213 protein-coding genes, 2 tRNA genes, 1 pseudogene and 1 riboswitch (2 of these 217 running past the window's edge) are annotated in these 224639 nt (G+C 68.4%); of the genes and pseudogenes, 88 read left to right on the top strand and 128 right to left on the bottom strand.

What is annotated here, in order from left to right; all coding sequences use genetic code 11:
- The 3 genes from gabT to AC5RVD_RS00295 form a co-directional block, all read right to left on the bottom strand.
- A protein-coding gene (gabT, locus tag AC5RVD_RS00285) for a 4-aminobutyrate--2-oxoglutarate transaminase (RefSeq protein WP_494125591.1) crosses the window boundary here: on the bottom strand, positions 1-930 show its 5' portion. 453 nt of this gene lie to the left of the window's left edge; only the first 930 of its 1383 coding nucleotides appear in the window; it begins with the start codon at positions 928-930; its stop codon lies beyond the left edge, outside the window.
- A 303-nt stretch (positions 931-1233) separates the two neighbouring features.
- The gene (locus AC5RVD_RS00290; protein ID WP_494112454.1) at positions 1234-1371 is read right to left on the bottom strand and encodes a methionine/alanine import family NSS transporter small subunit; all 138 of its coding nucleotides are present in this window, start codon (positions 1369-1371) and stop codon (positions 1234-1236) included.
- Complete coding sequence (locus AC5RVD_RS00295; RefSeq protein WP_494125592.1) at positions 1368-2939, bottom strand: sodium-dependent transporter; 1572 nt, start codon at positions 2937-2939, stop codon at positions 1368-1370. The genes AC5RVD_RS00290 and AC5RVD_RS00295 overlap by 4 nt, the downstream gene beginning before the upstream one ends.
- A 219-nt stretch (positions 2940-3158) precedes the next feature.
- Between AC5RVD_RS00295 and AC5RVD_RS00300 the strand changes: the two genes are divergently transcribed.
- From AC5RVD_RS00300 to AC5RVD_RS00310, 3 genes are all read left to right on the top strand, one after another.
- The gene (locus tag AC5RVD_RS00300) at positions 3159-4595 is read left to right on the top strand and encodes a PucR family transcriptional regulator (RefSeq protein ID WP_494125593.1); all 1437 of its coding nucleotides are present in this window, start codon (positions 3159-3161) and stop codon (positions 4593-4595) included.
- Positions 4596-4644: 49 nt separating this feature from the next.
- Entirely contained in the window at positions 4645-5268 is a 624-nt protein-coding gene (locus AC5RVD_RS00305; protein ID WP_494125594.1) for a putative glycolipid-binding domain-containing protein, read from the top strand.
- A gap of 134 nt (positions 5269-5402) precedes the next feature.
- A complete protein-coding gene (locus AC5RVD_RS00310) occupies positions 5403-5831 on the top strand; it encodes a hypothetical protein (protein WP_494112450.1) in 429 nt (142 codons plus the stop codon).
- An 11-nt stretch (positions 5832-5842) separates the two neighbouring features.
- Here the strand turns inward: AC5RVD_RS00310 and AC5RVD_RS00315 are convergent, their stop codons facing one another.
- The 4 genes from AC5RVD_RS00315 to AC5RVD_RS00330 are packed head-to-tail and all read right to left on the bottom strand — an operon-like array spanning position 5843 to position 9748.
- On the bottom strand, positions 5843-6481 hold the full coding sequence (locus AC5RVD_RS00315) for a LysE family translocator (RefSeq protein WP_494125595.1): 639 nt from the start codon (positions 6479-6481) through the stop codon (positions 5843-5845).
- Between the two features lie 55 nt (positions 6482-6536).
- Positions 6537-7637, bottom strand: coding sequence for a polyprenyl synthetase family protein (locus tag AC5RVD_RS00320; RefSeq protein WP_494112448.1), 1101 nt, complete (start codon positions 7635-7637; stop codon positions 6537-6539).
- Between the two features lie 9 nt (positions 7638-7646).
- Positions 7647-8984, bottom strand: coding sequence for a geranylgeranyl reductase family protein (locus AC5RVD_RS00325; protein ID WP_494125596.1), 1338 nt, complete (start codon positions 8982-8984; stop codon positions 7647-7649).
- 2 nt (positions 8985-8986) lie between these two features.
- Positions 8987-9748 carry a demethylmenaquinone methyltransferase gene (locus AC5RVD_RS00330; RefSeq protein ID WP_494123139.1) on the bottom strand — a complete coding sequence of 254 codons (762 nt, stop codon included), beginning with the start codon at positions 9746-9748 and terminating at the stop codon, positions 8987-8989.
- A gap of 90 nt (positions 9749-9838) precedes the next feature.
- Between AC5RVD_RS00330 and AC5RVD_RS00335 the strand changes: the two genes are divergently transcribed.
- The 4 genes from AC5RVD_RS00335 to AC5RVD_RS00350 all read left to right on the top strand — a co-directional run bounded on the left by AC5RVD_RS00335 (position 9839) and on the right by AC5RVD_RS00350 (position 13841).
- A complete protein-coding gene (locus tag AC5RVD_RS00335) occupies positions 9839-11242 on the top strand; it encodes an isochorismate synthase (protein ID WP_494125597.1) in 1404 nt (467 codons plus the stop codon).
- 158 nt (positions 11243-11400) lie between these two features.
- Positions 11401-12219 (top strand): basic amino acid ABC transporter substrate-binding protein, encoded by an 819-nt coding sequence (locus AC5RVD_RS00340; protein ID WP_494125598.1) that lies wholly within the window; start codon positions 11401-11403, stop codon positions 12217-12219.
- A 77-nt stretch (positions 12220-12296) separates the two neighbouring features.
- A complete protein-coding gene (locus AC5RVD_RS00345) occupies positions 12297-13082 on the top strand; it encodes an amino acid ABC transporter permease (RefSeq protein ID WP_494112443.1) in 786 nt (261 codons plus the stop codon).
- 3 nt (positions 13083-13085) lie between these two features.
- Positions 13086-13841 carry an amino acid ABC transporter ATP-binding protein gene (locus tag AC5RVD_RS00350; protein ID WP_494125599.1) on the top strand — a complete coding sequence of 252 codons (756 nt, stop codon included), beginning with the start codon at positions 13086-13088 and terminating at the stop codon, positions 13839-13841.
- 6 nt (positions 13842-13847) lie between these two features.
- On the opposite strand, the gene menD is transcribed toward AC5RVD_RS00350, so the two are convergent.
- The 5 genes from menD to AC5RVD_RS00375 form a co-directional block, all read right to left on the bottom strand.
- On the bottom strand, positions 13848-15641 hold the full coding sequence (gene menD / locus AC5RVD_RS00355) for a 2-succinyl-5-enolpyruvyl-6-hydroxy-3-cyclohexene-1-carboxylate synthase (RefSeq protein ID WP_494126040.1): 1794 nt from the start codon (positions 15639-15641) through the stop codon (positions 13848-13850).
- A gap of 122 nt (positions 15642-15763) precedes the next feature.
- Entirely contained in the window at positions 15764-17836 is a 2073-nt protein-coding gene (locus tag AC5RVD_RS00360) for a PhoX family protein (RefSeq protein ID WP_494125600.1), read from the bottom strand.
- Positions 17833-18132, bottom strand: a complete 300-nt coding sequence (locus tag AC5RVD_RS00365) for a hypothetical protein (RefSeq protein WP_494112439.1) — start codon at positions 18130-18132, stop codon at positions 17833-17835. The genes AC5RVD_RS00360 and AC5RVD_RS00365 overlap by 4 nt, the downstream gene beginning before the upstream one ends.
- Positions 18133-18166: 34 nt before the next feature.
- A complete protein-coding gene (locus AC5RVD_RS00370; protein WP_494125601.1) occupies positions 18167-20146 on the bottom strand; it encodes an HNH endonuclease signature motif containing protein in 1980 nt (659 codons plus the stop codon).
- A gap of 185 nt (positions 20147-20331) precedes the next feature.
- A complete protein-coding gene (locus tag AC5RVD_RS00375; RefSeq protein WP_494125602.1) occupies positions 20332-21366 on the bottom strand; it encodes an o-succinylbenzoate synthase in 1035 nt (344 codons plus the stop codon).
- A 67-nt stretch (positions 21367-21433) separates the two neighbouring features.
- Between AC5RVD_RS00375 and AC5RVD_RS00380 the strand changes: the two genes are divergently transcribed.
- Together AC5RVD_RS00380 and AC5RVD_RS00385 are read left to right on the top strand one after the other, a co-directional pair.
- The gene (locus AC5RVD_RS00380) at positions 21434-22345 is read left to right on the top strand and encodes a phosphatase PAP2 family protein (protein ID WP_494112436.1); all 912 of its coding nucleotides are present in this window, start codon (positions 21434-21436) and stop codon (positions 22343-22345) included.
- Positions 22346-22420: 75 nt separating this feature from the next.
- Positions 22421-22993 carry a GNAT family N-acetyltransferase gene (locus AC5RVD_RS00385; protein ID WP_494125603.1) on the top strand — a complete coding sequence of 191 codons (573 nt, stop codon included), beginning with the start codon at positions 22421-22423 and terminating at the stop codon, positions 22991-22993.
- Positions 22994-23020: 27 nt separating this feature from the next.
- Here AC5RVD_RS00385 and AC5RVD_RS00390 read toward each other — a convergent pair whose 3' ends face one another.
- From AC5RVD_RS00390 to pdhA, 5 genes are all read right to left on the bottom strand, one after another.
- On the bottom strand, positions 23021-23863 hold the full coding sequence (locus tag AC5RVD_RS00390) for an MBL fold metallo-hydrolase (RefSeq protein ID WP_494125604.1): 843 nt from the start codon (positions 23861-23863) through the stop codon (positions 23021-23023).
- Between the two features lie 143 nt (positions 23864-24006).
- Positions 24007-24222 carry a hypothetical protein gene (locus tag AC5RVD_RS00395; protein ID WP_494112433.1) on the bottom strand — a complete coding sequence of 72 codons (216 nt, stop codon included), beginning with the start codon at positions 24220-24222 and terminating at the stop codon, positions 24007-24009.
- A 188-nt stretch (positions 24223-24410) separates the two neighbouring features.
- Positions 24411-25979, bottom strand: a complete 1569-nt coding sequence (locus tag AC5RVD_RS00400) for a dihydrolipoamide acetyltransferase family protein (protein WP_494125605.1) — start codon at positions 25977-25979, stop codon at positions 24411-24413.
- A 2-nt stretch (positions 25980-25981) separates the two neighbouring features.
- Complete coding sequence (locus AC5RVD_RS00405; protein ID WP_494112431.1) at positions 25982-27028, bottom strand: alpha-ketoacid dehydrogenase subunit beta; 1047 nt, start codon at positions 27026-27028, stop codon at positions 25982-25984.
- A gap of 29 nt (positions 27029-27057) precedes the next feature.
- Complete coding sequence (pdhA, locus tag AC5RVD_RS00410) at positions 27058-28218, bottom strand: pyruvate dehydrogenase (acetyl-transferring) E1 component subunit alpha (RefSeq protein ID WP_494112430.1); 1161 nt, start codon at positions 28216-28218, stop codon at positions 27058-27060.
- A gap of 241 nt (positions 28219-28459) precedes the next feature.
- Here pdhA and AC5RVD_RS00415 point away from each other — a divergent pair, with 241 nt between their 5' ends.
- Complete coding sequence (locus AC5RVD_RS00415; protein WP_493989481.1) at positions 28460-28921, top strand: Lrp/AsnC family transcriptional regulator; 462 nt, start codon at positions 28460-28462, stop codon at positions 28919-28921.
- A gap of 54 nt (positions 28922-28975) precedes the next feature.
- On the opposite strand, the gene AC5RVD_RS00420 is transcribed toward AC5RVD_RS00415, so the two are convergent.
- The 8 genes from AC5RVD_RS00420 to paaA form a co-directional block, all read right to left on the bottom strand.
- Complete coding sequence (locus AC5RVD_RS00420) at positions 28976-29611, bottom strand: dihydrofolate reductase family protein (protein WP_494112429.1); 636 nt, start codon at positions 29609-29611, stop codon at positions 28976-28978.
- A 92-nt stretch (positions 29612-29703) separates the two neighbouring features.
- The gene (locus tag AC5RVD_RS00425) at positions 29704-30660 is read right to left on the bottom strand and encodes a 2-hydroxyacid dehydrogenase (RefSeq protein ID WP_494125606.1); all 957 of its coding nucleotides are present in this window, start codon (positions 30658-30660) and stop codon (positions 29704-29706) included.
- Between the two features lie 97 nt (positions 30661-30757).
- Positions 30758-31525: an enoyl-CoA hydratase/isomerase family protein gene (locus AC5RVD_RS00430; protein ID WP_494112502.1), complete on the bottom strand. Its 768-nt coding sequence runs from the start codon at positions 31523-31525 to the stop codon at positions 30758-30760.
- Between the two features lie 41 nt (positions 31526-31566).
- Positions 31567-32721 carry a 1,2-phenylacetyl-CoA epoxidase subunit PaaE gene (gene paaE, locus AC5RVD_RS00435; RefSeq protein ID WP_494125607.1) on the bottom strand — a complete coding sequence of 385 codons (1155 nt, stop codon included), beginning with the start codon at positions 32719-32721 and terminating at the stop codon, positions 31567-31569.
- Positions 32722-33258 carry a 1,2-phenylacetyl-CoA epoxidase subunit PaaD gene (paaD, locus tag AC5RVD_RS00440; protein WP_494112426.1) on the bottom strand — a complete coding sequence of 179 codons (537 nt, stop codon included), beginning with the start codon at positions 33256-33258 and terminating at the stop codon, positions 32722-32724.
- 33 nt (positions 33259-33291) lie between these two features.
- Positions 33292-34119 (bottom strand): 1,2-phenylacetyl-CoA epoxidase subunit PaaC, encoded by an 828-nt coding sequence (gene paaC / locus AC5RVD_RS00445; RefSeq protein WP_494125608.1) that lies wholly within the window; start codon positions 34117-34119, stop codon positions 33292-33294.
- Positions 34116-34445 (bottom strand): 1,2-phenylacetyl-CoA epoxidase subunit PaaB, encoded by a 330-nt coding sequence (gene paaB, locus AC5RVD_RS00450; protein WP_494112501.1) that lies wholly within the window; start codon positions 34443-34445, stop codon positions 34116-34118. Before paaB ends, paaC begins: the two co-directional genes overlap by 4 nt.
- Positions 34446-34469: 24 nt before the next feature.
- A complete protein-coding gene (gene paaA, locus AC5RVD_RS00455) occupies positions 34470-35462 on the bottom strand; it encodes a 1,2-phenylacetyl-CoA epoxidase subunit PaaA (RefSeq protein ID WP_494125609.1) in 993 nt (330 codons plus the stop codon).
- Positions 35463-35712: 250 nt separating this feature from the next.
- Here paaA and AC5RVD_RS00460 point away from each other — a divergent pair, with 250 nt between their 5' ends.
- From AC5RVD_RS00460 to AC5RVD_RS00485, 6 genes are all read left to right on the top strand, one after another.
- The gene (locus tag AC5RVD_RS00460; RefSeq protein ID WP_494125610.1) at positions 35713-37905 is read left to right on the top strand and encodes a S9 family peptidase; all 2193 of its coding nucleotides are present in this window, start codon (positions 35713-35715) and stop codon (positions 37903-37905) included.
- A gap of 90 nt (positions 37906-37995) precedes the next feature.
- Positions 37996-38499 carry a hotdog fold thioesterase gene (locus AC5RVD_RS00465; protein WP_494125611.1) on the top strand — a complete coding sequence of 168 codons (504 nt, stop codon included), beginning with the start codon at positions 37996-37998 and terminating at the stop codon, positions 38497-38499.
- Between the two features lie 78 nt (positions 38500-38577).
- Entirely contained in the window at positions 38578-39915 is a 1338-nt protein-coding gene (gene paaK, locus AC5RVD_RS00470; protein ID WP_494121043.1) for a phenylacetate--CoA ligase PaaK, read from the top strand.
- A gap of 76 nt (positions 39916-39991) precedes the next feature.
- Entirely contained in the window at positions 39992-40621 is a 630-nt protein-coding gene (locus AC5RVD_RS00475) for a TetR/AcrR family transcriptional regulator (RefSeq protein ID WP_494112421.1), read from the top strand.
- 125 nt (positions 40622-40746) lie between these two features.
- Positions 40747-41412 carry a hypothetical protein gene (locus AC5RVD_RS00480; RefSeq protein ID WP_494112420.1) on the top strand — a complete coding sequence of 222 codons (666 nt, stop codon included), beginning with the start codon at positions 40747-40749 and terminating at the stop codon, positions 41410-41412.
- A 23-nt stretch (positions 41413-41435) separates the two neighbouring features.
- Positions 41436-42158, top strand: a complete 723-nt coding sequence (locus AC5RVD_RS00485) for a nicotinamide mononucleotide transporter (RefSeq protein ID WP_494112419.1) — start codon at positions 41436-41438, stop codon at positions 42156-42158.
- Here AC5RVD_RS00485 and paaZ read toward each other — a convergent pair.
- The 6 genes from paaZ to AC5RVD_RS00515 all read right to left on the bottom strand — a co-directional run bounded on the left by paaZ (position 42139) and on the right by AC5RVD_RS00515 (position 48927).
- The gene (gene paaZ / locus AC5RVD_RS00490) at positions 42139-44208 is read right to left on the bottom strand and encodes a phenylacetic acid degradation bifunctional protein PaaZ (RefSeq protein ID WP_494112418.1); all 2070 of its coding nucleotides are present in this window, start codon (positions 44206-44208) and stop codon (positions 42139-42141) included. The genes AC5RVD_RS00485 and paaZ overlap by 20 nt on opposite strands.
- Before the next feature lie 136 nt (positions 44209-44344).
- Positions 44345-45178, bottom strand: a complete 834-nt coding sequence (locus AC5RVD_RS00495) for a tyrosine-protein phosphatase (protein WP_494125612.1) — start codon at positions 45176-45178, stop codon at positions 44345-44347.
- A 142-nt stretch (positions 45179-45320) separates the two neighbouring features.
- Entirely contained in the window at positions 45321-46184 is an 864-nt protein-coding gene (locus AC5RVD_RS00500; protein ID WP_494112500.1) for a 3-hydroxyacyl-CoA dehydrogenase family protein, read from the bottom strand.
- A 5-nt stretch (positions 46185-46189) separates the two neighbouring features.
- Positions 46190-47053: an enoyl-CoA hydratase/isomerase family protein gene (locus AC5RVD_RS00505; protein ID WP_494112416.1), complete on the bottom strand. Its 864-nt coding sequence runs from the start codon at positions 47051-47053 to the stop codon at positions 46190-46192.
- Complete coding sequence (locus tag AC5RVD_RS00510) at positions 47053-48264, bottom strand: thiolase family protein (RefSeq protein WP_493989497.1); 1212 nt, start codon at positions 48262-48264, stop codon at positions 47053-47055. The genes AC5RVD_RS00505 and AC5RVD_RS00510 overlap by 1 nt, the downstream gene beginning before the upstream one ends.
- A gap of 177 nt (positions 48265-48441) precedes the next feature.
- Entirely contained in the window at positions 48442-48927 is a 486-nt protein-coding gene (locus tag AC5RVD_RS00515; RefSeq protein ID WP_494112414.1) for an SRPBCC family protein, read from the bottom strand.
- 173 nt (positions 48928-49100) lie between these two features.
- Here AC5RVD_RS00515 and AC5RVD_RS00520 point away from each other — a divergent pair, with 173 nt between their 5' ends.
- The 3 genes from AC5RVD_RS00520 to AC5RVD_RS00530 all read left to right on the top strand — a co-directional run bounded on the left by AC5RVD_RS00520 (position 49101) and on the right by AC5RVD_RS00530 (position 52224).
- A complete protein-coding gene (locus tag AC5RVD_RS00520; RefSeq protein WP_494112499.1) occupies positions 49101-50051 on the top strand; it encodes a 1,4-dihydroxy-2-naphthoyl-CoA synthase in 951 nt (316 codons plus the stop codon).
- 10 nt (positions 50052-50061) lie between these two features.
- Entirely contained in the window at positions 50062-51219 is a 1158-nt protein-coding gene (locus AC5RVD_RS00525) for an AMP-binding protein (protein ID WP_494125613.1), read from the top strand.
- A 123-nt stretch (positions 51220-51342) separates the two neighbouring features.
- Complete coding sequence (locus AC5RVD_RS00530; protein WP_494107553.1) at positions 51343-52224, top strand: 1,4-dihydroxy-2-naphthoate polyprenyltransferase; 882 nt, start codon at positions 51343-51345, stop codon at positions 52222-52224.
- A 45-nt stretch (positions 52225-52269) separates the two neighbouring features.
- Here the strand turns inward: AC5RVD_RS00530 and AC5RVD_RS00535 are convergent, their stop codons facing one another.
- Positions 52270-52617 (bottom strand): DUF4229 domain-containing protein, encoded by a 348-nt coding sequence (locus AC5RVD_RS00535; RefSeq protein WP_494121052.1) that lies wholly within the window; start codon positions 52615-52617, stop codon positions 52270-52272.
- A gap of 86 nt (positions 52618-52703) precedes the next feature.
- Here AC5RVD_RS00535 and AC5RVD_RS00540 point away from each other — a divergent pair, with 86 nt between their 5' ends.
- Positions 52704-53114 carry a PLD nuclease N-terminal domain-containing protein gene (locus tag AC5RVD_RS00540; RefSeq protein WP_494125614.1) on the top strand — a complete coding sequence of 137 codons (411 nt, stop codon included), beginning with the start codon at positions 52704-52706 and terminating at the stop codon, positions 53112-53114.
- Between the two features lie 128 nt (positions 53115-53242).
- Here AC5RVD_RS00540 and ccsB read toward each other — a convergent pair whose 3' ends face one another.
- The 5 genes from ccsB to AC5RVD_RS00565 form a co-directional block, all read right to left on the bottom strand.
- Positions 53243-54292 (bottom strand): c-type cytochrome biogenesis protein CcsB, encoded by a 1050-nt coding sequence (gene ccsB / locus AC5RVD_RS00545; RefSeq protein WP_494121058.1) that lies wholly within the window; start codon positions 54290-54292, stop codon positions 53243-53245.
- Between the two features lie 14 nt (positions 54293-54306).
- Positions 54307-55890, bottom strand: a complete 1584-nt coding sequence (gene resB / locus AC5RVD_RS00550; protein ID WP_494126041.1) for a cytochrome c biogenesis protein ResB — start codon at positions 55888-55890, stop codon at positions 54307-54309.
- Positions 55891-56063: 173 nt separating this feature from the next.
- Positions 56064-56852 (bottom strand): cytochrome c biogenesis CcdA family protein, encoded by a 789-nt coding sequence (locus AC5RVD_RS00555; RefSeq protein WP_494112408.1) that lies wholly within the window; start codon positions 56850-56852, stop codon positions 56064-56066.
- A gap of 2 nt (positions 56853-56854) precedes the next feature.
- Entirely contained in the window at positions 56855-57469 is a 615-nt protein-coding gene (locus tag AC5RVD_RS00560) for a TlpA family protein disulfide reductase (protein ID WP_494125615.1), read from the bottom strand.
- Between the two features lie 54 nt (positions 57470-57523).
- A complete protein-coding gene (locus AC5RVD_RS00565; protein WP_494125616.1) occupies positions 57524-58186 on the bottom strand; it encodes a histidine phosphatase family protein in 663 nt (220 codons plus the stop codon).
- A 250-nt stretch (positions 58187-58436) separates the two neighbouring features.
- Between AC5RVD_RS00565 and AC5RVD_RS00570 the strand changes: the two genes are divergently transcribed.
- Positions 58437-59258 (top strand): hypothetical protein, encoded by an 822-nt coding sequence (locus AC5RVD_RS00570; RefSeq protein ID WP_494125617.1) that lies wholly within the window; start codon positions 58437-58439, stop codon positions 59256-59258.
- 94 nt (positions 59259-59352) lie between these two features.
- On the opposite strand, the gene AC5RVD_RS00575 is transcribed toward AC5RVD_RS00570, so the two are convergent.
- A complete protein-coding gene (locus tag AC5RVD_RS00575; RefSeq protein ID WP_494125618.1) occupies positions 59353-60030 on the bottom strand; it encodes a redox-sensing transcriptional repressor Rex in 678 nt (225 codons plus the stop codon).
- 166 nt (positions 60031-60196) lie between these two features.
- Positions 60197-60457 (bottom strand): glutaredoxin family protein, encoded by a 261-nt coding sequence (locus tag AC5RVD_RS00580; RefSeq protein ID WP_494125619.1) that lies wholly within the window; start codon positions 60455-60457, stop codon positions 60197-60199.
- Positions 60458-60522: 65 nt separating this feature from the next.
- Here AC5RVD_RS00580 and AC5RVD_RS00585 point away from each other — a divergent pair, with 65 nt between their 5' ends.
- Entirely contained in the window at positions 60523-61341 is an 819-nt protein-coding gene (locus AC5RVD_RS00585) for an HAD family hydrolase (protein ID WP_494112403.1), read from the top strand.
- A gap of 169 nt (positions 61342-61510) precedes the next feature.
- On the opposite strand, the gene AC5RVD_RS00590 is transcribed toward AC5RVD_RS00585, so the two are convergent.
- From AC5RVD_RS00590 to AC5RVD_RS00620, 7 genes are all read right to left on the bottom strand, one after another.
- On the bottom strand, positions 61511-61609 hold the full coding sequence (locus AC5RVD_RS00590) for a 30S ribosomal protein bS22 (protein WP_003792170.1): 99 nt from the start codon (positions 61607-61609) through the stop codon (positions 61511-61513).
- Between the two features lie 159 nt (positions 61610-61768).
- Positions 61769-61981 (bottom strand): helix-turn-helix domain-containing protein, encoded by a 213-nt coding sequence (locus tag AC5RVD_RS00595; RefSeq protein ID WP_493978048.1) that lies wholly within the window; start codon positions 61979-61981, stop codon positions 61769-61771.
- Between the two features lie 153 nt (positions 61982-62134).
- A complete protein-coding gene (locus AC5RVD_RS00600) occupies positions 62135-63274 on the bottom strand; it encodes a 3-deoxy-7-phosphoheptulonate synthase (protein ID WP_494126042.1) in 1140 nt (379 codons plus the stop codon).
- A gap of 426 nt (positions 63275-63700) precedes the next feature.
- Positions 63701-64582 carry an N-acetylglucosamine kinase gene (locus tag AC5RVD_RS00605; protein WP_494125620.1) on the bottom strand — a complete coding sequence of 294 codons (882 nt, stop codon included), beginning with the start codon at positions 64580-64582 and terminating at the stop codon, positions 63701-63703.
- A gap of 161 nt (positions 64583-64743) precedes the next feature.
- Entirely contained in the window at positions 64744-66084 is a 1341-nt protein-coding gene (gene gdhA, locus AC5RVD_RS00610) for an NADP-specific glutamate dehydrogenase (protein WP_494113587.1), read from the bottom strand.
- A gap of 362 nt (positions 66085-66446) precedes the next feature.
- A complete protein-coding gene (locus AC5RVD_RS00615; protein ID WP_494125621.1) occupies positions 66447-66926 on the bottom strand; it encodes an ArsR/SmtB family transcription factor in 480 nt (159 codons plus the stop codon).
- A 152-nt stretch (positions 66927-67078) separates the two neighbouring features.
- Positions 67079-68281, bottom strand: a complete 1203-nt coding sequence (locus AC5RVD_RS00620) for an acetoin utilization protein AcuC (protein WP_494125622.1) — start codon at positions 68279-68281, stop codon at positions 67079-67081.
- A 122-nt stretch (positions 68282-68403) separates the two neighbouring features.
- Here AC5RVD_RS00620 and AC5RVD_RS00625 point away from each other — a divergent pair, with 122 nt between their 5' ends.
- The gene (locus AC5RVD_RS00625) at positions 68404-69816 is read left to right on the top strand and encodes a TrkH family potassium uptake protein (protein ID WP_494125623.1); all 1413 of its coding nucleotides are present in this window, start codon (positions 68404-68406) and stop codon (positions 69814-69816) included.
- Between the two features lie 40 nt (positions 69817-69856).
- Positions 69857-70495 carry a potassium channel family protein gene (locus AC5RVD_RS00630; protein ID WP_494113609.1) on the top strand — a complete coding sequence of 213 codons (639 nt, stop codon included), beginning with the start codon at positions 69857-69859 and terminating at the stop codon, positions 70493-70495.
- Between the two features lie 42 nt (positions 70496-70537).
- Here the strand turns inward: AC5RVD_RS00630 and proC are convergent, their stop codons facing one another.
- The 5 genes from proC to AC5RVD_RS00655 form a co-directional block, all read right to left on the bottom strand.
- Positions 70538-71398 carry a pyrroline-5-carboxylate reductase gene (proC, locus tag AC5RVD_RS00635; RefSeq protein ID WP_494125624.1) on the bottom strand — a complete coding sequence of 287 codons (861 nt, stop codon included), beginning with the start codon at positions 71396-71398 and terminating at the stop codon, positions 70538-70540.
- Positions 71399-71725: 327 nt separating this feature from the next.
- Positions 71726-72742 (bottom strand): Ppx/GppA phosphatase family protein, encoded by a 1017-nt coding sequence (locus tag AC5RVD_RS00640; RefSeq protein WP_494125625.1) that lies wholly within the window; start codon positions 72740-72742, stop codon positions 71726-71728.
- A gap of 90 nt (positions 72743-72832) precedes the next feature.
- A complete protein-coding gene (gene topA, locus AC5RVD_RS00645; protein ID WP_494113593.1) occupies positions 72833-75553 on the bottom strand; it encodes a type I DNA topoisomerase in 2721 nt (906 codons plus the stop codon).
- Between the two features lie 179 nt (positions 75554-75732).
- On the bottom strand, positions 75733-76386 hold the full coding sequence (locus AC5RVD_RS00650) for an ArsR/SmtB family transcription factor (protein ID WP_494113594.1): 654 nt from the start codon (positions 76384-76386) through the stop codon (positions 75733-75735).
- A gap of 79 nt (positions 76387-76465) precedes the next feature.
- The gene (locus tag AC5RVD_RS00655) at positions 76466-77995 is read right to left on the bottom strand and encodes a DUF7059 domain-containing protein (protein WP_494126043.1); all 1530 of its coding nucleotides are present in this window, start codon (positions 77993-77995) and stop codon (positions 76466-76468) included.
- Positions 77996-78215: 220 nt separating this feature from the next.
- Between AC5RVD_RS00655 and AC5RVD_RS00660 the strand changes: the two genes are divergently transcribed.
- Positions 78216-78794: a GNAT family N-acetyltransferase gene (locus AC5RVD_RS00660; RefSeq protein ID WP_494125626.1), complete on the top strand. Its 579-nt coding sequence runs from the start codon at positions 78216-78218 to the stop codon at positions 78792-78794.
- A gap of 147 nt (positions 78795-78941) precedes the next feature.
- Here the strand turns inward: AC5RVD_RS00660 and trhO are convergent, their stop codons facing one another.
- The gene (gene trhO, locus AC5RVD_RS00665; RefSeq protein WP_494125627.1) at positions 78942-79844 is read right to left on the bottom strand and encodes an oxygen-dependent tRNA uridine(34) hydroxylase TrhO; all 903 of its coding nucleotides are present in this window, start codon (positions 79842-79844) and stop codon (positions 78942-78944) included.
- A 97-nt stretch (positions 79845-79941) separates the two neighbouring features.
- On the opposite strand from trhO, the gene AC5RVD_RS00670 reads away from it, so the two are divergent.
- Both AC5RVD_RS00670 and AC5RVD_RS00675 read left to right on the top strand, forming a co-directional pair.
- The gene (locus tag AC5RVD_RS00670) at positions 79942-80616 is read left to right on the top strand and encodes a GNAT family N-acetyltransferase (protein ID WP_494121075.1); all 675 of its coding nucleotides are present in this window, start codon (positions 79942-79944) and stop codon (positions 80614-80616) included.
- A 151-nt stretch (positions 80617-80767) separates the two neighbouring features.
- The gene (locus AC5RVD_RS00675) at positions 80768-83122 is read left to right on the top strand and encodes a DEAD/DEAH box helicase (RefSeq protein WP_494125628.1); all 2355 of its coding nucleotides are present in this window, start codon (positions 80768-80770) and stop codon (positions 83120-83122) included.
- Between the two features lie 29 nt (positions 83123-83151).
- Here AC5RVD_RS00675 and AC5RVD_RS00680 read toward each other — a convergent pair whose 3' ends face one another.
- The 7 genes from AC5RVD_RS00680 to ssd all read right to left on the bottom strand — a co-directional run bounded on the left by AC5RVD_RS00680 (position 83152) and on the right by ssd (position 88256).
- On the bottom strand, positions 83152-83622 hold the full coding sequence (locus tag AC5RVD_RS00680) for an Rv3654c family TadE-like protein (protein WP_494125629.1): 471 nt from the start codon (positions 83620-83622) through the stop codon (positions 83152-83154).
- Positions 83612-84055, bottom strand: a complete 444-nt coding sequence (locus tag AC5RVD_RS00685; protein WP_494125630.1) for a TadE family type IV pilus minor pilin — start codon at positions 84053-84055, stop codon at positions 83612-83614. Before AC5RVD_RS00685 ends, AC5RVD_RS00680 begins: the two co-directional genes overlap by 11 nt.
- Before the next feature lie 3 nt (positions 84056-84058).
- Positions 84059-84490 (bottom strand): DUF4244 domain-containing protein, encoded by a 432-nt coding sequence (locus tag AC5RVD_RS00690; RefSeq protein WP_494125631.1) that lies wholly within the window; start codon positions 84488-84490, stop codon positions 84059-84061.
- A gap of 127 nt (positions 84491-84617) precedes the next feature.
- A complete protein-coding gene (locus tag AC5RVD_RS00695; RefSeq protein WP_494125632.1) occupies positions 84618-85181 on the bottom strand; it encodes a type II secretion system F family protein in 564 nt (187 codons plus the stop codon).
- Positions 85178-85528, bottom strand: coding sequence for a hypothetical protein (locus AC5RVD_RS00700; RefSeq protein ID WP_494125633.1), 351 nt, complete (start codon positions 85526-85528; stop codon positions 85178-85180). The genes AC5RVD_RS00695 and AC5RVD_RS00700 overlap by 4 nt, the downstream gene beginning before the upstream one ends.
- Positions 85529-85977: 449 nt before the next feature.
- Positions 85978-87144 carry a TadA family conjugal transfer-associated ATPase gene (locus AC5RVD_RS00705; protein WP_494125634.1) on the bottom strand — a complete coding sequence of 389 codons (1167 nt, stop codon included), beginning with the start codon at positions 87142-87144 and terminating at the stop codon, positions 85978-85980.
- Complete coding sequence (gene ssd / locus AC5RVD_RS00710) at positions 87141-88256, bottom strand: septum site-determining protein Ssd (RefSeq protein ID WP_494125635.1); 1116 nt, start codon at positions 88254-88256, stop codon at positions 87141-87143. Before ssd ends, AC5RVD_RS00705 begins: the two co-directional genes overlap by 4 nt.
- A gap of 115 nt (positions 88257-88371) precedes the next feature.
- On the opposite strand from ssd, the gene AC5RVD_RS00715 reads away from it, so the two are divergent.
- On the top strand, positions 88372-90072 hold the full coding sequence (locus tag AC5RVD_RS00715) for a bifunctional 3'-5' exonuclease/DNA polymerase (protein WP_494126044.1): 1701 nt from the start codon (positions 88372-88374) through the stop codon (positions 90070-90072).
- Between the two features lie 59 nt (positions 90073-90131).
- Here the strand turns inward: AC5RVD_RS00715 and AC5RVD_RS00720 are convergent, their stop codons facing one another.
- Genes AC5RVD_RS00720 through AC5RVD_RS00730 form a run of 3 tightly spaced genes read right to left on the bottom strand, consistent with a single transcriptional unit; the run spans position 90132 to position 93224 of the window.
- On the bottom strand, positions 90132-90836 hold the full coding sequence (locus tag AC5RVD_RS00720; protein WP_494125636.1) for an NUDIX hydrolase: 705 nt from the start codon (positions 90834-90836) through the stop codon (positions 90132-90134).
- Positions 90837-90838: 2 nt separating this feature from the next.
- Positions 90839-91654, bottom strand: a complete 816-nt coding sequence (gene nth, locus AC5RVD_RS00725; protein ID WP_494113608.1) for an endonuclease III — start codon at positions 91652-91654, stop codon at positions 90839-90841.
- Complete coding sequence (locus AC5RVD_RS00730) at positions 91647-93224, bottom strand: hypothetical protein (protein ID WP_494125637.1); 1578 nt, start codon at positions 93222-93224, stop codon at positions 91647-91649. Before AC5RVD_RS00730 ends, nth begins: the two co-directional genes overlap by 8 nt.
- A 324-nt stretch (positions 93225-93548) precedes the next feature.
- On the opposite strand from AC5RVD_RS00730, the gene acs reads away from it, so the two are divergent.
- From acs to AC5RVD_RS00745, 3 genes are all read left to right on the top strand, one after another.
- Positions 93549-95540, top strand: a complete 1992-nt coding sequence (gene acs / locus AC5RVD_RS00735) for an acetate--CoA ligase (protein ID WP_494125638.1) — start codon at positions 93549-93551, stop codon at positions 95538-95540.
- 141 nt (positions 95541-95681) lie between these two features.
- On the top strand, positions 95682-96134 hold the full coding sequence (gene aroQ / locus AC5RVD_RS00740) for a type II 3-dehydroquinate dehydratase (RefSeq protein WP_493989536.1): 453 nt from the start codon (positions 95682-95684) through the stop codon (positions 96132-96134).
- A gap of 17 nt (positions 96135-96151) precedes the next feature.
- The gene (locus AC5RVD_RS00745; protein ID WP_494125639.1) at positions 96152-97249 is read left to right on the top strand and encodes a DUF2332 domain-containing protein; all 1098 of its coding nucleotides are present in this window, start codon (positions 96152-96154) and stop codon (positions 97247-97249) included.
- Here the strand turns inward: AC5RVD_RS00745 and AC5RVD_RS00750 are convergent.
- Positions 97246-98430: a MarP family serine protease gene (locus AC5RVD_RS00750; protein WP_494113808.1), complete on the bottom strand. Its 1185-nt coding sequence runs from the start codon at positions 98428-98430 to the stop codon at positions 97246-97248. The two genes, AC5RVD_RS00745 and AC5RVD_RS00750, sit on opposite strands and share 4 nt — an antisense overlap.
- Positions 98431-98679: 249 nt before the next feature.
- On the opposite strand from AC5RVD_RS00750, the gene AC5RVD_RS00755 reads away from it, so the two are divergent.
- On the top strand, positions 98680-99357 hold the full coding sequence (locus tag AC5RVD_RS00755) for a Crp/Fnr family transcriptional regulator (protein ID WP_493966729.1): 678 nt from the start codon (positions 98680-98682) through the stop codon (positions 99355-99357).
- 114 nt (positions 99358-99471) lie between these two features.
- On the opposite strand, the gene AC5RVD_RS00760 is transcribed toward AC5RVD_RS00755, so the two are convergent.
- From AC5RVD_RS00760 to sp36, 3 genes are read right to left on the bottom strand one after another with little or no spacing between them, the layout of a single operon-like run.
- On the bottom strand, positions 99472-100404 hold the full coding sequence (locus AC5RVD_RS00760) for an NUDIX hydrolase (RefSeq protein ID WP_494125640.1): 933 nt from the start codon (positions 100402-100404) through the stop codon (positions 99472-99474).
- Positions 100388-100882 (bottom strand): RidA family protein, encoded by a 495-nt coding sequence (locus AC5RVD_RS00765; RefSeq protein WP_494113804.1) that lies wholly within the window; start codon positions 100880-100882, stop codon positions 100388-100390. Before AC5RVD_RS00765 ends, AC5RVD_RS00760 begins: the two co-directional genes overlap by 17 nt.
- A gap of 2 nt (positions 100883-100884) precedes the next feature.
- The gene (gene sp36, locus AC5RVD_RS00770) at positions 100885-101040 is read right to left on the bottom strand and encodes a Sp36 family protein (protein WP_493978079.1); all 156 of its coding nucleotides are present in this window, start codon (positions 101038-101040) and stop codon (positions 100885-100887) included.
- A 37-nt stretch (positions 101041-101077) separates the two neighbouring features.
- Here sp36 and AC5RVD_RS00775 point away from each other — a divergent pair, with 37 nt between their 5' ends.
- Both AC5RVD_RS00775 and AC5RVD_RS00780 read left to right on the top strand, forming a co-directional pair.
- Complete coding sequence (locus AC5RVD_RS00775) at positions 101078-103384, top strand: transglycosylase domain-containing protein (protein ID WP_494125641.1); 2307 nt, start codon at positions 101078-101080, stop codon at positions 103382-103384.
- Between the two features lie 2 nt (positions 103385-103386).
- Positions 103387-104367, top strand: coding sequence for a metallophosphoesterase (locus AC5RVD_RS00780; protein ID WP_494113802.1), 981 nt, complete (start codon positions 103387-103389; stop codon positions 104365-104367).
- Between the two features lie 224 nt (positions 104368-104591).
- Here the strand turns inward: AC5RVD_RS00780 and AC5RVD_RS00785 are convergent, their stop codons facing one another.
- On the bottom strand, positions 104592-106376 hold the full coding sequence (locus AC5RVD_RS00785; protein ID WP_494125642.1) for an HNH endonuclease signature motif containing protein: 1785 nt from the start codon (positions 106374-106376) through the stop codon (positions 104592-104594).
- Positions 106377-106615: 239 nt separating this feature from the next.
- Complete coding sequence (locus AC5RVD_RS00790; protein ID WP_494125643.1) at positions 106616-107248, bottom strand: nicotinamide mononucleotide transporter; 633 nt, start codon at positions 107246-107248, stop codon at positions 106616-106618.
- 162 nt (positions 107249-107410) lie between these two features.
- On the opposite strand from AC5RVD_RS00790, the gene AC5RVD_RS00795 reads away from it, so the two are divergent.
- From AC5RVD_RS00795 to AC5RVD_RS00820, 6 genes are all read left to right on the top strand, one after another.
- Positions 107411-109207 carry an ABC transporter ATP-binding protein gene (locus AC5RVD_RS00795; protein ID WP_494125644.1) on the top strand — a complete coding sequence of 599 codons (1797 nt, stop codon included), beginning with the start codon at positions 107411-107413 and terminating at the stop codon, positions 109205-109207.
- Positions 109204-111012: an ABC transporter ATP-binding protein gene (locus tag AC5RVD_RS00800; protein ID WP_494125645.1), complete on the top strand. Its 1809-nt coding sequence runs from the start codon at positions 109204-109206 to the stop codon at positions 111010-111012. Before AC5RVD_RS00795 ends, AC5RVD_RS00800 begins: the two co-directional genes overlap by 4 nt.
- 99 nt (positions 111013-111111) lie before the next feature.
- A tRNA-Pro gene (locus AC5RVD_RS00805) sits at positions 111112-111188 on the top strand.
- Between the two features lie 119 nt (positions 111189-111307).
- On the top strand, positions 111308-112465 hold the full coding sequence (locus AC5RVD_RS00810; protein ID WP_494121097.1) for an FAD-dependent monooxygenase: 1158 nt from the start codon (positions 111308-111310) through the stop codon (positions 112463-112465).
- Between the two features lie 83 nt (positions 112466-112548).
- Positions 112549-113112: a hypothetical protein gene (locus AC5RVD_RS00815; protein WP_494125646.1), complete on the top strand. Its 564-nt coding sequence runs from the start codon at positions 112549-112551 to the stop codon at positions 113110-113112.
- 102 nt (positions 113113-113214) lie between these two features.
- The gene (locus tag AC5RVD_RS00820) at positions 113215-114348 is read left to right on the top strand and encodes an AI-2E family transporter (protein ID WP_494125647.1); all 1134 of its coding nucleotides are present in this window, start codon (positions 113215-113217) and stop codon (positions 114346-114348) included.
- Positions 114349-114364: 16 nt separating this feature from the next.
- Here the strand turns inward: AC5RVD_RS00820 and AC5RVD_RS00825 are convergent, their stop codons facing one another.
- Together AC5RVD_RS00825 and purD are read right to left on the bottom strand one after the other, a co-directional pair.
- Positions 114365-115321: a phosphoribosylaminoimidazolesuccinocarboxamide synthase gene (locus tag AC5RVD_RS00825; RefSeq protein WP_494125648.1), complete on the bottom strand. Its 957-nt coding sequence runs from the start codon at positions 115319-115321 to the stop codon at positions 114365-114367.
- A gap of 12 nt (positions 115322-115333) precedes the next feature.
- Positions 115334-116647, bottom strand: a complete 1314-nt coding sequence (gene purD, locus AC5RVD_RS00830; RefSeq protein ID WP_494113682.1) for a phosphoribosylamine--glycine ligase — start codon at positions 116645-116647, stop codon at positions 115334-115336.
- Positions 116648-116714: 67 nt separating this feature from the next.
- Between purD and AC5RVD_RS00835 the strand changes: the two genes are divergently transcribed.
- The 6 genes from AC5RVD_RS00835 (at position 116715) to AC5RVD_RS00860 (ending at position 121913) form a co-directional block, all read left to right on the top strand.
- The gene (locus tag AC5RVD_RS00835; protein ID WP_494113681.1) at positions 116715-117719 is read left to right on the top strand and encodes an asparaginase; all 1005 of its coding nucleotides are present in this window, start codon (positions 116715-116717) and stop codon (positions 117717-117719) included.
- A 19-nt stretch (positions 117720-117738) separates the two neighbouring features.
- Complete coding sequence (locus AC5RVD_RS00840) at positions 117739-118101, top strand: sterol carrier family protein (RefSeq protein ID WP_494113680.1); 363 nt, start codon at positions 117739-117741, stop codon at positions 118099-118101.
- 10 nt (positions 118102-118111) lie between these two features.
- The gene (locus tag AC5RVD_RS00845; RefSeq protein ID WP_494113679.1) at positions 118112-118570 is read left to right on the top strand and encodes a hypothetical protein; all 459 of its coding nucleotides are present in this window, start codon (positions 118112-118114) and stop codon (positions 118568-118570) included.
- A 72-nt stretch (positions 118571-118642) separates the two neighbouring features.
- On the top strand, positions 118643-120196 hold the full coding sequence (gene purF / locus AC5RVD_RS00850) for an amidophosphoribosyltransferase (RefSeq protein WP_494113678.1): 1554 nt from the start codon (positions 118643-118645) through the stop codon (positions 120194-120196).
- Complete coding sequence (gene purM / locus AC5RVD_RS00855; protein WP_494125649.1) at positions 120193-121308, top strand: phosphoribosylformylglycinamidine cyclo-ligase; 1116 nt, start codon at positions 120193-120195, stop codon at positions 121306-121308. Before purF ends, purM begins: the two co-directional genes overlap by 4 nt.
- A gap of 104 nt (positions 121309-121412) precedes the next feature.
- On the top strand, positions 121413-121913 hold the full coding sequence (locus AC5RVD_RS00860) for a 2'-5' RNA ligase family protein (protein WP_494125650.1): 501 nt from the start codon (positions 121413-121415) through the stop codon (positions 121911-121913).
- Positions 121914-122032: 119 nt separating this feature from the next.
- Here the strand turns inward: AC5RVD_RS00860 and AC5RVD_RS00865 are convergent, their stop codons facing one another.
- Positions 122033-122263 carry a DUF3073 domain-containing protein gene (locus AC5RVD_RS00865; protein ID WP_493978099.1) on the bottom strand — a complete coding sequence of 77 codons (231 nt, stop codon included), beginning with the start codon at positions 122261-122263 and terminating at the stop codon, positions 122033-122035.
- 264 nt (positions 122264-122527) lie between these two features.
- Here AC5RVD_RS00865 and AC5RVD_RS00870 point away from each other — a divergent pair, with 264 nt between their 5' ends.
- Positions 122528-123730, top strand: coding sequence for a septum formation family protein (locus tag AC5RVD_RS00870; protein ID WP_494125651.1), 1203 nt, complete (start codon positions 122528-122530; stop codon positions 123728-123730).
- Positions 123731-123808: 78 nt separating this feature from the next.
- Here the strand turns inward: AC5RVD_RS00870 and clpB are convergent, their stop codons facing one another.
- Positions 123809-126433, bottom strand: a complete 2625-nt coding sequence (gene clpB / locus AC5RVD_RS00875; RefSeq protein ID WP_494125652.1) for an ATP-dependent chaperone ClpB — start codon at positions 126431-126433, stop codon at positions 123809-123811.
- Between the two features lie 214 nt (positions 126434-126647).
- Here clpB and AC5RVD_RS00880 point away from each other — a divergent pair, with 214 nt between their 5' ends.
- Together AC5RVD_RS00880 and AC5RVD_RS00885 are read left to right on the top strand one after the other, a co-directional pair.
- Positions 126648-127184, top strand: coding sequence for a GNAT family N-acetyltransferase (locus AC5RVD_RS00880; protein ID WP_494125653.1), 537 nt, complete (start codon positions 126648-126650; stop codon positions 127182-127184).
- A 20-nt stretch (positions 127185-127204) separates the two neighbouring features.
- The gene (locus tag AC5RVD_RS00885) at positions 127205-127762 is read left to right on the top strand and encodes a HutD/Ves family protein (protein ID WP_494125654.1); all 558 of its coding nucleotides are present in this window, start codon (positions 127205-127207) and stop codon (positions 127760-127762) included.
- 31 nt (positions 127763-127793) lie between these two features.
- Here the strand turns inward: AC5RVD_RS00885 and AC5RVD_RS00890 are convergent, their stop codons facing one another.
- Positions 127794-128360 carry a YceI family protein gene (locus AC5RVD_RS00890; RefSeq protein WP_494125655.1) on the bottom strand — a complete coding sequence of 189 codons (567 nt, stop codon included), beginning with the start codon at positions 128358-128360 and terminating at the stop codon, positions 127794-127796.
- Positions 128361-128590: 230 nt separating this feature from the next.
- Here AC5RVD_RS00890 and AC5RVD_RS00895 point away from each other — a divergent pair, with 230 nt between their 5' ends.
- Complete coding sequence (locus AC5RVD_RS00895; RefSeq protein WP_494121114.1) at positions 128591-129061, top strand: pyridoxamine 5'-phosphate oxidase family protein; 471 nt, start codon at positions 128591-128593, stop codon at positions 129059-129061.
- 52 nt (positions 129062-129113) lie between these two features.
- Here AC5RVD_RS00895 and AC5RVD_RS00900 read toward each other — a convergent pair whose 3' ends face one another.
- Entirely contained in the window at positions 129114-129545 is a 432-nt protein-coding gene (locus tag AC5RVD_RS00900; protein WP_494113670.1) for a YccF domain-containing protein, read from the bottom strand.
- 222 nt (positions 129546-129767) lie between these two features.
- Positions 129768-131477 carry a DEAD/DEAH box helicase gene (locus AC5RVD_RS00905; RefSeq protein ID WP_494125656.1) on the bottom strand — a complete coding sequence of 570 codons (1710 nt, stop codon included), beginning with the start codon at positions 131475-131477 and terminating at the stop codon, positions 129768-129770.
- 237 nt (positions 131478-131714) lie between these two features.
- Between AC5RVD_RS00905 and trmB the strand changes: the two genes are divergently transcribed.
- Positions 131715-132626: a tRNA (guanosine(46)-N7)-methyltransferase TrmB gene (trmB, locus tag AC5RVD_RS00910; RefSeq protein ID WP_494121116.1), complete on the top strand. Its 912-nt coding sequence runs from the start codon at positions 131715-131717 to the stop codon at positions 132624-132626.
- 33 nt (positions 132627-132659) lie between these two features.
- On the opposite strand, the gene AC5RVD_RS00915 is transcribed toward trmB, so the two are convergent.
- Complete coding sequence (locus tag AC5RVD_RS00915; protein WP_494125657.1) at positions 132660-133319, bottom strand: zf-HC2 domain-containing protein; 660 nt, start codon at positions 133317-133319, stop codon at positions 132660-132662.
- Complete coding sequence (locus AC5RVD_RS00920) at positions 133316-133813, bottom strand: sigma-70 family RNA polymerase sigma factor (protein WP_494121118.1); 498 nt, start codon at positions 133811-133813, stop codon at positions 133316-133318. Before AC5RVD_RS00920 ends, AC5RVD_RS00915 begins: the two co-directional genes overlap by 4 nt.
- A 233-nt stretch (positions 133814-134046) precedes the next feature.
- On the opposite strand from AC5RVD_RS00920, the gene AC5RVD_RS00925 reads away from it, so the two are divergent.
- Positions 134047-134607 carry a COG4315 family predicted lipoprotein gene (locus AC5RVD_RS00925; RefSeq protein WP_494113834.1) on the top strand — a complete coding sequence of 187 codons (561 nt, stop codon included), beginning with the start codon at positions 134047-134049 and terminating at the stop codon, positions 134605-134607.
- A gap of 105 nt (positions 134608-134712) precedes the next feature.
- Here AC5RVD_RS00925 and AC5RVD_RS00930 read toward each other — a convergent pair whose 3' ends face one another.
- The 4 genes from AC5RVD_RS00930 to dnaK form a co-directional block, all read right to left on the bottom strand.
- Entirely contained in the window at positions 134713-135135 is a 423-nt protein-coding gene (locus tag AC5RVD_RS00930; RefSeq protein ID WP_493978112.1) for a heat shock protein transcriptional repressor HspR, read from the bottom strand.
- Between the two features lie 69 nt (positions 135136-135204).
- A complete protein-coding gene (locus AC5RVD_RS00935) occupies positions 135205-136176 on the bottom strand; it encodes a DnaJ C-terminal domain-containing protein (RefSeq protein WP_494113833.1) in 972 nt (323 codons plus the stop codon).
- Between the two features lie 130 nt (positions 136177-136306).
- Positions 136307-136972 (bottom strand): nucleotide exchange factor GrpE, encoded by a 666-nt coding sequence (locus tag AC5RVD_RS00940; RefSeq protein ID WP_494125658.1) that lies wholly within the window; start codon positions 136970-136972, stop codon positions 136307-136309.
- 2 nt (positions 136973-136974) lie between these two features.
- Positions 136975-138849, bottom strand: a complete 1875-nt coding sequence (gene dnaK / locus AC5RVD_RS00945; RefSeq protein ID WP_494113831.1) for a molecular chaperone DnaK — start codon at positions 138847-138849, stop codon at positions 136975-136977.
- 356 nt (positions 138850-139205) lie between these two features.
- On the opposite strand from dnaK, the gene AC5RVD_RS00950 reads away from it, so the two are divergent.
- From AC5RVD_RS00950 to AC5RVD_RS00975, 6 genes are all read left to right on the top strand, one after another.
- Positions 139206-140012 (top strand): class I SAM-dependent methyltransferase, encoded by an 807-nt coding sequence (locus AC5RVD_RS00950; RefSeq protein ID WP_494113830.1) that lies wholly within the window; start codon positions 139206-139208, stop codon positions 140010-140012.
- Between the two features lie 28 nt (positions 140013-140040).
- A complete protein-coding gene (locus tag AC5RVD_RS00955) occupies positions 140041-141618 on the top strand; it encodes a phytoene desaturase family protein (protein WP_494125659.1) in 1578 nt (525 codons plus the stop codon).
- A 35-nt stretch (positions 141619-141653) separates the two neighbouring features.
- On the top strand, positions 141654-142274 hold the full coding sequence (locus AC5RVD_RS00960; RefSeq protein ID WP_494112858.1) for a LysE family transporter: 621 nt from the start codon (positions 141654-141656) through the stop codon (positions 142272-142274).
- A gap of 130 nt (positions 142275-142404) precedes the next feature.
- Positions 142405-144435 carry an aminodeoxychorismate synthase component I gene (pabB, locus tag AC5RVD_RS00965; RefSeq protein WP_494125660.1) on the top strand — a complete coding sequence of 677 codons (2031 nt, stop codon included), beginning with the start codon at positions 142405-142407 and terminating at the stop codon, positions 144433-144435.
- Positions 144436-144496: 61 nt separating this feature from the next.
- Positions 144497-145477, top strand: coding sequence for a GlxA family transcriptional regulator (locus tag AC5RVD_RS00970; protein ID WP_494125661.1), 981 nt, complete (start codon positions 144497-144499; stop codon positions 145475-145477).
- A gap of 122 nt (positions 145478-145599) precedes the next feature.
- Positions 145600-146238 (top strand): HD domain-containing protein, encoded by a 639-nt coding sequence (locus tag AC5RVD_RS00975; protein WP_494125662.1) that lies wholly within the window; start codon positions 145600-145602, stop codon positions 146236-146238.
- A gap of 35 nt (positions 146239-146273) precedes the next feature.
- On the opposite strand, the gene cls is transcribed toward AC5RVD_RS00975, so the two are convergent.
- Positions 146274-147752 (bottom strand): cardiolipin synthase, encoded by a 1479-nt coding sequence (cls, locus tag AC5RVD_RS00980; protein ID WP_494112854.1) that lies wholly within the window; start codon positions 147750-147752, stop codon positions 146274-146276.
- Positions 147753-147838: 86 nt separating this feature from the next.
- Here cls and AC5RVD_RS00985 point away from each other — a divergent pair, with 86 nt between their 5' ends.
- The 3 genes from AC5RVD_RS00985 to AC5RVD_RS00995 all read left to right on the top strand — a co-directional run bounded on the left by AC5RVD_RS00985 (position 147839) and on the right by AC5RVD_RS00995 (position 150451).
- Positions 147839-148711, top strand: coding sequence for an aminodeoxychorismate lyase (locus AC5RVD_RS00985; RefSeq protein ID WP_494112853.1), 873 nt, complete (start codon positions 147839-147841; stop codon positions 148709-148711).
- A 59-nt stretch (positions 148712-148770) separates the two neighbouring features.
- Positions 148771-149136 carry a VOC family protein gene (locus AC5RVD_RS00990; protein ID WP_494112852.1) on the top strand — a complete coding sequence of 122 codons (366 nt, stop codon included), beginning with the start codon at positions 148771-148773 and terminating at the stop codon, positions 149134-149136.
- 139 nt (positions 149137-149275) lie between these two features.
- Complete coding sequence (locus AC5RVD_RS00995) at positions 149276-150451, top strand: zinc-dependent alcohol dehydrogenase (RefSeq protein ID WP_494112851.1); 1176 nt, start codon at positions 149276-149278, stop codon at positions 150449-150451.
- A 61-nt stretch (positions 150452-150512) separates the two neighbouring features.
- On the opposite strand, the gene AC5RVD_RS01000 is transcribed toward AC5RVD_RS00995, so the two are convergent.
- From AC5RVD_RS01000 to AC5RVD_RS01010, 3 genes are read right to left on the bottom strand one after another with little or no spacing between them, the layout of a single operon-like run.
- Positions 150513-151310: an energy-coupling factor transporter transmembrane component T family protein gene (locus AC5RVD_RS01000; RefSeq protein WP_494125663.1), complete on the bottom strand. Its 798-nt coding sequence runs from the start codon at positions 151308-151310 to the stop codon at positions 150513-150515.
- Positions 151307-152824, bottom strand: a complete 1518-nt coding sequence (locus AC5RVD_RS01005; protein ID WP_494112849.1) for an ABC transporter ATP-binding protein — start codon at positions 152822-152824, stop codon at positions 151307-151309. Before AC5RVD_RS01005 ends, AC5RVD_RS01000 begins: the two co-directional genes overlap by 4 nt.
- Positions 152825-152832: 8 nt before the next feature.
- Entirely contained in the window at positions 152833-153453 is a 621-nt protein-coding gene (locus AC5RVD_RS01010; RefSeq protein WP_494112848.1) for an ECF transporter S component, read from the bottom strand.
- A 43-nt stretch (positions 153454-153496) separates the two neighbouring features.
- A riboswitch (TPP riboswitch) is annotated at positions 153497-153630 on the bottom strand.
- Between the two features lie 169 nt (positions 153631-153799).
- On the opposite strand from AC5RVD_RS01010, the gene AC5RVD_RS01015 reads away from it, so the two are divergent.
- The gene (locus AC5RVD_RS01015; protein ID WP_494112847.1) at positions 153800-154060 is read left to right on the top strand and encodes a DUF4235 domain-containing protein; all 261 of its coding nucleotides are present in this window, start codon (positions 153800-153802) and stop codon (positions 154058-154060) included.
- Positions 154061-154317: 257 nt separating this feature from the next.
- Here AC5RVD_RS01015 and mnhG read toward each other — a convergent pair.
- From mnhG to AC5RVD_RS01045, 6 genes and pseudogenes are all read right to left on the bottom strand, one after another.
- Positions 154318-154683 (bottom strand): annotated as a pseudogene (gene mnhG, locus AC5RVD_RS01020) (monovalent cation/H(+) antiporter subunit G); the annotation flags it as partial.
- On the bottom strand, positions 154673-154957 hold the full coding sequence (locus AC5RVD_RS01025) for an MrpF/PhaF family protein (protein ID WP_494125664.1): 285 nt from the start codon (positions 154955-154957) through the stop codon (positions 154673-154675). The gene AC5RVD_RS01025 and the pseudogene mnhG, both read right to left, overlap by 11 nt.
- The gene (locus AC5RVD_RS01030) at positions 154954-155514 is read right to left on the bottom strand and encodes a Na+/H+ antiporter subunit E (RefSeq protein ID WP_494125665.1); all 561 of its coding nucleotides are present in this window, start codon (positions 155512-155514) and stop codon (positions 154954-154956) included. The genes AC5RVD_RS01025 and AC5RVD_RS01030 overlap by 4 nt, the downstream gene beginning before the upstream one ends.
- Positions 155511-157133: a Na+/H+ antiporter subunit D gene (locus AC5RVD_RS01035; RefSeq protein WP_494125666.1), complete on the bottom strand. Its 1623-nt coding sequence runs from the start codon at positions 157131-157133 to the stop codon at positions 155511-155513. The genes AC5RVD_RS01030 and AC5RVD_RS01035 overlap by 4 nt, the downstream gene beginning before the upstream one ends.
- Positions 157130-157603 carry a Na(+)/H(+) antiporter subunit C gene (locus AC5RVD_RS01040; RefSeq protein WP_494112843.1) on the bottom strand — a complete coding sequence of 158 codons (474 nt, stop codon included), beginning with the start codon at positions 157601-157603 and terminating at the stop codon, positions 157130-157132. The genes AC5RVD_RS01035 and AC5RVD_RS01040 overlap by 4 nt, the downstream gene beginning before the upstream one ends.
- The gene (locus AC5RVD_RS01045) at positions 157600-160602 is read right to left on the bottom strand and encodes a Na+/H+ antiporter subunit A (RefSeq protein ID WP_494112842.1); all 3003 of its coding nucleotides are present in this window, start codon (positions 160600-160602) and stop codon (positions 157600-157602) included. The genes AC5RVD_RS01040 and AC5RVD_RS01045 overlap by 4 nt, the downstream gene beginning before the upstream one ends.
- Positions 160603-160818: 216 nt before the next feature.
- Here AC5RVD_RS01045 and AC5RVD_RS01050 point away from each other — a divergent pair, with 216 nt between their 5' ends.
- On the top strand, positions 160819-162207 hold the full coding sequence (locus AC5RVD_RS01050) for an MFS transporter (RefSeq protein WP_494125667.1): 1389 nt from the start codon (positions 160819-160821) through the stop codon (positions 162205-162207).
- Positions 162208-162217: 10 nt separating this feature from the next.
- On the opposite strand, the gene dcd is transcribed toward AC5RVD_RS01050, so the two are convergent.
- The 4 genes from dcd to AC5RVD_RS01070 all read right to left on the bottom strand — a co-directional run bounded on the left by dcd (position 162218) and on the right by AC5RVD_RS01070 (position 165436).
- Positions 162218-162799, bottom strand: a complete 582-nt coding sequence (gene dcd / locus AC5RVD_RS01055) for a dCTP deaminase (RefSeq protein ID WP_494112840.1) — start codon at positions 162797-162799, stop codon at positions 162218-162220.
- 200 nt (positions 162800-162999) lie between these two features.
- On the bottom strand, positions 163000-163857 hold the full coding sequence (locus AC5RVD_RS01060) for a tryptophan 2,3-dioxygenase (RefSeq protein WP_494125668.1): 858 nt from the start codon (positions 163855-163857) through the stop codon (positions 163000-163002).
- 94 nt (positions 163858-163951) lie between these two features.
- Positions 163952-164569: a DinB family protein gene (locus AC5RVD_RS01065; protein WP_494125669.1), complete on the bottom strand. Its 618-nt coding sequence runs from the start codon at positions 164567-164569 to the stop codon at positions 163952-163954.
- A gap of 51 nt (positions 164570-164620) precedes the next feature.
- A complete protein-coding gene (locus AC5RVD_RS01070) occupies positions 164621-165436 on the bottom strand; it encodes a DUF1684 domain-containing protein (RefSeq protein ID WP_494112837.1) in 816 nt (271 codons plus the stop codon).
- Between the two features lie 219 nt (positions 165437-165655).
- Between AC5RVD_RS01070 and AC5RVD_RS01075 the strand changes: the two genes are divergently transcribed.
- From AC5RVD_RS01075 to AC5RVD_RS01095, 5 genes are all read left to right on the top strand, one after another.
- Positions 165656-166975, top strand: a complete 1320-nt coding sequence (locus AC5RVD_RS01075) for an extracellular solute-binding protein (RefSeq protein ID WP_494125670.1) — start codon at positions 165656-165658, stop codon at positions 166973-166975.
- 23 nt (positions 166976-166998) lie between these two features.
- Positions 166999-167949, top strand: coding sequence for a carbohydrate ABC transporter permease (locus AC5RVD_RS01080; RefSeq protein ID WP_494112862.1), 951 nt, complete (start codon positions 166999-167001; stop codon positions 167947-167949).
- Positions 167949-168791, top strand: coding sequence for a carbohydrate ABC transporter permease (locus AC5RVD_RS01085; protein ID WP_494112835.1), 843 nt, complete (start codon positions 167949-167951; stop codon positions 168789-168791). Before AC5RVD_RS01080 ends, AC5RVD_RS01085 begins: the two co-directional genes overlap by 1 nt.
- A gap of 24 nt (positions 168792-168815) precedes the next feature.
- On the top strand, positions 168816-170084 hold the full coding sequence (locus tag AC5RVD_RS01090; RefSeq protein ID WP_494112834.1) for an ABC transporter ATP-binding protein: 1269 nt from the start codon (positions 168816-168818) through the stop codon (positions 170082-170084).
- Positions 170085-170158: 74 nt separating this feature from the next.
- Positions 170159-170232 (top strand) — tRNA-Gly (locus AC5RVD_RS01095).
- A gap of 73 nt (positions 170233-170305) precedes the next feature.
- On the opposite strand, the gene AC5RVD_RS01100 is transcribed toward AC5RVD_RS01095, so the two are convergent.
- A complete protein-coding gene (locus AC5RVD_RS01100) occupies positions 170306-171184 on the bottom strand; it encodes a hypothetical protein (protein ID WP_494125671.1) in 879 nt (292 codons plus the stop codon).
- Between the two features lie 138 nt (positions 171185-171322).
- Between AC5RVD_RS01100 and panD the strand changes: the two genes are divergently transcribed.
- A complete protein-coding gene (panD, locus tag AC5RVD_RS01105; RefSeq protein WP_494107479.1) occupies positions 171323-171739 on the top strand; it encodes an aspartate 1-decarboxylase in 417 nt (138 codons plus the stop codon).
- A 9-nt stretch (positions 171740-171748) separates the two neighbouring features.
- On the opposite strand, the gene AC5RVD_RS01110 is transcribed toward panD, so the two are convergent.
- A complete protein-coding gene (locus tag AC5RVD_RS01110; RefSeq protein WP_494112832.1) occupies positions 171749-172228 on the bottom strand; it encodes a nucleoside deaminase in 480 nt (159 codons plus the stop codon).
- Positions 172229-172341: 113 nt separating this feature from the next.
- Here AC5RVD_RS01110 and AC5RVD_RS01115 point away from each other — a divergent pair, with 113 nt between their 5' ends.
- Positions 172342-173328, top strand: a complete 987-nt coding sequence (locus AC5RVD_RS01115; RefSeq protein WP_494125672.1) for a hypothetical protein — start codon at positions 172342-172344, stop codon at positions 173326-173328.
- A gap of 81 nt (positions 173329-173409) precedes the next feature.
- On the opposite strand, the gene AC5RVD_RS01120 is transcribed toward AC5RVD_RS01115, so the two are convergent.
- The 16 genes from AC5RVD_RS01120 to AC5RVD_RS01195 form a co-directional block, all read right to left on the bottom strand.
- Complete coding sequence (locus AC5RVD_RS01120; RefSeq protein WP_494125673.1) at positions 173410-175449, bottom strand: NHL domain-containing thioredoxin family protein; 2040 nt, start codon at positions 175447-175449, stop codon at positions 173410-173412.
- Positions 175446-177647, bottom strand: coding sequence for a bifunctional copper resistance protein CopD/cytochrome c oxidase assembly protein (locus tag AC5RVD_RS01125; protein ID WP_494125674.1), 2202 nt, complete (start codon positions 177645-177647; stop codon positions 175446-175448). Before AC5RVD_RS01125 ends, AC5RVD_RS01120 begins: the two co-directional genes overlap by 4 nt.
- On the bottom strand, positions 177640-178317 hold the full coding sequence (locus AC5RVD_RS01130; protein ID WP_494112828.1) for a copper resistance CopC family protein: 678 nt from the start codon (positions 178315-178317) through the stop codon (positions 177640-177642). The genes AC5RVD_RS01125 and AC5RVD_RS01130 overlap by 8 nt, the downstream gene beginning before the upstream one ends.
- 36 nt (positions 178318-178353) lie before the next feature.
- Positions 178354-178965 (bottom strand): hypothetical protein, encoded by a 612-nt coding sequence (locus tag AC5RVD_RS01135; RefSeq protein ID WP_494112827.1) that lies wholly within the window; start codon positions 178963-178965, stop codon positions 178354-178356.
- Between the two features lie 147 nt (positions 178966-179112).
- Positions 179113-179397, bottom strand: coding sequence for an HU family DNA-binding protein (locus AC5RVD_RS01140; RefSeq protein ID WP_494112826.1), 285 nt, complete (start codon positions 179395-179397; stop codon positions 179113-179115).
- Between the two features lie 353 nt (positions 179398-179750).
- Positions 179751-180056 carry a 30S ribosomal protein S14 gene (rpsN, locus tag AC5RVD_RS01145; protein WP_493939214.1) on the bottom strand — a complete coding sequence of 102 codons (306 nt, stop codon included), beginning with the start codon at positions 180054-180056 and terminating at the stop codon, positions 179751-179753.
- Positions 180057-180058: 2 nt separating this feature from the next.
- Entirely contained in the window at positions 180059-180226 is a 168-nt protein-coding gene (gene rpmG / locus AC5RVD_RS01150) for a 50S ribosomal protein L33 (protein ID WP_127512989.1), read from the bottom strand.
- The gene (gene rpmB, locus AC5RVD_RS01155; protein WP_136785732.1) at positions 180226-180462 is read right to left on the bottom strand and encodes a 50S ribosomal protein L28; all 237 of its coding nucleotides are present in this window, start codon (positions 180460-180462) and stop codon (positions 180226-180228) included. The genes rpmG and rpmB overlap by 1 nt, the downstream gene beginning before the upstream one ends.
- A 413-nt stretch (positions 180463-180875) precedes the next feature.
- Positions 180876-181367, bottom strand: coding sequence for a MarR family winged helix-turn-helix transcriptional regulator (locus AC5RVD_RS01160; protein ID WP_494112825.1), 492 nt, complete (start codon positions 181365-181367; stop codon positions 180876-180878).
- Between the two features lie 119 nt (positions 181368-181486).
- A complete protein-coding gene (locus AC5RVD_RS01165) occupies positions 181487-182269 on the bottom strand; it encodes an SGNH/GDSL hydrolase family protein (RefSeq protein ID WP_494112824.1) in 783 nt (260 codons plus the stop codon).
- A gap of 116 nt (positions 182270-182385) precedes the next feature.
- Positions 182386-182724, bottom strand: coding sequence for a YnfA family protein (locus tag AC5RVD_RS01170; protein WP_494125675.1), 339 nt, complete (start codon positions 182722-182724; stop codon positions 182386-182388).
- A gap of 39 nt (positions 182725-182763) precedes the next feature.
- A complete protein-coding gene (locus AC5RVD_RS01175) occupies positions 182764-184119 on the bottom strand; it encodes a transaminase (RefSeq protein WP_494125676.1) in 1356 nt (451 codons plus the stop codon).
- A 31-nt stretch (positions 184120-184150) separates the two neighbouring features.
- The gene (locus tag AC5RVD_RS01180) at positions 184151-184948 is read right to left on the bottom strand and encodes an ABC transporter permease (protein ID WP_494112821.1); all 798 of its coding nucleotides are present in this window, start codon (positions 184946-184948) and stop codon (positions 184151-184153) included.
- An 11-nt stretch (positions 184949-184959) separates the two neighbouring features.
- Positions 184960-185895: an ABC transporter permease gene (locus AC5RVD_RS01185; protein WP_494112820.1), complete on the bottom strand. Its 936-nt coding sequence runs from the start codon at positions 185893-185895 to the stop codon at positions 184960-184962.
- On the bottom strand, positions 185895-187058 hold the full coding sequence (locus AC5RVD_RS01190; protein WP_494112819.1) for an ABC transporter ATP-binding protein: 1164 nt from the start codon (positions 187056-187058) through the stop codon (positions 185895-185897). The genes AC5RVD_RS01185 and AC5RVD_RS01190 overlap by 1 nt, the downstream gene beginning before the upstream one ends.
- On the bottom strand, positions 187058-188281 hold the full coding sequence (locus AC5RVD_RS01195) for an ABC transporter substrate-binding protein (RefSeq protein ID WP_494121155.1): 1224 nt from the start codon (positions 188279-188281) through the stop codon (positions 187058-187060). The genes AC5RVD_RS01190 and AC5RVD_RS01195 overlap by 1 nt, the downstream gene beginning before the upstream one ends.
- Positions 188282-188649: 368 nt before the next feature.
- Here AC5RVD_RS01195 and AC5RVD_RS01200 point away from each other — a divergent pair, with 368 nt between their 5' ends.
- On the top strand, positions 188650-189144 hold the full coding sequence (locus AC5RVD_RS01200; RefSeq protein WP_494112817.1) for an Lrp/AsnC family transcriptional regulator: 495 nt from the start codon (positions 188650-188652) through the stop codon (positions 189142-189144).
- 74 nt (positions 189145-189218) lie between these two features.
- Entirely contained in the window at positions 189219-190607 is a 1389-nt protein-coding gene (locus AC5RVD_RS01205) for an aspartate aminotransferase family protein (protein ID WP_494112861.1), read from the top strand.
- Between the two features lie 81 nt (positions 190608-190688).
- On the opposite strand, the gene AC5RVD_RS01210 is transcribed toward AC5RVD_RS01205, so the two are convergent.
- The 5 genes from AC5RVD_RS01210 to AC5RVD_RS01230 form a co-directional block, all read right to left on the bottom strand.
- Positions 190689-191240 carry a hypothetical protein gene (locus AC5RVD_RS01210; protein WP_494125677.1) on the bottom strand — a complete coding sequence of 184 codons (552 nt, stop codon included), beginning with the start codon at positions 191238-191240 and terminating at the stop codon, positions 190689-190691.
- A 141-nt stretch (positions 191241-191381) separates the two neighbouring features.
- On the bottom strand, positions 191382-192398 hold the full coding sequence (locus AC5RVD_RS01215) for a siderophore-interacting protein (RefSeq protein WP_494125678.1): 1017 nt from the start codon (positions 192396-192398) through the stop codon (positions 191382-191384).
- A 103-nt stretch (positions 192399-192501) separates the two neighbouring features.
- Complete coding sequence (locus AC5RVD_RS01220; RefSeq protein ID WP_494125679.1) at positions 192502-193365, bottom strand: ABC transporter ATP-binding protein; 864 nt, start codon at positions 193363-193365, stop codon at positions 192502-192504.
- Positions 193366-194352 carry a FecCD family ABC transporter permease gene (locus AC5RVD_RS01225; protein ID WP_494126045.1) on the bottom strand — a complete coding sequence of 329 codons (987 nt, stop codon included), beginning with the start codon at positions 194350-194352 and terminating at the stop codon, positions 193366-193368.
- A gap of 227 nt (positions 194353-194579) precedes the next feature.
- Positions 194580-195695 carry a FecCD family ABC transporter permease gene (locus AC5RVD_RS01230; protein ID WP_494125680.1) on the bottom strand — a complete coding sequence of 372 codons (1116 nt, stop codon included), beginning with the start codon at positions 195693-195695 and terminating at the stop codon, positions 194580-194582.
- 185 nt (positions 195696-195880) lie between these two features.
- Between AC5RVD_RS01230 and AC5RVD_RS01235 the strand changes: the two genes are divergently transcribed.
- Positions 195881-196624 (top strand): alpha/beta fold hydrolase, encoded by a 744-nt coding sequence (locus AC5RVD_RS01235; RefSeq protein WP_494125681.1) that lies wholly within the window; start codon positions 195881-195883, stop codon positions 196622-196624.
- A gap of 42 nt (positions 196625-196666) precedes the next feature.
- Here the strand turns inward: AC5RVD_RS01235 and AC5RVD_RS01240 are convergent, their stop codons facing one another.
- The gene (locus tag AC5RVD_RS01240) at positions 196667-197704 is read right to left on the bottom strand and encodes an LLM class flavin-dependent oxidoreductase (protein ID WP_494112811.1); all 1038 of its coding nucleotides are present in this window, start codon (positions 197702-197704) and stop codon (positions 196667-196669) included.
- A gap of 166 nt (positions 197705-197870) precedes the next feature.
- Between AC5RVD_RS01240 and AC5RVD_RS01245 the strand changes: the two genes are divergently transcribed.
- Positions 197871-199904, top strand: a complete 2034-nt coding sequence (locus AC5RVD_RS01245; protein WP_494125682.1) for an acyl-CoA dehydrogenase family protein — start codon at positions 197871-197873, stop codon at positions 199902-199904.
- A 13-nt stretch (positions 199905-199917) separates the two neighbouring features.
- On the opposite strand, the gene AC5RVD_RS01250 is transcribed toward AC5RVD_RS01245, so the two are convergent.
- On the bottom strand, positions 199918-200862 hold the full coding sequence (locus AC5RVD_RS01250; RefSeq protein WP_494125683.1) for a thiamine pyrophosphate-dependent enzyme: 945 nt from the start codon (positions 200860-200862) through the stop codon (positions 199918-199920).
- A gap of 44 nt (positions 200863-200906) precedes the next feature.
- Positions 200907-201968: a DMT family transporter gene (locus tag AC5RVD_RS01255; protein WP_494125684.1), complete on the bottom strand. Its 1062-nt coding sequence runs from the start codon at positions 201966-201968 to the stop codon at positions 200907-200909.
- An 84-nt stretch (positions 201969-202052) separates the two neighbouring features.
- Here AC5RVD_RS01255 and AC5RVD_RS01260 point away from each other — a divergent pair, with 84 nt between their 5' ends.
- Positions 202053-202826: a MerR family transcriptional regulator gene (locus AC5RVD_RS01260; protein ID WP_494125685.1), complete on the top strand. Its 774-nt coding sequence runs from the start codon at positions 202053-202055 to the stop codon at positions 202824-202826.
- 123 nt (positions 202827-202949) lie between these two features.
- Here the strand turns inward: AC5RVD_RS01260 and AC5RVD_RS01265 are convergent, their stop codons facing one another.
- The 3 genes from AC5RVD_RS01265 to AC5RVD_RS01275 all read right to left on the bottom strand — a co-directional run bounded on the left by AC5RVD_RS01265 (position 202950) and on the right by AC5RVD_RS01275 (position 206705).
- Entirely contained in the window at positions 202950-203762 is an 813-nt protein-coding gene (locus tag AC5RVD_RS01265) for a gamma-glutamyl-gamma-aminobutyrate hydrolase family protein (protein WP_494125686.1), read from the bottom strand.
- Positions 203763-203767: 5 nt separating this feature from the next.
- Positions 203768-204892, bottom strand: a complete 1125-nt coding sequence (locus AC5RVD_RS01270) for a glutathione S-transferase family protein (protein ID WP_494125687.1) — start codon at positions 204890-204892, stop codon at positions 203768-203770.
- Between the two features lie 136 nt (positions 204893-205028).
- Positions 205029-206705: a PucR family transcriptional regulator gene (locus tag AC5RVD_RS01275; RefSeq protein ID WP_494125688.1), complete on the bottom strand. Its 1677-nt coding sequence runs from the start codon at positions 206703-206705 to the stop codon at positions 205029-205031.
- 155 nt (positions 206706-206860) lie between these two features.
- Between AC5RVD_RS01275 and AC5RVD_RS01280 the strand changes: the two genes are divergently transcribed.
- From AC5RVD_RS01280 to AC5RVD_RS01290, 3 genes are all read left to right on the top strand, one after another.
- Entirely contained in the window at positions 206861-208354 is a 1494-nt protein-coding gene (locus tag AC5RVD_RS01280; RefSeq protein WP_494125689.1) for a CoA-acylating methylmalonate-semialdehyde dehydrogenase, read from the top strand.
- Between the two features lie 12 nt (positions 208355-208366).
- Positions 208367-209740, top strand: coding sequence for an aspartate aminotransferase family protein (locus AC5RVD_RS01285; protein WP_494121170.1), 1374 nt, complete (start codon positions 208367-208369; stop codon positions 209738-209740).
- Between the two features lie 73 nt (positions 209741-209813).
- Positions 209814-210905: a GTP pyrophosphokinase gene (locus AC5RVD_RS01290; RefSeq protein ID WP_494125690.1), complete on the top strand. Its 1092-nt coding sequence runs from the start codon at positions 209814-209816 to the stop codon at positions 210903-210905.
- Positions 210906-210930: 25 nt separating this feature from the next.
- Here the strand turns inward: AC5RVD_RS01290 and AC5RVD_RS01295 are convergent, their stop codons facing one another.
- Both AC5RVD_RS01295 and AC5RVD_RS01300 read right to left on the bottom strand, forming a co-directional pair.
- On the bottom strand, positions 210931-212199 hold the full coding sequence (locus AC5RVD_RS01295) for an MFS transporter (RefSeq protein WP_494125691.1): 1269 nt from the start codon (positions 212197-212199) through the stop codon (positions 210931-210933).
- Positions 212200-212311: 112 nt separating this feature from the next.
- A complete protein-coding gene (locus AC5RVD_RS01300) occupies positions 212312-213355 on the bottom strand; it encodes an iron-siderophore ABC transporter substrate-binding protein (RefSeq protein ID WP_494126046.1) in 1044 nt (347 codons plus the stop codon).
- A gap of 252 nt (positions 213356-213607) precedes the next feature.
- Here AC5RVD_RS01300 and AC5RVD_RS01305 point away from each other — a divergent pair, with 252 nt between their 5' ends.
- The 10 genes from AC5RVD_RS01305 to AC5RVD_RS01350 all read left to right on the top strand — a co-directional run bounded on the left by AC5RVD_RS01305 (position 213608) and on the right by AC5RVD_RS01350 (position 222828).
- Positions 213608-215320 (top strand): amidohydrolase, encoded by a 1713-nt coding sequence (locus AC5RVD_RS01305; RefSeq protein WP_494125692.1) that lies wholly within the window; start codon positions 213608-213610, stop codon positions 215318-215320.
- Positions 215317-216753 (top strand): NAD(P)/FAD-dependent oxidoreductase, encoded by a 1437-nt coding sequence (locus tag AC5RVD_RS01310; RefSeq protein ID WP_494125693.1) that lies wholly within the window; start codon positions 215317-215319, stop codon positions 216751-216753. Before AC5RVD_RS01305 ends, AC5RVD_RS01310 begins: the two co-directional genes overlap by 4 nt.
- Positions 216754-216764: 11 nt before the next feature.
- Positions 216765-218243: a gamma-aminobutyraldehyde dehydrogenase gene (locus AC5RVD_RS01315; RefSeq protein WP_494125694.1), complete on the top strand. Its 1479-nt coding sequence runs from the start codon at positions 216765-216767 to the stop codon at positions 218241-218243.
- A gap of 137 nt (positions 218244-218380) precedes the next feature.
- Positions 218381-218893: a methylated-DNA--[protein]-cysteine S-methyltransferase gene (locus tag AC5RVD_RS01320; RefSeq protein WP_494125695.1), complete on the top strand. Its 513-nt coding sequence runs from the start codon at positions 218381-218383 to the stop codon at positions 218891-218893.
- Positions 218894-218942: 49 nt separating this feature from the next.
- Positions 218943-219467 carry an RNA polymerase sigma factor gene (locus tag AC5RVD_RS01325; protein WP_494125696.1) on the top strand — a complete coding sequence of 175 codons (525 nt, stop codon included), beginning with the start codon at positions 218943-218945 and terminating at the stop codon, positions 219465-219467.
- Complete coding sequence (locus AC5RVD_RS01330; RefSeq protein ID WP_494121178.1) at positions 219464-220096, top strand: methylated-DNA--[protein]-cysteine S-methyltransferase; 633 nt, start codon at positions 219464-219466, stop codon at positions 220094-220096. The genes AC5RVD_RS01325 and AC5RVD_RS01330 overlap by 4 nt, the downstream gene beginning before the upstream one ends.
- The gene (locus AC5RVD_RS01335) at positions 220093-220758 is read left to right on the top strand and encodes an alpha-ketoglutarate-dependent dioxygenase AlkB family protein (protein ID WP_494125697.1); all 666 of its coding nucleotides are present in this window, start codon (positions 220093-220095) and stop codon (positions 220756-220758) included. Before AC5RVD_RS01330 ends, AC5RVD_RS01335 begins: the two co-directional genes overlap by 4 nt.
- Positions 220759-220827: 69 nt before the next feature.
- On the top strand, positions 220828-221430 hold the full coding sequence (locus tag AC5RVD_RS01340; RefSeq protein ID WP_494125698.1) for a DNA-3-methyladenine glycosylase I: 603 nt from the start codon (positions 220828-220830) through the stop codon (positions 221428-221430).
- Between the two features lie 147 nt (positions 221431-221577).
- Complete coding sequence (locus tag AC5RVD_RS01345) at positions 221578-221970, top strand: universal stress protein (protein WP_494112791.1); 393 nt, start codon at positions 221578-221580, stop codon at positions 221968-221970.
- Between the two features lie 3 nt (positions 221971-221973).
- Positions 221974-222828, top strand: coding sequence for a DNA-3-methyladenine glycosylase family protein (locus tag AC5RVD_RS01350; RefSeq protein WP_494125699.1), 855 nt, complete (start codon positions 221974-221976; stop codon positions 222826-222828).
- A gap of 79 nt (positions 222829-222907) precedes the next feature.
- On the opposite strand, the gene AC5RVD_RS01355 is transcribed toward AC5RVD_RS01350, so the two are convergent.
- Together AC5RVD_RS01355 and AC5RVD_RS01360 are read right to left on the bottom strand one after the other, a co-directional pair.
- Entirely contained in the window at positions 222908-223816 is a 909-nt protein-coding gene (locus AC5RVD_RS01355; protein WP_494125700.1) for an aldo/keto reductase, read from the bottom strand.
- Between the two features lie 110 nt (positions 223817-223926).
- Positions 223927-224639, bottom strand: the 3' portion of a protein-coding gene (locus AC5RVD_RS01360) for an MFS transporter (protein WP_494125701.1). 592 nt of this gene lie beyond the right edge of the window; 713 of the gene's 1305 nt are visible here — the last part of the coding sequence; its start codon lies off the right edge, out of view; its stop codon occupies positions 223927-223929.

The raw sequence follows: 224639 nt of genomic DNA on the forward strand, positions 1-224639 counted from the left end.
GGTGATTGCGGAGAGCGGCATGCCGCCGGCAATGCCCTTGGCCATCGTGATGATGTCGGGCACCACACCGTCGTGCTCCGAGGCAAACCAGGCACCGGTGCGCGCGAACCCGGACTGGACTTCGTCGGCGATGAAGACAACGCCCTTGTCCTTGGCCCATTCGGCCAGTGCGGGCAGGAAGCCCTCTGCCGGGACAATGAAGCCGCCCTCGCCCTGGATCGGCTCGATCAGGATGGCGGCCACGTTCTCGGCGCCGATCTGCTTCTCGATCATGGTGATGGCGCGGCGTGCCGCGTCCTCGCCCTTGATGTCGGCTTCCTCGCGGTACGGGTAGCTCATCGGCACCCGGTAGATCTCCGGCGCGAAGGGACCGAAGCTGCCGGCCGGGCTGGACTTGTACGGGGTTGCCTTGGCGGTCAGACCCATCGTCAGGTTGGTGCGGCCGTGGTAGGCGTGGTCAAAAGCGACGACGGCGGTGCGACCGGTGGCGATGCGGGCCACCTTCACGGCGTTCTCCACGGCTTCCGCCCCCGAGTTGAACAGCACCGAACGCTTCTCGTGGTCGCCCGGGGTCAGCTCGGCCAGCTTCTCGGCGACGGCGATGTAGCCCTCGTAGGGGCTGACCATGAAGCAGGTGTGGGTGAACTTGGCGACCTGCTCCTGCACGGCGGCGACGACGGCGGGGTCGGAGGCGCCGACGCTGGTCACGGCGATGCCGGATCCCAGGTCGATGAACGAGTTGCCGTCCACGTCGGTGATGATGCCGCCGTCGGCGTCGGCCACGTAGACCGGAACGCTGGAGGCGACGCCGCCGGCAACCACGGCGCTGCGGCGTGCGGCCAGTTCGGCGGACTTCGGGCCGGGGAAGCCTGCGGAAACATCCCGCTTCTGCTCCAGCCGGAACTGGGGCTGGGTCGTCTGAGTGGTCATGATGTGCCTTTCACGTTGAGGTGGGAATGCCGCGGACAGCCCGAAGGACCCGCACACTCGCATCGCAGCCGCGGCTTCGAAGGAGCCGGCGGGCAGGCCGGACCACGGGGAAGCCGCGCTCTACAGCGAGATTACGGTTCCCGGCCCGAAGCTGCCTATGGCGGCCCGCACATAAACGGCGCCACCTTGCCGTGCAATTGGCCAGAAGCGGGAGCCGGCAACCCGGCGGTGTGCCGAGGCCCCGAGGGGCCGCCCCGCCCGCCGTTTCGCGCCCCGCGGCGCCGCCCGGCGGGCGGAGCAAGGTCAGAGCTCGGGTGCGTGGTCGGTCGGCAGTGCGCCCTCGTCTTCCGGGTGGCGGCTGAGGTTGACCAGGGCCAAAGCCAGGCCTCCCCAGACCGTCAGGATGGCAATGATCAGCATGACAATCGCGGCGGTACTCATCGCAGGGTCTCCTTCAGGGTATGGGCATCCAGCTCCGGGTCATTGGCCGCCGAGTTCTTGCTCCAGGGAATCAGCGACAGGATGAAGCCGACCACGATCAGAGAGACCGCCATGCCCCAGCCGAAGACGTTCACGAACCAGTCGGGCATGGGCGGGTCGCCGTAGCCTTCCTGGATCCTCTTGATCAGTTCGCTGATCAGGATGTAGCCCAGCACGATCGGCGAGATGATGCCCACCATGATGCGCCACCACAGGCCCAGCTTGATGGAGGAGACCTCGCTGACGTGGGCGCCCAGCAGCGGCAGCTTGCGGAATCCGTAGGTTACCAGCAGCACGGTCGCCAGGGCGCACGCCATGATGCCGAAGCTGTTGACGAACGCGTCGGTGACGTCCAGCAGGTTCAGGCCGGTGGTGGTCGGGAACAGCAGGATGGAAATCAACGCCAGCGGGATGCCGACCCACCAGGTGGTCTTGACGCGGCTCATGCCGAGCTTGTCTTGGACCGCGGAGATGATGACTTCAATGATGCTGATCAGCGAGGTGAACCCGGCGAACACCAGCGAGCCGAAGAAGAGCACCCCGAGAAGTCCGCCCAGCGGGGCCTCGGAAATGATCGTGGGGAACGCGATGAACGCCAGCCCGATCCCGCCGGCGGCAACATCGCCGACCTCGGCACCGGCGCTGAAGGCCATGAAGCCGACAGCCGCGAAGACGCCGATGCCGGCCAGGATCTCGAAACCGGAGTTCGCGAAGCCCACCACGAACCCGGATCCGGTCAAGTCCGTCCGGTGCTTGAGGTAGGACGCGTAGGTGACCATGATGCCGAAGGCTACGGACAGCGAGAAGAATATCTGGCCATAGGCCGCGGCCCACACCGTCGTGTTGGTGAGCGCGCCCCAGTCGGGGGTGAACAGGGCGTTCAGCCCGTCGGCGGCGCCGGGCAGGAACAGCGACTGGACCACCAGGAGCAGGAACATGACCAGCAGCAGCGGCAGGAACACGATGTTCGCCCGCCCGATGCCCTTTTGCACGCCGGCCGCCAGCACCAGGAGCACCACTGCCCAGACAACCACCAGCGGGATGAGGACCGTCGGCACGAAGTCGAAGCCGATGTTCACATCCTCGCTCACCTGGAGGAACGTTCCCGTGAAGAATCCGGCGGGGTCGTCGCCCCACTCCTCGGTGACGGAGTAGATCATGTACATGGCCGCCCACGCGATGATGACGGCGTAGTAGACGCAGATGACGAAGCAGATGGCCACCTGCCACCACCCCAGCCCTTCAGCGCCGCGCGCCAGCCGGCGGTAGGCCAGCGGGGCGGACCCGCGATGGCGGTGCCCGACGGCGTAGTCCAGGAACAGCAGCGGGATGCCGGCCGTCAGCAGGGCCACCAGGTAAGGAATGATGAAGGCGCCGCCGCCGTTTTCGTAGGCAACATAGGGGAAGCGCCAGATGTTGCCCAGGCCGACGGCGGAGCCGATCGCAGCGAGGATGAACACCTTGCGGGTGGACCACATCTCGCGTTTGGGCTTGGCGCCCGAGGCTGCCTGCGGTGAAGGGGTACTCATGAAGAAACCTCACGGTGTAGGGCTGGCAGGGGTGTGACGCATGTGACGCCGCGGACCATCCTAGCGCCGTGGCAGCTGCCCCGAAAACCGTGACCGGCGCCCGGCGCCGCGCAAAAGCACGAAGGTCTGGGTGCCCGGCCCGTCCGCCTCCGTGAGCCTCACCCCGGACGCGTGTCACCCATAGTGCAGCTGCACAACAGCTGGCCGTATAGTGAAGGCATGGCTGTCACTCTTGCCAAACTACTGGCCTCCCCCGCGCTGCACCTGAAGCTCGTCGGCACCGCGCAGGGCGACCCTGATGCGCCCATTACCTGGGTGGCTTCGACGGAACTCGAGGACCCGTTGCCCTTCCTGACCGGCGGAGAAGTGGTGCTGACCACCGGCCTGCGACAGAAGACCGTGGCCGCGCAGCGCAGATTCGTGGAGCGGGTGCACGAAGCCGGTGCGGTCGGCATGGGCTTCGCACTCGGGCTCACGCACCGCCGGGTCCCGCCGGGCGTGCTCGCGGCCGCCAACGAGCTTGAGCTTCCGGTCTTTGAAGTTCCCTACGAGACCCCGTTCGTGGCGATCAGCAAGATGGTCGCCGACGCCATTTCCGCCGACCACTACAACCGCCTGGAGCACCTGCTCAAGGACCACCAGGCGCTGGCCGCCTCGCTGTTGGGCGGCGGCGGCCTCCCCGCGCTCCTGCGCACCCTGGCGGCGATGGTGGGCACCGACGTCGTGCTCTCCCAATACGGCACCCGGCTGTACGGGACCGGCGGCGGCGAGGGAACGAGCTGGCACGAGGTTCCCATCGCCACCGGCCTGAAGGACCGCTGCACGCTGGCCCTGGGCAAGCCGTACGAGCGCAACGCCATCGTGGACTACGCGCAGAGCCTTATCAGCCTGGAGCTGAGCAACCAGGCGCACCGCCGCGCGGCCGACCGCAGCTCGGTGGGCCAGGTGCTGCTGGATGTGGTGCGCGGCGTGCTGCAGGGCGGCGACGCCTCCCTGCGGCTGAGCAACGTGGGGATCGACGCCGGACGCCGGCAGCTGGTGGTCATGGTGCAGGTGGCCGCCGCCCAACGCCGCGCGCTGCCCACGTTGCCGCTGCCGGCCGCGTTCGACGGCGTGGTCACCGCCCTGGTCGACGAGCGGCTGGTGCTGGTGGTGCAGGGCACCGACTCGGGTGACGCGGTGGGCCGGGAGCTGAGTGCGTACCTGCAGAACGCCGGCCTCTCCGCGACGGTCGGGGTTGGCGGCAGCTATGCGCAGGCGAACGGGCTGCGCTGGAGCTACTTCGAGGCCAAGGAGGCCGTGGGCCGGGGCGAGCGGCTGAACGTGCCGCAGCGGCTGTCCCTGACCTCCTTGCTGCTGGCATCGGAAGACGTGCCGCTGGCCGATCTTGCGGCCGAGGCGCTCGACCCGCTGGCCGAGTTCGACGCGGCCCACGATGCAGCGTTGCTGCCCACGCTGCAGACCTACTTGGAGTTGAACGGCTCGGTGGCGGCCGTGGCCGAGGAACTGGGCCTGCACCGGAACTCCGTGCGCTACCGGCTGTCCCAGATCGTGGAGCTGACCGGCTACGATCCCGCCCTCACCGCGGACCGCGTGCACCTGTGGCTGGCACTGACGGTGCGGCGGCTGGGTTCGGACTCCCGGACGAAGGGCTAGGCGGCTGCCATCCCTTGCCAAGGCAGCGCACAGACACAAGGCTGGGGGCATGGGACACGAGACGCACGAAAGCCGGACGGTCACCTGGGTGGGAAGCGACGATCCGCAGCGCGCCGACACGGCGACCCTGAATCTGGAACCGGAACGTCTTAGCGCACACGGCGCCTCCCGCACCGCCGACTACGCCGCCAGCTGGTCCCTCACGACCACCGGCAACTGGTTCACCGAAAACCTTACGGTTTCCGTCCACGGACGGGGCTGGAGCCGGCACCTGGTGCTGGACCGCGCGCCCGACGGCACATGGAGCGCCGCGACCAGAGTGTCCGGCGACAGCAACCTGCCGGAGCCGGGCATCGCCAATCCGGAATCCCTGGTCGGGGCGGTGGACTGCGACCTGGGCTTGTGCCCTGCTACCAACACCATGCCGATCCTGCGGCTGGGCCTGGTCCACGACGCCGAAGCCGCCGCGGAACTGACGGTCGCGTGGGTGGAGATGCCGAGCCTGCGCGTGCTCGGCCAGCAGCAGATTTACAGCGGCTCCCGCGCCTACGATGACGGCACCGGAACCGCCACGGTCACCTACACCTCCGGGGACTTCAGCGCCGAGATCGTGGTGGATTCGGACGGCATCGTGATCGACTACCCGGGCCTGGCCACCCGCCGCCGGGACTGAGGGCAGGCGCGTCGGAAGGCACCCGCCATCGGGCGCCGCCGCCGGGCGCCGCCGTCGGGGTGCGTTCAGCACAGTCGGTGCCGCCGCATAGGATGGAACCCAAGCCCTCCAATCAACCGTTCCAGGGAGAAACCATGCCCGAAATGTTCGTGGACAAATTCCGTGACCTCGTGCCCAAATACCTGGACCGGAAGTGGACCGAGGACGACGGCATCTCCTACGACGAACTCGAGGGACTGCTGGGCGGTCACAAGTTCCAGGTCCCGCAGGCGTTGGTGGAGTTCTACCACGCGCTCGGCGGCTGCGAAGACCTGATGGAGGCGCACGACTTCTTCTTCGACCCGGACGAGCTGGAGATCGAAGACGGCTACCTGCTGTTCCTGGACGAGATGGACGAAGAAGCGAACTGGGGCTTCAGGACGGAACATCTGGATGTACCGGACCCCATCGTCTGGATCCGTACGAACGGCCCCAAGCCGCAGTGGCAGAGCGAGGAAGCGACCTTCAGCGAGTTCGTCTTCGACATGTTCGAGTGGGTCTTCGGCGACGACGAGGAAGACTAAGAAAGTCCGGCTCAGCGGCCTTCGAGTGCCAGCCCGACGCCGAAACCGACCAGCACGGTGCCCGTGATCCGGTCGATGGAGCGCGTCACGGCCGGGGTGCGCAGCCACTTCCGGGCCAGATGCGTGCCCCAGATGATGGCCGAAAAGAACACCAGCCCCTCCAGATTGTGCACCAGGGCCAGCGAGGTGCCCATCAACGCCGGGGAGACGCCCGGCGGGATGAACTGCGGGATCATCGCCACATAGAAGACGCCGACCTTCGGGTTCAACAGGTTCGTCCCGACGCCGGTGAGCCACGCCCTGACGTACGACGACGCAGCGGCCGGCGCACCGGCGTCCGGAAGGTACGCTGCCGGTTTCCGGAACGACCTGAACAGCATCCGGGCGCCCAGCCAGACCATGTAAGCGGCGCCGGCCAACTTCAGCACCGTAAACGCTGTCTCGGAGGCAGCCAACAGCGCCGACGCCCCGACTGCGGCCGCGATGCCCCAGACCAGGGCTCCGGTGTTGATGCCCAACGCCGTAGCGTACGCCTTGCCCCGACCTTCGCTGACGGCTGAGCGCAACACCAACGCGGTATCCATCCCGGGAACCAGGGTCAGCAGGCCAGCCACCAGGGCGAAGGACAAGAGTGCTTGTTCAACGGTCACTCGTTATTCCTTGCAGGACGGCGCAGGCACGGCATGTCAGACCTCGCACGGCATGTCAGACCTCGCGGTCCACCACGGCCTCGGCGAAGGCTGTCAGCGCGGCCTTGACCGTGCTCTCGGGCAGCGGGGCCAGCGACACCTTGGCGGCTTCGGCCCATTCACCCGCAATGGCCCAGGCCTTGGCGGTGACCGGGTGCCCGCGCAGCGCGGAGACCGCGTCGGCCAGTGCCTCGTCGGACGTCAGGTCGGCGTCCACCAGTTCCAGCACGGCGGCTGCCGACGCATCGCCGTCGGCCGCGGCCTGGCGCAGCAACAGGACCGGCAGGGTGGGGACGCCCTCACGCAGGTCGGTGCCGGGGGTCTTGCCGGACTTGGCCTTGAGGCCGGTCACGTCGATCACGTCGTCGGCCAGCTGGAAGGCCACGCCCACCTTCTCGCCGTATTCCAGCATCACGTTCACGGCCTGCTCGCCGGCGCCGGAGAACATGGCGCCGAGCTGGCCGGAGGTGGCGATCAACGAGGCGGTCTTGTCCGCAATCACGGAGAGGTAATGCTCCACCGGGTCCTCGTCCTCGCGCGGGCCGACGGTTTCATGGAGCTGGCCCAGGCAGAGCCGCTCGAAGGTGCGCGCCTGGATGCCCACTGCTTCGGGCCCCAGCTGGGACACCAGCAGCGAAGCGCGGGCAAAGATCAGGTCGCCGGCCAGGATGGCCACCTGGTTGCCCCACACCTCGTGTGCGGTCGGGGCGCCCCGGCGGTACGGCGCCGAATCCATCACGTCGTCGTGATAGAGCGTGGCCAGGTGCGTCAGTTCGACGACGACGGCGGCCTGCACCACGTCGGGAACCGAACCGTTCCCCAGCTGCGCGGCCAGGATGGTCAGCAGCGGACGGATCCGCTTCCCGCCGGCTTCCACGAGGTGGCGGCTGGTGGCATCGGCGAACGGATCGGAATGTGCAATGGCAGCACGCAGCTGCTTCTCCACCCTCGCCAAGGCGGTGGAAACCGCGGGACCGAGCACGGCGTCCTGGGCCACCGGGGCGAATCCATCCGGGAGGTTCAAGCTGGTGGCAAGGGCGGCAGTCGCGGTATCCAGCTCCGGCGACTCCGGCGGGTTCTGGCCGGCGGGAGTCCAGCTCGGTTTGGCGTCAGTCACTGTTCAACACTAACTAATCGTGGGGGCGGTATGGCCGGCAGGCTTGTGGCTGCCGGCCTGGTTGGATGCCGGCGGCGTCAGTTGCTCCAGCAGATGAATAACTCTATCCTCAAATCCCTTGCCGCCCGAGTCGGTCAGATTGGCCAGCATCCGCACCACGAAGCGCATCAACGGCGGAACCGGCATTCCGGTCCGCAGGGCCAGTTTCATGATGGCCGGTTTGCCGATCAGCTGGGCAAAAATCCGGCCCAGGGTGAAGTGGCTGCCCCAGTGCCCGCGGATGATTCCCGGGTACCGGGCCATCGCGGCGTCGAAGCCGGCCATGCTGAGCAGCTGCCCGCCGGTCCCGGACAAACGGCCATGCGCGTCGGCGATCAGCTCCGCCGCGTAGCGGGCTGACTCCATGGCGTAGGAGATGCCCTCTCCGTTAAACGGGCTGACCATCCCGCCGGCGTCGCCGAGCAGCAGCAGCCCGGGGCTGTAGTGCGGCGTGCGGTTGAACCCCATCGGCAGGGCCGCCCCGCGGATCTGCCCCACCTGGTTTTCCTCGGTGAAGCCCCAGTCCGCCGGCATGCCGGCGGTCCACTCGCGGAGCACCTGCCGGTAGTCCAGCTTGCCGAAGGACTTGGACGAGTTCAGGATGCCCAGGCCCACGTTGGATGTGCCGTCGCCAACACCAAAGACCCAGCCGTAGCCGGGCAGAGGGTTGCCGGCCGCATCCGGAAGCTCCAGCCAGCCTTCCATCCAGTCGTCGTCGTGGCGGGGTGAGTTGAAGTAGGTGCGCACTGCCACGCCCAGCGGCCGGTCGTCGCGCTTCTCGATGCCCAGGCTCAGGGCCGTGCGGGTGGAGTTGCCGTCGGCGGCCAGCACCACGTCGGCGAAGAAGTCCTTGGTCTCGCCGGTCTTGCGCCCGCGCCCGTCCAGCAGGTTGGCGCGCACCCCGGTGACCCGTCCGGCCTCGTCCCGGAGGGCGGTGGAGACGGAGTGGCTCTCCAGCACGACGGCGCCGGCGGCCGCCGCGTGGAGGGCCAATTCCTCGTCAAAGCCGAGCCGGGTGCGGATCAGCCCGTAGTCCGGAAAGTCGCTGAGTTCCGGCCAGGGCAGCTCGAGCTGCCGGCCGCCGGCAATCAGCCGCAGCCCCCGGTTTCGGCGCCAGCCGGCGGATTCCTCGTGCGGCAGTCCCAGCAGTTGAACTTCGCGCACGGCGCGCGGCGTCAGGCCGTCGCCGCAGACCTTTTCGCGCGGGAACGCCGTCTTTTCCAGCACCGTCACGTCCACGCCGGCGCGGGCGAGGTAGTACGCGGCCGTGGATCCGGCCGGCCCTGCCCCAACAATGAGAACTGACATGGCTACAGGGTGTGCCTGCTGCTCTGGCGCCGCAGCGCGGCCTGCGCGTCGGCGTTGGCCGCATCGTCCCGGCCCGGTTTGATGGCGCGGTGGACGGCGACGATGCCGCCGGACAGGTTGCGGTACGCCACGTCCTGCCAGCCTTCGCCGGTGATCCACTCGGCCAACTGGTCCTGGTTGGGCCAGGCGCGGATGGACTCGGCCAGGTAGACGTAGGAGTCGGGGTTGGAGGAAATCTTTGACGCGATCGCGGGCAGCGCGCGCATCAGGTACTCGGTGTAGACGGTGCGCCAGACCGGGAGGGTCGGGTGCGAGAACTCGGCGATCACGAGCCGGCCACCGGGCTTGGCTACGCGCAGCATTTCGCGCAGCGCCAGTTTCGGATCGCTGACGTTGCGCAGGCCGAAGGAGATGGTGACCGCGTCGAAGGAGTTGTCCGCGAAGGGCAAATTGGTCGCGTCTCCGGCCACGAAATCGATGTCCGGGCGGCGGCGCTTGCCCACGCGCAGCATGCCCAAGGAGAAATCGCACGCCACCACATGGATGCCGGCATCGGCATACGGTTCGCTGGAGGTACCCGTTCCGGCGGCCAGGTCCAGGACCTTCTGGCCACGATTGGCGCCCACCGCGTCCACCACGATCCGGCGCCACCGGCGGGTCTGGCCCATCGACAGCACATCGTTGACCAGGTCGTACTTCGGCGCCACGTCGTCGAACATGGCGGCTACTTCATCCGGGCGCTTCTCCAGCGATGCACGATTCACTGGCCCATTGTCTCAAAGACCGGCGCCCGCCCGCGAACCCGGGCGATCGGGGGCGGTGGCCTTTGCCCGGGCAGAGTAGGCTTAATGACCATGACCTCCCCCCTGTCCCCCTCGTCCGGCCTGCCCGAAACCGGGCCGGCCGCACCGGCCGGCCGCGCGGTACCGGAGGCTGCGGACCACGTGCCCGGCGGTACGCTGCGCGGCATCACGGTCGAATGGCCCGCGGTGCCCGACACCCAAGGGCTGCTGGAGTATCTGGTGCGCGATGACGTGCTCTGCTGGGTGCGGCGCGAGGGCGGGCTCGCCGGTTTCGGCGAGATTGCGCGGTTCACGGCCACAGGACCTGACCGCTTCCAACAGGCAGCCGCGTGGTGGCGCGGAATCCAGGCCACCGCCGACATCGACAACCGGGTGGGCGGCCCCGGCACCGGGCCGGTCGCCTTCGGTTCCTTCGCGTTCTCCTTCACGTCGACCCATAGCTCCCGCCTGGTGGTGCCGGAGGTGCTGGTGGGCCTGGACGGCGACCGCGCGTGGCTCACCTATCTGACGTACGACGGCGATGCCCACCTCAGCGCCGAAACAGCCGAGGCTGTGCTCGCGGGCTGGCTGGAAGAGATCTCGGTAGAGCGCAGCCCCGATCCGGCGGACTCCCTCGTTCCGGGACAGGTTTCGGAGCAGGCGTACATGGATGCCGTCGCGGCCGGGGTTAAGCGCATCCAGGCCGGGAACCTGAGCAAGCTCGTCGTGGCCCGGGACGTGGTGGCCAACCTCGCCTCGCCCATCGCCACCGCCCAGGTGCTGCGCGAACTGGCCGCACGGTACAAGGACTGCTGGACGTACTCCGTGGACGGGCTGATCGGCTCCACGCCGGAGATGCTGATCAAGGTAGAGAATAATGTGGCCCGCGCCCGGGTGCTGGCCGGCACGCTCGACCGCTCCCGCACCCACGGCCACGCCGGCGAATCGGACACCGACTACGCCCAGCGCGTGCTGGCCGGCTCCGAGAAGCAGCTGCACGAGCACCGGATCGCCATCGACTCGCTCACCCGGAAACTCGAGCCCTTCACCACCGCGATGAGCTCGCACAGCGAGCCGTTCGTGCTGGAGCTGCCCAACGTATGGCACTTGGCGTCCGACGTCTCGGCCGAGCTGGCGCACGACGGCGGGCAGCCGCCGTCGTCGTTGGAACTGGCCGAAGCCGTGCACCCCACCGCGGCCGTATGCGGCACCCCCACCGAGGTTGCCGGAGTCCTGATCCGTGAACTGGAACAAATGGACCGCGGGCCGTACGCCGGCCCGGTGGGCTGGACCGACGGCGCCGGCAACGGCGAATGGGGCATCGCGCTGCGCGGCGCCGTGGTGGAGAGTCCGCAGCGGGTCCGGCTTTACGCCGGCTGCGGCATCGTGGACGGCTCCGATCCGGAGGCCGAACTGGCGGAGACATGGGCCAAGTTCCGGCCCATGATCGAGGCGCTCGGCCTGCGGCGCAGATAACTATTCACCGACAATCGTGGCGGGCGGGAGCAAACTCGCCTCCCGCCGACTACGCTGTTTTCCAATAGGCAATGGCTGTAGCCTGTGGTGCATATCACCCGTGGCGGGCAATGCCGCTACACTTAAGCCGGATTTCCAACGAGACAAAGGTAGTAACTATGCGCAAAAACGCATCCAAGGCGGTCCAGGGGTTCTCCCTCTTGGCCGTGGCGGCACTCGCTTTGACCGCGTGCGGTGGTTCGGACGACGCCGGCGGCAACGGCAGCACCGGCAGTCCCGGCGCGGGTTCCGAGCTGCCCCTGGTCCAGCCGGGAACGCTGACCGTCTGCTCCGACATCCCCTACCCCCCGTTCGAGTTCGAAGAGGGCGGCGAGTACACCGGCTTCGACATCGATCTGATCACGGAAATCTCTTCGGAGATGGGCCTTGAAGTGGCCATCCAGGACGTCGGTTTCGACGCCCTGCAGTCCGGTGTCACGCTGGCCGCCGGCCAGTGCGACCTCGGCGCCAGCGCGATGACCATCACGGAGGACCGCAAGAAGAACATCGCCTTCTCCGACCCCTACTACGACTCGCTGCAGTCGCTGCTGGTCCCGAAGGACTCCGACATCAAGGCTGTGGGCGACCTCTCCGGCAAGAAGGTGGGCGTCCAGCAGGGCACCACCGGCGAGGCCTACACCCGGGAGAACGCCCCCGAGGACGCCGAAGTCGTCGCGTTCCCGTCCGATGCCGAGATGTACCAGGCCATCCAGGCCGGCCAGGTCGACGCCTTGCTGCAGGACCTGCCCGTGAACATCGGTCACACCGAGGACGGCAAGTTCACCATCGTCGAGGAGTACAAGACCGACGAGTCCTACGGCTTTGCGGCGAAGAAGGAAGGGTCCGAGGCGCTGATCTCGGCCGTCAACGATGCCCTCTCGACGCTGCGCGACAACGGCAAGTACCAGGAAATCTACGACAAGTACTTCACCGAGTAGCACGCCCTCCGGCCCCCGTTCCCGCGCGTCAGCAGCGGGAACGGGGGCCGCCGACTTACAGCTGGAAGGCATCACCAGTGAAACCTTCGACCCGCCGCCGACTTTTCCGCGGGGTCCTTTACGCCATCTTCATCGCGGCCGTCGCCGCCGTCGCTTTGGTTGCCGATTGGGAGGCCATCCGCACGAGCTTCCTGAACCCGGAAGTCTTGGGCGAGCAATTCCCCACCATCATCGTCACGGCGGCCAAGAACACCGTCGTCTACACTCTGATCGCCTTCGTCGGTGGCCTGCTTTTTGGTCTCCTCCTGGCGCTCATGAAGCTCTCTCCCGTGGCGCCCTACCGGTGGGTGGCGACCGCCTACATCGAGCTGTTCCGCGGCCTGCCTGCCCTGCTGGTGATTTTCGGCTTTGCCTTCGCGGTCCCGATCGCCTTCGACTGGCGTCCGCCGGGAGGCAGCACCGGCGCCGGGCTGATCGGTTTGATCGTCGTCTCCGCTGCGTACATTGCCGAGACACTCCGCGCCGGCATCGAAGCCGTCCCCACCGGCCAACGGGAGGCGGCCCGCTCGCTGGGCATGAACCCGACCTGGACCATGGTCTCCGTGGTGCTGCCGCAGGCGGTGCGCATCGTCACCCCGCCGCTGACCAATGAGCTGGTCATCCTGATCAAGGACACCTCCCTGCTCTTCATCGCCGGCATGGCCCTGGCCAATCGGGAGCTCACGACTTTTGCCCGCGACGGCGTCTCCCAGTTCGCCAATGCCACGCCCTTGGTCGCCGCGGCGCTCATGTACCTGATCATTACCTTGCCGCTTACCCAGCTGGTCGCCTGGCTGGAGAAGCGCAACAACAGGAGCCGGTAACCCATGACTGAAGAATCCCTGCGCCCGGACGCGCCGGCCATCGAGGTCAAGGACCTCTGCAAGAACTTCGGCAACAACGAGGTCCTCAAGGGCATTGACTTCCATGTGAACCAGGGCGAAGTGGTCTGCGTCATCGGGCCCTCGGGCTCCGGCAAGTCCACCCTGCTGCGCTGCGTGAACCGGCTCGAGGAGCCGACCAGCGGCACCGTCCTGGTGGAAGGCGTGGACATCACCGATCCGGAAACGGACTTGGACCGGGTCCGCACCCGGATCGGCATGGTGTTCCAGCAGTTCAACCTGTTCCCGCACCTGAACGTCCTGGACAACCTCACCCTGGCCCAGCGCCGGGCCAAGGGACGCGGCAAAGCCGAAGCCATGGAAGTCGCCCGGAAGAACCTGGAGAAGGTAGGGCTGGCAAACCGCGAGAACGCCTACCCCGCCCAGCTCTCCGGCGGGCAGCAGCAGCGGGTGGCCATTGCGCGGGCGTTGTCCATGAACCCGGACATGATGCTCTTCGACGAGCCGACCTCCGCGCTGGACCCCGAACTGGTGGGCGACGTGCTTGAGGTCATGCGCAAGCTGGCCGACGAAGGCATGACCATGATGGTGGTCACGCACGAGATGGGCTTCGCCCGCGAAGTGGGTGACCGCGTGGTCTTCATGGACGGCGGCGTGGTGGTAGAGCAGGGCAAGCCCGAGGACGTGCTGGCCAACCCGCAGCACGAACGCACCAAGGCGTTCCTCTCGAAGGTCCTCTGAGCAGGCTCAACCCAACAGACGGGAGGTGGCGGTCGCGATGGCGGCCGCCACTTCTGCATGCACGACCCGCAGCCGGCTTCGGTCGGTGCGGATTTCCACCACGCTCCGCCCGGCCACCGGCTCGGAGAGGACGGCGTCCAGCTCGTCCGCGTCCTTGACCAGCCGGTGCCGGACCCCGTAGCCACCGGCCAGCGAGGCAAGGTCCGCGCGGTGCGGGGTCCCGAAGAGGCGTTCGACGGCGGAGGTGAACGTCTCGTGCTCCCCCACCTTCCCGTGTTCGAGGGTCGAGAAGATCCCGCCGCCGGAATCGTTGACCACCACGATCTGCAGGTCGGGCTCGGGCTCCCCGGGTCCGAGCAGCAGCGATCCGGCGTCGTGCAGGAAGGTCAAGTCACCCATGAGTGCCCGGGTTCCGGTTCCTGCTCCCAGCGCGATGCCCGCCGCCGTTGCCACCGTGCCGTCGATGCCGGCCACCCCTCGGTTGGCGTGCACGAAAGCGTCCGGGATGTCGATGGGCGTTCCGGCCAGGTCCACATCGCGAATCGGGTTGGACGAACCGAGCACCAGCCGGCCGCGGGTATGGAGCCAGACCGATCGTGCGACGCGCAGGCCCGTCAGCTCCGGTTCGGCGTCCAGGCGTTCAATCAGGGCAACGTCGGCCGCACCGGCGGCCTGCCGCCAGAGCAGCAACCACGCGTCGGGCCCCTGGCCGGAGAAGATTGACAGATCCCCGGGCTCGGAAATCACCCGCTCACGGCGGCGTCCGGGCTGGAACCAGGCCACCGGTTCCGGCTGGAACAACGCGGTCTGAACGTCCTCGCGTGCGAGCAGGGCGGACACCGGCCGCGAGAGCGTCGGCCGGCCAAAGACCACGACACGTTCGATCTGCGTCCCGAGGTGGCCCAGCAGCAGGCGGTAGGGGCCGATGGCGTTGGGGCCGAACCTCGCGTTGGAGGACGGTTCGGCCAGCAGCGGCAGCCGGTGTGCCCGCGCGAAGGCTTCGGCCCTTGCGCCGGCACCGTGGCCGGCCACGACCACCGTGCGGCGTTCCTCGGTCGAGTGGACCGGCGGTTCCGCCAAACCCGCGGGCCAACTGATGGCCCGCTCGGGTGCCGTTGCCGCGGTTGCCGAAGCACCGCCGTCGTCCGTTGCCTCCACCGGCGCCGGGGCGGGATCCGTATCCGGGAACAGCGGATCCCGGAACGCGAGATTGATGTGCACGGGACCGACCGCGCCCTGGTGCCCCATCGTTTCTGCCGCCGTTGTTGCGGCGCTTGCCGCCGACGGCGTGGCCGCCAGCGCTAGCAGGTCGGCCGTCGCGGCCGCCGCCGCCGGTGTCGGCGGGATGCCTTTCGCGTTCAGGAGACTGGTGCGGATGGCGTCCGTCGGGTCGTCTCCGGCCGGGATGTCGACGGCGGAGCGCACGTGGATGCCGAACAGACCGGGCTGCACGGTGGTTTGGTTGGCGCCGGTGCCGCGCATTTCGGCCGGGCGGTCGGCGGAAAGCACCACCAGCTCCACGCCGGCGTGATTGGCCTCCATGACCGCCGGCATCAGCTCGGCCACTGCCGTTCCGGAGGTTGTGACTACCGGGACCGGGCGCAGCGAGCCCAGCGAGAGCCCGAGGGCGGTAAACGCCGCGCCCCGCTCATCGATGCGCACATGCAGCCGCAGGTCACCGTGTGTTTCGGCCTCGGCGAGCGCATACGCGAGCGGAGCGCTGCGCGAGCCCGGCGCGATGACGACGTCGCGCACTCCGCCCCAGACCAAGGCCTTCACAGCCAGTCGGGCGGTTTCCATCGAGGTCAGCTGCGCAGTCACCCCCTCATGGTAAGCAGACGGCCGCGCCCCGAGGGACGCGGCCGCCAGGCCTTCCGCCAGGCACGTGCTGACGGATCAAGCTTTCCGTCAGCGTTGCCCGACTAGCGCTTGATGTGCCCGTTCTTGCCCTTGAACATCTGGATCACGGCCGGCCGGGGCAGCGCGGCGTCGCCCGGCTTGGCGCGGCGCCCGTCCTCGACGTAGTCCGGGAACAGCGAGCGCTGGGCGCCCCAGCTGCCGTCCTCGCCCGGGTGCTGGACGGCGACGAACACCAGCCCGTCGTCGTCGTGAATCAGCGGTCCGCAGGTCTCGGCATCGATCGGAACGGCCATGAACTGCTCCACCTTGCCGCGTTCCTGTCCTTCCAGCGTGACGCGGAAGAGTGCGTCGTTGCGCTGGATGGTGCCGGGCTGCCCATCGGTGGAGACCCACAGGTTTCCGGCCGAATCGAAGGCCAGGTTGTCCGGGCAGGAAATCGGCTGCACCTGGTCCGCCGGGTAGCCGCTGAAGTAGACCAAATCGTCCGCTGCCGGATCGCCCGCCACCAGGATCAGTTGCCAGGTGAATTCGGTGGAGGTCTGGTCACCGGTCTCGGTCATTTCGACGATGTGGCCGTGGCGGTTGTTGGCCCGGGGGTTCGGCTCGTCCACCTGCGCGCGGGTCCGGGCGGTGTTGTTGGTGCAGGCCATGTAGATCTTGCCGGTTGCCGGGTTGATTTCCACGTCCTCCGGGCGGTCCATCTTGGTGGCACCCATGGCGTCGGCGGCGAGCCGGGTGTACACCAGCACCTGGTCGATCCGCATGCCCGGCACCAGCGACTCGCCGTCGCGGGTCAGCTGGATCCAATGGCCGGTGCCGTCGAACGCGCCGTCGGAGGGCAGCACGCCGGAGCCGTCGATCTGGTTTTGCGGGGAATTGCCCTTGAAGCTGGCCACATAGAGGTCACCCTCGGTCAGCAGGGTCATGTTGTGCTTCTTGTCGCCCTCGCGGTAGGTGCCCTTGGAGACGAACTTGTACAGGTAGTCGAAGCGCTCGTCGTCGCCGGAGTAGGACACCGCGTGGCCCGAGGCGGCGATGGTCACGTTGGCGCCCTCGTGCTTGAACCGTCCCAGGGCGGTGTGCTTGCGCGGGGTGGAGGTGGGATCGAACGGGTCCACCTCCACGATCCAGCCGAACCGGTTGTCTTCGTTCTTGCCCTCGGGCCGGTCGGTGTCGAAGCGCGGTTCCGGGATGTGCCAGCCGCGCGACGGGTTGGCACTGGTCAGGCCGTAGCGGCGCTGCTCCGCGGTCGGTGCCGACACCTTGAAGTACTGGTTGAAGTTCTCTTCGCCCGAGAGCACGGTCCCCCACGGGGTGGTGCCGCCGGCGCAGTTGTTTTGCGTTCCCAGCACGATGCGGCCGGTGGGATCGGCCTGCGTCTTCAGCAGGTCGGAGCCGGCAGCAGGTCCGGTGAGTTCGTATTCAGTGTCCATCAGGAACCGGCGGTTCAGCCGGGCGCCGCGGACGTAGGTCCACGGCTGGCCCTTGCCCTTGCGCTCCAGCTCCACCACGGACAGCCCGTGCGCGGCCATGGCTACCTCGCGCTGGCGCTCGACGGGCATGTCCGGCGGGAACATGATGCCTTCGTTGGTGTACTCGTGGTTGGCGAACAGGACCGCACGCTTGCCCTTGCTGCCCGGGATCTCGATGATGTCCAGGTAGTCGTTGTTGTAGCCGAACTGGCCCGACTGGGACTCCTTGGTCTGGTTCTCCGGATCGAATTCCGGGCTGTCATGGAACAGGGGATCGCCCCAGCGGATCACCGGATCCCAGTTGTAGCCCTTGGGCACCACGACGTCGTCCACGTTGTTCGGCACGGCCTGGATGCCGTCGAACTTGAGCTTGCTTGGGTTGTCCGGCCCGCGCCCGGCCTTGGCGGCCGGGGCCAGCCCAACCTGTGCCTCCGCGGCCGCCCCGCCGCCGAACATCAGCGCCAGCGCGCCGGCGCCGCCCAACCCCATCATCCGGCGGCGGGAGTATTCGGCGGAGACGATGTCCCGGAAGTAGTTATTGTCCGAGGTGTTGCAGACGCCCTTGGCACAGGCGTTGTCGCACTTGAGCGCGCAGGTCACGGCGCTGCGTTTTCCGGACACATGGCCCAGCATCGGCAGGTAGCGCTTCTTGGTTTCGGTCACGTCTTCACCTTCTGCTTAGAACTGTCGGATCGTCCTCCAGTGTGGTGAACGAATTCGACCGGCAGGCCGAGCAGTGGTGAATTTTCGGCCAACGGCAGGCAAAACACCTTGCCGAGCGGTTCCGCGGCGGCGAGGCTTCGAGTTTTCATGGCGCGGGGTTCGAGTGTTTCCAGGGCTTCATCCGTTGGAATCAGCCCGTGCCCGGCAAGGTCCCCGGACTCCTGGTGGGTCCCAGCAGCGTGGTCGTGACCAGCATTCCGGACCCGCGACACCGTTGCCGGCTGTAGAAGCGCCACCCGTGAGGCCTTCAGCTGCGATGCAGCGCCGGAGTCAGAACGGGGGCGGCGCAGTCGGATCGGCGTCCCCGTCGTCGGGCAGCTCGATGCCGCCCAACGTACGGCGGGGCTTCCGACCCCGCGTGCCGCCGGTGCTGGCTCCACCGCCGGAGGCCGCGTCTCCGGCTGTATCTTCGGCGCCGTCGGTGTTGTATCCGCTTCCGCCGTTGGTGGCGGCTTCCGTTTCCTTCGGCCGGGGCAGGAGGGTGTCCCAGCCCTCGTCCGGATGCGTGCTTTTGCGGTGGCCGGTGCGCGTGGTCCACGTGATCTCGCCGTGTGGCCCGGCAGCGGCCCGGGCGTGCCCGCCGGTCTTCGCCGCATGATGCGCGCTGCACAGGCACTGCAGGTTTTCCAGCACAGTCGGCCCGCCGTCGTCCCACGCGAGGACATGGTCGATCTCGCAGTATCGGGCCGCGCGGCGGCAGCCAGGGAAACGGCAGTGCCGGTCCCGGACACGGACCAGCCGCTTGAGCCACTCGGGCGGAAGCCGCAGCTTCCGGGCGGCCGCGATCGCCTGACCATGGTCGTCGGTGAGCACCAGCAACCAGGATTTCGCCAGCTGGGCCAGTTGCCGTCCCATGTCCGGTGGAATCGGTCCGTGCCCGGCCAAGTCTCCGGGTTCTTCGTTCCACCCCAGCAGCGTGGTCAGGGGCATGGTGACCAGCATCCCCGGCCCCGCTCCGGCGCGGTCACCGCTGCCGGGTGCGGTACGGCCACCGCCGCCGTCGGCCGGTGCCGGCCTGGGAACCGCAACCGTGCCGTCCCCGGACATGCCTCCAGCAAAGCTGCCGCTGCCGCTGCCGCTGCCGCTGCCGGCGGACATCTGTGCTGGTGCCGGCGCTGCCGGTACCGTGTCTTCCGCCTTCGCGGTGTTCGCGGCGCCAGCCAGGGCAGTGCCGTCGCTCAGCAGCAGGTCGGTGAACACGTCGGCGCGCAGCTGGGGCAGGGTCCGTTCTTCGCCGGGGCCTTGGAGGGAGCGGGCCGTGGCCTGGATCCGGTCGAAAACCAGATGCGCCTTGTCCGCGCTGGTGCGGATCCACAATTCGGCCATCCCGTCGTCCTGGTCGGTCAGCTGCACGTCCCGGGACTCGTTCGCCCGCCGGTGCCGCTCCGCCAAGGACTCCGGGTGCAGCCGGTCCCGCATCCGCCGGGCACGGGACCGGACCGCGTCCAGCGTGATGTCCCCGGCGCCCGGCAGCACCGCGGCTTCGAAATCCTGCAGACACTCCGCCGGCAGGTCCGCGGAGCCGCGGGCCAGCGCTTTCGCGCGCGGCAGGTCCAGGTCACCGCGGCCCATCGCCTCGAGCGTGCCCGGCAGGTGCGAGCAGATGTGCCGGGCATCGGCCAGCATGGCCCGCGCCGCAGCATCCCCCGTGCAGAGGTGTGCCGAGATTTCCTGCGGCGCGAAGCGGGAAAATCCTTCCGGGTCGCGGTCGGCGCCAACGCCGGGACGAAGCCGGGCGAAGCGGTCCAACGCCTTGACCTGGCACGACTGCACCCACGCCTCCACCCGCGCCGCGGCCAAGAGATAATCCATGGTCTGCGCGTCATCCAGTTCCGCTGGCTCCACCACCGCCAACAGGCCGGCCAACACGGCAGGCACGCCCACCCCACCCTCGGGCACCACCGGCCTGCACCCGGTGCCCTCGGGCACGACAGGCTTGCCCCCGGCGCCCTCCGGCCCCAAGGGTTTGCCCATCCCACCCTCGTGGACCACAGGCTCGCCACCGGCGTCTTCGGTTGGGGAAGAAACCTCTGCAGAGCTGGCGTCGCCAGCGGCACCAAGGTCAGCGGTCGTCGGAAAGAGTCCGGCGCGATCAGGCCCGATGCCATAACGTCGCAGCAGCGCCTCTGCCACCACCTGCTGCAGCAGCGCTTCCAGCAGGGAACTGTCCGGACGCGAGGGCACACCAAGGTCCATCACCAGTCCCTGTCCCGGAACCGGCAACCGAAGCTCGATGCCCTCGCCCTCCATATCCTCACGCTACCGGCTGCCTCGGACAGTTTGAGGGCCTCTTTCTGACACCAACAGTGCACGGAGTGGGCACGTCTAGGCTGCGCTCACCGGACGATTAAGCCACGCAATTCAATCTGGAGAGCCACCGGCGTGTGGAAAGGGCACGCCCCAGCCGGTGGGTTCGCGCGGCCGTTCCCCCGCCCCTACGTCAACTCCAGCAGCCGGTACGTCCGTGCCAGCCGTTCCAGCCACCACTGCCGCCGGTCCTCGGGCGCAGCAAGACGATCCAGCAGGTCCGCGTCGGGCACCACGTCGCGCACCGGGAGGCGCCCGGCCACCGGCACCAGCGGTTCAGCCGCCACGTCGGCGCCCATCAGGGACACCGTCGCCAACCCGCAGGCAAAGGGAAGTTCCGGCAGCGCCGCCGCCAAGGCCACGCCGGCACGGATTCCCACGGAGGAGTCCAGGGCAGAACTGACGACGGCGGGGAGCCCGGCTTGCGCGACGATCTCCAGCGCCCGCCGCACGCCCCCGAGGGGCTGCACCTTGACCACGATCAGGTCGGCGGCGTCTTCGCGGGCCACCCGCAAGGGGTCGGCGGCCTTGCGCACGCTTTCGTCGGCCGCGATCGGGATGGGGATGCCGCGCCGGCGCAGTTCGGTCCGCACCGCCCGCAGCCCGGCGATGTCGGGGACCGGCTGCTCGGCGTACTCCAGCGAGTACCCGGCCAGCCGGGTCAACGCCTCCACGGCCGTGGGAACATCCCAGCCGCCGTTGGCATCCACCCTCAGGGCAGCGTGCGGGGCTGCGGCACGGACGGCCGCAACGCGGGCCACGTCCTGCTCGACGTCTTGACCGGATTCGGCAACCTTGATCTTCACCGTCTGCACACCGTCGTAACGGGCCAGCACGCCGGGCACGTCCGCCGGCGCCACCGCGGGAACCGTGGCGTTGACGGGGATACTGTCCCGGACCGGGTCCGGGAAGCCCCGCCAGCCGGCCTCCACCGCGGCCGCCAGCCACGCGGCGGCTTCGTCGTCGTCGTACTCAAGAAAGGGCGAGAACTCCGCCCAGCCCGCGGGGCCCTCAAACAGCAGCACCTCGCGCTGCATCACCCCGCGGAAGCGGACCTTCATCGGCAGCGACACAACGCGCGCGGCGGCCAGCAGGTCGGCGAGGTCGGGGAGCTCCGGCCGGTCGGAAAGCCCGGAAACATCGGGAATCTGGTGCGGTCTCATCAACTCCAACTGTACGGCCGGCCGCCCTTCCCGGATGCTCTCAGCATTGTGTGCGACCCTAGAATCGATGACTCCGCAGCGTTCCCGTGTCCGCTCCCGGCCCGCGTCCAGCCGTCCGGCGGCGCACGCTCCCGCCCTGTTCTGGCTGGGAGCGCTGTTGTGCGCGGGAGCCTTTGTGCTGAACTACTACGCCTTCGTCCGCACCACCACCGGGCAGTTCGCCGACGAATCGGCCTGGGCGGAGGCGGACTCCGGCTGGCGGCTGGGCCGCGGCGTTTTCCTGGACTTCCTGGACCTGCTGCCGGATATCTCCGTCGCCGTGGCGGCCGTCGTGCTGCTGGTGGCGGCCTTGGTACGACGCCGGTGGGGGCCGGCCGTGGTCGGCGTGGCGGTGGTCGCGGCGTCGGCGGCGACCACGTGGATTTTGAAGAACCTCATCCTCGACCGGCCCGACCGCGGCGTGCCCACGCTGGAACACAATTCGCTGCCGTCGGGGCACACCACCATCGCCACGGCTGCGGCCCTGGCCATCTTCCTGGTGGTCTCGCCCCGGTGGCGGCCGTTCGCTGCGGCCGCCGGCGGCCTGTATGCCGTGCTGGCCGGTGCCGCTACGTTGATCAACGGCTGGCACCGCCCGGCGGATGTGGTGGCCGCCTTTTTGGTGGCCGGCTTTTGGGTGCTGGCCGCCGGCCCGATCGTGCTGCGGCGCGGCAGCGACTGGAACATCTGGTCCGGCTACGGCAGCTTCTGGGCGGCGTCCGCCTGGTGGCCCCGGCTGTGCTGGCTGCTGGCCGTGCTGGGCATCGGCGCCGCCGCGGGGCTCTACCTGCTCGCGCAACAGGCCGGCGCCGCGCCTGTCCCCGGCACCGGCAGGATCCCGTTGTTCTTTTGGGCCGGCATGGGCCTGATCACCGGCACCGGCATGCTGCTCAGCGCCCTGCTGACCTGGCTCTTCGGCCTCCAGTCGCGCCGCCATTGAGTCACGCGCGGGAACGGTAGACGCGGCGGGGTCCGGAGCATTGCCAGCATCGGATGGCGGTGGCAGGGTGATTCCATGGCCATCGAGGTGCGTCCGGCAACGGTGTTCGGCGACGTGAAGACCATGCTGGGGCCAAAGCGCGCCGATGCGAATGTCTGTTGGTGCCTCAGCTATCGCCTTCCGTCGAAAGACAACGTCTCGTTGCGGGGCAAGGATCGAGGGGCCCTCGTCGAGCGCTTGTGCGGCCAGGACCCGCCGCCCGGAGTGCTCGCCTACGACGGCGACGAAGTGGTCGGCTGGGCCGCCGTGCACCCCCGGGCCGACACGGCGTTTGCGCGCAACCGCAAGATTCCGCACGTGGACGACGCCGACGTGTGGTCGGCGTGGTGCATCCGGGTGCGGCCGGGGCATCGCGGCCAGGGGATCTCGCACCGCCTGCTCGCGGGCGCCGTCGACCTCGCACGCGGGCATGGTGCCCCCGCCGTTGAGGGCTACCCGCTCGACAACGAGGGCAAGAAGGTCGACCTCACCATGGCCTACGTTGGCACCCGAAAGCTCTTCGAACAGGCCGGCTTCACGAAGGCGGCAGACACCGACTCGGTGCTGAACGGGTTCCCCCGCGTGCTCATGCGGCTTGACCTGGGCTGACGCCCCACTCCCTCGCCGCCGCGCCGCTTAGCGGGTGGCGGTTAAGCGCTGCAGCAGGGCGCGGGACTGCGCGGGGCCGTAGGGCAGGATGGGGATGGCCTTGGTGGAGTCTGCGGGAGTGTCGCGGCTGGCCTGTTCGCCCATCCGGACGGCCAGGGTCATGGTCTCGCACATGTTCTTCACGAAGGCGTCGCTGACGGTCTGGCCGTGGCCGGGCACCAGCACGTCGTACTCGTGCCGCAGCCCGGAAATCCGGCGCAGCGTTTCCACCCAATCGCGCGGGTAGGAATCTTCGAAGGCGGGCGGGGCGCCTTGCTCCACCAGATCACCGGCAAAAAGCGTGGTGGGCGAACCGACCAGCAGGTCGCCGTCGGTGTGGCCGCGGCCCAGATGGAAGAGTTTGACGCTGACTTCGCCCAGATCGACGGTGGTCTCCGCATCGACCAGCTTGTTGGGCATCTTAATTTCGGTATGCTCCCCGTCGGCGGCCGCCATTTCCGGTTCCGTCCCCCCGACTGCCTCACGCTGGAGCACGCCGTATTCGGCGATGTCGTGCGCGCAATTGCGGTGCGCGTAAAAGTCCTGCACGCCCTGGGCCGCGAAGTAGGCGTTGCCAAAGACGTGGTCGTAGTGGAAATGCGTGTTGACGACGACGAGCGGCAGCTTGGTCAACGCGCGTACGGCCGCGTAAATCCGCCGCGCCTGCCGCGGCCCGGCACCGGTATCCACCACCAGGGCCTTCTTCCGGCCGACGACGAGCCCGGAGTTCAACAGATACTCCCGCGTCCTGATCACGTAGTTGCCGGGTGCCACCTGCTCGCATTCCGCCGGCTCGCCGGTCTTGTCCACTGATCGGGCGGCATCGCTCATCCGGCCGTCACCCTCCATCGTGTCGAACACGGCCGCGCGGACGCGCGCAGCCTGATCCTGCTACGGTACCGTGCCCGCCCGTCGGCGCACCCGGCCACCCGACCGCGGCCACCGGCGGCGGTCTACTGTCGAGCGTCCCGCACTCAGGCTTCGTGGACGGAGCGAAGCACCTCGCGCACCTCGCCGAACGGCACGGAGTCGTCGACGTACGCCTGCACATGCTTGGAGCCCATGCCGCGGACCATCACGCCGTGTTCCCCATCGGCAGCCGACTCGAGGAACGCCGGCCGAAGCGCCTCGGCATGGTGTGCAGACAAGCGGGAGAGGTACTTTTTGTACGCCTCTGGCAGAGTGACCATGCCCTAAGGGTAGCGCCGCCGGGACGGGCCAGCTAGGAAAAAATTTTGGGCTGTCCGCAGGCAACCTCGACCCGTCCCCGTCCGCTTCGAACTGCCGCCGGCCGCTTTGGGCTGCCGCCGTGCGGCTCGGACGCAGGCCAACCCAGGGCTCCCGCCGGCCGGTTCGGGTGCCGGCCGGCGGGGAGCTGCTACAGGTCGGCGAGGACGCTGCCGGGGTTTTCGATGGCGTCCGCGACGTAGCGCAGGAAGCCGCCGGCGGTGCCGCCGTCGCAGACGCGGTGGTCGAAGGCAAGCACCAGTTCGGTGACCTTCCGGACGGCTAGCTGCCCGTCCACCACCCACGGCTTGTCGATGATGCGGCCGACGCCGAGGATCGCCACTTCGGGGTAGTTGATGATCGCGGCGCTGCCGTCCACACCGAACACGCCGTAATTGTTCAGCGTGAAGGTGCCGCTGGTCAGCTCGGCCGGCGTGGCCTTGCCGTCGCGGGCGACGGCGGTGAGCCGCCTGATCTCGGTGTCCAGCTGGCGGGCGCTGAGCCTGTCGGCGTTGCGCACGCTCGGCACCATCAGCCCGCGGTCGGTCTGGGCGGCGAAGCCCAGGTTGACGCCGTCGAACCCGACGATCTCTTCGCCTTCCACCCGGGTGTTCAACTCCGGATATCTGGCCAGGCCGGCCAGCACGAACCGGGCGATGAACGCCAGCAGCCCCGGCGTGTTCTCCGGATCGCGGCGCTTGAGGTCGGCGCGCATCTGCAGCAGGGCGGTGGCGTCCACGTCCACCCAGACGGTGGCCTCGGGGATCTCGCTGCGGCTGCGGGACATGGCCTGGGCCACCGTCTTCCGCACGCCCTTCATGGGGGTGCGGCTGGCGATGCCCAGGCCGGTACGGGCGTCGGTGCCGGCGGCATCGGTCGTGCGAACCTCCGCGCGGGTTGGGGTCCCGGCACCGGCCAGGCCGCTGGCGGGGCCCGTGACTCCGGCCAGCGCGGCCTCCACGTCCTTGCGCAGCACCATGCCGCCCGCGCCCGAGCCCGTGATGTCGGTCAAGCGGAGACCCGCGTCGCGGGCCAGCTTGCGGACCAGGGGTGAGATGACCAGCGGGGCCCGGCCGCCGCCGGCCGGCACGGGTTCCGCCTGTGTTTCCGCCGTCGCCGGTGCGGCCACCGGCGCAGCCGGCGCAGCCGCCGCAGGAGCCGCAGCCGCCGCAACAGCCGTCGGCGCAGGCGGGAGGGTCGCCACGGCAACGCGTCCGCTCTTAGGCTTGCGGGTGCGCTTGGATCCCGCCGACCCGCCGGGTGTGCCGTAGCCGATCAGCACGTTGCCGGAGCCCGATTCGGCCGGTTCCTGGATGCCGGCGCGCTCCTCCCTCCGGTAGGCCTCGCCGTCGGGATGGGCAGCGCCTGCCCTCGCGCGGTCCGGGTCCGGAGCATCTCCCGCCGCGACCGCGGCGGCAGCCTCCCCCGCCCGGGGTGCCTGCGGCGCGACTCCCGATCCGCCGTCGTCGTGCACGTAGCCCGGCGCGTCCACGGAGATGAGGGGCTTGCCCACGTCCAGGGTGTCGCCGGCCGCCCCGTGCAGCACCGCGACGGTCCCCGCGAACGGGCTGGGCACCTCCACCATGGACTTGGCCGTCTCCACTTCGGCCACCGGCTGGTCCACGCGGATCTCGTCGCCCACCTTGACCAGCCAGTTGACCAGCTCGGCCTCGGTCAGGCCTTCGCCGAGGTCGGGCAGTTTGAATACCTGTCGCGACATGGCTACGCGTCCTCCCACTGAAGTTCATCCACCGCGTCCAGGATGCGGTCCACGCTGGGCAGGTAGTGCCGCTCCAGCTTGGGCGCGGGATACGGAATGTCGAAACCGGTCACGCGCAGCACCGGCGCGGCCAGCGAGTGGAAGCAGCGCTCCTGCACCCGCGCCACGATCTCGGAGGCGACGGACGCGAAGCCGGGGGCCTCCGCTACCACCACGGCGCGGCCGGTTTTGCGCACCGACGCCATCACGGTTTCATCGTCGAACGGCACGATCGACCGGATGTCGATCACCTCCAGCGAGCGCCCCTCCTCGGCGGCGGCCGCGGCGGCCTGCATGACGGTGGGCACGGACGGACCGTACGTGATCAGCGTGGCGTCGGTTCCCTCGCGGGCGACGACGGCGCGGCCGATGCCGGACCCGGCGGTTCCGGCCTGCCCCGCCCCGGATCCCTGCACGATCTCGGGGGCGGCCCACTGCGACTGCAGCGCTTCGAGGTCCAGCTGCTCCTTCGAGAAGTAGAGCTTCTTCGGCTCCAGGAACACCACGGGATCCGGGAAGCGGATGGCCTCGCGGAGCATGGTGTACGCGTCCTCCACCGTGGCCGGCGCCACGACGGTCAGGCCCGGCGTGTGCGCGTAGTAGGACTCCGAGGAGTCGCAGTGGTGCTCCACTCCCCCGATGCCGCCGGCGTACGGAATCCGGATGACCATCGGCAGCTTGACCCTGCCGCGGGTCCGGTTTGGCATCTTGGCCACGTGCGAGACCACCTGCTCGAACGCCGGGTAGGCGAACGCATCGAACTGCATCTCCACCACCGGGCGGAGGCCGTTCATCGCCATGCCGATCGCCATGCCCATGATGCCGGATTCGGCCAGCGGGGTGTCGAAGCAGCGTTCCTCGCCGAACCGCTTGGTGAGGCCGTCGGTGATGCGGAAAACGCCGCCCAGCGGGCCCACGTCTTCACCGAAGACGACGACGGAGCGGTCGGCTTCCATCTCGTCGGCCAGGGCCGTGTTCAGCGCCTTGGCGAACGTCATTGTTGTGCTCATGGTGTGTCCTTTTAGGTCGGCGGCGGCGCTCAGGCCGACTCGCGCGAGAGCTCGTCGCGGAGCATGGCGGCCTGCTCGCGCAGCTGGCTGGTCTTTTCGGTGTAGACGAAACGGAACAGGTCCTCCGGGTCCACCTCGGTCTCGGCGTTGAGGCCGTCGCGCATCTGCGCGGCCACGGTTTCGGCCCGCCCGGCGATCTCCTCTTCCAGCGCCTCGTCCAGGACGTTCAGCTGCTTGAGGTAGGTCCGCAGGCGCACCAGCGGGTCCTTCGGCGCCCACTCGGCCACTTCATCCTCGGTGCGGTAGCGGGTGGCGTCGTCGGCGTTGGTGTGCGACTGCATCCGGTAGGTGTGCGCCTCCACCAGGGCAGGGCCGCCGCCTTCGCGGGCGCGGGTCACGGCCTTGCCGAGCACGGCCAGCAACGCGGCAGTGTCGTTGCCGTCCACGCGCTCGCCCGGCATGCCGTACCCGATGGCCTTGTGCGCCAGCGACGGCGCCACCGTTTGCTTGTTCAGCGGGACGGAGATGGCGTACTGATTGTTCTGCACGAAGAACACGACCGGGAGGTGGAACACGGCGGCGAAGTTCAGTGCCTCGTGGAAGTCGCCCTCGCTGGTGGCCCCGTCTCCGCAGAGCGCGACGACGACGGTGTCCTCGCCCTTGAGTTTGGCGGCGTGGGCAACGCCGACGGCGTGCAGCAGCTGGGTGGCCAGCGGGGTGGCCTGGATCGATACCTTGTGCTCGTAGGGGTCGTAGCCGCCGTGCCAGTCGCCCTGCAGCAGGGTCAGGGTCTGCACGGGGTCGACGCCCTTGGCGATCACGGCGACGGTGTCGCGGTACGTCGGGAACAGCCAATCGTCCCGGCCCACGCACAGGGCGGCCGCCACCTGGCAGGCTTCCTGGCCGTGGGATGACGGGTAGACGGCCAGCCTGCCCTGGCGGACCAGGGCGTTGGCCTGGTCGTTGACGCGGCGGCCGACCACCAGTTCGCGGTAGGCGTCCAGCAGGGCTTCGCCGTCGGGCAGCGGGTACTTGTCGTTGTGCACGTGCCGGCCGTCCGGGTCCACCAACTGCACGGGCTGCTCGGAGGGCAGCATGTAGGCCTCGGCGGTGACCGGATCATCCATGCCGGCGCGGCCGGACGGGTCGGACATCGAACCCTCGATCGGGTTACCGGTTGAGATGGTCATGGTGTCTCCCTCGAATCCTTGGTCTGCGGTCTGCGGTCGGCGGTCGGCGTCGGCGGCGCCGGTGCCCGCTGCCCTGCACAGCGCGGGCGGCTCTGCGTGAAGAAACTGTGTAGCTTTAGTATGGATTCGGCTACATTTCGTATCCACTTATGCCGGAAAACGTGGAATATTTGCCTGTCTGGTCGTAGTCTTGGAGACGAATTGTTAATGTGAGCTGGATAACCCCGCGAGGTGTAGACAGATGGCCAACGGTGCCGCCGTGAAAGTTCCGCAGCTGGATGAGATCGACCGCCGGATCCTGGCGGAACTGACTCGGGACGGCCGGTTGTCCGTGACTGCGGTCGCCGAAAACGTCCACATCTCCCGGGCACACGCCTACTCGCGCATTGCGCGGCTGACCGAGGCGGGGGTGCTGACCAAGTTCACGGCGTTGGTGGACCCGATTAAGGCGGGGTTGAAGGCCTCCGCCTACGTGACCTTGAAGCTGCGCCAGCACTCCTGGCGCGAGCTGCGCGAAGCCCTGCGCGCCATCCCCGAGGTGCACCACATCGCCCTGGTCGGCGGGAACTTCGATGTCATCCTGCTGGTCCGTGCCGTGGACAACGTGGACCTTCGCCGGGTCATCTTCGACCAGATCCAGTCCATGCCCGGCATCCTCGATACCCAGACCTTCCTGGTGTTCGAGGACCTGGACACCCGCTGAACCGGCCGGCAGGCCACGGCACCCGCACCCCCGCAGCAGTGGAGGATCAGGAGCTCAGCCGACGTCCCCGCTCCCGCGCGCCTCGACCTCGGTCATGTCGCCGGTCTCGACCTCGCCCGCACGCTCATACACCAGTGCCACCGAGCCCTTGTCAAAGGTGCGGGCAGGGCCGGCGAGGCGGAATGACGCCGGAATCGTGCCGGGGCCGAAGAGCCGCTTCCCGCTGCCAAGCGTGAGCGGATACAGCCAGAGGTTGAGGCGGTGGACCACGTCCTCGGTGAACAACGACTGCAACAGGTCGCCGCTGCCGAACACGTGCACCTCGTCGTGCCGTTCGCGAAGGTGCGCGGCCGCCATGGCATCGTGCAGCACCGTCGTGCCCGCCCAGGCAGGCTCGGTGAGCGTCGTCGACACGACGTACTTCGGCGCCGCGTTGAACTTCACCGCGATCGGAGAGTCGTCGCCGGCATTCGGCCAGTAGCCCGCGAAGATGTCGTAGGTCTTCCGCCCGAGCAGCAGCGCGTCGATGCGGTCGATGACGGCCCCGATCGCCTCGCCGGATGCTTCGTCGAAGAACGGCGCCTGCCAGCCGCCGTATTCGAAGCCGTGCTCCGGGTCCTCGTCGGCTCCGCCCGGCGCCTGGTAGACACCGTCGAGTGTGAGGAACATGTTGGCCACGATGATGCCCATAGGTCATCCCTCCTCCGGCGCCGGCCCGCTGCCCGACGCGCCGCCTTCATCGTGCCCGCGGGGCAGGAGGGTTGTCCAGACCCCGCCCCGGGTTATCGAAAGTGGCCCGGCTGCACCAGGTTCTCCGGCGCCTGGCCGGCTGCGACAGCCGCCAGTTGATGCTTCAGGAGCCGGACGATCCGCGGTTCAAACGCCGTGGTGTCGCCGCCCAGGTGCGGGGTGATCAGCGCGTTGCCGGCCCGCCACAGCGGGTGGTCCGGTGGCAGCGGTTCGGGATCGGTGACATCCAACGCGCACTTCAGCCTGCCGGAGACGACCTCCGCGGTCAGGGCCTCCGTGTCGACCACCGCCCCGCGCGCGACGTTGACCACCAGCGCCCCGTCCGGGAGGGCTGCCAGGACCCCGGCATCGATCAACCCGCGGGTGGCGTCCGTCAGCGGTGTGATGAGGATCAGCACCTCGTGGGACGCGGCCAGCTCCGTCAGCTCGTCCGTGCCGTGGACGTGGCCCTCGCCGTCGTCCCGGGCGCGGGTCCCCACCCGAGTTAGCTGCACTTCGAAGGGCTCCAGCCGGCGCGCGATTTCCCGGCCGATGCCGCCCACGCCGACGAGCAGCACCTTTCGGTCCGCCAGCGACAGCCGGCGCACATGGCGCCACCGCCCCTCGGGCTGGTCACGCGCGGCGACGTCGATCCCGCGCAAGGAGGCAAGCACGAGCCCGACGGCGAGTTCGGCGGTCGCGGCGGCGTGCACCCCGGCCGCGCTGGCGATGGCGACGTCCGGTCCGACGACGGCGGCGACCCCGTCGACGCCGGTGGTTTGGGTCTGCACCAGCTTCAGGTTCTGCAGCTTCGGCAGGCTGGGGAGCGCGTCGGCCATGTCCGGATACGGCAGCACCACGGCCTCGAGCTGGTCCAGCCTGGCACCCGCGGGGTCGCCGTCGAAGTCCCAAAAGACGGTGCGGATCCCCGCCGGCAGGGGTTCCAGAGCGGCCATCAGGTCCCGGTCGGGGCAGGCCACGGTCGTGATGACAGGCGGGGCGGCATTCATGTGACTCCTGGAGCAGAGGCCGGGAGGCCCGGCAGCGCGAACGGGCTACGCGTGGAAGCCTACCCTCCGGCTGCGCGGCACCGGCCTTGGCCCGCCGTCAGCCCTTGAAAACCGGCTTGCGCTTCTCCTGGAAGGCCTTGAAGCCTTCGGCGTAGTCGTCGCTCTTGCACAGCCGGCCCTGCGCGGCGTTCTCCTCTTCGGTGGCGAGCCACAGGCCCAGCCGCTGGTCGCGGATGTTCGCCACCAGCTCCTTGGACGCACGGAATGCGCCGGTGGCGCCCTGGGCCACCTTGCCCACGATGCCGCGGGTGGTTTCCAGCAGATCCTCCGCCGGCATGGCGCGGCTGAACAGCCCGGCCTTCACCGCTTCCTCGCCGCTCATCAGTTCGGCGGTGTAGATCAGATCCAGCGTGCGGTGCGCGCCGAGCCGCTCGGTGAACAGCCAGTGGCCGCCCGAGTCCAGGGTGGCCCCCAGGTTGGCAAACGGCGAGCCGATCTTGGCGCTGTCGGCCACGTACACCACATCCGTGGCGATCAGCAGGCCGAGCCCCACGCCGAGCGCCGCCCCTTGCGCGGCGGCGAAGGTGGGCGCGGGGAACTCCGCCATCTTGCGCAGGACCGGGGTGACGACGCCGGACAGGTAACCGTAGGCATCGTCGGTCGCCGGATCCACGCGGGAAATGTCGCGGCCGGCGCAGAAGCCGCGGCCCTCACCGCGGAGCAGCAGCGCCCGGACGCCGGCGGCTGCGGCGTCGTCGTACGCCTTGCCCAGATCATTGAGCGCCTGTTCGTCCAGCGCATTCATCTTGCCCGGTGCGTTGAGCACCACTTCGGCGATGTTGTCCTCGATGGACAGCTCAATCATGCTCATGCGGCTCCTTCGGGGTCGGTGCTGTCTAAGATCGGTCAGGCGTCGTAGTCGACGGTGATTTCGTCGCTGGTGGGGTGGGTCTGGCAGGTCAGCACGTAGCCGCGCTCGATCTCGTCCGGTTCCAGCGCGTAGTTCTCCTCCATGGTGAACGTGCCGGAGACAACCTTGGCGCGGCAGGTGCCGCAGACGCCGCCGGCGCAGGCGAACGGAACGTCCGGGCGGACGCGCAGCGCGGCGTTGAGCACCGACTCGCGGGCATGCTTGGGCGAAGCGACCATACCGGAGAGCCCGTCCAGCCTGAAGTTGATCTCGTAGTTGTCCGCGCTGGGGTCGAGCTGCACCGGTCGGCCAATGTTGCCCTGCGGTTTGGTCGGCTCACCGGTGCTGAACAGCTCGAAGCGAATCTTCTCGGCGGGCACGCCGCGTTCGGCCAGGGTGTCGCGGCACAGCTGCACCAGTTCGTAGGGCCCGCAGAGGAACCATTCGTCCACATCGTCGGTGCGGAGCACGTTGTCGAACAGGCTGGTCAGCTTCTCGGCGTCGATCCTGCCGGAGAGCAGCGGCGAAATGCGCTGCTCGCGGGAGAGCACGTGGTGCAGCGCGAAGCGGGTGGGGTATTTGTCCTTCAAGTCGGCCAGTTCCTCCACGAACATCACGTCCATGGCGGCCTTGTTCGCGTAGACCAGGTCGAACCGGACGCTGTCACTGGCAGCCAGCACGGTCCGCGCGATCGAGATCACCGGAGTGATGCCGGACCCGGCGGCGAACGCCACGAAGGTGGCCCCGGCGTCGGCATTGATCTGTTCCGGGTGGTTGATCTCCGTCATCTGGTGCTTGGAGATGAAGGCGCCGGTGGGGCTCATGACGTCCAAAACGTCCCCGGCCTTGAGGTTGTCGTTGGCCCAGTTCGAGAACAATCCGCCGATGTCGCGCTTGATCGCCACCCGGATTTCGCCCGGCTTTGGCTCGGCGCAGATGGAGTAGCTGCGGCGGATTTCCTGGCCTTCGAGCGTGGTGCGCAGCGCCACGTACTGGCCGGGCACGTAATCGTACTGGCCGTGCAGTTCCTCCGGCACCTCGAACGTGACCTCGACGGCTTCGTCGGTGAGCTTGCGGACCTCCGCGACGGACAGCGGGTGGAAGGTGGCGCGGCGCTTGACCGCCGGGGCATCCGTGGTGGAAGTAGTCATCTAGAGCACCTTGAAGTAGTCGAAGGGTTCATGGCAGTCGTTGCACTGGTACAGCGCCTTGCACGACGTGGAGCCGTAGCGGGACAGCTCGCGGGTGTTGAGGGAATCACAGCGCGGGCACTTTACGCTCATGCCCAGCTTGACCGGTCCGGTGCGGACCGGCGCCATGCCCGACGGCGGGGCGATGCCGTACTCGTTCAGCTTCGCCTTGCCGTCGGCGGTCATCCAGTCCGTGGTCCAGGCCGGGGCGAGCACCAGCTTTACCCGGACGTCGGTGTATCCCTCGGACGCCAGCGCGGCGACAATGTCGTCTCGGATGGCGTCCATCGCCGGGCAGCCGGAGTAGGTCGGGGTGATCGTCACCTCGACGGCCGGGCGCCCGCCGGCGTCCGTTTCATCCAGCACTGACACGGACCGCAGGATGCCCAGGTCCTCGATGCTCAGCACCGGGATCTCCGGGTCACAGACGGTGGCCGCGACATCCCAGGCGCGCGCCGCTTCGGTTCCTGCCGGCCGTTGGGCCGTATTAGTGGACATGAATAGCTCCGTTGCTCCGATCAGCCGGCCTGGTTACCAGGTGGCGCCGGGGTGTTCGCGGGCCAGCACCTGCAGCTCAGCCAGCAGGTAGCCCAGGTGTTCACTGTGTTTGACGCGGGTTTTGTCCGTCATGGCGGGCTGGACGTCTGGGACCTCCAACGTTGCCTCGGCGAAGACTTCCGCGATGAAGGCGTCGAAGCCTTCGCGCAGTTCCGAGGGCCGCACCGCGATGCCGGGCAGACGGTCGATCAGCTCATCGTCCAGGAACAACTGCTCCACGTACGGCCAGACGGAGAGGAAGCCGGCGGCGATGCGCCGGTGCGACTCTTCCGTGCCATCGCCCAGGCGCAGGGTCCACTGCGCCGCATGGTCGCGGTGGTAGTCCACTTCCTTCAGCGCCTTGGCCGCGATGGCCGCCAGGGTTGCGTCCTGCGAGTCGACCAGCCGCGAGTACAGTTCGTGCTGGTAGGTGGCGATGACCAGCTGGCGGGCGATGGTCTTGCCGAAGTCGCCGTTGGGCTGTTCGACGAGGTAGCTGGAGCGGAACTCGTTCTCCCCGCGCCAGTAAGCCAGGTCGTCTTCGGACTTGTCCCAGGCGGAGCCGGCGTAGGTCAGGAACGACCGGGCGTGGCCGATCTGGTCCAGCGCGATGTTGGCGAGCGCGACGTCCTCTTCCAGCTCGGGCGCGCGGGAAATCCACCAGCCCAGCCGCTGGGCCAGGATCAACGCGTCGTCGCCCAGGCGCAACGCGTACTCGGCGACGTCGTTGCTGGCCTTGGTGCCTTCGGTCACCTGCGCGGCGATGTCTTCCGGGCGCAGGGCGTTGCCCGGCGTGATCCGGGTGGCGCTTTCGCCGCTCACAGGTGCTTCACCCCTTCGCTCTTGGTGTAGTACGTGGCATGGCGGTAATCCTTGCCCTTGGGCGATTCAAAGAATTCGCCCTTCGCGTCAGGGTCGCTGGCCACGATGGCCGACGCCGGCACCACCCAGAGCGAGACGCCTTCGTTGCGCCTGGTGTAGAGATCCCGCGCGTTCCTCACGGCCATCTCGGCGTCCGGGGCGTGCAGCGAGCCGGCGTGCACGTGGGACAGCCCGCGCGAGGAGCGGACGAACACCTCCCACAGCGGCCAGGGCTGCTTGTCGGACGTCGCGCCTTCCGCTGTCGCCGTCTCCACGGGTCGGGCCATTGCGGTCTGGTCTCCAGTTGCCATTCAGGCCACCTGTGCTTTCTGTGCCTTCTTGTCCGCGTAAGCGGCTGCTGCTTCGCGCACCCAGGCGCCGTTCTCGTGTGCCTCGCGGCGGCGCTCCATCCGCTGCGCGTTGCAGGGGCCGCGGCCGGCGAGGACTTCGTAGAATTCGTCCCAGTTGAGTTCGCCGTGCTCCCACATGCCGGTTTCCTCGTTGTAGCGGATCTCGTCATCGGGCAGGGTGAGGCCCAGGACCTTGACCTGTTCCTGGATCATTCCCACGAACCGCGAGCGCAGCTCATCGTTGGTGAACCGCTTGATGTTCCAGGCCATCGACTGCTGGGAGTTCGGCGAGTCCGTGTCCGTGGGGCCGAACATCATCAGTGCCGGGGCGTAGAAGCGGTTGACCGCGTCCTGGGCCATCTGCTTCTGCGCGGGAGTGCCGTTGGCCAGTTCCAGCAGGATCTCGAAGCCCTGCCGCTGGTGGAAGGACTCTTCCTTGCAGATCCGCACCATCGCCCGGCCGTAGGGGCCGTAGGAGGCCCGGCAGAGGGGCACCTGGTTGGCGATCGCGGCGCCGTCGACGAGCCAGCCGATGGCCCCCATGTCCGCCCAGCTGTTGGCCGGGTAGTTGAAGATCGAGGAGTACTTGGCCTTGCCCTCAAGCAACTGCTGGTTGAGGACGTGCCGGGGCGTGCCCAGCGTCTCGGTGGCGGAGTAGAGGTACAACCCGTGGCCGGCCTCGTCCTGCACCTTGGCCATCAGGATGGCCTTGCGCTTCAGGCTGGGCGCGCGGGTGATCCAGTTCGCCTCCGGCTGCATGCCAATGATCTCGGAGTGCGCGTGCTGGGACATCTGTCGGACCAGCGTCTTGCGGTACTTCTCCGGCATCCAGTCGGCCGGCTCTATCCGGGAGTCCTCGGCAATGATCTTGTCAAAGTAGGCCTTCCCGGCCTCGTCCTCGGGGGACGGCACGGCGTGCAACTGGGAGTCGCCGGCCTGGGTCTGCGTTGCCACGATGGTCACCTCACTGTACGAAATCCGGCCGCGAAATAATTACCGACCGTTCGTTCAGGATATAGCGCATTTTCCGTGCCCGTCAAGGCCATCGGCCGCGGTCCGACCCCGCCGGAGACGAACTTCCGATTCCCCGCGGCAGCCGGCAGGCCGCGGGGCGGGAGCGGCCCGATCCCACGGGACGCTTCCACTGCTTCCACCCTCAGCCGAACCCGGCCGACGGAGGGGAAGGGCTCTATATATTGGTGGCATGACGCACTCCCCCGCCGAAACCGCCCACGCCTCCTCCCCCGCAGGACTGCCGGAACCGCCGGCCGCCCGCAAGGTTCCCGTCGAGCGCGCCCACCACGGCGACGTCTTCGTGGACCCCTATGAGTGGCTGCGGGACAAGGAGAACCCGGAGGTCGTTGCGCACCTGGAGGCGGAGAACGCCTACACGGCGGCGGTGACCGGGCACCAGCAGCCGTTGCGCGAGGCCATTTTCAACGAAATCAAGAACCGGACCCAAGAAACGGACCTGTCGGTTCCGGTCCGCAAGGACGGCTGGTGGTACTACGGCCGGATGGAAGAGGGCAAGCAGTACGGCATCCAGTGCCGGGTCCGGGCCGCGGACACCGGGGACCGGGCAGCAGACTGGACGCCCCCGCAGGTCGACGCCGGCCGGCCGGTGCCCGGCGAGCAGGTGCTGCTGGACGGCAACGCCGAAGCCGAGGGCAAGCCGTTCTTTTCCCTGGGCGGCTCCGCGGTGACCAAAGACGGAAGCCTCTACGCCTACGCCGCCGACTTCGCCGGCGATGAGCGCTTCACCCTGAGGATCAAGAACCTGGACACCGGCGACCTGTTGGACGACGTGGTGGAAAACGTCTTCTACTCGCTGGCGTTCGATCCCGACGGCAGCCGCGTGTTCTACACCGTGGTCGATGAGTCCTGGCGTCCGTTCCAGATCAAGGCGCACACCATCGGCACACCGGCGGCCTCCGACGTCGTGATTTACCAGGAAGACGACCCGGCCATGTGGATGGGGTTTGAGCTCTCCTCCGAACGCCGGCACCTGGTGATCGGGATCGGCTGCTCCGAATACTCCGAGACGCGGCTGCTGGACTTCTCCGCCCCGGACGCCGGGTTGCAGACGCTCATCCCGCGCAGCGAGCGGGTGCTCTACGACGCCGAGCCGTTCCTGCTGGACGGCGCCCAAAAGGTGCTGCTGACCCACAACAAGGACGCGGTGAACTCGATGGTCTCGCTGGCCGACCTCGCGGAGTTCTCCAAGCCCCTGGCCGAGCAGCACTGGGACACCGTGGTGGAGCACGACGACGCGGTGCGGGTCAACGGGGCGGGCGTCACCGCCACCCATGTGGTTTTGTCGATCCGCCAGGACACCATCGAACGCGTGCAGGTGCTGCCCCTGGCCGGTTTGGGGACGGCCGCGCAGGCCGCCCCGGCGGAGCCGGCGTTCGACGAGGAATTGTTCACCGCCGGCGTCGGCGGGTCCGACTACGAGGCGCCGGTGATCCGGCTGGCCTACACCTCGTTCCTGACACCGCCGCGGATCTACGACTACGAGCTGGCCACCGGCACGCTGCACCTGCGCAAGGAAACGCCGGTGCTCGGCGGCTACGACGCGGCGGACTACGTGGCGGAGCGGGAGTGGGCGACCGCGGCGGACGGCACGAGGATCCCGCTCTCGGTGATCCGCAAGGCCTCGGTGCAGCGCGACGGCAGCAATCCCGCGCTGGCCTACGCCTACGGCAGCTACGAGGTCAGCATGGATCCGGCGTTCAGCACGGCGCGGCTGTCGCTGCTCGACCGCGGCGTGGTCTACCTGGTGGCCCATGTCCGCGGCGGCGGCGAGATGGGCCGGCACTGGTACGAGGACGGCAAGAAGCTGCGCAAGAAGAACACGTTCACGGACTTTGTCAGCGCCACCGAGTGGCTGGCCGCCTCGGGCTGGGCGGATCCGCAGCGGATCGCGGCCATGGGCGGCTCCGCCGGGGGCCTGCTGATGGGCGCCGTGGCCAATCTGGCGCCGGAGAAGTATGCGGCAATCGTGGCGCAGGTACCCTTCGTCGACGCGCTGACCTCGATCCTGGACCCGGATCTGCCGCTTTCGGCGCTGGAGTGGGAGGAGTGGGGCAACCCGATCACGGACCCCGAGGTCTACGCCTACATGAAGTCGTACAGCCCCTACGAGAATGTCTGGCCGGCCGCCTACCCGAAGATCGCTGCGGTCACCAGTTTCAACGACACGCGGGTGCTGTACGTGGAGCCCGCCAAGTGGGTGGCGGCCCTGCGGGAGGCCACGGCCGGCTCCGCACCGATCGTGCTCAAGACCGAGATGGACGCCGGGCACGGCGGCGCGTCCGGCCGGTACGAGGCCTGGAAGGACCGGGCCTGGGATTACGCCTTCGCCCTCGACGCGATCGGTGCCACCGAGCTGGCATAGCCGCCGCTCAACGTTCCCGGCCCGCCTTGACTTGAATCACAAATCAGGATTACCTAATGAACATTCGGTAATGAACAGCAAGGGGCTTCCATGACGGACATCGACGTCGACACTTCCCGGGACACTCCGGCGGAAAGCAACGAGCTGGAGCAGGGCGAACGCCCCGTGCACCCGGCCTTCGTCAACGACCAGGCCGCGCGCTGGATGGGCGTGGAGGTCGTGAAGGCGGAGTTTGGCGACGTCGTCATCGAGATGCGGCTGCGCGAGGAGATGCTCAACGGCTTCGGCATGGCGCAGGGCGGCATGGTGTTCGCGTTCGCCGACGTGGCCTTCGCGCTGGCCTGCAACGACCCCGACGGCGACGGCAGCACCATCACGGTGGCCTCGGGCGTCGACGTCAATTTCCTCAATCCGGGGCTCGCCGGCCGGCTGCTGACCGCCACCGCCCGGCTGGTCAACCAGACCGGCCGCAGCGGCCTGTACGACATCACCGTCACCCAGGAGAATCCGAACGGCGGGGCCGACGTCCTGCTCGAATTCCGCGGCCGTTCCCGCACCGTCCCCAATCCCGCCCGCAACCAGCGAAAGCCCTGACCGCGCCGCACCTTTCGGACAGCGACGCCCCAGCCTTCACCGACAGCACAGCCCGACCCGCATCAAAGGACCGTTCCCATGACGACCACCACCGGTACGAAAGCCCGCAAGACCACTCCCGCCGCCGAGGACACCCTCGACCGCGAGGAGCTGATGAGCCGGGACGAGCTGGAGGCCCTCCAGCTGAAGCGCCTGCAGCACACGGTCGCCTACGCCTATGAGCGCGTGCCGATGTACAAAAAGAAGTTCGACGACGCCGGCGTGCGCCCCGAGGACCTCAAGGAACTGTCCGACCTGGCCAAGTTCCCCTACACGGACAAGGAAGACCTGCGCCAGTCGTACCCCTTTGGCATGTTCGCCGTGCCGCAGGAAGAAGTGGCCCGGATCCATGCGTCCTCGGGCACGACCGGCCGGGCCACCGTGGTTGGCTACACCCGTCGCGACATCCAGAACTGGGAGACGCTGTTCGCCCGTTCCATCCGCGCCTCGGGCGTGAAGAAGGGCATGAAGGTCCACAATGCCTACGGGTACGGCCTGTTCACCGGCGGACTGGGTGCACACTACGGTGCGGAAAAGCTCGGCTGCACGGTGATCCCAATGTCCGGCGGCCAGACCGAGAAACAGATCCAGCTGATCCAAGACTTCGAACCGGATGCCATCCTCTGCACGCCCACCTACCTGCTGACCATCGTGGACGCGATGGAGCACGCCGGCGTCGATCCGTCCAAGACGTCGCTGAAGGTCGCGGTGCTGGGCGCCGAGCCGTGGACCGACGAGATGCGCCACGAGCTGGAGGGCAAGCTGGACATCGACGCGTGCGACATCTACGGCCTCTCCGAGGTCATGGGCCCGGGTGTCGCCGGCGAGTGCGTGGACTTCAAGGACGGCTCCACCATCTGGGAGGACCACTTCCGGCCGGAAGTCATCGATCCGCTCACCGACCGGGTGCTGGACGACGGCGAGGCCGGCGAACTGGTGTTCACCTCGCTGACCAAGGAAGCCATGCCGGTGATCCGCTACCGCACGCACGACCTCACCCGGCTGCTGCCCGGCACCGGGCGGCCGAACATGCGCCGCATCGGCCGGATCACCGGGCGCTCGGACGACATGATCATCCTGCGCGGCGTGAACCTCTTCCCCACCCAGATCGAGGAAATTGCCCTGCGCATCCCCGGCCTGAGCCCGCACTTCCAGCTGGAAATCAGCCGCCCCAACCGGATGGACGAGCTGACCGTCAAGATCGAACGCCGCGAAGACTGCACGCCAGCCAAGGCAACCGAGGCGGCCCGCGAGCTGCAGCGCCAGATCAAGATCCACGTGGGTTCCAGCTGCAAAATCGTGGTCGCCGACCCCGGCACCCTCGCGCGCTCCAGCGGCAAGCTGCGCCGCGTCTACGACCTGCGCGACAACGCCTGACGGATGTGGGGACGGCGGGCGGATGCAGGCACCGCCCGCCGCATAACTGACCTAACGGTCGTGGGAGAATAGGACAATGGCGAAGACAAGGACCCAAGAGACCGCCCGCCGCGGCCGCCCCGGCTACGACCAGCAGTCGGTGCTGAACGTCGCCGTCGCCGTGTTCAACAAGCACGGTTACGAGGCCACCTCCATGGGCATCCTCGCCGAAAACCTGGGCATCTCCAAGAGCGCCATCTACCACCACGTTCCGTCCAAGGGCGACCTGCTGCGCCTGGCCCTTGAAGAAGCCCTCGGCAGCCTCGAAGCCGTGATCGAAAACCCGTCGGCTTCCACCGGCCGGGCGGATGCCCGGCTGGAGTTCGTGCTCCGCGGCACCGTCCAGGTCCTATGCGACAAACTGCCCTACGTCACCCTGCTGCTGCGCCTGCGCGGCAACACCGAGATCGAACGCGACGCGCTGGACCGCCGGCGGGCGTTCGACCACAAGGTAGCGGACCTGGTGGACGCCGCCCGTGCCGAGGGCTCCCTGCGCGGGGACATCGACCCGAGGACCACGGCGCGACTGCTGTTCGGCACGATCAACTCCATCGTCGAGTGGTACAAGCCGGGCGGATCGCTGTCCCCGCAGAAGCTCGCCGACGACCTGATCGCCATGATGTTCGACGGCCTCCACTTGCCGGCCGCGGCCCGCGTCCTCGCCTGATTCTCCGGCGGCACCGCGGCCCCGCACCGCCGCGGCTTTGAGGCCGCCCGACGGAGCTGAAGTACTTACTGAATTCACAGTCCTCCCCTGCTAGGCTGACCTCAGCCATTCGATGTTATGGGGACGTGATCGATATGGATGGGGAGTTTTGGTGGGTCTCGGCGCTGAGCATGGCGCTCACGATCGCCGCCATCGTTCTGTTCGCCTACCGGGTGCCATGGGCCTGGTTGCTGCCGGTGGCCGCAACCGCCGTGCTGCTGGCCACGGGGATCCCCTACGGCCGGTTGAACACCAGCACCGTGTTTGTGCTGGCCGCGGCCCTCTACGGCCTGTGGAAGTGGACCCAATACCGGCGGGAAGGCATCCGCGTCCCGCTCCGCTCGGCCCACGGCCGTGAGTGGGGAATCGGCGCGGGGCTGCTGCTGCTGCTGTTCCTGCTCAATGGGTTCGCCGGCGTCACCCCGGTTGCCGAGATCGGACCCCTGTACCTGTTCAACGCCCTGTTGGCCGCACTTCCGGCCGTCATGTACCTGGGCTTCGCCCACGGCATCCTGCAGTCGTGGTGGCTGGGCGTTGCGCTCTCGCTGTCCACCATGTTCCTCTCCGCCATCCAGGACGCGCCGGTCTGGGTCTCCCTGTACGGGGCAATCGCGGCGGGCCTCCAAATCTTCGGTTACCTGGGGTGGCAGGCGGCCCTGCGGCGGCCGGTGCGGAGCAAGCACCGGCTGGCGTCGGTGCGGCCGGGACGTCCGGCAGCACCCGGCCCCGGCGCAGCGGGACGGGCCGCGTAACCAGCACAACGGAGGTCGGCGGCATGGACTGGATTATGGCCTTGAAGGTGCTGGACGGTCCTGCCGGCGCACTGGTTTCCGTGGGCTACCTGCAGGCGTCGGTGGGCCTGCTGACCGTGTTCCTGTTCGGGCTCCACTCCCGCTGGGCGTGGCCTGTGCTGCTGGTCCAGGAGGCTTTGGTCTTCCTGCTGCTCCTCACGCCGGCTTTCGGCGGCGGCGGCGCGTTCTTCGTCGATGCGTCGATAGGCGTGGCGCTGCTGCTGCCCTGCTACGGCGCGTGGCGCTGGCGGGCCGCGGCCTCGCCCCTTGCACCGGCCGGCCCCGCGGCGTGGGTGCACCGGGCAACGGGGCGAAACTGGGCGGTGGCCGTGCTGGTCCTCATCGCCGCCACGGTGGTCTTCGCGGCCAGCGACATCCAGGCGGGCTTTCCGCTGGAGGGCGGCCTGCTGACCGTCCTCCTGCTCCAGGCGTTCTATGCCGCGGTGATGACGGTGGTGCACCTGGGTTTGGCGCACCGGATCTATGAGGCTTGGTGGCTGTGGCTGGCCTTTGCCGTGGTGCAGCTGGCCACCTCACTGGTATTTCCCAGTCAGCCGACGCCCCAACTGCTGTACGGCGCCACCGTGCTGCTGGTGCTGTTCGCCTTCTGGCGCTGGCACACGGTGGTGTTCCTGCCGGTCCCCGGGGCCCGGGCCGCCGGGGACACGGCAGGAGGAGGGGCTCCGGCTACTTCTCCACCAGTGTGAGCACGTCGTAGGTCGCGACGATCTCGTCGTTCTGGTTGGTCAGCACCGCATCCCAGGCGACCTCGCCGTAGCCGTCGGTCTCGCGCGGCGTGATGCGCTTGGCGGTGAGGGTCACCCGGATCGAGTCGCCGGCAGCCACCGGAGTGATGAAGCGCAGGTTCTCCAGGCCGTAGTTGGCCAGTACCGGTCCCGGTGCCGGCTCCACGAACAGCCCGGCACCCCAGGCGAGCAACAGGTAGCCGTGCGCCACGATGCCGGGGAAGAACGGGTTGGCGGCGGCGGCCTCCTGGTTGGTGTGGGCGTAGAAGGTGTCGCCGGTTTCGTTGGCGAACGCGGTGATGTCCTCCAGCGTGACCTGTCGCAGTTCCGAGCGCACGGCGTCGCCGATCCGCAGCGTGGCCAGGTTCTTGCGGAACGGGTGGACGTCGTCGAAATGCTGATCGGCGCCGGTATGCCACACGCCGGTCACGGCCGTGAGCATGTTCGGCGAACCCTGGATGGCGGTGCGCTGCATGTGGTGCAGGACTGAGCGGATCCCGCCCAGCTCCTCGCCGCCACCGGCGCGGCCCGGTCCACCGTGGACCAGGTGCGGCACCGGGGAACCGTGGCCGGTGGAGGTCTTGGCGTCTTCGCGGTTGAGCACCAGCACCCGGCCGTGGTGGGCGGCGATCCCGGTCACCAGCACGCGGGCGGCGTCGGGGTCGTTGGTAGCGACCGTGGCGACCAGCGAACCCGCGCCCTTGGCGGCCAGCCGCACGGCGTCGTCCAGATCCTCGTAGCCGATCACGGAGGAGACCGGGCCGAAGGCTTCCAGCGAATGCACGGCATCGGCTTCGGCGTCCGCCCAGGTCAGCAGCACCGGCGACATGAAGGCGCCCTCGGAGTCGCCCACGGTTCCGTCGGCGCGGGTGACCTGCGGCGAATCGAGCGTTCCGTAGGCAAGCTCGCCGCCGGCGTCGACCATGGCCTGGACGGCGGCGCGGACGTCCTCAAGCTGCTCCACCGAGGCCAGCGCACCCATGGTGACGCCCTCGGCCCGCGGATCGCCGACGACCACGCGCTGCTCGATCCGGGCGCGCACGGCGTCGGCGACGTCCTGCATGCGGTCCTTGGGGACGATGGCGCGGCGGATCGAGGTGCACTTCTGGCCCGCCTTGGCCGTCATCTCGGTGACCAGCGACTTGATGTACGCGTCGAACTCCGGGGTGCCCGGCACCGCGTCGGGCCCGAGGATCGCGGCGTTGAGCGAGTCCGCCTCGGCGGTGAACCGGATGCCGCCCCGGGCCACGTTCGGGTGGGACTTCAGCAGGTTGGCGGTCGAGGCGGAGCCGGTGAAGGCGACCGCGTCGCGGTAGTCCAGGTGGTCCAGCAGGTCGCGGGCGGAGCCGGAGACCAGCTGCAGCGAACCGGCCGGCAGGATGCCGGACTCGATGATGAGCTTCACTGCCTCGGCGGCGACGTAGCCCGTGGGGGTGGCGGGCTTGACGATGGTCGGCACGCCGGCGATGAAGGCCGGAGCGAACTTCTCCAGCATGCCCCACACCGGGAAGTTGAAGGCGTTGATCTGCACGGCCACGCCCGGGATCCGGGTGTAGATGTGCTGGCCCATGAAGGAGCCGTCCTTGGAGAGCACCTCCGCGGGCCCGTCGACGACCACCTGCGAGTTCGGCAGTTCGCGCCGGCCCTTGGAGCCGAAGGTGAACAGCACGCCGATGCCGCCGTCGATATCGATCATGTTGTCGATCTTGGTGGCGCCGGTGCGGTGCGAGAGTTCGTACAACCCCTCGCGCCGGGCGTTCAGGTACTGGGCCAGCTCTTTGAGCTTGAGCGCGCGCTGGTGGAACGTCAGCCGGCCCAGCGAGGCCTGGCCGACGGTGCGGCCGTGTTCGACGGCTGCGGCGAGGTCCAGTCCGTCGGTACTGACCCGCGCGAGCACGGCGCCGGTGCTGGCGTCGCGGACCTCGGTGCCGGAAACATCGCCCGCGGGCGTCCACCAGGCATCCTGGATGTAGCTGGGAACAATTTCGACATCAACGGCGGTAGAGGTCATCGTTGACAGCCCTTTCTTCGCCCGGCCCAGTGCAGACGCAGATGGGGCGGGACATAAAATACTGAACGGTCGGTCGGTAACGTATCTAGCCTACATGACAGCCTCAGGCGGCACAGCCCCTTTTCGGCCTACGCATTCACCCGAGCCGGCGACGGAGCGCCTCGATGTCGGCGCGCGTGACGCCATGGCGCAGCAGGAACGGCTCCACCTCCAGCTGGGCCAACACCTGCAGCAGGGACCCGCGCATGTCCGCCACCCGCGCCTCCAGCTCCTCGCCGCCGACGTACCGCTCTACCGGATGCGGATAGGGGCTGATCCGGTGCCAGTCGTTGATGCCGCGGATGCCGAGCTCGTGTGCGTCCGCGATCCGCTCGGCCGGGACGCCGGCGAGCTGCAGCAGCATCATGGAGACCATGCCCGTGCGGTCCCGCCCGGCGGAGCAATGGACGACGACGGCGCCCTCCGCGTGCGCCAAGGTGCGGAATACCTCGGCGATCAGGTGCGGGAAGACCCGCACGTTGTCCAGGTAGTAACGCGGGTGGTTCATGTACGGAGCACTGTGGGCGAACTGTGCATGCCCGGGCTCTTCGGTCGGCCGGTTGAGCACAATAAACTTGTCCAGCGCCCCGGCCGGCACCACGGGATCGGTCGGGCGGCGCGAGCGCTCGCCCGGGTTCCGCAGATCCACGATGGTGCGCACGCCGTCGTCGTACGCTTGCTGCCAGCCCGCGGCAGTCAGCCATTCCGCGCGGCCCATCCGGAAGATGTCCCCCGCCACCCGGCGGGCGTTGACCGCGCCTTCCCAAGCGACGGCGCCGGCATCGGCCCCGGCGGGCGCCGGCACACCCGCGAAGTCACCGGGTTCCCGTGCCGCCGGCGGGCCGTCTGGCCCCGGTGCGCCGGAGCGGGCGGGGCCGGCCTGCCCGGCTTCGGGCAGCCCGGCGGCGTCGCGGGACTGTTCGGACGACATTCCAGCAGCCTACCGCCGCCGGGCGCCGGATTGACATGCTCCCCCTTAACGGCTGCAGCCCGGCACGTGGCCGGGCCGCAGCTGTCAAGGTTCCGCCTTCAAACGGGGCCATGTCCTACAGACGGGCCGGCCGGCGGGGCGCCTAGTCCTCCCAGTCGAAGAAACCCTTGCCGGACTTGCGGCCGAGCTCGCCGCGGGCCACCTTGTCGCGGAGGATCTGCGGCGGGGCAAATCGATCCCCGAGCGTGGATTGGAGGTACTCGGCAATGCCGAGGCGGACATCCAGCCCCACAATGTCGGTGGTCTTGAGCGGGCCGACCGGGTGCTTGTAGCCCAGCACCATCGCGTCGTCGATGTCCGCGGCGGATGCCACGCCCTCTTCCACCATGCGCATGGCTTCCAGCGCGATGGCCACCCCCAGCCGCGAGGAGGCGAACCCCGGCGCGTCATTGACGACGACGGCGGTCTTCCCCAGTGCCTCGACCCAGCTCTTGGAGGCGGCGGCGAGCTCTTCCGACGTCTTCGGGGCCAGTACCACTTCGACCAGCTGCGAGGCCGGAACCGGGTTGAAGAAGTGCAGGCCGCAGAAGCTCGCCGGGCGCTGCAATTGGTCGGCCAGCTTGGTGATGGACAGCGAGGACGTGTTCGTCGCCAGCCATGCCGTCGGGGACAGCTGGGCCTCGACGGCCTTCAGCGCGGTGGCCTTCAGCTCGAAGTCCTCCGGCACCGCTTCCACGACCAGCCCGCACGCGGCGAACGAACCGTAGTCGACGGAGACGGACAGCCGGGACTTGAGCGCATCCAGGGGTTCGGTGGTCGTGCCCCGCTCCACGCTCTTGGCCAGCGCCGCGGTTACTCGCTCGCGGGCCGCCTCGGCGGCGGCCTCGTCGCGCTCCACCACGACGACGTCGGCTCCGGCCGTCAGGAACGCGTGGGCGATGCCGGCGCCCATGCGCCCGCCGCCGAGGACACCCACGTTGTTGGGAATGGTCTGCACGGAATTCATCTCGCTCACTTTGCTCCTTGCTGCTCTGCGGCGCCGGGGCTTCGGACGGCGTCCCCGCCCGGTGCGGCGGCGGCCGGCTTTGCGGTACTGCGGGCTGCGCTCTTGGCGGCGCTTTTGTCCAGGAATGCCTGCATCCGGTCGAACTTCGCCTGCGACTCGAACAGGATGCCCTGGGCGATGGTGTCGATCATCGGGTGCGCCTCGCGCGGGGTATGGAACACCGACTTGGTGATGCGCACGGCCAGCGGATCCTGCTTGCCGATCCGGTCCGCCAGCGCATGCGCGGCGTCGATGAGCCCGGCCGGCTCGTGGATTTCGGTGACGAGGCGGGCCGCCAGCGCTTCTTCGGCGTCCAGGATTCGGCCGGCCAACAGGATCTCCTTGGCCAGCGGCTCTCCCACCAGTTCCTTCAGGCGCCAGGTGGCACCCGCCGCAGCCATGATGCCCAGGCCGACCTCGGGCTGCCCGATCTTCACCGAAGGCGTGGCGATGCGGAAGTCGGCGGCGTAGGCAAGCTCCGCTCCCCCGCCCAGTGCGAAGCCATCGAGGGCCGCGATGACCGGCATCGGCAGCTGCGCGATGCGGTGGAAGACCGTGGAATTGATCCCGGCCAGCGCATCGTCGCGGCGGCGCTCGCGCAGCTGGGAGATGTCCGCCCCGGAGGCGAAAATCCCCTTGCCGTTGACTTCGGTGCCGGACAGGATCAGGATCCGCGGTGCGCGTTCCAGCACGGCGCACACGGCATGCAGTTCGTCGACCATGGCCTGGTCGATGGCGTTGCGGACTTCCGGACGGTTCAACGCCAGGTGGACGCGGTCCTCCCGCTCGTCCAGCCTCAGCGTGCTGAAGGAGTAGTCGTCGAAGAGCATCAGACCCGCTCAACGATCATGGAGGTGCCCTGGCCGACGCCCACGCACATGGTGGCCAGGCCGCGCTGCGCGCCTTCGCGCTCCATCCGGCCCAGCAGGGTCACCACCAGGCGGGATCCGCTGGAACCGAGCGGGTGCCCCAAGGCGATGGCACCGCCGTCGTTGTTCACGATTGACTGGTCCAGCTTCAGGTCCCGCAGCACCGCGAGCGACTGGGTGGCGAAGGCCTCGTTGAGCTCCACGGCGCCGAGGTCGTCGACGCTCCAGCCGGCACGGTCCAGCACCTTTTGGGTGGCCGGCACCGGCCCGATGCCCATGATCTCCGGTGCGACGCCGGCCGACGCGCCGTCGACGATGCGGGCGCGCGGGGTGAGGCCGAACTTGTTGATGGCGGCCTCGGAGGCGATGACGATGGCCGAGGCGCCGTCGTTGAGTGAACTGGAGTTGCCCGCGGTGACCACGCCGTCGGGCTTGATGATGGAGCGGAGCCCGGCCAGGACCTCGAGGGTGGTGCCGGGGCGGGGCCCCTCGTCCGTGTCGACGACGGTGTCGCCCTTCCGCCCCTTGATCGTCACCGGAACGATTTCGTCCTTGAGCCGGCCGGCCTCGATGGCCGCGATGGCGCGCTCGTGGGACTGCACCGCAAACGCGTCGGCGTCCTCGCGGGAAATGCCGTAGACATCGGCGACTTCCTCGGCGGTCTCCGGCATGGAGTAGGTCATCTTGCCGCCGCGGCTGAGGTCGCCCTTGGCGAAACGCTGGTTCACGAACCGCCAGCCGATGGAGGTGTCGAAGATTTCGCCCGGCTTGGCGAAGGCCTTTGCCGGTTTCTCCTGCACCCACGGCGCTCGGCTCATGGATTCCACGCCGCCCGCGATGACGATGTCCGCTGCGCCCGCCTTGATCATGTGCGACGCCTGGATGATGGCGCTCAGGCCGGAGGCACACAGCCGGTTAACGGTGATGCCGGGAACGTGGTCGCCATAGCCGGCCAGCAGCCAGGCCATGCGGGCCACGTTGCGGTTTTCCTCGCCCGCCCCGTTGGCGTTGCCGAGGATGACCTCCTCGACGGCATCCGGATCGATGCCTGCCCGGACCACGGCTTCCTTGACGACCAGCGCCGCCAGGTCGTCTGGACGGACTGCCGACAGTGCCCCTCCGTAGCGGCCAACCGGGGTCCGCGCCCCGCCAATCAGGAATGCCTCAGCCATAGAAATAACCCCTCGCGCTTGATCGTTCAACGATGACGATGAGCGGTCGCTTCGGCTGCCGCAGACGACTGAAATTACCGACCGACCGTTCTAAAAAGAATCCCACGCGGCCGGGGGCGGGTCAACTACCATGACGTGGACGATTGCAGGCAGCGCCTCCGGCGGAACCCGTCCGGCTCAACGGGCGGTTTCGTCCCGGCCCTCGGCCTTGCCCTCGGCCTTGGCGGCAATCTCTTCCAGGTCTTTGGCCATCTGCTTGCGCGCCATGCGCAGTCCCAGCTTTCCGAAGAGCGCCATCATCAGCCTGGAGAGCTTTCCGGGATTCTCCAGCTCGGCCCCGAAGAACATGGCCAGCCGGGTGCCGCCGTCCGCTGGCGTGAGCGTAAACCTCGTGGTGTAGTCGGCGCCGTTCGATGTCGCCTTGACCGTCGTCGCAGCCGGCGCGTTGACCTCCGCCACCCACATCTCCTCGGTGGCCTCCTTGCCCATCATCTTGCGGGTTTCGCGCCAACGGAAGCCTTCGGCGTACTCGCCGGGCGTCAGGATCTCGACGCGCGTGACGGAACTCAGGGTCCGGGCGGACCCGGGAATATCAGTGATAACGCGCCACACGGCGTCGACCGGTGCGTTGACGTGCCGGACTAGTTCAAGGTGATGGCCCACAGTCGCTCTTTCGGAAGGAGTCGGTAGTCCCGAACAGCTTAGTGGAGGGGGTGCTCTCGGCCCAGCCCGCGGGAGGGCAACGATAAACTCGAAGGGTGACTTCCGAGAGCCCCGCCCCAGCCAGTACCGCCAACACCTCCGCCGGCAGCACCGGCGCCCCGGCGCAGCCTGCCCTGCCGGAGAAGGTATCCGACCTCTTCGACCCGACGCGCTGGCGCGTGGTGGAAGGCTTCGACTTCCAGGACATGACCTACCACCGCCAGGTGGAGCGCGACGTCAGCGGCAACGTGGTCCGCGACCTGCCGGCGGTGCGCATCGCCTTCAACCGGCCGGAAGTGCGCAATGCCTTCCGACCCGGCACCGTGGACGAGCTTTACCGCGCCATGGACCACGCCAGGATGACGCCGGACGTGGCCACCGTGCTCCTGACCGGCAACGGCCCCTCGCCCAAGGACGGCGGCCACTCGTTCTGCTCCGGCGGCGACCAGCGCATCCGCGGCCGCGACGGCTACCGGTATCCGGTGGAGAACGCGGCCGGCGAGTCGGCGGAATTCATCGACCCGGCCCGCGCCGGCCGGCTGCACATTCTGGAAGTCCAGCGGTTGATGCGCACCATGCCCAAGGTGGTCATCGCCGTCGTCAATGGCTGGGCCGCGGGCGGCGGACATTCCCTGCACGTGGTGTCCGACCTGACCATCGCCTCCCGGCAGCACGGCAAGTTCAAGCAGACCGATGCCACCGTCGGCAGCTTCGACGCCGGTTACGGCTCGGCGCTGCTGGCCCGGCAGATCGGCCAGAAGGCCGCCCGCGAGATCTTCTTCCTGGCGCGTGAGTACTCCGCCGAAGACATGGTCCGGATGGGCGCCGTCAACGAGGCCGTGGACCACGAGCGGCTCGAGGAGGTGGCGCTGGAATACGCCGCGGACATCGCCCGGCAGTCCCCGCAGGCCATCCGGATGTTGAAGTTCGCGTTTAACCTGGCCGACGACGGCCTGGCCGGCCAGCAGGTATTCGCCGGTGAAGCCACCCGCCTGGCGTACATGACCGACGAGGCGGTCGAAGGCAAGGAAGCCTTCCTGGCCAAGCGCGACCCGGACTGGTCGTCTTTCCCCTACTACTTCTAGGGCGGGCGACATGGACATCCAGCCGGCGCTGTCAGCGCTGACCGCGGCGCTGGGCGGCGAGGGCCCCGCCGTCGAACTCGCACCGGACGGCACCCCGCTGCCGGTGGCCTCGCCCGGGCTGGTTCCCGGGACCGCCGCCGTCGTCCGGACCTCGGGTTCCACCGGCACGCCCAAGGCCACCATGCTCGGGATCGACGCGCTGGCCGCGTCGTCGATGGGCACGGCCTTGCGGCTGGGCGGCGAGGGGCAGTGGCTGCTGACGCTCGCGCCGAACTACGTCGCCGGCCTGCAGGTGCTGGTCCGCTCGCTCTACGCCGGCACCCGGCCCTGGGCCATGGATCTGTCCGGCGGGTTCACGGCCCGCGCGTTCACCGACGCGGCGGCCGCCCTGACCGACCGGTTCCGGATCACCTCGTTGGTGCCCACCCAGCTGCACCGGCTGCTCACCGCCGCGGAGCCGGACACGCTCAAGGCGCTGCGCCGGTTCGATGCCATCCTGCTGGGCGGCGCCCGGATGCCGGAGGCGCTGCGGTCGGAGGCCGCCAAACATTCGCTGAAGATTGTGCGCACGTACGGCATGAGCGAGACCTGCGGCGGCTGCGTGTATGACGGCGTGCCGCTCCAAGGGGTCACCCTGCGGCTGGAACGCGGCCGGGTCCTGATCGGCGGCGACGTGGTTGCCGGCGGTTACCTGGACAACCCGCAGCTCACGGCCGCCCATTTCAGCGCGTCCGGCGGCACGCGCTGGTTCCGCACCGAGGACCTCGGGGAGATGGACGACGCCGGTGCGCTCACGGTGATCGGGCGCGCGGACGACGTGCTGATCACCGGCGGCGTCAAGGTGTCCGCGGCGGCCGTCGCCGAGGTGATTGAAGGACTGCCGGACGTCCAGGCCGCGCTGGTGGCGGGCATCAACGATCCCGAGTGGGGCACCAAGGTGTGCGCCGCCGTCGTGGGCTCCGCCGCGGAAGAGGACATCAGGGCCCGGGTCCACGAGGCGCTGGGCGGGCCCGCCGTCCCGCGCCACGTGGTGCGCCTGGAAGCTCTCCCGCTGCTGCCCAACGGCAAGCCGGACCGGCTGGCCGTGGCCGACATCCTGCTCCGTTCGGCGGCGGATGCCGCCGGGCACAACGGCGCGCCCCGCGGCGGGAAACCGCCGTCCGTATGACATCCGGCACTCCTGCGCCGCTGGCTGCACGGCCCTTCCACTTCCATGGGCGAGAATAGACCGGTGCTGCGGCTGCCCGCAGCCAACGATGCACGAAACCCCCACAGGTAAGGATTTTGCACAGTGGCTACAGCCGGGCAATGGCTCGAAGGGGCACGGCCCCGCACCCTTCCGATGGCGGTCGCTCCGGTGATCGTCGGCAGCGCGGCCGCCTACGATTTGGGTTCCTTCCGGCCGCTGCATGCCCTACTCGCCGCGCTCATCGCGGTCCTGTTCCAAGTGGGCGTGAATTACGCGAACGACTATTCGGACGGCGTCCGCGGCACCGATGACGTGCGGGTGGGCCCGCTGCGGTTGACCGGGTCCGGGCTGGCCAAACCGAAAGCGGTGAAGGCCGCCGCGTTCGCCAGCTTTGGGCTGGCCATGGTGGCGGGGCTCGCTCTGATCATCCTGTCGCAGACCTGGCCGCTGCTGCTGGTGGGCGTGGGCTGCGTGATTGCCGCCTGGGGATACACCGGCGGCAACAACCCCTACGGCTACCGGGGGCTCGGCGAAGTGTACGTGTTCCTGTTCTTCGGCATTGTGGCCACCATGGGGACCACCTACACCCAGGCCCTGCAGGTCAGCTGGCCGTCCTTCCTCGGCGCGGTGGGGACCGGCCTGATCGCCACGGCACTGCTGATGGCCAACAACGTCCGCGACATCCCCACGGACCGCGAGGTGGGGAAACTGACGCTGGCCGTCCGGATGGGCGACGAGGCGGCGCGCGTCAGCTACGTCATGATGCTCGCGGTGGCCCTCCTGCTGCCGCTCATCATGGTCTACGACTTCCCGTGGATCCTGCTGGTGCTGCTGCTGGTGCCGGCGTGCCTGACGCCGAGCTGGCTGATGCTCAAGGGCAAGAAGCGCGAGAGCCTCATCCCGGTACTCAAGCAGACCGGGCTGATCAACCTCGGGTTCGCCACCGCCTTCGCGCTGGGCGTGGTGCTGAGCCGGCTGATGTAGCCGGTTGCCGGGCGGCGCCGCGGGCGCGCCCGGCCTGAGGCTGGGTCAGCCCTGGTCCCCGGGCCGGGTGCCGTGCGGCTTCTGCTCCGCGTCGCGGGGCTTGCGCGAGGAATCCACGCTCAGTTCGCCGTGCTCGTCGACGGCCGCGTCCTCGGCCAGCGCGTCCGAAATTTCCGTGGAGGTCCTCGGTGCCTTGACGCCGCTGGAGAAACGGCGCGCCAGTGCCGCCCCCGCTTCGTCCCGCATCTTGCGGAAGAACAGGTACGTGATGCACCAACCCATGATCGCGGCGGCGATGGCCGAGTAGACAACACCCAGCCTCAAGAACAGGCAGATGACAAAGATGACGGCCATGATGCCGAGACGCAGGGCGCTGAATTTCCAAAAAGCCACGCCTCAAGTTTACGCTGCCCGCGAGATCGACCGGCCGGTCCCAAGATTCATCAGCCCGCAGCTTAACGCTCACCTACAATTGATTCATGGTCCGTCTCTATGTCCTGCTCGCGGTACTGGCCCTCGCAGTGGTGATCTATGCCCTCATCGAGTGCATCCGGTCGCGGCCGCATGAGGTGCGCAGCATCTCAAAACCGGGATGGATCCTCACGATCATCCTGGTGCCCCTGATCGGAGCCCTGATGTGGTTCGTGTGGGGCCGCCCCCGCGGGCGGCAACCCCAGCAGGCGCCCCGCCCGACCGCCCCGGACGACGACATTGCCTTCCTGCGCACGCTTGATGCGCAGCGCCGCGCCAAACAGCGTGAAGAGGAACTGAACCGAAAGGAACAGGAACCCAAGAAGCGCGAGGACCCCAAGCACGGCAGCGAGGACAAGCCCGCCGCCCATGACGACCGCCAGCTGAGCGAGGACGACCCGGAGAACGGTCCCCGCTAAACGGACCGTGACCTAACGCCGGCGTCCGGCTCCGCAGGTTCCCGGACCCGAAGAAGGCCCGCCGCCCCGATGGGGCGGCGGGCCTTCTTTTGATCCGGGGCGGTCGGCCGATCCTGCCGACTCGTCCTCTAGACCCCCGCGTAGCTGTGCAGGCCGGCGAAGAAGACGTTGACGATCGTGAAGTTGAAGACCACGCACAGGTAACCGACGATGGACAGCCAGGCGGCTCGGGTACCGGTCCAGCCGCGGGTGGCGCGGGCGTGCAGGTAACCGGCGTACACCACCCAGATGACGAAGGTCCACACTTCCTTGGTGTCCCAACCCCAGTAGCGGCCCCAGGCCTGCTCCGCCCAGATTGCCCCGAGCACGAGCGTGAAGGTCCAGAACACGAAGCCCACGGCGTTCAGCCGGTAGGCGGCATTCTCCAGCGTCAGCGCCGAGGGAGCCAGCCGCATGAACGCGAGCTTGTCCGCCTTGCCGGCGCGGCCGCGGGCCTCGCGTTTCGCCTGCACGAGCTGCAGCACGGACATGGCGAAAGTCAACGTGAACAGCGCCGAGGCCAGCACGGCGACCGAGACGTGGATGATCAGCCAGTAGCTCTGCAGGGCGGGCACGAGGTGGGCCACCGGCGTCGGGAAGCCGACGGACGCGGCGATGAGCATGATGACCACAAGGCCGATCACGAACGACCCGAGGAAGCGCAGGTCCTTGCGGGTCAGCACAATCAGGTAAACCACCGCCACCATCAGCGCACCCGTGGTGCAGAACTCGTACATGTTGCCCCACGGCACGCGGTGGGCGGCCACTCCCCGGGCCACCACGCCGGCGGCCAGGATGACGGTAGCCAGCACGCTCAGGGCCACACCGACCCGGGCGGCGGCACGCCGTTCCTTGCCGTAGTTCATCGAGTCGGCGGCCATTTCGACGCCGGCGCCTGCGCTTCCTGCGCCGGCGGCCCTCGCGCCCGCAGCCCCGGACGCCGCACCGGCGGCACCGACCAACACGCCCTGGTCGGCCGCGGCGGGCCCGGCAGCCAGCCGGTCTTCTACCGCCTTGATGGTCTTGCTGGACTTAACCAGGTCCCAGCAAAAGGCGATAAAGGCGACGGTGAAGGCCATCGCGCCGAGCAGGATGAACAGCTCGCTGTACTGGGCCATGGTCTGGTCAATCGTGGGCATGGGAAGAGATGTCCTTAGGAGTTGTCAACGCCGGCGGCGCTCTTGCTATTGTGCGCCCTGGGGGCGGGATCCGTCAGCCACTGGGTGTGGAAGAGTTTGCTGATGGCGGCCGCTTCCGGGGCCAGCCGATGGTCCTCGCCGCGGGCCAGCAGGCCCCACTCGACCATGGTGCGGCCGTCCTCGTGGGTGCCGGCCCGCACCCAGACGCGGCGGCGGCCGATGAACAGGGAGGCGCCCAGACCGGCCAGGGCCAGCGAGGAGAACACGAGGGCGCCGACCTTGCCGGGATCGTGGTGGATGTCCAGGGCGGCATAGCGGACGAGGCCGTCGAACGTGACGCTGCCCATTCCGTTGGGCAGTTCCGCCGTTTCGTAGGCGGCGAGCTCGATGCCGCCGTCGTCCTGGTTGCGGTCGTTGAGGACGGTCAGCTCGGTGGTGTCCAGGACGTAGACATTCTTGGGATCGCCGTTGTCCAGGCCGAGGTCGCCGTAGTAGGAGTTCAGGTACAGCCGGGGGTTCATGGGATCCGGGTCGCTGCCGTAGGCCACCCCGTCTTCGCCTTCCATCGCGGTCGGCAGGAAGAACCCGACGAAGCCCAGCTGTTCCGGCTGCGCGTCCGGCACCTTGATCACCAGGGTGGAGGTGTAGGCGCCGTCGTTCGGAATGGCGACGACGGGGCCCTGGTGGGCGATGTTGCCCTCGCCGTCCCGGATGGTCACCACCGGCGCATAGCCGTTGCCCATGAGGTACACGTTCGTTCCGCCGATGGTCAGCGGGTGGTTGATTTTCAGCACCTGCTGTTCCTCGGGTGCCCCCGGCTCGCCGCGCACCGTCAGCGTGGCGGTGAAATCGAGCGGCTGGCCGTAGTGGGTCGGCGATTCCCGGTCGAAGACCACCTCGAACTCGTCGAGGCGCATGGAGAAGGGCTCCAGCCGGTTCTCGGTGAACCCGGTTCCCGGATTGAAGTTGTCGTAGCCGATGAGCGAATTCACGAACGTTTCGCCCTCGACCAAAATCCGCTGGCCGGTGTAGCCGAACTGCCCGCCGATGGCGACTGACACCAGCACGCCGATCAGCGAGGTATGGAAGACCAGGTTGCCGATTTCCTTGCCGAAGCCGCGCTCGGCTCCCACGGAGGGCCGGTCGGTGGCCGCATCGCGCACATCCACCCGGTAACCGCGGCGCTTCAGCAAGCGGGCGGCGTCCTCCACGGCCGAGCGCGCGGAGACGCCGGCTTCCGCGGGGACCGCCATGGACCCGTACTCGGGCAGTCGCGACAGCCGGCGGGGAGTCCTGGGCGGCTGCGACCGCATGGCCTTGTAGTGCTGGATGGCGCGCGGGATGACGCAGCCGATCAGCGACAGGAAGAGCAGCAGGTAGATGGCGGAGAACCACACCGAGGAGTACACGTCGAAGAGCTGGAAGCGGTCCAGCCACGGCCCGACCTCCGGGTTGTCCGCAATGTACTGGGTAACGACGGCGGGGTTGGCCGGGCGCTGCGGGAACAGCGAACCGGGCACCGCGGCCACGGCCAGCAGCAGCAGGAGGAACAGCGCAGTGCGCATGCTCGTCAGCTGGGTCCACGCCCAGCGCAGCATGCCGGCGAAACCCAGCGCGGGGACGGCAACGTCGTCCCTGTCGCGGCTGCGCTTCCGGTCTTTCGCGGACTCACGGTCCTTCACGGCCCGGCCGCCGCCGCCCGTGCCCGTTCCGGCCGCTGCGGGAGCATCGGCTTCGTCATGGCGCCCAGCGCCGTCGGGTGTCTGACTCATCAGATCGGGAGCCTCACTTCATTTGCAAACCAGTCCTGCAATTGCGTCACCCAGTCTCCCCAGAGCCCGCTGGCCATCAGCAGGCCCAAAACCACCAGCATGGCGCCGCCGGCCCGCTGCAGGAACAACCGGTGCTGGCGGAAGAACGCCATGGCGCCCATCCCCCGCCGCACGCCGAGGGCGATCAGCAGGAACGGGATCCCCAGGCCCAGGCAGTAAACGAAGGCCAGAAACGCGCCCTTGGCCGCATCCGCGCCGCCCGAGTAGGCCAGCGCCTGCACGGCCGAGAATGTCGGGCCGATGCAGGGCGCCCATCCCAGCCCGAACGTCATGCCGAGCACCGGCGCTCCCCACAACCCGGCCGGCGGACGCGACTGGATCTTGCGGTCCCGCTGGAAGTAGGACAGGCCGCCCATGAAGATGATGCCCATGGCGACGACGACGACGCCCAGCACCTGGGTGACCCAGCCGGCGTCGCTGCCCTTCAACCAGGCACCGAGCTGGCCGAAGATCGCCCCGATGATCACGAAGACGACGGAAAAGCCCAACACGAACAAGCCGATGCCGGCGAACATCCGGCCGCGCCGCTGGCGTTCGAGGTCCACGCCGGTCAGGCCGGTGACGTAGCCCAGGTAGCCGGGAACCAGCGGCAGCACGCACGGAGACAGGAAGGAGACCAGCCCGGCCAGCATGGCCACGGGGATTGCCAGCAGCACGGAGCCGTTCAGCACCGTGTCGCCAAAGGCGCCGCCCAAAGTCATCGGCAGCGCGGCCGTCGACCACCCCATTGCTAGGCGGCCACTGAGTCTTTAATCAGGGCCCTGAGGGTGCCCTTGTCCGCAACGCCCAGGATCCGGGCGGCGACGCGGCCTTCCTTGTCCAGCACCAGCGTGGTGGGTACGGCCTGCGGCGGCACATAGGCGGTCATCGCCAACAGGACGTCGCCGTTCTTGTCCATAAAGCTGGGATACGTCACCCCGAAGTTGCGCTCGAATGCCTCGGCCGTGGGGCGCTCGTCCCTGATGTTGACACCGTAGAACCGGGCGCCGTCGGCAAATTCCTCGCTGAGCGCCTGCAGGTCCGGAGCTTCCAGCCGGCACGGCGCGCAGGAGGCGTACCAGAAGTTGAGAACCGTCACCTGTCCGGCCCAGTCGGCTGCATCGACGGTGGTGCCGTCGAAAAGCTTGGCGGTCAGCTGGACGGGTTCGCCGCGCGAGTCGGGCGCGTACTCGGTGACCGACCCGTCGCCGGCAATGTAGTTCTTGTTGTCGCCCGCATTGGCCTGCTGGGCCAACGGATCCTCGGCGGAACAGGCGGCAAGCGAGAGGGCGCCCAGCAGCCCCGCACTGACTTTGAAGGCGGTACGGCGATTGAACGAACGGGGGTTATCGGCAGTCACAGTCACACTTTTCTTCGTGGGGTTGGGGGTATCCCACTTCTACAACGCGTAGTAATTCTATTATGCTCCGGGCAGGTTCGCCGCACCGGGCAGCAGGTGGGCGCACGGCTCCGCATAACGCACCGCGGTGAGCCGGCCGTCGTCGAACTCCACGGAAGTCACCGAGGCCAGCGTGCACTGCCGGCGGCGGGGATCGTGCCAGAGCCGTTTGCCCTCGCAGGCCAGCCGGGTCACCCAGATGGGCAGCTGGTGGCTGACCAGCACCGCCTCGGCACCCTCGCCGCCGCGTTCCACCGCGATCCGGCGGGCGTCGTCGATGGCCTTGCGCATCCGGGCGGCCTGCGCCGCGTACGGCTCCCCCCAGGACGGCCGGAAGGGATTGTAGAGGTGCGGCCAGTGCCGGGGCTGGTTCAGGTGCGAGCGGATGTCCGCCAGGCCCTCGAAGTGGTTCTCGGCTTCGATGATCCGCTCGTCGGTAACGATCTCGAGGCCGAGCGCCTTAGCGGTCGGGGCGGCTGTTTCCTGTGCCCGGGTCAGCGGCGATGCCACCAGGTAACTGATGGTGGCGCCGTCGTCGCGGCGCCCGGAAAAGTAGCCGGCGGCGCACTCGGCCATTTCCTGGCCCAGGGCGGACAGCCTGAAGCTCGGCAGCCTGCCGTAGAGCACGCGGTCGGGGTTGTGGACCTCGCCGTGGCGGAGCAGGTGGACGGTAGCTTCGGGCATGCGTACAAGTGTCTCAAACCGCCGGTGTTTGCCCAAAAGCCCGGCGTCCCGCCGGCGGGCGTGCACCTCCGGCGGCGCGGCCGGCTGCGTGCCTGGCCGCGAGCCGAAAATCATCCTTCAGGCCGACCGACACGGCGCGAGCCTGCATTGTAGTGTTGCATTAACAGCTGCCCAGCACCTCTGCGGCCGGCGCGCAGGCCAGCCGGCACAGACGTGCGACCCGTGTGGATGAGATGAAAAGGAACCGGCCATGAGCACCCCAGAGAACGAACCGAACCAGCCCGGTGACGGGGAAGGCCGGCCCGGAGGCCCAGAGCAGCCCCGGTACGGGCAGAACCTGCCGCAGTACGGCCAGAACGCGCCCCAGCAGCCCGGCTCGGATCAGCCTCCGTACGGGCAAAACGCCCCCCAGTACGGACAGTACGGGCAGAACCCGCCGCAGTACGGCCAGCAGTACGGACAGCCCGGCCAGCAGCCCTACGGTCAGGGCCAGCAGGGCCAGTCCCCGTACGGTCAGCAGTATGGGCAGCAGCCCTACGGCTACCAGAACGCCGTGCCCGGCCAGTACGGCTACCCCGGCGGGCAGGCGCAGACCGCCGCCAAGCCCACGGCGCCGCGCGAAGTCATGATCGCCTTCTGGTTGATCATCGCCGCCGCCGTGCTGACCGCCATCGAAATGCTGACGGAACTGGCGAACCTGGACGGCACCATGGCGACGGTGCTCAACGACCCGGCGGTCCGCGAAGCCCTGGGCGAGCAGGGCGGCCAGTTCTCCGACGCGGAGCTGGCGGAGATGATGAGCGGCACGGCGGGAGTGTTTATCGTCATCACCGCGGTGATCGCCGTCGGGCTGTACCTGATGGTGGCCTTCGGCGTGAAGGCAGGCAAGAACTGGGCCCGGATCACCGGCACGGTGTTCGCCGCGCTGTCGCTGTTCGGACTTTTCAACATCTGGTTCGGCACCTTGTCCGTGCTGCTGGGCATCGCGGCGATCGTGCTGCTGTTCCTGCCGGCGTCGAACAGGTACTTCCAGGCCACCAAGGCGCACAAGTACGGCATCTACGGCCGCTGAGCAGGAGCGGTTCCGGCCGCTCGACGTCCGTTTGACGTCTGCCGGACGGGCGCATGACGGGCGCTTGGCGTCCGCCGGCGGCGGGGCATGCTGGTCAGCTATGCTCCGTCGCCTGCGCCCGTTGCGCGTGGTAGGCCAGGATCTGCAGTTCAGTGGCCATGTCCACTTTGCGCAGCTGCACAGATGACGGGACCTGCAGCACCGCGGGCGCAAAGCTGAGAATGCTCGTCACGCCGGCTTCGACGAGCCGGTCGCAGAGTCCCTGCGCCGCGGCCGCAGGCACGGCCAGGACCGCCATGTTGGCTCCGGTTTGCCGCAGGACGGGTTCCAGGTCAGTGATCGGGCTGACGCGCATCCCTGCGACCTCCGACCCGACGACCTGCGGGTCTGCGTCGAAGAGCGCCACGACCCCGAAGCCCTTGGTGCTAAATCCGGAGTAGCCGGCCAATGCCCTGCCCAGGTTGCCGATGCCGACGATCGCGACTTTCCAGTCCTGGGTGAGCCCCAGAGCCGCGGCAATCTCCTGGCCGACCAGCCGTACGTCGTAGCCCACGCCGCGGGTGCCGAACGACCCGAGGTAGGAGAGGTCCTTGCGCAGGGTGGGCGGGCTGACGCCGGCGGATTCGGCCAATTGCTCGGAGGATATGCGTTCCGTGCCTTCAGACACCAGCGAATTGAGGGCCCGGAGGTAGATGGTCAGGCGTGCGAGCGCGGCCGGCGGGATCTCGTTGCCGGATGTCCTGGCCGCCTCGGTATCCGGGAGGTGGGTCACTGTTGTCGCTCCGATGCCTGCTGCGGGGCTCCGGCCCTGCTGTGTCCAGCCGGTCCGGGCCCTGGGTGCCGCCGGCGGCTGTCCAACCGCAGGCTAGTGTCCCCCCAAGATTAAGCTGCCCCGCGCCGCTCTCCAACTCCGATGACGCGGGCCTGTGGGCCGCGGGCTACTGTGTGAGCAGCCGTCGCAGCCGGTCCGGATCGATGTGCCAGAAGTCCCGCTGGACGCCGTCGATCATGACCACGGGGATCTCTTCGGCGAAGCGCCGCTCAAGCTCGGGGTCCTCGAGGATGTTCTTCTCCTGCCAGGCCAGACCGAGCTCCCCGGCGACGCTCCCGACCGTCTCCCGTGCCGCCTGGCACAGATGGCAGCCGGGTTTGGTCAGCAGCACCAGTTCGTGCGCACGGCCGGCGTCGGATCCACTCATGCCTTCCACGGTAGCCGCCAACGGCAGTGAACGGACAATTCCCGGCGCCTCGTTAGACTCGAAGCATGCCCAAGACCGCCGCCGGCCATGCACAGCGCGCCTCGGTCTCCGCCGACCCGGGGACGGAAGCGGCATTTTTCGACGTCGACAACACCCTGATGCGCGGCGCCAGCCTGTTCCACGTGGCCCGCAAGATGTACCAGCGCGGCGCCTTCCGGCTGCGCGACGCTGCCGGCTTCGGCTTCAAACAGGCCCGCTTCCTGATGCGGGGAGAAAACCTCAGGGACATCCAGTCCATCCGCGACACGGCCCTGGCCCTGGCCACCGGCCTGATGAGCGACGACGTCAAACAACTGGGCGACGAGGTCTACGACGAAGTCATCGCCTCCAAGATCTGGCCCGGAACCAGGGCGCTGGCGGACCAGCACCTGCGGGTGGGCCGCAAGGTCTGGCTGGTGACGGCCACGCCGGTTGAAGTGGCCGCCGTCATCGCCGACCGGCTTGGCCTGACCGGCGCCTTGGGCACGGTGGGCGAACTCGAAGACGGTGCCTACACCGGACGGCTCATCGGGGACATCCTGCACGGGCCGGCCAAGGCTGTCGCGGTCGAGGAGCTGGCCATCCGCCAGGGCCTGGACCTGGCGCGCTGCTGGGCCTACAGCGACTCTTACAACGACGTCCCGCTGCTGACACTGGTGGGCAACCCAGTGGCCATCAACCCGGACACCAGGCTGCGCCGGCACGCCCGGCAGAACAACTGGCCGGTCTATGACTTCAGGAGCGGCCGGCGGGCGGCCACGGTGGGCCTCAAGGCCGCCACGGGTGCCGGTGCGGTCTACGGGCTCTGGCGCGGCGTCAATTGGTTCCGCCGGCCGGCGGCATAACGGCCGGCACAGCCGGTCCACCCCAACCCAACCCGCACGGCTCCCGTTCCGCCCCGTCCCACCGCACACGACCCCACCCAACCCAACCCAACGGCATCAAACCGGTTAACGGCACAAGGCCCGCCAGTTTCCTGGCGGGCCTTGGAAGCTTGGGAACCGGTTGCCGGTCCTACTTCTTGTTGCGGCGCTGGTGACGGGTCTTGCGAAGCAGCTTACGGTGCTTCTTCTTGGCCATACGCTTGCGGCGCTTCTTAATAACTGAACCCACGAGTCCCTCATTCATTAATAGTTTCGCAAGCTGCCGGCGCCCGGCGGGGCACACGCCAACTCACGGTTTTCGACGATGACGTAAAACGTTCCTTAACAGGGTACCGCCTCTGCACCCCCGGCATTGACCGCCGGATGGCAGCAGGCCAGCACCGGAGCGTCAGGCGGTCCCGGTCTCCCGGTCGATCACGGCGCCGCGCAGGTACTCCTCCACGGCTGATTCGGGCACCCGGTAGGAACGTCCGAAGCGCACCGCGGGCATCTCGCCCGAATGCACCAAGCGGTAAACGGTCATCTTGGACACGCGCATGACTGCGGCCACTTCCGACACCGTCAAGAAGCGCACACTCGAGAAATTGTTCTCGTCAGCCATTACGCACTGTTCCTTTACTGTAAGCAACACCGGCGGCGTGCCGCCTTGCCCCGCCCCAACAACCGTCTTCCTAGATACTTTAGAGGCTGTTGTGGCAAAAGTGAAAGTGCACACTGTAGCTTAAGCGTTTTAACCAAGCACGGCCTTTAGCCCTCAGGCCGCTTTCGTGGCGCGATGTCGGCTGGCCGACGCAAGCTGGGCCAGCACGTCGGCCGTCACGTCCCATTCCATGCAGGCATCCGTGACGCTCTGCCCGTACACCAACGCCCTTCCGGCGTCTTGGGAAACCTCCAGTTTCTGTGCCCCGCCCACCAGGAAGCTCTCCAGCATCAGGCCGGCGATGGCGCTGCCACCCGCTTCGACCTGCGCGGCGATCTCCAGCGCCACCTCGGCCTGGCGGTGGTGGCTCTTGCCGCTGTTGGCGTGGCTGGCGTCCACGATCAGCCGCGGATTCAGACCGGCATCGGCCAGCGCCCCGGAGGCCGACGCGACCTGGTCGGCTCCGTAGTTCGGCCCGCTCGCGCCGCCGCGCAGGATCACGTGGGTGTCGGGGTTGCCGTTGGTTGACACCAGCGCCGCCCGCCCCTCGCCGTCGATCCCCAGGAACACCTGTGCCGCGGACGCGGCGTGGCAGGCGTCGAGCGCGACCTGCAGCCCGCCGTCGGTGCCGTTCTTGAAACCCACCGGCATGGAGAGCCCGGACACCAACTGGCGGTGAATCTGGCTCTCGGTGGTGCGTGCACCGATCGCGCCCCAGCTGACCAGGTCCGCCAGGTACTGCGGGCTGATCGGTTCCAGGAACTCCGTGGCCACCGGCAGTCCGAGCTCCGCCACCTCCAGCAGGAAGGTCCGCGCCAGCCGCAGGCCGGCGGCGATGTCATGGGAGCCGTCCAACCGCGGGTCGTTGATCAGCCCTTTCCAGCCCACGGTGGTGCGCGGCTTCTCGAAGTACGTGCGCATCACGATCAGCAGCTCTTCGCGGTGATCCCGGGCGACCTGCGCCAGGCGGCGCGCGTAGTCCAGGCCTGCCGCGGTGTCGTGGATCGAGCACGGCCCGACGATCACCAGGAGCCGGTCGTCCACTCCGTCCATGACCGCGCGGATCTCCTCGCGGCCGCGGGCGACGACGGCGGCGGCTTCGGCGGTCAGGGGCTGTTCCTGCAACACGTCGCCCGGTGACGGCAGCGGGCTGAAGCCGCCCACCCGCAGGTTGTTCGTGCTGCGCGGCGAGGCCGGGGCCGCCGCTTCTACCTCAGCGACGCCGTTGCCCGGCGTCGGCGCTTCGGTCTCCAGGAGGTGATTGGCTGCTGCATTCATGGTCTGTGTCCCGTCTGTTGGCGGCGGGACTTCGCTACAGAACCCGCCGGAGAAATGGCGAAGGGCAGAGAATAATCTCTGCCCTGTTGGCTCTGAAGGTCGGTGTGCGTACGCGCTAAGCGGTTACGTCAGGCCCCTCCAGAGCCAACGCAAAATACGCATACCAACGAGTCGTCATACCCAGAACTCTACGCGGGATCCGCGGGAGAGGGAAAACGCGCGCCGGGACATGACAGATTATGACGACGTCGGGGCGCCGGAACCCGCGGCGGCAGCGGAAGTCCGAGGCCAGCCCAGCGGCGGGGCGCCGGCTCCCGCGCGGCAGCGCCAGCCCGACGGCGCAGCGCCGGCTGCGGCGGCACACGGCCGGAGGGGCGGGAAGGGTGCGTGCGCGGAGCGCGCTCAGGCCAGGCCGGCCAGGACATCAATGCCGAAGACGGGCTCCCGGTCCAGCGGGCGGATGTCTGCGATCCCGTGCGGTTCCAGCACGGCAAGCAGCGAACGTTGGAACCGCGGGACGTTCATGCCGAGTCCGCCGCCGAGCACCACCGGGCCGCTGATGCCCAGCCGCCGGGCGACCAGGGCAATCTGGCCGGCCAGATCCGCCGCGGCGCGGTCGACGATCGCCCCCGCCGGCGGGTCGCCTTCGTCGGCGGCGGCCACCACCAGCCGGGATTTACCGGCCCAGAACCGCCGGTCGGTTTTCGGTGAGTGGAACAGCGCGATCAGTTCCACCGGCTCCTGCAGCCCGCAGTCGTCCAGCAACACGTCCGTAAGCCGGTCCCGCGGCAGGCCCGCATCCAGCCGGGAGAGTACATGCCGCGCTGCTTCCCGCCCCAGCCAGTAGCCGCTGCCTTCATCGCCCAGCAGGTGCCCCCAGCCGCCGGCGCGGGCCTCAAGGCCGGCCTCGTTGATGCCCCATACCGACGATCCGGTGCCGGCCACCACGCCGATCCCCGTGCCGAGGTGTCCGGCGGCCAGCACCAGGCGGGTGTCGTGGACAACATGGACGTCCGCCCCGGGTGCCAGCGGGGCGATCAGCACGCGCAGCGCCGCGGCATCGCCCTCGGTGTCGATCCCGCCCGCCCCTGCGTAGACCGCGGTGATCCCGGCCACCCCAAGCCGGCCGAAGACCTCGGACAGGGCCGCGGCGGCCTGGGCGGGGCTGGCGTTCTGGACGTTCGCGCTGCCCGCCGTCGCTTCCGCAACCAGCAAGCCGTCGTCCAGCCGGATCCCGTGCGTCTTGCTGCCGCCGATATCCAGCCCGATCAGTCTTTGCACCATGGAGTGAGCTTACTCGGGGCGTCCCGCAGCCAGCGGCCTGGCCGGCCCGTCCGCGGGCCTGTCGACGCCGCGGGGACAGCCCCGCGGCGCACAAAACGACGACGGTGCCCGCCGGGGCGGGCACCGTCGTCGTGATCAGTGCTTTAGCTGGGCCCGCTGCCTTAGATGAGGCCCAGGGCGAGCATGGCGTCGGCGACCTTCTTGAAGCCGGAGATGTTCGCGCCCGCCACGTAGTTGCCGGGCATGCCGTATTCCTCGGCGGTCTCCGCGCAGCGGTTGTGGATGCCGACCATGATGTCCGCCAGGCGCTGCTCCGTGTACTCGAAGGTCCAGGCGTCGCGGCTGGCGTTCTGCTGCATCTCCAGGGCCGAAGTGGCCACGCCGCCGGCATTGGCCGCCTTGCCCGGGCCGAACAGCAGGCCCGCGTCCTGGAAGATGGAGGCGGCTTCGCTCGTGCAGGGCATGTTGGCGCCCTCGGCGACGGCGACCAACCCGGACTCCACCAGGCGGCGGGCGGATTTTTCATCCAGTTCGTTCTGCGTGGCGCACGGCAGCGCCACGGTGCAGTTGACGTCCCAGATGTTGCCGTCCGCTACGTAGTGCACGGCCGAGCCGCGGCGTTCGGCGTACTCCGAAATGCGGCCGCGCTCAACTTCCTTGATCTGGCGCAGCAGTTCGACGTCGATGCCGGCCTCGTCCACGATGTAGCCGCCGGAGTCGGAGGCGGTGACCACGGTGGCGCCGAGTTCCTGCGCCTTTTCGACGGCGTTGATGGCCACGTTGCCGGAGCCGGAGATGGCCACGCGCTGCCCGTCCAGGCTTTGCCCGCGGGTTTTGAGCATTTCCTGCGCGAACAGCACCGCGCCGTAACCGGTGGCTTCCGGGCGGACCAGGGAACCGCCCCAGCCGGTGCCCTTGCCGGTGAGGACGCCGGACTCGTAGCGGTTGGTGATGCGCTTGTACTGGCCGAACAGGTAGCCGATTTCGCGGGTCCCCACGCCCATGTCCCCGGCCGGAACGTCGGTGTATTCGCCGATGTGGCGGTAGAGCTCCGTCATGAAGGACTGGCAGAAGCGCATGACCTCGGCGTCGGACCGGCCGCGCGGATCGAAGTCGGAGCCGCCCTTGCCGCCACCGATGGGCATGCCGGTCAAGGCATTCTTGAAGATCTGCTCGAAGCCGAGGAATTTGATGATGCCCAGATAGACGGAGGGGTGGAAGCGCAGGCCGCCCTTGTAGGGGCCAAGCGCGGAGTTGAACTCGACGCGGAAGCCGCGGTTAATCTGGACATTGCCGGCGTCGTCCACCCACGGCACGCGGAAGATAATCTGGCGCTCGGGCTCGCAAATGCGCTGCAGGATCGCGGCGTCGGAGTACTCGGGATGCCGGGCGGACAGCGGCTCGAGGGTTTCGAAGACTTCGGTGACGGCCTGGTGGAATTCCGTTTCGCCTGGGTTGCGGCGGAAGACTTCGTCGCGGACTTCAAGCAGGTGGGCATCCATGGGTGCGTCCCTTCACTAGCTGACGTATTGGGGCACTCAGGTTGCTGCAGGCCCTCACACAGAAAACCACAAGAAGCGGAATCTAAGAAACACGCCTGACACATCCCTGAACCGCCCCGTAACGCGCCGGCTGGCGGTACAGTTGGCCGTTTTGTCGCACGGATCCGGGCATATCTGGCACCGATCGCCCTGTGGCTGGCGCGGAAAGTGCGGCCCGTCACGGGCGAACGGACCGGGCCGCCGGGGTCCGAATGTGCGGTTCATCACCGGCGGGTCATCACCGCCCGGGTCCTCCGCCCGGTGCGGGGTTGCGGCCCGGCCGCGGCGCGGGCTGTTGCCTGCAACGGCGGCAGGCCTGCCGCTCAGCCGCGGCGGCGGCGCGGCAGTTTGGGCAGGTGCGCGAAGATGTCCGCGGCCTTGGTCGTTGCCTTGTTCGCCGCCTGCCCGAGCGATCGGCTGAGGTTGGCGGGAACCGGAACCTTGAGGCTCCGCCCGGTCACGGCATGCGCGGGCTCCTGCGGGGCGACGACGGCGGCCGCCACCGCGGGTGCCACCGGCTCCGCCTCGGTCACGGGCAGAACATCAACACCGAAACCGATGATCCAATCGGCCACATCCTGCAGCGGCCCGGCCTGCAGCGAGTAGTAGCGCTTCTGCCCCTGCGCGCGCATGGAGACCAGTCCGGCTTCGCGCAGCACCTTCAGGTGCTTGGAGACGGTCGGCTGGCTGACCTCCAGTTCTTCAACCAATTCGCCCACCGCTTTGTCGCCGTCACGAAGCGAGCCGAGTATGTCCCGGCGGGTACCTTCCGCAATCACTGCAAAGACATCATCGATGGCCATTCCATTACCCTAATCGCATATATGCGTTGCGGCACACCCTTGGCGGCGGTCCGGAGCCCCGGCGCCGCAAAATCGTTATACCGCTGCCTGCGCCCACCGCCTGGTTAGCCCGCCGAACCGCGTGGGCTCGACCGGCCGGCCTTTCAGACCGCCTAGTCGAACCAGGGATCGAGCCCGTGGTAGGGGAAAATTTCCTTGCGCGTGGCCATCACGGTGCGGTCCACGCTGTCGTTCGGGTCATAGCCGACCTCCCACGAGCGCCACCACAGGTCGGCGTCGTCGCCCATGTACAACGGGGCCTGCTGCCCGTACCGGACCTCGACATAGTCCTGCCAGGACTGCGGCACCTCGCTGTGCAGCGGAATGGCCCGGCCGGAAACAATGGCCAGCATGTGGGTCCAGGACCGGGGCACCACGTTGAAGACGTCGTAGCCGCCGCCGCCCGTGGCGATCCACCGGTCGCCGCAGATCTCGCGCGCCAGGTCGGCCGTGTCCAGCATCATTTGCCGCTGTGCATCCACGCTCAGCCGAAGGCTGCTCAGCAGGTCGCGGGCGTGGTTGTCGCACCCGTGCTGGCTGACAATCACTTCGGGGGCAAAGGCCCTGACCAATTGCGGGACCACCGCGTGGAAGGCGCGCAGGAAGGCCGCGTCGCCGGAGCGTGGCGGCATGGAGACGTTCACGGAACTGCCCGGCGCCTCCGGACCCCCGCTCTCGTTCGCAAAACCCGTCCCCGGGAACAGGTGGGTGCCGGTTTCATGCAGGGAGATGGTCAGCACCCGCGGGTCGTTGTAGAAGATCGACTGAACGCCATCGCCATGGTGCGCGTCGACGTCGAGGTACGCGACCCTCTGCACGCCGTTATCCAGCAGGTGCTGGATGGCCAGGGCGCAATCGTTGTAGATGCAGAACCCGCTCGCCTTGCCGCGCGCGGCGTGATGCATGCCGCCGGCGAAGTTGACCGCGTGCAGCGCCGAGCCGTCCAGGATCGCGGCCGCGGACTGCAGCGAGGCCCCGGCGATCCGGGCACTGGCGGCGTGCATGCCCGGAAACACCGGGTCGTCTTCGGTGCCCAGGCCCCGCTCTTCATCGATGGCGTCCGGGTCTTCGCTGACCGCCTTTACCGCGGCCACGTAGGCCGGGTCGTGAACGGTCTGCAGCGCCGCGTCGCCGGCGGTTTCCGCTGCGGCCAAGGTGACGTTCGGACGGTGGAAGATGGCGAATTCGTCAGCCAGCCTGGCCGTCAGGTCCAACCGGATCGGCGACATGGGATGGTGCGCGCCGAAGTTGTACGCCAAGACGGATTCGCTCCACACCGCCAGAGTGGGAACCGCGGGAACTGGGGTCGCTGACATCACAGACAGGCTACGCGAAAGCACCGGCCAGCACGCATTCGTCCCGCGCCCGTGCTGTCAAATGATGATTTACTACTGCAAGGAACAAGTCAGCAATTCGGAGCCGGACAGAAGCGATTGGGATGACCAGACAGCAGCCGTCATGGCTGGCCGGGCGGGAACACGAACGAATCAGCCTCTTGCGCACGCTCCGCGACTTCGTGGACAGCGTTGCCAACAGTTCCCCGGCACGGCTGGCGTTGATCGTCTACGTGGCGGTGATCCTGGTCTTCACCGGGCTGCTGTCCTTGCCGGCCGCGGCGCGGGACGGCGCCATCACGCCGCTGCACGACGCCTTCTTCACGGCCGTCTCGGCCGTCTGCGTCACGGGGCTGACCGTGGTGTCCACCGCTGCCCACTGGTCTTTCCTCGGCCAGGCCGTGATCCTGCTGGCCATCTTCATCGGCGGCCTGGGCACGTTGACCCTGGCCTCGCTGCTGGCGCTCATGGTGAGCAAACGGTTGGGCGTGCGCGGCAAACTGATCGCCCAGTCCGCCATGAACAACGCAGGCCGCCTGGGCGAGGTCGGCGCGCTGCTGCGGATCGTGATCGCCACCTCCGTGATCATCGAGGTGGTGCTCGCCCTGGTGCTGTTCCCCCGCTTCCTGATGCTTGGCGAATCCTTTCCCCAAGCCGCCTGGCACGGCATCTTCTATGCCATCTCGGCGTTCAACAACGCGGGGTTTACCCCGCACTCGGACGGCCTGGTCCCCTACGAGACCGACGAGTGGATCCTGCTGCCGCTGATGGCCGGAGGTTTCCTCGGCAGCCTCGGTTTCCCGGTGGTCATGGTGCTCCTGGAGCGGGGTTGGCGCTTCAGCAAATGGAACCTCCACACCAAGCTCACGGTCGAGGTGTCGCTGATCCTGCTGGTGGTCGGCGCCCTGGTCTGGGGAGCCATGGAGTGGAGCAACCCGGAGACCCTGGGCGGCATGAGCGTCTGGGACAAGGTCCTCCACGCGACATTCGCCTCCGTCATGACCCGCTCGCTCGGCTTCAACCTGGTGGATATGAACAATCTGGAGCCGTCCACCATGCTCTTTTCCGATGCCCTGATGTTCGCCGGCGGCGGTTCCGCGTCGACTGCAGGCGGCATCAAAGTCACGACCATCGCGATCGTGTTCCTGGCCATCGTGGCCGAGGCCCGCGGCGACCGGGACGTGAAGATCCACGGCCGGACCATCCCGGAAGGCGCCATGCGGGTGGCCATCTCGGTCATCGTCATGGGTGCCACTTTGGTGGCCGTCGCCTGCGGCCTGCTGCTGGCCTTCACGGGCGAAAGCCTGGACAGGGTGTTGTTCGAGGTCATTTCCGCGTTCGCGACCTGCGGGCTGAGCACCAACCTGAGCGCCGAACTGCCGCCCGAGGGCAAATACGTGCTCTGCGCCCTGATGTTCGCCGGCCGCGTCGGCACCATCACGTTGGCCGCCGCGCTGGCGCTGCGCGAACGCCGCCAGCTGTTCCATTACCCCGAAGAGAGGCCCATCATTGGCTGAGAAGTCCGCATCGAACAGACGTCCCGCCCACAACGCGCCCGTGCTGGTGGTCGGCTTGGGCCGCTTCGGTGCCTCCACTGCGGAACAACTGGTCAAGCAGGGCCGCGAGGTGCTGGCGATCGAACGTGATCCGGCACTGGTGCAGAAGTGGTCGGGGCAGTTGACCCACGTGGTGGAGGCCGACGCGACGAACATCGACGCGCTGCGCCAGCTGGGCGCTCAGGAGTTCAGCTCCGCCGTCGTCGGTGTCGGCACGTCGATCGAGTCCTCGGTGCTGATCACCGTGAACCTGGTGGACCTGGGCATCGAGCACCTTTGGGTCAAGGCCATCACCCCGTCGCACGGCAAGATCCTCTCGCGCATCGGCGCCAACCACGTCATCTATCCGGAGGCCGACGCCGGCCGCCGCGCCGCCCACCTGGTGGGCGGACGGATGCTGGACTTCATCGAGTTCGACGACGGTTTTGCCATCGTCAAGATGTACCCGCCGAAGGAAACCCAGGGCTTCACGCTGGGTGAGTCGCAGGTGCGCTCAAGGTACGGCGTCACCGTGGTGGGCGTGAAGTCACCCGGCGAAGACTTCACCTATGCGCGGCCGGAAACCAAGGTCTCCAGCCGGGACATGCTGATCGTCTCCGGGCACGTGGACCTGCTGGAGCGCTTCGCGGCCCGTCCGTAGCGGAGCCCGCGCCGTTCCCGGGATCCCAGGGCCTGCCGCGGTTCAGGCCAGTTCGCGCGACAGCTCGGCCGCCCGTTCGGCGGCGGCCGCGGCACCGCGCGCGATGACACGCGGCAGCCCGTCGTCGTCGAAGGAGGCGATGGCGCGCTCCGTGGTGCCGTTCGGGCTGGTGACGGCGCGGCGCATGGCCGCCGGGTCCGCATCCGGCGCGGTGAGCATGATGCCCGCGCCGGCTACGGTCTCGCGGGCCAGGGTCATCGACAGCTCCGGGTCCAGGCCCAGCTCCACGCCGGCAGCGGCCATGGCCTCGGCCAGGTAGAAGGCATAGGCAGGGCCGGAACCGCTGACCGCCGACACGGCGTCCAACTGGTTTTCCGGAACCACGACGACGGTGCCGGCGCCGGCGAACACCTCGCGGGCGGCAGCCAGCTGGGAATCCGTCACGTGGCTGCCGGCAGAGATGCCAACGGCGCCCCGGCGCACCTTGAGCGGCGTGTTGGGCATGCTGCGCACCAGCGGCTGGCCTGCCGGCAGCGCGGCTTCCATGGCGGCAACGGTGACCGCCGCGGCCACGGAAACCACCACCGTCGCCGCGTCCAAAGCCGGCGCGATGCTCCGGCACAGGTCCGCGATGCCCGCCGGCTTGACCCCCAGCACGGCAACGTCGGCACCCTGCACGGCGGTGGCGTTGGCCGCGGGGTCGTCCTGTTCCGCCAGCACCGTCAGGCCGGGATAACGTCCGCGCAGTTCCCCCGCGCGCTCGCTGCGGCGCACTGTCGCCGTCACGTTTTCGGCCGGTGTTCCCGAGGCCAGCAGCCCGGCCAAGATGGCCTCGTTCATGGACCCACAGCCCAGGAAAGCGATGCGGCGTGCGGTTGGTGTTCCGGTGGCGTCAGCAGTCATGTCTGTCATTGAATCACGTGGCCGTCATCGGGCGCGTGCCGCCGTTCCGTCCCTCGCCGCAGCCGGCCGGGAAGAACTCACAGGTGTCGTTCAGGTATTTCACGGCGTTGTCCCAAAGTTGCCGCCTAGTGTCGTAAGCACCTCATCAAGGTGCGAGTGATGATGGACCGGATCTGCTGGTTCCGGTCCAGGCGCCGGCGAACAGCGGTTGACTCCCCCAACCAACCGCAACGTTCGCCGGCGTCGCCATTTAAGCACCGTCGGGGACCGCAAACCTTGTAAGCCCCCACGGGCACTGACAACTGCGCGGCTTTTGGGCCGAAGTCGCTAGCTGCCCACCTTTTCGACGGCGGGGGCCGGCTCCAGCGCCTGCTGCACCAGCATGGTGCCCACCGGGCTGACCGGGGCGTCGCTGTCGTAGAGCAGGTGGTCGAAGCGTTTGAGGATCAGCCCCTCCCGCAGAGCCCAGGGGCAGATCTGCAAGGTCTCGATCTCGAACATTTCCATCGCCGCCTCGGCAACCATCGCCCCCGCCAGCAGCTGCGGCGCCCGCACCATCGAAACGCCAGGCAAATTAACACGGTCGCTGACCGGCATGGCGGCCAGCCTGCGCGCCCACAGGGACAGGTCCGTGCGGTGCAGTTCCCGCCGCACGTACGGGCCGGCGGCCGAGGGGGCGGCTCCGGCGATCCGTGCCAGCGAGCGGAAGGTCTTGGAAGTGCCGACCACCATGTCCGGCCGGCCCAGTGCAGAAAACTCTCCCACGACGGGAGCCAGCGTCTCGCGGATATACCCGTGCAGGTCCTTGATGCTCTTCACGCTCGGCGGGTCCTCGGGCAGCCACTGGCGGGTCAGCCGGCCGGCCCCCAGCGGCACCGATACGGCGAGTTCCGGCAGTTCATCATGGCCGATAGCCATTTCGAAGGAGCCGCCGCCAATGTCCAAATCCAGGATGGTGCCCGACCCCCAGCCGTACCAGCGTCGGACGGCCACCAGGGTCATGCCGGCCTCCTCCGGGCCGGTCAGCTCCTGCAGCGTGACATTGGCTTCCGCCTTGACCCGGTCCAGCACCGCCCTGCCGTTGTTCGCTTCGCGGATGGCGGAGGTGCAAAAGGCCAGCATGTCTTCGGCGCCATGCAGCCCGGCAAACCTCCAGGCCTCGCGGATAAAGCCGATGAGTTCCTGCTGGCCCTCTTCGCTGATATTGCCTTCGGCATCCAAATAGGCCACCAGCGACAACGGCCGCTTGTGCGAGGCGAAAGGCACCGGCCGGGCACCCGGGTGGGCATCCACCAACAACAAATGCACCGTGTTGGAACCGATGTCGAGGACGCCCAGACGCATGTTCTCATTATGCAGTGTTGCGGCCCGGGCACCGCAAACGGGCAACGGTTCCGGCCCCGACCGCCGCGGGCAACGGCCGGGGCACGTCCGCTACTTCTTGGCGGCGGCCTTGCGCCGTACCGGTTTCTTCGCCGCCGGTTTCGCCGGTCCCTTCGCGCGCTTCTCCGCCAGCAGTTCGATGGCCTGCTCGCGGGTCAGTTCCTCGATGGCGGTTGAGCGCGGCACCGTGATGTTCGTGACGCCGTCGGTAATGTAGGGGCCGAACCGGCCGTCCTTGACCACGATGTTCTTCTCCGACACCGGATCCACGCCGAACTCGGCCAGCGGAGCAGCCGCGGTGCGTCCGCCGCGGGTCTTCGGCTGCGAGTAGATCTCCAGCGCTTGTTCCAGCGTTATGGTGAAGATTTCCTCCTCGGAACCGATCGACCGCGAGTCGCTGCCCTTCTTCAGATACGGGCCGAAGCGGCCGTTCTGCACGGTGATTTCGGTGCCCTCGGCGTCGGTGCCCAGCACCCGCGGCAGGCTCAGCAGCTTCAGCGCGTCCTCGAGGGTGACGGTGTCCACGCTCATCGACTTGAACAGGGAACCGGTGCGCGGCCTGACCTTGGCGGGCTTTTTCGGCGGCTTGGGCTTGCCGTTCTTGTAGTACTCCACCGGCTGCGCGGCCAGTTCTTCGGCCGTCGGCTCGTGGATCACTTCGGTGACGTAGGCGCCGTAACGGCCCTCCTTGGCCACGATCGTCCGACCGGTCTCCGGGTCCGTGCCAAGCTCGCGCTCGCCCGGTCCCTGGGTTTCCATGAGCTCGAGGGCTTTCTCCGGGGTCAGCTCGTCCGGAGCCAGGTCGTCGGGGACGTTGGCCCGCTCCGGCTCCTCGCCGTCGCCCTCGCCGTTGCGTTCCAGGTAGGGCCCGAATTTGCCCACCCGCAAGGTGATGCCCTCGGCAATCTCGATTGAATTGATCCGGCGCGGATCGATTTCGCCCAAGTCGTTCACCACGGTGTTCAGGCCGGTTTCCTTGCGGTCCCCGTAATAGAAGCCGGAGAGCCACTCCGTCCGGCTGGCCTCGCCGCGGGCAATGCGGTCGAGGTCCTCTTCGAGTTCCGCCGTGAAGTCATAGTCCACGTAGTCGCTGAAGTACTCCTCCAGCAGCCGCACCACGGAGAACGCGATCCAGCTCGGAACCAGGGCGGAGCCGCGGGTGCGGACGTAGCCGCGGTCCATGATGGTGGAGATGGTGGCGGCGTAGGTGGACGGGCGGCCGATGCCGCGGTCTTCCAGCGTCTTGATCAGCGATGCTTCCGTGTAGCGCGGCGGTGCGGACGTCTCGTGTCCGACGGCGTCGACCGCCTGCGCGTCCAGCGCGTCGCCCTTGGCGAGGTTCGGCAGGCGTCCGCCGGTGGCATCGTCGTCGTCCTCGCGGCCGGCGTCCTTGCCCTCCTCATAGGCGGCCATGAATCCGGGGAAGGTGATGACGGTGCCGGATGCGGTGAACTCCGCGTCCCGCCCGTCTCCGGCCGTGGCGCCGAGGCGCACGGTCGACGTCGACCCCTTGGCATCGGCCATCTGCGAGGCCACCGTGCGTTTCCAGACCAGCTCGTACAGCCGGTATTCGTCGCCGGAAAGCTGGCTGCGGACCTGGCCGGGCGTGCGGAACGAGTCCCCGGCAGGCCGGATGGCTTCGTGGGCTTCCTGGGCGTTCTTGTCCTTGCCCTTGTAGACGCGGCGGGCATCCGGGACATATTCGGGTCCGTACAGCTCGGAGGCCTGGCGGCGCGCGGCGTTGACGGCCTGGTCGCTCAGCGCCGGCGAGTCCGTACGCATATAGGTGATGTAGCCGTTTTCGTACAGCTTCTGCGCCACCTGCATGGTCGAGCGGGCGGAGAACCGGAGCTTGCGGGCCGCTTCCTGCTGCAGGGTGGACGTGGTGAACGGCGCTGCCGGACGGCGGGTGTATGGCTTGTTCTCAACCGCGCGGACGGAGAACCGGGCGCTGCGCAGGGAGTCTGCCAGGGCGGTGGCGGCGGCCTCGTCCAGATGGACGGCGGAGCGCGCCTTGAGCCGGCCCAGATCGTCGAAGTCCTTGCCGACGGCGACCCGGCTGCCGTCGACGGAGACCAGCTTGGCCTTGAACACCCCGCCCTTGGCGGCGTCCTCCGGCGCCACCGTGGCCACCAGGTCCCAGTAGGAGGCCGCACGGAACGCCATCCGCTCGCGCTCACGCTCGACGACCAGCCGGGTGGCCACCGACTGTACGCGCCCGGCGGACAGGCCGGCCTTGACCTTGCGCCAGAGCACCGGGGAGAGTTCGTAGCCGAAGAGCCGGTCCACGATGCGGCGGGTTTCCTGGGCGTCGACCAGGTCGGTGTCCACCTCGCGGACCTCGGTCAGGGCGCGCTGCAGGGCTTCGCGGGTAATCTCGCTGAACGTCATGCGGTGCACGGGCACCTTGGGCTGCAGCACCTGCAGCAGGTGCCACGCGATGGCTTCGCCTTCGCGGTCACCGTCAGTTGCCAGATAGAGTTCGTCGGCGTCCTTGAGCATCGACTTGAGCTCGGACACCTTTTTCTTCTTGTCCGGAGACACCACGTAATACGGCTCGAAACCGTTCTCGATATCCACGGCAAACTTGCCGACGGACGTCTTTTTCAGCTCGGCCGGCAGGTCGGAGGGCTGGGGCAGGTCACGGATGTGCCCCATGGAAGCCGTGACCTCAAAGCCCTCGCCGAGGTACCCGGCGATGGTTTTGCCCTTGGCCGGGGACTCGACGATGACGAGTTTCTTGCCGGTTTTTTCGCGGGCCTTGGCTGGCACTGTGCTCCTACGTAAAGAAAGGGGTGTTGATGCGCTTGTAAATACGTCCCCCAACCCGGCGGGGTGGAGGACCGTCAGCACTAGGTTAGCCGCAACAGTACCGCGAAACAGAAAACGCCAGCGGGTGCCACCGGTTGCTTCCGGTGCCGCGGACCGCTGCCGATGCCCGCGGCAGGGCCCTAATCGTTGTCGATGTCGCCGGGCAGGAAGGAGAAGACATAGTAGAGCTTTTCCGCCCCTTCACCCCGGTTCTCCGGATTGGTGGTCGGGCTGTATTCCAGCAGGATCTCGCCGATCCGCCGGCCGAGGTCCTTCCGCTGTTCCTCGGTCAGGTAGAACCGTCCCGTGCTGAGGGCGGCCAGGTGCCCTTCCTGCCGCCACGTGTCAGGGTTCGGCAATTGCTTGTCCCGTTTAACGTACTTGGACAGACGTTCGCGCAGGTCGTTCAGTTCCACGTCCACCACGCCCATGGTGGCGGCACGGCTGTCGGCCACGCTGGTCACGTCCAAACGTCCGGCCGCGGCCTGCCAGTGCCGCTCCCGGCCGTCGCCCTGGTTCACGCACCGCTTGACGAATCCCCACTTTTCCAAGGCCCGGAGGTGGTAGCTCATGGCGCTGGGGGTCAGCCCGTGCCGCTGGGCCAACTCCGTGGCGGTGGCCGGCTGCTGCGTATCAAAGAGCTCTTCGATAACCTTCAACCGCACGTTATGGGCCAGGGCACGGATGGCCCGGGCATCGGAGATATTGACCCTGTCTCCGGCTGCCGGCTCCGCCCGAGTGGCCGCCGCTGCGGCGGCCGCCCGGCCGGTCGTCGTGGTTGAACCCTTAGTCATGATCAGTAAGTGTAATGCCGGTCACCGCTCCCGGGCGGGGCTGCCGGGCAATCCCCGACTGCAATCCGGCAACAATTTCCTAGTCCCCGGCAGGCACCAGGAAGCCGTCTGCCACCAGGTTCCGCACTTCGGCGGACAGCTGCCGGGCGAAGTCCGGCTCCTCGCGGCCCAACAGTGCCGCCAGGGCACCAATGATCTGGTCCACGCCCAGGTCGCCGTCGCTGGCTGAAACGAACCCGGCCAACTCGGTGCTCATCAGGTTGGTCCGGCGCAGCCCCGCGCCCTGACGCAGCAGGATGACGCCGGGATGTTCGGCGCCCGGCCGCTGGTGCCGCTCCTCGGTCACATCCTCGGCCACCCGCAGATGCTGGCGGCCAAAGTCCGCGGCGTGCTCGGCCAGCCAATCGGCCCGTTCGACCGCTGCGGCCAGGTGCGGGCCGACGGGCTGCTCGATCGGATACGTGATCTCCTCGAACCGCCGCAGCGCTCCTGCACCTGCAGCGGCTGCCGTTGTCTCGAGCAGGGGGCGGCGCAGCCAGACCAGCCCAAAGCCGAGGGCCTCCACGTCCCGGGACGCGAAATCGTCCAGATAAGCGGCGTAAGCGGATTCGAACAGCTCCGGGTCGCGGTTCACCGAGGCGTCGCGCAGCCACGTCTGCGCATACTGCGCCGGGCTGAGCTGCTCCCGCTGGATCACCCAGGCGTCGATGTCCGGCGCCAGCCACTGCTCCAGCCGTGCGTGCCAACTGCCGGCTCCGGCCGGAATTTCCCAGTTGCCCAGCATCTGCGCAACACCGCCGTCGACCAATACCGAGGGCAGGGCGCGGAAGAGGGTGGCCACGATGTCGTCGCCGGGCAGCCCGCCGTCGCGGTAGGTGAATTGCTCGTCGGCGCGTTCGGCCGGGCGCCGCGGCGTGATCACGAACGGCGGGTTGGACACCACGAGGTCGAACCGCTCCCCCGCCACCGGTTCCAACAGGCTGCCCAGCCGCAGGCTGACCCGCTCCTCCAGGTTGTCCGGGTCCAGCCCGAGGGCACCGGTGTTGAGCGCCAGGTTGAACCGGGTGAAGGCCAGCGCCCGCTCCGAGATGTCGGTCGCGGTAGCGTGGCGGGCGTGTCCCAGCAGGTGGAAAAGCTGGATTCCGCAGCCGGTACCGAGGTCCAGTGCCCGTTCCACCTCGGGACGCACGGTCAGCTGGGCCAGGGTCAGCGAGGCCTGGCCGATACCCAAAACGTGGTCGTGCCGGAGGACGCCGGGCCGCTGGTGCGCGCCGAGGTCGCTGGCCACCCACAGCTCGGTCTCGCCGAAGGCGTACGGGCGGAGGTCAACAGCGGCCCGCAACTCGCCGCCGTCGTGCTCGGCCAGCCGGAGGGCAGCCAGTCCGTCCAGCCCGGTGCGCGGGAACGCCCGTGCCAGCCGCCCGGGCTCCACGCCCCGGCCCAGCAGCCAGAGGCGCACGACGGCGGCCAGGGGGCCCTGTGACGGATCCTCCAGCAGGCGGGCGGTGGCCAGCAGTGCCGGGACCAGCTGGTCGCGGTCCAGGGCCTCCCACGCCTCTGCGCCCAGCAGCGCCGCCACCCCGTCCACGCTGTAATCGAGGTCGGTCATGTCTGCGGCCAGGTCCGCCAGCAGCCGCGGGTCGGTGCTGGCGGGCGCGTCGGCCACGTCGGAGAAGTCTGTATTACGCACGGCCCAAGTTTAGTGACCCGCCGGCGAGGGCGCGGCCACCCCGGACCTGCCCGGAACCGAGCTGTTGGCGGTCCTTCAGCGGCCGCGGGTCGCTGCTGCCCGTGCGTCCGCGGACGTGCCGCGATGGTTAAATGACCTCATGCTCGTCACCACCACCTACCTTGAACAAACCGATTTGGCCCAGCTGGTGCCTGGCTCGCGCCCGCTGCCTGATGATGCCGCCGTGGTGCGGGTACGGCAGATCAGCCCCGAGTTCAGCAAGTTCCTCTACCGGAGTGTGGGCAGCAGCTGGAACTGGGCTGACCGGCTGGTGCTCACGCGCGGCGAATGGGAGCAGGTGGTGCGTGCTCCCGGTGCGGAGACCTGGGTGCTTTACACCGCCGGCGCCCCGGCCGGCTACGTGGAACTGCTGGGCCGCCCCGGCCCGGCGGGCACCGACGTCGAAATCATGTACTTCGGCCTGTTCCCCGAGGCGATAGGGCGCGGCCTCGGCGGTGCGCTGCTGGCCGAGGGCATCCGGCAGGCCTGGCAGTTGCACGTTCGCTGGGACGGGTTTCCGCCGGTGCAGCGAGTCTGGGTGCATACCTGTTCACTGGACGGGCCGGCGGCTGTTGCCAACTACCAGGCGCGGGGCATGAGCGTGTTCAAGACCGAGGTCGAGGACATCGAACCGCAGGATGCAACCGCGGGCCTGTGGCCGGAGACCGCGAACGCCTGACCCGCTCGGGGACCGGACGTCCTTGGGACGTCCCGGGATCGTCCCCGCGTCGTAACAGTTTCTCGGACAGCCCCCTGCCCGGGAGCGACGTACGTGTTGCCGTCCGGGTCAGTCGGGCAGGCCAGTCGGGCAAAGCAGTCGGGACAGTCAGGCGGCAGGCTCCGGGCAGCCGTCCGGGCAGCGCAGGGTCTGCGGATCCGCCGCGCACGCGGAACAGTACAACGTCAGCTGGCGGCAGTCCGGGTTGGAACAGTTCTCAAACTTGTTGGACGGCGCCTGGCAGCGGACGCATTCCCCGATGGTCTTGGCGTCCGGCGTGAACTCCAAGTGCATGCGCTGATCGAAGACGTAGAGCGAACCTTCCCACAGCCCGGCGTCGCCGAAGGTTTCGCCGTAACGGACGATTCCGCCGTCGAGCTGGTAGACCTCCTGGAAGCCCCGGTTGACCATCAGGGATGAAAGCACTTCGCAGCGGATGCCGCCGGTGCAATAGGTCACCACCGGCTTGTCCTTAAGCTCGTCGTACTTGCCCGAGTCCAGTTCCTTGATGAAGTCGTGGGTGGTGGCCACGTCCGGGACAATGGCGTCTTTGAACTTGCCAATTTGCGATTCAAAGGCGTTGCGGCCGTCGAAGAAAACCACGTCTTCGCCGGCTGCCTTCTTCGCGTCGATGAGCTGGTGCAGTTCCTCCGGAAGCAGGTGCGTCCCGCCGCCGACCACGCCGCCCTGGTCCACTTTGAGCTCGCCCGGGGCACCGAACGACACGATCTCGTCACGGACCTTGACGCTCAGCCGCGGGAAGTCTTCCGCCCCGCCTTCGGACCACTTCACATCGAGGCCGCGGAAAGCGGGATATTCGCGCGTGGTTTTCACGTACTGCTTCACCGCGTTCAGCTCGCCGCCCACGGTGCCGTTAATCCCGTTCTTGGAGATCAGGATCCGGCCGCGCAGGCCGAGTTTCTCGCACAGCGCGCGTTGCCACAGCCGGACGGCGTCCGGGTCCGGCAGCGGGGTGAAGGCGTAATAAAGCACAATTCGGTTCAAAGCCACGCATCAAGGGTACGCGGTGGTCGGAAATTAGGGATTGTGACATGGTTGTCATCGATTTCCTGTGCCGCCCGCGGCCGCTGTTCGGTACAGTCCTGCTATGGGTCACGAATACACGACTGACGTCCCCGACGACGTCCTTGCCGCCTGGGTTGCCGGCTGGTCGGCCTGCCGGGGCTACTCCGCCGAAGAGGTCGACGGACACCCGGCCGTGCTGCTGGCCGACAAGACCGGGGACTGGGAATACTTTGCGTTTGAACCGGGCGACGAGGAATTCGCCGCCGTGGCCCGCGACACCACCAAGTCGCCGGGACGGATCTTCACCGTGCTGACGCGCGACGCGCAGCGGATTCATCGCCTGGCGCCGCAGCACGGGCTGCGCGTGCACCACAACGCGCAGTCGCTGATGGTCACCGACATGTCCGGCCAGGACACCGAGGACCCGTGGTACCGCGACCCCGATTTCAAGACCGAGGTCGAGAAGCACGGGAATGTCCACCGGGTCCGGGTGGTGCATGAAGGCAACGAGGCCGCCCACGGGGTCGCCGCCGCCGTCGACAATTTCGCGGTCTTCGACCATATCGAAACGGACGTCAATTACCGTCGCCGCGGGCTGGCCACGCACGTGATGCGCGCGCTGATCGCCTCCGTGTTGGAGCACATGGTGGACACCGGGCTGCTGATCGCCTCACACGACGGCCAGATGCTCTACCGGCACCTGGGCTGGGACACCGTCTGCGATGTGATGATCCTCAAGCCCACGGCGGAGGGCTGACCGCCTGGCCCGCCACAATGCAGACTTCCGACGGCCCGGCAGGCGCCCGGCCTGCCGGGCTGCGGAAGCCCGCCCGCCGCACCCGGGCGCCCGGCCCGCCGGGCTGCGGAAGCCCGCCCGCCGCACCTCCGTGTGGTGACACAATGTTCGGGTGGCCCTGCACGATTCCCTGATCCCGCTGCTCGGCTCCGGTCCGGAGCCTGAGCAACTGGTGCACGTCCGCGAGCTTCCGGCACGGGAGGCCGTGGCCGAGCCGTGGCCGGACTGGGTCCACGAAGATATCCGTGCCGCCTATGCCATGCTCGGGGTGCACGAGCCGTGGCGCCACCAGGTCCGCGCCGCCGAAAGTGCCCACCAGGGCCGCCATACGATCATTGCCACGGGAACCGCGTCCGGGAAATCACTGGCCTACCAAGTGCCGGCCTTGGACGCCATCCATCGGACGGCCTTGGCAGACACCGTCAGCCTAGAGCCGAGCGGCGCCGTGGCCCTGTACCTGGCCCCGACCAAGGCGTTGGCGGCCGACCAGCTGGCAGCCATCAAGGCGCTGAAGCTGCCCACCGTGCGGGCGGAAACCTACGACGGCGACACGGACCCGGGTGCCCGCCGCTGGATCCGGGACCATGCCAACTTCGTGCTGGCCAATCCGGACATGCTGCACTTCGGGATCCTGCCCAACCACGCCTGGTGGGCACGGTTCTTCCGCCGGCTGCGCTACGTGGTCATTGACGAGGCGCACAGTTACCGCGGTGTCTTCGGCTCGAATGTGGCCAACCTGGTGCGGCGGCTGCGCCGAATTTGCGCCAGCTACGGCGCGGACCCGGTGTTCATCGGGGCCTCTGCCACCTCCGCGGACCCCGGAACCTCGTTCGGCCGGCTGATTGGTGCAGAAGCCGAGGCTGTCACCGAAGACTGCTCGCCGCACGGCGCCACGACCGTGGCGTTCTGGGAACCCCAGCTGACCGAGCTCAAAGGCGAGAACGGCGCCAAGGAACGGCGCACGGTGGTTGCAGAGACATCCGACCTGCTGGCCAACCTCGTGGCTGCGCAGGTGCGTACCATCGCCTTCATCAAGTCGCGCCGGGGCGCCGAGACGATTTCCTCCATCACCAAGCGGCTGCTGGACGACGTCCATCCCTCGCTGCCGGGGCGGGTGGCTGCCTACCGCTCAGGCTACCTGCCGGAGGAGCGCCGCGAACTGGAAGCCAAGCTCAGGTCCGGGCAACTGCTGGGCGTCTCGAGCACCTCGGCGCTGGAACTGGGCATCGACATCTCCGGGCTGGACGCCGTCCTGGTCGCGGGCTGGCCGGGCACCCGCGCGTCGTTGTTCCAGCAAATCGGACGTGCCGGCCGGTCCGGGCAGGACGCCCTGGCTGCCTTCGTGGCCAGCGACGATCCGCTGGACACCTACCTGGTGCACCATCCCGAGGCTGTCTTCGACGTCTCCGTGGAGGCGACCGTTTTCGACCCGTCGAATCCTTATGTCCTGGGCCCCCACCTGTGCGCCGCCGCCCAGGAGCTTCCGTTGACGCCGGCGGATATCGGGCTGTTCGGTGCAGCAGCTCCCGGCCTGCTCGACCAGCTGACCGCCGACGGTTATCTCCGGCGGCGGCCCGCCGGCTGGTATTGGACCCATCCGGAAAGCGCCGCGGCCATGGTGAACCTGCGGGCCGACGGAGGTGGACCGATCAGCATTGTCGAAACGGAATCAGGGACGCTGCTCGGGACCATGGACTCTCCGCAGTCGCACTACCAGGCCCACAGCGGCGCCGTGTACGTGCACCAAGGCACGACGTACGTGGTGGATGAACTCAATGAGCAGGACCACTGCGCGATGGTGACCCGGGCCAATCCGGACTACTACACGCAAGCCCGCGACGTTACGCAGATCGAAGTGCTCGGCGCGCAGCGGACCGAGCAGTGGGGCGAGGTTCAGGCTTGTTTCGGCGACGTCAAGGTCACCACCAAAGTCATCTCCTTCCAGCGCAAGGCCTTCATCTCCAACGAAATTTTGGGCGAAGAGCCGCTGGATCTTGGCGCCCGGGAACTGTTCACCAAGGCCGTCTGGTTCACCATCGGCGAGCATCAATTGACGGCCGCCGGATTGGTCGCGGCCCGTGTCCCCGGCGCCCTGCATGCGGCAGAACATGCCGGCATCGGGCTGCTCCCGCTGGTGGCCTCCAGCGACCGGTGGGACATCGGCGGGGTATCGACAGCACTGCATGCCGATACCGGCAAGCCGACCATCTTTGTCTACGACGGGCATCCCGGCGGTGCAGGTTTCGCCGAGCGGGGCTTCGAGGCGGCAAGGATCTGGCTGGCGGCCACCCGGGACGCCATCCGGTCCTGCGAGTGCGAAACGGGCTGCCCGTCCTGTGTGCAGTCCCCGAAATGCGGCAACAAGAACAATCCCTTGGACAAGTCCGGGGCGGTCACGCTGATCGAGGCCTTGCTTTCCCACGCCGGCCCTGCCCCTGCCGACCGGCGCCAGACAGCCGTCGCGTAACCGCGGGGCACCGCCGCCCTGCACGCGGCTTAGCGCGCCGGTGGCGGCCCCGCCCGTGCCAGGCCCTCGGCATGCGTCCATTGTCCGTTGAGCCACCCCAGCACGCCGGGCAGCCGGGTCCGGGTCCGGACGTCAACCACCACGCCGCCGGGTCCGGAGCGGCGGCAGGCCGACAGCTCGGCCTCCTGCTTGCGTGCCACTTCCGCGGCCAAGGTGCATGGTTCGCCGGCCAGCAGGCCGCGGGCAGCATCGGCACCGGCCAGGGCGGCGAGGTCGGCCGCCTTGCCGGCCCGCGCCGATGCCGTACCCGCCTGCATCACCGTGACGACCACCGCGAGCATCAGGCACAGCAGCAGCACCAGCCCCACCGACAGCACCGTTCCGGCCCCGTGGTCAGTGCCGTCCCGTCCGGTTACGCCGGCATCGGCAGCCGCATCGGCACCGGGTGGTGCCGCCCCGGGTGGTGCTGCCCCGGGCAACCGCGGACGGTTATCGGCCATCATTTCCTGCGCCTGACGGGACCACCGGTCCCCCGGTCGGCTCGGCCGGCCCGGTGGCCCGTGCCTCCAGCGTCCAGCCGGCAAACTCCGGCCACGGACCCGGCACCTGCGCCGTGACATGGACCGTAACCCAGCCGCCGCCGCTGCCGGACGCCAACGTGGCGCCGTCCCCCGCAATGGAGCGGACGGTATGGGCGGCGGTTGTCTCCGACTCGCCGCGGCCGAGCTGCCGGACCGCGGCCTGCGCGGCCTTCTCCAAATTCAACTGCGCAGCGCCGGCGGCTGCCCCGGCCAGCAGGAAGACCAGCACGACGACGACGGCGGGCAGGACGACGGCGAACTCGGCCGTGACGCTGCCGCGCTCGCCGAGGCGGCCGAACTCGGCATTGCCACGTTGGCTGGCGCGGACGTGGGCGGGGCTGCACAGCGACACCGGTCAGACCGCCGTCAGCGCCAGTTCCACCAAGTCCGTGAGCATGCCGCGGACTTCGCCGCTGCGCAGGATCAGGACCAGGAGGCCGGCGAAAGCCACTGCCGCAAGCGTCGCGATGGCATACTCGGCGGTAGCCATACCGGCTTCAGATCCTGCCAGGTACCGCCAGTTTCGCCTGGTCCGCTTGCCCCGGCTGCGGGCCGGGAAGTGAATCACCTCCGCCCGATGGCCGGAGTCCTCACGCTCCATCCGCGGCGGCCGCGACGGAGCGGGCCCGGCCGGCTGCGCAGCCGCGTTCCCGCGTGGATGCGGCAGCGCGGGGTTCGGCGGCAGCGCGGGGTTCGGCGGCAGCGCGGGGTCCGGCGCCGGCGCGGGGTCCGGCGGCAGCGAATGTGGTGCCGTCCGGTCCCGGATTTCGACCAGTGACAATGACATGTTTTCCTCCTGGATAAGGCCGCCGGATTGCGGTCATTCGAGCCTCGCCGACTACGCCAGGGTGCGGGCACCGCCGACTTGCTGCCGGTGCACAACCTGCGGCGCGGTCTGCGCTGTGGAGGAGTGCTTACAGCTTGGGCACGAGGGCGACGAGCACCGGCACGACGCCCAGCGCGATGAAGGCGGGAAGGGCGCACAGCCCCAGCGGGAGTACAAGCCTGGTGCCGAGGGCAGCCGCCCGCTGCTGGTCTTCCTGGTGCCGGCGCCGCCGCAGCTGGTCTGCTTGGGCAAAGAGCATCGCCGCCGACGGCGCCCCCGTTGCGGCAGCGAAGCGCAAAGAATCACGCAACACGTCCAGTCCGGAACCGTGCTCCGCGAGCGCCCAGGCCTCCAGCCAGTCCACGCCCAGCAACAGCGCGGAAGCAACCTGATCCAACGCCGGCTTCGTCGTTCCCCGGGTGGTGGCGGCGAGGGCAGCCACGGCGTGGGGCAGGGACAGTCCCGCTGCCAGCATGGCACCCAACAAATCCAGGTGCAGGGCGGGATCGTCGGCCCCTTCCTCCCCGCCGCCCTCCCGGCTTTCGTCTGAGACCCGCGGCGGCTTCGCGGCGATGCGCCTCGCGCCGAACAGGCCCGGCCACAGCAGCCAGACCGCGGCAAAGAGCAGGACACCGGTCAGCACCGGGATCACAGGCCCTCCCGTCCGGCAGCATGGCGCACGAGTCGCCGGGACCAGAAGCGTGCGCCGACCATGAGCGCCACCCCGGTGACCAGGACCGGCCACCCCGTCGGTGACAGCAGCAGCGTGGCGATAGGGTCGGCCCCCATGGCAGCGCCGAGTCCAAGTCCCAGCAGCGGCAGCCACCCGAGCAGGGCCGCGGTGGCCTTCGGCCCCGCCAGCGCGGTCCGGCGCGCAGCCCTGGCATCAAGCCGATGCTGCAGGTGCCGCGCATAATTGTCCAGCAGCAACGCCAGTGGTGCCCCGGTCCTCTCGGAAACGTCCCAGCAGGAAGCCAGATCATGCCACATTCGTTGCACGGCGGCGGCCTCAGGGTGTGCCCGCCGGCCGCTCCCCGGCCCCTGCCTCCGCAGAACCGGTCCTATTCCCAGTCCCAGTTCCGCGGCCCGTGCTGCCGCCTCGAGGGTTGGGAGGAGTAGCCCGACTTCTCGCGCCGCCGCGCCTGTTGCAGGCCCCGTTCCATCCCGCTGCCGTGCGCCCGGCGGGGACCGGTCATGCCGTCCCGGCGCAGCGTAGACCGAGAGCATATCCGGCCAGAGCTGGGCCGGTGTGCGCCCGGAACTCAACAGCGCGGCCAACTGCCGCACGAAGAGGGGCAACTGGTCCAATTCGCTGGCAGCGGACCGCCCCGCCCTGTCGCCGGCCGAACCATGCCAGGAGCGCCGCCGTAGCCCGGATGGACGGAACCTTGGCCTCGGCAACAGCAGCAGGCAGGCGGCCGCAGTCAGCAGGAACACGGCGAGGCCCGTCACGGAAACAACCGTCCGTGAAGTTCGTCCCAGCCAGACGAGTACCTGATGCCGGCCCCGTCAGCGGCCAGCGCCGGGATGGTCTGCAAGCCACCCGCGGGATCGCGCCGCAGCAGGCAGATTTCCTGCACGCAACGCCCTTCCCCCGTGCGGTGCATCGAGATCACCAGGTCCAGTGCGCTCACCGCCTGCAGCACGACCGCTTCGGCGCTCATCCCGGCGAGCGCGCCCATTGCAGCCAGCCTGGCCGGGACCGCCGCGGCAGAGTTCGCGTGGATGGTGCCGCCGGCTCCCGCGTGGCCGGTGTTCATCGCCGCGAGGAACTCGCGGACCTCCGCTCCCCGGCACTCTCCGACCACCAGCCGGTCCGGCCGCATCCGCAGCGCCTGCCGCACCAGCTCCGCCATGCCGATCGATCCGGCGCCCTCGACGTTGCTGGTCCGGCTCTGCAGGCCCACAACATGCGGATGGTCCGGGTCCAGTTCGGCGGCATCCTCGACCAAGACCATCCGTTCCTGCGGGCTGGCGGTCCCCAGCATCGCCGAGAGCAAGGTCGTCTTGCCTGACCCGGTGGCTCCGCAGATCAAAAAGTTCAGGCGCTGCACGACGACGGCCTCGAGGTAGGGCTGCCACTGCGGTGCGGCGACAAGCAGTTCGGCGAGCGTGAAGCGGCGCGGACGGTGGAGCCGGATCGAGAGCAGTGTCCCGCCGGTCGCAATTGGGGGCAGCACCGCGTGGATCCGGTAACCCGCAAGGCGCACGTCCGCGCACGGGTTTCCATCGTCGAGCCTGCGCCCGCCGGCCGCGACCAGGCGTGCGGCCAGCGTCCGGACCTCCGCGTCGTCGGCAAAAGCGACGGGGGCGCGGCGCAGGCCGCTTTCACCGTCGGTCCAGACGTCCTGCGGGCCATTCACCAGGATGTCCGTCGCTCCCGCGTCGGCCAGGGGTTGCAGCGGCCCCAGTCCGCGCAACTCCGCGGCCAGTGAGTCCACCGCCCGCAGCGTACCGGCCGTTCCCAGCAAACGGCCGCTCGACTGAACGGCTGCTGCCAGTCTGGCTCCCGTTACCGGCGACGGATCGGAGAGCACGGCGCGGCGGAAGGGCTCAAGGCCGATGCCGGGGGTCGGTGCCGGGGCAGCCCGGTGCCTGCGTCCCGGGCCGTTCATGACCTGCTGCCCGGGCCAGGTACCGGGTTTAGGCGCTCCAGCAGGCCGGCGCACAACGCGCGAATCCGCCTGTTCGATGCCAGGTCCAGCAGGCGGCCTGCCCGCTGTGCAGCGGGGACCGCGCGCAGGTACGGCACGTAGCCGGCCAACGGCACCCCGAGCTCGTCGGCGATCAGCTGCTCGTCGGCTCCCGCCGGAAGCGGTCCCCGGACCACGAGGTGCACGTTCGCTCCGGCGCCGGCAAGTGCAGCGGCTGCCGCGGCTGCCGCGGCCGCCCGCAGGGAACGGCTGTCCGTACGGGCCAGCAGCACGATGTCGTCCGCCAGCCGTCCCGCCTCGGGCGGCCTTCCCAGCCGTCCGGCGTCGACGACCACCAAAGCAAAGGCACCTGCCGCGGCCGACATGACCTCCGCCGCGACCTCGTCCCTTGGGACGTCGTGCAGCGCGGGATCCCCCGTCCCCGGCCATGACAGCAGGGAGAAACCGCCCGTCGCCGGCAGCGAGGCCGCCAGTTGGACCGGGTTCACCGTTCCCTGCACGGCCGCCAGATCCGGCCAGGCCAGGCCCGGCTCATCGGCGGCGCCCAGGGCTGCCGAGAGCCCTCCGCCGAGCGGGTCGTCGTCCACCAACACCGTGGCGGTTCCCGACCGGGCCGCCGCCGCGGCCAGCCATCCGGCCAGGGCCGAGGCTCCTACTCCGCCGCTGGCTCCGTGCACGGCGACCACCTTCCCGGCCGTTTCCCGCCGCCGGGTCCGGCTCAGGTATTCCGCCAGCCACGCTGCCCCCTCGGGCAGCACTGCCACCCGGCCCGCCCCTGTGGAGGCCGCCAGGTCCCAGAGGGCCGGTGCCTCGTCGGTGAATCCGACCACGATGATTTCCCCGTCGGTCCGGTGCGCCCGGTGATACCCGGCGGTTCCCAGCAGCAGCGGGGTGGCTCCGCCGGCAGCAGCAGGTGTTCCCGGCGCTCCGTCGGGGCGAAATGCAAGCCCGGCGGCCGCCGCGATCCGGGCCACTTCATCGCGCAGCCGGTCGGTGCCGCCGACGAGCACGACGTCCATCGCCTCCGCGGGCTTCCAGCGGGACCGTTCGGCGGCGGCGTGGTGTCCTGGCATGCTCCGATCGTCCCGGAGCTTCGGCCGGCGGCGGCCGAGGGGGCTCTGGATGTGTGCCGCGGCGGACGGCTTGGCCCGTGTGGAGGACAGGTCAGTGGAGAATTGAGGTGTGTACATGGTCCTGGCCTCCGCTGCGCGGAACATTTCCGTGCCGGAGGGCACGGAACCCGTCGCGTACCTGCAGCGCACCGACGCGCACGGCACCCCCTCGGGGCCGCCCGTCGTCGTGCCCCAGGGACAACTGGCCGCGACGGTCCGGAGCCTCGATGGCGAGGGACCCCGCTGGGTCTTCGAAGCCACGCGTGCCGTGTACCTGCCGCTGCTGGCCGCCGGCACCGACGTGGACCGCAGCCACGATCTCGCGCTCGCCCGGAACATCCTGGCGCTGTCGGTCCATGTCCCGGACACAGGGTATATCCGCGCGCTGCGGGAGGCGCCAGCCCTGCATCAGGACGAAGATCTGCCCCGTCAGCTGCAGCCGCCGCAGCAGTCCCCGGACCAGTTCACCCTCTTTGACGAACCACGGGTCGGCGGCACGGAGCTGGAGGACCTGGTGGCCGAGCTGCAGGACCAGTTGGCGGCCGTGGCCGCGTCGGCCCACCGCGGCCGGCTGCAGCTGCTGCTGGCGGCCGAATCGGCCGGCGCCCTGATCGCCACCGAGATGGAGCATGCCGGCGTGCCGTGGCGCGAGGACGTGCACCTGGGCATCCTTTCGGACCAACTGGGTGCACGTCCGCGGGAGGGCCAGCGGCCGGAAAAGCTGGAGGACCTCGCCGTCAGGCTCGGACAGGAGCTGGCCAATCCCACGTTCAACCCCGACTCCCCGCAGCAACTCATCCGCGCCCTGCACCGGGCCGGCATCGAGGTCAAAACCACGAGCTCCTGGGAATTGAAGCAGCATTCCCATCCGGCCATCGAGCCGCTGCTGCAATACCGGAAGCTCGCCCGCCTGTTCACGGCCAATGGCTGGGCGTGGCTGGACGCCTGGGTCCAGGATGGCCGTTTTCGGCCCGAGTATGTGGTGGGCGGCGTGGTCACCGGGCGATGGGCCTCACGCGGCGGTGGTGCCCTGCAGATACCCGGCCAAATCCGTGACGCCGTCCGTCCCGATCCCGGCCGCAAGCTCATCGTCGCGGACGCGGCCCAGCTGGAACCCCGGGTGCTGGCGGCGCTGGCGCAGGATGGGGCGCTGGCAGCGGCCGGCCGCGGCAAGGATCTCTATCAGGGCATCGCCGACACCGGATTCGGCGGCGACCGGGCCAAGGCGAAGATCGCGATGCTCGGAGCCATGTACGGTGCGACCACCGGTGAATCCGGCCGGCTGATGCCCCAGCTCACCCGGACGTATCCGCAGGCCATCGCCGTGGTCGAGCGCGCGGCCCGGGCCGGCGAAGCGGGGCAGGTGGTCAGCAGCTATCTGGGCCGCAGCTGCCCTCCGCCGTCGGAACGCTGGCTGACCTCCCAGCGGACCGCCACCGCGGAAGAGCAGCGACGGGCCGACACCCTGGCGCGCAGCCGCGGCCGCTTCACGCGCAACTTCGTGGTGCAGGCCACGGCCGCCGAGTGGGCGCTGTGCTGGCTGGCGGAATTACGACGGCGGCTGCGCGCCTGCGCGGCCGAAGGAACCCCCGTGGGGGAGATGGTGTTCTTCCTCCACGACGAGGTCATGCTGCACGTCCGCGAGGACCGTACCCAACTGGCCTGCAGGCTGGTCGAAGAATCGGCTGCTGCCGCCACCCGTCTGGTCTTCGGCCACATCCCTGTGGCCTTCCCGGTCAGTGTGGCAGTGGTCGATTCCTACGCCGACGCCAAGTAAAGCAGCGCGCCTCCCCCGCCCGGGTGGCCAGGTGCCCCCCCCCCCCCCCCCCATGACCGTCAGCCGGCTGCGGGGCGCGGGGCGATCGGCGCCGGGATCTCGCGCGACCTGTCCCAGTCCAACGACCAGCCCAGGTCGTCAAAAAGATGGCTGAGCAAAATGGCGGTGAAGCCCCAGACCACCACTCCGTGGACCAGGAACGCGGGGCTGCGGAAGACCTGTCCACCGCGGCGGAGCACCGACATGCGCCGGTTGGCAGGGTCCAGCAGGTCGGCGACGGGCACCCGGAAGACCTGCGCCGACTCGGCAAAATCGACCACGGCGACCGGCGAGGGGGAGGCCCACCAGGCCAGGACCGGCGTCACCAGGAAGTTGCTGACCGACAGCGGGATCTCCGGCAGGACGCCCAGGACTTCGACGCCGGCCGCATTCAGGCCGGTCTCCTCGACCGCTTCGCGGACCGCGGCGGCGGCGGGTCCGTCGTCGTCGGGATCAATGCTGCCGCCCGGAAACGCCACCTGCCCCGGATGCGAGGAGAGGCCCGCGGCGCGTTCCACGAAGAGCAGGTCGAGGTCATCCGGTACGGCCGAATCGTGGAAGTGCGCCGGCGCGTCGTCCAGGGCGCCGAAGAGCAGGAGCACCGCGGCCGGCCGGGCCGCTTCCTGGTTCAGGGTGACGTCGTACCAGCGCTCCCGTTCGCGGACGGAGAGCCGCTGGTCCATCGGCAGCTCCATCAGCCGCTGCAGGTCCTTCTTGGCGCTCACCGTCAGGCTCCCAGCGGGAAGCCGGCTGCGCGAAGCTCCCGCCTCGTCTCGCCGGCCATCATCCGGGCCAGCAGTTCTTCGCGCCCCGGCGCCAGTTCGTACTTCAACAGTTTCCGCGCCTTCTCCGGGTCCACCTCTCCCTCCCCGTAGGACGGGCACCATTGGGCAACGGGGCAGGCGCCGCACGCCGGCTTGCGGGCGTGGCACACACGGCGGCCGTGAAAGACAACATGGTGCGAGAGCATGGTCCAGTCCTTGGGCTCGAACAGCTCCGCGACATCAAATTCCACCTTGACCGCGTCGGTCGACTCGGTCCAGCCGAAGCGGCGCGACAACCTGAGGAAATGCGTATCCACGGTGATGCCCGGGATCCCAAAGGCATTGCCCAGCACCACATTGGCGGTCTTGCGGCCGACCCCGGCGAGCTTGACCAGGTCGTCCAGGTTTCCCGGGACCTCGCCGTCGAACTCGTCGACGATCTGGTTGGCCATCTTCAGCAGGCTCTGGGACTTGGCCCGGAAGAAACCGGTGGGCTTGATCAGCTCCTGCAGTTCGGTCTCATCCGCGGCGGCGAGCGCACGGGCATCCGGGTAGCGGTCGAAGAGCACCGGAGTGGTCATGTTGACCCGGACGTCGGTGGTCTGCGCGGAGAGGATGGTCGCCACCAGCAGCTCAAAGGGATTGGAGAAATCCAGTTCCGCCACCGCATACGGGTAGTGTTCGGCGAGCTCCTTGTTGATCCGCCGGGCCCGGCGCTTGCGTGCCAGGAGGGACTCTTCGGTTTTGCGCCGGCGGGGGGCCGGCGCCCGGTCAGGCACGCTCAATGTTTGTCAGGTCCCTCAGGACGCCTACCCGGCCGTCCGTGTGCTGCACCAGGAATTCGTCGCCGCGGTCCTGCAGCGCCAGGATCCATGACCCCGGCTCGACGGTGAACATGACCTGGCCGGTGTTCTCGTCCAGCACCGGGCGGGTGCGCCCGACGGCGAACCAAAAGGCTTCGTATTCCCCTTCGGCTTCCTCGTAGTGTTCCCTGGTGGCGCTGATGGGCGAAGACGCCGAGGCAGCGTCGGCGACGGCGCGCCCGGTGCCGGTCTCCCCGACCGACGGCATGGCCGTGGTGGCTGTCGTCGCCTGTCCGGCGGCAGCGGGAGCCGCGCTGGCTCCGGCCCCGGTCGGCTTGGCCGCTGCACCGCCGACGGCCCCGCCGGCGGGAACGGCCGCCTCTGCCGGTCGTTCGGCTGCACCGTGCTCGGCTGCACCGTGCTCCGCTGCACCGTGCCCACCTGTGGCGTCGGCATGATCCCCGGCGCCGGTCCGGCCCGTTTCGGCAGGCTCCTGGGACTCCCGGCCCCCGGCCGACGAGGCGGAACCTCCCACCACCGTCCTCGCGGAGTAGCCGACGTCGCGGGCCACGCCGCCCGCTGAGGATGCGGCAGCGCGCGCAGTTGCGGATCCGCTCGCATCGGCGGTCACAGGAATGCCCACGGCCTCCCCGTCTGCCGCCCCCGGCGACACGGAATCGTCCGGTTCAAGGTCTTCGGCCCGCTGGGTGCTGATAGGGCTGGCGTCGGTGTTCCGTCCGGAGGCAATCGTCGCGGTACCGGCGCCGGGTTCGGACGAGTTCGCGGCCTGGGCGGCTGCGGCAGCGCCTGCTACCCTGGCTGCGCCGTTGCCGGAGGGTGAAGCGAACTGCCCGGTAGACGGTTGTTGCGCTCCGGTGTGGTGCGCGCCGGACGGGGCGTGGGCTGCGGAACCGGCGCGGGCTCCAGCGCCGGCGGTTCCCGGCGTCGCCTCGTCAATCCGGACGGCACCGGCCCGGGCGCCTCCCTTGCCGGCGGCTCCCCCATGGGCGGCCGGCTGCCCGGTGGCGGGCTTGGGCTGCCGCGGCCGGGGCGCCGCCGGAACAGCGTCGCGCGCCACGGGGTGGGCGACGGCTTCGGGGCGCCCGGCGAAATCGGCGGCAAGCTGCGGAATCCAGCGTGCGCAAACGGTTCCCGCAAAGAGCACCAGCGCGCCGATGAATCCGATGACTCCGCTGACGCTGAAGACGGTGACGATGGTCAGGAAGTAGAAAGCCAGGGCCAGGGAAGCGACCACGGAGGCGAATTGGTCGACCGACAAGGAGCCGACCCGCAGCGGCGTCTGCGGTGCCAGCCGCCGCACGACGAACAGGACCAGCACCACAGCCGGCAGCAGGATGCCCAGCCCCAGTTGGAACAGGCCGCCCGAGTTCCATAGGTTCACGCCGATGCCCTGGAGAACCTGCAGGGGCATCACCGACGAGAGGAAAAGCAGGACGACGCCGGCGCCCACCACCGTGTCTCGCACGGTGAACGGGCCGGCCACCGCAGTTCCTGCCGTGCCGTGGGTCTGGGAGCTCTGGGACATCTTCGATCCTCCGGTTGTTACGGTTGCAGCGCGGGCCGGGCCCGCGGTGGGTCGTTAGGGTCGCACCGCGGGCCGGGCCCGCCGTGCAACGTTCGGGCGCTGGTCTCAGCGTAGTCAAGGAACCCACCCTTCACTAGCCGGATTCCCGCGGGCGGAGGCCGTGCCGCGTGCCGTTCACCGCAGATTCACCTCCATTTACATCGCGCAGTGTGACGCTGCACACTGCAGTCGGCGCGCGAAGGATTAGGCTGACAAGCAGCAGGTGCGCCCGGCCGACGAGGCCGGGTGCACGCCATTGACCCAGCAAGACGAAGGGGCCTTCACATGTCTGAAGCCAACGGAACGCACTCGACCGCCGCCACCGGCGACGCCCTGGAAAACCTGCTTCACGAGAGCCGAAAGTTTGCGCCAAGCGCTGAATTCGCCGCCGCCGCGGTGGCCAAACCCGGCGTCTACGCGGAAGCCGAGGCGGACCGTCCGGCCTTCTGGGCCAAGCAGGCCCGCGAGGTCCTGTCCTGGGACACGGACTTCACCCAGACACTGGACTGGTCGGACGCCCCGTTTGCCAAGTGGTTCGTCGGGGGCGAGCTGAACGCCGCCTACAACGCGCTGGACCGGCATGTGGAGAACGGCCTGGGCGACCGGGTGGCGATCCACTTCGAGGGCGAGCCCGGCGACACCCGGACCTACACCTACGCCCAACTGACCGAGGAGGTGAAGAGGGCCGCCAACGCGTTCGAGTCCCTCGGCGTGGCCAAGGGCGACCGGGTCGCCGTCTACCTGCCGATGATCCCGGAGGCCATGATCACCATGCTGGCCTGCGCCCGGATCGGCGCCGTGCACTCGGTGGTGTTCGGCGGTTTCTCCGCCGACGCCCTGCGGTCGCGCGTCGACGACGCCGAGGCCAAACTGGTCGTCACCGCCGACGGCACCTGGCGCCGCGGCAAGCCGTCCCCGCTGAAGCCGGCCGTGGACGAGGCGCTCTCCGCCCCCGGACACACGGTCTCCAACGTGGTGGTGGTCAAGCGCAACGGCGAACCCGTGGACTGGCACGAGGGCCGCGACCTGTGGTGGGCGGACACCGTGGAGACCGCGTCGGCCGAGCACACCCCGGTGCCGCACGACGCCGAGCACCCGCTGTTCATCCTCTACACCTCCGGCACCACCGGAAAGCCCAAGGGCATCCTGCACACCACCGGCGGCTACCTGACCCAGTGCGCCTACACGCACAAGGCCGTGTTCGACCTGAAGCCGGAGTCCGACGTGTTCTGGTGCACCGCGGACATCGGCTGGGTCACCGGCCACTCCTACGTCACCTACGCCCCGCTGATCAACGGCGCCACCCAGGTGATGTACGAGGGCACCCCCGATTCCCCGCACCAGGGCCGCTGGTGGGAGATCGTGGAAAAGTACAAGGTCTCCATCCTCTACACCGCCCCGACGGCGATCCGCACCATGATGAAGTGGGGCGAAGACATCCCCGCCAAGTACGACCTGTCCTCCATCCGGGTGCTCGGCTCCGTGGGCGAACCCATCAACCCCGAGGCCTGGATGTGGTACCGCCGGGTGATCGGCGGCGACAAGGCACCCATCGTGGACACCTGGTGGCAGACCGAAACCGGTGCGCACATGATCGCCCCACTGCCCGGAATCACTGCCGCCAAACCCGGTTCCGCGCAGGTCGCGATCCCGGGCATCGCCGTCGACGTCGTGGACGAACTCGGCGCCTCCGTCCCCGACGGGCACGGCGGCTACCTGGTGATCCGCGAGCCATGGCCGGCCATGCTGCGCGGCATCTGGGGCGACCCGGAACGGTTCAAGGAAACCTACTGGTCCAGGTTCGAGAACATGTACTTCGCCGGCGACGGCGCCAAGAAGGACGACGACGGCGACATCTGGCTGCTCGGCCGCGTGGACGACGTCATGAACGTCTCCGGCCACCGGCTCTCCACCACCGAGATCGAGTCGGCACTGGTCTCCCACCCCGCCGTCGCCGAAGCGGCCGTCGTCGGTGCCAAGGACGAAACCACCGGCGAAGCAGTCGTCGCGTTCGTCATCCTGCGCGGCGACGCCGCCACGGGCCACGGATCAAACGAGGACATCGTTGCCACGCTGCGCGCCCACGTCGGCAAGGAAATTGGTCCCATCGCCAAGCCGCGCACCATCCTGGTGGTTCCGGAACTGCCCAAGACCCGCTCCGGCAAGATCATGCGCCGGCTGCTCAAGGACGTCGCCGAAGGACGTGAAGTCGGCGACGCCACCACGCTGGCCGACAACACCGTCATGCAGCAGATCGCGACCTCGCTGAAGGCCTGACGCCCGGCAACCCGGCTGAATGCCGGGTCCTTCCGCTGCCCTTGGCGGCGGGAGGTCCCGGCATCATGCTTCGGGGGCAGGGACGCCCCGCCTTGCAACAGGTCAGCTCCACCGGAACGTGATTGAGGCATAGTAAAAGGCATGACTGCAGACATCCCCGGCACCCGCCGCGTCCTGATCCTCAACGGCCCCAACCTGAACCTGCTGGGCACGCGCGAGCCGGACGTTTACGGCACGGCCACGCTGGCCGACGTCGAGCAGCTCGCCACCGACGCCGCGGCAGCCCGCGGCTGGACCGCCGAGTGCGTCCAGTCCAACCATGAAGGGGCGCTGATCGACGCCGTCCATGCTGCCCGCGGCACGGCCGATGCGATCATCATCAACCCCGGCGGCTACAGCCACACGTCCGTGGCACTCCGGGACGCGCTTTCCGGCGTGGCCCTCCCGGTGGTCGAGGTGCACATCTCAAACATCCACCGGCGCGAGCAGTTCCGCCACCACTCCTACATCTCGGGCGTCGCGGACGCCGTCATCGCCGGCGCTGGCATCACCGGCTACCGGCTCGCGGTCGAATACCTCGCCGAGGCCCTGTAGCGGGACGGCCACGAACGATGGGCGGACAGCGGTCGGACATCGCCGGCTGGTACCGGAACTTCGGCCTGTACGAGGCCGCGGGCCAGTCTCCGGTGTACGTCGAGTGGGCCCTGGGCATCAGCGACGATCCCGAGGTCCTGGCGCTGATCGTGGCCCTGCCCGCGTCGAAGCGCCAGCCGAACCTGGTCCTGGCGGCAGCCCGCTCGCTTGGCGCCGGCGTCATGAAGTATGCGGGCTTCCGCGACTTCCTGCTGTCGCGGTGGGACTCGGTTCGGGAGGTGGCCCTGGCCCGCACCACGCAGACCAATGAACCCGGCCGCTGCGCCGTCTTCCTGCCGTCCCTGGCGGCCATCGCCGCCTCCGAGGCCAGGCCGCTGGCGCTGATCGAGGTGGGCGCCTCGGCGGGGCTGCTGCTCCATCCCGACCTGTACCGCTACCAGTACGACGGCGGTGCGGTCCTCGCGCCACGGCCCTCGCCTGCGGCCGGCGCCGGGGCCGGGGCCGGGGCCGGGGCGGACACGCCGGAGGCTGCACCTGCCGGCGGTGCCGCACCGGGGCCCCCGCTGCTGGAATGCTCCACCTCGGGCCGCCCGCCGCTGCCCGGGTCGCTGCCCGAAGTCTGCTGGCGCGCCGGAATCGACCTGAATCCGCTGGACATTACCGATGCCGGCGATGTCGCCTGGCTCGAGGCCCTGATTTGGCCGGGGCAGGAGTTCCGCGTCCTCCGGCTGCACCAGGCCCTCGAGGTGGCCCGCCGCAATCCGGTCCGGCTAGTGGCCGGCGACCTCACCGAGCAACTGCCCGCGCTGGTGGCCCAGGCACCCGAGGATGCCGCCGTCGTCGTGTTCCATTCGGCGGTGCTGGCCTACCTGCCCGAGCCGGACCGGCGGCGGTTCCGCACCCTGGTGGAGGGGCTCATCCATGAGCGGGGCGTGCACTGGCTCGCGCACGAAGGACCCGGCGTGATGCCCCTGCCGGATGAGGACTCCGGCATTCCGGGCCTGGACGACCGGACCCAGCGGGGCCGCTTCCTGCTCTCGCACAACGGGAAGCCGGTCGCCGTCAGCGGCCCGCACGGCCAGTTCCTGGACTGGCTCCGGCACGAGAACCGCTAGCGGGTCACGCATTGGCCGGCGGAGATGGTCTCCTGATAGCCGAGGGCTTCGTCGACGACCGGCTGGACCTCATCCAAGGTCAGGGCGTAGCCCACCGGCACGTTCTCCGTGGACTTGGCGAACACCACGCCCGCCACATTTCCGTCGGCATCCAGCAGCGGTCCGCCGGAATTGCCCTGCTGCACGTTCGCCGCCAGCGTGTAGACCTCGAGCGAGGACGGGTCCGCGCCGTAAATGTTCTGCACCAGCACCTGCGAACGGCCCTGCACGGTGGCCGGGTTGCTTTGGAAGGGACCGCCGGCCGGGTAGCCCTGGAACGCCGCCAGGTCGCCTTCGGACAGTTCGCCTCCCAGCGGCAGCGGCCGCACGCCCAACCCGTCCACGGCCAGGACGGCCAGGTCACGCACCGGGTCGAAGAACACCACCCGGCCGGGCAGCACCCGTCCGTCGGGGATTTCCACCACCGGTTCGTTGACGCCGGCCACCACGTGGGCGTTGGTCAGCACGCGGTCCGGTGCCACCGCAAAGCCGGACCCGGTCTGGTTCTGCCCGCATTGGAAGGCCGTCCCCGCGATCCGAAGCACGGAGGCCGCCGCCTCGTTCAGGGCCGCGGTATCGGTGCTGGCATCGGGAACCTGCGCCGATTCCTGCGGCACCTGCGGGTCGAGGACCAGCGGGATGCCGTCCGCGACGACGATGGAGCGCACCTGCGCCGCCCATGCCTTCACCGGATCCGGGGTCAGGTTTTCGATCGAAGCGATCACCTTGGACGCGGCAATCTGTTGCGAGATGAACGGCACACCCATGGTGCCCAGGCTGAACGCCAGCATGGAGATGACCAGCGCGGTCACGGCAAGGTTCATCACGCCGCCCAGCAGCCGGTCCAGCGGCCGCAGCGGCGGGAAGTCCATGCGGCGTCGGATGGCCGCGCCGATTCCCGTCCCCAAGGCATGCCCCAGCACCACCAGCAATATGGCCACGGCAATGGCCGCGGTCAGCCGCCAGGCGCTGTCCGGAACCCATTCGCTGACCAGCGGGATGGCGAAGAAGGCCGCCACCGCGCCCAGGGCGATGCCGGCTATGCCGCCGAGGGTGAGCAGGAACCCCTTGCGCAGACCTGAGACCAGGTACGCCAAGAGGATCAGCAGCAGGACGATGTCCAAGATGGTCAGGCCGAAAATCACTCATTCTCCGTTGCGGTGGGATGTGCATTAGTCTAGGCGGTCCGCCCGCGGGAATTATTAACCGCCGTTACCGGTTGTCACTTCCGGCAGCCCGTGTCGGTGCCCGATGCCGGTGCTTTCCTCCTCTGGGAGCGAAAAGCCTTGTGGAAGATGTCACAGGGGCTTTACATGCGGCAAAATGGAGAGCAGTGCCCCCACGGGAGGGCAGCTTGAACCCCAGCCGAACAGTACTAACTTGGAGAATTCATGGACGTAGAGATCCTTCGCCGCGCACCTCTTTTTGCCACACTCGACGACGACGTTTTCGCCGCGCTGACCGACGAGCTGACCGAGGTCGATCTGTCCCGCGGCGCATCGGTGTTCCGCGAAGGTGACCAGGGCGACCAGCTCTACTTCATCGTCTCCGGCAAGATCAAGCTGGGCCGCACCGCTGCCGACGGCCGCGAGAACCTGGTGGCTATCCTCGGCCCGGGCGAGCTCTTCGGCGAGATGGCCCTCTTCGACCCGAGCCCGCGCAGCACCTCCGCGACCGCCGTGTCCGAAACCCGCCTCGCGGGGTTGAAGAACGAAAACCTGCGCGGCCTGCTGGAGACCCGTCCCGAGGTCTCGGCGCAGCTGCTGCAGGCCCTGGCCCGCCGCCTCCGCCGCACCAATGACTCGCTGGCCGACCTGGTCTTCTCCGATGTTCCGGGCCGTGTGGCCAAGGCGCTGCTGGATTTGGCCGACCGCTTCGGCCGCCCCGCCACGGACGGCATCCTGGTGGCGCACGAGCTGACGCAGGAAGAGCTGGCCCAGCTGGTCGGCGCCTCCCGCGAAACCGTCAACAAGGCGCTGGCCGAGTTCGTCCAGCGCGGCTGGCTGCGCCTGGAGGCACGCGCGGTAGTCATCCTGGACATCCAGCGGCTCCGCCAGCGTTCGCGCTGATACTCGGCTGAAACGCACGACGGCGGGGGCTCACCAATGGTGGGCCCCCGCCGTCGTTGTGGCTGGGAGGATAAATCCGGGTCGCCGACCACTGGCCGCCGCGGCGGAGCGGGCTCAGCGTCCCCGCTGCGCGGCGCCGCCTTCGGTGGCGGAGTTGGCCGCCACCTGCAGCATGGGCACACCGTCAACCTGGATCAGTTCGGGGTGGTAGAGCCGCTGCGGGCGCTTGTGCGAGAGGTAGGCAATGCAGCCGCGGGCGCCGGCGATCTTTTCCACGATGATTTCCACCGCCGGCGAGGTCACTTCGCTGAACGTCAGCCCGCGGGTGTCGGGCTGGTCCACGAGATCGCCGAGCACCGTGGTGTTCCGCCCGGCCACCAGCTCCTGCGCCGGCAGCCACGAGGCCCACACGCCCTTGCTTTCCAGCAGGGACGGCCGTTGGTTGGCCGGCTGGGCCGCAGCGAAGTAGCGCGTATCGAAGCGTCGGTGGGCAAAGTCCGGGCTGAGCCAGTGGGACACGGGTTTGAGCAAGTCCGTGCGGACGCCGAGTCCGCGCTTGCCCAGCGCTTCGCCGAAGGACTTTTCCTGGTCGGACACGGCCTCCCGGGTCCGCATCCAGTCGGCGCCGGACGTGGATTCCGGCAGGCTGGACTCGTCCGGGCCTGCCAGCAACACGCCGGTTTCCTCGAACAGCTCGCGGATGGCCGCCACCACGTGGGCGTGGGCCAGGCGGTGGTCGTCTAGGCCGAGCATCTCGGCCCATTTGGTCGGCGAGGGACCGTACCAAGTGACCGGGTCGCCGTCGGTCTCCTCCACGCTGCCGCCGGGAAAGGCCACGGTTCCCAACGGAGAGGACCCCGACCGGTAGCCAAGGTAGGTTTCCGTGCCGGCTGGTCCGTCCCGCACCAAGACCACGGACGACGCCAGCCGGGGCTTCCGCGGCGTGCGCTCTCCGTGTTGGAACCAGCTGTGGGCGGCGCCCAGCTGGTCGGGCGCCACGGGGAAGAGCCGCTGCTCCTCGCGAAGTGGACTAGCTGAATTCGGCAATCAGTTCTACCTCGACCGGCGAATCCAGCGGCAGCACTGCCACGCCGACGGCGGACCGGGCGTGGGCGCCGGCCTCGCCGAGGACCTGCCCCAGCAGCTCGGAGGCGCCGTTAATCACACCCGGCTGGCCGGTGAATCCCGGATCGGAGGCCACGAAACCGACGACCTTGACCACCCGGGTGATCCGGTCCAGGTCCCCGATGACGCTCTTGACTGCTGCCAAGGCGTTCACGGCGGCCGTAGCGGCCAGGTTTTTGGCCTCGTCGGCACTGACCAGGCCGGCACCGTCGCCCACCTTGCCGGCCGCCGGAAGTTCGCCGTTGACGAACGGCAGCTGCCCCGAGGTGTACACATAGTTCCCGGAGACAACCGCCGGTACATAGGCGGCCACCGGAGCTGCCACGTCCGGCAGGGACAGGCCCAGACCGGCCAGCCGCTCTTCGACGTTGGACTTCCGGGCCTCTGTCGTTTCCGTCATGGCTACTGCTTCTCCCGCTTCAAGTAGGCAACCGGATTGGTTCCGTTCGGACCGGGGAACACCTGGACGAGCTCCCAGCCGTCCTCACCCCACTGGTCCAGAATCTGCTTGGTCGCGTGGATAATGAGCGGAATTGTCGCGTATTCCCATTTGGTCATAACTCAAAGGGTAGCGCTTGCTTGTAAACTGAACCCCATGGCCGCTCGCAAATCCCCCTTCTTCGACACTGCGACCACCCTGGGCAAGATCGTTGGCTTCTTGGGTATCAGTGCGCTCTGTGGCGTTCTCGCAGCCGGCCTGCTGGTTCCGGCCGCAGCCGTAGCCGGTGTCGGGGCCACCTCATCGATCGAATACTTCGACCAATTGCCGGACGAACTGCAGACGCAGCCGCTGTCCCAGCCGTCGCGGATCCTCTCCGCCGACGGCAAGCTGATTGCCACGTTCTACGCCGAAAACCGCGTCCCGGTGACCCTGGACAAGGTCTCCCAGCACATGCAGGACGCCATCATCTCCATCGAGGACGTTCGTTTCTACGAGCACAACGGTGTGGACCCCCAGGGCATCATGCGCGCCGCGGTGACGAACATGGCCGGCGGGGACCTGCAGGGCGCGTCCACGCTGACCATGCAGTATGTCAACAACGTGCTGATCGATGCCGGTGCTTCCGCGGGCAAGGGCGCCGAAGAGCTGACCATCAGCGGCACCAAGGACATCGGCGACAAGCTGCGCGAGGCGAAGCTGGCCATCGCCGTCGAAAAGGAATTCAGCAAGGAAGAGATCCTGCAGGGCTACCTGAACATCGTGTTGTTCAGCGGCCAGGTCTACGGCATTGAAGCTGCTGCGAAGACCTTTTTCGGCGTTCCCGCGGCCAAGCTGAACATCCAGCAGTCGGCCATGCTGGCCGGCATGGTTCAGTCGCCCAACTACTTCAATCCGGTGAACAACCCGGAAGCGACGGTGGAACGGCGCAATACGGTGCTGTCCGCCATGCTTAGCGCGGGCAAGATCACCCAAGAGGAGTACGACGAAGCCGTTGCCAGCGACCTGGGCTTGAACCTCAAGCCGGTGCGTTCCGGCTGTGTCGCGGCGAACTTCGCCGATTACTTCTGCAGCTACGTGCAGCACGCCATCATGCAGTCCGATGCGTTCGGCGCAGATTCCACTGAGCGGGCGAAGCTTCTGGCCCGTGGCGGCCTCACCATCAAGACCACGCTCGACTCCCGCCTCCAGAAGGAAGGCCAGAAGCAGATCGAGCAGGAAGTCCCCGTGGGCGATGAGTCCGGCGTCGGCTCGGCCATGGTTTCGGTTGAACCCGGCACCGGCAACATCCTGATGATGGCCCAGAACACCAACTACAGCCCCGAAGACGGCGCGGCCAACACGGAGCTGAACTACAACGTCGACGCCGATATGGGCGGCGGCAACGGGTGGCAGCCCGGCTCTACGATGAAGCCCTACACCATGGTCGCCTGGCTCGAAGCAGGCAAGGCGCTCAACGCATCGGTCGACGCGCGCCGGACGGAGTACCCGGCGCAGTACAACTGGAATGCCAGCTGCCTGCCTCCGGACGCGTGGTTCAGTGAGTGGGACTTCCAGAATGCGCTGCCCGGTTTCGAGCGGACCATGACCGCCAGCCAGGGCCTGACGTGGTCGATTAACTCCGCTACCGCAGCCATGGCCGCGCAGCTGGACCTCTGTGACATCCAGGATGCGGCAACCCGCCTCGGCGTTCGCACTGCGACGGACAAAGAGCCGATCAGCATTGAGCACCCGTCCTTCATCATCGGCACCACCAACGTTTCCCCGATGACGATGGCGGCTTCGTTCGCGGCGTTCGCCAACGGCGGCGTGTACTGCAAGCCGATCGCGCTGACCTCCGTCACGGATGCTCAGGGCAACGAGTACGAAGTGCCGAAGAAGTCCTGTGAACGGGCGATCTCGGAAGAAGTTGCTGCCGCCGTGAGCGTCCCGCTGGAAAACCTGGTCAACCTGCAGCTGGGCGGAATCCATCCAATTGGTGTTCCCGCCGCTGTCAAGACCGGCACCACCGACAAGTCTGAGTACACCTGGACGGTGGGCTACACCAAGGGCATCTCCACTGCTTCCTGGGTGGGCAATCCGCACGCCTACAAGTCGATCAACAACATTCCGATCAACGGCGTGACGCGCAACTACGTGGACGGTGCGACCATTGCCGGCGGCCAGTGGACCGATTACATGGAGAAGGTCGCCGGCTTGTATAAGACGGGCGAGTTCGGCTCCGCGCCGAGCAACATGCTGTATCCGCCCCGGCCGGTCCAGGCACCGGCACCCTCCGAGTCGAACAACAACTCGAATTCCAGCAACAGCAGCGACGAGGGCGGCGGGGATTCGGGCGGTGACTCCGGCGATTCCGGCGATTCCGGCAACGGAAACGGAAACGGCGGAGGCAATGGAAACGGCAACGGAAACGGTGGAGGCAACGGGAACGGCAACGGGGACGGCAACGGGGACGACGACTAACCGTGGACACTGACTTGCTGCGAGCACGGCTCCGGACCGCAGGCAACCTGGCCCTTGGGGCCACTGCCGCGGGCGGGGCCGCGCTGGTGTACGGCTCCGTTATCGAGCGGAACATGTTCAAAGTCCGCGAAGAAACGCTGCCCATCCTGCCCGTCGGCCGCGGCCCACTGAAGATCCTGCATCTGTCCGACATCCACATGACACCCGGGCAGACGCTGAAGCAGAGGTGGCTGCGGCAGCTGGCCTCGCTGGAACCGGATCTCGTGGTCAACACCGGCGATAACCTCAGCCATCAGCAGGCCGTAAAACCCCTGCTGGACTCGCTGGCACCACTGATGGACGTTCCGGGCGTGTTCGTCCCGGGCTCCAACGATTACTACTCCCCGGTGATGAAGAACCCGTTCTCCTACCTCACCGGTCCCTCCACGCAGCCCAAGGACTATGCGGAGCGTGAACTGCCGTGGCGTGAGATGCACGCGGCATTCGGCACCGCCGGCTGGGTCGACTTAACCAACCGGCACCAGTCGCTGGTGGTGGGCCGCGTGCGGCTGGACTTCACGGGCGTGGACGATCCTCACCTGCAGCGCGACCGCTATGCGGGGTTTCCAAACGGTTCGACGTCCGCCGATGAAGCCGCGTACCTGCGGATCGCGGTGGCCCACGCCCCGTACCAACGGGTGCTGGACAGGTTTACTGCCGACGATGCCGACCTGATGCTGGCCGGGCACACCCATGGTGGCCAGGTCTGCATCCCGGGCTACGGGGCCTTGATCAGTAACTGCGATCTGCCCACGTGGCGCGCCCGTGGACTGACGTACTGGGAGCACGAGGGGCGTAGCGTCCCGTTGAATGTGTCGGCCGGGCTGGGAACGTCCCGTCTGGCTCCGGTGCGATTCGCCTGCCGCCCGGAGGCTGTGCTGCTGACGCTGACGCCGGCGGCACCGGCCGGCGAAGTCCCGGCCGGAGCCCCCGGGCTCAGCTGAAGGCTGAAGCTCCGTCCCGGGCGGAGGCCCATTAGCTCAGCAGAGCTCAGAAGCTCGCTCCCTGCGGAGGGCCATCAGCTGGCACAGAAGCTTGTGGTGCCATTGGTCCTACAAAAGCTGTGCCTCGCCATTTGCAGGCCGCTGATGCGTTCCAACTGTCCCGTGCGCGTTCACCCGCAAATGCACTTCCACTGTTCCCCGCGCGTTCACCCGCGCCGGATTGATCATGGTGCGGTTTGGAGTGGTTGGGGTGGGACGTGGGTTTGCCAGTAGGAGTTGCGCAGCGGTTTGCGGCGGGGGTCGATGTAGTCCGGCGGGGTGAACCAGGGGATGCCGTCGAGGACGTTGATCTGCCAGTTGCCTTGCTCGATCAGGTCGTGGTGGAGCAGGCAGAGGCATACCCCGTTATCGACGCTGGTGCGGCCGCCGGCCCACCACGGGATGATGTGGTGCGCTTCGGTCCAGAACGCGGGCATGCTGCACCCCGGGAAGGCACAGCCCTTGTCCCGGGCGACCAGTGCCCGGCGGATGGCGCGGTTGAAGAACCGTTGCGACCTGCCCAGGTCCAGGATTTCGCCCTCGGACCCGAGGACGGCCGGGATGATCTCGGCGTCGCAGGCCATCCGGCGCACCGTGGTGGCCGAGACCGGTCCGTTGAAGACCGCGCTGCCGCCGCCGGAGAGCAGCCCGGCCAGCTGTTCGTACCCGGTGGTGACGATCACCTGTGTCCGGTGCCCGCCCGAGTCCGGAAGCCTGCCGGTGTTCAACGCGATCCGGCAGGCACCGACCAGGCCGGCGAGCAGCTTCTGCGCCCTGGTGGCACCGTCCATCGCCTCCACCACGGCCGGGTCCACCGCGGCAACCGGGTCCTCACCGGTGGGGCCTCCACCGCTGTGACGGGATGCCGAATCGGCGCTGCCTTCCGCGGCCGCCCTGTCCGTCCCGCCCGCACCAGCGGCGCCGGCGCCGCCCCTGCCTGCCTCCGTGGATCCGGTCCCGGCAACATTGCTGTTACCGCCGCCCATGGACGTGCCCGCGTCGGTGTTTGCCGCGCTGCCGGTGTCGGTGCCGGAGGGTCCTGCCGTGTCACCTTCACTTCCGCCGTTGGCGGCGGTTTCGATGGCGTCGGGGCGGATCCGCGGGTTCGCGGCGCTGTTCATCACGGTGGCTAGGGCTTCGTACTGGGCATCGGTGGTGTTGATGACGAACTGGTGCAGCCCCCGGCGCCGGCCCCGGTAGAACATGCCCTGCCGGGCCCGCAGTTCCTCCTCGGTCGGCTCGGCACCGTCCTGGTCGACCGCGGTTTCCCACGTCCTGGCGACCATCACCAGGGTGTCGGCATCGGCCTCTACGGCCTGCCGGACCAGCGCCGCTTCCATCGCCTGCAACGCCTCCGGGGTACCGGCGTGCCGGGCCCGGTCCAGGGAATCTACGACCACGGCCGCTGCGTGGCCGCTGACCTCCCCGCCGGCCATGGCCTCCGCCAACACAGGCAGCGCCGGGACACCGGGTTCCCCGTCAAACCGCGCCGGCGCGGTGATCGCCTTGCCGACCCGCAGCCTGCGCCGCGCCTCGACAATGCTGATCCCCAGCCTTGAGCGCAGATACTCCGCGTTGTTGGCAAACTCTGTCTTGCGGCGGCGCTGCGCCTGCTTTGACCCGGACAGGTCCGGGTTCGCGGCCCCGCTGCCGGTGTTGATCGCCGCCGCCGGATCAGCCCACTCCCCCGCCCCGACACAGGCTTCGGCCTCGGCTCCGGGTCCGGGCGCCGCCGAGTGTTCCCCGTTGGCGGCGATGTCTGCCCGCTCCACGGACTGGGCGCCGACGGCCTGCAGGAACTCCACCAGCTTCGAAACGTCCTCGACCGCCGCTACCGTATTGGCCAGGTCCCGGGTGCACAGGGACGCCGACTGGGCGGGAAATTGGTCGGCAACATCCTGCAGCAGGACAAACGCCTGGGCCAGGGATGTTCCCATCTCCCCGGTGCGGTCCAACGGTGCAAGAGCCATACCACAATTTTATTAGTACACACATTCGACGGCCATCGAAAGGGGCCATTGTGTAGGAGTAGTGCCGGTCCAGAGGCAGTGCATGGGGGTAACAATGCGTGCGGGCTCCTAAACAATGGGAGCGGCCCGGAAATCTATATAGGCGGGCTCCAGGTCACGGCCGCAGCAGCCAGCTCACCCACACTGCCAGATGGAAGGCAAGCAGCCCGCGAGCGCCCGACGCCAAGGGAAGCACGCTGCTAGGCGGAAGCGGCCGTCTCCGCGCGTGCCGCACGCCACCTGGACCAGCCGTACAGGCTTAGGACCCCCAGCAGGACGGTGAAGACGATGCCGTCCAGTGCAAAGAGGACCTGCGGGTTTGCCCTCGCTGCCACGGCGGCCAGGCCCATCAGCGAGAGGGTGACGCCGATCCACCAGGCTTCGATAACGCCGCGCGCGAGCCCGAGGTACAGCAGCGGTGTCAGGAGGCTGGCGACCACTGCTTCAGCAATGTCCCCCGGGCTGGCCATGTGGGTCAGCATCATGGGCAGCACCTCGATACCGAAGAAAACCAGAACCAGCACCATCAGGAGCGCCGCGGCCAGCCAATCGGGCCGCTGGACCGGATGGACCGGAACCCCGCCCGCCGCTGACCGCCGTCGCCACCGCCACCATCCATAGGCGGCGACCGCAGGCAGCACCAGGACGGCAGGGCTGAAAGCGCTTGCCACGCCCATCAAGACCATGGACACAACCGGTTCCACCAGCAGCACCAGCCAGCCGGCCGGTTTCCGCAGCACCAAGAGCAGGACTGCTACCACTCGCAGCAGCGGAAAGAGCATTGGCGTCCACAGGACCAACCCGAAGCCGTGCACCACGTCCGCCAGATCCATACTCTCTCCCGTTGGTGAATGGTTCGGCCCAGACTAGCAAGCACCGGTTTCCCAGCGCGCCGGCCCGGCCGGGACCAGGCAGTGACCAGCGCCTCAAACCGGTCGCTAGGATAGTTGCTGCGGTACACGATGCCCTCCGAACCACTGCGATGAATCGACCACATGACTGAGTTATCCCTCTGGCGCTCGATCGCCCGGCTCAAACACTATGTCCGGCCCATCCTCCCCCGGCTGATCTTGGGATTCTTCAGTGCCCTCGGTGCCAGCCTGGTGGCACTGGCCATCCCCCAGGTCTTGCGCGGCCTGGTGGATACCATCCATACCGGCGGCCGCCCCTCGGAAGTCTGGGGCCCCGCCGTCGTCATTGCCGTGCTGGGCTTGGCCGAGGCCGCCCTGGTGTACCTGCGGCGCGTGTTCGCGATCGCGCCCGCCACGGACGTGGAGATGGGCATGCGCACCAGCTTCTACCGGCATGTGCAGCATCTGCCGGCCGCCTTCCATGACCGTTGGGGCTCGGGCCAGCTGCTCTCCCGCGCCATGGCCGACCTGGGCCTGGTCCGGCGTTGGCTGGCCTTCGGGTCGCTCATGCTGGTGGTCTCCTTCGTGACGGTGGTCGCGGGGCTGGCGCTGATGTTCGCGCTGAACCAGCTGCTGGGACTGATCTTCCTGGTCGCCGCCGTACCCCTTGTCTGGCAGGGGTTCCGCTTCCGTACCGCGTTCGGTGCCTCCTCCCGGCTGAGCCAGGACCAGGCCGGGGACCTCGCCACCACGGTGGAGGAATCGGTGCACGGCATCCGGGTGCTCAAGGCCTTCGGCCGCGGCAAGTACGCGCTGGAGAACTTCCACGGCCAGGCCGAAGAACTGCGCCAGACCGAACTGGCCAAGGCCCGCACGCTGTCCAAGTTCCTGGCCACCGTTGTTTCGCTGCCCGATCTGGTGCTGGGCGCCGCGTTGGTCATCGGCATCATGCAGGTCTCCGGCGGACACATGACCGTGGGCGACCTGGTCGCCTTTTTTGCCACCGCCGCCGTCGTGGCCGGGCCGGTGGAGGCGATCGGTTCCCTGATGGGCATGACGCTGACGGCGAAGACCGCCCTGGACCGGCACTTCGACGTGATGGATACGAAGAACACCATCATCGACCCGGATGCACCGGCCCCGGCCGTCTCCGTGCGCGGGGAACTGCGCCTGTCCGACGTCGTCTTCCGCTATCCCGACGCCGCCGCGGACGCGGCCCCGGTCCTCAGCGGCGTGGACCTGCACGTGCGGGCGGGGGAAACCCTGGCGTTGGTCGGGGTCACCGGCTCGGGCAAGAGCACCCTGCTGCAACTGATCCCCCGGCTGTACGAGGTCACCTCCGGCGCCGTGTACCTGGACGGTACGGATATCCGCCATTTCCCGCTCGCCGAGCTCCGCGGCCACGTGTCGGTGGCCTTCGAGGACTCCACGCTGTTCTCCACCTCGGTCCGGGACAACGTGCTGCTGGGCGCCCGACCCGGCGGCGAAGATCCCGAAAACCTCCTCTCCCGGGCGCTCGAGGTGGCGCAGGCCGGGTTCGCCTACGACCTGCCGCAAGGCGTGGACACACGGATCGGCGAGGAAGGGCTGAGCCTGTCCGGCGGGCAGCGGCAGCGGATCGCGCTGGCCCGGGCCATCGCTGCCCGCCCGGCCGTGCTGGTGCTGGACGACCCGCTCTCGGCCCTGGACGTGCGGACCGAAGAAGCGGTGACGCAGCGGCTGCGGGAGGAGCTGCGCGGCACGACCACCGTGATCGTGGCCCACCGGCCCTCCACCGTGGCGCTGGCCGACCGGGTGGCGTTGCTGCAGGACGGCCGGATCGCCGCGGTCGGCAGCCACTCCGAACTGCTGCGCAGCAGCACACACTACCGGTACGTGATCGCCTCGCTGGCGGCCGAGCCCACCGTCGAAGACGTCCTGGACGCGAAGGAAGCCCGATGAGTTCCATGACCGGAGTCGCCGGCGAAGACAACATCAACCTGGACCAGGCCGACCGCAAAGCCGTCAGGCGGCGCTCATTGCGCCTGCTCGGCGAACTTGTGTCTCCGCACAAGCGGCTGTTCGCGCTCTCGATCGTGCTGGTGGTGGCCAGCAATGCCGCCCGGGCAGCCGGTCCGGTGCTGGTGGCCTTCGGCATCAACAATGCGCTGCCGGCCTTCACCGGCGGCGACGCCACTCCCCTGGTGCTGGTCGGCGCCGCCTACGCCGCCGTCGCAATTGCCGGCGGATCCCTGCTGGCGGCCTACATCTACGTCACCGCCCGGCTCAGCCAGGCCATGCTGCTGGCCCTGCGGGTCCGGGTCTTCCGGCACACCCAGCGGCTGAGCCTCGAGTTCCACGAAACCTACACGTCCGGCCGGATCATCTCCCGGCAGACTTCGGACCTGGAGGCGCTGCGCGAACTGCTGGACAACGGGGTCACCCAGCTGACCTCCGGCGTGATGTTCATGCTCTTCACGGCCATCAGCATCGTGGGACTGGACTGGAAGAGCGGGCTGATCATCCTGGTCGCCGCCATCCCCATCGCCTTCGTCACCCGGTGGTACCAAAAGGGTTCCGAGCTGGCCAACCGGGCCTCCCGGGTGGTGTCCGCCCGGCTGATCGTGCACTTCGTGGAAACCATGACCGGCATTCGGGCGGTCAAGGCCTTCCGCCGCGAGCAGGACAACTCCCGGCGCTACAACGAGCTGGCCGCCGACTACCGCGGCGCGACCCTGAGGAACATCAAGTACTTCGGCGTGCTCCAGCCGGTGTTGAACGGCGTCGGCAACCTGACCGTGGCCGTGGTGCTGCTGATCGGCGGCTTCCGCGTGCTGGACGGCGACCTTGCCATCGGCACCTTGGTCGCGGTGCTGCTGGCTACAAAGCAGGTCTTCCGCCCCACCGAACAGATCGCCATGTTCTACAGCTCCTTCCAGTCCGCGGCCTCCGCGCTGGAGAAGGTCTCCGGGCTGCTGGAAGAAGAACCGACCATCGTCCCCCCGGCCCGGCCGGTTCCGCTCAAGGACGCCCGCGGCGCGATCCGGTTCCGTGATGCCGTCTTCGGCTACGGCGACGGCCGGGTGGTGCTGCCCAGGCTGAACCTGGACATTCCCGCCGGCCAGACGGTCGCCGTCGTCGGGCAAACCGGAGCCGGCAAGTCCACCGTGGCCAAACTGATCGCCCGCTTCTACGACCTGACGTCCGGATCGCTCACCCTGGACGGGATCGAGCTGCGGCAGCTGTCCAACGAAGACCTGCGCCGCGCCGTGGTGATGGTCACGCAGGAAGCGTTCCTGTTCAGCGGCAGCGTCGCGGAGAACATCGCCCTGGGCAACCCGGAGGCCAGCCGCGTGCAGATCGAAGACGCGGCCCGCGCCCTCGGCGCCCACGAGTTCATCCTGTCGCTGCCCGAGGGTTACGACACCGACGTGAACAAGCGCGGCGGCCGTGTCTCGGCCGGCCAGCGGCAGCTCATCTCCTTCGCGCGCGCGTTCCTGGCCGACCCGGCGGTGCTGATCCTGGACGAAGCCACCGCGTCGCTGGACATCCCCAGCGAGCGGCAGGTCCAAAAGGGCCTGCAGACGCTGCTGGGCAACCGCACGGCGCTGATCATCGCGCACCGGCTCTCCACCGTCGAGATCGCAGACCGGGTGCTGGTCATCCACGAGGGCCGGGTGGTCGAGGATGGCTCGCCGGCGGAATTGATCGCCGGCGACGGCCGCTTCGCCCAACTGCACGCGGCGTGGAAGGACTCACTGGTCTGACACCGGCTGGCCACCGTCGATTTCTCCTTTGGGGGCTGTCTCCGCTATCCTTGAACAGTTGCTTTCGCGGCCGTCACGACGACGGCGGGGCAACGGTATCGGGGTGTGGCGCAGCTTGGTAGCGCGCGTCGTTCGGGACGACGAGGTCGCAGGTTCAAATCCTGTCACCCCGACCAATCACTGAGAACTCCCGCTGCTCATCGGAGCAGCGGGAGTTCTTGCTTTTCCGCTCCCGGAACCGGTTTGTACCGGAGGAAAGTTGTGAACCCGGCCCTAAAGCGGGAAGTATGGTCCCATGGGGTCATTGCAGCGCTCGGCGCTCATCGTAGGGGCCGGAATCGGCGGGCTCGCCACTGCGCGGGCCTTGCAACGAACCGGCTGGAAAGTCCATGTGGTCGAACGCGCCGGGACGCTGCAGCAGCTGGGCACCGGGTTGACGATCTGGGCCAACGGGACGCGCGCCCTGCAGCGCCTCGGCGTATTGGACCCGTTTGAAGAGGCCTCCCTCCCCGTCGGCGGCAGCTCGCACGACCAGTTCGGCAACGTGCTGTCCACGTTCAGCAGCGAAGACCTCCGGCAGCGCTACGGCCACCCGCTGCGTTCCATCCACCGCTCCGACCTCACCACGCTGCTGAACGACTCGCTCTACGTCAACACGGTGCACCTCGGGCTGCAGGCGGTGAAGTTCCGGCGCGACCCGCACGGCGGGACGGTCACGCTGAACAACGGCGGCTCCCTTCACGCCGACCTGGTGATCGGCGCCGACGGCTTGCGCTCGCTGGTCCGCCACGACCTGGTCGGCGACGGCGCCCCGCGCGCCTCCGGCATCACCGCCATGCGCGCGGTCTGCCCGATCGGCGACCTCGATCCCGACTGGCTGCCGTGGGGCGAGTCCTGGGGCAACGGGGAAGTCTTCGGCATGGTCCCGCTGCCCGGTGGCCTCATCTACTGGTACGCCACCATGCCCAATGACGCGCTGGCGCAGGACGAGGAAGTCCTCTGGCGCACCCTGGCCCTGCAGCGCTTCGAGGGCTGGCACCCGGCCGTCCGGGCGGTCATCGGCGCCACGAAGAGCCAGGACATCATGGCGCACGAGCTGTTCGACCGGAAACCAGCCGCCGTCTGGTCCGGCAGCCACGCCACCCTGGTGGGCGACGCCGCGCACCCCATGTTGCCGTTCCTCGGCCAAGGTGCGGGCCAGGCCCTCGAGGACGCCGTCGCACTGTCCGACGCGCTGGCCGCCGACTGGGACATCACCACGGCCCTGCGCAACTACGAACGGGCCCGGGCCCCGCATACCGCCAAGGTCGTCGAGCGCTCGCGCAAGATGGCAGGCATGGCACGGCAGCGGAAGCCATGGAAGCAGAAGCTCCAGCGGACGTTGATGAGCAAGGCGCCGCAGGCCCTGGTCTTCAAGCAGTTGGACGACGTCGTCGGCCGCGTCAACACGTGACCCGGGGCGCCGCAGCGCCCCACCATTGACTCTGCCCGCGCCACGTACTGGAATGGAAGATAACTCCGTCAGCAGGGGTGCCGATGTTCCTCGCAGAGTTCGCGCAGCTGGCCGTGGCCACGGTCCTGCTTGCCGCCGTGGTTTTCCTGACCTCCTACGCGGTTGAACGCGGCCTGCGCCGCCGTCCCGACCCGGACACGGCCTTCTGGTACTGCTTCTCCGGGCTGTGCTGCGCCCTGGCCGTAGTGCTTGCCGCCGCGGTCGCATTCCCGGCCGCCGTGCCTTTCTGGCTGCTGCTCGCCGCCGGCTGCGCCGCGCCCGCCGTGTGGCGGATCAGCCGTTCTGCCGCGGCCGCCATCCGCTACCAGGACACGCGGGACTGGCATGGCGCCGCGGCGCAACACGACGCCGTCCGGGCCCGCTGGCTGGCCTACGAACTGGATCCGGCGCTGGCCATCGACTACCCGGACATGTCGGACGTCTCGCGCCCGGAAACCGCCGCCATGCTGCGTGCCCTGAAACATGCGGACGCGCTGCGTTCCCTTGGTCCCGCTCTCGACGGCGGTGCCGGCGCCTATCCTGCCGCGGTCGCCGAGGCCGAGGTGCGGCTGGTGGAAGCCCTACGTGCCTCTGGCCACAGAGGGTAGCCGGAAAGCCCGTTCACCACGGTCGCCCGCACCGGCAGGCGTAGTGCCATCTTTGGGTATGATCTCGCGCATGGCTTTTCGCGCGGGTCGGCAGGTTAACCAATGAGGCGCCCCCACCACCGCGCCGGTTCGCGCGGATGGACCGGCGTGCGGCGGGGAAATCCGCCCAAACAACCGGTGGTGCCGGTAGCGCTGCGGACCAGGCCCTTCAAATGGGCATTCCTTGCCAGCCTCGGTGTGGGGGCCGGCGCCGCCGTGCTGAGCGCCATCATGTCCTTGGCGTCCGTGTTGGTGTACATAGGGCTGGCATTTTTCATTGCGCTGGCCTTCGAGCCCGTTATCCGCTGGGCCACATCGAAAGGTTCTCCCCGGTGGGCTGCTGTCCTCGGCATCATGACACTCAGCATCGCCACCGTGATTGCGCTGTTCCTCATCATCGTCCCGGCGCTGTCCAGTCAGATCCTTTTGCTCATCAACTCAGCCCCGTCGATCGTCGACGGCTTCCTTGCCCAGCCGTGGGTTCAGGACGGCGTTGACTGGGTCGGGTCGAGCGTCGATGTGGAAGGCCTACTGGACCAAGCTGTCACATTCATTTCCGATCCAGGCAACCTGTCTGCGCTCGGCAGCGGCCTGCTGTCCATTGGATCCACTGTTGTGAACGGCGTGACGGCGATGATCGTGGTCACCATTCTCAGTCTGTACTTCACATCCACCCTCCCGGCGACCTTACGCAAGGCATACCAGGCTGTTCCTCGGTCCAGAAGGAAGCGGACCGCCGAGCTCGCGGATGAAATCTTTCTGACGGTGGGGCGCTACGTCGCAGGCCAACTGGTATTGGCCCTGGTCAATGGGCTGTTCGTGTTCACCGTCCTTAACCTCATTGGCGTGTCATTCCCGCTGTTCCTGGCCCTGTTGGCCTTCGTGGGTGCTTTGATTCCGGTGGTCGGCACCATAGCGGCCTATGCCATCATCACGCTCTTTACGCTGATGGTGTCACCTGCCACGGCTCTCGGCGTTGGGCTCGTCCTGCTGGTCTATGCACAGATCGAGGCTTATGTTTTCACCCCTCGCGTGATGGCCCGTGCTGTTGCGGTCCCCGGCGCCTTGGTGATTATCGCCGCGATCGCGGGCGCCACGCTCGGCGGAATCCTCGGCGCTCTCGTCGCTGTCCCGGTCGCCACCGCCGCGGTGCTGATCTACGAACGGGTCCTCGTTCCCCATCAGCAACAAGCGTAGGTGGTTCAACTGCCGGTCAGGCGAACGTCCGGCCCGTGAGCCGTTCGTAGGCCTCGACGTAGCGGGCCCGCGTCTTCTGCACGATCTCCTCCGGCAGGGCCGGCGGCGGGGTGTCCGAATTCTTGTCCCAGCCGGAGGCCGGCGAAGTCAGCCAGTCGCGCACGAACTGCTTGTCGAACGACGGCTGCGCCTGGCCCGGCTCATAGGTTTCCGCGTCCCAGAACCGCGACGAGTCAGGGGTCAGCACCTCGTCGCCCAAGGTGATCTCCCCCGTCGTCGGGTCGATGCCAAACTCAACCTTGGTGTCCGCGAGGATGATTCCCCGCTCCCGTGCGATCTCTTCGGCGCGCGTGTAGATCTGCAGGGTCTTCTCGCGCAGCCGGGCGGCGGTCTCAGCGCCGACGGTCTGGACCACGGCGTCGTAGGTGATGTTCTCGTCGTGCTCGCCCACTTCGGCCTTGGCCGAGGGTGTGAAGATGGCGGGCTCCAGCCGGGAGCCGTCCACCAGGCCGGCGGGCAGGGGCAACCCGCACACGGTCCGGGATTGGCGGTACTCGGCCAGTCCCGACCCGGTGAGGTAGCCGCGGGCGATGCATTCCACCGGGTACATGTCCAGTTTCTTGCAGACCATCGCCCGGCCGGCCACGGCGTCGGGCACCTCGGTGGACACCACGTGGTGCGCCACCGGGTTGTCCCCCTGGGCGAGCTGTTCGAACCACCACAGGCTCAGCTGGGTGAGGATCCGGCCCTTGTCCGGGATCTCGCTGGACAGCACGTGGTCGTAGGCGCTGATCCGATCGCTCGCCACCACCAGCACGGTATCGTTGCGCCGGTCCAACAGGCCCTCGGCGGCAATGTCGTCGCTGGCCGTCTCCACCTGCTGCGGGGCGGCCAGGACGTACAGGTCGCGGACCTTGCCGGAGTAGACGTGCTTCCAGCCGGGCAGTTCGAGTACTTCGGGGGCAAATGCCATGGTTGACGGTCCTCAGTCTCTCTGTGCGCCGGCCCGGGAGTTCGTGCCGGACGCGGGCACCTTGATCTTGCCCTCGGCGGCCAACAGGGCAATGTCGTTGCGGTACTGCGACCCCTCCAGGCTGATGGCTTCGATGCCTTCGTAGGCGCGTTCGCGGGCTTCCACCAGGTCTTCACCCAGCGCGACGACGGCGAGTACCCGTCCGCCTGCGCTGACCACCTTGCGGTTCTCGTCCAGGGCGGTCCCGGCGTGGATCACGTGCACGTCGGTCAAGGCGTTGGCTTTCTTCAGGCCGCGGATCCGATCCCCGGTGCGCGGAGTCCCCGGGTAATTCTCCGAGGCCAACACCACCGTTACGGCAGACCGCTTGGACCAGACCAACTGTTCGGCGTCGTCCAGTTCCCCCTTGGCGGCGGCCAGCAGCAGCCCGCCCAGCGGAGTGCGCAGCCGGGCCAGAACCGCCTGGGTTTCCGGGTCCCCGAAGCGGGCGTTGAATTCGATCACCCGCACGCCGCGGCTGGTGACGGCCAGCCCGCAGAACAGCACGCCCACGAACGGGGTGCCGCGGTGGGCCATCTCGCGGATGGTTGGCAGCGCCACGCGGTCCATGACCTCGTCGACGAAGCCGGGCGGCAGCCAGGTCAGCGGGGTGTAGGCGCCCATGCCGCCGGTGTTCGGGCCCTCGTCGCCGTCGAAGATCCGCTTGAAATCCTGCGCCGGCACCAGCGGAATGGCGCGTTCGCCGTCAGAAATCACAAACAGGGAGACTTCCGGGCCGTCGAGGAATTCCTCGATGACCACGGAACCGCCGGCGTCGAAGCATGCCTGGGCGTGCGCCAGGGCGGCATCGCGGTCTTCGGTCACCACCACGCCCTTGCCGGCCGCCAGCCCGTCGTCCTTGACCACATAGGGGGCCCCGAACGAATCCAGGGCTTCGGCCGCTTCCTCGGCGTTGGTGGCCACATGCGCCATGGCGGTGGGCACGTTCGCGGCGGCCATGACCTGCTTGGCGAAGGCCTTGGAGCCTTCGAGCCTGGCCGCTTCCTTGCTGGGGCCGAACACCGGGATCCCGGCCGCGCGCAGCGGGTCGGCCACGCCGGCGGCCAGCGGGGCCTCCGGGCCCACCACCACCAGGTCGGACTCCAACCGCCGGGCAAGCTCGGTCACCGCCGCCGGGTCGTTAGCGTCCACCTGGTGTGTGGGCACGATCTGCGCGATGCCGGCGTTGCCTGGGGCGGCATGCACCTCGGTGACAAAGGGATCGGCCAGCAGGGAACGGATTATTGCGTGCTCGCGGCCGCCGGGGCCGATCACAAGTACCTTCACAAGGAACTAGCCTACTGGGCGCGGGGCGGAGCCTCGAAGTTGTTGCACCGGCCCCTAAACTAAGTCCATGCCCGAGACATTCAAAGCCGCGGACGCCGTGGAACTGGCCGTCGTTGAACGCAACGGTTTCATCGAGTCCCGCCATCTGGGCTCCGCGGTGGTCATGGCCGCGGACGGCACCGTGGTGACCGAACTCGGCGACATCGCCGCACCGATCTTCCCGCGCTCAACCCTTAAGCCCTTCCAGGCCCTGGCCGCCATGCAGTCCGGCGTCCCGCTGCGCGGTGACCAGGTGGCCCTGGCCTGCGCCAGCCACGTGGGGTCGCTCGAGCACATGGACGTGGTGGAGGGCATGCTCAAGGCCGCCGGCCTGACCGAGGCCGATCTTCGCTGCCCGCCGGCGTGGCCTCAGGACGAGCAGGCGCGCGGCTGGTTGGTCCGCACCGAACGCGGCCAGCAGCGGCTGTCCTTTAACTGCTCCGGCAAGCACGCCGCCTTCCTCTGGGCCTGCGTGGAGAACGGCTGGAACACCCACACCTACCTGGAACCGAATCATCCCCTCCAGCGCCGCGTGATGGAAGTGATCGAGGAATACGCCGAGGAAAAGATCGAGCACATCGCCGTCGACGGCTGCGGCGCCCCGGCACCCGCGCTGTCGTTGACCGGCCTGGCCCGGGCCGTCGGGAAGCTGGCGAAGGCGCCGGCGGACAAGAACGCCGATGCCCGCGCCGCCACCATCGCCACCGCCATGCTGGACTACCCGTGGGCGGTGCACGGCTGGGGCCAGGAAAACACCGTGGTGATGGATCAGCTGGAGATCGTTGCCAAGTCCGGCGCCGAGGGCGTGATCGTGATGGGCACACCCCACGGCGTCTCGGTGGCGGTGAAGATCCTGGACGGCAGCGGCCGTGCCGCGTCGCTGATCGCGCTGACCCTGCTGGCCGCCTGCGGCGCCGTCGACGTGGAGAAGGTCGGCCCGGTGCTGGAGGACGTGGTCAAGCCGGTGCTGGGCGGCGGCCAGCCCGTCGGCCGGTTGCGGCTGGCACCGCCCATGGTCGCGCTGCTGGACTGAGCGGCGGAAGGACCTTTCGATGGGAGTACGACGCCGGATCCCGGCTCAGGAGGGCAACGCCGCCGTGGGTGCGTGGCGGGGCGGGGCCACGGACCGGAAGACCACTGCCACGGCGGTGCGGTACGCCTTGGAGGAACTGGCCGAGCGTGCCCCCGGCAACAGCGTGGAGGTGCGGGTGCCGCCGTTCGGCGTCGCCCAGTGCATAGAGGGCCCCCGGCACACCCGGGGCACACCGCCTAATGTGGTGGAAACCGACCCCGCCACCTGGCTGGCCCTCGTGACGGGCGCCCTCGGGTGGGACGCCGCCGTCGCCGAGGGCAAGGTGGCGGCCTCCGGGCTGCGGGCCGAACTGGCGGACAGGCTGCCGCTCTTCGCCCGGTAGGCTGGGACGTATGACCTCTGAGCAAGAACCGGCTCGCGACCGCAGACCCATCGAGCCGGACCGCCGCGACGTCACCGTTCGCCGGGCACCGAAGTTTGCGCCCTTCATCTTTGTCTGGGCCGTGCTGGGCGTCGTCCTGGCCGGCGTGTCCGCTTACACCGGGCCGGAGAACGAGGAGTTCACCCGCGGCACCGTTTTCGCCTTCCTGGCCGTGTTGTTCGCCTTGGGCGGCATCCTGGTGGGATCGCTGCTGTTCCTGCTGATCGACCGGGCCAGCGTCAAGCGCGCGAAGCACGTGACGGCGGTTGCCGAACCGGGGCAGGAAGATTCGGCGGACTCCGCAGTGGAGGGCCCCGCTGGCCCCGCTGACCTTCCGGAAACGCCGGGTGACCGGGCCGGAAGCACCGCCGTCACCCGCGAACGGGACGGCGAAACCGACGGCGACACCGAGGGCGAACGCAAGGCGTAACACGCCGGCGGGCACCCGTAATGCCCGTCACCTCGGTGATGCCGCGCGCCGGGCGCATGAGAGAATAAGCGGGTGGCACGCGGTGACGGAAAACTTTCCCATGAACTTCTCCCCGGCGAAAAGGGACCCCAGGACGCCTGTGGCGTTTTCGGCGTCTGGGCACCCGGAGAAGAAGTTGCAAAACTGACCTACTACGGCCTGTACGCCCTGCAGCACCGCGGACAGGAGTCCGCCGGTATTGCCACCAGCGACGGCAAACGCATCAATGTCTACAAGGACATGGGCCTGGTGTCCCAGGTCTTCGACGAAACCACGCTGAACACGCTGAGCGGGCACATCGCGGTCGGCCATTGCCGCTACTCCACCACCGGCGGCTCCACCTGGGCGAACGCACAGCCGACGCTGGGCGCCACCGCCACCGGCACCGTGGCGCTGGCCCACAACGGCAACCTGACCAACTCCGCGGAACTGTACGAGAAGGTGCTGGAGAAGTTCGGCAAGCCCGACCGCGGCGAACTGGCCCAGGGCAACACCACGGACACCGCGCTGGTCACCGCGCTCATGGCCGGCGAGGAGGGCCAGACCCTCGAGGAGCGTTCCCTGGAGCTGCTGCCCAAGCTGCGCGGCGCTTTCTGCTTCACCTTCATGGACGAAGGCACGCTGTACGCCGCCCGCGACCCGGCCGGGGTCCGCCCGCTGGTGCTGGGCCGGCTGGAGCGCGGCTGGGTGGTCGCTTCCGAGACGGCCGCGCTGGACATCGTGGGCGCATCGTTCGTCCGCGAAGTCGAACCCGGCGAATTCATCGCCATCGACGAGAACGGCCTGCGCTCCCAGCGCTTCGCCGAGAAAAAGCCTGCCGGTTGCGTCTTCGAATACGTCTACCTGGCCCGCCCGGACACCTCCATCAACGGCCGCAGCATCCACGCGGCCCGCGTGGAAATGGGCCGGAAGCTCGCCAAGGAGCATCCGGCCGAGGCCGACCTGGTGATTCCGACGCCGGAATCCGGAACACCGGCCGCCATCGGCTACGCCGAAGCGTCGGGCATCCCCTACGGCCAGGGGCTGGTCAAGAACGCCTACGTGGGCCGGACCTTCATCCAGCCCAGCCAGACCATTCGCAAGCTCGGCATCCGGTTGAAGCTGAACCCGCTGCGGTCCGTGGTGCAGGGCAAGCGGCTGGTGGTGATCGACGATTCGATCGTCCGCGGCAACACCCAGCGGGCCCTGGTCCGGATGCTGCGGGAAGCCGGTGCCGCCGAGGTGCATGTGCGCATCTCTTCCCCGCCCATCAAGTGGCCGTGCTTTTACGGCATCGACTTCGCCAGCCGGGCCGAGCTGATCGCCAACGGCATCGGGGTCGAAGATGTCAGGGCGTCGCTCGGCGCGGACAGCCTGGGGTACATCTCCGAAGAGGGCATGATCGAGGCGACGGAACAGCCCCGCGAGCGGCTGTGCACCGCGTGCTTCACGGGCGAGTACCCGATCGAGCTGCCGTCCGCGGACCGCCTGGGCAAGAACCTGCTGGAACGCAGCGCCGCAGACCAGGAACACGGCTCGTGCGACCCCGGGCCGGATTCAGAACTGGAGAAGCTCCTGACCGCCGACGACAAGAAAGAGCGAGTATGACCTCCCCCGAACAGGGCCAGATCACCTACGCCAGCGCCGGCGTCGACGTAGAGGCCGGCGACAAGGCCGTCGAGCTGATGAAGGGGGCCATCAAGGCCACTCACAACGCCAACGTCATCGGCGGGGTCGGCGGTTTCGCCGGCCTGTACGACGTTTCAGCTCTGCTGAAGTACCGCAAGCCCCTGCTGGCCACCTCCACCGACGGCGTGGGCACCAAGGTGGCCATCGCCCAGGCCATGGACATCCACGACACCATCGGTTTCGACCTGGTCGGCATGGTGGTGGACGACATCGTGGTGGTCGGGGCAGAGCCGCTGTTCATGACCGACTACATCGCCTGCGGCAAGGTGGTCCCGGAGCGGATCGCAGACATCGTGCGCGGCATCGCCGCCGCCTGCGAGGTGGCCGGAACCGCCCTGGTGGGCGGGGAGACCGCCGAGCACCCCGGCCTGCTGGGCGAACACGAATATGACGTTGCCGGCGCCGCCACCGGCCTGGTCGAAGCCGACGACCTGCTGGGCCCGGAGCGGGTCAAGGACGGGGACGTCGTCATCGGCATGGCCTCCTCGGGCATCCATTCCAACGGGTATTCCCTGGTCCGCCGCGTGATCAACCATGCAGGCTGGGCGCTGGACCGGCAGGTCAGCGAGTTCGGCCGGACCCTGGGCGAGGAACTCCTGGAGCCCACCCGCGTCTATGCGGCGGACTGCCTGGATCTGGCCCGCTACGAGGCTGCCGGCGTCCACGGCTTCAGCCACGTCACCGGCGGCGGCCTGGCCGCGAATCTCGCGCGCGTGCTGCCTCAGGGACTCATGGCCACAGTGGACCGTTCCACCTGGGAGCTGCCGGCCATCTTTAAGCTCATCGGCGAGCTGGGCAACGTCCCGCAGTCCGACCTGGAACGGACGCTGAACCTCGGCGTCGGCATGGTTGCCATTGTGGACGGCGCCAGTGCCGATGCCGCCGTGCAGCGCCTGAATGAGCGCGGCGTGCCCGCGTGGGTGATGGGACAGGTGGGTCCCGCCGACCCGTCCCTGGGCGGCATCGACTATGTCCAGGGCGCCAAGGGCGTCGACGGCGGTGCCGTCCACTTGGTGAACTCCTACGCCTAGGCCCGCCCGGACACCGGACCGCCCCTGCACCGCGAACGCGACGGTGCAGGGGCGGTTTTGTTTCCCGCATACCCACCAGCCGGTCCCGGTGGCACACTGGGCGGATGGGTGCGTATGTGGTGGTGGCGTTCGCCAGGCCGGTGAGCGCCGGCTACCTGTTCCCGCGCAGCCAGTGGCCCCTGCACATCACGTTGGCCCGCTTCGATACCCGGGAGCCGGCAGACGCCGTCGGCGGGCGCGTTGGCCCGGCGCTCTCCGGCTTCCTGGGCTTTGACGTGCGCATCGGTGCCGACGCGTTCTTCGGGCGGGGCGGATCCGTGCCCGTCTCACTGGTACAGCCGGAACCACAGCTGCAGTTGCTGCACGACAGCCTGCTCGACGCGCTGGGCGATGAGGTCCACCTGCTGAGTCCGCACCACCTGCGGGAGAACTTCCGCCCGCACGTCAGCCATCAGGCGGAAGGCCGCCTCCACGCCGGCGACACAGTCCACGTGGGCCAGGCGGCCCTGGTGGATATGCGGCCCGACGGGGACCCGAGGCATCGCCGGGTGATCGACGTGTGGTCCCTGACGGACAAACCGGAGCCGCAGCAGTCCGGCGCGTAAGCCAGGCACCGAAAGGCACTTCCGCGCAAGCCGTTGCCCCCGCTGCGTGGCCCATAAGGGTGCAGCAGAGTGAGGCTGGTGCGTGAGGATCCCGTCCGGGAGGATACGACCGAAGCCGGCTAACCTACGTTGCGGCTGCCGTGATCTTCGTCGTCGTCGTACTGATCTGCGTACTTGTCCTCGTAGTCCGAGTAGTCCGGCTCATATGGCTCCTCGGAAAACGTGTCGGAGTTATGGCGTTTCGCAGCGCCGAGTTCGCGCTGGAGAGCAGTCAAGTCAGTGGCCGGGCTGAAATACTTCATGTCCCGGGCCTGCCTGGTTGCTTTTGCCTTCTGACGGCCGCGCCCCATGGCGTGACCCCCTTTGTACGTCGATCCGGAAGTGGTCGCACGACTAGCGCACGAGGCCCCGGAATAATTGATCAATTCTGTCGTACCTATAGGGTACATGGTTTTCCCGACCGCTCGTGGCAGGCTAACAAGGGCCGCGAGGCGGCCCTCTGGGTCCCCGAAACGGCAAAATCGTGCGGCGACGGGCGATTGTTGGCTAAAGTCATCGTGGACCGGTTCTCCCGTTCTCCCGGAAGACAACACGCACGGAAGGCAAGTTTCCCCATGAGCGAACAGGACAAGCGGCCTGACGACGACGGGAGGCCTCCGCTGGAGCGCCCCGAGAACCTCGAGGTACCCGATCCCAGCCTGCGCGTCAGCGCCGACGAGGTAGAGCTGGCCGAGCCAACACTGGGTCCGGCCCGCATCAGTGAGGATGCCGCGACCGAGGCCGACCTGGCCAAAGCCGCCGCCGAAGCGGAAGAGGTGGAGAAGGAAGCCGACGCCGCCGGCGAACTGGTGGGCGGTACCCGCGAGGACCGCGCCATCAAGGCCCGCGGCACCGCGCCTGCGGGAGCACCCGCGGGCGACCACGTCCCGGCGGACGGCGCAGCAGCCGGCGACCGAGACGCGGCGGGCGGCGCGCCGGCCGCCCCTGTCACCGGCCCGGCGGACACCTCGCAGCCTGACGCCTCCGCCAACCCTGCCCACGACGCGGCCGCACCGGACACCTTGGAGCCAGAGACGCCTCGGACCCCTGCCCCCGGCGCCGCCGTCGTAGCGGGGGCACCGGCGGCGCCGGCCGCAGCCGTCCCGCCCTCGTCCTGGGACTCCGCGCCGCCCGGCTCCGACGGCTCCGCGCCGGAGAAGAAGTGGTATTCCACCGCCGTCGGCGGCCTGCGCCGCAACGGCGCCCGTGACGGCGCCGGGGACGACGCCGGCGATCCCGCCGCGGGCCCGGCGCGGAAAATGGACTGGAAGCCGCTGGTCATCATCGGCGCGGTCGTCATTGTGGCCATCGTGATTATCGCCATGATCGTCTCCAGCCTGACCAGCGGCTCGCCTGCCGGCGGGGCGGCCAGTCCCGCGTCGTCGCAAACCGCCGCACAGACGCCCAACGGGGACGGCGTCGTCGCGGAGAACGTCTCGCCGTTTGATTTCCAGCAGGGCCAGTGCTTCACGGAATTCGAAGCCGTGATGCGTGAAGCGACGGTCGTCACCTGTGACACGCCGCATACCGCGCAGCTGGTCGGCACCTTCTCCTACGGGGACGACGAAGAGTTCCCGGGCGCCGACGAACTGAACATCAAGGCCCAGGAGGTCTGCACCGCCGTCGCCCTGAACGACTCCGCGGCGGACCAGCCGGATCTCAACGACTCCTACGGCATGCCTTCGAAGGAGACGTGGGCGCAGGGCGACCGCAGGATCGACTGCTTCAAGATCGCCGAAGAGGGCCAGGAGATCACCGGCTCGCTCGTCGACCAGTAACCCGGGGACGAAACAGTCCGGCGGCCACCGCTGTGCGGGGCCGCCGGACTTCTTTTGGGACTCGGCCGAGGCTCGGGATCAGCTGCCCCGGACCGCCCCCACCTTCGACTGGACGGTGAGGCCGCCGGCCCCGCCGTCGACGTCGATCTCCGGTACATCCACCAGCACGGTGTCGCCGTCGCTGATTGCGCCTGCGAGCAGGCCGCGGGCCAGCTTGTCTCCGATCTCGCGCTGGACCAGCCGCCGCAGCGGCCGGGCGCCGTAAGCGGGATCGAAGCCGGTCAGTGCCAGCCATTCGCGGGCCGCGTCCGTGACCTCGAGGGTCAACCGGCGTTCGGCCAGCCGCGCAGCCAGCGACGCCACCTGCAGATCCACGATCCGGGACAGTTCTTCGATGCTCAGCGGGTCGAAGACGATCACGTCATCGAGCCGGTTCAGGAACTCCGGTTTGAAGCTGGCGTTCACCACGTTCAGGACTGCTTCGCGCTTCTTGTCCGCGTCCATCGTCTGGTCCACGAGGAACTGCGAGCCGAGGTTGGAGGTCAGCACCAGGATGACATTGCGGAAGTCCACGGTGCGGCCCTGCCCGTCGGTGAGGCGTCCGTCGTCGAGCACCTGCAGGAGGATGTCGAAGGCCTCGGGATGGGCTTTCTCCACCTCGTCCAGCAGCACCACGGAGTACGGGCGGCGGCGGACGGCCTCGGTCAGCTGGCCGCCTTCTTCGTAGCCCACGTAGCCCGGAGGGGCACCGACCAGGCGCGAAACGGAATGCTTTTCCGAATACTCGCTCATGTCGATCCGGACCATGGCCCGTTCGTCGTCGAACAGGAAGTCCGCCAGCGCCTTGGCCAGCTCGGTCTTGCCCACGCCGGTGGGGCCCAGGAAGAGGAACGAGCCGGTTGGCCGGTCCGGGTCGCTTATGCCCGCCCGGGCGCGCCGTACCGCGTCGGAAACCGAGGCAACGGCCTTGGACTGGCCGACCAGCCGCGAGCCGATGAACTCCTCCATCTGCAGCAGCTTCTGGCTTTCGCCCTGCAGCATGCGGCCGGCGGGGATGCCGGTCCACGCGGATATCACCTCGGCAATGTCGTCGGCGGTCACCTCCTCGGAGACCATCTGGTCCCGGCCGGCGCCGCCCTGCTCCTCGGCCGCCTGCGCCTGGGCCAGCTCCTTTTCCAGCGTCGGGATCTCCCCGTAGAGGATCCGGGAGGCCTCGGCCAGGTCGCCCTCGCGCTGGGACTTGTCCGCCTGCGAGCGCAGCTCGTCAAGTTTGGCCTTCAGGTCGCCCACCTTGTTCAACCCGGCCTTCTCCGCCTCCCACCGGGTGTCCAGGGCCGCCAGCTGCTCCTTCTTGTCCGCCATGTCGGCCCGCAGCGCCTCGAGCCGTTCCCGGGAGGCTGCGTCCGTCTCGTTGGCCAACGCCAGTTCTTCCATCGTGAGACGGTCGACGGCGCGGCGCAGCTGGTCGATCTCCTCGGGCGCCGAGTCGATCTCCATCCGCAGCCGGGAGGCGGCCTCGTCCACCAGGTCGATGGCCTTGTCCGGCAACTGCCGGCCGGAGATGTAGCGGTTGGACAGCGTCGCGGCCGCCACCAGGGCGGAGTCCCCGATCGACACCTTATGGTGCGCCTCGTAGCGCTCCTTGAGCCCGCGCAGGATGCCGATGGTGTCCTCGACGCTCGGCTCCCCCACGTAGACCTGCTGGAAGCGCCGCTCCAGCGCCGGATCCTTCTCGATGTTCTCGCGGTATTCGTCCAGCGTGGTGGCGCCAATCAGCCGCAACTCGCCGCGGGCCAGCATCGGCTTGAGCATGTTGCCGGCATCCATCGACCCTTCGGAGGCCCCCGCGCCCACGACGGTGTGCAACTCGTCGATGAAGGTGACGATCTGCCCGTCCGAGTTCTTGATCTCTTCCAGCACGGCCTTCAGTCGTTCCTCGAACTCGCCCCGGTACTTGGCGCCGGCCACCATGGCCGCGAGGTCCAGCGACATCAGCGTCTTGCCGCGCAGCGATTCAGGCACATCGCCGGCCACCATCCGCTGGGCCAGGCCCTCCACCACGGCGGTCTTGCCGACCCCGGGTTCGCCGATCAGCACGGGGTTGTTTTTGGTGCGGCGCGAGAGCACCTGGACCACGCGGCGGATTTCCGCATCCCGGCCGATCACCGGATCAAGCTTCCCGGAACGTGCGATGGCGGTCAGGTCGGTGCCGAACTTCTCCAGCGCCTGAAACGTGTTCTCCGGATCGGCGCTGGTGACCTTCCGGTCGCCGCGCACGCCCGGCAGGGCGGCGAGAAGCGCCTCATGGGAGGCACCGGCGCCGCGCAATATCTTCCCGACGGCGGCGCTGTCCGCCGCGAGGCCCAGCAGCAAATGCTCGGTGGAGACGTAGGAATCTCCCAGCTTCTCCGCCTCCTGTTGCGCGGCCTGCACCGCTTGGAGCAGTCCCCGGGAGTACTGCGCCTGTGCCACGGAGGAGCCCGATGACGCCGGCAGCGCCTTGATCGCGGTGCTCGCCTGGACACTCACCGAGTCCGGATCGGCCCCGGCGGACTTCAGCACGGCAACGGCCACGCCGTCGCGCTGGTCCATCAGGGCCTTGAGCAGGTGGGCGGGCTCGATCTGCGGATTGCCCGCCGTCGAGGCGTTCATGGCCGCAGCCGACAGCGCTTCCTGGCTCTTGGTGGTGAATTTAGCGTCCAACTCTTGTCTCCGTTCACTTCGGAATGGTTCTGGCCAGCGCCTCAGTGCTGGCCTAAAAGCTAAGTTGAGTCTACTTCACTCAACTTTGGAAGTAAAGTTATCCACAGGTTGCGGAGCCTGCTTGCCCACGACCCATCTTGTCGCTCCGGCGGCCTGCCCGGAAGGGCGTCCGGCGAATAGGCTGTATCGGGGACGTGCAGGAAGCAGGACGGAGGTGGCCACGACGGAAACCATGTTGGAGACTGCCCGGCTGCTGCTGAACCAGCCGACGCCGGAGGACATCGGCGCCATGTTCAGGATCCTCTCCGACCGGCGCACCACGCGGTTCAATCCTTCCGACGCGCTCATCTGGAACGAGGAAGCCGAGGGCCTTTTCCAGCGCTGGGAAGCGCAGTGGGAGGACCACGGCGTTGGCTACTTCGCCGTCCGCCTGCCCGGCCGCGAAGACGCCATCGGCTTCGCCGGCGTCAAGCACGTGGCGCTGTCCGGCCGCCCCGTGCTCAGTCTCTACTACCGTTTCGACCCCGCCGTGTGGCACCGCGGTTACGGGCGCGAGGCGGTGACCGCCGTCGTCGCCCATGCCAACGAGTTTTTGGAACTGCCGCCGATCCTGGCGCTGGTCCATCCGGCCAACACCGCGTCCCTGCGCATCGTCACCTCGCTGGGCTTCGAACGGAACGAGGCCGCGGCGGTCAGCGGCGCGGACGGCTACCAGGACGCTTATGTGCTGAACTGGGACCGGCAGCTTTAACATCCGGTCAAGGAGTCCCAGTGGAAATCATTCGCGCAGCCGCGCTCAAGGAACAGCGGTGGCGGAACGGCGGCGGCGTGACCAGGGAACTGGCGGCCGGTGACGCCGGCGCGGACGGGTTCCCCGGCTGGCGGTTGAGCCTGGCGGACATCACCTCGGACGGCAGCTTCTCCGAATATCCGGGCGTGGACCGGATATTCACCGTCGTGGACGGCGACGTCGCCTTCCTGACCGTGGACGGCAGCCAGCACCGGATGGAACGCTACCGCCCCTTCCGCTTCGACGGCGGGAGCAGCACGGACTGCAGCCTGCCGACGGGACCGTGCCGCGCGCTGAACGTCATGACCCGCCGCGGGGCCTGGGGCGCCGGCCTGCTGATCGTCGAGCTGTCCAAAAAACAGCCGCTGCAGCTGGCCGACGGACAGTTCCTGGTGCTGCTCCAGGGCCAGGCACAGGCGACGGCGGAGGGCACGGCCCAGCCACTGGATACCTACGACACGGTGGTCGGTGCAGGGACGACCGAGGTCAGCGGGCGCGGCTTCGCGGCACTGGTGTCGGTATACCCGGCCGGGGATTGAGGGCGGCGGATTATCCGGGCGCGCCGGCTGCTTACGGCGCGGCGGTGTCCTCGACCTTGACGGCGGAGACCTCGAACTCCAGCATCACGCGGTCCGACACCAGCATGCCGCCCGAGTCCAGTGCCGTGTTCCATTTGACGCCGAACTCCTGCCGGTCGATGCGCCGGGAGCCTTCAAAGCCGGCCCGGAGCTGCCCGCCCGGGTCCCGCTCCACGCCGACAAAGTCAATCGGAACCGCGACCTGCTTGGTGATGCTGCGGATGGTCAGGTCGCCGTTCACGATGAAGTTTGCGCTTTCCACCTGATCGATGCGGGTGCTGACGAACGTGATCTCCGGGTAGTTGGGCGCATCGAAAAAGTCATTGGTGCGCAAATGCTCGTCGCGTTGCGGGCTGCGGGTATCGATGCTGGCGACCTTGATCGTGACCTTGACCGACGAATTAGCCGGGTTATCCACGTCGGCCTGGATGATGCCTTCCACGTCGTTGAACGCACCCCGGACTTTGGTCACCATGGCATGGCGGGTCGAAAATCCAATCCGCGTATGCGCCGGATCGAACCGCCACTCGCCGGATAGATCAGGAGATAGTTCGGACATGGCAGCGCTCCTCCTCTGGCACAGGCACTGCCCTCCCCAAAAGCCAGATGGATGCGCCTGGCCGACCCCTTCAGCCGCATGCGGCTCGTGTGGTAATTCCAGCACATAATGGGACGCATTGCACCACATCGGCGCGTGAATTTCGGGGCTGCTCCAGCGGCCCGTAGCGGCCCCCGGCGGGCGGAATGCGCACCCTATCCCCGCCGGTCAGGGATCAATAAACTGAAACCATGACCGCCGCGAACGAGCTGCCTTCATCGACGACACAGCTGCCTGTGGCCGATTGCTGGAAATTGTTCCGCAGCGCTGACTTCGGCCGGCTCGGAGTCGTCGTCGAGTCCCACCCGGAGATCTTTCCGGTCAATTACGTAGTGGACCACGGCAGCATCGTGTTCCGCTCGGCCCCGGGCACCAAGCTCGATGCCGCCCTTGCAGGCGAAGTGGTTCTGGAGGTGGACGGCTTCGATCCGACCACGGGCGTCGCCTGGAGCGCAGTGGCGCGCGGCAGCGCCCAGCGGATGGACACCATTGAGGAAGTCCTGGAATCGGCCATGCTGCCGCTGTTCCCGTGGCAGTCGGGCGAAAAGAACAACTTCGTCCGCATCGTTCCCACTGTGGTCACCGGACGGCGTTTTGTGGTGCCGGCTTCAGCCCGCCGCATTCCGGGGCTCAGCGACAGCCGCCGCCTGCAGATCGAGTAGCCCGCCCTCGGGACCGGCCGGCCAACAACGTCGGCCGGTCAACATCCTCCGGTCAGCGCCACGTAATGGCGCCCGGCTGATAGCCGGGAACATACCCCGGGAACGCGCGGTCGGTGGACACGATCTCCTTGCCCAGCGGCGTCAGGGACACCGGAATCATCTTGAGGTTCGCGATCGCCAGCGGAATGCCGATGATGGTGATGGCCTGCGCCACCGCTGTCAGCACATGCCCGATCGCGATCCAGATGCCGGCGACCAGCAACCAGATGATGTTCCCCACGGTGGACATGAAGTAGGTGCGCCCGCCGCGGTCCACCACCATGCGGCCGAACGGCCACAACGCGTAGCCCGCGATCCGGAACGAGGCGATGCCAAAGGGGATCGTCACGATCAGCAGGCAGCAGACGATGCCGGCCAGAAAGTAGCCCAGCGCCAGCCAAATGCCGCCAAACAGGAGCCAGATAACGTTCAGAAGTGCCTTCATCCCACCATTCTCGCCAGTGACATGGTCGGACGCCATACGGGATGCCCCTGAGCGTCCCCCTAATGCGTTGTTGTTTGGGCGGAACCCGTGGATCTCGCGGACAGGGGAAGGATCGCGGCAACCAGCACTACAGAACCTTTCCCTCTGGGAAAACAAAAGGCCGCAGGGCGGCCCCTCCGTACGAAGGGACCGCCCTGCGGCGTTCGGCTGTGTGCGCCGGGCCTAGTTTGTCCGGCGCTTTTCCTGCGAAGCCGGTGCCGTGGCGCGGCGCGGGCCACGGCGGGCCGGACGCTCGGCCGCCGGAGTCTCCGACCTGAAGACCGGCCGGGTGCCGGCCGCGGAGCGCTGACCGCCGGCGGCGCGCTGTGCGCCGCCCGACCGGGCCGGGGCGCCGGAACGTGCCGGCCCCGAGCCGCTGCGGCCGCCTGCTGCGGTGCCCGACTGGCCGCGGCGTGCGGCGGAATCAGAACCTGCGGCGCTGCGATGGCTGCCGTGGCTGCGGGCGGCAACGTCCCGGCCGGCCTGGCCGCGGCTTTCGCCGCGGGCCGGCTGGCGCTGGCCGTTCTCCGGGCCGCCGGCGCGGGCGGCGCCGGAGGCCTGGCGGGCCTCACCGGAACGGGCTTCACCGGAACGGGTCCGGCCGCCGCGGCCGCCGGACCGCATGGCCCGCTTGCGCTGGGCGTTGGCGCCGGTCGAGGTGCCGCCGCCGCGCTGCGGCAGGTTCGCTGCCTGCTGCTGGGCCCGCAACTGCGGATCCACGGGTGCGGCAACCTCGCCCACGAGGTGCGCCAGCAGCTCCGAGGAAGCCGTGACGCTTTCGAAGGCTACGTCCACCCCGGCGGCCTTCATCAGCTTGCCGACTTCCAGCCGCTGTTCCGGCAGCGCCAGGGTCACGACGGTGCCGTCGGAACCGGCGCGGGCGGTACGGCCGGAACGGTGCAGATACGCCTTGTGCTCGGTGGGCGGATCCACGTGGATCACCAGTTCCACGTCGTCCACGTGCACGCCGCGGGCGGCCACGTCCGTGGCGACCAGCACGCGCACATGGCCGGAGGAGAACTCTGCGAGGTTGCGGTCGCGGGCGTTCTGCGACAGGTTGCCGTGCAGGTCCACCGCCGGGATGCCGGCGTCGGTGAGGGCCTTGGCCAGCTTGCGGGCGTGGTGCTTGGTGCGCGTGAACAGCACGCGGCGCCCGGCACCGGCGGCGAGCCGGTTGAGCACCTGCTTCTTTTCGGAGGCATCGCGGGTCACCAGCACGTGGTGTTCCATGGTGGTGACCGCGGCCTGCGGGTCGTCCACGGAGTGGGTCAGGGGGCTGGACAGGTAACGCTGCACGAGCTTGTCCACGCCGTTGTCCAGGGTCGCGGAGAACAGCATGCGCTGGCCGCCGGCCGGCGTAGTGTCCAGCAGCTTCTTCACCACGGGCAGGAAGCCCAAGTCGGCCATGTGGTCGGCCTCGTCCAGGACGGTGATTTCCACCGATTCCAGCGTGATGATCTTCTGCTTCATCAGGTCTTCGAGCCGGCCCGGGCAGGCAATCACAATGTCGACGCCGGCGCGCAGCGCCTTTTCCTGGCGCTGCTGCGAGACGCCGCCGTAGATCACCGTGGTGTTCAGGCCCAGCTCGGCCGCCAGCGGCTCAATGGTGTTGTTGAGCTGGGTGGCCAGCTCGCGGGTCGGAGCCAGAACCAGGCCCAGCGGGCGTCCGGGTTTGCGGAAATGGGCGGCTTCGCGCTCGGCGAGCCTGGCCACCAGCGGCAGCGCGAACGCCAGCGTCTTGCCGGAGCCGGTGCGGCCGCGGCCCAGCACATCCCGGCCCGCCAGCGTATCGGGCAGGGTCTCGGTCTGGATGGGGAACGGAGCTTCAATGCCATCGGCAGCGAGCTTCGAAGCAAGGGACTTGGGCACGCCAAGGGCAACAAAAGTAGTCATAAGAAAGTGCGAATGTCTTCCGGTCAGTGTCCCCGCGGCAGGTTAGCCCAGGGTCGCCGAAGAAAAATCAGACAGTGCCAACCGCCCGGATCTGCCCGGTCACGTCGTTAGACGGATAGCGGCGGTGCAATTGAAAGCGTTCATCGACGCAGGGAAACGCGTCAAACTGCGCCTCCGAGTAGTTCAAGTCTAGCAGCACGTGCGGGCCGCCCGCGCACGGGCGATACTCTGGTGGGGATGACCAGCGACTCCCCCACCCCTGATGTTCCCGTGCACGACGACGGCGCGCGCCTCACGCAGCCCACCCACCTCGCCCGTCCGGTCAGCTTTGTACGACGCGGCTCACGGCTGCAGGGCCGCCGCCAGCAAGCCTGGGACGAATACGGCCCGAAGTTCGCCGTGGACCTCCCCCGGCACGGCGGCGACACCACCGTGGACCCGGCCTTTGTCTTTGATGCGGCGGCAGCTTTCGGACGCGAGGCACCCCTGGTCGTGGAGATCGGCTCCGGCCTGGGCGAGGCCGTCTGCCATGCCGCGGAGCAGCACCCGGAGTGGAACTTCCTGGCCCTGGAGGTCTACCGGCCTGGGCTGGCGCAGACCCTGCTGCGGATTGGACAGCACGGCCTGTCCAACGTGCGTGTGGCGCAGGTCAACGCCCCGGACGCCCTCGCGACCATGCTGCCCGAGTCCTCGGTGGCCGAACTCTGGGTGTTCTTTCCCGACCCGTGGCACAAGACCCGTCACCACAAGCGCCGGCTCGTGCAGGAGAGCTTCGCGGGCCTTGCCGCCCGCGTCCTGCAGCCGGGCGGGATCTGGCGGCTGGCCACCGACTGGTCCGACTACGCGATCCAGATGCGCCGGGTCGCGGATGCCTCGCCGGACTTCCGCAACCTGCATGCCGGCGAGCGTACCGGCAAGGACAGCCCATTGACCCAGGTCTGGGAAAGCGGCGTGGAAGGCGTGGTGGGCGGCGCCCCGGTGCGCGAAGGCAAGATCCCGGTCAGTACCGGCAATGCCAGCACCGGTGAAGGCATGGACGAGCTCGGCGGCTGGGCGCCCCGCTTCGACGGCCGGACCATGACCAGCTTCGAGCAGAAGGCCCACGACGCCGGCCGGATGATCTTCGACCTCGCCTACCGCCGGAACTGATCCGCAGGGGCCTGGTTGCGGGCCTGCTCCTGCTCAGTCCGTAGCCACGGCCGCCAGCGTTGCGTCCGCCCCGCTGCGCAGTTCCACCTGGACGATCTCGTCGGTGTCCATGGCGCAGGCTGCGGTGAGCGTGGCGCGGCCCGCCGGCGTCGCCTGCCAGGAAGCCACCTGGTAGGTGTAGCCGGTATCTCCGGTCACCCACAGGGTGAGCAGGCCGTCCCGCGGCAGCTGCTCCCCCGCTACCTGCATCTCGGTGCCCCAGGCCTTGTGCACCAGTGCCAGCTCCAGTTGCAGGCCGCCGTCGGCAGTCATCACATAACTCTCCGTCGCCGGCGGCTGCTGCTGCTGGGTCAGCAACGGCCCGATGGCCGCCCCGGCGACCAGGCAGACACCCGCCACGGCGGCCACCAACCCGACCCACCGCCGTCGTTCCTTCCGCCGCCGGTTGGCCAGTTCATCCACCAGTTCCCGGGTGCGTTCCTCGACTTCATGCTGCGGCGGCGCCGCCAGCTCCAACGCTGCGTCGCGCGGCAGCGCGTCCAGCAGGTCGGGCAGCGATTCCAGCTCGTCGGCTTCCCTGCGGCACGCGGGGCAGGAGGCCAGGTGTTCTTCGAAGTCCGCCCGTTCGCGGCGGTCCAGCCCGCCCAAGACGTAGAGGCCGAGCAGTTGGTGCTGTTCCTCGTTGGTGTTCACGGCTGCCCCACCCCCATCTCGTCCAGTACGGCCCGCAGGGCCTTGGCCGCGTAGAACGCCCGCGACTTCACCGTGCCCAGCGGAATGCCCAGCGACCGGGCGGCTTCGGACGAGGTGAGCCGCTGGTAGTGCAGGGCAAGGATGATGTTGCGGTGGTCGGGGCTGATGCGTGCCAGGGCTTCCTCCATGACCACACGGAGCAGGAGCCGCTCCAGCTGGTCTTCTTCGACGGCCGGCTCGTCCTCGCCCAGTCCGGTCTCTCCCGGCCGCCGGGTGCGGCGCCGGTAGCCGTCGATAATCACGTGCCGGGCGGTTTGGTACAGGTAGCCGCGCATGTTGTCGGTTTCCGGGCCGCGCTTCCACACCCGCAGGATCGTCTCCTGCACCACGTCCTCCACCTGGTCCGCATCGGAGGTCGCGGCGCGCACGAACCGGCGCAGCGCCGTGGCATGGTCGCGGTAGAGGCGGGCCACGGCCTCGTCGTCCAATGCCACGGCCGCCTCCTCCCTGCCGGCAACCCCGGCCGCCTCACCGGCGGTCGGAACGTCCCCGCGCGGCTTCCTACCGGGTACGACGACGGCGGCGGCGTTCCGGTTCATCCTGCCCACGGGATTCCCTCGCCCAACGTTGAACCATTGTGGGCGCGGCCGGCGTCTTTGCCAATAGCGGGCCGCGCCCCGCGGCACCGCGCTCCGGGCAGCGCCCGGGAGACGGCAAAGGAAGCCCCATGAAAATCACACAGACAGCCGCGACAGCCCTGCTGGGCGCTGCCATGCTGGGCCTCGCCGGTTGCGGAGGCGGTTCGGGCACGGAAACGCCCGCCGGCCCGGAGGCACCGCCGGCAGTCGAGACGCCGACGGCCGGCGCCCCCGGAATGACCACGCCGGCGGCCCCGGAGACAGACGGCCCGGAGACAGGCGGCGCGCAAGCATCCGGAGCTGCCTCCACCTTGACCACGGCCGATTCCGACCTGGGCGAAATCGTGGTGGACGGCGAAGGCATGACTGTTTACTACTTCACCAAGGACGTCCCGGACTCCGGCGAAAGCGCCTGCACGGGCGACTGCCTGGCCGCGTGGCCACCCGTACTGGCCGAGGAAGAGCCGGAACTCGACGGGGTCACCGCCGAGGTGGGCCTCATTGACACCCCCGACGGGCAGCAGCAGGTGACACTGAACGGCATGCCCATCTACTACTGGGCCCAGGACAAGGCCCCGGGAGACACCACCGGCCAGGGCGTTAACGACGTCTGGTACGTGGTCGCCCCGGACGGCGAAATGATCAAGTAGCTCCACGCCGCCATCCTGCCCGCAGCCGCCTGCTTGGGGCCGGCAGCTGCGGGCGTTCGATCACAGGCGCAGGCCGAACGGATCAGCGCTGCGGACGCCAGGCCATCAGCGCTGCGGACGCCAGACCATCAGCGCCTGGCTGCGCGGACGCGGACGCTGGCCGCGGGCTAGCGTCACCACGTCCCCGGCCAGGCCCGCGGCGAACACCCGGCTGGAGTCGGTGCCCCGGCGCTGCCTGGCCATCAGCTCCTCGGAGAGGTCCCGGACCTGGGCCTTGAGGGCGGCGACCTCGTTTTCCAGCTGGAGGATGCGCTTGATGCCTTCCAGCGAGACGCCTTCCTGGGAGAGACGCTGAACCTCGCGCAGGGTGTTCACGTCCTTCTGCGAATAGCGGCGCTGCCTGCCCCGCTGGCGCGACGGAGAGACCAGGCCGAGACGGTCATACTGGCGCAGGGTCTGCGGGTGCATGTCCGCCAGTTCGGCCGCAACCGAAATCACGAAGATCGGCGCATTCATATCGATGCTCATGGTGCTCTCCCTCCTGCGCTTCGCGCGTTTCCCGTCCGGCCAGTCCCGGCCGGTTGCAACTTCCGCCCGCTACAACCTGGCCTTGGCGGCAAGATTCCCGCGCGGGTCGGACCCGGCAGTCGCCGCCGCGAAGGCGTTGACTGCTTCTTGGGCCTCTTTCCCAAGGTTCTGCGGGACCACCACGTCGATGGTCACGAGCAAATCGCCGGTGTTCTTCGAGGTCTTCACCCCGCGTCCCTTCACGCGGAGCGTCCGGCCGGAGGGTGTTCCTGCCGGCACCTTGACCTTGACGAATTCACCACTCAGGGTCGGCACGTCGATCTGCGCGCCCAGCGCGGCCTCCGGGAACGTGACCGGGACGTGGATCCGGATGTTGTCGCCGTCGCGCTGGAAGAACGGGTGGGGCTTGACGTTGACGGTCACCATCAGGTCGCCCGCGCCGGCGGGGCCGGGCTGGCCCTTGCCGCGGACGCGGACCTTCTGGCCGTCTTTGATCCCGGCCGGGATCCGCACGTCGATCACCTCGCCGCTGGGTTCGCGCAACCCGATGGTGGTGCCGTTAATGGAACCGGCGAAGGAAATGCTGGTGGTCGCGGTGCGGTCGGCGCCCCTGCGCGGCGGCTGCTGCTGCTGCGGGAAACCGCCGAAGCCGCCGAACAGATCGGCGAACTCCGGCGGCACGGTGCCCCCGGAGCCGGCACGGGTGCGGGTGCCTTGGCCGAACAGGTTGCCGAAGATGTCCTCGAAGCCGCCTGCGCCCGGCCCGCCGGCGCTGCCGGGTCCCCCGGCGCTGAAGCGCGCGCCGCTGCCCATGGCGCGGATCGCGTCGTACTGCTCGCGCTCCCCCGGGTCCGAGAGGACCGAGTAGGCCTCGGAGATGTCCTTGAACTTCTTTTCCGAACCTTCGTCCCCCCGGTTGGTATCCGGATGGTGGGTCCGCGCGAGCTTGCGGTACGCCTTCTTGATGTCCGCATCGGATGCGTCCTTGGAGACACCGAGGATCTTGTAGAAGTCCTTCTCGACCCAGTCCTGGCTAGCCATGCAGGCGCCTCCTTTCAGTTGTCACAAAGTCTATGGGCACGGGAGCCCCGGACGGTGACGGGTTGGCCTCCGACGGTCCGGAGGCCAACCCGTCATCTGCGGCTGGGCGCCGGGGCGCCCCCTGCCGGTGTCATTCCGCCGGTACGGCTACCACTACCTGGGCCGCGCGCAGCACGCGGTCACCGGCCCTGTAGCCCAGGCGCAGGACCTGGCTGACGGTGTCCATTTCCACCTCGGCGTCAGGCTGCTGCATCAAGGCCTCGTGGATGTTCGGGTCGAATTCGACGCCGGTCTCCTCGATGCGGGTCAGGCCATAGGTCTTGAGCACGCCGTCCAGCTTGGTGGCAATAGCCGCGAACGGGCCGTCCGCGAGATCGCCGTGCTGGCGCGCGGCGTCGATGTCGTCCAGGACGGGCAGCAGCGAGTTCAGCACGCCGATGACGGCCATCTCGCCGGCCACCGCGCGGTCGCGTTCCACCCGCTTGCGGTAGTTCACGTACTCCGCCTGCAGCCGGAGCAGATCGTTCTTCAGCTCCTCGGCTTCCTGCGACGTGGTCCCTTGGGCAACAGATTCCCCCGCGGGGACCTCGGCCCCGTTCAGGATCTGCTCCGCCTGGGCCAGCGCGTCGGCGTCGGCGCCCTGGCCGGCCGCGGAGGTTGCCCCCGCAGCCGCGCCGGCGTCCCCGGTTGCTCCCGCGGCGCCGCGGACCTGTCCGGTTTCCGGATCGATCTTGCGGTTGTCGCGGAAGTTCACCGGCTCTGTCTGGTGTTCTTCTTCGTTACCCTTTTCGGCCATGGTTACTTCTTCTCGTCTTCGTCGACCACTTCGGCGTCCACGATGTCCTCGTCGGCCGCGCCGGAGCCGGCCTCGGAGGAACCGTCACCGGCGGCTGCACCGTCGCCGGCCGCGCCGGAGGCCTGCGCCTGCGAGTAGATGGCCTCGCCCAGCTTGGTCTGGGATGCCTGCAGCTTCTCGAACGCGGCCTTGACCTCGTCGTCGTTGTCCTGCTTCTCCAGTGCGGATTTCAGGGCGTCGACGTCGGACTTGACCTCGGTCTTGACCTCTTCGGGCAGCTTGTCGTCGTTGTCGGCGAGCAGCTTGTCCACGGAGTAGGCCAGCTGCTCGGCCGAGTTGCGAACATCGGCGGCCTCGCGGCGCTTCTTGTCCTCGGCGGCGTGCTCTTCGGCCTCCCGCACCATGCGGTCGATGTCATCCTTGGACAGCGCGGTGCCGCCCGTGATGGTCATCGACTGCTCGGCGCCGGTGCCCTTGTCCTTGGCGGAGACGTGCACAATGCCGTTGGCGTCGATGTCGAAGGTGACCTCGACCTGCGGCACGCCGCGCGGCGCCGGCGCGATGCCGGTCAGCTCGAAGGTGCCCAGCGGCTTGTTGTCGCGGGTGAACTCGCGCTCGCCCTGGAAGACCTGGATGGCCACCGACGGCTGGTTGTCATCGGCGGTGGTGAAGGTCTCGGACCGCTTGGTCGGGATCGCGGTGTTGCGCTCGATCAGCTTGGTCATCACGCCGCCCTTGGTCTCGATGCCCAGCGACAGCGGGGTGACGTCGATCAGCAGGACGTCCTTGCGCTCGCCCTTCAGGACGCCGGCCTGCAGGGCAGCGCCCACGGCCACGACCTCGTCCGGGTTCACGCCCTTGTTCGGCTCCTTGCCGCCGGCCATTTCCTTGACCAGTTCGACGACGGCGGGCATCCGGGTGGAACCGCCGACCAGCACGATGTGGTCGATGTCGGAGACCTTGATGCCGGCTTCGGTGATCACGTCGTGGAACGGCTTCTTGGTGCGCTCGAGCAGGTCCGCGGTCAGTTCCTGGAACTTGGCCCGGCTGAGGTGCTCGTCCAGGTGCACCGGTCCCTCCGGCGTGACGGAGAGGTACTGCAGGGAGATGTTGGTGGAGGAAGCCGAGGACAGTTCCTTCTTGGCCTGCTCGGCCGCTTCCTTCAGGCGCTGCAGGGCGATCTTGTCCTTGGACAGGTCGGCGCCCTTGGACTTGGCCTGCTTCAGCAGGAAGTCGACCACCCGCTGGTCCCAGTCGTCGCCGCCCAGGCGGTTGTCGCCGGAGGTGGCGCGGACCTGGATGGTGGAGAAGTCGTCCTCGTCCTTGCCCACTTCCAGCAGGGACACGTCGAAGGTGCCGCCGCCGAGGTCGAAGACCAGGATCAGTTCGTCTTCCTTGCCCTTGTCCAGGCCGTAGGCCAGCGCGGCTGCGGTCGGCTCGTTGACGATGCGCAGCACGTTCAGGCCCGCAATTTCGCCGGCTTCCTTGGTGGACTGGCGCTCGGCGTCGTTGAAGTAGGCCGGAACGGTGATGACCGCGTCGGTGACCTTCTCGCCCAGGTAGGACTCGGCGTCGTGCTTGAGCTTCTGCAGGATGCGGGCGGAGATTTCCTGCGCGGTGTAGTTCTTCCCGTCGATCTCGGTCTTCCAGTCGGTGCCCATGTGGCGCTTGACCGAGGCGATGGTGCGCTCGATGTTGTTGACGGCCTGGCGCTTGGCGATCTCACCGACCAGCACCTCACCGGACTTGGAGAATGCGACGACGGACGGCGTGGTGCGGCCACCCTCGGCGTTGGCGATGACGGTGGGTTCGCCACCCTCCAGAACAGAAACAACGGAGTTGGTGGTTCCGAGGTCGATACCTACTGCACGAGACATACGCGTGTCCTTCCTTTGCGGCCGCTTTCGCGGCCTCGATTACTGTGGCAGCCCATCATTCGGGCGTACCCGGGCGGCGCCGCTGCGGGCGGCGACCGATGTGAGCCTTCTGCACTCAAGTTTACTCGGACGACGGCCATTGTCAATCAAGTTGAGCGCACCGGACTCAAGTTTGGCTGGATGGGTAGCGGGACCCGCGGCGGGCGGCAGCGGCAGGGCGGTTGTTTGGCGGCCATCATCGCCGCCACCGAAGCCGCCTGTTCCGAGGTCACCGCGGCCGACAAGCGGCCGACAAATAGCGCAACATTCCGGCACGGCAGCTACGTGGCCGCGGGGGCGCGGAGTAGTCTCCCACTATGAAGGACGAGGTCTACTCACACGGACACCACAAGAGCGTGGTCAAGGCCCATGCGATCCGGACGGCCGAGGACTGCGCGGCGTACCTGCTGCCGGAGCTCAAGCCCGGGATGATGCTGCTGGACGTGGGCTGCGGCCCGGGCAGCATCACCGTGGATCTGGCAGAACGGGTGGCCCCGGGACAGGTGACCGGATTGGACCGGTCCGACGACGTCCTGACCCAGGCGGCCGAACTCGCCGCCCTGCGCGGGATCGAGAACGCAACCTTCGTCGCCGGCAACATCTACGACCTCGAGTTCGACGACGACACCTTCGACGTGGTGCACGCCCACCAGGTCCTCCAGCACCTGACCGACCCGGTCGCCGCGCTCTACGAGATGCGGCGTGTGGTCAAGCCCGGCGGCATCGTGGCCGTCCGGGACGCCGACTTCCACGGCATGAGCTGGTACCCGGAACTGCCCGAACTCGACGACTGGATGGACACCTACCAGCAGCTCGCCCGCGGCAACCGCGCGGAACCGGATGCCGGCCGCCACCTCATCTCCTGGGCGCAGGCGGCAGGCTTCCACGACATCACTCCGTCGTCGTCCAACTGGCTGTACGCCACCGAGGAGCAGCGCCGCTGGCAGGGCGACGTATGGTCCGAGCGGGTCCTGCACTCCGGCTACGCCGAACAGTCGCTGGAGCGGGGACTGATCGACCGGGCCGGGCTGGAACGCATTGCCCGCGGCTGGCTGACGTGGGCCGCCGCCCCGGATGCGTGGTTCCTGATCCCCAACGGCGAGATCCTGGCCCGCAAACCCTGATCCCCGCCGGCGGGACGGAAGGACTGACATGCCCGAGCACTACGACGTGATCATCGCCGGCGGCGGCCACAACGGCCTCGTGGCGGCCGCCTACCTTGCGCGCGCGGGGCGCCGGGTGCTCGTGCTCGAACGCGAGGACCAGGTCGGCGGAGCCGCGGTTTCGGCAGAAGTCTTTCCCGGCACCGGGGCCCGCATCTCGCGCTATTCGTACCTGGTCAGCCTGCTGCCGCGGCGCATCATCGAGGATCTGCAGCTGGACCTGCGGCTGCTGCGCCGGCGCTTCTCGTCCTACACCCCCCTGCCCGGGGCCGCGACGGGCCTGCTGGTGGACAACCAGGACCCGGACGCCACCCGCTCGTCCTTCGCCGCGGTGGGCGCGGCAACCGACTTCGAGCCCTTCACCGGGTTCTATCAGCGCACCAACCGGCTGGCCCGGGCCCTCTGGCCCTCGGTCACCGAACCGCTGCTGCGCCGCTCCGAGGTGCGCAGCCGGGTCGGCGACGACGAGGCCTGGCACGACTTCATCGACCGGCCGATCGGCGAGGTGGTCGAGCGCAGTTTCGGCTCGGACCTGGTCCGCGGGGTGGTGCTCACCGACGCCCTGATCAGCACCTTTGCCGGCGCCCACGACGCCTCGCTGCAGCAGAACAAATGCTTCCTGTACCACGTGATCGGCGGCGGTACCGGTGACTGGGACGTGCCCGAGGGCGGCATGGGTGCAGTCACCGCGGCGCTGGAAAAGGCGGCCCGCAGCGCCGGCGCGGAGCTGCGGACCCGGGCGCGGGTCACCTCCGTCTCCCCCGAGGGCGAGGTGAGGTACGACGACGGCGGTGCGGGCGGCGTCGTCGTCTCGGCGGAACGGGTACTCGCCAACGTCTCCCCCGCCGTGCTCAACGGGCTGCTGGCCGCCGGCGGCGCCGGCCCGGCCACCCGGCCGGACGCGGCTCCGGAAGGCGCGCAGGCGAAGGTGAACCTGCTGCTGTCCCGGCTGCCGAAGCTGCGGGAGGGCTCGGTGGCGCCGGAGGCGGCCTTCGGCGGCACCTTCCATATCAACGAGTTGTACTCCCAGCTGGAAGCGGCCGCTGCCGAAGCGGCCGCGGGCCGGGTGCCGGATCCGCTGCCCGCCGAAATCTACTGCCACTCCCTGACCGACCCGTCCATCCTCTCGCCCGAACTGCAGGCGGCCGGAGCCCACACGCTCACCGTGTTCACGCTGCAGACCCCGCACCGGCTGATCACCGAGGAGAACAACGACGCGATGCGGCAGCGGCTCCAGGACGCCGTGCTCGCCTCGCTCAATTCCGTGCTCGCCGAGCCGATCGAGGACTGCATCCTGCGCGATCAACGCGGCGAGCCGTGCATCGAAACCAAGACCACCCTGGACCTCCAGCAGGCGTTGAACATGACCGGCGGCAGCATCTTCCACGGCCCCCTGGACTGGCCGTTCGCCGAAGACGACGAACCGCTCGACACGCCGGCCCGGCGCTGGGGCGTGGCCACGGCGCACGAGCGGATCCTGCTGTGCGGGGCCGGCGCGCGGCGCGGCGGCGGAGTCAGCGGCCTGGGCGGCCACAACGCGGCCATGGCCGTGCTCGAGGCCCGCTGACCGGAAGCGGCCGGGCCGCACCGTAGGATCATCTGGTGCAAATCTCGTTATGGCTGGCGCTGCTCGGCGCCACCGTGGTCATCAGCTTCACCCCCGGCGCCGGTGCCATCAACACCATGAGCAACTCGCTCAATGCCGGCTTCCGCCGCTCCATCTGGGGAATCCTGGGCCAGCAGGCCGCCCTGGTCGTCCACGTGGTGATCGTGGCGCTGGGCCTGGGCTTGCTGGTCTCCAATTCGCCGATGCTGTTCGCCGCCATCAAGTACGCGGGTGCGGCGTACCTGATCTACCTGGGCCTGCGCCAGTTCTTTGCCAAGCCGACGGGCGGCGCGGAAATCGAAGAGTCGCGCCGCAACGAGCCCGCCTTCTCCATGTTCCGGCGCGGTCTCTGGGTCAACCTGCTCAACCCGAAGGCGATCGTCTTCTTCCTGGCGTTCATGCCCGGCTTCATCCGGCTGGACCAGCCCCAACTGCCGCAGTACTTGATCCTGATCGCCACCGTGGTGGTGGTGGACATCCTGGTGATGTGGTTCTTCTTCGCCGCCGCGGCCCGGTCCTTCCAGCGCTTCACCCGGACAGTGCGCGGGCTGATGTTGATGAACCGGGTCTTCGGCACCTTGTTCATCGCCGTCGGCCTCATGCTGGCGTTCCTGTAGCCGGGTTCTCATAGACTCGAAGACATGTATCGCAACATCGCAGTCAGCGCCGGCAGCCCCTGCCGCCGCGATACGGTCCGGGGGCATTCCCCGGGCCGGGCCGCTACCGCGTCCGGCTGCGGGGAAACCCGTGCGCACTAAGCCCGTCCTGATCGCCGTCGACGGGCGCTCGGGGGCAGGCAAGACAACGCTGGCGGTGGAACTGGCGGCGATGCTGCGGGTCCATCGCACGGTATCGCTGTTCCATCTGGAGGACATCTACCCGGGCTGGCACGGCTTGGCCGGCGGGCAGCAGCGGTACTTGGAGACCGTGCTGCGGCCCCTGGCCGCCGGGGATACCGCGCTCTGGACCGCTTGGGACTGGGACAAGGACGACGACGGCGCCTCCCGCACCACGGAGCCGGCCGACGTGGTGGTGTTCGAGGGCGTCGGTGCCGCCCATGCCGCCGCCCGCGGGCTCCTCGACGCCGTGATATGGCTGCAGGCGCCCTCCGCCGACCGGCGCACACGCGCCCTGTCCCGGGACGGCGCTACGTATGAACCTTTCTGGGACGTCTGGGCCGACCAGGAAGAGGCCTGGCTGGCCGCCGACGACGTCGCGGCGGCGGCGGACGTCGTCGTCGAATCCGGTCCCTCCGGCACCGATCCCCGGCAGGTGCTCCGAGCGCTGGCCTCGGTACCGGCCCTCGAACACGCCCTGGCCCCGGAGCGGGCGGCCCGCGAGGGCGTCCGCCTGGTCGCCGAACGCCTGGCCGCTTACCCGGACGCCGAAGGCATCTACCGGCGCCTGTACGCCGGCTCCGGCCGCAGCGTCTGGCTGGATAGCTCCAACACCCACGAATCCGCTGACCGAAACCGGATCAGCATCCTGGCCGACGACGGCGGCGGCTTCGGCGCCTGGGCGGAACACCGCAACGGCACCACCGTGGTTGGCCAGGGCAACGCCACGGCCCGGATCCGTGGCGGCTTCTTCCGCTGGCTGGACACCGTGTGGGGACGCCGCATCGTCACCCTGCCGGACGAGGTCCCCGGGAGCTTCGCCCTGGGCTGGATGGGCTACCTGGGATACGAGCTCAAGCGCGAGACCGGGGGCGCGGACACTGGCGCCGCGGCACCGGACGGCGCGCCGGATGCCGCGCTGCTGTTCGCCGGCCGCGCCATCGTGCTGGACCACGAGCGGCGGTGCACCTGGCTGCTCGCCCTTGCCGGCCCTTCCGCGGGGGACGGCGCCGCCGACTGGATCGCGGCGACCGCAGCGGTGATCCGCGGCCTGCCGGCAGCCGCCGGCCCTACCCCGGATCCGGTTGCGCGTCCAACGGCCTTGGGCTTCCGGTCCCGCGACACGCGCGAAGCCTACCTGGCCAAGATTCGGGAGGCGCAGGCTGAGATCGCCGAGGGCAACACCTACGAGGTCTGCCTGACCACCTTGCTGCACGCGACTGCGGCGGAACAGCTGGATCCGCTGGACACCTACCTGACCCTCCGCAGCCGCAATCCCGCGCCCTTCGCCAGCCTCCTGCGGTTCGGGCGGCTCACGGTGGCCAGCACGTCGCCCGAGCGTTTCCTGGGCCTCGATGCCGGCGGCCGGCTGCGGGCCGAACCGATCAAGGGCACGCGGCGCCGTCTTGCGGATCCCGACGCCGATGCCGCCGTCGTCGAGGAGCTCGCCGGCAGCGCGAAGGACCGCGCTGAGAACATCATGATCGTGGACCTGCTGCGGAACGACCTGAGCCACTTTGCCGTGCCGGGCTCGCTGCAGGTCAGCAGGCTGTGCGCCATCGAGTCCTACGCGACGGTGCACCAGATGGTGTCCACGATCGACGCGCAGCTGTTGCCCGGGGCGGTGCGGGCCGAAGCCGTGGCGGCGGCGTTTCCCGCCGGGTCGATGACGGGCGCACCGAAGATCAGCACCATGGACATCCTGGACCGGCTGGAGACCGGACCGCGCGGCGTCTACTCCGGTTCCGTGGGCTACTTTTCGCTGGACGGGGCGGCGGACCTGTCCGTGGTGATTCGCACCCTCGTGATGGACGGCAACCGGTTGAGCCTGGGGGTTGGCGGCGCGATCACGGCGGACTCGGTTCCCGAGGACGAATGGGACGAGGTCCGGGCCAAGGCCTACGGGGTGCTTTCCGCGCTCGGGGCAGCGTTCCCGGAGTAGCGCATAACTGTGCCGGTAGACGTGGACGGCTCGTGGAGCCAGTGACCAGAATCGAGGAATCGTGGAAGCAGCCGGTGGCGGAATGACCGCCCGGGTGGGCATTTTGGTCTTCGACGGGGTGAAGCTGCTCGATGTCGCCGGCCCGGCGGAGGCATTCGCCGAGGCGAACCGCCTCGGCGGCTCCTACGAACTCATTTTCCTGTCACCGGACGGGAACGACGTCGCCTCGTCGGTAGGGCTGCGGGTATCGGTGGATGCCGTCGCGGCCGGCGCCGGAAACTTCCACACGGTCCTGGTAGCCGGCGGGGATGCCCTGCCCGAGCACCAACTTCCCGCCGGGCTCGTCGCCGCCGCCGGACATCTTGCCGACAACACCCGGCGAATGTCCTCGATTTGCACCGGCGCCTTCGTTCTGGCGGCGGCGGGACTGCTGGACGGGCGCCGGGCGACGACGCACTGGAAACACACCCGCGAGCTGGCCAGGCGTTATCCGGCAACGCGGGTGGAGCCGGACGCCATCTTCGTCAGCGACGGCCGGATCCACACCTCGGCCGGCGTCACGGCCGGCATCGACCTGGCCCTTGCGCTGATCGAAGAGGACCACGGCCCGGATCTGGCCCGCGAGGTGGCCCGCTCCCTCGTGGTGTACATGCAGCGCTCCGGCGGACAGTCGCAGTTCTCGGCGCCGCTCCAGGGGGATCCGCCCAAGTCCTCGCCCCTGCGGCCGGCGCTCGACGCCGTACGCGCCGATCCGGCGGCGGTGCTCTCTGTTCCGGCCCTCGCCCGGGACGCCAACCTGAGCGTGCGGCACCTGACGCGGCTCTTCCGTGAAGAACTGCAGACGACCCCGGCGAAGTATGTGGAGCTCGTCCGCTTCGACACCGCCAAGGCGCTGCTGGACTCGGGGTACAGCGTCACCGAGGCAGCCGAACGCTCGGGGTTCGGCAACTCCGAAGCGCTGCGGCGGACCTTCGTGGCACGGATCGGCATGCCGCCGTCGAAATACCAGCAGCGTTTCCGGTCCACGGCGAAGAACGGCTGAGCGGCAACGCCGTTGGCCGAATCCGAGGGATTGTCGTCCTTTGTGACGGTGCCCGGCTGACAGCGGCCGGGCAGCATGGGAAGCAAGGCACATTCCCATGCCTCTGGACAAAGGAGACAACCATGGCAGAAGTCATCGCCGGCATTACCATTCCGGACACGGAACTCGTTCGGAAGGCGACCGAGTTGGTCCGCGATACCACCGACGACCTGCTGTTCGACCATTCCCGGCGGGTGTACCTCTTCGGTGCCCTTCAGGGCCGGCGGCTCGGCCTCGACGTCGACCACGAACTGCTCTACGTCGGCGCGCTCTTCCACGATCTGGGCCTCACCGACACCTATGGCACCGACACCCTGCGCTTCGAGGTCGACGGCGCCAATGCCGCGAAGTCCTTCCTGCTGGAGCAGGGGCGCCCCGAGGCGGACGCGGCCAAGGTGTGGACCGCCATCGCGCTCCACACCACGCCGGGGGTGCCTGAATTCATGGATCCGGAAATCGCGCTGGTGACCGCCGGCGTGGAGACCGACGTCCTGGGGCTCGGCTACCAGGACCTGACGCGGGACGACATCGACGCGGTCACCGCGGCGCACCCGCGCCCGGACTTCAAGCGGCGGATCCTGGCCGCCTTCACGGACGGCAACAAGCACCGCCCGGAGACTACCTTCGGCAATGTCAACGCCGACGTGCTCGAGCACTTCAGCCCCGGCTTCCGCCGCATCGACTTCGTGGACATCATCCAGAACTCCGCCTGGCCGGAATAGGCACTCGCCGGACGCCCGGGGGCGGCGGAGCGCGGCTACTGCAGCGTGGCCGTCAGCCGGGCCACGTTGTCCACGTAGCGCTGCCAGCGGGGCCGCTGCCTCCACTCCTCCAGCGTGAGCTCCCGCGAAACCACCCGATAGCTGTCCTGGATCTCCGACACCCGCTCGACGATGTGGTCCCCGAGCATCATCACGGAGACCTCCATGTTCAGGGAGAAGGACCGCATGTCCATGTTGCTGGAGCCGATGACCGCGACCTCGTTGTCCACGGTGAAGTGCTTGGCGTGCAGCACCAGCGGCTTCGGGTAGCGGTAGATCCGCACGCCGGCCTCCAGCAGCGCCTGATAGTAGGACTGCTGGGCGTGATGGACCAGCAGCTGGTCGCCGCGTTCGGACACGAACAATTCGACCTCGACGCCGCGCTGGGCCGCCGTCGTAATGGCATAGAGCAGCGAGTCATCCGGTACGAAGTACGGGCTGCAGATGGACAGCCGCTCCACCGCCGCGTAGATGAGCGTGTTGAACAGGCGCAGGTTGTTCTCGGTTGCGAAGCCGGGACCGCTGGGCAGGGCCTGGCAGGTCATGGGGCCGGGCTCGCGGAACGGGGCCGGGGTGAACAACTCGCCTTCGAGCGTGTCGTCGGTTTCGCTGGACCAGTCGGTGGCGAACACAACGTTCAGCGCGGTGACGATGGGGCCTTCGTAGCGCGCCATCAGTTCCACCCATTTGCGGCCGATCTTATGGCTGGAAGTGCGGCGATAGCCGGGCTCGATCAGGTTCTGCGATCCGGTGAACGCCACACGGCCGTCCACCACCAGGATCTTGCGGTGGTTGCGCAAGTCGATCCGGCGCCACTGGCCGCGGACCGGCAGCACCGGCAGCATCCGGCGCCAGTCGATGTCGGTGGTCTCCAGCCAGCGGCGGAACTTGCGGTAGCCGGCGACGCGGAGGGTGCCGATGTGGTCGAACAGCAGGCGAACGCGGACACCCCGGGCGGCGGCTTCTTCCAAGGCGGTGAAGAGCTTGCCGGTGGTTTCGTCGCGGCTCATGATGTAGAACTCGATGTTCACGAACTCACGCGCCTCGCGCACGGCCTCGGTCATCGCGGCAATGGACTCGTCGTAGTCCGAGTACAGCTCCACGTGGTTGCTGTCCACCATGGGGAAGGCGCCGAGCCGCCGGTTCAACTCCGCCGCCGAATGCACCCAGGCCGGCGCTTCCTGCTCGCTGCTGGGCTCCTTGAGGTTCCGGGTGGCGGCCCATACCCGGCTGTTGATCTCCGACTGCTTGGCGATCCGGCGCTCCGAGAGGCGGTACCTGCCGAACATGAAAAAGAGCAACAGGCCGATCAGCGGGATGAAGAAGATGGCCAGCAGCCAGGCCATGGCGGTATTGGGGCGGCGGTTCCCCGGGATCACGCCCAGTGCAATGATGCGGATGGCCATATCGACCACGCCCAGAATCGCGACGGCCCAATCGGGGAATGTGCCCAGCCCCGCAAACGACCACAGCACGCGGCTGTTCCTCCCCTCCCGCCGTGTGCCGGCGCAATCCTCCCAGCCTACCCGGCGTTTGGGGGCAAACTAACTAAGCTGTAGCCATGACAGTTCTGGTGTTTTTGGACCCTGCCCACGAGGCGGGCCGCGTCGCAGATGCTTCCCGGCCTCAGCTGATGGCCACCGATCTCGGCGCCACCCGCGGGGACGGCATCTTCGAGTCCCTGCTGGCAGTCAACGGGGCCCCTCGCAAGCTGCAGGCGCACTTGGACCGGCTGGCCAGTTCGGCCCGGATCATGGACCTGCAGCTTCCCGCCCCGGACGCCTGGGAGCGTGCCATTGCGACGGCGATCGCCGAGCACCCGCCCGTCGAAGAACTGGTGATCAAGCTGCTGGTGACCCGCGGCGTGGAAGGCGCTTCCACGCCCACGGCCTGGGTCCAGGCTTCCCGGCCGCCGGCGGCCGGACGGCGCCAGCGCACCGACGGCATTTCCGTGCTGCTGCTCGACCGCGGGTACGACAGCTCGCTGGCCGAACGCGCCCCGTGGTTGCTCATGGGAGCCAAGACGCTTTCCTACGCGGTCAACATGGCCGCATTGCGTTATGCGCACAAGAACGGCGCCGACGACGCCATCTTCACGTCCAGCGACGGCCGCGTGCTCGAAGGGCCCACCTCCACCGTGCTGATGGCGCGGGTGCGCGACGGCGTGAAGACTTTGGTGACGCCGCTGCTGGAGAGCGGCATCCTGCCGGGCACTTCCCAGTCGGTGCTGTTCAAGGAGGCGGAAGCTGCCGGCTGGCAGTTGGGCTACGGTCCGCTGGAGCCGCACGATCTCTACGAAGCCGACGCCGTCTGGCTGGTGTCGAGTATCCGCCTGCTCGCCCCGGTCAAGAGTATCGACGGCAAGGAAATCCCCGTCTCGCCCGACCTGACGGAGGAGCTGACAGCGCTGCTGGCCCAGGGCAGCCGGGAGTAGCCGGCCGGAGTCATCCCACTTGACGCTGTCCCGACCGAGTATCCCAGGAGCCACCGCCGATGTTCTTGAAGCTTGAATGCGTCTGCGTTCCGACGGTCGACGTTGAGGCCTCCGTCAGGTTCTATGCCGGACTCGGGATGCGGGAGTCCTGGCGGATCAACCGCGAGACTCCAGCAGGACTGGCATGGACCCTGGTGGGCATGCGTTTTCCGGACGGGAACAGTTCCGAACTCGTCCTCAGCGACAACCCCGATAACCGGCGCCTGGAGGTCGAGGTATTCGTGGGCGATGTCCGGCGCGCCTACGAGGAGCTGTCTTCCAACGGCGGGGTGGAATGGATAGAGGCGCCCTTCGCGACCGAGTCAGGGCACGTGGCCGTGATGCGTGCGCCCGACGGCAACGTTTTCGTCCTGGTCGGTTCGTAGGGCGGGGGGCTGCCGCTGCGGAAACAGCCTCCAGGATGATCTGCTTGGAACACCGCGCTACTGCGATGTTAGGGTCGATTGACCGAAAGATCAGCATGCTGTCGTTCCGTCCGGGGCGGCAGCCCTGAGAAGGAGGGCAATGAAGGCTTTGACGTGGCAGGGAAAGCGCTCGGTCAGCGTGGAGGAGGTCCCGGATCCGCGGATCCAGGAGCCCACGGACGCGATCGTGCGGATCACCTCGACCGGCATCTGCGGCTCGGACCTGCACCTTTACGAGGTGCTCACTCCGTTCATGGACAAGGGCGACATCATCGGACACGAGCCCATGGGGATAGTGGAGGAAGTCGGCTCGGCCGTCACCCACATCAAGGCCGGGGACCGGGTGGTCATCCCGTTCAACGTCTCCTGCGGCCACTGCTTCATGTGCCGGAACGGTCTGCAGTCCCAGTGCGAAACCACCCAGGTCCGCGAGTACAACAACAATGCCCAGTTCCTGGGCTACTCGCGGCTCTACGGCTCCGTGCCCGGCGGGCAGGCCGAGTACCTGCGTGTCCCGCACGCCGACTACGGGCCCATCAAGGTGCCCCAGACCGGTGAGGACGAGCGCTATCTGTACCTCTCCGATGTGGTTCCCACCGCCTGGCAGGCCGTGCAGTACGCGGCCCCACCGGAAGGCGGTTCCCTGGCTGTGCTGGGCCTTGGCCCTATCGGCCAGATGTCCGCTCGGATCGGCCGGCACCTCGGCTTCCGCGTGCTCGCGGTGGACCCCGTCGCGGAGCGGCGGGCCATGGCGGAGCGTCACGGCATCGAGACGCTGGACCTGCACGGCGACGTCGCGGACGAACTGCGGGAGCGCACGGACGGCCGCGGGCCGGACTCGGTGGTGGATGCGGTGGGCATGGAGGCGCACGGCTCGCCCGTGGCGGGCGCGGTCCACCAGGCGGTGGGGCTGCTGCCGTCCGCCCTGGGCCGCAAGGCGATGGAGACAGCCGGAGTGGACAGGCTCGACGCGCTCTACACCGCGATCGACGCCGTCCGGCGCGGCGGCACGATCTCGATCAGCGGCGTGTACGGCGGGATGAAGGACCCCCTGCCGATGCTGACCATGTTCGACAAGCAGCTCCAGCTGCGGATGGGCCAGTGCAACGTGAAGCGGTGGATCGATGACCTGCTGCCGCTGGTCGACGACCCGTCGGACCCGCTGGGCGTGCTCGACCTGGCGACCCACCAAGTTCCGCTGGAGCAGGCTCCGGAGATGTACGAGAAGTTCCAGAAGAAGGAGGACGGCTGCATCAAGGTGGTGCTCAAGCCGTAGCCCCGAACGGAACGGCGGACCCCGGCTTTCATGGGACGGCCGGGGCCCGCCGGGCCCCGGTTCACACGAAGATGAAGTTCCAGGTCCCGGCGGCCACGGCGGCGGCGGCTGCCGCTCCGGCGATGACCGCGCCACCCAGCAACACCCAAACATCCACCACGCTGTAGGTGGATTCCCGCGCCCAGGTCCTGGGCCCGGCGCCGAAGCCGCGGGCCTCCATGGCGACGGCCAGCCGGGTGGCACGGCGGATGGCCTGCACGATCAGGCCGAACGCCTGGCCCACGAACGCACCAGCCTTGGCCAGCGGCCGGTTCTCCGCTCCGACACCGCGGGCGCGGCGCGCCAAACCGAGAATCCGCCATTCCTCCACGAGCAGCCCGACCAACCGCATGGCGGCCAGCGCTCCCAGCACGAAGCGGTGGGGCAGCTTCAGCTTCTGCGCCAGGGCGTCCGCCAGATCCGTGGGGTCGGTCGTCAGGAGCAGGAAAATGCCCGGCAGCGCCACGGCGAGCGAACGCAGGCCGATGGCAACGCCTCCGGCCACCGAGTCCTCGGTGAAGATCAGCGGACCGAACTGGAACAGCACGGCCCCGGTCTTCTCGGCCAGCAAGGCCGTTGCCCAGGCCCCGACGGCAGCCGCCGCCAGCAGCGGCCAGCCGCGCTTGAGCAGCACCCACGGCTTGACGCCCAGCACGGGCATCAGCAACAGTTCGGCGGCCAGCACCACGGAGGCGCTGACCCAGTCCACACTGAGCATGACCACCACGGTGATCAGGGTGGCGGCTGCCAGCTTTGATACCGGGTTGGCGCGGCCGAACGGGGAGGCTGCCAGCCGGGGGGTCAGCAGGTCCATGCTCATGCTGCCCTCCGAAGCGGCTGGGCCGGGCGCACGCCGCCGTCTGCCACCCGTATGCCGGCACCGCCGAGCGCCGCGGTGAAATCGGCGTCGTGCGTCACCGAGACCACGCTCCTGCCATCGGCCACCAGCTCGGCCAGCAGCGTGACCAGCTCGGCCCAGGTGTTGGCGTCCTGTCCGAAGGTCGGCTCGTCCAGCACCAGGATGTCCGGGCTGGTGGCCAGCATGGTGGCAACCGAGAGCCTGCGTTTCTCGCCGCCGGAAAGGGTGAACGGGTTGGCCTGCAGCAGGCGGGTCAGCCGGAGCCGCTCGGCGATCGTGTCCACCCGCTGCCGGACCGTCGCCTCGGGCAGTTTGGCCACGCGGCGCGGGCCAAACTCAAGTTCGTCAAGCACCGTGCCGGTGAGGAACTGGTGTTCCGGTTCCTGGAAGACGCTGCCGATCCGGGTCACCAGCTGCGCGGACTTCCACTTTGCCGGTGACAGGCCGGCGCCGCGGTGCAAGGCCGGTGTCGCCGACAGCTCCCCTCCTGCGGGCGGCACCAGGCCGGCGAGGGTGAGGGCCAGCGTGGATTTACCGGCGCCGTTCGCGCCGGTGATGCTGAGCGCCTGCCCGGCCAACAGGTCCAGGTCCACCCCGCGCAGCACCGGTTCGGCTCTCCGGTTACGCGACACGTCCAGCGCCGCCGCCCGCAGCAACGGCCCGCCCGGGGACGGCGCCGGAGGCAGGTCCAGCCCCGGGGTGTGCCCGGGAACCCAGACGCCGGCCTCGATCAAACGGGCGCGGGTGGCGCTCTCGGCGAGCACGGTGCCCGGCGGCCCGTCGGCCAGCACGCCGCCGCCGGCCGCGAGGACGATCACTCGGTCCACCACGTCCGCCCAGACAGCCACCCGGTGCTCGACCACCACCAGGGTGGCGCCGGTGCGGTCCAGCACCCGGGCCACGGCGTCGCGTACTTCCTGCACGCCGTCCGGGTCCAGGTTCGCGGTCGGCTCGTCCAGCAGCAGCAGCCCCGGCCGCATGGCCAGGACGGAGGCCAGCGCCAGCCGCTGCTTCTGGCCCCCGGACAGCGCCGAGGTGGGGTGATCCAACGGTACCGTCAGGCCGACATCGGCCAGGGATTCGCGGACCCTGTCCCAGATCTGCGTGCGCGGCAGCGACAGGTTCTCCGCTCCGAAGGCCACCTCGTCGCCCACCCGGGCCAGCACCAGCTGGCTCTCCGGATCCTGCAGCACAAGGCCGGCCCGGCCGCGGGCCTCGGAGGGACGGACACCCGCCACGGTGAGCCGGCCGGTCTCCTCGCCCTCGCCCTCGTCGCCGAGGACGCCGGCCAGAGCGTGCAGCAGCGTGGACTTGCCGGCCCCGGAGGCGCCCAGCAACAGTACCCGTTCACCCGGGGCGATGCTGAAACTGGCCCCGCGCACCGCCGGATCCTTGCGGCCGGCATGCCGCCAGCCCCACCCCTCGGCGTGGACCGGCACGGGCCCGGGCACCGCCGTCGTACTCTGCTCTCCCATGGAACGGCTCAGACGTCGGCCGAGCGTCCCGCGGCGAAGGAGGACAGCACGCCCGTCTTCGCCAGGCCCCTGACCGCCAGCCATGGCAGCAGCCCGGCAATCACGACGCCGGACACGGCGGCGAAGCCCACGTAGGCCAGCTGCCACTCGGCGGCCCAGAGCATGTTGTAGAGGATGTTCTCGCTGATGGACAGTGCCAGGCCTGCACCCAAGCCGGCCAGCAGCGCCACGCCGAGGTTGAACTTGCGGTACAGGAAGAGCAGGAAGACGACCTCGGCCCCCAGGCCCTGGATCAGGCCGGAGACCAAGACGGTCATGCCGAAGCTCGTGCCCAGCAGCGCGGAGACAATGGCGGCCAACATCTCGCAGTAGATGGCGGCGCCGGGCTTGCGGATGATCAGTCCGCCCAGCACGCCGGCCATCAGCCAGCCGCCGGTGTACAGTCCGGCGGAAGGCGGGAAGGCAAGGGTCAGGCCCTCGATCAGCGGCCAGCCCGCCGACCAGGCCCAGAAGATGACGCCGACGGCCACGGCGACCACCGAGGCCACGACGATGTCCACCACCCGCCAGCCGTAGCGCGGCTTCCGGGCAGGTGTGGGCGTGGCGGGTGCATTCGAAACGGTACTCAATGGGATCCTCCTGGTTGCAGGAGGGGAGGGCGGCCATGCGGCGCGCCCCGAGAACTCGACTCCCTTCGCCGGTACTAACCGGAGCAGGTTCGAGGGTCTGCGGTTCATCCGCACTCTCAGCGTCCCTCCCGGTCTCCGGTGTGTACCGGCCGGTCGGACGCTCCCCTGTCGTCATAGGTGCTGTCTAGCAGCACGCACCAGTCTACACTCGCCCGCAGCGGCGGGCGATTCGGCTTCAGACCCTTGGAAAATGCACGACGGCTTACGGCCCGGGCGGGTGCCGGGCAGTAGGCTGGGAACCGGAACAGCAGTTGAGACGGGGCTTCGGCCCCGGGAGGGAGCGGGCATGAACATTGTGTTGAGGCTCTTGGGCACACTGGTGAGTATCGGCGCGGGCCTGGCAGCCAGCCAGCTGCTGGGGTTTGTCTGGAAGATGGTCACCGGAAAAGATGCGCCGAAGAGCGACGATGACCTGGAGAACAGCCTGCGGGCGGCGGTCGCCTTCGCCGTGGTATCCGGCACCGTGGCGCGCGTGATCCAGGTGCTGACCAAGCGCGCCACCGCCAAGGCGGTCATCCGCTACGACAAGACGCGGGAAATGGTCTAAGCGGTTCCTTGAGGGGGCCCGATGGGGGACGGGACCGCGGTCCCGTCCCCCATCGCGCTTCTGTCCCCGGTCCGCAGGCACCCGCCACCGGACCGGTTTCTTTTGTCCGCGGGTTATTTTTTGTCCGCCGGCCCGGCGTCGTCCTCATCGTTCCGCGCCGGACCAGCCGCAGCCGCCGCGGTGGGTCGCTCCCCCTGGCCGCCGGCTGCGACACCGCTGCCGGCGTCGCTGCCGGAAGGCGCGACGTCGTCGGGTGCGGCCGCTGAATCTTCCTCGGCCGCTGCCTCCACCACCGCATCGAGGTCGTCCACGCTGAGGATTTCCTTGCGCAGGTGTTTGGTGCGGTATCCGGCCCGGCCCACCATGTGGGCGGAAACCGGCACGGTGAGCAACTGGAACAGCCAGGCTATGAGGAGCAAGGGCACCGCCGCCCAGCTGCGCAGCTGCAATCCCAGTCCCGTCAGCAGCAGCAGCAGGCCGAACACCTGCGGTTTCGTGGCGGCGTGCATCCGTGAGAGCAGGTCCGGGAACCGCAGCAGGCCGATGGCCGCGGCCAGGGACATCCCCGCGCCGGCGATCAGGCAGACGGCGGTCGCGACGTCGAGTATCAGGTCAGTGTTCACGGGGCCGCCCGTCCGTCACGAAACGGGCCACGGCGACCGAGCCGATGAAACCGACAACGCAGATGACAACGACCAGCGTCAGGTTGTTCAGGTGGCCGCCGGCGGCCATGTCCACGATGAGTCCGGCGCAGACAATCGCCAGCAGCACGTCAATGGCCAGCAGCCGGTCCAGCAGCGAGGGGCCGCGGGCGAGGCGGATCAGCGACAGTACCGCGGCCGCGCCCAGCACTGCGCTCACGACGACTTGGGCAACCGGAATGACTTCCCCGTTCACACTGCACCTCCCCTGCCGGTACCTTCGGCCTTGACGATTGCCAGTTCTTCCTTGGTGCCCATCATCCGGATCAGGCCCGCCTCGATCCGCCGCACGTCTGCCCGGAAACGTTCAGCGGCCTCCTCGGTGGCCACGTCGATCACGTGCAGGTAAAGGGTGGACGTCGAGCGGTCCACATCCACCACGAAGCTGCCGGGGATCAACGAAATGGCATGCCCGGTCGCAGTCACCAGCAGGTCGGAATGGCTTCGCAGCCGGACCGCCACCACCGCGTTGCGCAGCGTCGGGCCCCGGGTAAGGGCCAGCCACAGGACTTCGACGCTCGCCACCGCCACCTGCCACACGAACGTGACAGCGAAGACCAGCGCCGCCAGCGGATTGAAGCGTCCGCTGAGTTCGACCGGCGGCAGGTAGAACAGGTTCACGATGACCAGCGCGATCAGCAGGCCGAAGATCAGGTTGCCGGGGCTGAAATCCTGCCACAGGGAGCCCCAGAGGATGACCAGCCAAGCCAGCAGCGGCAGCTCGACCCAGATGGAGATGCGCGGTTTCCTCATTGGCCCCCCTCCTGCAGGGCGCCCTCACCCAGGACGGCCTCGATGTACGGGGTGCGCTGCAGCATCTCCCGCGCCGCCTGGTCGCTGAGCTCGAACAGGGGACCGGCGAACAGCGTCAGGGCAAGGCCCATCGCCACCAGCCCGACCGTCGGCCAGACCATGGGCAGCGGCAGCAGCTGAACGATGCCCCGCCCGGTGAACCGCCCGTGCGGGTGGTCCTCCACATGGCGGGTGGTCCGCACGGCGGATCCATCGGGCTTGGTGGCCACCAGGACCGGGTCCGGGTGCTCGGCATCTTCGGGGCGCCGCCAGAACACGCGGTTCCAGACCCGCGCCATGGCCAGTAGGGTCAGCAGCGACGTGACCATGCTGCCCGCCACCAGTACCCAGGCGACCGGGGTGCCCAGCTCCACGCCGCCCTGCACGAGCCCGATCTTGCCCAGGAAACCCGAGAACGGCGGGATGCCGGCCAGGTTCATGGCCGGCACGAAGAACAGGATGGCCAGCAGCGGCGACAGCTTGGCCATGCCGCCCAGCCGGTCCATGTTGGTGGTCCCGCCGCGGCGTTCGATCAGGCCGGCGACCAGGAACAGGCTGGTCTGCACCGTAATATGGTGCGCCACATAATAGACCGCCGCGCCCAGGCCCACCACCGAGGACATGGCCAGGCCAAAGACCATGTAGCCGATGTGGCTGACCAGGGTGAAGGAGAGCATGCGCTTGATGTCGATCTGCGCCACGGCCCCGAGGATGCCTACCACCATGGTCAGGACCGCCACGACCATCAGGAACGTGTTGAGCCGGTCGCCAGGGAACAGCAGCGTCTCGGTGCGGATCATGGCATAGACGCCGACCTTGGTGAGCAGGCCGGCAAACACCGCGGTGACCGGCGCCGGCGCCGTCGGATACGAGTCGGGCAACCAGAAGGACAGCGGGAAGACCGCCGCCTTGATGCCGAAGGCCACCAGCAGCATCAAATGCAGCGTCATCTGCGTTGCCGGATCCAGTTCGCCGAGCTTGATCGCCAGGTCGGCCATATTAATGGTCCCGGTGGCCGCGTAGATCATCGCGATGGAGACCAGGAACAGCACCGAGGAGATGACGCTGACGACGACGTACGTCACCCCGGCACGGATCCGCGGGCTGGTGCCGCCAAGAGTCATCAGCACGTAACTGGCCGTGAGCAGCATTTCGAAGCCGACATACAGGTTGAACAGGTCGCCGGTCAGGAACGCGTTGGAAACCCCGGCCACCAGGATCAGGTACGTCGGGTGGAAGATCGAGACCGGGCCTTCCTCGTCGCTGTCCGTCATGCCCTGGCCCGAGGCATACAGCAGCACCGCCAGGCTGACGGCCGAGGAGACCACCAGCATCAGCGCGGACAGCTCATCCACCACCAGGGTGATGCCGAAGGGGGGAAGCCAACCGCCGAGGTTCACCGCCTGCGCCCCGCTGGTCCAGGCCGAGGCCAGCATCACGGTCTCCAGTGCCAACGTCACCGTGAGCGTGATGGCACCGGTCCGGCGCTGCGCGTTTGGGTGGCGGATCAGCACGAACGCCAGGGCAGCACCCAGCAGCGGCAGGACTACTGCCAGCGGCGCAATGGTGGCGGCGTTCACTGCTTTCCCTCCATCCGGGACCTGGTGGTGGCTGGCGTTTCTTCGGCTTCGTCCGGCGGGACGAACTCGGTGGTCTCGGCCGGGATCTCCGCGTCGTCCTCGGCATCGAAGGTGGGCTGGTTGGCCACCCGGCGGTCCTCGATATCGTCCTGGACCTCGTCCTGCCGTCCCAGCACCCAGGAGCGGTAGATGATGGCCAGCATGAAAGCGGTGACGGCGAAGGAAATCACGATGGAGGTAAGGATCAACGCCTGCGGCAACGGATCGCTGTAGGCGTCCGCGGGGATGTCGCTGCCGAAGATGGGCGCCAGGCCCGCCGGCCCGCCGGTGGTGAGCAGGAGCAGGTTGGCACCGTTGGTGATGAGCATCAGGCCGAGCATCACCCGGGTCAGGCTGCGCTCGAGGATCAGGTAGACGCCCACCGCGAACAGTACGCCCATCACCAGGAGCAGCGTCAGGTTAACAGTCACCGGGACACCTCCTCCTCGATCGCTTCGGGTACTTGCAGTTCGGCACTCTTGCGGCGCCCGTGGGTGCGTTCCTCGGTGCGTTCGTCGATCTCGGCGCCGAAGCTGCGCAGCACGTCGAGCACCAGGCCCACCACCACCAGGTAGACCCCGATGTCGAAGATCGTCGATGTGACGAACTTGTGTTCGCCGAAGACCGGGAGGCTGAACTCAAGGATCGCGCTCTGGAAGACCTGGCCGCCCAGGAAGATCGGGACGACGGCGGTCAGCGCCGCGGCGCCAAGCCCCAGGCCGAGCAACAGGCCCGCACTGATGGGCGTGGCTTCCGCCAGCTCGATCCGTCCGCCGGCCAAATAGCGGACGGTCAGGGCAATACCGGCCAGCAGGCCGCCCGCGAACCCGCCGCCGGGGAGGTTGTGGCCGGTCAACAGCAGGTAGACGGAGAAGATCATCACCGAGTGGAAGAGCAGGCGGGTGATCACCTCGAAGATGATGGAGCGGCGTTCCGGCGCGAGGGTACGGCCGGCCACCAGCCAGGCGTCGCGCGGCACGACGGCGAACTTGCGGGCCGTCGCCAGGGCTGCTGCCTCGCGGTCCGAATGGGCCACCGTCTCGTAGCCGCGCCCCACCGATCCGCTGGCCACGGCGTCCACGGGTTCCGGACGCTTCTCCCCGCGGCTCCGGATGAAGATCAAGCTGGCCACGCCGGTAGCAGCCAGTGCCAGCACCGCAATCTCGCCGAACGTGTCCCAGGCCCTGATGTCCACCAGGATGACGTTGACGATGTTCTCGCCGCCGCCGCCCTCGTAGGCCAGCTGCGGCAGGGCCAGGGACACCGGAGCTGCCGTGCGTGCCGCCATCGCCGTCATCGCGATCACAATCATCGTGAGGCCGAAAGCGGCTCCGATGATGGCTCGCAACAGTTTGAACCGTCCTGGCGTGCGCAGCCACAGCCGGGCCGGCAGCGAACGAAGGGCCAGCACGATGGCCACCAGGGAGATCGTTTCCACCAGCAGTTGGGTCAAGGCAATGTCCGGCGCCCCGTGCATGGCGAAGATGAAGGCCAACCCGTAGCCGGCCACCGAGACCATCAGCACCGCCATGAAGCGCTTGTTCGCGCGGATGGCCCCCAATGCGCCTGCCGCCACGATTATCCCCGCGATGGCCTGCGCGGGGGTATCGAACCACACCAGGCTCTCCGGCAGCGGGGCATCCATCAGTACGATGGCGCTCAGCGGAGTCACGATCGCCACGATCAGGATCACACACAGGTAAAAGACCAGCGAGCCTCGCTGGGTCCGTCCGGTGACCCAGATGGCCACCTCGTCCAGCACGCCGATGATGCCGCGGTAGATCCGGTCGGCGTCCGGGACGAAGCGGATCCGGGCCTGGAAAGCGGCGATAGGGGTGCGCAGCAGGAACAGGGCGACGCCGGTGGCGATGGTGATGACGGTCAGGCCGAGAGCCGGCGTGAATCCGTGCCACAGTGCCAGGTGTGTGGCTGCGGTGTCCAGTGTGAACAGGCCGGCATAGGGCGCGACGGCGGCTTCGACCGGAGCGGGCCAGAGTCCGAACAACACGGTGGCCACGGCAAGCACGGCGGGTGCCGCCAGGAAGGCCCACGGAACAGCCTTGAATTCGATGGCCTCGCGGCCGGGTTTGGCCGCGAAGCCGCCCCAGATAAAGCGGGCGCTGTAGGCGAAGGTCAGGATGGATCCGGCCACAACGCCGGCCAGGAGCAGGCCCCCCACCCAGCCAGAGACGCCGGCCCGGTGGATGAAGGCTTCGTAGACGGACTCTTTGGCGACGAAACCCAGCAACGGCGGCAGGCCGGCCATGGACGCTGCACCGATCAGGGCGACCGCGAACAGTTTCGGGGCCTTGCGGTACAGGTGCGACAGTTCGCGGATGTCACGCGTTCCGGCCTGGTGATCGATGATGCCCACCACCAGGAACAGGGTCGCCTTAAAGAAACCGTGGGCCAGCAGCAGGCCCATCCCGGCCAGCGCGGCTTCCTGCGAGCCGAGCCCGACCACCAGGGTCAGGAACCCCAGTTGGCTGACCGTGCCATAGGCCAGGATCAACTTGAGGTCGTTCTGGCGCATGGCCTGCCAGCCGCCCACCAGCATGGTCAGCAGCCCGAGCCCCAGCACGACGCCGTGCCAGTAGTCGGTACTGGAGAATCCGGGCGACAGCCGCGCTACCAGGTAGATGCCAGCCTTCACCATGGCGGCGGCATGCAGGTAGGCGCTGACCGGGGTCGGTGCCGCCATGGCCGCCGGGAGCCAGAAGTGGAAGGGCACCAGCGCGGACTTGCTGATGGCCCCGATGAGTACCAGCAGAATGGCTATGTCGATGATCTGCCCGTGGGCCATCAGCGTTCCGGCTGCTGCGAGGATCTCGGAGATCCGGTAAGTGCCGGCCGTCTGGCCGATCATCAGCAGGCCGACCAGCATGGTCAATCCGCCCAGGGTGGTGACCATCAGGGCCTGCAACGCGGACCGGCGCGCGGACAGCCGGTGCCTGGCGTAACCGATCAGCAGGTAGGACAGGACGGTGGTGAGTTCCCAGAAGATGTAGAGCAGGATCAGGTCGTCGGCGGTGACCAAGCCGAACATGGCACCGCTAAAGGCCAGCAGCTGTGCACCGAAAGGACCGATGTCCGGATCGTCGGCCTTGAAGTAGCGGGCACAGTAGAACAACACCAGGGCGCCGACGCCCAGGATCAGGATGCACAGCACCGCCGCGAGCGTGTCCATCCGAAAGGCCAGTTCCAGCTGCAGGCCCGGGACCCAGGCGAAGACCTCAGACGGCGGAGCGTTGGGAGCGCCGTCGAGTGCCTTCTGGTTCGCGCCGGTGTAGCTGTCGAACGTGGCGATCAGCCAGACGAATCCGGCGGCGGGAACCGCGGCCAGGATATAAAATGTTGACCGTCCGAGCTTCCGGAAAATTAAGGGCGCTATAAAGGCCACCGCAAAAAGCAGGGTGAGCACAATCAGCACGGGATACTCCGGAACTTCCTTTAGGTTTACCAAGGATTAGACGGACATGGCCAAGGTCCATTCTACCCATGGCATAGACGGTGCGGCGCCCGCGGAGGGTCGCAAACAGCCGTCGGGAACCTACGGCAAGCGCGCAATCTGCTTGTTCGCCAAAGATTCACGCGGCACCCGGCGCTGCTCAAAGTTCGCAGCGGGCGAAACGGATAGCATCGCGGTATGACTGACTCGGCCGGCATTCCGGCAACCCAAGATGCGGGCGGCAAAGCGGGCGGCGCGGCCGCGGAGCGGTTGAATAGAAAGCACGTCCTGGCCTGGGCCTCCTGGGACTGGGGCTCGGCGGCCTTCAACGCGGTCATGACAACGTTTGTATTCACCGTCTATCTGACCAGCGATGCGTTCGGCGGCGAAGCGTTCGCGTCCGAAATCCTCGGTTACGGCCTGGCCATCGCCGGGTTGGCCATCGCCCTGCTGGCCCCGGTCACCGGGCAACGTTCCGACACCGGCGGCCGCCGCAGGCTTTGGCTCGGGCTCAACAGCGTGGCTGTCGCAGTATTGACCGGCCTGTGCTTCTTCGTCTTCCCCTCCCCCGGCTTCCTCTTCCTGGGCGTGGGACTCATCGCGCTGGCCAACATCTTTTTCGAGTTCGCGAATGTGAACTACTACGCGATGCTCACCCAAATCTCCACGCCGTCGACCATCGGCAAGGTCAGCGGCTTCGGCTGGGCCATGGGTTACGTCGGCGGAGTTGTGGCGCTTGCCCTGGTGCTGGTCGGCTTCGTCCTGCCGGAAACCGGCTGGTTTGGGGCGACTGCGGAGAACGGACTGAACATCCGCCTGGTGGCGGTGTTCTGCGCCGTGTGGTTCATGGCCTTCGCGCTGCCGGTACTTTTCGCGGTCCCGGAGATCCCGCGCCAGCCTGCGGCCGCGTCGCTCAGTTTCTTTGCGTCCTACGGGCTGCTCTTCCGCCGCATCAAGGCAATCTTCACCTCCAGCCCGCACACGATTTTCTTCCTGATCGCCAGCGCCATCTTCCGCGACGGGCTCGCGGCGGTGTTTACCTTCGGCGGGGTGATCGCGGCGGGCACCTTCGGTTTCTCGCTCAGCCAGGTGATCGTCTTCGCCATCGCCGGAAATGTTGTCGCGGCGATCGGTGCCGTGGCGGGCGGGGTGCTGGACGACCGCATCGGCCCGAAGAACGTCATTGTGGGGGCGCTGATCGGGCTGATCGTAGCCGCCGTCGCCATTTTCGCGTTGGGCCCGGGGAACCACGTGTTCTTGGGCAACGCGTGGTCCGGTGATACCACGTTCTGGGTCTTCGGCCTGCTGCTGTGCCTGTTCGTGGGGCCGGCCCAATCGTCGTCGCGTGCCTACTTGGCCCGGCTCGCGCCGCGCGGCGAGGAGGGGGAGTTCTTCGGCCTCTACGCCACCACCGGGCGCGCCGTCAGCTTCCTGGCCCCGTCCCTGTTTGCCCTGTCCATCACCGTCTTCGGCGAACAGCGTCACGGCATCCTGGGCATCCTGGTGGTGCTGCTGGCCGGCCTCCTGGCGCTGCTGCCGGTCAAGACGCCGGCCCGGATCCAGCGCGCCAGTACTCCCAGCGCCTGAGCGGCCCGGATCAGCGTTCGATGACCGTGCGGTGGAAGTTCTGGTAGCTGCGCGAAGCGGTGGGGCCGCGCTGGCCCTGGTACCGGTTGCCGTATTCCCCGGAACCGTACGGATGCTCCGCCGGCGAGGACAACCGGAAAAAGCACAGCTGGCCGATCTTGGAACCCGGCCACAGCATGATCGGCAGCGTCGCCATGTTGGAGAGCTCCAGCGTTACGTGCCCGGAGAAACCGGGGTCGATAAATCCTGCCGTCGAGTGGGTCAGCAGGCCCAGCCGGCCCAGCGAGGACTTGCCCTCCAGCCTGGCTGCGATGTCATCGGGCAGCGTCACCGTCTCGTACGTGGAGCCGAGCACGAATTCGCCGGGATGCAGGACGAACGGTTCCTCGGGGTCCACCTCCACCAGCCGGGTCAGCTCCGGCTGCTCCAGCTCCGGGTCAATGTGGGCGTACTTGTGGTTGTCGAACAGCCGGAAGAACCGGTCAAGCCGCACGTCGACGCTTGAGGGCTGGATCATGTCCGGTTGGAACGGATCCAGGACGATGCGTTGGGAGTCCAGTTCGGCACGAATATCGCGGTCGGAGATCAGCACACTTCAAAAATACACGGGACCGACCCCCTCCCCTGACGCATGACGCGGCCGCCCCCCGGGCTTTTGCGCCTGGCCTCTGTCCCGATCGGTGTGGGGGTGCGACCATTGAACCAGGCGGGCCGCAGCACCTCGTTGGCGGCCACCGGGCCGCTGTCGGCGGGGGAACGAACGGCCTCCGCCGGCAGCTTTAAGGCCGCCGGTCAGGCCTTGCCGATTTCCGTGCGCACCGCGTACAGCTCGGGGAAGAAGGTGAGCTCCAGCGCCCGGCGAAGGAAGCCGGCGCCGGAGGATCCGCCGGTGCCATGCTTCATCCCGATGGTCCGCTCCACCGTCTTCAGGTGCCGGAAGCGCCAGAGCTGGAAGTTGTCCTCCAGGTCCACCAGTTCTTCGCAGGCCTCGTAGACGTCCCAGTTCGCGCCGGCGTTCTCGTAGACGGCCTTGAAGGTCCCCACCAGCTCCGGGTTGAACTCGTGCGCCTCGGTCACGTCGCGGTCCAGCAGTTCCGCCGGAACCGGGTAGCCGTGCCGGTGCAGGTAGGCCAGGAATTCGTCGTACACGCTGCTTTGTTCCAGCAGCTCGCCGAGCATGACCTGGGCGGCGGGATCGTCCGCAAAGACGGCCAGCATGCCCCTGTTCTTGTTGCCCAGCAGGAACTCCACGGCCCGGTACTGGTAGGACTGGAAGCCCGACGCCGATCCCAAATCGCCGCGGAATTCGGCGTATTCGGACGGCGTCAGCGTGGCCAGCACCGACCATTGCTCGGTCAGCGAGCGCTGGATGTGCTTAATCCGGGCGATGCCTTTCATGGCGAACCGCAGGTCGTCGTCTCGCAGCTTCTGCCGTACGGTGCGCAGCTCGTGCAGCACCAGCTTCAACCACAGCTCGGACGTCTGGTGCTGAATGATGAACAGCATCTCGTCGTGGTGCTCCGGGCTGCTGACCGGGTGCTGGGCAGAGAGCAACTGGTCCAAGGACAGATAGGAGCCGTAACTCATCTTGTCCGAGAAATCGGTCTCGATGTCTTCCTCGAGACGTCGGGTGTTCTTGTCTACGGTCATGGCGGCTTCCGTCGGTTCTCCTGCCTCGTTGCAGGCCTGCTACCAGCCTACGGCCCCGACGCCGCGAATGCCTCCGCCGCCGCGCTGGGCGCCGTCAGCCACGGACCGAGGAGTCCCACCGCCACTTCTGTCCGCGGGTTTCGGGCGTCCTGCCGCTGGCGCTGAGCAGATCCTGCCAGGGATCGTCCGTGCGCCGAGCCGCCGGAAATATGCGGTTCAGTACCCGCCCTATGACAGCTTCGTCGGGCCGGTATCCGACCCCGTGGACAGCCAGGATGTCGAATCCATGCAGCACGGCTTCGGCGATGCCCATCGCCGCGAAACCCGAGGCGTCCGAGGTCCCGGCCGGATGGTAGCCGCGGTGGGTGCCGGGGGCGGTGGCGGTCACCGCGTACAGCAATCCAGCGGCGGCATCGAAACAACTCGCGATGCCGGCCGTTCCCGTGGAAGGGTCGGGCCAGAACAGGATGGGCGGCCCGCCCGGGCGCCACGGCGGCGGGTCCAGCAGCACTACGTAGCCGTCCTGCGGCGGTTTCCGGCCTGACAGCTGCAGGGCGTAGAACGCGAAGTCGTCCATGACGTGGGCCGCCGTCTCGCGGCAGCTCCACTCCAACTCCAGCGCGGGCTTTTCCCAGGCATCGTCGGGGAGCTCCGCCAAGCGGCTGGCCAGGTCATCGGTGATGGTGCGGAAGTCTTCCGCCGTTGGTTCCATCCGATGATCCTGCCGTAGACCTGCCGCCGGCGCCACCATTCTCCGCGAATGTCAGCTCACGCGGCGCTCACCGGCTTCCACCGGTGCCGCGATGATGTTGCCCTCCACAGGCATCGGGCAGATGCCGAAGTCGGTGAAGGCGCTGGGAAAGTTGGTGGCCCGGTTGAAATCGATCAGTACCGTGCCGTCGGGGCCGGGACGGCGGGTCACCACGGAACGCCAGCCGGCGGTGCTGTCTCCGTTGGTTTCGTCGTGGAAGTTCAACGACAAGGCGCCCAGTTTCTCCGGTTCCGCCACCAAGGTGTGGACGGTGCCGCCCAATTCGAAGCTGACCGTCCCGACCGCGGTGGCGATCCCTCCCACGTCCGGGTTTGACGTGGCAATCTGCAGGGTGAGGGGTTCCGGATACGCTTCGAACCGGCCGGCCACCACCAGGTCCGGGTTGTAATCGAAAACCGGGACCCCGTCGAAGTCCTGCCGGTTGGGCGAGTCATTGTCCCGGGTCCGGACCGCGTACCGGTCGCCGCGGACGGCCAATTCGACGGCGATGCTGCCGCGGCGCACCCAGAGCAGCGATTCCTCATTTCCCAGGGTTGCCGTCAAGGTGCCTATTGCCGGCTCCCCGCTTTCTGCCCAGTACAAGCCATCGTCGGCGGTCGCCGTCAACGAGGCGTGGCCGCCGCCGGATGCCGGGCCGTTGGCGCTCCACAGGCCGGTGACCTGTTCCAGCCGCGCCGGTTCGGCCGGCAGCCACTGCAGCGAGGTGAGCGTGAGCCAGCCGTGCTCCGCCGCCAGCGCCTGGTTGCGGTTGTCCCTGAACCGGAGCCAGCTTTCCCGCCTGCGGGTCTCGTCACGTGGATTGGTCATGCTCGCCTTCCCTCGGTCATCGCCGGGCAATTGCCGGGCGGTACGGGCACAACGTGCCGCCCGCCGCGCGGTATTCCCCGTGCCGGCAAGCTCCTTGTCATCCCGACCATGGCGCATTCGCCTGCATGCGAATACGCTCTATTTCACAAGGCTGCGTGGCACAAAGCGCAACGGAAGCCGGGCGGCCAGTGCGTCTACCAGATTGGGAGGCTCATGCCGATGCCCAGAGACGGAAACCGGCGGTTGCGCCGGCGCGCGACGGCCCGCATGGGGGCAGCAGTGACGCTGGCACTGGGCGCCACACTGCTGGCCGGCTGCGGCTCCGGGGAGGGGCCTCCCACGCTGACCTGGTATATCAATCCCGACGACGGCGGGCAGGCTGCCATCGCGCAGCTGTGCACCGAGCAGGCGGGCGGCGAGTACCGAATCGAAACCTCGCTGCTGCCCAATGAAGCCGCGTCGCAGCGCGAGCAGCTTGCCCGGCGCCTGGCAGCCGGCGATGCGTCGCTGGACATCATGAGTTTGGACCCGCCGTTCATCCCGGAGCTGGCCGAACCAGGATTCCTGGCTCCGGTCCCGGACGACGTGGCCCAGCGCACCACGCAGAATGTCGTGGAGGGCGCGCTCGCGGGGGCAACGTGGAAAGACCGGCTGGTCGCCGTCCCGTTCTGGGCCAACACGCAACTGCTGTGGTACCGGAAGTCCGTGGCCGAGGCAGCGGGCCTGGACATGACGCAGCCGGTCACCTGGCAGCAGCTGATGGATGCCGCGGCCGAGCAGGAAAAATTCTTGGGCGTCCAGGGCCAGCGCGGAGAGTCCATGACCGTCTGGCTGAACGCGTTGGTCGAATCGGCCGGCGGCCAGATTCTGGAGAACCCCGAGGCGGACGCCGACCAGATTCAACTGGGTCTGGCCAGCGAACCCGGTACCGAAGCGGCAGAGGTCATCTCCACCATCGGCAGGGAGGGCCTGGGCGGCCCGGGCCTGCCGACCCAGGACGAGAACAATTCCATGATCCTGTTCCAGGGCGACGAGGGCTCGTTCATGGTCAACTGGCCGTTCGTCTGGCCGGCGACGAACACCGCCGCGGAAGACGGCACGGTGGATGCCTCGCTGATCGAGGACATCGGCTGGACGCTCTACCCGCAGATGAACGAAACCGACCCCGCCGCTCCGCCGCTCGGCGGCATCAACCTGGGTGTCGGGGCGGCCAGCGAGCACCCGGATTTGGCCTACGCGGCCATCGAATGCATCGTCGCCCCGGAGAACCAGGCCGAGTATTTCATCACCAACGGCAATCCGCCCTCGAATACCGAGGCGTACGAGGATCCCCGGATTGAGGAAGCCTTCCCGATGGCCGACACCATCCGGGAGTCGCTGGAACTGTCCGCACCTCGGCCGCAAACCGTGTTCTACAACGAAGTGTCCACCAGCCTGCAGCAGAATTTCGCCCCGCCGTCCCAAGTGGATCCGGCGACTACGCCGCAGGAGACTTCCGACTTCATCGTCTCCGTCTTACGGGGGGAGAACCTGCTGTGAGCACCTCGACCGAAATTCCAACCCTGCCGAACGGCCGGACGGGACGCGACGGCCGACACCGGGCAACCCAACAGTACAGCGACCGGGCCAAGGCAGAGCGGCGGCTCGGCTGGCTGCTGGCCGGCCCTGCGTTCGTCATGATGCTGGCCGTGACCGCCTACCCGATCCTGCAGGCATTGTTCGACTCGCTCTTCAGCTACCGGCTCACAGCCCCCGACGAACGCGAGTTCCTCGGGCTGGGCAACTACGGGGTGATCCTCACCGATATCGTGTGGTGGCGGGACCTGGGCGTGACGCTGCTGATCACGGTGGTGACCGTCGTCGTCGAACTCATCCTGGGCTTCGCCCTGGCGTTGGTCATGCACAAGGCGCTCAAGGCGGTGCGCGGCTGGCTGCGGACCGCGATCCTGGTCCCGTACGGCATCATCACCGTGGTCTCCGCGTTTGCCTGGTTCTACATGTTCGACATCAACTCCGGCTTCGTGAACGCCTGGTTCAACTGGGTGCCCGGGATCGATGAGGACCTCAACTGGTTCGCCGGCACCTGGACCTCGCTGGCCGTGATCATGGCCAGCGAAATCTGGAAAACCACCCCGTTCATCTCGCTGCTGCTGCTGGCCGGCCTGGCCCAGGTCCCCGACGAATTGACCGAGGCGGCCGAGGTTGACGGCGCTACCTGGTGGCAGCGGATGCGCCGGGTGGTCCTGCCGAACATGAAGGCCGCGATCATGGTGGCCGTGCTCTTCCGGGCGCTGGACGCGTTCCGCATCTTCGACAACGTGTTCATCATGACCAACGGTGCGTTCAACACCGAGGTGCTCTCGCTGCTGGCCTACCGCACGTCCATCGGGCGGCTGGAGATCGGGCTTGGCTCGGCCGTTTCCGTGCTGCTCTTCGTGTGCGTACTGCTGATCTGTTTCATTGCCGTCAAGCTGTTCAAGGTCGACCTTGCCGGCCAGAGAGGAGGCAAGTGATGCGAGCGTCGCGGACCAAGGAGCGGGTTACGTGGACCATCATCTCCGTGCTGGTGGTGCTGTATGCCCTGTTCCCGGTGGCCTCCATCCTGGCCACATCGTTCAAGCTGCCCAGTGACCTGACGTCCGGCAAGTTCCTCCCCGGCACGTGGACGGGCGCCAATTATGAACAGATCCTGGTCGGCTCGGCGCAGGGGCTGTTCCTCAGCTCCCTGTGGAATTCGATCGGCATCGCGCTGATCGCGACTTTCATCGCCGTCGTGTTGGCCACGCTGTGCGCCTACGCGATTGCACGGCTGGATTTCCCCGGCAAGAAGGTCATCCTGACCACCGCGCTGGCAGTGTCCATCTTCCCGGTCATCTCCATCGTCACCCCGCTGTTCAACGTCTGGCGGACCATCGGCCTCTATGACACCTGGCCCGGGCTGATCATTCCCTACCTCTCCCTGACCCTGCCCATCTCCATCTGGACCCTGGCCGCCTTTTTCCGCCAGATTCCGTGGGAACTGGAACAGGCCGCGCAGGTTGACGGGGCCACCACCTGGCAAGCATTCCGCAAGGCCATCGTGCCGCTGGCCGCACCGGGTGTCTTCACGACGGCGATCATCGCCTTCTTCATCGCGTGGAACGACTTCGTCTACGGCATCTCGCTGACGTCCACCGAAGCGGCGCGGCCGGTTCCCGCGGCACTGGCGTTTTTCACCGGCGCCTCCCAGTTCGAGTCCCCCGTCGGGGCGATCTCGGCGGCGGCCATCATCGTCACCATCCCCATTGTGCTGCTGGTCCTGCTGTTCCAGCGCCAAATCGTCTCCGGCCTGACCCAAGGCGCCGTCAAGGGCTAAGCCCGCGGCAGGAAAGGACCTCCCATGGCATCGATCACGCTGCAGAACCTCGTCAAGGAATACGGCGACGGTTTCGCCGCCGTCAACGACGTCAGCATCGACATCGCCGACGGCGAATTCATCATCCTCGTGGGCCCGTCCGGCTGCGGCAAGTCAACCCTGCTGCGCATGATCGTTGGGCTCGAGGACATCACCTCCGGCGACCTGTTAATCGACGGCGAGCGGGTCAACGAGAAGGCCCCCCGGGACCGGAACCTGGCCATGGTGTTCCAGAATTATGCCCTCTACCCGCACCTGACAGTGTTCGAGAACATCGCGTTTCCGCTGCGCCTGGCCAAGGGTAAGTTCACCGAGGACGACATCCGGAAGCGCGTCACCGGTGCCGCGAAGACCTTGGAACTGACCGACCATCTGGAGCGCAAGCCGGGGAACCTGTCCGGCGGCCAGCGGCAGCGCGTTGCCATGGGCCGGGCTATCGTGCGCCAGGCCGATGCCTTCCTCTTCGACGAGCCGCTGTCCAACCTGGACGCGAAGCTGCGGGGCCAGATGCGTTCCGAAATCTCGCAGATGCAGCGGCGGCTGGGAGTCACCAGCGTCTACGTCACGCACGACCAGACCGAGGCGATGACCCTTGGCGACCGGGTAGCGGTGCTGAAAAAGGGCTTGTTGCAGCAGATCGCTTCCCCGCGGGAACTTTATGAGCAGCCCGTCAACCTGTTCGTGGCAGGCTTCATCGGATCGCCGTCCATGAACTTCCTGCCGGCCACCTTGGAGGGAAGCGTCCTGAAGACGCCGATCGGCGACATCCCCGTGGCCGGTGACAGGGCCAGGGCGGCCGAAGGCAGGAGGGTCGTGCTCGCGGGTCTTCGGCCCGAGTTCTTTGAGGACGCCTCGCTGGTGGAAGAACACAAGAAGGACCAGGGATCCACGTTCATGGCCGAACTGACCCACACCGAGTGGCTGGGGAACGAGCAGTACGGCTACATCAACTTCGATCCGGATCCCGCCGTGCGGGAGCTGCTGAATTCGCTGGCCAGCGACATGGACGCCGAGGAACTGCGGCCGCAGATCGTGGTCACGCTGGATGCCGCCAGCCGGATTCGCGGCGGACGCTCCGCCGAACTCTGGCTGGACACGCGAAAGATGCATCTGTTCGACCCCGAGACCGGTGAAAACCTGACCCGTGATGCCTCGGCCGGCGCGGCGCTGACGGAGGAGGCCAACCGTGCCCGGGCAGAGGAAATTGCCGAGGCCCGCGAACGTGAAGCCTCCGCGGCCGGCCAGCCGGCCTGAATTCCGGACTGCCGCCGAACTGGGGTAAACTCGGTTCCGTTGTTGACTGGATCCGCCTGCACGGCGGATCCTGTGCGGGCGTAGCTCAATGGTAGAGCGCTAGCTTCCCAAGCTCGATACGCGGGTTCGATTCCCGTCGCCCGCTCCACTCGCACTGCGCACCCCGGCCTTCGGACCGGGGTGCCTTTCTTTGTCCTATTGGCGGCAGGAAGCGGCCGCAACTACTCGTCGTCGTCCGGCACGAAGCCCGCACGGTCGATGGCCCGGTGATAGTGCATGCCCGCGGCGCCGCCCAGAAGCGATCCGGCGAGGCTCGCCAGCAGCACTACAGCCAAGGCAATCAGGCCCGGCATCGCCAGCTGCTCGACGGGGCGGTCGATCACCGGCGCCGGTCCCGTCAGCATGCCAAGTCCGCCGACCGACAGCCCGGCCACCGCCGCGATGACCGCCACCACCAGGCCCCATAGCCACACCGCGAAGCCCTGCCGGACGCCGTCAAACCGTGCCATCCGTCCCGCCACGTAACCCCCGCAGAAATAGGCGATCAGGATGATGGCCCCCAGCGCCGCCCCGGCGATCCCGGCGGCCTGCCCGTCGCCGGCGGTGATGCTGTCCAGCAAGCCGCGCACTTCCGTATTGTTGGCGACGCCGATAGCCCCGGCAACACCGGTGGCGACCGCCGTGAGCAACACGATCATGGCGGTGGCGGTCAGCCAGCCGAAAAACGCGGATCCCAGCCGCAGCCCGCCGTAGGCATTGTGCTGCCGCTGGTACAGCACTTCCTCGTCGAGGGTTGCTTCCGGGCGGTAGGCGCTGGTGTCCCGGTAGCTCCGTTCGGCGTAGATGCCATCATCCGGGCTGCCGCCGACGGCATCCGGGTCCATGTCGTCCGCCGTGGCCTGGCGGCCGAAGACGGCCGTTTCCGGCTGGTCGCTGCGCGTGCGGTCCTGGCTTGCCACGGGCATCGCCTCGGTCGGCAGAGGTTCCGCCGGCGCGGGCTCCGTTCCAACGTCCCGCGGTTCCCGGGCAGTTGCCGGAACATCGCCTCCCGGCCGCACGCCGCCGTCGTCGCGCCTGCTGCTGCCGATTTCCGAACTCATCGCATGCCTCCTGCTTCGATCGCTCTCGCTCAGCAGGTTGTTGCCCCCTGTGGCTCCACCCTAGACCTGCACCCGCCGGCGGACCAGATCGGGAACCCCTTTCATGGGCGGCCGGGGTGGAGACTAAACTGGTAGGCGATGATGCGCAAAATGTTCAAGTCCAAAATCCACCGCGCGACGGTCACGCATGCGGATCTGCATTACGTCGGGTCCGTGACCGTGGACCTCGATCTGCTGGACGCCGCCGACATCCTCCCCGGCGAGCTGGTTTCCATTGTGGACGTCACGAACGGCGCCCGGCTGGAGACGTACGCCATCGCCGGCGAACGCGGCTCGGGCGTGCTTGGCATCAACGGTGCGGCCGCGCACCTGATGCACGAAGGCGATCTCGTCATCCTGATCACCTACGCCGACATGACCGATGACGAGGCCAGGTCCTTCGTGCCCTCCGTGGTGCATGTGGACGCGGGCAACAGGATCGTAGAGCTGGGCTCGGATCCGGCGGAGTCCGTGGACGACGGGCTGATGCGCCCGCCGTTCGCGGTTCAGCAGTAGTCCCTGAGCTCAGCGCCGGTGGAACTGCCGGTGCAGCTCGCGGACCTCGTCCGCAAGCTCGTCGGACGGCCCGCCGACCGGGATTCCCGGTGCCACCACATGAATCGGCAACGCGGCCACTGGGGCCGGCGCTATGCCCCACCCCGCCAGCCACCGGCCCAGCTGATCCGATGACACAGCGTAGATAATCCGTCCCAGGCCCACCCACGCGTGCGCTGCCGAACACATCGGACAGTGCTCGCCCGAGGTGTAGACGGTCGCCGCGCGGCGTTCCTCGGGTGGGAGGTTCCGGGCGGCCCAACGGGCAATCTCGAACTCCGGATGCCGGGTATGGTCGCCGTCCTTGACCCGGTTGCGGTCCTCGAACAGCACGTCGCCGCCGGCATCGACCAGCACCGAGCCGAACGGCTCATCGCCGTCGTCCAACGCTTCGCGGGCCAGTTCGACGCAGCGCCGCAAATGCCTAAGGTCCTCCGCTGCCGGTTCCATGAGCCGATTATGGCAGAGCGGCACAATTGCCGGCATGTAACGCAGCCCACGCTGGACCGGGGAACCGCGCCGCCAACAGGTAACGCGCCCTGCCAGCAGGTAACGTAGTGCGGGTGGGAAATTCGACAGTGCTCAGGACCGTAGCCACGTGGCTGCTGTGCCTGATGCTTGCCGTGGCCGCTGCTGCCTTGACGATCATGCTGGTCAATGCGTTCGTGTTCAGCCCGCAGCACCAGGTGAAGGCGTACTTCAAGGCGCTGGAAGACGGCGATGGCGGTGCGGCGCTGGGTTTGCTCCACGCAACCGTGCCGGACGCCAACGCCGCCATGCTCGACGGCGCCGCGCTCAAGTCCTCGGTAGAGGATCTCGAAGACCTGGAAATCGGCGATCCGGTGCCGGCGGGCGAGAACAAGGTGGACCTGCCCGTCCATTACACGGTTGGCGGTGACGCGCACACCTCGACGTTCGCCTTGGAGAAGACCGGCACGACGTGGCTCTTTTTCAACCAGTGGTCCTTCGTACCCAGCACCCTTCCCACCATCAGCGTGGACGTGATCAACGAGAACGAAGCCTCGCTCAACGGCACCCGGGTGGCCCTGCCGGAAGGCAAGAATTCCTTTGCGGTGTTCTATCCCGGAACCTTCGAGGCCCACTACGCCAGCGACTACTTCGCCGCCCCGGTCGTCGAGTCCGTGCTGACCGGCCCGCAAAACGCACAGGACGCCCGGCTTTCGCTGGCGACGGCAGCCACGCCCAAGCTCGTTCAGGACCTGGGCGCCCAGGTCAACGCCTTCCTTGACTCGTGCGCGGAGCAGCGCGTGCTGCAGCCCTCCGGCTGCCCGTTCAGCGCAGCGATGGACCGCGTCCAGGACAGCACCATCAACTGGTCGATCGTGAAGTATCCGGACGTCAAGATAGAGCCGTTCAAGGGCAATTGGGTCCTCAGCCCGCTGACCGGCGTCGCCAAGCTGAACGTCGTGGAGATCGATTTGTTCACCGGCGCCGCGGTCGAGCGGGAAATCGAGCAGGAGTTCGGCTTCACCGGCCGGCTGTCCGTCAATGACGGCAATGTCACCCTGACCCCCGTCGTGGAGTACTGAGTCCGCTCCACCTGAGATGCCGGAGGCGGACAGGCTGGTCCTGTCCGCCTCCGGCGTTGGCAGTCCTGCCGTGCGGCCCGCCTAGTTCAGCCCGCGCAGGTCCAGGGTCATCTCGCCGGTTCCGGAGCCAATGACCACGGGGATGCCCCAGTCCTGCTGGTACAGGTGGCAGGCGGCATGGTCCGGGATCTCGCCGCCGGGTTCGCCGTCGCAGGCCGCCGCCCGTGCGGTGATGTGCAGGACGCCCTCGCCGACCTCGTCGGACAGCACCAGTTCGCGCACCAGCCCCACGGAGGTGCCGGCCCCGGAAACCAGCAGGTTCTCCGGTGAAGAAGAGATTTTCAGCTGGGTCGGGTCTCCCCAGCGGTCATCCAGCTTCTGGCCGGAGGGGGCGGCGAAGCGGACGGTCAGCGCCAGCGGCCCGGCCGAGACCTCGGTCTTGGGCCGCTGCGTCTGGGAGGCCCCCTCGTCCACCTTCAGCGCTTCCTTGGGGAGGGGAAGCCGGACGAGCTGATGCTTGTTCGCTTCGACCACCAGCAGCAGCGGCTCGCCGCCGCCGGCCACTGCAGAGGTGTCCAAGAGGACGTCGGACGGCTCGGCCAGGCCGCGCGCCAGGGTGGAGACGGTCCCGCTGCCCGGGTCGTAACGGCGTACCGCCCCGTTGTAGGTATCCGCCACGGCCACCGAGCCGTCCGGCAGGACGGCCACGCCCAACGGATGCTGCAGCCGTGCCTCGGCTGCCTCCCCGTCGCGGAATCCGAAGTCGAATAGGCCGGTGCCGACGGCGGTGGAAACGTGCGCGCGGTGCCCGCCCTTGACCTCCACGAAGGAGATCTTGCGCAGGGCGGACGTTTCCGAGTCGGCAACCCAAATCGCGCCTGCCGCGTCCTCGGCCAAGCCGGACGACTGGGCGAACCAGGCCGCGGCGGCCTCGCCGTCCTGCAGGCCTTCCAGCCCGGTACCGGCAAGGATGTCGACCGCACCGGAGGACGGATCAAAGGTGAAAATCTGGTGCACGCCGGCCATGGCGATCACCACGGCCTCCAGGCGGGTGGACCACAGCACGTCCCACGGCGAACTGAGCGAGACGGCCAGCGGGTCGGCGGGAAGCTGCTCCCGGCCAGATGCGATGGCTTCTGCCAGCTCCTCCCCCAGCCCTTCCCCGGAAGCCGCTTCGTCGGCCACGGATCCGGGACCGGCTTCGGCGAGCCCGGGGGCGGTGCGCTGGGAGTCGGCATCGAGCAGCCGCTGCACTCCGCTGCCGGCGACCGTGGTCACCTCGCCGGTGGCCAGGGACAGGCCGCGGAGGCGGTGGTTCACGGAATCCGCAACAACGACGTCGTAGCCCGCCTTTTCGCGGATCCCTTCCGGAAGCAGGGCCACTCCCTGGGGCTCGTTGAACTGCGCAGCGTCGGCCGGCCCGTCCTGCCAGCCCTTCGTTCCCGAACCGTAGGTCTTGAGCACTGTCGACAGGTCCGCGGCAAGTTCCACCAGCCGGTGGTGACCGGTGTCGCTGACCAGGAAGGACCCGCCGGCGGAGCCGACGCCGTCCGGCAGCGGAATGACCTTGCCCGGGAAGCGCAGGTCGCCTGCGGTGGTTTCCGCCGGCACGTACGGCCCGTCGCCGCGGTGCAGCGTGCCCTTGGCTTCATGTTCGGCCACCAGTTCCTCCACCAGCGACGCCAAGCCGCCGGAGTGGCCTTCGCCGGACAGGTGCGCCACGATGTAGCCCTCGGGGTCCACGACCACCAGCGTCGGCCAGGCCCGGGCGGCATAGGCCTGCCAGGTGTCCAGTTCCGGATCGTCGAGCACCGGGTGGTGGATTTCGTACCGCTCCACGGCGGCGGCCAGCGCCACGGGGTCGGCCTCGTGCTCGAACTTCGGGGAGTGCACGCCAACGGTGACCAGCACGTCCTTGTACTTTTCCTCCAACGGCCTCAGTTCGTCCAGCACGTGCAGGCAGTTGATGCAGCAGAAGGTCCAGAAGTCCAACAGCACGATCTTGCCCCGCAGGTCTTCCAACCCCAGCTGCTTGCCGCCGGTATTGAGCCAGTTGCGGCCCACCAGGTCGGAGGCGCGGACCCGGTAGTCGCTGCGGATGGTGTCGGCTGCCTCAGTCATCTGGTTTCTCCTTGTGCCCGGCCGGCGTCATCCGGTTCCGGAACGGGCGGCTGCCCGGTGGTGGTTGTCGGAAGTTCATGGTCGCCGGAGTCCGTGCCGGGCCCGGCGGCAGGCCTTGCTGCCCCCGGCGGGACCACGCGTGCGTCCTGCCGGGCCATCTTGGCAAACATATCGTTATAAGCCGCCAGTTCGGCGTCGTTATTCCTCTCGGCCGAACGATCTTTACGCTTTGTTTCCCGCGCGTCGGACCGCGACCAGGCAATTGCCACTCCGATGGCGATGCAGAGGGTGGGTATTTCCCCGATGCCCCACATGATGGCCCCGCCGAGTTGCTGGTCGTCCATGGCCGACAGGCCCCACTCCCGTCCCATGCTGCCGAACCAGGAGGCCTGGATCAGGGCCGTGGAACTGGTGAGGGCGACGCCGAAGAAAGCGTGGAAGGCCATCGTCGCGAACAGCAGCAACAGCCGCAACGGATAGGGCGCGCGCCGCGGCAGCGGATCCTGGCCGATCATCGAAAGGATGAACAGGTAGCCGGTGAGCAGGAAGTGCAGGTTCATCAGCTCGTGCCCCACGTGCTCGCGCAGGGCGAAGCCGAACAGCGGCGAGTAGTAGAAGATGATGATCGAGCCGGCGAAGTTCGCTGCCGTGAAGAGCGGATGGGTGATGACCGCGGAATACTTCGAATGCACCAGCCAGAGGATCCATTCGCGCAGGCCCTTGCTGCCGTCGCGGCGCGGCGGCAGCGCCTTCAGCGCCAGGGTGACCGGCGAGCCCAGCACGAGGAACAGCGGCACCACCATGGTCAGGGCCATGTGGTCCAGCATGTGCGCGCTGAACAGCACCATCCCGTAGACTGCCGGCGCCCCCGACGTGACATAGGTGAGCGCCAGCAGGCCGACAATCCAGCTGATGGTCCGCGCCACCGGCCAGCCGTCGCCGCGCCGGCGCAGCCTGGCGGCTGCCACCAGGTAGGCGATGCCGGTGACCAAGGCGAACGTCACCCACAGCCAGTCCCACCGCCAGACGGTCAGCCAACTGCTCCCGACCAGTTCCGGTGGCAGCTCGTAACCGGTCAGGATGCGTGCCGGGGACGCGTCCAGCGGCAGTTCCTCGGGCGTGGGCGGCGCGGTGCGGGCCAGCGCCGTGGCCACGCCGAAGACCGCCGCCATGATGAGGAGTTCCACGGTGATCAGCTGCCAGAGGACGCGCTTGCCGGACATCGTTCCGAGTTCGGGGATGATCCACTGCCGGTGCATGAAGCCGATTGCCCCCAGCAGCAGCGTGGCGAGGGCTTTGATCACCACGAGCACCCCATACGGGCTGGAGAGCTGGTCCAGCGAGGTGATTCGAATGGACGCGTTGATGATGCCGGAGAAGAAAACCAGGCCGAAGCTGATCAGCGCCAGCGATGAGTAGCGGCGCAGCACCTGCCCGGTGATGTCCTTGGTGCCCAGCGTCCCGGAGATGACCGCGAGCACGATGATTCCGCCCACCCAGAGGCAGGCACCCAGCAGGTGCAGTCCGATGGAGTTCACGGCCCCGTAGTGGTCGTCGCCGCCGGCCGAGTGCCCGATCAGGGCCATCGGCAGCAGCCCGCCGATGGTTGCCAGCACCAGGGTGGCTCCCAGCCCGGGGAGGGAGCGGAGTCCGAAGATCAGCGTGGCCACGACGGCGGCCACGATGGTGATGGACAGCCAGGCCTGACCGGTCCCGATGTCCGTCATGAAGCCGATGAATCCGGCGGTGTAACTGGCGTCCCCGCTCACCGGCAGCCCGGCGACGTCGGAGAAACTGAAGACCAGCACGGCCATGGCAGCCAGTGTCCAGACGACGGCGGCGGCCGCGGCCAGCCGCAGCGCGGCCGTGAAGGCGGGATGCTCGGGGCCCTCGTCGCCGTTGTCCGGCCTGCGGCCGGGACGCAACTGCTTGGGCAGGATTCCGACGGCGAAGAGCAGCGCGGCGATGACTGTGGCCAGGGCGGTGTTGTTGGCGGCCTTGGCCACCGGCAGCGCCCATCGGGTCAAGGCGCCGGGGTCGGAGAGTTGGCGGGTAGCGGCCGCCCCGGAGTAGAGCAGGGCGGCTGCCAGCGCCAGGACGAGGACAACCGCACCGGCCAGGACCCATCCCCTGCCGATCCCGTCGGCAGTGATGGCCGCAGGACGCCGGTCACCTGCAGGGGTCAGCCGCTCAGCCACGACCGCCAGCGCCTCCGCCCCGCTTGCTCATCACGAAGGCGGCCAGCCCGGCGAGGATGGCCAGCGTGCCGGCGCCCAACGCGAGAAACAGTCCGCCGCTGCCGGCCCCGTCCTCCTCCCCGGCCGCCTCGGCGGTGTTGCCGGATCCGCCGGCCGCGGACGCGGATGCCGCGGGCGAGGCCGTGCCGCCGGCCGCAAGGGAGAATTTCGTGGTTCCTTCGATCGGATGGCCGTCGCTGGAGACGACCCGCCAGCCCAGCTGGTAGTCGCCGTCGGGCATGCCGTCCTGCAGGGGAATGGTGACCTCGCGGCCGCCGAGCACCGGTGCGCCGGCGGCCCAGTCGGTGCCGGCGGTGTCCAGGACCTGGGTGGTGGTGCCGATATCCATCACATTCGCGCTGAACTCCAGCACGATGCTCTCGGGCTGGACGTCGAGGACGGCGCCGTTTTCCGGGGTGGATCCGATCAGTTCGTCGTGGGCCGACGCCGGACGTGCCAGCGTCAACGCCGCCGACAGCCACAGCAGCATGGCCACCAAGGCGGCCACGAGCAGCCGGCGCAGGGCAGCCTGCCGGGCAGTGTGTCGGGCGTCCTCGCGGCGCTGCCTGGCGGCCGAAGACCCTGAGGCGGCAACGCGGACGGGTGCAGGGGTGGTCGTATGGGGGTTCATCACGTTCTTTCGTCGGGGGATGCGCAGGTGCGCCGGTCAGAAAGCGTGATGCAGGGGTGGTCCCCGGTGGCGCAGGGAAAGCAGCGGCACTCCAAGCGCGGCGAGTGTGCGGACAACCCGTGCCCCGGGGACGGCGAGCCTGGCCCGCGGTACCGGATGCCAGCTGCACAGCCGGCACGGAATTGCCAGCGACATGGTTCCGGCCAGGGCCGCGGCCGCTTGCTCACCGCGGCGCAGCAACACGACCGTTGCAACGGCTGCGGCAAGGTGGGCTGCCAGCATCGCCGGATCCTCGGCTGCAGCCGGCGGGGCAGGTACGGCCGCCACCCATTCGCCGGGAGGCAAGGAGATGCCGTGTCCGGCATGGGCTCCGGCGCCCGGGGTAATTCCCGCAGGGGCCCCGTGGCCCATCTGGAAGAGCAGGTGGTAGATGGCCTGGCTGCCCCCCACCGCGGCCAACAGTCGCGGCCAGGACAGGGACTTGCCGGCCAGGCCCACGCAAACGAGCCCGGACAGGGCGAGGGACAGCGTCCAGACGGCCAGGGCCGGCGCATGTCCTCCACCGGCAAGGTGCGACAGCGCAGCCGCGGAGGTGGCCACGGCAGCGCCGAGCCAGCCGCGCAGCAGTCGCGCTTCCCGCTGGACCATGCCCTGAGTCCTCCGTCCCGATGCTTCCGGGCGTGCTCATGGCGCACGCCCCGCCCGGCTATTTTACCGCCGGTAGAAGTCAAGGCGTTAAAGAGCAGGACCGCCACCGGTTGCCGGTGACGGTCCTGCGGAAGTCTGGTGGGAAAACTACTTCTTGGCGACAGCAGCCTTCAGCTTGGAACCAGCGGTCAGCTTCACGCTGTGGCCTGCCGGAATCTGGATGGATTCGCCGGTCTGCGGGTTGCGGCCGGTGCGGGCCGCGCGGTCGGTGCGCTCGACGGCGAGCCAGCCCGGGATGGTGATCTTCTCGCCCTTGGCGACGGAGTTTGCGAAGATGTCGAACACTGCGTCCAGAACACCGTTCACTGCGGTCTGGCTGGTGCCGGCCTTCTCTGCAACAGCTGCAACAAGTTCACTGCGATTGATAGCCAATTTTTGTCCTCCTGGACTGCTTCGGTTTGGTCAGAGCCTCCGCAGGCTGCGGAAAAGCTACTGAGCGAAAACTTACCAGCTTGGCCGCCCGGATCCGGCAAAATCCGCGGAATCTGGCGGAATTTTTAGCGAAATACCCTCATTTTGGGCCGATTTCGCCCGGCGGGGTCCGCTTTTTGCGCCGAGAGCATATGATGGGCCGTTTCCGCGCGTCCCCGGCCGCCCGGTCCCGCGTGGCACCGCCGTCGTTCTTCCCGCCGCCTGCCCGATGCATCCCGGACATGGCAAAGGGCGGCGGTCCCGAATGGACCGCCGCCCTTTGAAGCAGCTTCACCAGGAAGCCAGCCGGATTCCTACCAGCTGGACTTCTTGATGCCCGGCAGTTCGCCGTTGTGCGCCATGGTACGGAAACGCACGCGCGAGATTCCGAACTTCTGGAGCGTGCCGCGGGGACGGCCGTCGATCTGGTCACGGTTGCGGACGCGGACCGGGGACGCGTTGCGGGGCAGCTTCTGCAGGCCCAGCCGGGCCTCTTCGCGGGCCTCGTCGGTCGCGTTGACGTCGACCAGGGTCTTCTTCAGCTCGGCACGCTTCGCGGCGTAACGCTCGACAACGACCTTGCGCTGCTCGTTGCGAGCAATCTTGGACTTCTTGGCCATGTTTAGCGCTCCTCTCGGAATTCGACGTGCTTGCGGATGACCGGGTCGTACTTCTTCAGGACAATGCGGTCCGGGTCGTTACGACGGTTCTTCCGGGTCACGTAGGTGAAGCCGGTGCCGGCGGTGGACTTCAGCTTGATGATGGGACGTACGTCCTTGTCCTTTGCCATTAGAGCTTCACACCCTTCGCGAGGAGCTCGGCAACGACTGCGTCGATGCCGCGGACGTCAATGGTCTTGATGCCGCGGGCCGAAACCTGCAGCGTAACGTTGCGGCGCAGGGACGGAACCCAGTAGCGCTTCTTCTGAATGTTCGGATCGAACCGGCGCTTGTTGCGGCGGTGCGAGTGCGAAATGCTGTGGCCAAAGCCGGGCTCGGCTCCGGTCACCTGGCAGTGTGCTGCCATGATCTCTCCTCCAGTTGTAGTAAATATTGACGGACCTGACGCAGAGACGTAAGTAAAGCGGCCTGCGAATCTGCGTGTAAGAGCGCCCGCCACCAGTTGTGACACCGTTATTACTGCGACTTTCCGGAGGTGAACCTGGCGGGGTGAGATCCAGCCGAAGTGCCTCGCCGCGGGGAAGACGGTGAAGTCAGGTGCAATAAACCGCGCATTTCCCGGGGGAAGCACGGCCTATCCGCGACCCTCAATTCTAGGTAAACACGGACGCCACGCAACGTCGTCTCCCTCTGCCTGGGCAAGGGGGTGCCAAAGTTGCGTGACTTAACGCCTCTCCATCTTAGGGGCAGCGGCGGTTTGGATCAAACCAACTGCCACCCATCGACTGCGGTTGCGAGCCGCGGTGCCGGGCGCGCGGCTCAACTGTTCAGCCGCGGTTCGCGCAGCACCCAGCTGCTGGGCTCCAACTGCTGCACGATCTTCTTGCCGATGCGCTCCAGGTCCCGCACATCCTTGCGGTCCAGTCCGTCGAAAACCGCCTGGCGCACGGTTTCGACATGTCCCGGCGCCAGGGCCACGATCGCAGCCATCCCCGCATCCGTGAGCAACGCCATGGTCACCCGGGCGTCGTCGGCGCACTGCGCCCGGGAAACCCAGCCGCGGCCCTGGAGCTTCTTGACCACGTGCGAGAGGCGGGACAGCGAGGAATAGGTGCGGGAGGCCAGCTCGCTCATGGGCAGCGACCGGTCCGGCGCCTCGGACAACATGGCCAGCACGTTGTAGTCGAAGAGCGTCAGCTTGCCTTCCCGGTACAGCGGGGCGTCAAGGTTGCCCGGCAACAGGGTGGACACCGCCAGCAAGGCCAGCCATGCCTGGCGCTCTTCGGGGTCGAGCCAGCGTGCAGAAGTCATACCCCTATTCTGCCATAAAACTTGAGGCTTCAAGTGTTATGGGCCGACGGGGCGCCCGGATAAGGACCGGCCACCGGCCGCCCCCGCGACGGCCCGCGTCGACCCGCTTCTGCGCGACACTACCCTGGCCGGCCGGTGGCGTGGAGCCCGGTTAGCTGCGGGTACTTCGCGGTGAGCGAGTCCCCCGAGGACGTTCCGCGCAGCCGGCGCCCCATCCACGGGCCCAGGTGCTCCCGGGCCCACCGGACATTGGCGGCCATCGCGCGGCGGCGGGTCAGCGTCGCCAGGTCCGGCAGCGCCGGCAAGTCGATGATGTCCTCTGCTTGCAGCACTTCCAACACCTTCTTGGCCATCAAGGTGTGCCCGGCGGTGGACATGTGCAGGCGGTCGTCGTCCCAGTAGCGCCAGTCGCGGAACTCGCGCATCCGCCAGTAGTCAACGATTTTGGCTCCGTGCAGGTCGGCAATCTCCCGCACCCATTCGTTGTAGATGGCGGTGCGGCCTCGGGTCTTGCCGAAGACCGCCGAGGCCACCGTGTCAAAGCCGGTAAACAGCACGACGTCGGCCCCGGTGGCCGCCAGCTTGGCCACCCCGGCTTCGTACCCGGCCATCAGGTCGTCGATGTCCACCCGCGGGCGCAGGATGTCGTTGCCGCCGGCGTAGAGGGTCACCACGGTCGGCCGGAGCGCTACGGCGGCGTCGACCTGGTCGTTGAGTACCTGGGCGATCTTCTTGCCCCGGATGGCAAGGTTCGCGTAGCCCCAGCCGGTATCGGCGAGCATCAGCTGCTCGGCAACCCGGTCGGCCCACCCGCGCACGCCATTGGGCAGGTTGGGGTCCTTGTCCCCCACCCCTTCGGTGAACGAATCCCCCAAGGCCACAAAACGCTTCGCAAAAGTCACCGGACCAGATTAACAAAGAACCGTTCCGGCAGCGGCCCGCGCGACTCCGGCCTCCGCTTGGCCGGGCAAGCGCACCGGCTCAGCGCCGGCTGACCGGCACCGCCGACCGGCACCGCTTAGCCGCCGCTGCGCGGTGCGTACATGATGACAGCGACCCCGGCGAGCGCGAGGCCGGCGCCGATGTAATCCCAGCGGTCCGGCTCGAATCCGTCCAGCAGCATCCCCCAGGCCAGCGACCCGGCGATGAACACTCCGCCGTACGCGGCCAGCACCCGGCCGAAGTTCGCATCCGGCTGCTGGGCGGCGATGAAACCGTACAGGCCCAGGGCCATCACGCCCAGGCCGGCGAACCACCAGTCCCGGCCTTCGCGCACCGCCTGCCAGACCAGCCAGGCGCCGCCGATCTCCGCAATGGCGGCGAGGACAAACAGGATGGCGGATTTGGCGATCGTCATCCAGCCAGTATCCCAAGCCGCCGGCCCGGCGCGGCCGCCTCAGCGGCCCGTCAGCTCCCGGACGGCTTCTTCGAAGACCTCGTGGTGCCGTTCGACGTCGGCGCTGGTGGTTTGCGGGCACATCAGGGCCATGTTGTGGAACGGGGTGAGCAGGATGCCGCGATTGGCCAGGTACAAATGCAGGAAGTCTTCCAACCCGCCGTCGTGGCTGGCCGCCGACTCCGTGCCGTTCCGGGGGGCCGGGCTGGCGAAACGGTATTCGGCACGCGCACCCAACCGGGACACCGACCACGGCAGCGCATACGCATCTATCACCCGCTGCACGCCGGCGGCGAACTCCGTGGCACGCGCGGTCATGGCAGCGAAGGCCTGATCCGTCAGCACGTGTTCGAGCGTGGCCCGCATGGCGGCGACGGACAGCGGGTTTCCGGCCAGGGTGCCGCCCACACCGCCCATGTCCACCAGGTCCAGGTCCGTCCGGCCCAGTGCCCGCTCGGCCAGTTCGGCGCTGAGCCCGTAGGCCCCGCAGGGGATGCCGCCGCCGATCGATTTGCCGATCACCACCACGTCCGGCTCGAGCCCCCACGCCGCCGTTGCCCCGCCGGGTCCGGCGGAGAAGGTGTGTGTCTCGTCGATGATCAGCAGGGTGCCGTGCCGGCGGGTCAGTTCCCGCACGCCGTCCAGGTAGCCCGGTTCGGGCAGCACGATGCCAATGTTGGTCAGCGCCGGTTCCATCAGCACCGCCGCCACGTCGCCGTGGGCAAGTTGACGTTCCAGGGCCGCAAGATCGTTGAACTCCGCGACCCTGCTGGTCTCCGTGACGTCCACCGGCGCCCCGACGTTGCCCGGGCGGTTCATCCCCTCGCCGTCGGGGCCGGCTACGATCAGCGATTCGTCGACCGACCCGTGGTAGCAGTACGGATTGAACAGGATCTTGCTCCGGCCGGTCAGGGCGCGGACCAGCCGGATGGCCCAGCGGTTGGCATCGGTGGCGGTGAGCGAGAAGCTCCAGCGCTCCACCCCGAACCGGCGGGCGAGCTCCGCCCCTACCCACTGCGCGTCCGCGGTGGGCAGCATGGTGGCCAGCCCGCCGTCGTCGGCGGCACGCCGGATCATGGCCTCGACGGTGGGCTCCGGGGAGTGGCCGGCCATCGCGCCGGTGTCGCCCAGCGCGAAGTCCACGTATTCGAGACCGTCCACGTCCCACACCCGGCAGCCGCGGGCCCGCGCCAGATAGAGGGGGAAGCCGCCCGGCTTCTTGTTCATCCACGTCATCGGGACTTTCCCGAAAAGGTGGGAGGCGCCGTCGTACAGTGCCTTGGACTGGGGATGCTTCGCCTCGAAGTCCTGCAGTTCGCGGGCGAAGAGCACTGCCAGCCTGTTCCGGTCGATCATGAAGTGCTCCTGGTCAGCGAGCCGGCGGCGGTCAGCGTGCCGCCAACATCTTGGCGCGGCGGTGGGCGAGGATCTGCCCGCCGATGACGATCAGCAGCGCGATGATGAACATCGCCGAACCGATCACATTGGCCTGGGCGGGAATGCCGCGGGTGGCGGCCACGTAGATGAACTTCGGGAAGGTATCCACGTTGCCGGAGTTGAAGTTGGTGATGATGAAGTCGTCGAAGCTGATCGCGAAGCTCAGCAGGGCTGCCGCCACGATCCCCGGCAGCAGCAGCGGGAAGGTGACCCGCCAGAAAGCCTGCATCGGGGAGGCATAGAGGTCCGCCGCCGCCTCCTCCAGCTTCGGGTCGAGGCTGGACACCCGGGCCTTGACCGTGACCACGACGAACGAGATGCAGAAAACGGTGTGCGCGATGATGATGGTGCCCTTGCCCAGTTCCGCGCCCACGTTCAGAAACTGCGCCAGCAGCGAGGCGCCGAGGACCACTTCCGGGGTGGCCAGCGGGAGGAAAATCAGCATGTTGGCGGTGGAATTGAACCGGAACCGGTAGCGGACCAGCCCGATGGCAATGGCCGTGCCCAGCAGGACGGCGATCAACGTGGCGACCGCGCCGATCTGGAGGCTGTTGCCCAGCGCCTGGCAGACCGCCGGGGCGCCGCAAGGGTTGGCCCAGTTGTCCCAGGTAAAGGCGCGCCAGGTGAGGTTGGTGCGCCCGGCGTCGTTGAAGGAGAACACGAAAACGTAGGCAATGGGGACCAACAGGAAGACGAACGCCAGTCCGCCGAACACAGGGACCAGCCAGCGGCCGAAGGAGTTTTTCACGTCAGGGCCCCCTACAGCAGTTCTTTGGTGCCGAAACGGCGGACGTAGATGAAGACCAGGGCGAGGATGGCCAGCATCAGCACAAAGGACAGTGCCGAAGCGCCCGGATAGTCGACGACGCGGAAGAACCGGGAGTCGACGACCTGGCCGATCATGGTGGTGTTCTGGTTGTTGCCCAGCAGCGAGGCATTGATGTAGTCGCCGGCCGCCGGAATGAAGGTGAGGAGCGTTCCGGCCATCACCCCGGGCATCGACAGCGGCAGCGTGACCGTCCTGAACGTGGTGAAGCCGTTCGCGTAGAGGTCGTTGCCGGCCTCGATCAGCCGGGTGTCCAGCCGTTCCAGGTTCGCGTAGATGGGCAGCGTCATGAAGGGCAGGAAGTTGTAGGTCAGGCCGCAGACCACGGCGAAGGCGGTGGCCGTGAGCCGCCCGTCCTCCGGGAGCAGGGCAAACGTCCTGAGCACGGCGACTACCGGGCCCTCATCGGCGAGGATCTGTTTCCAGGCCTGGGTGCGCAGGATGAAGCTGGTGAAGAACGGCGCGATGATCAGCACCAGCAGGATGCCCCGCAGCAGGCCGCGACCGCGCAGCCTGACCGCAATAAGATAGGCCATCGGATAGCCGATCAGCAGTGCAGCGGCAGTGGCGACCAGCGCGAACCCGAAGGAACGCAGCAGCTCCGGCCAGTAACTGCCCAGCATCCGCACGTAGTTGTTGAATTCAAGCGCCGGCGCGAATTGGCCGATGTCGGCCCCCGGCGGCTTCGTGTAGAGCGAGGTCGCCAGCAGCGAGAACACCGGGAGCACGAAGAACAGCAGCAGGAAGAAGAAGCCCGGCAGGATCAGCCAGTAGCCCATCCGCCCCCGGCGGCGTTCCTCCTTGAGCTCGCCGCTGCCGCGTCCGTTATCCGCAGCGGGGGACTTGTCTGCGGTGGCCAGGGCACTCATCAGTCACCGTCCTCGGGCGCCCCGTACTGCGGTTCCTCGTCGCCGTCCAGGCCGAAGGCGTGCTCCGTGTCCCAGCTGAGCACCACGGCGTCGCCCGGCTGCGCCAGCTGCTGGCCGTGGTTCTGGCTGAACACGCCCACCGTGCCCACCCCGGCAACCTCTACCAGGTACTCGGTGCTGACCCCGGTGAACGAGGTGTCCAGCACCGTGCCGCGCAGGATGTTGGCTGCCTCGGCCGGCGCATCATGCGGCCACATCATCTTCAGCTTCTCCGGGCGGATGCCGATCAGCGCCTTGCCCCGGTGCACGGTCGCGCGCTCCTTGAGCACGGCCAGCCGGTTGCCGTTGGCATTGACGACGACGGCGTCGCCCCGGTCCTCGATAATCTCACCGGCGACCAGGTTGGATTTGCCCAGGAAGTTGGCCACGAAGACGGTGCGCGGCAGCTCATACAGTTCCCTGGGTGCCCCCATCTGCTCCACTTTCCCGGCGTTCATGACGGCCACGGTGTCCGCCATGGTCATGGCTTCCTCCTGGTCGTGGGTGACGTGGACAAAGGTCAGCCCCACCTCGGTCTGGATTTTCTTCAGTTCCACCTGCATCTGCCGGCGCAGCTTCATGTCCAGTGCGCCCAGCGGCTCATCCAGCAGCAGCACGGCCGGCTGGTTCACGATCGCCCGCGCCAGCGCCACCCGCTGCTGCTGGCCGCCGGAGAGCTGGGCCGGCCGGCGTGCGGCCAGGTGCGACAACTCCACCAGCTCCAGTGCCTTCTTCGCCTGCTCCTGAGCGTCACGGACCTTGCGCCGGCGCAGCCCGAACGCCACGTTGTCCAGCACGCTCATGTGCGGAAACAGGGCGTAGTTCTGGAACACCGTGTTGACCGGCCGCTGGTGCGGGCTGGTCTTGCTGATGTCCTTGCCGCCGATGCTGATGCTCCCCGACGTCGGCTGTTCCAGCCCGGCTACCATCCGCAGGGTGGTGGTCTTGCCGCAGCCGGAGGGGCCGAGCAGGGCAAAGAACTGGCCCGCAGGAATGGTCAGGTCCAGGGCATCGACGGCCACGAAGTCGCCGAACCGCTTGGTGACGGACGCCAGTACCAGATCCGCGCCGCTGTCTTCGCCGATGGCGTTGGCGTGCTCTGTCCTCAGTGGTGCCTGGGTCATCAGTTGCCGATCGCCTGCTGGAAACGGTTGCCGAAATCGGTTTCCTCATCGGCTTCCAGGCTGCGGAAGACCTTGACCTTGGCCAGGTCTTCGTCCGTGGGGAAGATCAGCGGATTGTCGACCAGTTCCGGATCGATCTTCTCCATGGCTTCCTTGGCCCCCTGCACCGGGCAGATGTAGTTCACGTAGGCCGCGACGGTCGCCGCGTTTTCCGGATCGTAGTAGAAGTCCATCAGCGCTTCCGCGTTCTTCTTGTGCGGCGAGCCGATCGGCACCAGCAGGTTGTCCGACCACAGGGTTCCGCCGGCTTCCGGGAGCGCGAATTGCCACTTGTCGCCCTCTTCGAAATTCAGCTGCGTGATGTCGCCCGACCAGCAAATCACTGCCAGCGCGTCGCCGGAGATCAGGTCTTCCTTGTAGGAGTTGCCCTTGACCTGGCGGATCTGGCCGTCGGCAATCTGCTTTTGCAGGACCTCCAGCGCAGCGTCGTATTCGCTCGTGCCCCAGTCGCCGGAAATGTCCACGCCGTTCTCCAGCATGAGCAAGCCCATGGTGTCGCGCATCTCGTCGAGCACTTCCACGCGTCCCTTGAGCTCGGGCTTCCACAGATCGGATACCGTCCGCAGCCCGCCCGGGACCGCTTCCTTGTTCCAAGCAATGCCCGCGTATCCGGACTGCCAGGTCAGGGAGTTCTTCCGGTCCGGGTCGAAGTCCACGTTCTTCAGGGTTTCCAACAGGTTGGCCGCGTTCGGAATGTTCGCGTGGTCCAGTTCCTGCGTGTAGCCGAGCCGGATCAGGCGTGCGGCCATCCAGTCGGTGAGCGTGATGATGTCCTGTCCGATGTCCTGCCCGGCGGCGAGCTGGCCCTGGACCTTCCCGAAGTACGTGTCGTTTCCGTCGATGTCCTCGGAATAGTTGGCCTGGATCCCGGTTTGCTTCGTGAAGGCCTCCAGCGACGGGTAGGTCTGGGTGGAGTCGTCATAGTCCAGGTACAGGGTCCAGTTGGCCCAGTTGACTTCCTTTTCCTGGTCAGACAGGTCTTCCGCCGGTGACAGCGCACCTGCCGAACCGGTGTTCGACGAGCCGCCCGTGCCGCCCGTGCCACACGCAGCGAGCAGGCCGGCCAAAGTCAGTCCGCCGGCGCCCATGAGGACGTTGCGGCGTGACATCTGCGCAGCGACCAGGCGGCGCAGGCGTGGGTCTTCAGGTAGTCGTTTCGGCATCTGGTGCTCCTGTTGACGGATCGGACCTCGCTGGTGCGTCGATACTTGCAGACGCCGGAGACCCCGACAATAGTTTCAGTTGTAAATTTTTGATTACACGACGAAATCCGAAGCAAGCCCTCTTCCGGAACGCCGATTGTCCTGTCGCAACGGGCACACCCGCGAAGTATGCACCCGGCGGCCGGAACTGCCGCGCCAAAAAGCTGCTGTGAGCCGCTTCACAACAGATAGTAGCCTCAAGGTCTTCGTATTTCGATAGCCGCGGCGGCTAATCTTTTCGAAATCAGCACTTGCGCTCTTCCCAGACAACGGATTCAATAGTCAGCAATCCTGCCGGTGGCGGGTATTCGCTTAGGAGGTGGATACGCTTGACCTTGCTGCCCAGCGCCGGCCACGGCCCCATCGGCAACAGCCACAGCCCTGCGGTTGACGAGGTCTCCAAGGCCATCATCGAGCAGCTGCAGGAAGACGGCCGGCGTTCCTACGCCGCCATCGGCAAGGCGGTCGGGCTCTCCGAAGCAGCCGTCAGGCAGCGCGTGCAGAAGCTGATCGACTCCGGCATCGTGCAGATCGTCGCGGTGACCGATCCACTGCAGCTGGGCTTTGCGCGGCAGGCCATGCTGGGCATCAAGACCGCTGCCGACCTGCTGGAAGTGTCGGACAAGATCGCGGAACTGGACCAGGTGGACTACTGTCTGGTCACCGCGGGCTCGTTCGACATTCTGGCCGAAGTCATTTGTGAAAACGACCAGGATTTGTTGCGGCTGGTCAACCAGATCCGCGGCATTCCCGGCGTCCTGAGCACCGAAACATTCATGTACCTCTCTCTGCGCAAGCAGGAATACAACTGGGGAACCCGATGACACAGACATCCGCATCGCCAAGCACCAGCATCCCGGGCCAAGGCACACCCGCCGGCACGACGACCGACGCCCCGATGCGCCGGACCTACACCACTCCGATGGGAACGGACCGCCAGCAGGCGGCCCGCGACCACCTGTGGATGCACATGGCCCGCCACTCACCGCTGGTTGCCGGCGGCAACGTACCGGTGATTACCCGCGGCGAAGGCCACCTCATCTACGACGACCAGGGCCGCGAATACATCGACGGTCTCGCAGGGCTCTTCGTTGTCCAGGTGGGCCACGGCCGCGAGGAACTCGCGCAGGCCGCCGCCCGGCAGGCCAAGGAACTGGCCTTCATGCCGCTGTGGTCCTACGCCCACCCGGCGGCCATCGAGCTGGCCGAACGCCTGGCCCACCACGCCCCGGGCGATCTGAACCGGGTCTTCTTCACCACCGGCGGCGGTGAAGCCGTGGAATCTGCGTGGAAGCTGGCCAAGCAGTACTTCAAGCTGCAGGGCAAGCCCAACAAGACCAAGGTGATTTCCCGCGCCGTCGCCTATCACGGCACCCCGCAGGGAGCGCTGTCGATCACCGGCATCCCGGACATGAAGGCACCCTTCGAACCGCTGGTGCCCGGCGCTTTCCGCGTTCCCAACACCAACCAGTACCGCGCCCCGGCGGGCTTGGAAGACCCGAAGGCCTTCGGCCGCTGGGCTGCGGACCGGATCGGCGAAGCCATCGAGTTCGAGGGCCCGGACACCGTTGCCGCCGTGTTCCTGGAACCGGTGCAGAATTCGGGCGGCTGTTTCCCGCCGCCGCCCGGGTACTTCGAGCGGGTGCGCGAAATCTGCGACGAGTACGACGTTCTGCTGGTCTCCGACGAAGTCATCTGCGCGTTCGGCCGGATCGGTTCGATGTTCGCCTCCACCGACTTCGACTACGTGCCGGACATGATTACCTGCGCCAAGGGCATGACCAGCGGCTACTCACCGATCGGCGCGATGATCGCTTCCGACCGCCTGTTCGAACCGTTCAAGCACGGCGACACGACGTTCTACCACGGCTACACCTTCGGCGGGCACCCGGTCTCGGCCGCCGTTGCCATGGCCAACCTGGACATCTTCGAACGCGAGGGCCTGAACAACCACGTCAAAGAGAACGCCCCGGCCTTCCGCAAGACGCTGGAAAAGCTGCTGGACCTGCCCATCGTCGGCGATGTCCGCGGCGAGGGCTATTTCTACGGGATCGAACTGGTCAAGGACAAGGCCACCAAGGAGACGTTCAACGACGAAGAGTCGGAGCACCTGCTGCGCGGCTACCTGTCCAACGCGCTGTTCGACGCCGGTTTGTACTGCCGCGCCGACGACCGGGGCGATCCCGTGGTCCAGCTGGCTCCGCCGCTGACCATTGGCCAGCGCGAATTCGACCAGATCGAGCAGATCCTGCGCTCCGTCCTCATGGAGGGAATGAACCACCTCTGACCGGCAGCAGGACCCCGGTGGAGGGAGCCTATCCCCCGGGACGGCAAGGCGGCGGGTGGCCGGGCAGGGCACCCGCCGCCTTCATCCGGCTTCGCCGCGGACCTGCCGCAGCCACGCACGCCGTTCGGCCAGGCAAGGCTCGATGTCGGCTACGCTCTCCAGCGACACGCCCGCCGGCTCGAGCCCGGCCGCTTCAATGATGATGCCGTAACGGCCCCGCTCGGCCCCGGCCCACCACTTGTCGCCGTCCTGCCAGAGCGCGAACTCCACCTGTTCACCGTCGACGGCGATACCCACCATCCGCGGCTCCTGGCGGTCCAGCTCGTCCAACTGCCGCAGGTAGGCGTCCTTGTCCTCCACCATGGCGCCGGCGCCCAGGCGCATCGAGCGAATGCTCTGGTTTACCCCATGGGCGGTGGTCAAAACCTGGGCATAAGGCGAACCAAGCCCCGGGTCGCCATGCAGCAGCCCGTGCGGACCGCCGTCGAAAATCCATTCGCCGACCATGATGCCGCCATCCCAGCCGCCGAGGCCGAAACACGGCAACTCAGCAAAAGTTTCCCTAATACGCTGTTCCCCTTCAGCCACCATGGCCCAGAATCCGTCCGGGTCGCGCTGTCCATCAACGTCCATGGAGCAAGTATGCCAGCGGCCGCCTCGGTGTCGACCAAAAACCTAGTCCGCGGCCTTGGCGACCACCGGGCACGTTGACCGATTCCCCTGTCCCCCGGCAGCCACGTGCGCCGCGATCGAGGACAGGCCGGTACGCAACCCCTACAGTTCGGCCTTACCGGCCCGCCAATAGCCCATGAACGCCACCTGTTTGCGGTCCACTCCCACGTCCCGGACCAGGTAGCGGCGCAGCCCGCGGATGACCGCCGCCTCCCCGGCAATCCACGCATAGAACGGCCGGGTGGAACCGGCGGTGGTTTCCCACAGGATCACCCGGTCGATATCCACGTCTTCGGGGTCCGCCCCCGTGGACGGGGCCAGGCCCGCTCCGGGCACAACGACGGCGGCGCGCACCGCCTCGTCCAGCAACTCGCCGTGCGGGCGGCCGCCCCGCGCCAGCCAGGAGATCTGCACGTCCGCCGCAGTCCTGATGTCCTGGAAATCCGCCGGGTCGGGAACCTCGAGCACGGCGTGGGCCGTCATGTGCTCCGGGAGGCTCTCCAGGATGGCCGCGATGGCGGGAACGGCGGTTTCGTCGCCGGCGAGCAGCACGTGCGACGCCAGCCCGGGCCGCCACTCAATGCCGCCGTAGCTCTTGGCCGTCGCGCAGTTGGCCGCCGCGGCGTTCGGCCCAATGATGGTGACCTCCTCGCCCGGGGCGGCAGCGGCCGCCCAGCACGACGCGGGGCCGCCCTTTCCCTCGGCGTCGAAATGCAGCACAAAGTCCACGTCCAGCTCCGCGCCCCGACCGCCTTCCGCGGGCCGGAATCCGCGGACGGTATAGGTGCGCATGGAGCCGCGTCGGGCCGGGTCCATGGCCAGCCACTGCTGGTACCAGCCGCCGCCCAGTTCCACCGCGGTGCCGGTGGTGACCGCCGTGGCTCCCCGGGCGGCCGTGAAAGCCGGCAGCGGCAGCGGACGTCCGTCGGCGCCGCTGGACGGGATCATCACCTTGATCCGCAGATCCAGCGTCGGCCCGTCCACGCCGAAGCGACGGAGTGAGTCCCCGGAAAACGTGACCCGCCGGTAGCTCGGCGAGAGGTCCTCCACCCGGGCGACGGCGACGCCGAAGGCCAGCACCGGCACTACGGCGGATGTCTCAGTTGCTACGGCAGTCATCGTGCTCCGTATCTCCTTGTCCGTTCCATCGGCTGCGCGGCGGGTTCCTTCAGCGCAGCAGGGGGGCCCGTGCGGGCAGTCGGTGACGCAGCCCGGCAAGCGCTCACGCCGCGGGTTCCTTGTGCTCGAGGTCCGCCGTGGAGAGCACCGGCGCGGGTTCTCCAGCCGTGGCGGAGGCCTCGCAGTGGTGGCGGCCCACCGGAACCACCATCGGCGTTCCGGACACCGGGTCCGGGATCACGCGTGATTCCAATCCGAACACCGTCTGCACCAGCTCCTCGGTGACCACGTCGGCCGGGGCGCCCTCGGCCACCACCTGGCCCCCCTTCATCGCCACGAGTTGGTCGGCATAGCGGGCGGCCAGGTTCAGGTCGTGCAGCACGATGGCCACCGACGTGCCGCGGCGCCGGTTCAAGTCAGTGATCAGGTCCAGCACCTCCACCTGGTGCGACACGTCCAGGAAGGTGGTCGGCTCATCCAAGAGCAGCACGTCGGTCTCCTGCGCCAGCGCCATCGCGATCCACACCCGCTGGCGCTGGCCGCCGGAGAGTTCGTCCACGTTCCGGTCGCCCAGCTCCAAGGTGTCGGTGGCCGCCAGAGCCGCGTTCACGGCGTCGTCGTCCTCGCGGGTCCACTGCCGGAACCAGCCCTGGTGCGGATACCGGCCGCGGCCCACCAGCTCCGCCACCGTAATGCCGTCCGGTGCCGCCGGGCTTTGCGGCAGCAGGCCCAGCACCTTCGCGACCTCGCGGGTGGACTGCCGGTGGATGTCCTTGCCGTCCAGCAGCACGGACCCGGCAACGGGCTTGAGCAGCCGGGCCAGTCCACGCAGCAGCGTCGACTTGCCGCAGGCGTTCGCCCCGACGATGATCGTCACCTTGCCCTCTGGCAGCCGGACGGTGAGGTCCTGCACCACGGTGCGCTGGTCGTATGCCAGCGTGAGGTCACGGGATTCGAGCGTTCGCACTTAGCCTCCTTGGCCTCGGCGGTTGGTGTTGACCAGCAGCCAGAGCAGGAACGGCGCGCCCAGCGCACCCGTCACTACCCCGACCGGCAGCGAGGCGCCGTCGGTCAGATACATCGGAATGAGGTTCGCCGCGGCGAAGTCGGCGGCCAGCACGATCAGGGCGCCCACCAGCGCGGCCGCCGGCAGCGATGCCGCACCGCCCAGCAACCGGCGGGCGATCGGCCCGGACAGGAACGCGATGAACGCCACCGGGCCTGCCGCCGCGGTGGCTGCGGCGGCCAACAGCACGCCCACTGCCATCAGACCCAAGCGGGCCTGCCCCACCCGGACCCCCAGCGCCGCAGCGGCGTCGTCGCCCATTTCCAGGCCGCGCAGGCTGCGTGCCAACAGCGCCACGGCGACGAACAGCGCGACCAGTCCGGCCACCAGTACCCCCGCCCGGTCCCAGTTGCTGGAGTTCAGCGACCCGTTCAGCCAGACCAGCGCGTCCTGGGCGGTGCGGATATCCGTGCGGGTCAGCAGGTAGCTGACCAGGGCATGCATCACGGCCGCGAAGCCGATGCCCACCAGGATCAGCCGCGAGCCGGCCGCCCCGGACACCGTGCTGGAGCGGTACGAAATCGCGTAGATTCCCGCCGCCACCACCAGCGCACCGGCCATGGCTGCGGCCGAGACCGCCGCCCCGGCCGCGCCGAACACGACGATCGCGGTCACGGCGGAGGCGCTGGCCCCGTAGCTGATGCCGATGATGTCCGGGCTGGCCAGCGGATTCCGCAGCATGGTCTGGAAGATGCTGCCGGCCAGGCCGAACGCGAGCCCGACCAGCACGCCGATCACGGCCCGCGGCAGCTTGTGCTCCATCACGATGAAGCTGGCCCCGGGGATATGTTCCCCGGCCAGCAACCGGAGGAAGTCCGGAATGGTCACGGTGTAGCTGCCCAGCAGGACGTCGGCAAAGAACAGTACGACGACGATGCCCGCCAGAATGCCGACGGTTACCGAGCGCCGCCGGCTGCGTCGTCCGGCCCTGCCCGAAGCGGCGGCTCGCTGGTCGCTGCCTTCGCGAGGGCGGGGTATGTCTTCGAGGGCACCCTCTATATACCCTGCCCTCGACGACAAACCCTGCCCTGGGCGATCCGGGGCCTGGGGCAGAGCGGAGTCGGCCGCCTGCTGCGCCACTTCCGGGCGATTTCCGCGCGGGGTGTGCAGCCGGCTCACAGCCCGGCCGCCTTCCGCCGCCGGACCAGCCAGATGAACACGGGAGCGCCGATGACCGCGGTGGTGATGCCGGCTTCGATCTCGCCCGGCGGCGCAACGAAGCGGCCCGCCACGTCGGCACCGACCAGCAGCACGGGGGCCAGCACCATGGAGTAGGGCAGGATCCAGCGGTAGTCGGGTCCGGTCAGCGCGCGGACCATGTGCGGAATGATCAGGCCCACGAAAGCGATCGGGCCGGCGATGGCCGTGGCCGCGCCGCACAGGATCACCACCCCAAGCGCGGTGAGGGCACGGGACAGGCCCACCATCTGGCCCAGGCCGCGGGCGACGTCGTCACCCAGCGACAGGTTGTTCAAAATCCTTCCGGTGAACAGCGTGACGACCAGGCCGACGGCGATGAACGGGGCCACCTGGCCGATCAAGTCCCAGCCGCGGCCGGCCACCGATCCCACCTGCCAGTAGCGGAAGCCCTCCAGTGTGTCCTGGTTGGTCACCAGCACCGAGTACATCAGTGAGCTCAGCCCTGCGGACAGGGCGGCGCCGGCGAGCGCCAGCTTGATCGGGGTGGCGCCTTCCCGTCCCATGCTGGCCACCCCGTAGACCAGCACTGCGGCGAGGGCGGCCCCGGCGAACGCGAACCAGACGTAGCCGGACAGTTGGGTCACGCCGAACAGGAAGATGCCGGCCACCACCGCGAGCGCCGCGCCGGCGTTAACGCCCAGGATGCCCGGATCGCCCAGCGGGTTGCGCGCCACGCCCTGCATCGCGGCGCCGGCGACGCCCAAGGCCGCCCCCACCAGCAGTCCGGTGACGGTCCGCGGGATGCGCGAGTGGACCACGGCGTGGTCTCCGTTGGCGGAGTCGAAGGCGGTGAAGGCCTGGATGAACGCCTCCACGCTGATGGGGCGCGCCCCGAGGGCCAGCGAGGCGAAGCAGATCAGGGCCAGCACCACCAGGGCGGCCGGGATGCCCACCAGCGCCCTGCGCGGGAGCCGCGCACCGGGAGCGGTGGAGGAGGGCCCTCCGGTTCCGTTGACGCCGCCCGATGCGCGGCCGGCGGGACGTCCGGACACCGGTTGGGAAGGCGCCGCGGCCGCCAGATCAGCTGGCATGCACATACCCCCTCGGGCCGGAAAAAGCGACTCAAGTAAGGCTAACCTATCCTCGCCGGGAATAAGAAACGATTTCTTGCCCTATTTGCCGCCGGTGCAGCGCCCCTGGCTCCGGGCCTCGGGCCGGCCTGGCGGCCCCGCCGCGTCATCCGGCGAACGCCTGGCCCGCCGGGCATAATCGAGCCATGACGCCTTCGATCGTCCTGCTGCACGGCTGGGCCTGCTCCGCCGGCTATTGGGAACCGCTGGCCGCCCGGCTCTCTGCGAGCGGCCGCGACGTCGCGGCCCCGGACCTTCCCGGTTACGGCGGCGGCCTGCCCGCCGGCTTCGACTGGACCGTCGAGAACGCCGCCGCGGCCCTGGTCGACCGCTTCGGCAGCGGGCCTGTGCACTGGGTCGGGCACTCCCTGGGCGGAAACATCGCCGCCACCATTGCGGCACGCTTCCCGCGGACGACGGCGTCGCTGACCTTGGTGGGGATGGTTCCGGTGGCTCCGTCCGCGGCAACCGTCGACAAGCTCAGCCGCCTGTTCGGCGGAGAATCTTCCGATCCGGCAGCGGATTTGGCCGCCGGCGAGGAGCTGATTCGCGCTTGGTTTAGCGGCGGCAGCGAACCGCAGGGTGCGGACCGCGAAACATTCCGGGCCCCCTTCAGGCGGCACCCCGACGTCGTGCGCCGGAGCCTGCCCGCGGGGCTGGCCGGCGCCGCACCCGAGGTCGCGGAGCTGGTGGCCGCTCCCACCCTGGTGGTGACCGGCACGCGGGATCCCACTCGGCCGCCCGCCGCGGTCGCGGACTTCCTGGCCCGGCACCCGCACTGGCACCACGTATCCGTGCAGGATGCCGGGCACATGGTGCACTGGGAGCAGCCTGCCGCCTGTGCCGCCGCGCTCCTGCGGCACGCGGAGTCCGCCGAGCACGGCGCATGACCCAAGCCGCACCCGGGGTCGCCGACACCCGGGCAAGGTGCGCTAGGGCTGCTTGGCCGGATGCGTTTCCCGCTGGATGACCGGCATGATTTCGGTGGCCAGGAGTTCGATGGACCGGGCGGTGTCCGCGAACGGCAGCCCGCCCAGGCCCACCTGCGCCATGTAGCGGTCGTGGCCGAACAGCTGGTACTGCTCCATGATCTTGTCGATCACTTCCTGCGGGCTACCGGCCAGCAGCCCTCCGCCCGGACCGGCCCAGGCTTCGAAGGTCTCGCGGGGAAAGTGCCCGGCCGGCCGCGGCATGTTTTGCTCGAAGTACGCACGGTAGTACGGGTAGAACGTGTCGCGCGCCTGCTGCGAGGTCGGAGCCACGAAAAAGTGGCCGCCCGTTCCCACCGGCAGCGTGGCCGGATCGTGCCCGTGCGCTGCGGCGGATTCCCGGTAGTACTCAATGTGCCGGACGAAGTGCTGCGGACCGGAGAGCAGCGCCAGGTACAGCGGCAGCCCTAAGCGTCCGGCCCGCTCGAAGGAAGAAGGCGTGCCGCCCACGCCCACCCAGACCGGAAGGCTCTCCTGCAGCGGCCGCGGGGACACGTCCATGCCCCGGATGCTGTGATGGTACGTGCCGTCCCAGCTCAGGTTCTCCTGTCCGCGGGCGGCCAGCAGCAACTGGAGCTTCTCTTCGAACAGTCCGTCGTAATCGGCCGTGTCGTACCCGAAGAGCGGGTAGGACTCGGTGAACGCGCCGCGGCCGGCAATGATCTCGGCGCGTCCGCCGGAGAGCAGGTCCAGCGTGGCGAACTGCTCGAACAGGCGCACCGGGTCCTGGGTGGACAGCACGGTCACCGCCGTGGCCAGACGCAGGTTGGTGGTCTCGCGGGCGATGGCAGCCAGGACGATTTCCGGCGCCGAAATGGCGAAGTCCTTGCGGTGGTGCTCGCCGAGCCCCAGGAACGAGATGCCGGCCTGGTCGGCAATCTTGGCCAGCTGGACCAGTTCCTCCAGGCGCCGGCGGGGCGACAGCGCCTCCCCGCCCGGGCCGCGCGTCAGCTCGCCGAAGGTAAAGATGCCAAAGTCCATGGTGCTCCCGGGGTAGCTTGCAATAACTGATTAGTTGAAGCTTCAGTTATTCACGGATATTCCCGGGATCCCGGCTCCACCCCTCGGCAAAAGGGCTACCGGGCAGTAACATGAGGGGACAGCACAGGGCCTGGAGCCCGGCAGGCCCGCGTCGAAGGGGACTGCCATGAGCGCCGAGACCGACCAGACAACTGCCGCCCGCGCCGCCGGTGCCGGAACGAAGGCCGGGCCCGCCGGCACCGCGCCCGACGCGGGACCGTTGCCGGCCGAAGCAGGGACAGCCGGACCGGCCGAGACCGGCGAGCGGGAGGCGCGGGAACTCGCCGAGGCAGCCCGCGAGACCGAATGGAACCGGCCAAGTTTCGCCAAGGGCCTGTACATGGGCCGCTTCGAGCTGGAACTGATCCATCCCCATCCGCTGCCGACTCCGTCCGAGCGCGAGGCCGGCGAGTCGTTCCTGGCAACGCTGGAGGAGTATGCCCGCACCATGGACGGGGCGCGGATCGAGCGCGACGCGAAGATCCCGGACGAGTACCTTGCCGGACTGGCCAAGCTCGGCGCCTTCGGCATCAAGATCCCGGTCGAATACGGCGGCCTCGGCCTGTCGTTGCTCTATTACGGCCGCGCCCTGATGCTGCTGGGCTCCGTGCACCCCTCGCTCGGTGCGCTGCTTTCGGCCCACCAGTCCATTGGTGTTCCCGAACCGGTGAAGGTCTTCGGCACCGAGGAGCAGAAGCGGGAATACCTGCCCCGCTGCGCGGCCGGGGCCGTGACGGCGTTCCTGCTCACCGAGCCCGACGTCGGATCCGACCCAGCCCGGCTCGGCACCACCGCCACGCCCACGGAAGACGGCGAAGCGTACCTGCTCAACGGCAGCAAGCTGTGGACCACCAACGGCGTGATAGCGGAACTGGTAGTGGTGATGGCCAAGGTCCCGGAGCATGACGGACAGCGCGGCGGCATCTCCGCCTTTGTGGTGGAAGCGGATTCCCCCGGCATCACGGTGGAAAACCGCAACACCTTCATGGGCCTGAGGGGGATCGAAAACGGCGTGACCCGGTTCGACAACGTCCGCGTCCCCGTGGCCAACCGCTTGGGACGTGAAGGCCAGGGACTGAAGATCGCCTTGACCACGCTGAATACCGGCCGCCTGTCCATCCCCGCCCTCTGCGCCGCGAACGGCAAGTGGTCCCTGAAGATCGCCCGCGAATGGTCCAATGCCCGAGTGCAGTGGGGCAAACCCGTGGGCAAGCACGAGGCCGTCGGCAAGAAGATCGCCTTCATCGCCGCGGGCTCCTTCGCCCTCAACGCGGTCTTTGAGCTGTCGGCCGGACTCGCCGATGCCGGGATGAAGGACATCCGGATCGAAGCGGCACTGGCCAAGCTGTGGTCCAGCGAATTCGCCTGCAGGATCGCCGACGAGCTGGTCCAGATCCGCGGCGGCCGGGGCTACGAGACCGCCCAATCGCTCGCTGCCCGCGGCGAGCGCGCCGTTCCGGCGGAACAGGCGTTCCGCGACATGCGCATCAACCGGATCTTCGAAGGCTCTACCGAAATCATGCACCTGTTGATTGCCCGCGAGGCCGTCGACGCCCACCTGGCGGCGGCCGGAGACCTCGCCTCGCCCGACGCCGGCGCCCAAGCCAAGGTGAGGGCGGCTCTGGGCGCCAGCAGCTTCTACGCCAGGTGGCTCCCCCAGTTGCTCGCCGGCCGAGGCATGAATCCACGGTCGTACAACAATTTCGGCCTGCTGGCCCGGCACCTGCGATTCATCGAACGGTCCTCCCGCCGACTGGCCCGGCAAACATTCCTCGGGATGGGCCGGTGGCAGGCCGGGTTGGAAAAGCGGCAGGCCTTCTTGGGCAGGATCGTGGATATCGGTGCCGAACTCTTTGCCATGGCGGCCTGCTGCAGCCACGCCGAAATGCTGCGCAGCCGGGACGCAGCCCAGGGCAGGTCGGCCTACCAGCTGGCCGACGCCTTCTGCCTGCAGTCCAGGCAGCGGATCGACCGGCTCTTCGACGAACTCTGGCGTAATTCCGACGCCAGCGACGGCAGGCTGGCCTCGCATGTGCTGGCGGGCGACTACGCCTGGCTGGAAAGCGGCGTGCTGGACCCGTCCGAGGGCACCGGGCCGTGGATTTCCGAGCACCTGGGCGGCGCCTCCACCAAGGAAAATTTGCACCGCTCCTACCGCTGATTCCTCCCGGGACTCAGAGCAAGGGCCACACCCGGCGCTGCGCATCGAAAACGTCCCAAGCGCGCGGCACCAGGCCCAGCGACACCTCGCACATCCGCTGCAGCTGCTGCATGCTCCCGGGCCGGAACTCCCCGGTGCCGGATTCGGTGAACGGATCCGGGTACCGGGCTCCCTTCGCGGAGGCCCACTCCAGCCCGTGTGAATGGCCGCTGCAGAACTGCCAGACATACATCAACGACGGCGGCAGATCCTCCTCCCGCAGATCCTTCAGGATGGAGGTTTGCGTACGGTTCTTGGTGGCGTAACCCCAGGAACCGTCGGCCTTGTGGGCGAAGACCGGCGGCAGCTGCAGCGACTCCGCGGCCCCGTTGACCGCGCGGCGCAGCCCGTTGAAGTAATCCATCGCCCGGGCATGCCGTTCCGGCCAAAGATCGGCGAGATACGCATCCCAGAACGACGCGGCATTGAAGACGTCGCGGGAAATGAGTACCAGGCTGCGCCGCGCCCGCTCAGTGCCGTCTTCGGGCAGGAGTGCCCACAGCACGGTGGAGGTGCATTCGATGACGGTTCGCACCAGCGAGTACGGCGAGTGCGTGTGCACGCGGTAGGCCGCGGTCCCGCGGTGCCCGGGCTGCCGAGGCTCCTCCTGCTCCGGGTGCTGCCGGTGCTCCTGGTGCTCCTGCTCCCCCTGTTCCTCGAACAGCAGCCGGCGCAGCGCCAACACATTGTCGGTCGCGGCGGCCAGGGACTGGCGCAGCAGGCTGCTCACGCTGTGGACCGTGGCGAATCGATCGTCCAGCAGTGCCAGCGGGGACCCCTGCTCGACGACGGCGTCGTTCCGCAGCAGCCATGGCTCCAATTCGCGCAGCATGCGCAGGACGGCCAGCGCGGCGCGGCTCTCCGGATCCGCTCCGAAGACCGAGCGCATCGGGACCACCGAGGCACCGCCGTCGTCCATTGGGCCATGGTAGCGCCGCACACCGGCCGGCCGACCTTCGGCGCTCAGCCTGCCTGACGTGCGCGGCCGGGATGACGGCGGGCGCGGCCGGAACGGGCAGCAATCAGCAGCCCCGCGCCCGTCAGACCGATGCCCACCAGCGTTTGCGGACCGACCGCGCTCCCCACGGATGGCCAGAAGAGATCCAACACCAGTGCACCCACCAGCTGCCCGCCGATCACCGTCAAGGTCGTCAACAGCACGCCGGTGCTGGCCACCGCGACGGTGGCGGCGGCCAGGATCAGGGTTCCGAGCGGCCCGCCCAGGTACAACCACCACTCGCCGGTCACCAGGTCGGCCCGCCCGGTAAATACCGCCTGGACCGCCCAGACCGCCAACAGCGCGACGGTCCCTACGCCGAAGTTCAGCAGCGTGGAAATCACGGGGCTGCCGTGTGCCGCGCCGATCTGGCCCAAGACGCCTTGCTGCACGCTCTGCATCAACCCGGCCGCCAGCGGGATGAGCATGAACAGTACGAGCAGCCCCGCGGAACGTGACGAGCCCAAGTGGGCGCTGGCGGCAATGAGTGAGGCCAGGAAAGCCAACGCGGCGCCGGAAAACCTGGCACCGCTGACCTCGATTTTCCGACCGGCCCCGATTCCCCAGCGGTCCATCAGGAGGCCGGAAGCCATTTGGCCGGACACGATGGCGATGGTGAACAGGGACAACCCGATCGGCCCGACGGTGGCTGCTTGTGCGAATACATAGAAGGCGCCGACGACGCCGGCCGCCAGGTACCAGCGGGGATAGGCACGCTGCAGCAGGAGCCCGGGAACGGCACGCAACTTCGCCCGCACCGACGGGTGCACCAGCGTGAAGAGCAGGACGGCCGCGAACCCGGTACCGAAACTCACCAGGGCCGCTCCCACGTGGTCCCGAAGCTCGATGCCCAGCTGGCTGTTGAGGCGGCTCTGCATGGCCAGCCCGACCCCCGCCACCAACGCCAGGGACAACGCGAGCGGCCCGGACATCCGGATGCCTTGGCGGCGCGCCGCGTTGTGCGCGCCGGGTGGGTGGGCACCGCCGTCGGCGCCTCGGGGAGAATCTGCGGGCCGGTCGGAGTACACGTGCCGATGCTATCCCGTACGGCCAGGATCCCGTCCCTGTACCCACTTGACCTTGCCGCTACGTCAACCTTCATAGTGGTTGTCATGGGAACAGCGCCGCGGGCCGAACGGGCCGAATACTCCATCCAGGAGGTCGCCAGGGCGGCAGGAACAACCAGCAGGACCCTGCGGCATTACCAAGACATGGGCCTCCTCGAACCGAGCCGCATCGGCCACAACGGCTACCGCTATTACGACGACGGGGCCCTGCTTCGGTTGCAACGCATCCTGCTGCTGCGTCAACTCGGATTGGGGCTGCCGGAGATCACCAATGTGTTCGAGGGCGCCCGGGACGCCTCAACGGCCCTGCGCGGCCATCTGGAACTTCTCCTGCAGGAGCGTGATCGGCTGGAAAGGCAGATTGCCTCCGTTAGGACCACCATCGACAAGACAGAAAGGGGCGAAGATCTCGTGGCCGGTGAAATGTTCGACGGATTCGACCACACCCAGTACAAGGAGGAGGTCGAAGCACGCTGGGGCAAGGACGCCTACGCCAGGGGCGAGACGTGGTGGCGCGGCATGTCCGACGCGGAGCGGAAGGCCTGGACGGAACGGTCCGGCCAGCTGATCGCCGACTGGGTCGCCGCCGGCCAAGCCGGGGTCGCCGCCGGCAGCGCGGAGGCGCAAGCGTTGGCCCAGCGCCAGTTCGACTGGCTTTCCAGCGCCAACGGCGGCCAGCGGGTCTCCTACGGTTACTTCACCGGCCTGGGCGAGATGTACGTGGCCGACCCGCGGTTCGGCGCCAACTACGGCGGAGACGCCGGCGCGTCTTTCGTGCGGGATGCCATGAAGGCCTACGCCGAGAAGCACTTGGCTTAGGCCCCTCCCAGCTTCGGCGGGACCTGCTTAGCTGCCGGGTTCCCCCCCCCCCGGAGCCTGCGGAAGCACAGTCCGCAACCGCCCGGGCAACCGCTCCGCCAACCGGCTCCGCAGCCGCCTTGGTCAGCCCAGTCCTGCGGTCGTCTTCCGGCACGCCTCGACGAAGGGCTCGAGCAATGCCTGGAACTGCCCTTCGGGCGACCCGGGTTCTTCGGGGTGCCACTGGACCGCCAGCAGCCAGCCTTCATCGGGGCGGGCGAGTTCCACGGCTTCCACCACGCCGTCGGCCGCGGTGGCCACGACACGGAGCCGGTCCCCCAACCGTCGCACCGCCTGGTGATGGCCGGACTGGACCGCGACTTCGCCGGTGCCGAGCGCCGCCGCCAGCAGGCTGTCGGGGGCAATCCGCACCGGGTGGCTGGCCATGGGCGGCTGGGGCCGGTGGATCTTGTGGAACGATTCCGGGCCCAGATCCTCAAAGAGGGTGCCGGCGAAGGCGACGTTGATCAGCTGGAGACCGCGGCAGATGCCGAGGACCGGCCGGCCGTTCGCGATAGCCCCCTTGACCAGGTCAATCTCGGTCTCGTCTGCGGCGGTGTCTACGCCATGGACCGATTTTTCGTCGGTGTCGCCACCGTAGCGGGCGGGATCCACGTCCCCGCCGCCCAGGATGACCACGCCGTCATAGTCGAGCGCGCTGAAGACGTGGCCCGACGCCGAATTCACGACGACGGGATCCGCGCCGGCGGCTTTCAGGCCTGCTGCCGCATGCCGGGCCAGCGCGGCCAGCACGTCCGAGAACCAGGCGGGATGGGACGGGGCGGTCTGCGCGTAGCTGACGGCAATACGGGGATGGTCGGTGCGGCGGCCGGGACGCCCGACGGCGGTGCGCGGCTCGGTGCGGACACCGCCGTCGTCATCCAACCCGCGGGACACAGCGGCTACGCGGGGTAGAGCGGGTTGTGGCCGGCGGTGACACGTTCGGATGCGCGCACCGGGCCCGGCGCGGTGCCGTCCCCGAAGGGGCTGCCGCCGAGGGCCTCGCGGCCGTGGTCGGTCAGCCAGCCGGAGAGGTCGGGGCCCTGCGGGACGATCCTGGTGGGATTGATGTCCTCGTGCACGATGTAATAGTGCTGCTTGATCTGCACGAAGTCGACGGTGTCGCCGAAGCCCGGGGTCTGGAACAGGTCGCGGGCGTAACCCCACAGCGCCGGCATTTCGTCCAGTTTGTTCCGGTTGCATTTGAAGTGGCCGTGGTAGACGGCGTCGAAGCGGGCCAGCGTGGTGAAGAGTCGGACGTCTGCCTCGGTGATGGTGTCGCCCATGAGGTAGCGCCGGCTGGTCAGGCGCTCCTCCAGCCAGTCCATGGCCACCCAGAGCCGGTCGTAGGCCGCATCGTAGGCTTCCTGCGAGCCGGCGAACCCGCAGCGGTACACACCGTTGTTGACCTCCGTGTAGATCCGCTTGATGACCGGCTGCATTTCGTCGAGCTTGTCGGCGGGCAGCAGGTCCGGCGCGCCCTCGCGGTGGTAATCCTTCCACTCGGTGGAGAAGTCCAGCGTCATCTGCGGGTAGTCGTTGGTGACGACGGCGCCGCTCGCCTCGTCCACGATGGCCGGCACGGTAATGCCGCGCGGGTAGTCCGGGAAGCGCTTGAAGTAGTTCTCCTGCAGGCGCTCGGTGCCGAGGACCGGGTCGCGGCCGTCGGGGTCCAGGTCGAAGGTCCAGGAGCGGGCATCATGGGTGGGACCGGGCAGTCCGAGCGAAATGGCGTCCTCCAGCCCGAGCAGGCGCCGCACAATGATGGCTCGGTTGGCCCAGGGGCAGGCACGGGCGGCGACCAGCCGATAACGGCCGGCCTCCACCGGCCAGGCCGTGGCACCTTCGCCGAGGCCGCCGTTCGGGTTGCCGATGGTGCCGCCGGTGGGACCGTTCGAGGCCCGGACCGCCTCGGGATCGGCGACAATCCGGTCCTCGATGTAGTTGGTGTCCCGGTCGAATTCCCCGCCGCCCTGGATGTAGGCGCCCTTGGTGCTGAACTCTGCCGTGTCGCTGCTCTGGCTCATGCCTCCACCATATCGGCCCGTCGGCGCCCGGTGGCAAGGGGCCGGGGGCAAGGGGCCGGTCTCCGGTGGCAAGGGTCCGGCGCCCGGCGGCAAGGGCCGGCGCTCATCCTCGCCGGCCTGCGTCGGCTGTGTCGGCTCAGCCGCGCATCCTGTGCAGCAGCAGGGCCACGTGCAGCGAAGCCCGCGACTCGGCGTCGTCGAGCGGGACGCCGAGCTGCTCCTGCAGGCGGGCCAGCCTGGCATAAAGAGTGGGGCGGCTGAGGTAACCGTCGCGCGCGAGCCGGGCCTTGTTGCCGCCTGCCGACAGGTACCGCTGCAGGAGGTCCAGCGCGTCGCGGTCGTTGGCGATGGCGGCGAGTTCGGCGTCCGCGAAGGCGGCCACGCGCGGGTCGTCGCGCAGCATGGAGAGCAGTCCGCGCATCCGGACGTCGGCAGAGCGGTAGAACCGTTTTCCGGTGCCCAGCCCGGCCGCGGATTCGGCCACATGTGCCGCTTCGTCCATCCCCGCCGCGGCGGCCAGCAGCTCCGGCCGGCCGCGGCCAACCCCCACGGTCCAGTCGGCGCTGGTCTGCTCGGCCAGCTGGCCGCAGAGCCGTTCCAGCACGGGGTCCTCCAGCTGCCGGGCCGGCACGGAGACCAGCAGCCCGATGGAGCCGGCCTGCAGGCTCGCGGCCAGCGCCGACACCCGGGCGGCCGCGGCGACACTGTTGAGCAGGTCCAACAGCGCCCGTTCCCGCCGCTGCAGTTCGATCGGTTCTTCGGCGGCAGGCCGCGCCAACCGGAACACCACCGGCAGGTAGACCGGAGCCGACGCCAGCCCCAGGGCTGCCGCCCGCGCCAAGGCTTCGCCCTCTTCCAGTGCACCGGGCCGGCGGAGTTCGTGCAGGAGGCCGGAGCGGGCCTGGTGGCCTAGTTCGCGCTGGTCCCGTTCCGCCATGCGGTTGATGGTCAAGGCCTGGCCCGCCCGCTCCAGCACCATGGCGGCGTCGGCGTCTGCGGTTCCGGCATTCGCGGCCGCGCGGCCGCCGGCCAAGGGTTCCCCCGGCGAGGGGCCGCCGCCGGCCGGGGGTTCCGCCGCCGGTCCGCCCCCTGCTTCGCCCGCCACCGGCACCACCAGCCGGCCCCAGCGCTGGCCGCGCAGTCCCACCGGCGCCTGCAGCCAGCCCGCCGAACCGGCACGGACCGTCTCCTCGCGATAGTGCACCAGGCGCGACCGTTCGGCCCAGCCGTCGAGCAGTTCCGAAGCGGGCACGCCGGCCGTGGCGAAGGCCAGCACCAGGTGCGCCACGTCTTCCAGCACCACGGGGGCACCGATCAGTTCGGCGGCCCGGGCAACGATCTCCTCCGGCGCGGCGTTCTCCAAGCTGAGCATGGTGAAGACCTCGTGCACCTGGCGCGACCGTTCCAGCTGCGCCAGCTGCCCGGCCACCAGCATGCGGTGCACCACCTCGGTGACCTCCACGAACCGGATGCGGCGGGTCACCAGGATGACCGGCAGGCCGGCGGTGCGGCCGGCCTCGCGCAATGCCGCGGCGGCTTGCGGTCTCTGGGCAGTAATTTCGACGATGACGGCGGCGGCCCCTGCCGCCGCCAGCTCGGCGAGGTATCGGGTCGCTTCGGCGGCGGAGTCCTCGAACGCCAGGCCGGTGGTCAGGACCAACTCGCCGCCCTCCAGCAGGCCGGCCAGGCTCCTCAGCTCGGCCACGTGGACCCAGCGGACGGGCGTGGCCAAGGCGTCGGCGCCCGAGAGGACTTCGGGTCCGCCCGCCCGCACCACCTCGAGGTCGAGTACATCCCGCACGTTCAGCTGCATTGACACAGTGTAAGTCGCAGGACAGTCATTCCGACAGAGTGTCAGTGGCGCCCGCGCACGACGCGCCGGACGATAGGGGAAGACCCACGCACACCTCCTCGGTTCACAGGAGGTTGGGTGCGTGCAAAACGAGAAGCCGCGACAGAAGGAGCACCATGCAGACCATCCAGCACTGGATCGGAGGGACCTACACGGTCCCGCAGGCCGACAGCCGCCTCGGCGACGTGAGCAACCCGGCCACCGGCAAAGTTTCCTCCCGCGTCGCCCTGGCCAGCACCGCCGTCGTCGATCAAGCGGTGCAGGTGGCGGCGGCGGCGTTCCCGGCCTGGCGAGACACGTCACTGGCCCGCCGCATGCAGATCCTGTTCAACTTCCGCGAGCTGCTGAACGCGCGCAAGGGCGAGCTTGCCGCCATCATCACCGCCGAGCACGGCAAGGTGTTGGACGACGCGCTCGGCGAGGTGTCGCGCGGGCAGGAGGTCGTGGAGTTCGCCTGCGGCATCCCGCACCTGCTTAAGGGCGGCTACACCGAGAACGCCTCCACCAAGGTGGACGTGCACTCGGTCCGGCAGCCGGTGGGGCCGGCGGCGATCATCTCGCCCTTCAACTTCCCCGCGATGGTACCCATGTGGTTCTTCCCGGTCGCGATCGCCAGCGGCAACACCGTGGTGCTGAAACCCAGCGAAAAGGACCCCACGGCCGCCAACTGGATGGCCGAGCTGTGGAAGGAAGCCGGGCTGCCCGACGGCGTGTTCAACGTGGTCCACGGCGACAAGGAAGCCGTGGATGCCCTGCTGGAGCACCCGGAGATCAAGTCCGTTTCCTTCGTCGGTTCGACGCCGATTGCGCGCTACGTGTACGAACGCGGCACGGCATCCGGCAAGCGGGTGCAGGCGCTGGGCGGGGCCAAGAACCATATGCTGGTGCTTCCCGATGCCGACCTGGACCTTGCCGCGGATGCGGCGGTCAACGCCGGCTACGGCGCCGCCGGCGAGCGCTGCATGGCGATCTCCGCGGTGGTGGCCGTGGAGTCGGTCGCGGACGAACTGGTGGCCAAGATCGCCGAGCGGACCGCGAAGCTGCGCGTGGGCGACGGCCTGCGCGGCACGGACATGGGGCCCCTGATCACGGCGGCTCACCGCGACAAGGTGGCCGGCTACATCGCGGCAGGTGCCGAAGCCGGCGCCGAACTGGTGCTCGACGGGCGCACGGTGGAGCCGGACGCCGAGGGTGACGGCTTCTTCCTGGCCCCGACGCTGTTCGACCGGGTGACCCCGGAGATGTCCATCTACACGGACGAGATCTTCGGACCGGTCCTGTCGGTGGTGCGGGTGCCGGGCTACGACGAAGGACTGGCGCTGATCAACGACAATCCGTACGGCAATGGCACCGCGATTTTCACCAACGACGGCGGCGCCGCCCGCCGCTTCGAGAACGAGGTGCAGGTGGGTATGGTGGGGATCAACGTGCCGATCCCGGTGCCCATGGCGTACTACTCGTTCGGCGGCTGGAAGAACTCGCTGTTCGGTGACAGCCATGCACACGGTTCCGAGGGCGTGCACTTCTTCACCCGCGGCAAGGTCGTGACCACGCGCTGGCTGGATCCGAGCCACGGCGGCATCAACCTGGGCTTCCCGCAGAACGTCTAAGAGGAGAGAGCGATGACCACTACCACAGGCACCCCGTTGAGCTCCGCGGAGCTGGAAGCCGGCCGCCGCGCCTATCAACTGGACCGGCAGCACGTGTTCCACTCCTGGTCCGCCCAGGAACAGATCACGCCCATGGTCGTCACCCGGGCGGAAGGTTCCTGGGTCTGGGACGGCGAGGGCAACAGGCTGCTGGACTTCTCCTCGCAGCTGGTCAATACGAATATCGGCCACCAGCATCCCAAGGTGGTCTCGGCCATCCAGGAGCAGGCCGGGCTGCTGTGCACGGTGGCGCCCCAGCATGCGAACGCCGCCCGGTCCGAGGCGGCGCGGCTCATCGCCGAGCTGACCCCGGGCGACCTGGACCGGATCTTCTTCACAAACGGCGGCGCGGATGCCGTGGAGCATGCGGTCCGGATGGCCCGGCTCCACACCGGCCGCTACAAGGTGCTCTCCGCCTACCGCTCCTACCACGGCGGAACGGCGCTGGCGGTCAACATCACCGGCGACCCGCGGCGGGTGGCGAACGACTACGGCAACGCCGGCACGGTCCACTTCCACGCCCCGTTCCTGTACCGCAGCCAATTCCACTCCGCCGACGAGGCACAGGAATGCCAGCGCGCGCTGGAACACCTGGAAACCACGATCCAGCTGGAGGGGGCGGCCAACATCGCCGCCATCGTGCTGGAATCGATTCCCGGCACCGCGGGCATCATGGTGCCACCGCCCGGCTACCTCCGCGGCGTCCGCGAGCTGGCCACCCGGTACGGGATCGTGTTCATCGCGGACGAGGTGATGGCCGGGTTCGGCCGTGCCGGCAAGTGGTTCGCCATCGAGCACGCCGACGACGTGGTGCCGGACCTGCTGACCTTCGCCAAGGGCGTCAACTCCGGCTACGTGCCCCTGGGCGGTGTGGCGATCTCCGAGGAGATCTACGCGACCTTCGCCCAACGCGCATACCCCGGCGGCCTGACCTACTCCGGCCACCCGCTGGCGTGCGCCGCGGCAGTGGCCACGATCAACGCCATGCGGGACGAAAAGATGGTCGAGCATGCGGCGGAGCTGGGCACCACGGTGTTCGGCCCGGGGCTTGCGGAGCTGGCGGCAAAGCACCCGTCGGTCGGCGAGGTCCGCGGCGTCGGAGCCTTCTGGGCGGTGGAACTGGTGCGCAACCGGGACACGCGCGAGCCCCTGGCGCCGTACGGTTCCTCCAGCCCGGAGATGAACGAGGTGGTTGCTGCCTGCCGCCAGCGGGGGCTGCTGCCGTTCGCCAATTTCAACCGGATCCACGTGGTGCCGCCGCTGAACATCAGCCCGGAGGATGCGCGCTCCGGCCTGGCTATCCTGGACGAGGTGCTGGAGGTGGCGGACACGCACGCCGCGGGCTGATGCTTTCCCGCAGCCGCTGACTTGGTAGGTTGTTCATTTACTGCACGAACCTACGCAGGAGAGCCAGGCGCGCATGGGCATTCATTGGGATCGGTTGGACGAGCGGTTGCGTGCGCAGGTGGAGGCCAACACCGCGCAGTACGAGCGGGTGCGCCCGGCGCTGGCAACCGTCACGTCGCAATTGCAGTCGGGCATCCGGGACATCTTCCGCACTGCCGAACTGACGCCTCTGTTCGTCACCGCCCGGACCAAAAGCGTTGAATCGTTCCGGGACAAAGCGTCGCGGATGCTGCAGCCTGCCGAACCGGGCGGTGCCCCGACGCTGGAGTTTCCGGATCCCTTGCGAGAGATCCACGATCTGGTCGGCGTCCGGGTAATCGTGAGCCTGCCCCATCAAATCCGGGAGGCCGCAGCGTTGATCAAGCGGCAGCGCAACGACTTCGACTGCCGTGCCGACCGCGAGAAGGACATCGGCTCGATCGAGTCCGGCACCTATGGCTACGCCAGCCGCCACCTGATCATGCGCACACTGCAGAACAACACGGTAAAGGCATACCAGCAGGCCCTGGGCGAACCGGCCCGCGCCACCGGCAGCTACCTTTTCGAGGTCCAGATCCGTACGATCCTTTCGCACGCGTGGTCGGAACTGGAGCACGATATCCGCTTCAAGTCCTCTGACCCGCGGGCCTGGAGCCCATACTTCGACCGGCAGTTCACGGCTACGGCCGCCATGCTGGAGGCCGTCGAGTCGGCCTTCGCCGAGCTGCACGAGCGCTACGAAACCGTTACCGGCTACTGGGACGAAGAGGGCGAAGGCGCGGCGCCGCTGACCCCTCGCCGGGTCCGCGAGGTCTGGCAGACGTTGCTGCCGCATGTGGACCGCAAGTCCGACGACGACTGGGGCTGGGCGGCGGAGTTGCTGGCGGCGCACGGCCTGAAAACCACGACCGAGTTGGCTGCCTTGCTGAACCCGGAAACGATCACGGATGTCCGCGCCGCCCTGGAACACCGCTACTCCCCCGGACCGGACCGTCTGCTGGACGACCTGCTGCTGTGGCGCTTCGGCCGCCGCCACATCGAGCTCACCGCGGGCGAGGACGTGCACCGGCGCGAGTCGCTGCAGCGCCGGTTCCGGCAGCTGGAGACCTACCGCCAAGGCGTGTAGGCGGCCGGCGTGGGCGCTCGGGGGCTCACCCGGCCGGCGCTGCCGGGCTCACCGGTGCGAAGGCGAAGCGATCCCGTCCGACCAGCAGCCCGATGGCCGCCTGCGCCACGGCGATGAGGCACAGCAGCGCCAGGGAGGTTTCCCAGGCGCCGGTGGCGGCGAAGAGCCCGCCGAAGATCGGCGGGCCGGCGGCGGCCAGCAGATAGCCGATCGACTGAGCCATGCCGGAGAGGGCGCCGGCTTCGCGGTGGGTGCGGGTGCGCAGGCCGAAGAGCGAGAGCGCGGTGACCAGGGAGCTGCCGCAGCCGAAACCCGCCACCAGCACCCAGAACAGCATGACCTGCGGCATCAGCATGATGCCCAGGCCGCCGGCCACCACCAGCAGGGGCGGCAGCGCGGCGGCCAGGCGCTGGGTCGGCCCGCGCAGGACAACAGGAGTCAGCAGGCTGGACACCACCCCGATCAGCTGGAAGAGCATGAGGTCCCAGCCGGAGGCAAGCTCGCCGCGGCCGTGGAAGCGTTCCAGGGTGGGCAGCCACGTGATGAGAATGTAGAAGGTCATCGACTGCAGGCCCATGTACACCGTCACGTGCCAGGCGAGGCCGGACTTCCACACCGAACCGCGGACCAGAGCCGGCGCTGCGGCGGCGGCACGGGCCCGCTCTTCGGCCGCGTCGCTGCGCCGCAGGCGGGGCAGCCACAGCAGCACGGCCGGCACCGCCAGCACCACGAAGGCGGCCAGGGCGAAGCGCCAACCGGCCGGTCCGCCGCCGAACGGAACGAGCGCCAGCGGCACCGCGAGGCCTGCCCCGAGGGAGGCGCAGCCGCCCAGCACGGCGGAATAGGCGCCGGTGAGCGAGGCCATCCGTTCCGGAAAGTCGCGCTTGAGCAGCGCGGGCAGCATCACGTTGCAGACGGCGATGGCCGCACCGACCAGGAAGGTGCCGACCCACAGGTTCGCGATGGTGCCGGGAACCGGCCGCAGGAACGTCCCGGCGACCAACAGCATCAGGGCACCGAAAACCGTGCGCTCGACGCCGAACTTTTCGCTCAGTCCGTGCGCCAGCGGGGACACCGCGCCGAAGGCCAGCAGCGGGACCGCGGCCAGCACGCCCAGGGCGGTGGTGCCCAGTCCCGTGTCCGCGCCGATCTGGTCCAGCAGCGGGCCGACGCTGGTCAGCACCGGGCGCAGGTTGGCTGCCACCAGCAGGATGCCGGCAATCAGCAGCCCGGCCGACATCGCCCGGCTGGACCCGCTGGTCTTCACCACCCCCACCCCTTCCGCGATAGGCAATCTCCGGCAACCTTATGCGACTGGACAGCCAAAGGGGCACCCTGTCCGCGCCGGCACTGCTCAATCCGCGCGGAGGGTGCCCCTCGCCGTCGTACCGGGGCGGCGCCGCAGGCTACTTGGCGGCGTCAGCCGCGTCGGCGGCCTTGGCGAGCATGGGCAGGAAGGTATCCAGCGCCCACGGCAGGCTCAGCGGCGACGCGGCCGAAATGGACAGCGTCAGCGTGTTGTCCGAGTCCGCCACCAGCGCACCGTCTTCGATCGCCGGGATCTGGCTCAGCAGCGGGTCGGTCGTGATTTGCTCGGCGGTCTTGTCGTCCGGCACCCAGGTCACGAACACATCGGATTCCAGCTCGTTGGCCTTCTCGGCCGACCACGGAATGAAGAACTCGTCGGAGCCGGCGGTGGCCTCGGTGACAACATCCGCCTGGACCATGCCGATGCTGGTGAGGAACTTCGGCCGGTTGTCGTTGGCAGTGTAGACGTTCACGCCGTCGCCCTTGGCGGGTTCAAGGTTGCCGTAGATAAAGCTCTTGTCAGCCAGTTGCGGGTACTCCGAGGCCTTGGCCACGATGGCCTGCTCGGTCTCGGCCACCAGGTCCTCGGCGGCAGCACTGCGGCCCAGCGCCTGGCCGATCAGCCGGGTGGAATCCTGCCAGTCGGTGCCGTACGGAGTCTCCGGGTACGCGACGACCGGGGCGATCTTGCTGAGCGTGTCGTAGTCTTCCTGGGTCAGCCCGGAGTAGGCGGCCAGAATGACGTCGGGGGCCAGCTCGGCAATCTCGTCGAAGGCGATGCCGTCCGCCTCGGAATACAGCGTGGGCGCGTTTTCGCTGCCGATCGCGGCGCCCAGCTCCTCCAGCTTGGCGTCCCGCCACGGGGTGGACCCGTTCTCGTTTCCGCCCCAGTCCTCCTTGGGCATGCCGACCGGAACCACGCCCAGCGCCAGCGACACGTCGGAATTGACCCAGGACACGGTGGCCACGCGTTCGGGCTGTTCTTCGATCACGGTCTCGCCGAAGGCGTGTTCAACCGTTACCGGGAACTGGTCCGACGCCGCGGCCGACGGGCCGGCCTCGGAACCTCCGCCGGCGGGACCGGTGGAGCAGGCGGTCAGGGACATCAAGACGACGGCGGCGGCAGCAGCCAGCCCGCGCATGCGTGAAAGGGCCAACTCGGGGCCTCCTCGAATCAAGGGAAACGAACAAAGTAAGGGTAGCCTACGCTCACTCAGATTAAGCAACTACTTCGTTACGTATTCCGCGCCGAGGCTTGGCCGGCCGGCCAGAGCGGAGTCGGGGCCGCCTCGTCCCGGGAACTCCGGCAAAACCGTTGACAAAGAGACCCGCCGCCTGTGTCATAAGTGAAACCCATTCATTTCCGGCGTCGGCGCCGGGTCAGAGGAGCGGCCATGGCGGCAGACTGGATATTCCACTCCGGCAGGATCTTCGATGGACTGCGCCTGCTCCCCGGGGCCACGGCGGTTGCCGTCACGGGCGGGGTGGTCATCGCCATTGGAACCGATGCCGAAGCCCGGGCAGCGGCGGGGCCGCATGCCACCGTGGTGGACCTGCGCGGCCGGCTGCTGGCGCCCGGCTTCACCGACGCCCACGTGCACGCCGTGATGGCCGGGATGGAACGGTTGGGCTGCGACCTGTCCCTCTGCACCGGAACCGACGAGGTGCTGGCCCGGATAGCCGGGTTCGCCTCGTCCAGCACCAGCGAGTGGATCACCGGCGGCGGCTGGCACAAGGCGGATTTCCCGGGCGGCTACCCGACCCGGCAGGCGCTGGATGCGGTGGTCCCGGACCGCCCGGTCTATCTGGTCAACGCGGACCACCACAGCGCCTGGGTCAACAGCCGCGCGCTGGAGTTGGCCGGCATCGATGCCGCCACCCCCGACCCGACGGACGGCCTGCTGGAGCGCGATGCTTCCGGAAGACCGGACGGCACCCTGCACGAAGGCGCCATGGATCTGGTCAACCGGGTCATCCCCCGCGCGACGGTCGAGGACATGCGGGCCGGCTTGCTGGAGGCCCAGCGCTACCTCCACTCGGTAGGCGTAACCGGATGGCAGGAGGCGATCCTGGGCGACTATGCCGGCTATCCGGAGGCGAGTGCCGCGTACCGGACGTTGTGGGAGGAGGGCCTGCTGACCGGCCGCGCCGCCGGAGCCCTTTGGGTGCCGCGGAGCACCAGCCTGGCGTCGGTCCCCGACCTGGTCGCGGAGTTTATCGCCCGCCGGGAGCAGAATGCGGCGGCCGGTTTCCGCACCACCAGCGCCAAGATCATGGTCGACGGGGTGCCGGAGAACAGGACCGCGGCCATGTTGGAGCCGTACCTGCAACCCTGCGCCTGTGCCGGCGCGGCGGGACACGAAAGCCCTGCCGCCCGCGGCAACGCGGCGGGCAGCCCGTCGGCGAGCCGCGGGCTGACCTATCTTCCCGAGGACGTTCTGGTGGCAGTAGTGACGGCACTGGATGCCGCGGGATTCGACCTGCACCTGCACGTGATCGGCGACCGTGCCGTGCGGGAGGGACTTGACGCCGTCGAGCGGGCCAGGCGCGCGAACGGGCCCGGCAGCGGCCGGCACCACATGGCGCATTTGCAGATCATCCACCCCGCCGACATCGCCCGTTTCGGGGAACTGGGCATCACCGCGAACCTGCAGGCGCTCTGGGCCTGCAACGACGCACAGATGCGCGAGCTGACCGTGCCGCTGATCGGCCAGGAACGGGCCGGCTGGCAGTACCCCTTCGCCTCCCTGGCCGCCTCCGGCGCCCGGCTCGCGATGGGCTCGGACTGGCCGGTGTCCTCCCCGGATCCATGGCAGGCCATCCACGTGGCGGTGAACCGGTGGCACCCGGACGACGGCTCGGACGGGCCGCTGCTTCCGGGCGAGGCGTTGTCCCTGCAGACGGCGCTGGCCGCCTACACCTCCGGCTCGGCGTGGCTGAACCGCCATGACGACGGCGGCCGTATTGTCCCCGGAGCGCCGGCCGACCTGGCGGTTCTGACCGTCGATCCGTTCAGCCTGCCACCGGCGGAGCTGCACACCGTCGGCACCGACATGACTCTGGTGGCCGGCCAACCGGTCTTCGAACGACAGGGGGCGCCGGCATGAAAACGTTCTATGACCGTGCCGAAGAACAGATCCCGGCCGCCCGCCTCGACGCAGCCTTGGCCGGGGCGTCCCCGACGCCGTACTGGCTGGATGATCCCTCGCGTCCCGAACCGCTGCCGTCGATGCGCGGCCCGGTGACGGCGGATTTGGCGGTGGTCGGCGGCGGCTACACCGGCTTGTGGACCGCGCTGCTGGCCAAGGAGCGGGACCCGGACCGCTCGGTGGTGCTCCTGGAGGGCAACCGCATCGGCTGGGCCGCGTCCGGGCGCAACGGCGGCTTCTGCGAGGCCAGCCTGACCCATGGGAGCGCGAACGGGCAGAGACACCTTCCCGGCGAAAACGAACTGCTGGACAAGCTGGGTCTGCAGAACCTGGACGAGATCGAAGAGAGCCTGGCCCGGTACGGGATCGACGCCGGCTTTGAACGCACCGGCACGCTGTCCGTGGCCACCGAAGAGCACCACGTCGCCTGGCTGGCCGAGGAGGCCGCCGAGGACCCCGCACTGGAGTTCCTGGACCAGGCCGCCGTCCAACAGCAGGTGGCCTCCCCCGCCTACCGGGCGGGGTTGCGGGACCGGCAGGGAACGGCGATGGTGCACCCCGCGAAACTCGCCTGGGGACTGCGCGACGCCTGCCTGGGCGCCGGCGTCGAAATCTTTGAACACACGCCGGCACGCTCCCTGTCCCAACGGGCGGGATCCATCCTGCTGCGCACCGACGCCGGCTCCGTGGCCGCCGGACGCGTCGCGCTGGCGACCAATGCCTTCCCGTCGCTGCTGGCGCGCACCCGGCTGCATACCGTCCCGGTGTACGACTACGCGTTGATGACCGAACCGCTGACCGGCGGGCAACGGGAGTCGCTGGGTTGGTCGGAGCGGTTTGGCATTTCCGACAACGACAACCGGTTCCATTACTATCGGCTGACCACCGATGCCGACGGGCGGGACCGGATGCTGTTCGGCGGCTACGACGCCGTCTACCACTACGGCAGGTCGCTCCGGCACGGCCACGAACACCGCCCGGAAACGTTCCGCCGCCTCGCCGCACACTTCGCCGCCACCTTCCCGCAGCTGGCCGACGTGCGCTTCAGCCACGCCTGGGGCGGCGCCATCGATACCTGCAGCCGCTTCTTCTCCTTCTTCGACACCGCCTGCGCCGGCCGGGTGGCCTATTGCGCCGGCTTTACCGGCCTCGGCGTGGGAGCCTCGCGTTTCGGCGCCAACGTGATGCTGGACCTGCTGTCCGGCCGGCCGACCGAACGGACGGAGCTGGAGCTGGTGCGGCGGAAGCCGCTGCCGTTCCCGCCCGAGCCGCTCGCCTGGCTCGGCATCAAGCTCACCACAGCTGCCCTGATCCGCGCCGACCGCAACCGGGGACGACGCGGCCCCTGGCTGAAAGCCATGGACGCGGCCGGCATGGGCTTCGACTCGTAAAGGAGACAAGAATGCACCAGTATATCGACGGCGGACTCCGCGAGGGCCGCGGAGAGCGTGCCACGCGCGTCAACCCGGCCACCGGAGAGGCCGCGGAGACCATCCGCTATGCTTCCGGGGCCGACGTGGACGACGCCGTGGCGGCCGCCAAAACCGCCTTTCCGACCTGGGCGGGCGCGACGCCTGCCGAACGTTCCGAGGCCCTGCTGAAACTGGCGGCCGAACTGGACCGCAGGGCCGCAGAGCTGGCGGCGGTCGAAACCGCGCAGACCGGCAAGAGCATCCGCCTGGCCACCGGGTTCGACGTTCCCGGGACCGTCGACAACGCCGCGTTCTTCGCGGGCGCGGCCCGCCAGTTGCAGGGAGTGGCGGCCGGCGAATACGGCACCGGCGGCACCTCGATGATCCGGCGCGAGCCGATCGGCGTGGTGGGTTCCGTGGCGCCGTGGAACTACCCGCTGCAAATGGCCGCATGGAAGATCCTGCCGGCGATCGCCGCCGGCAACACCATTGTGCTCAAGCCCTCCGAACTCACGCCGGGCACCAGCCTGATCTTCGCCGAAGCCGCGGCCGCGGCCGGAATACCGGATGGCGTGGTCAACATCGTCACCGGCAGCGGCCGGGAAGCGGGCGAGGCCCTGGTGACCCATCCGGATGTGGCCATGACGTCCTTCACCGGCTCCACCGCCGTCGGACGCCGCATCATGGCGCTGGCGGCGGGGCGGGGGAACCGCGTGCACCTTGAGCTGGGCGGCAAGGCACCGTTCGTCGTGTTCGACGACGCGGATCTGGAAGCCGCCGCGCACGGAGCGGTGGCCGGCTGCACCATCAACGGCGGCCAGGACTGCACCGCCGCCACCCGGGCGTACGTCCAGCGGCCGCTGTTCGACGCTTTCACCGCACGGGTGGCCGAGCTGATGGAACTGGTGGTGGTGGGCGACCCCACCGACGACGCCACCGACATGGGCTCCCTGATCAGCCGCGCGCACCGGGACAAGGTGGCGGGTTTCGTGGACCGGGCGCGGGACGCGGGGGCGAAAATCCTGGCCGGCGGCGCGGCTCCCGGCGCCGAACTGGCAGACGGTGCGTATTACCGGCCCACGCTGGTCACCGGCGTCGGGCAGGATGCGGAAATAGTCCGCGACGAGGTCTTCGGCCCGGTGCTGACCGCGATTCCGTTCGACACCGACGGCGAGGGCATCGCGCTGGCCAATGACACCCAGTACGGGCTGGCTGCCTCCGCGTGGACCAGCAGCCTGGCGCGTTCCCTGCGCGCATCGGCCGACATCCAGGCCGGCTGCGTTTGGATCAACGACCACATCCCGATCGTCTCCGAAATGCCGCATGGCGGGTACAAGGCCTCCGGTTTCGGCAAGGACATGTCCGCGTATTCACTGGAGGACTACACGAACATCAAGCACGTGAGCATGGGCAGCGACCCGGCCGCGCACAAGGAGTGGCAGGACACGGTGTTCCGTTACCGCGGCTGAGCGGCGCCACGCGCCCCGACGGCACGCTGCCCCGCGCCGGCTGCCGCCGGAGGAAGTCGGAACAGTAGCGCGGGACTCACCTTAACGCGCGCCGGAACGTCTGCACGGGAGAGAATGGAAGCGGACGAAGGAGCACCATGACCCGCGTGCACACCCTCATCGATACCCCGGTCGGGGAGCTGACGGCCGTCGCCGAGGACGGGTCGCTGACCGCGCTCTACTTCCCGGGCCACAAGCGGATGCCAGCTGCCGCCACCTTCGGCGAACGCACCGCCGTCGGCCGCGAAGCAGTCTTTGCAGCAGTCGCTGAGCAACTGGCAGAGTATTTCGCCGGCGGGCGCAGGGAGTTCGACCTGCCGTTGGCGCCGAAGGGTGACCCCTTTAAGCTCAAGGTGTGGGCGCTGCTGCGGCACATCCCCTACAGCCAGACGCGCTCCTACGGACAGCTGGCAGCCGGCCTGGGCGATCCGCATCTGGCCCAGGCGGTGGGCCACGCCAACGGCCAAAACCCGCTGTCCATCGTGGTGCCGTGCCACCGCGTGGTCGGAGCGGACGGCTCGTTGGTGGGTTATGCCGGCGGGCTGGAGCGAAAGCGCTTCCTGCTGGAACTGGAAGAGCCGGCAGACGTGAAGGCGGGCAAGCTTTTCTGATGCGCCCACCTCACGGAATGCGCCCGGCGAGCGTCTACAAGGTGTGCAGATGAAACCCTTCGAGCAACTGGTCAGCGACCACGGCCCCACGGTGCTGCGCGTATGCCGGGTGGTGCTGGGTCCCGGGCCGGACGCCGAGGATGCCTGGTCGGAGGCCTTCTTGTCCGCGCTCAGGGCCTATCCGGAGCTGCCCGCCGCCGCAAACCATGAGGCCTGGCTGGTCACCATCGCCCACCGCAAGGCCATCGACGTCGTCCGGCGTCGGGCGCGCACTCCGGTGCCGGCAGAGTATCTGCCCGAGTCACCGTCCACGCTGGGTATCCCCGGTAATGACGACGACGAACTGCGCCAGGCGGTCGCTGCCCTGCCCCTGAGGCAGCGCGAAGCGGTCGCGTTGCATTACCTGGTCGGGTTGCCGTACGCCGAAGCCGCCGAAATCACCGGGTCCACGACCGGAGCCGTCCGTCGCGCAGCCGCCGACGGCATCGCCAGGCTTCGGGCGCTGTACCGCGGTGACCGGGAGCAAGCCGCGGCGGCCGCCCCACAACACGCAAGTGAAGGAGTTATGCGATGACTACCGCACAATCGGCGGCCCGGGACGCCGCGCCCGGCCCCGCGCTGGACGTGCTGACCCGCCTGGATCCGGCGCTGCTGGAGCGGCTGCACACCAGGCTGGAACACGAGGCCGCGGCCGCAGGCACCCTCGACCTGGCCTACGCTACCGCCGACACTCCGCTCGGGCAGCTGTTGCTGGCCGCCACGGACGAAGGACTGGTCCGCGTGGCCTTCGAGGGCGAAAACCACGAAGCCGTGCTGGCCGGCCTGGCAGCCAGGGTCAGCCCACGGATCCTGCATGCTCCGGCCCGGCTCGAGGCGGCCGCTCGGCAACTGGACGAATACTTCGCCGGCCTGCGGCGCTCCTTCGACCTCCGGCTGGACCGCCGGCTGTCCAAGGGATTCCGGGCGGACGTGCTCAGGCACTTGCCCGAGATCCCCTACGGCCGGACAGAAAGCTACGCTCAGGTGGCCGCCGCCGTCGGAAATCCCAAGGCGGTGCGCGCCGTGGGCAGCGCCTGCGCCACCAACCCGCTGCCCGTCGTCGTGCCCTGCCACCGTGTGCTGCGCTCGGACGGCGCCTTCGGCGGTTACCTCGGCGGGCCGGAGGCGAAGGCCTACCTGCTGGGCCTGGAGGCGGCGGCGTGAGCACGCTGTTCGACGACGCTCCGGCCGGCCCCCGCGAGATCGCTCCGGGCGCGGTGCATGTGCCGGGCTGGCTGACCGTGGAGCAGCAGCGCGAACTGGTCGAAGCCTGCCGGGAGTTCGGCCGTGGACCGGTCCCCTACCGCGCGGCCAGGCTGCCGGGCGGCCACGAGATGAGCGTGCGGACGCTGTGCCTGGGCTGGCACTGGGCACCGTACAAGTACACCCGCACCGCCGACGACGTGAACGGCGCCCGCGTGCTGGAGTTCCCCGGCTGGCTCGCCGAGTGGGGCAGGCTGGCCCTGGCCGACGCTTCGGGGGATCCCGCCGCGGGGCAAGGCTACGAGCCGGATACGGCCCTGATCAACTTCTACGACGACACCGCCAAGATGGGCATGCACCAGGACAAGGACGAACAGGCGGACTTCCCGGTGGTATCGCTCAGCGTCGGCGACGACTGCCTGTTCCGCTTCGGCAACACCGAAACGCGGACCAAACCGTATACCGACCTCCGGCTGCGCTCCGGGGATCTGTTCGTATTCGGCGGACCCGCCCGGTTCGCCTACCACGGCGTGCCCAGGATCTACCCTGGCACCGCCGATCCCGCCTGCGGGCTGACCGGCGGCCGGTTGAACCTGACCATGCGGGTGACCGGACTGGGGTGAGGGTCCGCGGTTTTCCACAGCGTGTCAGGCGGTCCTGCGGGCGGCGCCACGGTAGGAGAGAATCGAACCATGGAGACAACCGCTTCCGGCGTAGTCCTCTGCGAGGACGGCCTGGCACGGCCGGCGTGGGCCGCCACGGATCCGATGCTGCGCGAATACTACGACACCGAATGGGGCATGCCGGTCCGGGGCGAGCAAGGCGTCTATGAGCGCATCACGCTGGAGGGCTTCCAGGCCGGGCTCTCCTGGGCCACGATCCTGCGCAAACGCCCGGCCTTCCGGGAAGCGTTCCAGGGTTTCCACGTGGACACCGTCGCCGCGTTCACCGAAGACGACGTCGAGGCGCTGATGCAGGACGCCGGAATCGTGCGGAACCGGGCCAAGATCCGCGCCGCCATCACCAACGCGAACGCCACCATTGAACTGCGCGCAGAAGGCGGCCTGAGCGACTTCGTCTGGTCGTTCCAGCCGGAGGAAACACCGGCCCCGCGGCGCATCCAGGATGTGCCCACCACATCGCCGGAGTCCGTCGTCCTGTCCAAGGCGCTGCGCCAGCGCGGCTTCGCCTTCGTCGGCCCCACCACCATGTTCGCCCTGATGGAGGCCATCGGCATGATCGACACCCACCTGGTGGACAGCCACCGCCGCGGCTCCTCCGGCGTCTGGAACTAACGCCCGCTTTCACAATCACTTCACGCATCCGCCGCACCGTGAGATGCGTGCCACAATGAAGTGCATCCGCTGGCTTCGGGGGGAACCGGACGTGCATGTTCGACCGGGAGCCGGCACCGCAGGAGTTATCTCGGTAAGGAGAGCACGTTGACGATTCTTGTTGCCTACGCCCCGCGTCCCGAGGGCCGCGCGGCCCTGAGCAAGGGCATTCAGATGGCCACCCAGACCAATGAGAAGCTGGTGGTCGTCAACGCCAGCCCGGGCGGGACGCAGAAGGACGAGTCGTTCGCGGATGCCCATGACGCGGCCTGGGTGCAGCAGGAACTGTATAACTCCGGCCTGGAAGCAGAGTTCAAGCAGTTCGTCCGCGGCAAGGACGCCGTGGACGAGATCGTGGAGCTGGTCGAAGAACTCTCGGTCTCGCTGCTCGTCATCGGCCTGCGCCGGCGCTCGCCGGTGGGCAAGCTGATCTTGGGCAGCACCGCCCAGGAGATCCTGCTGTCCGTCGACTGCCCGGTCCTGGCGGTCAAGGCCCGCTGACCCATGCAGGTTAACCTGCCGGTGCTTCCGCCGTTCGACTCCTCCGCCGCGCTGGCTGCCCTGGCCGCCCATGCGGTACCTGGCATCGAAACCGTCGATGTGGCGGCGGGCACTTGCACCCGCCTGTTCGGCACCAGCGCCGGACCGGTGCCGGTTACCGCCACCCTGTCGCCCGACGCCGTCGACCTGGACATCGGCAGCGATTCCCCCGCCGCCCTGAGCGAAATTACGACGGCGGTGCGCGGCTGGCTCGACCTGGACTTGGAACCGGAGCGGGTGGCGGCGGCGTTGGGCGCCGATCCGGTGCTCGGACCGCTGCTCGCTGACCGTCCCGGGCTGCGCATCCTTGGTTACCCGGACGGCTTCGAGGGTGCCGTCTCCACCGTGATCGGCCAGCAGGTCTCGCTGGCCGCTGCCCGCACCTTCACGGCCCGGCTGGTCTCTGCCTTCGGCTCCCGGTCCGGCACCGGCCTGGCGCTCTTCCCCACACCGGATGCACTGGCCGCCGCCGGCCCCGACGCCGTCCGCGAAGCCGTCGGCTTGACCGGTGCCCGCGCCCGGACCGTCCAGGTTTTGGCCGAAGCCTGCGCGGACGGACTGGACCTCTCTCCGGACACGGACCACGCCGACACCCGCCGCCGCCTGCTGGCGCTGCCCGGCATCGGTCCGTGGACGGTCGAGTACCTTGCCATGCGGGCGTTGCACGACCGCGATGCCTACCCCGAGGGCGATCTGGTGCTGCGGCGGGCTCTCGGAGTGAAGGCCGCCACCGAGGCCCGCGCGCTCGGCCGGTCGTGGTCTCCGGTGCGGGCCTACGCCGTCTTCCACCTCTGGACCGCCTCGGCCTACCTGCCTTAGGAAAACCGCCCTTCACCGGCTGCCCGCGCGGGCGAGAGCGGCGTCCCCTTTTTCGGCCCTCACCCGGCGCGCACACCCTTCACCTCCGGGCTGCAGAACCTGCCTGCTCGATCCGCTCCAAGAGCTCCGCGGGCAACCGGACCTGCGGCGCCTTGAGGTTGGAGCGCAAGTGTTCCGGCTTCACGGTGCCGATCACCGCGCTGGAGACTCCGGGATTGCTGAGCACGAAGGCCAGCGCGATCTCGCTCGCGGAGAGGCCGTCGACGTCGTTGATGAACCGGTACTTCCGGCCTTGCACAAACTTGTGCCGGTGGTTCTTCAGCGCCCGCAACAGGTACCAGACGTCGCTGGGGCCGGTGATTTTGAAGATGTCGCGCGAGTAGAGGGTCTGGGCGAGCGGCGACTTGAGCTTGACGCCCACGCCGGCTTCCCGGGCCTCGGAGATCACCGTCGCCAGCGACCGGTCCACGATGTTGTATTCCACCATCAGGGCGTCGAAGATGCCCAGCTTGAGCGCTTTCCCGGCGCCGCCGCGGCCGGTGGAGACGCCGAGCGCCCCGACCTTCCCCTGTTCCTTCAGCTTCAGGACGGTGTCGATCGCGGGACCGGCCGGCTGGGGGAAACCATGGAAGTGCAGCAAGGGCAGGTGGTCCAACTGGAGCCGCCGCAGGCTGCCATGCACGCTGTTTTCGATGGCCCGGGCCGAGTAATCCTTCACATTCCGGTTGTTGATCCAGTGGGACCCGACCTTCGTGGAGATCACCAGATTCTCCGTGCGGCCTTTGAGGATCCGGCCCAACCGCTCCTCGGCGTTCCCGCGGCTGTAATTCGGGCCGGTGTCAAAGGCGGTGATGCCGCCGTCGAGCGCTTGGTCGATCAGGTGCGCCGCCTGCCGCTCGGGGAAAGCCTTCATGCCCCAGTACCCGCCGGCCCCGAAACTCAATTCTGAGACGTGCAATCCCGACCGTCCGAGTGCGCGTTGTTTCACCGTGTGCCTTCCTGCAGTCCCAACATCTAACCATTCACCAAGCTACCGGAGGCGAGGCGTCGGTCCTGCCACGCAAGCAGGGAGGGGGCACCTCCGGTCCGTCGGGCAGGTCAGCGCACGACGCCGGCGCGGTTGCCGTAGGCGCGGAGGGCGACGGCCAGCACCGAGCACAGCAGGTATCCGGCGCCCACCAGCAGCCAGCCGGTATCGAAGCTGCCGGTGGCCTCGAGCAGCAGACCCATGAGCAGCGGCCCGGCGGCGAAACCGGCATACATTCCCATCGAGACAATGCCGGAGGCCGCTCCGACCCGTTCGGCCGAAACCACGCGCATCACGCCGGCGATTACCACCACGTTGGTGCCCAACACGGTGGCACCATGCAGGACGACGCCCAGCCAGAGCAACGCCGGAATTCCGAGCGAGCCCGCGGCCAGGAACGCCCCCGCTCCGCCGAGCGCCCCGATTCCGAGCAGGATGAGCAGCGTGGAGGCCCGCACACCCGTGGCCATGCGCCGCCCCCACAGCACCCGGGAGGTTACGCCGACGACGCCGGAGACGCCGGCTGCCACGCCGCCCATGACCAGGCTGAAGTCCAGTTCCCGGACGGTGAACAGCGGCAGGTAGACGTTGGTGGCCTGCATGCCCAGGCCGGACAGCAATGCGTAACCGGCGAACAGCCAGACCGAGGGCGGGAACCGGGACAGCCCGCCGGCGCGCTCGGTTTGCTTTGTGCGGTCCATGCGGCCCTGCCGGGCGGCCGGGGCGCTTGCGCCCTGTGCGGCTGGGGCATCGGCCGGCGGTGTGGCGGACGGCGCCGCGTTTG

It is taken from the genome of Arthrobacter sp. THG-b23 (assembly GCF_059091265.1).

Coding starts and splice junctions, on each gene's coding strand:
- AC5RVD_RS01120 (WP_494125673.1), bottom strand. CDS start 175,449: ATGACTGAGGCAGCCGACACCATCCGCAGCGACTACCGGGTCCGCGCC.
- AC5RVD_RS00660 (WP_494125626.1), top strand. CDS start 78,216: ATGCTCGTCACCACCACCTACCTTGAACAAACCGATTTGGCCCAGCTG.
- rpsN (WP_493939214.1), bottom strand. CDS start 180,056: ATGGCCAAGAAGTCCAAGATTGCTCGCAACGAGCAGCGCAAGGTCGTT.
- ssd (WP_494125635.1), bottom strand. CDS start 88,256: ATGCCAGGACACCACGCCGCCGCCGAACGGTCCCGCTGGAAGCCCGCG.
- AC5RVD_RS00705 (WP_494125634.1), bottom strand. CDS start 87,144: ATGAACGGCCCGGGACGCAGGCACCGGGCTGCCCCGGCACCGACCCCC.
- rpmG (WP_127512989.1), bottom strand. CDS start 180,226: ATGGCAAAGGACAAGGACGTACGTCCCATCATCAAGCTGAAGTCCACC.
- AC5RVD_RS00605 (WP_494125620.1), bottom strand. CDS start 64,582: ATGGTGCAAAGACTGATCGGGCTGGATATCGGCGGCAGCAAGACGCAC.
- AC5RVD_RS00930 (WP_493978112.1), bottom strand. CDS start 135,135: ATGAGCATCGATATGAATGCGCCGATCTTCGTGATTTCGGTTGCGGCC.
- AC5RVD_RS00905 (WP_494125656.1), bottom strand. CDS start 131,477: ATGACTACTTTTGTTGCCCTTGGCGTGCCCAAGTCCCTTGCTTCGAAG.
- AC5RVD_RS00425 (WP_494125606.1), bottom strand. CDS start 30,660: ATGAATGCCGCCCCGCCTGTCATCACGACCGTGGCCTGCCCCGACCGG.
- rpmB (WP_136785732.1), bottom strand. CDS start 180,462: ATGGCAGCACACTGCCAGGTGACCGGAGCCGAGCCCGGCTTTGGCCAC.
- AC5RVD_RS01050 (WP_494125667.1), top strand. CDS start 160,819: ATGACTGACTCGGCCGGCATTCCGGCAACCCAAGATGCGGGCGGCAAA.
- AC5RVD_RS00475 (WP_494112421.1), top strand. CDS start 39,992: ATGGCGAAGACAAGGACCCAAGAGACCGCCCGCCGCGGCCGCCCCGGC.
- AC5RVD_RS01015 (WP_494112847.1), top strand. CDS start 153,800: ATGAACATTGTGTTGAGGCTCTTGGGCACACTGGTGAGTATCGGCGCG.
- AC5RVD_RS00835 (WP_494113681.1), top strand. CDS start 116,715: ATGCCCGAGACATTCAAAGCCGCGGACGCCGTGGAACTGGCCGTCGTT.
- AC5RVD_RS00870 (WP_494125651.1), top strand. CDS start 122,528: ATGAGCGAACAGGACAAGCGGCCTGACGACGACGGGAGGCCTCCGCTG.
- pdhA (WP_494112430.1), bottom strand. CDS start 28,218: ATGACCATCTCAACCGGTAACCCGATCGAGGGTTCGATGTCCGACCCG.
- AC5RVD_RS01280 (WP_494125689.1), top strand. CDS start 206,861: ATGCAGACCATCCAGCACTGGATCGGAGGGACCTACACGGTCCCGCAG.
- AC5RVD_RS00310 (WP_494112450.1), top strand. CDS start 5,403: ATGCCCGAAATGTTCGTGGACAAATTCCGTGACCTCGTGCCCAAATAC.
- AC5RVD_RS00745 (WP_494125639.1), top strand. CDS start 96,152: ATGGGCGGACAGCGGTCGGACATCGCCGGCTGGTACCGGAACTTCGGC.
- AC5RVD_RS00790 (WP_494125643.1), bottom strand. CDS start 107,248: ATGGATCTGGCGGACGTGGTGCACGGCTTCGGGTTGGTCCTGTGGACG.
- AC5RVD_RS00625 (WP_494125623.1), top strand. CDS start 68,404: ATGACCAGACAGCAGCCGTCATGGCTGGCCGGGCGGGAACACGAACGA.
- AC5RVD_RS00810 (WP_494121097.1), top strand. CDS start 111,308: ATGGGGTCATTGCAGCGCTCGGCGCTCATCGTAGGGGCCGGAATCGGC.
- AC5RVD_RS00800 (WP_494125645.1), top strand. CDS start 109,204: ATGAGTTCCATGACCGGAGTCGCCGGCGAAGACAACATCAACCTGGAC.
- AC5RVD_RS01000 (WP_494125663.1), bottom strand. CDS start 151,310: ATGAGCATGGACCTGCTGACCCCCCGGCTGGCAGCCTCCCCGTTCGGC.
- AC5RVD_RS01130 (WP_494112828.1), bottom strand. CDS start 178,317: ATGAACCCCCATACGACCACCCCTGCACCCGTCCGCGTTGCCGCCTCA.
- AC5RVD_RS00680 (WP_494125629.1), bottom strand. CDS start 83,622: ATGGCCGATAACCGTCCGCGGTTGCCCGGGGCAGCACCACCCGGGGCG.
- AC5RVD_RS00935 (WP_494113833.1), bottom strand. CDS start 136,176: ATGGCTAGCCAGGACTGGGTCGAGAAGGACTTCTACAAGATCCTCGGT.
- AC5RVD_RS00925 (WP_494113834.1), top strand. CDS start 134,047: ATGAAAATCACACAGACAGCCGCGACAGCCCTGCTGGGCGCTGCCATG.
- AC5RVD_RS01275 (WP_494125688.1), bottom strand. CDS start 206,705: ATGCAGCTGAACGTGCGGGATGTACTCGACCTCGAGGTGGTGCGGGCG.
- AC5RVD_RS01100 (WP_494125671.1), bottom strand. CDS start 171,184: ATGAGTTCGGAAATCGGCAGCAGCAGGCGCGACGACGGCGGCGTGCGG.
- AC5RVD_RS00820 (WP_494125647.1), top strand. CDS start 113,215: ATGAGGCGCCCCCACCACCGCGCCGGTTCGCGCGGATGGACCGGCGTG.
- AC5RVD_RS00895 (WP_494121114.1), top strand. CDS start 128,591: ATGACCGCCGCGAACGAGCTGCCTTCATCGACGACACAGCTGCCTGTG.
- AC5RVD_RS01170 (WP_494125675.1), bottom strand. CDS start 182,724: ATGACGATCGCCAAATCCGCCATCCTGTTTGTCCTCGCCGCCATTGCG.
- purM (WP_494125649.1), top strand. CDS start 120,193: ATGACCTCCCCCGAACAGGGCCAGATCACCTACGCCAGCGCCGGCGTC.
- AC5RVD_RS00405 (WP_494112431.1), bottom strand. CDS start 27,028: ATGAGCACAACAATGACGTTCGCCAAGGCGCTGAACACGGCCCTGGCC.
- AC5RVD_RS00370 (WP_494125601.1), bottom strand. CDS start 20,146: ATGGAGGGCGAGGGCATCGAGCTTCGGTTGCCGGTTCCGGGACAGGGA.
- AC5RVD_RS00500 (WP_494112500.1), bottom strand. CDS start 46,184: ATGAATTCCGTGCAGACCATTCCCAACAACGTGGGTGTCCTCGGCGGC.
- gdhA (WP_494113587.1), bottom strand. CDS start 66,084: ATGGATGCCCACCTGCTTGAAGTCCGCGACGAAGTCTTCCGCCGCAAC.
- AC5RVD_RS00865 (WP_493978099.1), bottom strand. CDS start 122,263: ATGGGGCGCGGCCGTCAGAAGGCAAAAGCAACCAGGCAGGCCCGGGAC.
- AC5RVD_RS00375 (WP_494125602.1), bottom strand. CDS start 21,366: ATGAGACCGCACCAGATTCCCGATGTTTCCGGGCTTTCCGACCGGCCG.
- AC5RVD_RS00420 (WP_494112429.1), bottom strand. CDS start 29,611: ATGGGCATCATCGTGGCCAACATGTTCCTCACACTCGACGGTGTCTAC.
- AC5RVD_RS00385 (WP_494125603.1), top strand. CDS start 22,421: ATGGCCATCGAGGTGCGTCCGGCAACGGTGTTCGGCGACGTGAAGACC.
- acs (WP_494125638.1), top strand. CDS start 93,549: ATGTCTGAAGCCAACGGAACGCACTCGACCGCCGCCACCGGCGACGCC.
- AC5RVD_RS01195 (WP_494121155.1), bottom strand. CDS start 188,281: ATGCCGAAACGACTACCTGAAGACCCACGCCTGCGCCGCCTGGTCGCT.
- AC5RVD_RS00565 (WP_494125616.1), bottom strand. CDS start 58,186: ATGCCCGAAGCTACCGTCCACCTGCTCCGCCACGGCGAGGTCCACAAC.
- AC5RVD_RS00840 (WP_494113680.1), top strand. CDS start 117,739: ATGGGAGTACGACGCCGGATCCCGGCTCAGGAGGGCAACGCCGCCGTG.
- sp36 (WP_493978079.1), bottom strand. CDS start 101,040: ATGACCAAATGGGAATACGCGACAATTCCGCTCATTATCCACGCGACC.
- AC5RVD_RS01190 (WP_494112819.1), bottom strand. CDS start 187,058: ATGACCCAGGCACCACTGAGGACAGAGCACGCCAACGCCATCGGCGAA.
- AC5RVD_RS00940 (WP_494125658.1), bottom strand. CDS start 136,972: ATGGCCGAAAAGGGTAACGAAGAAGAACACCAGACAGAGCCGGTGAAC.
- AC5RVD_RS00825 (WP_494125648.1), bottom strand. CDS start 115,321: ATGGCATTTGCCCCCGAAGTACTCGAACTGCCCGGCTGGAAGCACGTC.
- AC5RVD_RS00900 (WP_494113670.1), bottom strand. CDS start 129,545: ATGAAGGCACTTCTGAACGTTATCTGGCTCCTGTTTGGCGGCATTTGG.
- paaB (WP_494112501.1), bottom strand. CDS start 34,445: ATGGCCCGACCCGTGGAGACGGCGACAGCGGAAGGCGCGACGTCCGAC.
- AC5RVD_RS00340 (WP_494125598.1), top strand. CDS start 11,401: ATGCGCAAAAACGCATCCAAGGCGGTCCAGGGGTTCTCCCTCTTGGCC.
- AC5RVD_RS01300 (WP_494126046.1), bottom strand. CDS start 213,355: ATGCGCGGGCTGGCTGCTGCCGCCGCCGTCGTCTTGATGTCCCTGACC.
- AC5RVD_RS01320 (WP_494125695.1), top strand. CDS start 218,381: ATGACCCGCGTGCACACCCTCATCGATACCCCGGTCGGGGAGCTGACG.
- AC5RVD_RS00785 (WP_494125642.1), bottom strand. CDS start 106,376: ATGGCTCTTGCACCGTTGGACCGCACCGGGGAGATGGGAACATCCCTG.
- AC5RVD_RS01250 (WP_494125683.1), bottom strand. CDS start 200,862: ATGGACGACGGCGGTGCCTCGGTGGTCCCGATGCGCTCGGTCTTCGGA.
- AC5RVD_RS01005 (WP_494112849.1), bottom strand. CDS start 152,824: ATGGGAGAGCAGAGTACGACGGCGGTGCCCGGGCCCGTGCCGGTCCAC.
- AC5RVD_RS00795 (WP_494125644.1), top strand. CDS start 107,411: ATGACTGAGTTATCCCTCTGGCGCTCGATCGCCCGGCTCAAACACTAT.
- AC5RVD_RS00415 (WP_493989481.1), top strand. CDS start 28,460: ATGGCCAACGGTGCCGCCGTGAAAGTTCCGCAGCTGGATGAGATCGAC.
- AC5RVD_RS00990 (WP_494112852.1), top strand. CDS start 148,771: ATGTTCTTGAAGCTTGAATGCGTCTGCGTTCCGACGGTCGACGTTGAG.
- AC5RVD_RS00380 (WP_494112436.1), top strand. CDS start 21,434: ATGACTCCGCAGCGTTCCCGTGTCCGCTCCCGGCCCGCGTCCAGCCGT.
- dnaK (WP_494113831.1), bottom strand. CDS start 138,849: ATGTCTCGTGCAGTAGGTATCGACCTCGGAACCACCAACTCCGTTGTT.
- AC5RVD_RS00815 (WP_494125646.1), top strand. CDS start 112,549: ATGTTCCTCGCAGAGTTCGCGCAGCTGGCCGTGGCCACGGTCCTGCTT.
- AC5RVD_RS01245 (WP_494125682.1), top strand. CDS start 197,871: ATGAGCGCCGAGACCGACCAGACAACTGCCGCCCGCGCCGCCGGTGCC.
- AC5RVD_RS00570 (WP_494125617.1), top strand. CDS start 58,437: ATGAGCACCCCAGAGAACGAACCGAACCAGCCCGGTGACGGGGAAGGC.
- AC5RVD_RS00595 (WP_493978048.1), bottom strand. CDS start 61,981: ATGGCTGACGAGAACAATTTCTCGAGTGTGCGCTTCTTGACGGTGTCG.
- AC5RVD_RS01330 (WP_494121178.1), top strand. CDS start 219,464: ATGACTACCGCACAATCGGCGGCCCGGGACGCCGCGCCCGGCCCCGCG.
- AC5RVD_RS00555 (WP_494112408.1), bottom strand. CDS start 56,852: ATGGGGTGGTCGACGGCCGCGCTGCCGATGACTTTGGGCGGCGCCTTT.
- trmB (WP_494121116.1), top strand. CDS start 131,715: ATGACCAGCGACTCCCCCACCCCTGATGTTCCCGTGCACGACGACGGC.
- AC5RVD_RS01175 (WP_494125676.1), bottom strand. CDS start 184,119: ATGATCGACCGGAACAGGCTGGCAGTGCTCTTCGCCCGCGAACTGCAG.
- AC5RVD_RS01290 (WP_494125690.1), top strand. CDS start 209,814: ATGGGCATTCATTGGGATCGGTTGGACGAGCGGTTGCGTGCGCAGGTG.
- AC5RVD_RS00580 (WP_494125619.1), bottom strand. CDS start 60,457: ATGAGTGGATCCGACGCCGGCCGTGCGCACGAACTGGTGCTGCTGACC.
- AC5RVD_RS01090 (WP_494112834.1), top strand. CDS start 168,816: ATGGCATCGATCACGCTGCAGAACCTCGTCAAGGAATACGGCGACGGT.
- AC5RVD_RS00290 (WP_494112454.1), bottom strand. CDS start 1,371: ATGAGTACCGCCGCGATTGTCATGCTGATCATTGCCATCCTGACGGTC.
- AC5RVD_RS00395 (WP_494112433.1), bottom strand. CDS start 24,222: ATGGTCACTCTGCCAGAGGCGTACAAAAAGTACCTCTCCCGCTTGTCT.
- AC5RVD_RS01325 (WP_494125696.1), top strand. CDS start 218,943: ATGAAACCCTTCGAGCAACTGGTCAGCGACCACGGCCCCACGGTGCTG.
- AC5RVD_RS00655 (WP_494126043.1), bottom strand. CDS start 77,995: ATGACCGACCTCGATTACAGCGTGGACGGGGTGGCGGCGCTGCTGGGC.
- AC5RVD_RS01075 (WP_494125670.1), top strand. CDS start 165,656: ATGCCCAGAGACGGAAACCGGCGGTTGCGCCGGCGCGCGACGGCCCGC.
- AC5RVD_RS00715 (WP_494126044.1), top strand. CDS start 88,372: ATGGTCCTGGCCTCCGCTGCGCGGAACATTTCCGTGCCGGAGGGCACG.
- AC5RVD_RS00775 (WP_494125641.1), top strand. CDS start 101,078: ATGGCCGCTCGCAAATCCCCCTTCTTCGACACTGCGACCACCCTGGGC.
- AC5RVD_RS01070 (WP_494112837.1), bottom strand. CDS start 165,436: ATGACCAATCCACGTGACGAGACCCGCAGGCGGGAAAGCTGGCTCCGG.
- AC5RVD_RS00690 (WP_494125631.1), bottom strand. CDS start 84,490: ATGTCATTGTCACTGGTCGAAATCCGGGACCGGACGGCACCACATTCG.
- AC5RVD_RS00640 (WP_494125625.1), bottom strand. CDS start 72,742: ATGCGTCTGGGCGTCCTCGACATCGGTTCCAACACGGTGCATTTGTTG.
- AC5RVD_RS00845 (WP_494113679.1), top strand. CDS start 118,112: ATGACCTCTGAGCAAGAACCGGCTCGCGACCGCAGACCCATCGAGCCG.
- AC5RVD_RS01350 (WP_494125699.1), top strand. CDS start 221,974: ATGCAGGTTAACCTGCCGGTGCTTCCGCCGTTCGACTCCTCCGCCGCG.
- AC5RVD_RS01060 (WP_494125668.1), bottom strand. CDS start 163,857: ATGACCGTAGACAAGAACACCCGACGTCTCGAGGAAGACATCGAGACC.
- AC5RVD_RS00505 (WP_494112416.1), bottom strand. CDS start 47,053: ATGCTCTTCGACGACTACTCCTTCAGCACGCTGAGGCTGGACGAGCGG.
- AC5RVD_RS01305 (WP_494125692.1), top strand. CDS start 213,608: ATGGCGGCAGACTGGATATTCCACTCCGGCAGGATCTTCGATGGACTG.
- AC5RVD_RS00350 (WP_494125599.1), top strand. CDS start 13,086: ATGACTGAAGAATCCCTGCGCCCGGACGCGCCGGCCATCGAGGTCAAG.
- AC5RVD_RS01315 (WP_494125694.1), top strand. CDS start 216,765: ATGCACCAGTATATCGACGGCGGACTCCGCGAGGGCCGCGGAGAGCGT.
- AC5RVD_RS00460 (WP_494125610.1), top strand. CDS start 35,713: ATGACGCACTCCCCCGCCGAAACCGCCCACGCCTCCTCCCCCGCAGGA.
- AC5RVD_RS01205 (WP_494112861.1), top strand. CDS start 189,219: ATGCGCCGGACCTACACCACTCCGATGGGAACGGACCGCCAGCAGGCG.
- paaD (WP_494112426.1), bottom strand. CDS start 33,258: ATGTCCACTAATACGGCCCAACGGCCGGCAGGAACCGAAGCGGCGCGC.
- panD (WP_494107479.1), top strand. CDS start 171,323: ATGATGCGCAAAATGTTCAAGTCCAAAATCCACCGCGCGACGGTCACG.
- AC5RVD_RS00485 (WP_494112419.1), top strand. CDS start 41,436: ATGGACTGGATTATGGCCTTGAAGGTGCTGGACGGTCCTGCCGGCGCA.
- AC5RVD_RS00950 (WP_494113830.1), top strand. CDS start 139,206: ATGAAGGACGAGGTCTACTCACACGGACACCACAAGAGCGTGGTCAAG.
- menD (WP_494126040.1), bottom strand. CDS start 15,641: ATGGAAACCGCCCGACTGGCTGTGAAGGCCTTGGTCTGGGGCGGAGTG.
- AC5RVD_RS01270 (WP_494125687.1), bottom strand. CDS start 204,892: ATGAGCCAGAGCAGCGACACGGCAGAGTTCAGCACCAAGGGCGCCTAC.
- AC5RVD_RS00295 (WP_494125592.1), bottom strand. CDS start 2,939: ATGAGTACCCCTTCACCGCAGGCAGCCTCGGGCGCCAAGCCCAAACGC.
- AC5RVD_RS00620 (WP_494125622.1), bottom strand. CDS start 68,281: ATGTCAGCGACCCCAGTTCCCGCGGTTCCCACTCTGGCGGTGTGGAGC.
- resB (WP_494126041.1), bottom strand. CDS start 55,890: ATGCTGCGCTGGGCGTGGACCCAGCTGACGAGCATGCGCACTGCGCTG.
- AC5RVD_RS01230 (WP_494125680.1), bottom strand. CDS start 195,695: ATGCCAGCTGATCTGGCGGCCGCGGCGCCTTCCCAACCGGTGTCCGGA.
- AC5RVD_RS00995 (WP_494112851.1), top strand. CDS start 149,276: ATGAAGGCTTTGACGTGGCAGGGAAAGCGCTCGGTCAGCGTGGAGGAG.
- AC5RVD_RS01340 (WP_494125698.1), top strand. CDS start 220,828: ATGGAGACAACCGCTTCCGGCGTAGTCCTCTGCGAGGACGGCCTGGCA.
- AC5RVD_RS00465 (WP_494125611.1), top strand. CDS start 37,996: ATGACGGACATCGACGTCGACACTTCCCGGGACACTCCGGCGGAAAGC.
- AC5RVD_RS01135 (WP_494112827.1), bottom strand. CDS start 178,965: ATGGTCCAGCGGGAAGCGCGACTGCTGCGCGGCTGGCTCGGCGCTGCC.
- AC5RVD_RS01240 (WP_494112811.1), bottom strand. CDS start 197,704: ATGGACTTTGGCATCTTTACCTTCGGCGAGCTGACGCGCGGCCCGGGC.
- AC5RVD_RS00540 (WP_494125614.1), top strand. CDS start 52,704: ATGGTCCGTCTCTATGTCCTGCTCGCGGTACTGGCCCTCGCAGTGGTG.
- AC5RVD_RS01210 (WP_494125677.1), bottom strand. CDS start 191,240: ATGGACGTTGATGGACAGCGCGACCCGGACGGATTCTGGGCCATGGTG.
- AC5RVD_RS01285 (WP_494121170.1), top strand. CDS start 208,367: ATGACCACTACCACAGGCACCCCGTTGAGCTCCGCGGAGCTGGAAGCC.
- AC5RVD_RS00300 (WP_494125593.1), top strand. CDS start 3,159: ATGGCTGTCACTCTTGCCAAACTACTGGCCTCCCCCGCGCTGCACCTG.
- paaE (WP_494125607.1), bottom strand. CDS start 32,721: ATGACTACTTCCACCACGGATGCCCCGGCGGTCAAGCGCCGCGCCACC.
- AC5RVD_RS00430 (WP_494112502.1), bottom strand. CDS start 31,525: ATGATTGAGCTGTCCATCGAGGACAACATCGCCGAAGTGGTGCTCAAC.
- AC5RVD_RS00400 (WP_494125605.1), bottom strand. CDS start 25,979: ATGTCGCGACAGGTATTCAAACTGCCCGACCTCGGCGAAGGCCTGACC.
- ccsB (WP_494121058.1), bottom strand. CDS start 54,292: ATGCCCACGATTGACCAGACCATGGCCCAGTACAGCGAGCTGTTCATC.
- AC5RVD_RS00955 (WP_494125659.1), top strand. CDS start 140,041: ATGCCCGAGCACTACGACGTGATCATCGCCGGCGGCGGCCACAACGGC.
- AC5RVD_RS00670 (WP_494121075.1), top strand. CDS start 79,942: ATGGGTCACGAATACACGACTGACGTCCCCGACGACGTCCTTGCCGCC.
- AC5RVD_RS01185 (WP_494112820.1), bottom strand. CDS start 185,895: ATGAGTGCCCTGGCCACCGCAGACAAGTCCCCCGCTGCGGATAACGGA.
- AC5RVD_RS00860 (WP_494125650.1), top strand. CDS start 121,413: ATGGGTGCGTATGTGGTGGTGGCGTTCGCCAGGCCGGTGAGCGCCGGC.
- AC5RVD_RS00510 (WP_493989497.1), bottom strand. CDS start 48,264: ATGGCTGAGGCATTCCTGATTGGCGGGGCGCGGACCCCGGTTGGCCGC.
- AC5RVD_RS00585 (WP_494112403.1), top strand. CDS start 60,523: ATGCCCAAGACCGCCGCCGGCCATGCACAGCGCGCCTCGGTCTCCGCC.
- paaK (WP_494121043.1), top strand. CDS start 38,578: ATGACGACCACCACCGGTACGAAAGCCCGCAAGACCACTCCCGCCGCC.
- AC5RVD_RS01260 (WP_494125685.1), top strand. CDS start 202,053: ATGGGAACAGCGCCGCGGGCCGAACGGGCCGAATACTCCATCCAGGAG.
- AC5RVD_RS01235 (WP_494125681.1), top strand. CDS start 195,881: ATGACGCCTTCGATCGTCCTGCTGCACGGCTGGGCCTGCTCCGCCGGC.
- AC5RVD_RS00390 (WP_494125604.1), bottom strand. CDS start 23,863: ATGAGCGATGCCGCCCGATCAGTGGACAAGACCGGCGAGCCGGCGGAA.
- AC5RVD_RS00890 (WP_494125655.1), bottom strand. CDS start 128,360: ATGTCCGAACTATCTCCTGATCTATCCGGCGAGTGGCGGTTCGATCCG.
- proC (WP_494125624.1), bottom strand. CDS start 71,398: ATGACTGCTGACGCCACCGGAACACCAACCGCACGCCGCATCGCTTTC.
- AC5RVD_RS00305 (WP_494125594.1), top strand. CDS start 4,645: ATGGGACACGAGACGCACGAAAGCCGGACGGTCACCTGGGTGGGAAGC.
- AC5RVD_RS00730 (WP_494125637.1), bottom strand. CDS start 93,224: ATGTCCCAGAGCTCCCAGACCCACGGCACGGCAGGAACTGCGGTGGCC.
- paaZ (WP_494112418.1), bottom strand. CDS start 44,208: ATGACCTCTACCGCCGTTGATGTCGAAATTGTTCCCAGCTACATCCAG.
- AC5RVD_RS00335 (WP_494125597.1), top strand. CDS start 9,839: ATGACCTCCCCCCTGTCCCCCTCGTCCGGCCTGCCCGAAACCGGGCCG.
- AC5RVD_RS01030 (WP_494125665.1), bottom strand. CDS start 155,514: ATGAGGAAACCGCGCATCTCCATCTGGGTCGAGCTGCCGCTGCTGGCT.
- AC5RVD_RS00495 (WP_494125612.1), bottom strand. CDS start 45,178: ATGTCGTCCGAACAGTCCCGCGACGCCGCCGGGCTGCCCGAAGCCGGG.
- AC5RVD_RS00985 (WP_494112853.1), top strand. CDS start 147,839: ATGACAGTTCTGGTGTTTTTGGACCCTGCCCACGAGGCGGGCCGCGTC.
- AC5RVD_RS00615 (WP_494125621.1), bottom strand. CDS start 66,926: ATGGCCATCGATGATGTCTTTGCAGTGATTGCGGAAGGTACCCGCCGG.
- AC5RVD_RS01160 (WP_494112825.1), bottom strand. CDS start 181,367: ATGACTTCTGCACGCTGGCTCGACCCCGAAGAGCGCCAGGCATGGCTG.
- AC5RVD_RS01065 (WP_494125669.1), bottom strand. CDS start 164,569: ATGGAACCAACGGCGGAAGACTTCCGCACCATCACCGATGACCTGGCC.
- AC5RVD_RS00325 (WP_494125596.1), bottom strand. CDS start 8,984: ATGTCAGTTCTCATTGTTGGGGCAGGGCCGGCCGGATCCACGGCCGCG.
- AC5RVD_RS00755 (WP_493966729.1), top strand. CDS start 98,680: ATGGACGTAGAGATCCTTCGCCGCGCACCTCTTTTTGCCACACTCGAC.
- AC5RVD_RS01085 (WP_494112835.1), top strand. CDS start 167,949: ATGCGAGCGTCGCGGACCAAGGAGCGGGTTACGTGGACCATCATCTCC.
- AC5RVD_RS00525 (WP_494125613.1), top strand. CDS start 50,062: ATGGACATCCAGCCGGCGCTGTCAGCGCTGACCGCGGCGCTGGGCGGC.
- aroQ (WP_493989536.1), top strand. CDS start 95,682: ATGACTGCAGACATCCCCGGCACCCGCCGCGTCCTGATCCTCAACGGC.
- AC5RVD_RS00765 (WP_494113804.1), bottom strand. CDS start 100,882: ATGACGGAAACGACAGAGGCCCGGAAGTCCAACGTCGAAGAGCGGCTG.
- AC5RVD_RS01310 (WP_494125693.1), top strand. CDS start 215,317: ATGAAAACGTTCTATGACCGTGCCGAAGAACAGATCCCGGCCGCCCGC.
- AC5RVD_RS00650 (WP_494113594.1), bottom strand. CDS start 76,386: ATGACTAAGGGTTCAACCACGACGACCGGCCGGGCGGCCGCCGCAGCG.
- AC5RVD_RS01110 (WP_494112832.1), bottom strand. CDS start 172,228: ATGGAACCGGCAGCGGAGGACCTTAGGCATTTGCGGCGCTGCGTCGAA.
- AC5RVD_RS00975 (WP_494125662.1), top strand. CDS start 145,600: ATGGCAGAAGTCATCGCCGGCATTACCATTCCGGACACGGAACTCGTT.
- AC5RVD_RS01215 (WP_494125678.1), bottom strand. CDS start 192,398: ATGACTGCCGTAGCAACTGAGACATCCGCCGTAGTGCCGGTGCTGGCC.